The organism is Aurantimonas sp. Leaf443, assembly GCF_001425575.1.
In the GTDB taxonomy this organism is placed as follows: Bacteria; Pseudomonadota; Alphaproteobacteria; order Rhizobiales; family Rhizobiaceae; genus Leaf443.
The window spans coordinates 1-229640 of record NZ_LMRD01000009.1; the positions used below are offsets into that span (position 1 = coordinate 1).

Here is a 229640-nt window from a genome sequence, read left to right on the forward strand (position 1 = left end):
TCGTGCCGATCGCGATGGAAGAGAAGCTGCGCTTCGCCATCCGCGAGGGCGGCCGCACCGTCGGCGCCGGCATCGTGGCCTCCATCGTCGCCTGACGACGGTCGCACCTCTGTGATCTGCAATCGGCGGCGGGCGCTGTGCGCCCGCCGCCGATCGTCGTTTCAGGCTCCTTTCGAGGGACGAGGCCGGTGAAGATCGCTTTCGACGTGAAGCTGCCGGTCGATCGGCTCGCCGGGGTGGAGAAGCAGTTCGCGAATTTTCTCGTGGCGACCCGCAACGATCCGCGCATCGAGACCCATCTGTTCGACCGTGCCCTCGAGGCGCGGCACCAGCTCGTGGTCGATGCGCTGGACAGTCTGGCCGCGCCGCCCTTCGACGCCCGTCGGCTCGGAAAACTGGTGGTGCCCAAGCCGCTGCGCATCGGCCGGCAGGCCCGCTACGCCCGCCGCATGGGCCTCGACGTCATCGTCAACATCAACCGCTTTCCCAGCATCAACATGGCTCGCATCGCGGCCAAGAGCGGAACGCGCTCGGTCTACTGGGAGCGGGGCGCCTCCTGGTTCCCGCAGGAGAAGGCCATCCGGAACGGCTTCGCCTCGGCCTACGACGTCTATCTCGCGAACTCGCATGCCGCCCGCGCCATGCTGCAGACGCTCTGGCACGTGTCCAAGCCGATCGAGATCCTGGCGCCGGCGGTCTGGGAGATCGACGCGCTGCCGCCGATGGCGCCGCGCGTGCTGGACGCATCCCGCCCGCTGCGCCTGGGCTTCGCCGGCCGGCTGCGCGCCTTCAAGGGCGGCGTCCTCGCCGTTCACACGATGTCCGACCTGCGGCGCAAGGGAATCGAGACCGAACTCGTCGTGGCCGGCACCGGAGACGATGTCGGCCCGATGCGCGCACAGGCCGAAGCCCTCGGGATCGCCGACGCCGTGCGTTTCCTCGGCTCGATCACCGACATGGCCGGCTTCTACGAGGGGATCGACATCCTCCTCCACCCGGCGCTGCGCGAGCCCTACGGCAACGTGATCGCCGAGGCGCAGAGCTTCGGCGTGCCGGCGGTCGTCTCGCGCATCGACGGCATGCCGGACGTGATCGAGGAGGGCCGCACCGGTCATTCCGTGCCCGCCAATGCTCCGATCGACGCTTTCGTGACGTTCGGCGCCAACGGTCTCGACGTCTACCCTCAGGTCTTCCATCCCGAGGACCGCGCGCCCGGCGCCTCGGCGCCCGGCCTTGTCGGGCCGCCCCGCTTTCCCTGGCCGGGCGACCTCGCCGATGCCGTGGCGAGCCTCGTGGCGTCGCCGGAGGCGTATCGGGGCTTCAGCGAGCGGGCGATGCGCCACGCGCGGGCAAGTTTCAGCCCGGCGGTGCATATCGACACGTTCATCGCCCACATGAGGAAGGCGGCTGCGGTCTGAAGCTCGTGCCGAACCGCCTCACGGGCGGGCGGGCCCGCGGATGTCCTCGATGAAGCCCTGGCGCACGAACGCTTCGGATCCGGCAAAGCGCTCGCTGCCGGCAAAGCGGAAATCCGTGTCCTCGCCGAACTCGGCATGGTCCACGATCTGCCGGTAGAAGAGCGAGCCGCCGAAATGCGTGCCGTCCGCCGCGATCTCCTGGAACTGCGCGACGGCCCCCTTCGGAAACTTGAAATGCAGGAGGACGGCGCGCACCGGCGCGAAGTTGCGGCCGAGCGGCAGGGGCGCGTGATGCGAGCCGCTGGCGAACCGCGTCCGCGCGTCGACGAAGAGAAGCGGGAATTTCGTCAGCCGCATGCTCGCGCCGAAGCGGCGCAGGCGAGGGCCGCCCCGGATGCCCGTGCACAGCTTGTCGTCGGCGATCGTGTAGCCCGAGCCGTCGTAGAGCGGGCAGACCTGCGTCGGCGCGGTGAACGCCGCCGTCTCTCCACCGCCGCCGCCGATGGGGCCGTCCGGATAGAGATCGATCATCGCCGCGAGCGCGCGCTTGGCGCCGCGGCGCTCCAGATCGGCGACGAAGGCGTGGACCGACCGCTCCTCGCATCCGGGGAAGACGAGATATTCGTCGGAATCGATCGAGAGATACCAGCGGTCGCGGCCGTAGAGGTCGGCGAGTTCGTCCCGCCATTCCAGCCCGCCGTCGCTCTGGCGGAAGGTGAGGGGCGACGTGTAGAGATCGACGTCGTCCTGCGCCGCGAGATAGGCGCCCGTCCCGTCCTGCGACCGGTCGTCGACGAAGGCGAAGCGCTGGATCCCGAGGGCGCGGTAATGCGCGAGAAGCGACGGCAGGTAGCCCATGGCGTTGCGCATCACGCAGAGGAGAACGATCTCGCCGTCTGCCGGCGGTGCGCCCGAACCCGCCACGTGCCGAAGAGACGGCGCCTTGGCCCCGCCGTGACGGCGGGCGAGACGCCAGTCGCGAAGGGCAAGCTTCAGACGGTCTAGGGTCGACAGACGGCCGATCCGGCACCAGTCGGCGGCGGTGCGGACGGGGTAGGGCGTGGCGTTCGGCACGATCTCGGTTTCCATGCCACCGGGGCCTAGCCTTGCGGCGGCCTGTCCGCAAGTCGCCTGCAGAGCGAGAGCGCCGGCTTTCCGCGCGCCGCGACGCGCGGGAGACCGCGTGACGCTTGCCATCGCGGGTGCGCGGATCTCCCTGTATGGATCGCGCGAACTCTCCCGTGCCATCCGGGACAAGCGTGGCGCCCTGCCGACCCTCCCGCCGGGTCGCGCGCCACGCCCGTGTCTTCGACCCATCTTGCGAGTGCGATCATGACCGCCGAACCGACCAGCCCGGCCACCGCCGCTCTGCCCGAAGACCATGCCGGCTGGCGCGCGCTCCTCGCGCGCTATCGCACCATCGTCCTCGTCGCCAACAGCGACGACGTCGATATCGCGGCCCTTTCGGCGGGCCATGGCGCGGACACGCTCTTCGTCTTCTTCAACAAGGTCTACAAGGTGCTGGACGCGCCCTTCGAGAGGCCGGCGCTTCTCCTGGCCCGCAGCAGCGCGGCAGGGGCGAACATCGTCTATCGGCGCGAGGTGGACGCGGTGCTCGGCTATTTCGGTGGCGAGGCCTTCCTCGGGCTGGTGAACCTGCGCGTTGCCTCCGGCGAGAGCTTCAGCCCGCGCGGCGACTTCGGGCCCCGGCCCGTCGGGTATCTCGATCTCGCCGGTTATTTCGACGGGTTCTACGATCCCGCCTTCGTGCCCTCCAGCGGCTTCGCGCTCGCCGTCTGGCTGGTGGAGCAGCTCCCCGATGCGACGATCGTGCTCGCCGGCTTCACCGGCCAGCGCGGCGCGAAATGGAAGATCTTCCGCGACCACGACTGGACCTTCGAGCAGATCGTTCAGCGCCTCCTGGCGAAGGAGGGACGGCTGAGCGAGGCGCGGAAAGGAGCGGGCCAGACGGCCGCGATCGAGCGCATCGCCCGGCGCTTTCCGCAGGTGGAGCCGGTCGCGCTCGTCTCCGTCGCGTCGGACGTGCTGGCGCAGCGTCTCGATCAGAGCGACGGCGCGATGGACGAGCTGATCGTGCTGACACGCCCGCAACGCCGCCTGCGGGGGCTGCTCGCGCGGCTGAAGCCGCGGACGCGCAAGCAGCGCCTTGCCGCCAGGGGCGAGGCGTAAGGTCCACGGCACCCGTGCGGCACCCCGCATTCCCCACTTGCCAAGCGGCGCCTCTGCGATTAATCGGTGTCTCGCGAGTGACGAAGGGGTATAGCTCAGCTGGTAGAGCGGCGGTCTCCAAAACCGCAGGTCGTAGGTTCGAGCCCTACTGCCCCTGCCATCGCACCACGTTCACAAAGCCGCAATATTTCTCCATCGGCCCTTGCGGGGCTTGTGAATCATTCATCGCAGCGCTAAACACGGCCCGACAGACACGTGGCGCGTGGGGCTGGTAGCCAGCCTTTTACGCGCCTTGAGCCGTGAGCGCTGTATGGCCAAGACGAACCCTTTCACGTTTCTCCAGCAGGTGCGCCAGGAAACCGCGAAGGTTTCGTGGCCGACCCGCAAGGAGACGGTGATCTCGACGATCATGGTGTTCGTGATGGTCGCGTTCGCCGCCATCTTCTTCTTCGTGGCCGACCTCGTGCTGCAGTCCGCCGTCGGATTCATCATGAATGGCGGCCTCTGAGGCGGACGTCGCAGGAGACATTGTAATTCCCATGGCAGCACGCTGGTACATCGTCCACGCATATTCGAACTTCGAGAAGAAGGTGGCCGAGTCGATCGAGGAGCAGGCGCGTCAGAAGGGCCTGTCCGAGAAGTTCGAGAAGATCCTGGTGCCGACCGAGAAGGTCGTCGAGGTTCGTCGCGGCCGCAAGGTCGACGCCGAGCGCAAGTTCTTCCCGGGCTACGTGCTCGTCAAGGCCGAGCTGACGGACCAGGTCTTCTCGCTCATCAAGAACACGCCGAAGGTGACCGGGTTCCTCGGGCCGGACAACCGCCCGGTGCCGATCTCCGAGAGCGAGGCGCAGCACATCCTGAACCAGGTTCAGGACGGCGTCGAGCGGCCCAAGCCGATGATGTCTTTCGACATCGGCGAGCAGGTCCGCGTCTCCGACGGTCCGTTCGCCTCGTTCAACGGCATCGTGCAGGAAGTCGACCAGGAGCGTGCGCGCCTCAAGGTCGAGGTGTCGATCTTCGGGCGTGCGACGCCGGTGGATCTCGAATTCGGTCAGGTCGAGAAGGTCTGACCGCAGTCCGGGCCACGGCCCGGGAAGCGCGCGGGAGAGGGACCGGCACAAGCCGGCCGGGAGCCTCGCACCGCGCAACTTGCAAGGATCGCTCCGCGCGGTCCGCCCCGCCGGCTCCGTCCGGCGCAACGATGAAGGCAGGTATCAATGGCTAAGAAAGTCATGGGCCAGCTGAAGCTTCAGGTTTCGGCAGGCTCCGCAACTCCGTCTCCGCCGATCGGCCCCGCGCTCGGTCAGCGCGGCATCAACATCATGGAATTCTGCAAGGCGTTCAACGCCCAGACGCAGGATCAGGAGAAGGGCTCCCCGATCCCGGTGGTCATCACGTACTACCAGGACAAGTCCTTCACCTTCCAGATGAAGACCCCGCCGGTCAGCTTCTTCCTCAAGAAGGCGGCCAACCTGAAGAGCGGCTCCAAGACGCCCGGCAAGGACGTCGCCGGTCAGGTGACGCGCGAGCAGGTTCGCGAGATCGCCGAGAAGAAGATGAAGGACCTCAACGCGAACGACGTGGACGCCGCCATGACCATGGTCGAAGGCTCCGCCCGTTCCATGGGCCTGGAAGTGGTGGGCTGAGACGATGGCAAAATCCGGTAAGCGCATCCGCAACGCCCGCGAGGGCATCGACCGCGAGCACCTCTATGGCCTCGACGAGGCTGTCGAGATGATCAAGTCGCGCGCCAGCGCCAAGTTCGACGAGACGATCGAAGTCGCGATGAATCTCGGCGTCGACCCGCGTCACGCCGACCAAATGGTCCGCGGCGTCGTCAACCTGCCGAACGGCACGGGCCGCACGGTCCGCGTCGCCGTGTTCGCCCGTGGCGACAAGGCCGAGGAAGCCAAGGCCGCCGGCGCCGACATCGTCGGTGCGGAGGACCTCGTCGAGCAGATCCAGGGCGGCAAGATCGATTTCGACCGCTGTATCGCGACGCCCGACATGATGGGTCTCGTCGGCCGCCTCGGCAAGGTTCTCGGCCCGCGCGGCCTGATGCCGAACCCGCGCGTCGGCACCGTGACGCCGGACGTCACCGCGGCCGTCAAGGCTTCGAAGGGCGGCGCCGTCGAGTTCCGCGTCGAGAAGGCCGGCATCGTGCATGCCGGCGTCGGCAAGGCGAGCTTCGACCTCAAGGCGATCACCGAGAATATCCGCGCCTTCGCGGACGCGGTGATCAAGGCCAAGCCGTCGGGCGCCAAGGGCAACTACGTCCAGCGCGTCGCCGTCACCTCGACCATGGGCCCGGGCGTCAAGATCGACCCGTCGAGCCTGAACCAGGCCTCGGCCTGACCCTTAACATCGGCGAGGGGCGTCCCTATATCCGCCCCTCGCCGAACGAAATGCGCTGAAGCGAAGGCTTTGGCGCGTGGGGGCCTCAGGGCCTCCTGACTGCCTGTCCGAGATTGTGGGCGAGGTTCGGTTCCGGCCGGACGTCTTAATCACGAAAGCCCGCATGAGACGGGGTTGCCGGATTTTCCGGGTGCTCGCACCCGAAGCTTCGGTTCGAACCTCCGAATGCCTTTGGCCGCCGTTCGGTTCCGCGAGGAGCCGATGCGGGATCGCCCGAGGGGACAGGATTCCCGAGCGTCGTTCGGGGACTCCCGAGCGGCAAAAGGCAACCCGGCCGAAGGATCGAAAGGTTCTTTGGCCTACTGGAGAGAGGCAGTGGACAGAGCGGAAAAACGCGAATTCGTCACTGACCTTCACGAGACCTTCGCGGGCTCGGGAACGGTCGTCGTGGCCCACTATGCCGGTCTCACGGTCGCGCAGATGAACGATCTTCGTTCGAAGATGCGCGTCGCCGGAGGCACCGTCAAAGTCGCGAAGAACCGTCTGGCCAAGATCGCTCTTCAAGGCACTGACGCAGCAGGCATCTCGACCTTGTTCGAGGGCCAGACCCTGATCGCCTATTCGCGTGATGCGGTTGCTGCAGCAAAGGTCGCCAACGATTTCGCCAAGGGGAACGACAAGCTCGTCATCCTCGGCGGAGCGATGGGAAAGACGACACTGGACGCCGACGGCGTGAAGGCTCTGGCCTCCATGCCTTCGCTGGACGAACTGCGCGGCAAGCTGGTCGGTATGATCCAGACGCCCGCAACCCGCATCGCCGGGGTTGTCCAGGCGCCCGCCGCGCAGCTCGCGCGGGTGTTCTCGGCCTACGCCAAGAAGGACGAAGCGGCCTGAGGACGGTTCCTCGCTGCTCAACTCGAAGTTCGAACCTGAAGGAAGACTACAATGGCTGATCTCGCCAAGATCGTTGAAGACCTGTCGAGCCTGACCGTCCTCGAGGCGGCTGAGCTCTCCAAGATGCTCGAAGAGAAGTGGGGCGTCTCCGCCGCCGCTCCGGTCGCGGTCGCCGCTGCCGGCGGTGGCGCTGCTCCGGCCGCAGAGGTCGAAGAGCAGACCGAGTTCAACGTGATCCTCGCCGATGCCGGCGCTCAGAAGATCAACGTGATCAAGGAAGTCCGCGCCATCACGGGCCTCGGCCTCAAGGAAGCCAAGGACCTCGTCGACAACGCGCCCAAGCCCGTCAAGGAAGGCGTCGACAAGGCCGAGGCCACGAAGATCAAGGACCAGCTCGAGAAGGCTGGCGCCAAGGTCGAAGTCAAGTAATCGAAGGGTCATCCCTACGGTTGCGACCGGAATGACGGGGCGGGACGGCTTTCAGCCGTTCCGCCTTCCGTGCTCCGGCCAAGAACATGGGGCGGCCCCGGCCGCCTCGTGACGGGCCCGCCGCCGGCGGGTCGAGGCATGCGGCTCCGGATCGGGCCGTGCGCGCCTTCGGAAGGCCCGGCTTCGGGCCCTGCGGAGACGCGGGCGGAGGATTTCGCGGGCCGAGGACGACGAGGCCTTGCGCGGGACCAGCGCGAGACCGGCCCTTCCGGCGGGTAGGGACAATGGTTCGAGCCCTTCGGTCAAGGGCGCTGTTACGAGAAGGAGCGGCGATGTCTCTTACGACAACGTTCAGCGGTCGCAGACGGGTTCGCAAGTTCTTCGGGTCGATCCCCGAAGTGGCGCAGATGCCGAACCTGATCGAGGTCCAGAAAGCCTCCTACGATCAGTTCCTCATGGTCGACGAGCCCGAGGGCGGACGTGCGGACGAAGGCCTCCAGTCGGTCTTCCGGTCCGTTTTCCCGATCTCGGACTTCTCCGGCCACGCCATGCTGGAATTCGTCAAGTACGAGTTCGAGCAGCCCAAGTTCGACGTCGACGAGTGCCGTCAGCGCGACCTGACCTATGCCGCGCCCCTGAAGGTGACGCTGCGCCTCATCGTGTTCGATATCGACGAGGATACCGGCTCCAAGTCCATCAAGGACATCAAGGAGCAGGACGTCTACATGGGCGACATGCCGCTGATGACCATGAACGGCACGTTCATCGTCAACGGCACCGAGCGCGTCATCGTCTCGCAGATGCACCGTTCGCCGGGCGTCTTCTTCGACCATGACAAGGGCAAGTCGCACTCCTCGGGCAAGCTGCTCTTCGCCGCCCGCGTCATTCCCTATCGCGGGTCCTGGCTCGACATCGAGTTCGACGCCAAGGACATCGTGCACGCCCGTATCGACCGCCGCCGCAAGATCCCCGTGACGAGCCTCCTCATGGCGCTCGGCATGGACGGCGAGGAGATCCTGTCGACCTTCTACAACATCGTCCAGGTGAAGAAGGACAAGCAGGGCTGGCGCGTGCCCTTCACGGTCGAGCGCGTGCGCGGCCAGAGCGCGATGACGGACCTCGTCGACGCCGACAGCGGCGAAGTGCTCGTCGAGGCCGGCAAGAAGGTGACGGCCCGTCAGGCCCGTCAGATGCAGGAGAAGGGCGTCAAGTGGCTGCGGGCCTCGGAAGAGGACCTCTACACGAACTATCTCGCCGAGGACGTGGTCAACCACGCCACGGGCGAAGTGTATCTCGAGGCCGGTGACGAGCTCGACGAGAAGACCCTCAAGGTCCTCGTCGACGCGGGCTATGACGAGATCTCCATCCTCGACATCGACCACGTCAATGTCGGCGGCTACATCCGCAACTCGCTGGCCGTGGACAAGAACGAGGGCCGCCAGGACGCGCTCTTCGACATCTACCGCGTGATGCGCCCGGGCGAGCCCCCGACGATGGAGACGGCGGAGGCGATGTTCCGCTCGCTGTTCTTCGACGCCGAGCGTTACGACCTGTCGGCCGTCGGCCGCGTGAAGATGAACATGCGCCTCGACGTCAAGGCGGAAGACACCGTGCGCGTCCTGCGCAAGGAGGACATCATCGCGGTCGTCCGGACGCTGGTGGACCTTCGCGACGGCAAGGGCGAGATCGACGACATCGACAATCTCGGCAACCGCCGCGTGCGTTCAGTCGGCGAGCTCATGGAGAACCAGTACCGCGTCGGCCTGCTGCGCATGGAGCGCGCCATCAAGGAGCGCATGTCCTCGGTCGAGATCGACACGGTCATGCCGCAGGACCTGATCAACGCCAAGCCGGCGGCCGCCGCCGTGCGCGAGTTCTTCGGCTCCTCGCAGCTCTCGCAGTTCATGGACCAGACGAACCCGCTCTCGGAGATCACCCACAAGCGCCGCCTCTCGGCGCTCGGACCGGGCGGTCTGACGCGCGAGCGCGCCGGCTTCGAGGTGCGCGACGTGCACCCGACGCATTACGGCCGCATCTGCCCGATCGAGACGCCGGAAGGCCCGAATATCGGCCTCATCAATTCGCTCGCGACCTTCGCGCGCGTCAACAAATACGGCTTCATCGAGAGCCCCTACCGCCGCGTCGTCGACGGCAAGGTGACGCTCGACGTCGTCTATCTCTCCGCCATGGAGGAGTCCAAGCACCACGTCGCGCAGGCCAACGCGGTCCTGAACGACGACGGCACGTTCCAGAACGAGTTCGTGGTCTGCCGCCACCAGGGCGACGTCTTCATGACGCCGCGCGAGAACGTCGACCTCATGGACGTCTCGCCGAAGCAGCTCGTCTCGGTCGCCGCCGCGCTCATCCCGTTCCTCGAGAACGACGACGCGAACCGCGCGCTCATGGGCTCGAACATGCAGCGTCAGGCCGTGCCGCTGGTGCGCGCCGAGGCGCCCTTCGTCGGCACCGGCATGGAGCCGATCGTCGCCCGCGATTCCGGCGCGGCCATCGGCGCGCGCCGCGGCGGCATCGTCGATCAGGTGGATGCGACGCGTATCGTCATCCGCGCCACGTCCGATCTCGAGGCCGGCAAGTCCGGCGTCGACATCTACCGCCTGATGAAGTTCCAGCGCTCGAACCAGAACACCTGCATCAACCAGCGTCCGCTGGTGACGGTGGGCGACCGGGTCGAGAAGGGCGACATCATCGCCGACGGTCCCTCGACCGATCTCGGCGACCTGGCGCTCGGCCGCAACGTGCTCGTCGCGTTCATGCCGTGGAACGGCTACAACTACGAGGACTCCATCCTCCTGTCCGAGCGCATCGTCGCCGACGACGTCTTCACCTCGATCCATATCGAGGAGTTCGAGGTCATGGCGCGAGACACCAAGCTCGGACCCGAGGAGATCACGCGCGACATTCCGAACGTTTCGGAAGAGGCGCTGAAGAATCTCGACGAGGCGGGCATCGTCTATATCGGTGCGGAAGTGCAGCCGGGCGACATCCTGGTCGGCAAGATCACGCCGAAGGGCGAGAGCCCGATGACGCCGGAGGAGAAGCTCCTGCGCGCCATCTTCGGCGAGAAGGCCTCGGACGTGCGCGACACGTCGAGCCGCATGCCCCCCGGCGCCTATGGCACGGTCGTCGAGGTGCGCGTGTTCAACCGGCACGGCGTCGAGAAGGACGAGCGCGCCATGGCGATCGAGCGCGAGGAGATCGAGCGTCTCGCCAAGGACCGCGACGACGAGCAGGCCATCCTCGACCGCAACGTCTACGGCCGTCTGGTCGAGATGCTCGACGGCAAGTCGGCGGTCGCCGGCCCCAAGGGCTTCAAGAAGGGCTCCGCCCTGTCGCCCGAGGCCATGGCCGAGTATTCCCGCTCGCAGTGGTGGATGTTCGCCGTCGAGGACGAGAAGCTTCAGGGCGAGCTTGAGGATCTGCGCAACGTCTATGACGAGGCCAAGAAGACGCTCGAGCGGCGCTTCATGGACAAGGTCGAGAAGGTGCAGCGGGGCGACGAGCTTCCCCCGGGCGTCATGAAGCAGGTGAAGGTCTTCGTCGCCGTCAAGCGCAAGATCCAGCCCGGCGACAAGATGGCCGGCCGTCACGGCAACAAGGGCGTGGTCTCGCGGATCGTGCCGGTGGAAGACATGCCGTTCAACGAGGACGGCACGCATGTCGACATCGTGCTGAACCCGCTGGGCGTGCCCTCGCGCATGAATGTCGGGCAGATTCTCGAGACGCATCTGGGCTGGGCCTGCGCGGGCATGGGCCGGAAGATCGGTGACATGCTCGAGGCCTATCAGCGCAGCCACGACGTGGCGCCGCTGCGGGCCGAGATCGCGCAGATGCTGGGCGACAGCGATCGCAACGAAAAGGTCGCCACCTACGACGACGCTTCGGTGCTGACGCTCGCCAAGCAGATGAAGCGCGGCGTCTCGATCGCCACGCCCGTCTTCGACGGCGCGGTGGAGGCGGACATCGTCGCCATGCTGGAGAAGGCCGGGCTGAACGGCTCGGGCCAGGTCACGCTCTACGACGGGCGAACTGGCGAGTCCTTCGACCGGCAGGTGACGGTGGGCTACATCTACATGCTGAAGCTGCATCACCTCGTGGACGACAAGATCCACGCCCGGTCGATCGGCCCGTACTCGCTCGTCACCCAGCAGCCGCTGGGCGGCAAGGCGCAGTTTGGCGGCCAGCGCTTCGGCGAGATGGAAGTCTGGGCGCTCGAAGCCTACGGCGCGGCCTACACGCTGCAGGAGATGCTGACGGTGAAGTCGGACGACGTCGCGGGCCGCACCAAGGTCTACGAGTCGATCGTGCGCGGCGACGACGCGTTCGAGTCCGGCATCCCGGAGAGCTTCAACGTGCTCGTGAAGGAGATGCGCTCGCTCGGCCTCGACGTCGATCTGGCCAACTCGCTGACCGAGCTGCCGGCGCCCGACCAGATGCCCGACGCGGCGGAATAGACAGAGCCGAAACGGTTCGCAGCCTTCGCGCTGCCCCGGACCGGCGCCCGAAAACGGGTGCCGGTCCTTCGCGCTTCGAGGAATTCAGCGGTCGGCTCTGCCACCGCGGTGAGGGGCCCGGTGCCCCAAGAGGAGAAAGCCCATGAACCAAGAGGTCATGAACATCTTCAACCCGCAGGTCGCGCCGCAGACCTTCGACTCGATCCGCATCTCGCTGGCGAGCCCCGAGAAGATCCTCTCCTGGTCGTTCGGCGAGATCAAGAAGCCGGAAACCATCAACTACCGCACGTTCAAGCCCGAGCGTGACGGCCTCTTCTGCGCCCGCATCTTCGGTCCGATCAAGGACTACGAGTGCCTGTGCGGCAAGTACAAGCGCATGAAGTACAAGGGCATCATCTGCGAGAAGTGCGGCGTCGAGGTCACCCTCTCGCGCGTGCGTCGCGAGCGCATGGGCCATATCGAGCTCGCCGCGCCCGTCGCCCACATCTGGTTCCTGAAGTCGCTGCCGAGCCGCATCGGCACGCTTCTGGACATGACGCTGAAGGACATCGAGCGCGTCCTCTACTTCGAGAACTACATCGTCACCGAGCCCGGCCTCACCTCGCTGAAGCAGCACCAGCTGCTCTCCGAGGAGGAGTACATGATCGCGGTCGACGAGTTCGGCGAGGACAGCTTCACCGCGCTCATCGGCGCCGAGGCGATCCAGGAGCTTCTGGGCTCCATGGACCTCGAGAAGATCGCCGGCGACCTGCGGTCCGAACTCGCGACGACGACGTCCGAGCTGAAGACCAAGAAGCTGATGAAGCGGCTCAAGATCGTCGAGAACTTCCTGGAGTCGGGCAACCGGCCCGAATGGATGATCATGACGGTCGTCCCGGTCATCCCGCCGGACCTGCGCCCGCTCGTGCCGCTCGACGGCGGCCGCTTCGCGACGTCGGACCTCAACGACCTCTACCGCCGCGTCATCAACCGCAACAACCGTCTCAAGCGCCTCATCGAGCTTCGCGCTCCCGGCATCATCATCCGCAACGAGAAGCGCATGCTTCAGGAGGCGGTGGACGCGCTGTTCGACAACGGCCGCCGCGGCCGCGTCATCACGGGTGCCAACAAGCGCCCGCTGAAGTCGCTCTCGGACATGCTGAAGGGCAAGCAGGGCCGGTTCCGCCAGAACCTTCTCGGCAAGCGCGTCGACTATTCGGGCCGGTCCGTCATCGTGACGGGTCCGGAGCTGAAGCTGCACCAGTGCGGCCTGCCGAAGAAGATGGCGCTCGAGCTCTTCAAGCCCTTCATCTACGCGCGCCTCGACGCCAAGGGCTTCTCCTCCACGGTGAAGCAGGCCAAGAAGCTCGTCGAGAAGGAGCGTCCGGAGGTCTGGGACATCCTGGACGAGGTCATCCGCGAGCATCCCGTGCTCCTCAACCGCGCCCCGACGCTCCATCGTCTCGGCATCCAGGCCTTCGAGCCGGTGCTGATCGAGGGCAAGGCGATCCAGCTCCATCCGCTGGTCTGCACGGCCTTCAACGCGGACTTCGACGGCGACCAGATGGCGGTGCACGTGCCGCTTTCCATCGAGGCGCAGCTGGAAGCGCGCGTCCTCATGATGTCGACCAACAACATCCTGCATCCCGCGAACGGCCAGCCGATCATCGTGCCGTCGCAGGACATGGTGCTCGGCCTCTACTACCTCTCGATCCTGAACGAGAAGGAGCCCGGCGAGGGCATGGTCTTCTCCGACATCGGCGAGCTGGAGCAGGCGCTGTTCACCAAGGCGGTGACGCTGCACACCAAGATCCGCGGCCGGTTCAAGACGATCGACAAGGACGGCAAGCCCGTCTCGAAGATCTACGAGACGACGCCCGGGCGCATGCTCATCGGCCAGCTTCTGCCGAAGAACCACATGATTCCCTTCGACATCTGCAACGAGCTGATGACGAAGAAGAACATCTCGCGGATGATCGACACCGTCTACCGCCACTGCGGCCAGAAGGACACGGTGATCTTCTGCGACCGGATCATGCAGCTCGGCTTCAAGCACGCCTGCACCGCCGGCATTTCCTTCGGCAAGGACGACATGGTCATCCCCGAGACCAAGGCTCGCATGATCGGCGAGACCCAGGCGCTCGCGAAGGAATACGAGCAGCAGTACAATGACGGCCTGATCACCCAGGGCGAGAAGTACAACAAGGTGGTCGACGCCTGGGCCAAGTGCACGGACAAGATCGCCGAGGAGATGATGGCCCGAATCAAGGCCGTCGAGTTCAACAAGGAGACCGGCCGCCAGAAGCCGATGAACTCCATCTACATGATGTCGCATTCGGGCGCGCGCGGTTCGCCCACCCAGATGCGCCAGCTGGCGGCGATGCGCGGCCTGATGACCAAGCCCTCGGGCGAGATCATCGAGACGCCGATCATCTCGAACTTCAAGGAAGGCCTGACCGTTCTCGAGTACTTCAACTCGACGCACGGCGCCCGCAAGGGCCTCGCGGATACCGCCCTGAAGACGGCCAATTCGGGCTACCTGACGCGTCGCCTCGTCGACGTGGCGCAGGACTGCATCATCACGCAGACCGACTGCCAGACGCAGAACGGCCTGACGATGCAGCCGATCGTCGATGCCGGCCAGGTCGTCGCCTCCATCGGGCAGCGCATCCTGGGCCGTACGGCGCTGGAGGACATCGTCCACCCGCTGTCGGGCGAGGTCATCGTCAAGGGTGGCGTCACCATCGAGGAGCCGGATGTCGAGAAGATCGAGAAGGCCTCGATCCAGTCGGTGAAGATCCGCTCGGCGCTGACCTGCGAAGTGCGGACCGGCATCTGCGCGATCTGCTACGGGCGCGATCTGGCCCGCGGCACGCCCGTCAACATGGGCGAGGCCGTCGGCGTCATCGCGGCGCAGTCGATCGGCGAGCCGGGCACGCAGCTCACCATGCGCACCTTCCACATGGGCGGCACCGCGCAGGTGGTGGACAGCTCGTTCCTGGAAGCCTCCTACGAGGGCACGGTGAAGGTGCGCAACCGCAACGTGGTGCGCAATTCGGAAGGCAAGCTCGTCGCGATGGGCCGCAACATGGCCATCGTCATCCTCGACCAGGCCGGCAAGGAGCGCGCCTCGCATCGCGTCACCTACGGCAGCCGCATCTTCGTCGACGACGGGGACACGGTGCGTCGCGGCCAGCGTATCGCCGAGTGGGATCCCTACACCCGTCCGGTCCTCACCGAGCTCGACGGCACGGTGGGCTACGAGGATCTGGTGGACGGCATCTCCGTCTCCGAGCAGACCGACGAGTCGACCGGCATCACCAAGCGTGCCGTCATCGACTGGCGGGCGAGCCCGCGCGGCCAGGACCTCAAGCCGGCTCTCGTCATCAAGGGCAAGAACGGCGAGATCCAGAAGCTGGCGCGCGGTTCGGACGCCCGCTACTTCCAGTCCGTGGACGCCATCCTCTCGGTGGAGCCCGGCGCCGACGTGAAGGCCGGCGACGTGCTCTCGCGTATTCCGATGGAAAGCGCCAAGACGAAGGACATCACGGGCGGTCTGCCGCGCGTGGCCGAGCTGTTCGAGGCCCGCAAGCCGAAGGACAACGCGGTCATCGCCGAGATCGACGGCACCGTGCGGTTCGGACGCGACTACAAGAACAAGCGCCGCATCATCATCGAGCCGCACGAGGACGGCGTCGAGCCGGTCGAGTATCTCATCCCGAAGGGCAAGCCGTTCCATCTCCAGGAAGGCGACATCATCGAGAAGGGCGACTACATCCTCGACGGCAACCCGGCGCCGCACGACATCCTGGCCATCCGGGGCGTCGAGGCGCTGGCGAGCTACCTCGTGAACGAGATCCAGGAGGTCTATCGCCTCCAGGGCGTTCTCATCAACGACAAGCACATCGAGGTCATCGTGCGGCAGATGCTGCAGAAGGTCGAGATCGTGGAGTCGGGCGACTCGGGCTACATTCCGGGCGACCATGTCGACCGGATCGAGCTCGCGGAGCTGAACGAGAAGCTCGAGGAAGAGGGCAAGAAGCCGGCCTCCGGCAACCCCGTCCTCCTCGGCATCACCAAGGCCTCGCTGCAGACGCCGTCCTTCATCTCGGCGGCCTCCTTCCAGGAGACCACCCGCGTCCTCACGGAAGCGGCCGTCGCCGGCAAGATGGACACTCTGCAGGGCCTGAAGGAGAACGTCATCGTCGGCCGTCTCATTCCGGCCGGCACCGGCGGAATGATGACGCAGGTGCGCCGCATCGCGACCTCGCGCGACGAGCTCATCATCGAGGACCGCCGCAAGACGACGGGCCGCGCCGAGAGCGATCGTCTCCTGACGGCGATCTCGGACGAGGCGGCCGAGTAGTTTCGGACCGACATGACGGCATAGGCGAAGGGCGACCGAGAGGTCGCCCTTTTCTTTGGCCCCTGGCTTGGATCGGATCGCCGGCTGCGGCGACCGAGGCGAGCCCGTGCACGGCAGGGCCGATACGAAAGAACCCCCGGCTCGTGTCCGAGCCGGGGGTTCCGGGGTGTTCGACCATCCAACTCCGCCGGGGGCGGAGAGACCGTCAGGCGATCAGCGCTCGATCTCGATCAGGATCTCGTTGCGGCGCATGAAGCCCGGGGTCCAGGGCGGGTTGTAGAAGGCGTATTCCGGATCGCCCTTCTGCTTCAGATTGTTGTCGGCGAGATAGTTGTAGAGCGTCATCAGCTGCTTGCTGGCGAGCGAGGCCGAGAAGTTGCCGGGGAAGCGGATGGCGGCGACGCGGCGGGCGGGAACGTCCTTCAGCGACACGTCGGCGGAGCCGGGCTCGGGCAGGCTGGCGCGGGTGAACTTCTTCGGCATGACGAAGCGAACCGCCCAGCCCTTGGTGCGGCCGTCGCCGTTGGCGAGCTGCTGCAGGACCGGCGTCGTCATCTTGATCTTCTTGCCGGCGCGGTTCTTGGCGAAGATGTAGTTGGCGAGCGTTTCGAAGCCGAGGCGACGCGCCTTCTCGTGGTAGCCGCTCTTCACCGTCTCGGCCACGACCATCGCGTCGTAGTCGCGGATCTCGATCGAGCCGTCGTCACGCACGGCCTCGTAGTCCGGCTCCTCGGAATGATCCTGAACCTTCTTCGTGACGTAGTAGGCGACGCCGATCGCGGCCACCGCGCCGCCGACGACGAGAAGGCCGGTCAGTTCCGGCCGGTCGCGCAGCTTGTCCACCGCACCGCGGGTCTGGTAGCCGCGGCGAAAGCTCGTCGAGCGCGGCAGGCGCAGGCTCGGCAGGTAGTCGCCGGCCTGGGAGAGATAGCCGCGAGCGTCGTCGAGCCGCTCGCCGGCGTCGTCGCGCAGGGTCGCGATCTGACGGCGGGCCTCGCTGGAGGAGGGCACCGACCAGCCGGTCAGGAAATCGGGCATGTAGCGCGAGAGGCCGTGGCTCTCGGTGTGGAAGGGCAGGTTGCGCGAGACGGCGCGGCGCAGGCGTTCGGCGCGCGAAGGACGCGGGTCGAACCGCTCGACGAGCCGCTCCTCGAGGTCGCCGATCCGCTCGCCGATATCGCCCAAGGCGTCGCCGAGGCGCTCGTAGACGGTTCGCTTGTCGCCAAACATTGAAAACTCCTGGATTCGAACAATCGACGCACCGTCACCGGGACGGACGCCGCAACGAGAATGCGAAGCGCGAAAACCGGCGCTTCACGATCGCTGCCATAACGCCGCATGCCGGGGTTGGTTGCCTGTTCCGCTTCGCGCTGCGGACGATCCGGCCCGGCGGCTCAGGGTGTCGGGGACGTGGATCGGACGAAGGAGCGGGCCGGACGTGCCGCTTCCGCCGGGACGTTCAAGCAACCGAAACGATCGGCGTGCATTATGCGGACATCGGGTTTCGACCTGATACTCCAGCCAAAACCTTGGGCGGCCTCGAGCCGCCCTTTTTTTGTCCGCGGTCCGGGTCAGCCGAACGCGTCGAGAACGGTGCCGAGGCCGCGGTCGAGACGCACCGGCTCGATGGGCTCGACGCCGCGACGGGTGGCGGCGACGAAGCGCAGGCGGCGGCCGTCCTCTTCGATGACGACGGCGCTGAGGATGCCGGAGAAGAAGGCCCCCGTATCCATCGAGAGGCGGTTCTCCGTGGCCGTCGGACGGCGCGCCTTCTGCGGCGTGTGTCCGTGGATCACCACATGCGACAGACGCCCGACATGCTTCATGAAGGGCGCGCGGATCCAGATGCAGTCGTGCGGGTCCTGCGCCTGCAGCGGACGGGATGGATCGACGCCGGCATGGACGAAGGCGAAGCGCTCGGTGAGGACGATCGGCGCCGCCTCCGCCAAGAGCTGGAGATGGGCCGGGTGGAGGGTCAGGATCGCCTGGCGGGCCGCCTCCAGATCGAACGATCCCCGGCCATAGGAGGCGAGGGTCTCGCGTCCGCCCTGGTCGAGCCAGGTTTCAGCCTCCTCGAAACCGGGTTCGCTCAGGAAGCGCCGGAACCACTCGTCGTGATTGCCGAGGAGAAGGCGGGAGGCCGGGCGTGCCTCCCGTGTCTCGATCACGAGATCGATGACGCCGGCACTGTCGGGCCCGCGATCCACGAGGTCGCCGAGAAAATAGACGGCCGCGGCCGCGCCGGCTTCGTCTTCCAGACGGGGCAGGGCACCGAGAAGGCGGCGCAGAAGGTCCGACTGCCCGTGCACGTCGCCGATGGCGACGACGAGCGGTGGCGTCTCGACGATCACACCGGCTCGCTGGCGCCGCCCGTCCGGCGCCAGGCGCCGAAGCCCCCGGCGATATGGGAGACGTCCGAAACGCCGTTCGCGACGGCGAGATCGGCGGCCTTGGCCGAACGCCCGCCGGCCGCGCAGTAGAAGAGGAGGGGCGTGCCGTCCGTCAGCCGCGGCTCGTGTTGCGGGTCGGCGGGGTCTAGGGCCACGGCGAGTTGGCCGAGCGGGATGTTGACGGCGCCCGGAATCTTGCCGCTCGCGGCAAGCTCGTTCGGCTCGCGCACGTCGACCACGACATGGCCGCCGTCGGCGATGGCCCTTGCGGCCTCCTCGGTGTCGAGCGTCGCGAAGCCGGGCGTCTTGTCCATCGGTCGGGGGCCTTGTCGAGAACGGGAGGCTAGAAGGACCAGGTGCGGGCCTTCGAGATCAGGAAGTCGCGGAACACCTTCAGCTTGGCGGCCGAGCGCATCTGCTCGGGATAGCAGAGATAGGTGTCGAAGGTCGGCAGGTCGAGATCGGGCAGGAGCTGCACGAGCTTCGCCCGCTTGTCGATCATGTAGTCCGGCAGGAGCGCGAGCCCGATACCGCTCTCGATCGCCGAGCGGATCGCCATGAGATTGTTGATCTGCAGGATCGGGCTGCGGCTCTGCCCCTCGGGCAGGCCGATCGTCTCCAGGGTGTTGAGGTTGCGCAGGTAGTTGGGCGCGGGCTCGCCGAAGGTGATGAGCCGGTGGTGGCCGAGATCGTCGACGGTCTCGGGCGTGCCGAAGCGCTGGATATAGGCGGGCGCCGCATAGACGTGGAGATGCACGGTGAAAAGGCGACGCTGGATGAGATCGGGCTGCTGCGGCTGGCGCAGGCGGATCGCCGCGTCCGCCTTGCGCATCGTCAGGTCGATCTCCTCGTTGTCGAAGACGAGCTGCAGTTCGAGTTCGGGATAGAGTTCGAGGAACTCCTTGGCGCGATCCGTCAGCCAGCCGGAGCCGAGGCCGACCGTCGTGGTGACGCGCAGCTTGCCGGTCGGCTTCTCCCGCGTCTCGGTGAGCTGCATGCGCACGTTCTCGAGGCGCTTCAACACCTCGTTCGCAGTCTGGAAGAGAAGTTCGCCCTGCTCGGAGAGCATCAGGCCGCGCGCATGCCGGTGGAAGAGCGGCACGCCGATCTCCTGCTCCAGCGCGGCGACCTGCCGGCTGATCGCCGACTGGCTGAGATTGAGCGCGTCCGCGGCATGGGTGAAGGACCCCGCCTCCGCAGCCGCGTGGAAGATCCGGAGCTTATCCCAGTCGAGAGCCATAGGTCGTCATCCCCGAACGGCCAACAGCAGAAGGCGTCACGCCTTCGGCTACTCCGCTGCCTGCCGTTCCTGGTCCGCCTCGCGGGCGGCCAGCCATTTCTCCGCCTCCAGCGCCGCCATGCAGCCCATGCCGGCCGCGGTCACGGCCTGCCGGTACACGTCGTCGGCGACGTCGCCGGCCGCGAAGACGCCGGGAACGGAGGTGCGCGTCGAGCCGGGCTCCACCCAGAGATAGCCCGAGCCCTTCTGCTTCAGCTTGCCCTGGAAGAGCTCCACCGCCGGCGCATGGCCGATGGCCACGAAGACGCCATGGGTCTCGATCTCGCGCGTCTCGCCGGTGAGGCGATCGCGCAGCCGCACGCCGGTGACGGACTTCATCGGAGTCGAGACCCCGAGGATCTCGTCGACCTCGGCGTTCCAGATCACCTCGACATTGTCCTTGGCGAAGAGACGCTCGCGCAGGATGCGCTCGGCGCGGAACTCGTCGCGGCGGTGCACGACCGTCACGGACTTGGCGATATGCGAGAGGTAGAGGGCTTCCTCCACCGCCGTGTTGCCGCCGCCGACGACCACGACGTCCTTGCCGCGATAGAAGAAACCGTCGCAGGTGGCGCAGGCCGAGACGCCGAAGCCCTGGAAATGGTCCTCGCTCGGCAGGCCGAGCCACTTGGCCTGCGCGCCGGTCGCCACGATGAGCGTGTCGCAGGTATAGACTGTGCCGCTGTCACCCGTCAGGCGGAAGGGGCGCCGGTCGAGCTCGGCGGAGACGATCAGGTCGCCCACCAGCTCCGTGCCGACATTGACGGCCTGCGCGCGCATCTGCTCCATCATCCACGGGCCCTGGACGGGCTCGGCATAGCCGGGATAGTTCTCGACGTCGGTGGTGATGGTCAGCTGCCCGCCTTCCTGCAATCCGGAGATCAGGACAGGCTTGAGCATGGCGCGGGCTGCATAGATCGCCGCGGTGTAGCCGGCAGGTCCCGAACCGAGGATCAGGACTTGGGTATGGCGCTCGGTCATGGCGGGCCTCATGGAAACGACATACGCCAGATGGCGTCCGGCTTCTCGTCGTTCAATAGACGAGGGGTTGCCCGGCTGCAACGGCGAGCCGTGCAAAGAGCGCATGGCATGAGGGAGATCCCGGTGGAACGGCAGCGCGCGGGCGAGCGGCGGAGCATCCCCGTCGCCTATATCAATCTCGATCGCGCCGGCGAGCGCCGCGCCTTCATGGAAGCCCAGGGGCGCCGCCTCGGGCTGGATCTCGAACGCCTGCCGGCCGTTTCCGCCGCCGACGTCTCCGACGCGCAATACGAGACGCTCTCGACGCGCTGGGAGCGGCGGCTGACGCGCATCGAGCTGGCGCTGCTCCTGTCGCACCGCGCGCTTTGGATCCGCGCCCGCGACGAGCCCTCGGGCCTCGTCATCCTGGAGGACGACGCCGTGCTTTCGAACCGGTTGCCGGCGTTCCTGGAGGCCGGGGCGCCGCCCTACGACCTCGTCAATCTGGAATATTTCGGCCGCGCGAAGTTCTTCCGCGGCGCGTCGGCGAACCATGACGGCTTTCGCCTGTCGCCGGTCGTCCGCGACAAGTCGGGTTCGGCGGCCTATTTCGTCTCGCCGGACGGCGCGCGCAAGCTGCTGCGGGCCGTCGAGGCCCACGCGGCCCCGTCCGACGCATTCCTTTTCCGGTCGGGCCGCGTTCGCATGGCGCAGGCCGAGCCGGCGCTCGCCGTCCAGGCGCATGTCCTCGCCGGTCTCGGCGTCGAACCGGGCATCGCGACGGTCACGCAGATCCACGAGCCGCGCCCGCGCATGGCGGGGGAGCGCCTGAAGCCGGCTTACTTCGGGCGCCGGCTCGCGACGCAACTCGGGCTCCTGCCGCTGCACCTGCGCCGCGCGCTCGACGTGACGTTCCGCAAGCCGGCGATCGACGTGGCCGATTTCGACGGCGCCGTCGCCGATCAGGTCGCGCCGCCCGCGTCGTCCATCGCGAAGAGCCGGGCATAGACGGCGGCGAGTTCGTCGGCCTCGCGCCGGAGCGGGAACCGCTCGCGCACATGCGCCAGCGCCGCGGCGCCGGCCGTGCGGCGCAGGGCGTCGTCGGCGAGATAGGGCTCGATGGCGGCGGTGAGCGCCTTGGCGTCCCCGGCCGCGACGACGGCGCCGGTCACGCCTTCGCGAATGAGCTCCCGGAAGGCGCCGGCATCGCTGGCCACGACGGGCACGCCGCTCGCCATGGCCTCCAGCGGCGTCAGGCCGAAACCTTCGTTGCGCGGCGGCGCCACATAGAGGTCGAAGCGGCGGAACCAGGCGGCGATGTCGTCCACCTCGCCGACGAAGACGATGCGGTCGGACAGGCCCGCGTCGGCGATCCTGGCCTTCAGCGCCGCTTCGAAGGCGGCGTGCTCGGCCGTGGTGCGTCCGGTGACGACGGCCGTCCAGCCGACATGGCGCGGCAGGAGCGCGATCATCGCCTCGACGAAGAGGTCGGTGCCCTTCTGGTGCCGGATGCGGCCGGAACAGCCGACGATCCGGCGCCCGGCAAGAGCCTCGACCACCGGGCCCGCCGGCGGCGGACCGTCCGGCGTGAAGGCCGTGAGGTCGATGCCGTGCATCACGACCGTCGCGGGCCGTTCGAGGAAGGCGGCGCTGCGCCCGCTCGTGGCGACGACCGCGTCCATCCGTCCGATGAGGAAGCGTGTCCAGGCCGTGTGGCGACGCTGGGCGGCGGAGGTGAAGAGGAGGCGCAGCGGCATGCGCAGGAGATCGCGCAGGACGAGGCCGAGCAGCATTTCGGTGTTGCGCCGCGCGTGCCAGATGCGGCGGGCGCGCCCGGCTGGCCGGCGCCAGAGCCCGGCAAGCGCGCGGTAGGGCAGGCGCGGCACCGAAGGGGGAAGGACGTCCGGGCCGAAGGAGGCGATGGCGTGCCGGTGCGCCTGCAGCGGCAGGAGCTGGACGATGGTGGAGGTGACGCCCGAAAGGCGCCGCTTGAGGTTCGGCGCCACGATCTCCACGTCCCGCGCCCGCATCCGCCCAGCCCGCATGCCCTGTCCGTTCGCCCGCAGGCGCCCTCTCGCAAGCAAAAGGCCGGGCGTTCCGCGCCCGGCCTCGAAGATCGTCCCGGAATGCGAAGGAAGCGGTGCCGCGGAGGCCCGCGCCGCCTCCGGAGCGCTCAGACCCAGCGCACTTCCAGGACTTCGTAGGAGCGCGAGCCGCCGGGCGCGGAAACCTCGACCGTGTCGCCCTCGGTCTTGCCGATGAGCGCGCGGGCGATGGGGGAGGTGATGGAGACGCGGCCGGACTTCACGTCGGCCTCCTGCTCGCCCACGATCTGGTAGACCTTCTCCTCGTCGGTATCCTCGTCGACGAGCTTCACCGTGGCGCCGAACTTGATGCGCTCGCCCGAGAGCTTGGAGACGTCGATGACCTCGGCCCGGGCCGTGAGGTCCTCGAGCTCGGAGATGCGGCCCTCGTTGAGGCTCTGCGACTCCTTGGCGGCGTGATATTCGGCGTTTTCCGAAAGGTCACCATGGGCGCGGGCTTCCGAGATCGCCGCGATGATGCGCGGGCGTTCCTCCTGCTGGCGACGACGCAGCTCCTCGCGGAGCGTGTCGAATCCGCGGACCGTCATCGGGACCTTTTCCATGGTCTCACCTTTCGCTGTCCGGCCCATCGGCCGAAACAATTTCCTTCAGCCCGATCCGGCGGATGGCCGATCGGGAATCATCACACGTCGAACGGAGGACGCCGGCCGTCCCGAACGGGGGCCGGTGATGACATCGGCAATCCGTCGTCTCGCACCGGGGCCCCGATGCGAGGTCCCGGCGAAACGGTGCCGTCTTCGATCACGCGGTCCGGTCTGAGAGGGGAGCCATCTCGACCGAACGGATCAGGTCAGGCGCGATCAAAATATGACTGTAGCGCCCGAACTTCAAGATTGCCCTGCCGCAGGGCTTCGATAGCCGCCGCCGCAGCGTTCATGCCCGCGAGCGTCGTGTAGTAGGGCACCTTCTGCATCAGGGTCGCGCGACGCAGCGACTTGGAATCCGACACGGCCTTCTGCCCGTCCGTCGTGTTGAACACGATATGGACCCGGCTGTTGCGAATCGCGTCCTCGATATGCGGACGCCCTTCCAGGACCTTGTTGATCTTCTCGGCCGCGACGCCGTTCTGGGCGAGGAATCGTGCGGTGCCGCCGGTCGCCAGGACCTTGAAGCCGAGGCCGGCGAGCTTGGCGACGGCCGGCAGCATGCCGTCCTTGTCCTCGTCGCGCACCGAGACGAAGACGGTGCCGGCGCGCGGCAGGTCGACGCCGGCGCCGAGCTGCGCCTTGGCGAAGGCGAGGGCGAAATGGTGGTCGAGGCCCATCACCTCGCCGGTCGACTTCATCTCGGGCCCGAGCAGCGTGTCGACGCCGGGGAAGCGGGCGAAGGGGAAGACCGCCTCCTTGACCGCGACATGGCCGAGATTGCGGGCGTCGGTCTTGCCGCCATAGGCGTCGAAGGCGGCGTCCAGCGTCTCGCCAGCCATGATGCGCGCGGCGATCTTGGCGATCGGGCGCCCGATCGACTTGGCGACGAAGGGAACGGTGCGCGAGGCGCGCGGATTCACCTCGAGCACGTAGATCGTGCCGTCCTTGATCGCGTATTGCACGTTCATCAGCCCGCCGACATGCAGCGCGCGTCCGAGCGCCGAGGTCTGGCGCTCCAGTTCGTCGACGATCTCGGGCGAGAGCGAGTGGACGGGCAGGGAGCAGGCCGAGTCGCCCGAATGGATGCCCGCCTCCTCGATATGCTCCATGATGCCGGAGACGTAGGTGTTCGTGCCGTCGCAGAGGCAGTCGACATCCACCTCGATCGCTTCCGAGAGGTAGGTGTCGAAGAGGAGCGGGTTCTTGCCGAGCAGGGTGTTGATCTGCCCGGTCTTGTCGTTCGGATATTTCTGCTTGATGTCCTCGGGGACGAGGCCCGGCACGGTGTCGAGCAGATAGCTCTGCAGCATGGCCTCGTCGCCGATGATCTGCATGGCACGGCCGCCGAGCACGTAGGAGGGGCGCACGACGAGCGGGAAGCCCAGTTCCCCTGCGATGGTGCGCGACTGCTCCACCGAATAGGCGATGCCGTTGCGCGGCTGGGTGAGGCCGAGCTTCATCAGGAGCTTCTGGAAGCGGTCGCGATCCTCGGCGAGGTCGATCATGTCCGGCGAGGTGCCGAGGATCGGGATGCCCGCCCGTTCCAGCGCCTCGGCGAGCTTCAGCGGAGTCTGGCCGCCGAACTGCACGATGACGCCGTGCAGCGTGCCCGCCTTCTGCTCGGCGCGCAGGATCTCCAGGACGTCCTCGGCCGTCAACGGCTCGAAATAGAGGCGGTCGGACGTGTCGTAGTCGGTGGAGATGGTCTCGGGATTGCAGTTGACCATGATCGACTCATAGCCGGCATCCTTCAGCGCGAAGGCGGCGTGGCAGCAGCAATAGTCGAACTCGATGCCCTGGCCGATCCGGTTCGGACCGCCGCCGAGGATGACGACCTTCCTGGCGGCGGAGACCTCGGCTTCGGAGCGCTCCGCGCCGGCGAAGGCCTTCTCGTAGGTCGAGTACATATAGGGCGTCGGCGAGGCGAACTCGGCCGCGCAGGTGTCGATCCGCTTGTAGACGGGGTGCACGTCGAGCCGCTCGCGAAGGCGCGAGACGTCGGCCGCGTCCTTGCCGACCAGCGAGCCGAGGCGCGCGTCGGAGAAGCCCATGGATTTGAGCATGCGCAGGTTCTCGGCATCCGCGGGCAGCCCGTGCTCGCGCACGCGCCCTTCCATCGCGATGATGCCGGCGATCTGTTCGAGGAACCACGGGTCGATGCGGCACATCTGGTGGACCTCTTCCAGCGAGGTGCCCATGCGGATGGCCTGCGCGACCATGCGCAGCCGGTCCGGCGTCGGCGTGCCGAGCGCGGCGCGGATGGCGTTGCGGTTCTCGCCGGTGCCCACGCCCGCCGCCTCGACGAGGCCGGGAATCTCGATCTCGTCGAGGCCGGTCAGGCCCGTCTCCAGACCGCGCAGTGCCTTCTGCAGCGATTCCTGGAAGGTGCGCCCGATCGCCATGACCTCGCCGACCGACTTCATCGCGGTCGTCAGGATGGGCGAGGCGCCGGGGAACTTCTCGAAGGCGAAGCGCGGGATCTTGGTGACGACGTAGTCGATCGAGGGCTCGAACGAGGCCGGGGTCGCGCCGCCCGTGATGTCGTTCTCAAGCTCGTCCAGCGTGTAGCCGACGGCGAGCTTGGCCGCGATCTTGGCGATGGGGAAGCCCGTCGCCTTGGAGGCGAGCGCCGAGGAGCGCGAGACGCGCGGATTCATCTCGATGACGACGAGGCGGCCGTTCGCCGGGTTGACGGCGAACTGCACGTTCGAGCCGCCGGTCTCGACGCCGATCTCGCGCAGCACCGCGATCGAGGCGTTGCGCATCATCTGGTATTCCTTGTCGGTCAGCGTCAGCGCCGGCGCGACGGTGATCGAATCGCCCGTATGGACGCCCATCGGGTCGATGTTCTCGATGGAGCAGACGATGATGCAATTGTCCGCCTTGTCGCGGACGACCTCCATCTCGTACTCCTTCCAGCCGAGCACGCTCTCCTCGATGAGCACTTCGGTCGTCGGCGAGGCGTCGAGCCCGCCTTCGACGATCTCGAAGAATTCGGAGCGGTTGTAGGCGATGCCGCCGCCCGTGCCGCCCATGGTGAAGGACGGGCGGATGATGGCGGGAAGGCCCACCTCCTCGAGCGCCTCGGCGGCGGCGGCGAGCGCGCGGGCCATGTAGCGCTGCTTGCGGTCGAGCCCGCCATTCTGCCAGTCGGCTTCGAGCCTGGCGAGCGCCGCTTCGCGCTCGGCGGCGTCCGTCACCTGCGCGTTGACGGTCGCCTTCTTCTCCTCGAAGGCGAGACGGTCGGCCTTCTTGGCCTCCGTGGCGTTGGCCAGGAGCGACTTCGGCGTCTCGAGCCCGATGCGCGTCATCGCCTCGCGGAAGAGCGCCCGGTCCTCCGCCATGTCGATGGCGGCGGCGTCCGCCCCGATCATCTCGACGCCGAACTTGTCGAGCACCCCCATGCGCTTCAGCGAGAGCGCGGTGTTCAGCGCCGTCTGTCCGCCCATCGTCGGCAGGATCGCGTCCGGGCGCTCCTTCTCGATGATCTTGGCGACGACTTCGGGGGTGATCGGTTCGATATAGGTGGCGTCGGCGAGATCGGGATCGGTCATGATCGTCGCCGGATTGGAATTGACGAGGACGATCCGGTAGCCCTCGGCCTTCAGCGCCTTGCAGGCCTGCGTTCCCGAATAGTCGAACTCGCATGCCTGGCCGATGATGATGGGACCGGCCCCGACGATGAGGATGGTCTTGATGTCTTGGCGCTTGGGCATCGGGCTCTGTCCGGTCGGCTCGCTCGCGCGCGGACGCCCCGCCGGGAGGGCAGGGTCGCACGGTCGAGGGATATAAGGTCAAGCGCGGCTTATAGGCAAAGCGGGCGCGCGGCGAAAGGCCCGATCACGCCCGAGCGTGTCAGGGCGCGGCGATCTCGGCCGCGCTGGAGGGCAGGCGGCGCCCGTCGTAGCGCTCGTAGCCGAGCGAGACGGCGAGGCAGGCGAGCTCGACCGTCCTCGGGATCTCGACCGATTTCCCGTCCCGGTCGCCCTTCTCGTAATACTGGATGACGCGCTTCTTCAGCCCGAGCTTGTCGGCCGCATCCTTCTGCTTGAGCCCGAGGCTCTTGCGCCAGGCCTTGAAGGCATCGGCATCCATCGCGCGTCTCTCCGTTCGAGTTCCGGTGTCAGGTGGGGGCGAAGCCCGCAGAACGGCCTTGCCGGACAGGCTGGGCCGCCTGCCGGCTCGTTAGCGGCATGAATCGCGAACCGCAAAGAGAAAATGCACGATGTGCGCGTTTTGCCATCTTGTAATGGCGCACGAAGTGCGCATCTTATCTGCAGTGGACGATCACCGACAGTGAGGACGAGGGTCGTAAGGCCGCACGGACACACGGGAAAACAACGCCAGCGAAGGAGCGCAGCCATGCTTGCAGACATCATCATCGGACGGTCGGCCTTCGGCGGGGACCGAGAGCGCGACGACCTTCACCGCCATGCCACCTTCAGCTGCGGGGTGCGCAGCTGGGTGAAGCGCATGGTCGCTCGCCTGTCCGCCTGACGCCGTTTCGCGCGATCTTCACATACGAACGCCGCCGGAGCTGATGCTCCGGCGGCGTTGCTGCATGCCGAATTGGACGTCCGCGCTCAGGCGGCGGCTTTCGCCTTGTGCTCGTCGATCAGCCGGAAGAAGCGGTCGAAGAGATAATGCGAGTCCTGCGGGCCCGGCGAGGCCTCGGGATGGTGCTGCACGGAGAAGACGGGCTTGTCGGAGAGGCGCAGGCCGCAGTTGGAGCCGTCGAAGAGCGAGCGATGGGTCTCCTCCACGCCCTGCGGCAGCGAGCCGGCGGCGACGGCGAAGCCGTGATTCATCGAGACGATCTCCACCTTGCCGGTGGTGAAGTCCTTGACCGGGTGATTGGCGCCGTGATGGCCCTGATGCATCTTCTCGGTCGTGGCGCCGAGCGCCAGCGCCAGAAGCTGGTGCCCGAGGCAGATGCCGAAGATCGGCACGTCCTTCTCCACCAGTTCGCGGATCACCGGCACCGCATACGCGCCCGTCGCCGCCGGATCGCCGGGACCGTTGGAGAGGAACACGCCGTCCGGCTTGTGCGCCATGATTTCCTCGGCCGTCGCCGTGGCGGGCATCAGCACGACCTTGGCGCCCTGGCCGGCCATGAGGCGCAGGATATTGCGCTTGGTGCCGTAGTCGATGGCCACCACGGTGTAGCGCGGCTCGGCGTCGGTGCTGTAGCCGACGTTCCAGGCCCAGGGGCCCTCCTGCCAGGTCGCGGTCTGCTGCGTGCCGACGTCCTTGGCGAGATCGAGGCCGACGAGGCCGCTCCACGAAGCCGCGCGCGCCTTCAGCGCCTCGACGTCGAAGACCCCGTCCGGCGCATGGGCGATCACGGCGTTCACGGCGCCCTTCTCGCGGATGAGGGCGGTGAGGGCGCGCGTGTCGATGCCCGAAAGCGCGACGACGCCGCGTGCCGTCAGCCAGGCGTCGAGATCGCCGGCGGAGCGGTAGTTGGAGGGTCCGGAGACCTCGGCGCGGAAGATGGCGCCGACCGCGCCCCGGCCGTTCATCGGCACGAGGTCCTCGTGGTCCTCGTCATTGGTGCCGACATTGCCGATATGGGGGAAGGTGAAGGTGACGATCTGCCCGGCATAGGAGGGGTCGGTCAGGATCTCCTGGTAGCCGGTGAGCGCCGTGTTGAAGCAGACCTCGCCTTCCACCGCGCCCGGCGCGCCGAGGCCGGTTCCCTCAATCACGGTGCCGTCGGCGAGGACGAGAAGGGCGGTCGGCTTGGTCTTGGTCCAGCCTTCGGTCATGGCGTGCCTCGCGCAAAGGGTTCGTGGCGGCGCGCGACCGGGCGGCATGGGGCCATGCCGGGGGTCACGCGCGATGCGGACTGTCGAAATCCGATTGCATATCGCCGTCCTGTCGCCCATGTGCAAGGCCCTCGCGAGCGGCCGAGCCCTGCGGGGACCGTGGAAGGACCGGATATGACCATGCGCCAGACCATCACCGACGCCATGAAGCAGGCCATGCGCGACCAGGACAAGCGCCGCACCGGCACCCTGCGCCTCGTCCAGGCCGCCGTGAAGGACCGCGACATCGCCAACCGCACCGCCGGCAAGCCGGAGGCGAGCGACGACGAGATCCTGGCGCTCCTGTCCAAGATGATCAAGCAGCGCGAGGAATCGGCGGGGATCTACGAGACGAACGGCCGGCCCGAACTCGCGAGCCAAGAGCGCGAGGAGATCGCGATCCTGAAGGCCTACCTGCCCGCGCAGATGGACGAGGCCGGGATCGACGACGCCGTCGGCGCGGCGATCGCCGAGACGGGCGCTACGGGCCCCGCCGACATGGGCCGCGTCATGGCCGTCCTGAAGGCGAAGCATGCGGGCGGGATGGACTTCTCCAAGGCGAGCGCCTCGGTGAAGCGCCTGCTCGCGGCCGCCAAGGCCTGAAACCTCCCCGCCGGGCGGCCGGTCTGCTAGTCTGGCGGATCGCCACCGCCGGACCCGTCGCGACGAGCCCAAGGACCCCATGCGCTTTCCGCCGAGCTTCCTGGAAGAGATCCGCGCCCGGATCCCGATCTCCGAGATCGTCGGCCGGCGCGTGGTCTTCGACCGGCGCAAGTCCCAGCCGGCCAAGGGCGATCACTGGGCCTGCTGCCCGTTCCACGGCGAGAAGTCGCCGAGCTTCCACTGCGAGGACCAGAAGGGCCGCTACCATTGCTTCGGCTGCGGCGTCTCGGGCGATCACTTCCGCTTCCTGACAGAGCTCGACGGCCTCTCCTTTCCCGAGGCAGTGGAGCGCCTCGCGGCCGAGGCGGGACTGGCGATGCCCGACCGCGACCCGGAGGCGGAGCGGCGCGAGGCGGCGCGGGCGACCATCCTCGATGCCATGAAGATCGCCGCCGCCTTCTTCCAGGCGAGCCTCCAGGAGGCCGACGGCGCCAAGGCGCGGGCCTATCTGCGCGACCGCGGCATGAACCTGCAGACGCAGGCGAGCTTCGGCCTCGGCTACGCGCCCGATTCGCGCAACCGCCTGAAGGAGCACCTGGCCGCCAAGGGCGTCGCGCGCTCCGAGATCGAGGGGGCCGGCCTCGTCGTGCACGAGAACACCGCCGTCTCCTACGACCGCTTCCGCGACCGGCTGATGTTCCCGATCCTCGACATTTCCAGCCGGCCCATCGCCTTCGGCGGCCGGGCGCTCTCTGCGAATGTCTCGGCCAAGTATCTGAACTCGCCGGAGACCGAGGTCTTCCACAAGGGCGACGTGCTCTTCAACCTCGCACGGGCCCGCAAGGCGCTGAAGAGCGCGGGGACCGTGATCGTCGTCGAAGGCTACATGGACGCGATCATGCTGGCGCAGGCCGGCTTCGAGAACGCCGTCGCCCCGCTCGGCACCGCCCTGACCGAGCGCCAGCTCGACCTCCTCTGGCGCTCCGCGCAGGAGCCGATCCTGTGTTTCGACGGCGACGCGGCCGGACAGAAGGCGGCCTGGCGCGCGGCGGAACTGGCATTGCCCGGCTTGAAGCCCGGCCGCTCGCTGCGCTTTGCCATGCTGCCCGAGGGCAAGGATCCCGACGACCTCGTGCGCGACGGCGGGGCGGAGGCCTTTCGCGGGGTGCTCGACGCCGCGCGTCCGCTCGCCGATCTCGTCTGGATGCGCGAGACGGCGGGGGGCGTGTTCGACACGCCGGAGCGGCGGGCCGATCTGGAGCAGCGGCTGAAGGCGGCCGTCAAGCGCATCGGCGACGAGAGCGTGCGCCGCCACTACCTGCGCGATGCCGACGAGCGCCTCGCCGCCTTCTTCGGACCGGCGCGCCAGGGCGCCGGACGGGGCGCGCCGCGCGAGCGCCAGGGCGGAGCGCGCGAGGCGCGCGGGCAGGGCGGCGAGGGGCGGCGCACGGCGGCGGCCGGCACGCGCCGCTCGCCCATCTCCGACCGGCTGTCGCGCTCCAGCCTCACCCGCCCGGCCGGCGGCGGACAGGCCTCCTCGCTGCGCGAGATCGCCATCGTTCTGGGCTTCGTCAATCATCCGCTCCTCATCGAGGAGGCGTTCGACTATTTCGCCGCGCTCGATCTCGCCGAGGGCGATCTCGACCGGCTGCGCTCCGTCGTGCTCGACATCCATGCGGAGAAGGCGACGAACGATCGGAGCGAACTCCTCGCCGAGATCGAACGGCGCGGCGCGGGCGATCTCTTTCGTCTGTTCGAGGCGAGGGCGCGCATGGTGCGGCTCTGGCCTGTCCTTGCGGAAGCGGCGCCGGAGGACGCACGGGAAGCGGTGCGGCAGGCGCTCCACTTGCATCACCGGTCCCGATCCCTACATACGGAACTTCGTATCGCCGAAGAAGCGCTGATGCGCGATCAGAGCGACGAGGCCTACGCCCATATGCTGGAGGTGAAGCGGGAGATCGAGAGCGTCGAGGGGACGGAAGCCCTCATCGAAGGCTTCGGCACGCTTTCGGGGCGAGCCGTGAAGACCTTCTGATCGAAGAGCCGAAGGCACGCCGAACGCGCTGCCGCCGGCGGTCGACAGGCGCTCGAACCGCAGAATCCGAACCGTCTTGCGGGGTTGACAGGGCTTGACGCTTCGGTGACACGACGTGCAACGGCGTCGTGGCCTTGAAATTTATGGGAAACATCCATTTTTAGGCCGCGGTCGAGCGGGCGTTACGACGTCAAGCGGCAGGCCGCGTATGGTTAACCGGGCGTTTACCGGTCGCGTGGCAGGAACGAACTCCGGTTCGCCTTCGTGCCGAGCGGCCAGAATCTCTCGAGATGACCCCGTGGCAGGCCGGATCGGCGACGCGCGAACTGGAGAATGACACGCATGGCGACAAAGGCCAACGAGAGCGAAGCCCCGGTCGAGGAGCGCAACGACTCTGCCCCCGACGGCCCCTTGCTCGACCTTTCGGATGACGCCGTCAAGAAGATGATCAAGGCCGCCAAGAAGCGCGGCTTCGTGACGATGGACCAGCTCAACTCGATGCTCTCGGCGGACGACGTCACGTCCGAGCAGATCGAGGACACGATGGCCATGCTGAACGACATGGGCATCAACGTCGTCGAGGACGACGAGGAAGGCGGCGAGGAAGAGCAGCCCGCCGAGGAAAGCGAGAGCACCGAGGTCGCCGAGGCCGGCTCGACCCAGGTCGCCGCCGCGCCCAAGCGCGAGGCCGGCGAGCGCACCGACGATCCCGTGCGCATGTATCTGCGCGAGATGGGCTCGGTCGAGCTTCTCTCCCGCGAGGGCGAGATCGCCATCGCCAAGCGCATCGAGGCCGGGCGCGAGACGATGATCGCCGGGCTCTGCGAGAGCCCGCTGACCTTCCAGGCCATCATCATCTGGCGCGACGAGCTCAACGACGGCAACATCATGCTGCGCGAGATCGTCGATCTCGAGGCGACCTATGCCGGACCCGAGGCCAAGGCCCCGATGGGCAACGGCGACGGAACGCCCGCGCCCGCCACCGAGCCGCCCTCCGCCCGCCTTCCCGGCGAGGAGGAGGAGGACGACGAGGACGATCTGGAGAACTCCCTGTCGCTCGCCGCGATGGAGGCCGAGATCCGTCCGCAGGTCATGGCGACCTTCGACGTCATCGCCGACAGCTACAAGCGCCTGCGCAAGCTGCAGGACCAGCAGGTCGAGAACCGGCTCGCCGCTCAGGGCACGCTATCGCCGAGCCAGGAGCGGTCCTACAAGAAGCTGAAGGACGACCTCATCACCGCGGTGAAGAGCCTTTCGCTGAACCAGAACCGCATCGACGCGCTCGTCGCCCAGCTCTACGACATCAACAAGCGCCTCGTGACGAACGAGGGGCGCCTCCTGCGTCTGGCCGAGAGCCATGGCGTGCGCCGCGACGAGTTCCTGCGCGAGTACCAGGGGTCGGAACTCGACCCGAACTGGACGCGGCACGTCGCCAACCTTTCCGGCAAGGGCTGGCTGAAATTCGTCCAGAACGAGAAGGAGGGCGTTCGCGCCCTTCGGCAGGAGATCCAGAATCTGGCCACCGAGACGGGGCTCGAGATCATCGAGTTCCGCCGCATCGTCAACATGGTCAAGAAGGGCGAGTCCGAGGCCCGGCAGGCCAAGAAGGAGATGGTCGAGGCGAATCTTCGTCTCGTGATCTCGATCGCCAAGAAATACACGAACCGCGGTCTGCAGTTCCTGGACCTCATCCAGGAGGGCAATATCGGCCTGATGAAGGCGGTGGACAAGTTCGAGTACCGCCGCGGCTACAAGTTCTCGACCTACGCCACGTGGTGGATCCGGCAGGCGATCACCCGTTCGATCGCCGACCAGGCCCGCACGATCCGCATTCCCGTGCATATGATCGAGACGATCAACAAGATCGTGCGCACGAGCCGCCAGATGCTGCACGAGATCGGCCGCGAGCCGACGCCGGAGGAACTGGCCGAGAAACTGGCCATGCCGCTGGAGAAGGTGCGCAAGGTCCTGAAGATCGCCAAGGAGCCGATCTCCCTCGAGACGCCGGTGGGCGACGAGGAGGATTCGCATCTCGGCGACTTCATCGAGGACAAGAACGCCATCCTGCCGATCGACGCCGCGATCCAGGCCAATCTGCGCGAGACGACCACACGCGTGCTCGCCTCGCTGACGCCGCGCGAGGAGCGCGTGCTGCGCATGCGCTTCGGCATCGGCATGAACACCGACCACACGCTGGAAGAGGTCGGCCAGCAGTTCTCGGTGACGCGCGAGCGCATTCGCCAGATCGAGGCCAAGGCCCTGCGCAAGCTCAAGCATCCGAGCCGCTCGCGCAAGCTGCGGTCCTTTCTCGACAGCTGAACCGGGGCGGCCCGACCGCCGCATTCGCACAGACACGAAAGCCGCTCCGGCAACCCCGGGGCGGCTTTCGTCGTTCTAGGGGCTCGGAGTTCGTCGAACGCCCGGTCCCGCCACGCCAGATCCCAGCACGCCACGATGTCCAGACCGCCGCATGAACGGCAGGTGAACATGCCCTTCCGGCGGCGTTCAGCCGGCGCGCTCTAATCTCGGTCCCAAGATCAATCGAACCACCCCGGAGGACATCATGGTCACGACCTTCATCCGCAACGCCTGCCTTGCCGTCGCGATCGCCGCTACGGGCCTCGTCGGAACCGTCCTGCCGGCCGCCGCGCAGGACGTGCGCTTCGGGATCACCATCGGCGACGGGCGGCCCGACTATCACCGCGGCTACGACCGTCACGACCGCCGCTCGCACTACCGCCCGGCGCCCGTCTGCGGCCCGCAGCAGGCCGAGAACAAGGCGGACCGCATGGGTCTTCGCCGCACCCGCGTCGTCGATGTCAGCCGCCGCAGCATCGTGGTCCAGGGCCGCTCGCGCGGCGACCGCGCCACGGTGCGCTTCGCCCGCGCGCCCGGCTGCCCGGTGATCAGCTTCCGCAACTGAGGCGGCCTTACCGGAAACGACGAAAGGCGGGTGGTGCTCGAGGCACCGCCCGCCTTTTTCCATGCTCCGCGATGATTTCCCGCCGCTACGGCGCGATGTCGAACTCCATCCGCACGGTTGCGCGAACGGTCGATTCGCCGGTCTCCACCGGCACCGCGGGCGCGGGTGCCGCGTCCATGCGCTTCATCGACTGCAGCATCGGCATCGGCGGCATCTCGTCCGTCCCGACCTCGATATGGCGCACCGCGCCGAGCGTCACGCCGGCCGCCTCGGCGAGCACCGCCGCCGTCGCCCGCGCATCCGCCACCGCGTCGCGCCGCGCCGCCTCGCGCAAGGCCGCCGGATCGTCGAAGGCGAAGGTCAGCGATCCGCCCTGGTTCACCCCGAGCGTCACCGCCTTGTCGAGGATCTCGCCGAGCTTTGCGAGATCGCGAACGCGCACCGAAAGCGTGTTGCGCACCTCGTAGCCGACGATCGCCGGCGGGTTCTGGGGCGGCGTGTCGTCGTTGTCGTAGCGATATTGCGGCGAGACGGCGAAGTCCGAGGTCTGCAGGTCGCGCGCCTCGATGCCGAACTCCTTCATCGCCGTGGACACGCGCGCCATGGTCTCGTTCGTGCGGTCGAGCGCGGCGCGGGCCGTCTCTTCCACGGACAGGACCGTGAAGCTCGCAAGCGCGAGGTCCGGCGTGCCGCTGGCCTCGCCGGTGCCGGTGACGTCGATGCGCGGCCGGTCGGGCGCCGCATCCTGCGCGAGGGCGGCGGGCGCGTCGGCGAGGGCGGTGGCTCCCAGAAGAGCGGCGGCCAGGATGACAGGTCTCACGAGAGGCGATCTCCGATTCGGGAAGGGTAGCGTTCTCTGTATCGCTCCATTGCGGCACGATCTCGAAGGGCTCGGCGCCGCCCTGCCGCGCGGGTCGCGATGGGGGCGCCGACCGCATCGACGAAGGCCGGCTTGGCCGCATCCTCGGCCGGGGATAGGCTTGACCTTCGGGCGGCAATCGCCGAACGCGAAGACCGACCCCGCTCATGCAACGACAAGGGTCTCAGCCGCGGACGGACATCGTCCGAAGGCCGGGCAGATCACCGGGAGAGACGATGCCATTCGACGAGGCGAAGAAGGCGGCCGATCGCCAGGCCGCGCTGGACTATCACGAGTTCCCCAAGCCCGGGAAACTCGAGATCCGCGCCACCAAGCCCATGGCGACGGGGCGCGACCTCAGCCGCGCCTATTCGCCGGGCGTCGCCGAAGCCTGCCTCGAGATCGAGAAGAATCCCGCCGACGCGCGCCGCTACACGGCCAAGGGCAATCTCGTGGCCGTCATCTCCAACGGCACGGCCGTCCTTGGCCTCGGCAATATCGGGGCGCAGGCCTCCAAGCCGGTAATGGAGGGCAAGGCCGTCCTCTTCAAGAAATTCGCCGGCATCGACTGTTTCGACATCGAGGTGAACGAGCCCGATCCCGAACGGCTGGCCGATCTCGTCTGCCGGCTGGAGCCGACCTTCGGCGCGATCAACCTGGAGGACATCAAGGCGCCCGACTGCTTCCTCGTGGAGAAGATCTGCCGCGAGCGCATGAACATTCCCGTCTTCCACGACGACCAGCACGGCACGGCCATCGTCGCGGCCGCCGCGGCGACGAACGCCGTGCGCGTGGCCGGCAAGCGCTTCGAGGATCTGAAGGTCGTGGCGCTCGGGGCCGGCGCCGCCGGCATCGCCTGCCTGAAGATGTTCCTGGTGATGGGCGTGAAGCGCGAGAACATCACCATGCTGGATTCCAAGGGCGTGGTGCACGACCGGCGCAACGACCTGACGCCTGAGAAGAGCGAATTCGCCATCCGCACCGACAAGCGGACGACGCTGGAGGCGATGGAAGGCGCCGATCTGTTCCTCGGCGTCTCCGGGCCCGGCCTGCTGACGCAGGAAATGGTCTCGAAGATGGCGCCGGCTCCCATCATCTTCGCGCTCGCCAACCCGACGCCGGAGATCATGCCCGAACTCGTGCGCGAGGTCTCGCCCGACGCGCTCATCGCCACCGGGCGCTCGGACTATCCCAATCAGGTCAACAACGTCCTGTGCTTCCCCTTCATCTTCCGCGGCGCCCTTGATGTCGGCGCGACGGAGATCAACGACGCGATGAAGGTCGCCTGCGTCGAGGCGCTCGCCGATCTCGCGCGCGCCACCACCTCCGCCGAGGTCGGGCTCGCCTACCAGGGCGAACGGCTCACCTTCGGGCCGGACTACCTCATCCCCAAGCCCTTCGATCCCCGTCTCCTGTCGACGATCGCTCCGGCGGTCGCCAAGGCCGCGATGGAGAGCGGCGTCGCCACGCGCCCCGTCGATCTCGTCGCCTACAAGGAAAAGCTGCAGGGGCAGGTCTACAAGTCCGCGCTCGTCATGCGCCCGGCCTTCGAGGCCGCCCGGCGCGGCGGCCGGCGCGTCGTCTTCGCCGAGGGCGAGGAGCCGCGCGTCCTGCGCGCCGCGCAGGCGATGAGCGAGGAGGGGATGGGCACGCCCATCCTCATCGGGCGGCCGGAGGTGATCGAGGCGCGTATCGAGCGTGACGGCCTCAACCTCGTGCCCGGCCGTCATGTCGAGCTCGTCAACCCCGAGAACGACAGCCGTTTCCGCGACTACTGGACTCACTATCACCAGCTGATGAAGCGCAACGGCGTGACGCCCGATCTCGCCAAGACGATCATCCGCACCAACACCACCGCCATCGCGGCGGTCATGGTGCATCGCGGCGAGGCCGACGCCATGATCTGCGGGACGATCGGCGAGTATTTCCGCCATCTCAATGACATCCGGCAGATCCTTTCGAGCGCGACGCTGCATCCCGTCGGCGCCCTGTCGCTCATCCTCATGGATCGTGGGCCGCTCTTCGTGTGCGACACCCATGTCCATATCGAGCCGACGGCCGCGCAGATCGCCGAGACCATGGTCGCGGCCGCCCGCCACGTGCGGCGCTTCGGCATCGAGCCCAAGGTGGCCCTGTGCTCGTCCTCGCAGTTCGGCAATTTCGACAGCCGGTCCGGGCGCCTCGCCCGCGAGGCGCTGGCGATCCTCGACGCGCGTGCGCCGGACTTCGCCTACGAGGGCGAGATGCACACGGATGCCGCCCTCGACCCCGAACTGCGCGAGCGCCTCTTCCCGGACGGGCGTCTGGAGGGGGCCGCCAATGTCCTCGTCTACACCAACGCGGATGCGGCGGGCGCGGCGCGCAACATCCTGCGCTCGGTCGCCGACGGCCTGGAAGTCGGCCCGATCCTGATGGGCATGGGCAATTGCGCCCACATCGTCACCGCGGGCGTCTCCGTCCGCGGCCTCCTCAACATCGCCGCTCTCGCCGGCACGCCCGTCTCGAGCTACGGCTGACGCGAGGCGGCCCGGGGCACGGCGTCCCCGGGCCCCCAGCTATAAGGGCGCGAGCGGTGGAGGCCGTGGCGCCCGCGCCAGATGAGATCGGGGCTGTGGAGGGGGATCGACTGGTGGGCCCGGCAGGACTCGAACCTGCAACCAAGCGGTTATGAGCCGCCGGCTCTAACCATTGAGCTACAGGCCCCACCCGCTTCGCCTAGCGCAAACCGGCGGGGGGCTCAAGCGGCGGGTTGCGGCGCGGCGGGATTTGCGGGACCTCGGCAAGGGAATCGCAGGGCGAGTGCTCAATGTCTGGCTGAATCGTTTGCTGCGCCGCAAACAACCGGCAGGCCCCTGGGGAACCATTCGAAGGCTGGAAGCTTGTCTAGCGTCGATCCCCACTGCCGGAGCGCCCACTTGACGATCCACATCACGCCGAACACCGCGTCGCTCTACCTGAACAAGCCGGGACTGCGCAGATCCCGCATCCAGGAGGGACGTCCTTATCCGCGTGGCGCGACCTGGGACGGGCTCGGCGTGAACTTCGCCGTCTTCTCCGCCAACGCGACGAAGGTCGAGCTCTGCATCTTCGACCAGAAGGGCGAGGTCGAGCTGGAGCGGATCGAACTGCCGGAATACACGAACGAGATCTTCCACGGCTACCTGCCTGCAGCCCGCCCCGGCATGGTCTACGGCTACCGCGTTCACGGGCCCTACGAGCCGGATGCCGGTCACCGCTTCAACCCGAACAAGCTGCTCGTCGATCCCTATGCCCGCCAATATGTGGGCGAGCTCAAATGGGACCACGCGCTGTTCGGCTACACGATCGGTCACGAGGACGAGGACCTCTCCTTCGACGAGCGGGACAGCGCGAGCTTCGTGCCCAAGTGCCAGGTCGTCGATCAGGCCTTCACCTGGGGCGACGAGCGCAAGCCGAACATCCCGTGGGAGCGCACCATCTTCTACGAGACCCACGTCAAGGGTTTCACCCAGCGCCATCCTTCGGTCGGTGAGGCGGAGCGCGGCAAGTTCGCCGGGCTGATGAACCCGGACGTCCTCGCCTACATCAAGAGCCTCGGCGTCACCTCGGTGGAGCTTCTGCCGATCCACGCCTTTGTGGACGACAGCTATCTCGTCGAGAAGGGCCTGCGGAACTATTGGGGCTACAACACGATCGGCTTCTTCGCGCCCGATCCGCGCTATCTCGCCAGCCCCTTCGTGAATGAATTCAAGGAGATGGTCTCCGCCTTCCACCATGCCGGCCTCGAGGTCATCCTTGACGTCGTCTACAACCACACGGCCGAAGGCAACGAGAAGGGGCCGACGATCTCCTTCAAGGGCATCGACAACGCGACCTACTACCGTCTGCTGCCGGACAACAAGCGCTACTACATCAACGACACTGGCACCGGAAACACCGTCAACACCAGCCACCCGCGCGTGATGCAGCTGGTGACGGACAGCCTGCGCTACTGGGCGAGCGACATGCGGGTCGACGGCTTCCGCTTCGACCTCGCCACGATCCTCGCCCGAGAGCCCACCGGCTTCTCGGAGGAGTCGTCCTTCCTTCACGCCTGCCAGCAGGACCCGATCCTGAGCCAGACCAAGCTCATCGCCGAGCCCTGGGACTGCGGTCCCGGCGGCTATCAGGTCGGTCGCTTCCCGCCGGGCTGGGCCGAATGGAACGACGGCTACCGCGATACCGTGCGCAGCTTCTGGCGCGGCGACGAGGGCAAGATCCCGGCCGTCGCGTCCAAGTTCTCGGCGTCGGCCGACCTCTTCGACAATCGCGGCCGCAAGCCCTGGGCGTCGGTGAACTTCATCACCGCCCATGACGGTTTCACGCTGCACGACCTCGTCTGCTACAACGAGAAGCACAACGAGGCGAACGGCGAGGACAATCGCGACGGTCACTCGCACAATCTCTCGAACAATTACGGCGTCGAGGGTCTGACGGACGATCCGGAGATCAACGAGGTCCGTTTCCGTCAGCTGCGCAACCTGTTCGCGACGCTGCTCTTCTCGCGCGGCACGCCGATGATCCTGGCCGGCGACGAATTCGCCCGCACGCAGGGCGGCAACAACAACGCCTATGCGCAGGACAACGAGATCGGCTGGATCGACTGGAACGTGACGGAAGAGGGCCAGGACCTCGCCGAGTTCGTCCAGAAGCTCATCATGCTGCGGCAGTCCCTGCCGATGCTCCGGCGCGGCAAGTTCCTGCACGGGACGTTCGACGAGGAACTGGGCGTCAAGGACGTGGCGTGGATCACGCCGTCGGGCACCGAGTTCGACTCCGACCATTGGTCGGATCAGGGCGCGCGCTGCTTCGGCGTGCTGCTCGATGGCCGCGCGCAGTCGACGGGCATCCGGCGCCCGGGAACGGACGCCACGATGCTCATCGTCATGAACGCCCATTACGACGTGGTGAACTTCAAGCTGCCGGAGGCGCGGGGCGGCAAGCGCTGGCGCTGCGTGATCGACACGAACCTGCCGAACCGCGAGGAACTCGTGCCCTTCGAGTTCGGCTCGGACTACATGGTGACGGGCCGGGCCTTCCTCGTCTTCCTGCTGGAGCCGTCCGAGGACGACGGGACGCAGGGCGAGGCGATGCGCGCCTTCGCCCATGTCTCCGAAGCCTTCGCGCGCGCGGCCGTCGACCGCGTCCATTTCGTCGAGCCGGGCGAAGTCGAGACCGGGACGCCCGACGGGATCTGACACCGTCCGGGCTTCGGCCCGATCGCAAACGAAAAGGCCTCCGCGTCATCACGCGGGGGCCTTTTGCTGTTGCGCTTGGCAGGATCGGTCGGCGACGAGGGCGGAGCCTGCTCAGCCGCGCATGGGTTCCCCGCGAAGGAGCGCGAGCGCCATGCGGTCGGCACGCAGGCGATGCGCGCGATGCAACGCCTCCGCGGTCGCCGCGTCCTGCGCCAGGATCGCCGCGACGATGGCGCGGTGCTCGCAATCGGAGGTCCTGGGGCTCGGGCGAAGCGGCACGATGGCCATGCGCGCCCGATATTGCTGGTCCCAGTAGAGGCGCAACGTCGCCTGCAGGCGACGATTTCCGCAGGCCGCGACGATGGCGGCATGGAAGCGGTCGTCGAGGGTCGACCAGCGCTCGATGGCGCCTTCTTGCGTGGCCGCCTCCATCGCGGCCATCAGCTCTTCGAGGTCCCGCCGCTCGGCCTCCGAGAGGCCCCGTTCGGCCGCGAGGCGCGCGGCCGCGACCTCGAGCGCGGAGAAGACCTCGTAGATTTCCTGCAGGTCGTCCGGAGACTGATGGCGGATGGTGACGCCGTGGCGCGGGCGGATCGCGACGAGTTCCTCCTCCTCGAGCCGGATCAGCGCCTCGCGGATCGGCGTGCGGCTCATCGAGAGGAGGGCGGCGACCTCGGATTCGAGAAGCGTCGTGCCCGGCGGCAATTCGCCCTCGAGGATGCGGAACTTCAGCTTGCGATAGGCCCGCTCGCGGGCGGAGACCTTGCCGAGCCCGGCAAGGCTCGGCCGGGGCCTCGAACCCGGCTCGGCGGGCGCCGGCCGGGCCGCGTATGCGGGGTCCGGCGCGAGTTCGTCCAGGGATACCGGGTCCTCGCTCACGCCGGGCGCCCCCGTCTAGTGGTTGTCGCGCGGCACGCGCATTCCGGTGCCGTCGATGCCGCCTTGCGCGATCCGCTGGTAGCGCACGGCCGACTCGAGCACCGCCCCCGTGGAGAGCTGGCCGACGAGATCGCGCTGGATCTCCTGCCAGGGCGTCTGGTGCTGCGGATAGTGATAGCCGCCGTCGGCCGCGAGAGCGGCGCGACGGGATTCGAGCTCGGCCTCCTCGAGCAGGATGTCCGCCGTGCCGCGGCCGATGTCGATGCGCACGCGGTCGCCGGTGCGCAGCAGCGCCAGACCGCCGCCGGCGGCCGCTTCCGGGGAGGCGTTCAGGATCGAGGGCGAGCCGGACGTGCCGGACTGGCGCCCGTCGCCGATGCAGGCGAGCGAGGAGATGCCGCGCTTGATGAGATAGTCGGGCGCCCGCATGTTCACGACCTCGGCCGCGCCGGGATAGCCGATGGGGCCGGCGCCGCGCATGAAGAGGACGCAGCTCTCGTCGATGTCGAGGGCCGGATCGTCGATCCGCGCATGGTAGTCCTCGGGCCCGTCGAAGACGATCGCCCGGCCCTCGAAGGCCTGCGGATCCTCGGGGTTGGCGAGGTAGCGCGCCCGGAACTCCTCGGAGATGACCGAGAGTTTCATGATGGCCGAATCGAAGAGATTGCCCTTCAGGACGCGGAAGCCCGCATGGGTCTTCAGCGGCTGGTCGAAGGGCCGGATGACGTTCTTGTCCTCGATGATCGCGCCGCGGCAATTGTCGCCGAGCGAGCGGCCGTTGACCGTCAGCGCATCCTCGGCGATGAGGCCGGCGCCCATCAGCTGGTTCACCACGGCCGGAACGCCGCCGGCATGGTAGTAGTCCTCGCCGAGATATTCGCCGGCGGGCTGGAGGTTCACGAGAAGCGGGATCTCCTCGCCATAGGTCTGCCAGTCCTGGATCGTCAGCTCGACGCCGACATGGCGGGCGAGGGCGTTGAGGTGGATCGGCGCGTTGGTCGAGCCGCCGATGGCGGTGTTGACGCGAATGGCGTTCAGGAAGGCGTCGCGCGTGAGGATGTCGGAGGGCTTCAGGTCCTCGGCGACCATCTCGACGATCCGCTTGCCCGTGAGATAGGAGACCTCCTGCCGGTCGCGATAGGGCGCGGGGATCGCCGCCGAGCCCGGCAGCTGCATGCCCAGCGCTTCGGCGAGCGAGTTCATCGTCGTCGCCGTGCCCATCGTGTTGCAGTAGCCCGTGGAAGGCGCGGACGAGGCGACGAGCTTCACGAAGCCCTGATAGTCGATCTCGCCGGCCGCCATCATCTCGCGGGCCTTCCAGACGATCGTGCCCGACCCCGTGCGCTCGCCCCGGAACCAGCCGTTGAGCATGGGGCCGACGGAGAGGGCGATGGCCGGAATGTTGACGGTCGCCGCCGCCATGAGGCAGGCGGGCGTGGTCTTGTCGCAGCCGATCGTCAGGACGACGCCGTCGAGCGGATAGCCGTAGAGAATCTCGACGAGGCCGAGATAGGCGAGATTGCGGTCGAGGCCCGCCGTCGGGCGCTTGCCGGTTTCCTGGATCGGATGGACGGGGAACTCGATGGCGATGCCGCCGGCCTCGCGGATGCCCTCGCGCACGCGCTTGGCCAGTTCCAGATGATGCCGGTTGCAGGGGGAGAGGTCGGAGCCGGTCTGCGCGATGCCGATGATCGGCTTGCCCGACTGGAGCTCCTCCTGGCTGAGGCCGAAGTTCAGATACCGTTCGAGATAGAGGGCGGTCATGTCGGGATTGTGCGGATTGTCGAACCAGGCGCGCGACCGCAGCTGACGATCCGTCTTCACGATGCTCATTGTGTATTCCCCGACCTGTCGATGCGGGTGCCGACGCGGCGCCCCTTGCGATCAATGTATACGTTGTCGGCGCACGTGGCAATTTCATGTCGGGGGGCAGGATGTCGCCGACGGAGGGTCCGACAAGAAAAAGGCCCGGCGCCTTTCGGCGGCCGGGCCTTCGTCGAAGCGATGAGGCTTCGAGATCAGGTGTTCATGCTCTTCAGCGTGTTGATGTAGTTCTTGGGGAAGAGCATCGGGTTGGGGGCCTTGAAGCCCATGTGCTTGGCGATGTCGCCCACGAAGGCGCTGCAATTGTAGAGGACGGCGTGCCAGACCGGCGAGCTGCCCTGCAGGCCGCGGATATAGGCGACGACGTCGCGATACTGGGCCTCGGTGAGATCGACGCGCCAGCGCGCCGTGATGTAGGCGTCCTCCGAGTCGCCGTCGCTGGCGCCCGTCTCGGACGGAACCGGGATGACGTGGCCGAGCGTGTAGGGGATCGAGCTCGTGGAGGCCGGATGCAGGCCGGCGACTTCGGTCATGCCCGGCACGAGGACGCCGTTGGCGTCGACCGGCACGAGACCGCGGGCGTCGCGGCGGCCGAACACGACGAATGTGTGCCCGTAGCTCTCGGCGGAGCGGGCGCGGAATTCGATGAAGTAGGGCTTCTGCAGCTGCTCGGCGGCCGTGACGGCGCCGGGTGCATAGGCGACGGTGGTGGCCGTGGCGTTCAGCGCGGGCGCGAAAGCCGAGGCGGTGGAGATCGGAGCGCCGACCATCGCGGTCGATTCGGACGAAGCCGTGCTGCAGCCGGAAATGCCGAGGCAGAGAAGGCCGACGGCGAGGAGCTTCATGAGAGGGGAAGACATGGCTTCATCCTTGAAAGATCATGACCAATACCTTCCGGCGGAACAACGCAAAGCCGGCCTGCCGGGCGGAGGATACAACCCATGCAAACCGAACGTATGAACCGGGGGGAGGAGTTCGGGGGGCACCGATGAACTCGTGCACCCCCCGAAGAGTTCCGGGGATTAGCCCTTGGTGACGTAGGTCTGTTCCTGGACCATCGGCTCGGCAACCGGAGCCTTGCCCTTGCCCTTGCCGACGCCCTTGCCCATGCAACCAGCGAAGGAAGCCAGAGCGACGCACGCGACCGTTGCGATGACGATTTTCTTCATGACGATATACCTATCAGTGCCTGACGGTTGATGCCGCAGTTTAAGATCCCGACGCTATTGCGGCCGGTGCGTCGGCAACCTGTTGCTTTTGGGCGATAGCGGCAAGTGCGCAAAAGCCACACCGTCCGCCCAAGATATGATCCCGTTACCCTCAAGCTAAACAAGAGCTTGCGCGGAAACTGCGAAGGCCATTCAACCCACTGGTTTGCCTGACTTTCGAAGCGTTCCGCTGCCTTCTCGTGAGCCGATCACACCTTGACCGTGAAATCGCTCAACCTTCGTTAATTCTTGCAACCTTCCGCGAGGATGGAAGAGCCTTTCGCCGTTTCGATGCCGAATGCCCACAGGCCGTTGCCGCAATGCAACAATCCGGGCCGACTCGGGTCTGCGTTCGGCGGGAGTGAGTCGCCCCTTATTGCGGTGCGAGAGCGGGGTCGCCGGCGGCGTAGTTCGGTCCGCGGGCCACGGCGCGGCCCTCGCGGATCGCTTCCACGTTCTGTGCGATGACGATCGCGCGCTCGCCCTGGGTGAAGGTCACGCTGTTCGCCCCCGTCCAGGCCGAGATGTCCTGCTGCAGCTGCTCACGCGTGGCGCTGCATTTGTCGTAGGCGCCGACCGCAAGGATATCCTCCGCATCCGGCTGGATGGAGAGTTTCACGCTCTCGTCGTAGTTGCAGAACGCGTCGTTGCGCAGCGAGCGATCGACGTCTTCCGGAACCTGCCCGTGGGTCGGGGCTGCCGCTCGGGCGATGGTCGCCTTCCGGGAGGCGTAGGACTGGAGATAGGTCTTGCGCATCGCGAGGCGGCACTGGACGTAGACGAGATCGCCTGGCTTCATGAGGAGGCTCTTGCAATGCGCGTCGTCGTCGTAGCCGTCGTCGACGGACATCAGGGCCTGCGGCCCGTCCGAGGGGACGCATCCGGCCAGGGCCAAGCATAGGGCTGTGATGGCGGCGATGCGCATCCTGTTGCCTCTTCCACGCAGGCGCTCGAAACGCCGCTCGATTCGGCGCCGACCATCGGCGCCCGGAACGATGCCGGTCGACCCGGCGATGAGATGTCTGTGGCGTCGCTCGGAAGACCTGCCTCCCGCACGTGCGGCCGCGCTTCCAACGGCCACAAAAGGGGCGATCCTGTGGCAGCGCCACCGATCGCACCCGATTTCCCAATCGGCATAGGATGATACAGGGCAGGGGGCAACGGGGCGCACGCCCGGCGGCAAGGCTCGGACAAGCCGGGAACGGAGCCTGTCCCGGGGGACGGCGCCTCTTCCGTGAGGCGGCCCGAACGGCCTGCGGCCGGCGCGCTCCCCGATGCCCGCCCTTACTCGGGCGCGCGCAGGTTCCGGCCGACGGCTTCGCGCAGTTCGGGCGTCGCGGACTTGGCGGCGCAGGTGCGTGTGGCGCTGACGACCTTCTGCTGTTCGAGATCGTCGCGCCCGAGGGGGCAGACGCGGGCGGCGATCTCGGGCGAGACCGACACCGTCATCGGCAGGGCCGAGGTCTTCACGCCGAGTTCGGACGCGAGGCCCGTCTTCACCGACCAGTCGCCGATGGAGACGCGAACGAGGTTTCCCGGATTGCCGGGATCGACCACCTCGGACGGCACGGTCGTCGGTGCGGTCTGCGTCTGGGCGAAGGCCGGGCCGGCTGCGAGAAGGCCGAGAAGGGCGGCCGAGACGCGGATGGAGGTTCTCATGCGTCGCAGTCTCCAAGGAAGGCTGATGGCGCGCGCGCCCCGCCGGCGGATTGTCCGCGATATGCTCTAGCGGCTTGCGGCCCCGATGTCGCGCCTGCGAAGAGATCGAGGGCCGACCGAGGCCTCACTTAACGAGCCGCGACGCGATTTCAACGCTGCCCGGCCGGCGTCCCGATGCGTCGTCCGGGCGATGGTGCGCCGCGATGATCTCCCGAAACTACAATCGAGACTTTCGATGCTTCGATTAATCTTAACCGCGCGTGCATTTTTGCACGCCTGCCATGTCGTTGTGCGCTGCAGCATAAGCCGTTAGCGTCCGTCCTCGAAAGCCGTGAAGCCAAGAGGAAGTCCCCCATGAAGTCGTTCATCGCCGCAGCAGCGCTCACCCTTCTCTCCACCGCAGCCCTCGCCGACGAACTGAAGCCCATGGCCGGCACGGTCGTCGATCTGGGCGCCGTCTCCGGCGCCGCCTACTACACGGTGGAGGCCGACGGCTTCCATCTCGTCACCACGCTGAAGTCCGGCGAAGAGGGCGGGGCGATCCGCTTCTCCACCGTCCTCAACGACGGCCAGACCGCGATCGTCTCGGTTCCCGGCGAGTCCGGCACCGCGGCCAAGGACCTGCACATCACCCGCCGCGGCGACAAGGTCGAGGTGATGCGCACGCCCGATCTGCGCGCCGAAGTCGTCGCGAACTGAGCCAGTCCGTCGACGCGCCGCGGCAGACGCGGCCGAGCACGACGATGCAAGGCCGCCGGACACCCGTCCGGCGGCCTTTTTCGTGCGCGGCAGGCGTGGTGCGCGACGAGGCCGGCGCCTCTTCCGTCCGTTCCCGCGCGATGGCATTGTCCTCTCATGCCGATCACACCCGCCTCACCGCAGGACGCCCTCGTCATCGTCGACGTCCAGAACGATTTCTGCCCCGGTGGCGCGCTCGCCGTCGCCGAAGGCGATGCGGTCGTGCCCCTCGTCAACGCCCTGTCGCCTCGCTTCGGCATCGTCGTCGCGACGCAGGACTGGCACACGCCGGGGCATGTCTCCTTCGCCTCCAGCCATGGTCGCGCGCCCTTCGAGACGATCGACCTTTCCTACGGGGCGCAGGTTCTCTGGCCCGACCATTGCATCATGGGCCAGCCGGGTGCGGACCTTCATGCCGGGCTCGACCTCGCGCCCGTCCAGCTCGTCCTGCGCAAGGGCTTCCATCCCGAGATCGACAGCTATTCGGCCTTCCGGGAAGCCGACCGCGAGACGGACACGGGCCTTGCCGGCTACCTGCGCGAGCGCGGCGCCGCGCATGTCTATTTGGCAGGCCTTGCCACCGACTTCTGCGTCGCCTGGACGGCGCTGGATGCGCGCGCGGCCGGGTTCGAGGTGACGGTCGTCGAGAGCGCCAGCCGCGCGATCGACCTGAACGGTTCCCTCGACGCGGCCCGCCGCGCGATGCGCGAGGCCGGCATCGCGCTCGTTTCGGACTGAGCCGGATGCCGCGCCAAGCCGCGAACGCGCCCTGTCACGGTCTCGCGACGTCGGCACCGGCAGTCGGCCGCGACCCTGACCCGTCGCGCCGCGATGCCTATATGCAGTCCATCATGCGAGGGCTGACGGGACGCGCAGCGGCGCCGTCGCCCCGCGAGAGAGGCGAAGGAACGACACGATGGACCATGCCACTTTTCCCGTCACCCGCAGCGACGCCGAATGGCGCGAGCGCCTGACGCCCGAGCAGTATCACGTCATGCGCGGCCACGGCACGGAGCGGCCGGGCAGCTGTGCGCTCCTCGCCGAGAAGCGCCCCGGCACTTTCACCTGCGCCGGCTGCGACCAGGCGCTCTTCGAGACGCACAAGAAGTTCGAGAGCGGCACCGGATGGCCGAGCTTCGACACGCCCGTCGAGGGAGCGGTGGAGGAGACGATCGACCGCAGCCACGGCATGGTCCGCACCGAGGTGCATTGCAGCCGGTGCGGCAGCCATCTCGGGCATGTCTTCCCGGACGGTCCGCCGCCGACCGGCCTGCGCTACTGCATCAACGGCGTGGCGATGTATTTCGAGCCCGCCTCGGCGTGATCGTCGGTGCCAGCCGTCGCATCATGGCGCCGGCTGGCCGATCATGTGTCCGGTACCGACCCGCCGATGGACTGCCCCTTCGGGTCACGTCACGCGGTGCCGGAAGACGCTCAATCGCCAAACGGGCTGCCGCCGCGCGAAGCCGGCCAAGACGGGTCGTTTCAAACGCGCGGCGGTCTGACGCCCGATCCTCAGCTGCGCGTCGCGTCGGGCTGCTCGGCCGGCCGCGGCTGCGCGGTGCGGGCGACGAAGGCGGCGAAGGCGTCGACGAAGTGGTTCAGGATCGTCCGGGCACCGGGCTCGACGACATCGGCCCCCTCGAAGGCCTCCGGCTTGAACTGGAAATAGACTTCCGGCTGGCCCATCACGATCAGCCCGACGACCGTGAGGATGTTGCGCAGCTCGTTCTGCGCCACCGCCGCGCCGAGGGAGCCGGGGCTGGTTCCGACGACGGCCGCCGGCTTGCCCGCCCAGGAGCTCCTGCCATAGGGCCGTGAGGCCCAGTCGATGGCGTTCTTCAGGACGGCCGGATAGGAGCGATTGTATTCCGGGGTCACGAAGAGCACCGCGTCGGCCGCCTCGATCGCGGCCTTCATGCGCGTGACGCCCGCCGGCGTCTCGGCCCAGAGATCGTCGTTGTACATCGGCACGTCGGAGAGATCGACGATGTCGAAGCGCAGGCGGTCGCCCGCCAGCGCGGCGATGCTTTCGGCGAAGCGGCGGTTGAGCGACTCGCGGCGAAGCGAGCCGACGAAGACGGCGACGGTGGGCATGGTCGGCTCCTGAAGAAGGGTTGCCGGCGCGCCTCAGCGGCGAGCGGCGAGGAAGGCGGAGAGGAAGGCGGGCGCGGCCTCGGCGACGGCGGCCAGCGAGTAGCCTCCCTCCTGAACGATGACGGTCGGCAGGTTCAGGGCGCCGATAATGGTTCCGAGGCGCGGATAGGCGGCGCTCGTCACGTCGAGCTTCGACAGAGGATCGTCGCGATGCGCATCCCATCCCGCCGAGACGACGAGAGCCTCCGCCCCGAAGCCGGCGATCGCCGCGGCGAGCGTCTCGACAGCGGCGACATAGGCCGCGTCGTCCGAGCCGAAGGCGAGCGGCAGGTTCAGGTTGGCGTTCAGGCCCGCGCCCGCGCCCGTCTCGTCGCCATAGCCGAGGTAATGGGGATAGTAGGCCGTCGGATCCGTGTGAACCGAGCCGACGAAGACGTCGCCGCGTTCGTAGAAGATCGTCTGCGTGCCGTCGCCGTGATGGGTGTCGAAGTCGAGGATCGCCACCTTTGCGAACCGCTCGCGCAGGCGCTCGGCGGCGAGCGCCGCGTTGTTGAGGAAGCAGAAGCCCGAGGCTCGGTCGGCATAGGCATGGTGGCCGGGCGGGCGGCAGAGCGCGAAGGCCGCATCTTCGCCCCCGGCGACGGCCGAAGCCGCCGAGACGGCGCTGCCGGCCGAGGCCAGCGCGGCCTGATAGGTGAGGGCGGTCATCGCGCAGGAGAGGTCGCCGACATACCAGCCGGCCTGCCCGAGAATCCCTTGCGTGCGCGGCTTCGGACGGGCGCCCAGCGCGCCGGTCCCGGCGAAATAGGGGTGCACGTTCGGCAGGACTTCCGGTCCCGCATTGGGCAGCGCCTGGAACCTTTCATGGGCGGTCTCGAGGAAGGCGATGTAATGATCGGCGTGAACGCGTTCGAGCAGCGCGCGCGCGGGCGCCTCCGGCTCGCTGCGATCGAGGCCGAGGGACCGGAGGGAGGCGATCAGCGTCTCGCCGCGCTCGGGATTCTCCAGCGGCCGCACGAGGCGGCCGTGCACGCCGTATTGCGTGGGGCGGTGGTCCAGCTGGCGGTCGGAGACGTAGAAGCGCATCGCACATTGGCTCGCTGCGGCGCCGGCCTGAAGGACCGACGACGGGATTCGGACAAGGCGACGCACACCGGCCTCGCCCGGGCGGAGGATGGCGTCAGGCCGGCGCCTTCACGGGGTCCGCGAGCACGGCTTCGATCGCCCGCTCGAGGCCCGTCCCGTCATAGGGCTTGTTGAGGATGCTCGCGCGCCGTCCGAAGGCCTCGATGCCCGAAACCGTACGGTCGCCCGTCGCGAAGACCACGCCGATGGCGGCGTGCAGCCGGCGGGCTTCCTTCGCCAGCTGCGGCCCGGACTGGCCGGGCAGGTTCACGTCCGTCACCAGGACGTCGATCTCCATCGTCTGGAGCGCGGCCATGGCCTCCTCGGCGCTGCCCGCTTCCACCACGACATGGCCGAGATCCTGGATGAGCTCGGCCGTGTTCATGCGGATGAGCCCGTCATCCTCCACCAGAAGCACGCAGACGGGCTTGTCCGCCGCGGGGGCGGCCTCGTCCGCCGGGACGAGCGAGGGCGCGGATGCGGCCTGACGAACGGCCTCGCCGGGCACTTCGACCGAACCGAGCGCGTCGGCCGAGCCCTGTGCGGCCGCCGCGTTGCGCTGCTGCTGGTTGGCGAGAACGTGCCGGATCTTCCGCGCCAGCGCCTCGCGGCTGTAGGGCTTGGAGAGAAGGTTCACGCCGGCATCGAGCCGCCCGCCATGGACGATCGAGTTCTCGGTATAGCCGGAGGTGAAGAGCACGGCGATGCCGGGAATGCGCTCGCGCGCCATCCGGGCGAGTTCGGGGCTGCGCAGCGGGCCGGGCATGACGACGTCGGTGAAGAGAAGGTCGATCGGCACGCCGCTCTCCACGACGCTCAGCGCCGCCTGGGCCTGCGGCGCCTTGAGCACGCGGTAGCCGAGCTCGGTGAGGAGATCGACGACGGTCGCGCGCACGTCCTCGTCGTCCTCCACCACGAGGATCGTCTCGGTGCCGCCGGCGATCGGGCCCGTGACGGGGGCGATCTCGATATCCTCGGCCTGGGTGGCGCGCGGCAGGTAGAGGCGCACGGTCGTCCCGTGCCCGATCTCGGAATAGATCTTCACGTGGCCGCCGGACTGCTTCACGAAACCGTAGACCATCGAGAGGCCGAGGCCGGAGCCCTTGCCCTCCGCCTTGGTGGAGAAGAAGGGCTCGAACACCTTCTCGATGATCTCCGGGCTCATGCCGCTGCCGGTGTCGCTGACCGCCAGCATCACGTACTGGCCGGCGCGGACCTCCTCGTGGCTCCGGGCGTAGTCGTCGTCGAGGCTGGCATTGCCGAGCTCGATCGTCAGGCGTCCCAGACCGTCCATCGCGTCGCGGGCGTTGATGGCGAGGTTCAGGAGCGCGTTCTCGACCTGCGTCGGGTCGATGAACGTGTTCCACAGGCCCGCGGTCGCCACGATCTCGACCTCGATGCCGCCGCCGAGCGCCCGGCTCAGCATGTCGTCCATGCCGCGCACGAAGCGCGTGAGGTTCACGACCTTGGGCTCCAGCGCCTGGCGACGGCCGAAGGCGAGGAGATGGCTGGCGAGCTTGGCGCCGCGCGAGACGCCGGCGAGCGCGTTGGCGACGCGCGTCTCGGCGCGAAGGTTTCCCGCCACGTCGCGCGACAGGAGCTGCAGATTGCCGGAGATCACCTGAAGCAGGTTGTTGAAGTCGTGCGCGACGCCGCCGGTGAGCTTGCCGATCGTCTCCATCTTCTGGGACTGGGCGAGCGCCTTCTCCGCCTCGCGCCGCTCGGCGATCGCCTCGGCGATGCGCGTCTCCAGCGTGTCGTTCATCTGCCGCAGCTGGTCCTCGGCGCGGCGCCGATGGGCGATCTGGCGCTCCAGAAGCGCGGCATGTTCGAGGATCTTGGCCTCGGCGGCGCGCTGCTCGGTGATGTCGGTGTGAACGCCGACCCATTGCGCGGCGGTGCCGCGCCCGTCGAGGATCGGGAGCGCGCGGATCGCGAAGCTGCCCCAGCTGCCGTCGCGCCGGCGCACCCGGTGCTCGTGCACGAAGGGGGTCGTGGTTTCCACCGCCTTGAGCCAGGCGACCTGCGTGGCCGTCACGTCGTCCGGGTGAACGGCCTTCGCCCAGCCGAAGCCGGAATATTCGGCCTCGCTCTGGCCCGTCAGCGCGCTCCAGCCCGGCTGTTCGCCGATCATCCGGCCGTCGGCGGAATTGGTCCACAACACGCCGTGGACGGCCTCCATGGCGGCGCGGAAGCGCTCGTTGCTCTCGTGGAGCCGATGCCGGTCGAGAACGCGGTTGGTGTTCTCCGACACCGTGCAGAGCACGCCGCCGACGCGCTCGTCGGTCTCGTAGATCGGCGTGTAGTAGAGGTCGAAATAGACGTCCTCCGGCCGGCCATTGCGATTGAGGACGAGATGACGGTCGAGATAGGACTGCACCTCGCCCCGGAAACCCGCGGCGAGTATGGCGCGGTTGAAGTCCCAGATCTCCGGCCAGACCTCGTCGACGCAGGCGCCGAAGGCGCGCGGATGATTGGCCCCGGCGACGACCGAATAGGCGTCGTTGTAGATCATCCGGTGGTCCGGACCCCACATCAGCACCTTCGCCACGGGCGAATCGACGATCATGTCGGCAATGGCGCGAAGGGCCGGCGACCAGCTTTCGATCGGCCCGAGGCTGGTGCGGGACCAGTCGGTCGAGAGAAGCAGGCGGCGGCACTGGCCGCCGCGCGTCGTGCGTTCGAGAGTCTGTGCGGACAAGGAGCGCGACCTCCGGAGCAATCAAACCGCGCTTATCGGCCAGAATGTCGCCTACGGCAATCGTGTTTTCCCGCTTGGACCGTCCGGCGCGCAAGAGTGATGTCGATGGACCCTCGACGCTGTCAGGGCAGGAGCGAGACGCGCCCGCCCGCGTGGCGTTCGAGGCGGCCGGCGAGATCGAGTTCGAGAAGGACGAGCTGCACGGCGCCGGGCGTCGATCCCGTATGGTGGATGAGATCGTCGACATCGACTGGCGTCGGCCCCAGCGCCTCGAGGATGCGCTCGCGCTCGCCCTCGGCGGGTTCGTCGAAAGGTCCTACCATCTCGCGTTCCTCCAGGCCGGCATCGAAGGGGGCGGCGCGGTCGTCGAGCGGGCGCAGGGCCTCGATCACGTCGCCGGGCTCCGTGGCGATGATCGCGCCGTCCTTGAGCAGGCGGTTCGTGCCGCCGGAGCGCGGATCGAGCGGCGAGCCGGGCACGGCGAAGACGAGGCGCCCCATCTCGCCGGCGAGCCTCGCCGAGATGAGCGAGCCCGACCGCAGCGCCGCCTCCACCACGAGAAGCCCGAGCGAAAGGCCGGCGACGACCCGGTTGCGGCGGGGAAAGTCCACCGCGCGCGGCTCCCAGCCGAAGGGCATCTCGGAAACGAGGCAACCGCCGCCGTCGGCGATCCTGCGCATCAGCGGCCGGTTCTCCTTGGGATAGGGCTTGTCGAGCCCGCCCGCGAAGACGCCGATCGTGCCGCCGGAAAGGCTCGCCTCGTGGGCTGCGGCATCGATGCCGCGCGCAAGGCCAGAGACCGTGACATAGCCGGCGGCCGAAAGGTCGAGCGCGAACTGGCGCGTCAGCTTGATGCCGGCGAGCGAGGCGTTGCGCGCGCCCACGATGCCGATACAGGGACGGTTCAGGACGGAAAGGTCGCCCATCACAGCGAGGACCGGCGGGGCCTGATCCTCGCGGCGCAGGAGACGGGGATAGTCGCTCTCGCCGAGGCACAGGAAACGCGCCCCCAGCCGTTCGGCCTGCCGCAGCTCCCGTTCGGCGGCCTCGGCCGGGGCGACGCGGATCTTGCGCCCGCCGCGCGCGGCGAGATCGGGCAGCGCATCCAGGGCGGCCTGCGCGCCGCCGAACCGGTTGACGAGGGCGCGGAACGTCGCCGGGCCGACATTCTCGCTGCGGATGAGGCGGAGCCAGGCGAGAAGCGTCTCCGGCGGCAGGCGAAGGGGACGTCGCGCCGGGCCCGCTTCGCTCACCCCTTGGCTCCGATCCGCCCTTCCGTGCCGGCGAGGAGCCGCGAGATGTTCGCCCGGTGCTTGATCCAGACGAGCACGGAGAGAAGGGCCATCAGTGCCGCGGGAACGGTCAGCCCGAGCGCGGCATAGGCGATCGGCACGACGAGCGTGGCGGCTAGGGCCGCGAGCGAGGAGTAGCGGAAGAACCAGGCGAGCGAGAGCCAGACGGCGGCGAAGATCAGGACGCCGACCGGCGCGATGCCCAGGAGGATGCCGAGATAGGTGGCGACGCCCTTGCCGCCCTTGAAGCCGAGCCAGACCGGGAAGAGATGGCCGAGAAAGGCGCCGAGCCCCGCGATTGCCGCCGCCTCCACGCCCCATCGCCAGGCGATGAGGACCGGGATCGTGCCCTTCAGCACGTCGCCGAGAAGCGTCAGCGCCGCCATGGTCTTGTTGCCGGTGCGCAGCGCGTTGGTGGCGCCGATATTGCCCGAGCCGATCTTGCGGATGTCGCCGAGGCCGAAAAGCCGCGCGAAGATCAGCCCCGAGGGGATCGATCCGCAGAGATAGCCGCCGGCCAATGCCAGAGCGAAGACGAGCCCCAACCCCTCAACCACGTCTCACGCTCCCCCGGCCGTGCCGTCGCCGCCCGATCTGTCCTCGAAGACTGTGCGGCCCGCGACCACCGTGCGCAAGACACGGCCCTGGAAGCGGGCATTCTCGAAGGCCGTGTTCTTCGAGCGGGACCGGATGCGGTCCTTGGTGAAGAGGAACGGCGCGTCGAGATCGACCAGCGCGAAATCGGCGACGCTGCCCGGCCGAAGCGTGCCGCGGTCGAGCCCGAGCAGCTTCGCCGGCGCCGACGTCATCGCCTCGACGAGGCGCATGAGCGGCGCCGCGCCGCTATGGTGGAGGCGCAGCGCCGCCGGCAGCAGCGTCTCCAGCCCGATCGCGCCGGTGCGCGCCTCCGCGAAGGGGCGGCGCTTGCCGTCGGCATCCTGCGGATCGTGCGAGGAGACGATGATGTCGAGCGTGCCGTCGGCCAGCGCCTCGATCGTCGCCTGCCGGTCCTCCTCGCGGCGCAGCGGCGGCGAGAGACGGAAGAAGGTGCGGTACTCGCCGATGTCGTTCTCGTTCAGCGAGAGATGGGCGATGGAGACGCCCGCCGTCGCGCGGACGCCGCGTTCCTTGGCGCGGCGCATGACGGCGGCCGACTCGCCGAGCGAGATCATCGCCGCGTGATATCGGCAGCCGGTGAGGGCGGCGAGGCGCAGGTCGCGCTCGAGCGGGATGATCTCGGCCTCGGCCGGCGCGCCCGGCAGGCCGAGCCAGGAGGCGAGCAGCCCTTCGTTCATGACGCCGGCGCCGGTCAGGCCTTCGTCCTGCGTCTCGTGCATGAGCAGAGCGTCGAAATCGCGCCCGTAGGTCATGATGCGGCGGAAGAGGGCGGCGTCGGAGAGCGTGTGGCGCCCCTCGGTGAAGGCCTTGACGCCGGCGTCGGTCAGGAGACCGATCTCGGTCATCTCCCGGCCCTTCAGGCCGCGCGTCATGGCCGCGGCGGGGAAGACGTTGATGCAGGCCGTCTCGCGCGCGGTGCGCATCACGAACTCGGCGATGGCCACGTCGTCCACCACGGGATCGGTGTCGGGCATGGTGAGGATGGAGGTGACGCCGCCGGCCGCGGCCGCGGCGGAGGCCGAGGCGATCGTCTCCAGATGCTCGCGACCGGGCTCGCCGATGAAGACGCGCGCGTCGACGAGGCCGGGCAGGAGGCAGAGCCCGCGTCCGTCGACGATCTCGGCTCCCTCGGGCCTGCCCTGGTTGAGGGCGTCGGGGCCTGCGGCGACGATCCGCCCGTCGGCGACGACCAGCGAGCCGACCGCGTCGAGCCCGCGCGACGGGTCGAGGATGCGGGCGCCTTCGACGACGAGACCGGGCATGGTGGCGCTCACGAGGCGGCCTCCGCGTTGGCGATCAGCGTCTCGATCACCGCCATGCGGACGGCCACGCCCATCTCGACCTGTTCCTCGATGACGCTCTGGGGTCCGTCGGCGATCTCGGACGCGATCTCGACGCCCCGGTTCATCGGGCCGGGATGCATGACCAGGGCGTCCGGCCTGGCGAGCGCGAGCTTCTGTGCGTCGAGGCCGAAATAGCGGAAATACTCGCGCACGGACGGCACGAAGGAGCCCTCCATGCGCTCGCGCTGCAGGCGCAGCATCATCACGACGTCGGCGCCGGCCAGCCCGTCCGCCATGCGCCGATGGACGGTGACGCCCATCTCCTCGATGCCGCGCGGCAGGAGCGTCGAGGGCGCCACGACGCGCACATTCGCGCCGAGCGCGTTGAGGAGGAGAATGTTCGAGCGCGCGACGCGGCTGTGCAGGACGTCGCCGCAGATGGCGACGTTCAGCCCGGCGATGCGGCCCTTGCGGCGGCGGATCGTCAGCGCGTCGAGCAGCGCCTGAGTCGGATGCTCGTGCGCCCCGTCGCCGGCATTGACGACGCAGCAGCCGACCTTCTGCGCGAGCAGCGCGACGGCACCGGCGGCGTGATGGCGCACGACGAGAATGTCCGGCCGCATGGCGTTCAGCGTCATCGCCGTGTCGATGAGCGTTTCGCCCTTCTTCACCGAGGAATTGGCGACCGCCATGTTCATGACGTCGGCGCCGAGCCGCTTGCCGGCGAGCTCGAAGGAGGCCTGGGTGCGCGTCGAGGCCTCGAAGAAGAGGTTGATCTGGGTGCGCCCCTTCAGCACCGCCTTCTTCTTGTCGATGCGCCGGCCGACCTCCACCGCCGCTTCCGCGAGCGTCAGGAGATGGTCGATCTCGAACGGCTGCAGCCGCGCGATCCCCAGGAGATGGCGATGGGTGAAGGCAAGCCGGGTAGAAGCGTCGGTCATCGAAGGAGCGCTATAGGCAATCGCGCCGATAGCGGCAAGGATCGCGCGGACGCGACGGCGCGATCGCGGGGGGCGAGAAGGAGACGGTCATGGCCGAGACGAAGCTTTCGACGCACGAGGTCGTGAACCAGTCCTCCGACAGGTCCGGGTTCAACGCCTTCGCCGCCGATCCGCTGCTGCGGCGCCTCGTGTCCGACCTCTCGCCCGAGACCATCGATTCGCTCGAACGCCACGGCCGGTTCTGCGGCTCGCCGGAGGCGATGGATCTGGCGCGTCTGGCCAATGTCCACGCGCCGAGCCTGCGCCGATTCGACGAGAAGGGACGGCGGATCGACCTCGTCGACTATCACCCGGCCTATCACGCCCTGATGCGCCGCTCGATCGCCGACGGGCTGCACGCGTCCGCCTGGAGCGGGCCGGCGGCCGAGGGCGGGCACCGCCATCTCGCCCGCGCCGCGCGCCTCTACATGACGGCCGGCGTCGAGAGCGGCCATCTCTGCCCGCTGACCATGACGAGCGCCTCCGTCGCCGCGCTCGCCGTCGCGCCGGACCTCCTCTCGGCCTGGATGCCGCGCCTGACGGCGCGCCAGTACGACCCGGGCGTCAAGCCGGCCTCGGTCAAGACCGGGGTCACCATCGGCATGGGGATGACCGAGAAGCAGGGCGGCACCGACCTTCGCGCCAACACGACGCGCGCCGCGCGCTCGGCGGACGGGACCTACCGCCTCGACGGGCACAAGTGGTTCCTCTCCGCGCCGATGTCGGACGCCTTCCTCCTTCTGGCGCAGACGGGCGAGGGGCCGAGCTGCTTCCTCGTGCCGCGGGTGCTCGAGGACGGGCGGCTCAACGGGCTCCATCTCCAGCGGCTGAAGGACAAGCTCGGGAACCGTTCCAACGCCTCGGCCGAATTGGAACTCGTCGAGGCCTCCGGCACGCTCGTCGGCGAGCCCGGTCGGGGCATCCGAACGCTCATCGAGATGGTCTCGCTGGCCCGGCTCGACTGCGCGCTCGCCTCCAGCGGCCTGATGTTCGCCGCGCTCGGCGAGGCCGTTCACCATTGCCGCGAGCGCAAGGCCTTCGGCCGTTTCCTGATCGACCAGCCCGCGATGCTGCGCGTCCTCGGCGACATGGCGCTGGATGTCGCGGCCGCGACCGCGCTCTCGATGCGGCTCGCCGATAGTCTGGACCGGACGGGCGAGGGCGGCGCCAACGCCTCCGAGGCTTCCGCCTTCGTGCGCGTGATGACGCCGGTGACGAAATACTGGGTCTGCAAGATGGCCCCGGCTCTCGTCGCCGAGGCGATGGAATGCCTTGGGGGCAACGGCTACGTGGAGGACGGCCGGCTCGCGCGCGCCTATCGGGAGGCGCCCGTCAACGCGATCTGGGAGGGGCCGGGCAATGTCATGGCGCTCGATCTCCTGCGGGTCGTCGAGCGCCACCCGGAAGCGGTGGATGCCATGATCGAAGGGATCGCGCGCGATCTCGGCCGCCGGGCGGGCCGCACGCCCGACGTGCTGCGCGCGGCCGTCGCGGTCGCCAAGGCCGACGAGGGATCGGCGCGCCTCCTCGCCGAACAGTTCGCGCTGGCCGCCGCCGCCGCGTCGCTCGCCCGTCTCGGCCACGAGAGCCTGTGCGACGCCTTCCTCGAGACGCGCCTCGGCGGCGTCTGGCGCCACAGCTACGGCATGCTCGATCTTCGCACGGACGCGCGATCGCTCGTCGACGAGCTCCACCCGCCCCTGCGCTGACGGGAGGCCCGGCCATTAAGGTTAACGGGAGGTATCGATTGCGGCGGTGAACCGCGAGGGGAATGGTGGCGTTTACGAACCGCTAACCATTTCGCCTCGGGAGCGCCTCATGCGGCAGACTGCAACGACGTGTGCTCTCGGGGCGTGGATGGGGTTTTCCGGCACTTCCGGCGCCATCCTCTTCGCCGCGAGCTTCGATCCCGTCGCCTTCGACCATTTCGCGACGCTGGCGGGCTCGCTCGGCATGGAGGGCGGGTTTCCCGTCCTGTCCGCGTCCGAAGCGCTCTGTTTCTCGGCGCTTCTCTTCGGCGTGGCGGCGTCGCTTTTCATGGCGATCTCGTCCTTCCAGATCGGCACCCGCGCCGCGGACCGTTCGGCCGAGTCGCTGGCCTGTGCCGCGCTCGTGGCGCTCGGCGTCTTCGCCGGCTTCGCCTGGCTCGCGGAGGCGCCGGTCGCCTCGCTCTTCGGGTCCGGCACGGGGTTCGTGACCGCGATCCTCGCGAGTTTCGCCGCGATCGGCTTCGACCGTCTGACGGCGGTCTACGACGAGAACGACGACGAGGCCTTCGAGGCGGCGCTGCGCTCCGTGCGGGCGAGCTACGCCGAGGAAGACGAGCGCCGCGGGAGCGCCGAGCGATGATCCGCGGCCTCCTTCTGCTCTGGGCCCTCCCGGTCGGCTTGTTCTGGGGCTGGTACTTCCTGTCGCTGAACGACGTGAGCTTCGGCACGCAATTCTTCTCGCGCGCCATGCACGACCAGGTCTTCGAGATCTACGGCGCGATCCTCGGCATCGACCCCGCCGCGATTCCCCTGCTGGCTGCCCGCGCGATCGCCGTCGATTCGCTGTTCGTCCTCGCCCTCGTCGCCTTCCGCCGCCGCCGCGCCATCCGGGCCTGGTGGGTCGCCCGCCGCGAGCGGGCGCAGCGCGCGGACTTCGCCGGCCCGGCGGCCGTTTCGGCCGTCGACTGAGACGCCGTCAGCCCGGCCTTTCGTCGGGCTCCGCCTCGTCGTCGCCGAAGAGGCTCAGCCGATCGATCGCCCCCTGCAGGATGAAGGCCGCCGCCGCCGAATCGATGCGCTCGGCGCGCTTGCGGCGCGAGACGTCCGCCTCGAGCAGGCCGCGCTCGGCCGCCACCGTCGAAAGACGCTCGTCCCACAGAAGGATCGGCCAGTCGCGCAGGCGCAGGAGGTTGCGCGCGAAGGCCCGTGTCGACTGGGCGCGCACGCCCTCCGTGCCGTCCATATTGCGGGGCAGGCCGAGAACGAGCCCGGCGACCTTGTCGCGCTCCAGAATCGCCTCCATCGCCACCACGTCCAGCGTGAACTTCGTGCGCGCCACCACCGCGCGCGGCGTGGCGAAGCGGTGGCCGAGGTCGCAGACGGCGATGCCGATCGTCTTCGTGCCGAGGTCGAGCCCCGCGATCGTGCGCCCCGGCGGCACGGCTTTGGCGAACGCGTCGATTTCCAAGAGCGGCATCGCATCTCCTTGACCCCTCGGGCGGACCGCTCAAGTAGCACGCGACGGCGGGCCGCGTGAGAGCGCGGCCGCCACGCGCGAACCGCACGGAAGAGATCCTGTCGATGAAGATCACCTATTTCGGCCATTCGGCCTTCCGCATCGAGACCGGCGCCTCGGTCATCCTCGTGGACCCGTTCCTCTCGGGCAATCCGCATTTCAAGGCGGCCGATATCGAGGCGGCGGCGCACGGGGTCACGCATATCGTGCTCAGCCACGGCCATTCCGACCATGTCGGCGACACGGTCCAGCTCGCCAAGGCGCATGGCTGCAAGGTCGTCGGCACCTACGAGCTGGTCAGCTGGCTGTCCAAGAAGGGCGTCGAGACCATCGAGCCCGGCAATACCGGCGGCACGATCGTCTTCGACGACTTCTCCGTGACGCTGACGCAGGCCTTCCATTCGTCCGGCGAGATGGAGGCGGACGGCACGGTCACCTATCTCGGCATGCCGAACGGCCTCGTCTTCCATTTCGGCGACGGTCCCACCGTCTACCACATGGGCGATACCGACATTTTCGGCGACATGGCGCTGATCGAGGAGCTGCACGCGCCCAAGATCGCCATGGTGCCGATCGGCGACCGGCTGACGATGGGCGCGGCCGTCGCGGCACTCGCCTGCCGGCGCTACTTCAACTTCGACACTATCATCCCGATCCACTGGGGCACGATGCCCATTCTCGATCCGAACCCGCAGAAGTTCATCGAGAGCATGGAGGGCGACGCCCACAAGGTGAAGGTGCCCGAGGTCGGCGTTCCCTTCGAGGTCTGAGCCTCGCCGATGCCGGGGCGCTCGCTCTACGCGCCCCGGCATCGGCGCCCGCGCGGCGTTGCCTGTGGCCGGAGCCCTCGCTATAGCTCGGCCTCCTTCCAAGATCCGGCACGGGGACCGCAATGTCCGTCGACGCAGAGACAGTCCGCAGGGTGGCCAAGCTCGCCCGCATCGCGCTGAAGCCCGAGGAGGTGGAAGCCATGCAAGGGGAGCTGAACACCATTCTGGGCTTCGTCGAGCAGCTCGGTCAGGTGGATGTCTCCGGCGTGGAGCCGATGACGTCGGTCATCCCGATGGAGATGCGCAAGCGCCAGGACGTCGTCACCGACGGCGGCAAGGCCGACGACATCGTCGCCAACGCGCCGGCGAGCGACGACCATTATTTCATGGTGCCGAAGGTCGTCGAATAGCGGACGTCACGTCCCGCCCGTCCTCAGAACCGACAGATCGACGAATTGAGCCCGATGACCGAACTGACCGCCCTGACGATCGCAGAGGCCCGCGATGCCCTGAAGGCGAAGACCTTCACGGCCGCGGAGCTGACCGACGCCTATCTTTCCGCCATCGATGCGGCCAACGACGCGCTGAACGCCTATGTGAAGGTGACGCCCGACAAGGCGCGCGCCATGGCGGCGGCCTCCGACGAGAAGCTCGCCCGGGGCGAGGGCGGCGCGCTCGAGGGCATTCCGCTCGGCATCAAGGACCTCTTCGCGACCGAGGGCGTGCACACACAGGCCTGCAGCCACATTCTCGACGGGTTCGAGCCGCGCTACGAATCGACGGTGACGGCCAATCTCTTCGCCGACGGCGCGGTGATGCTCGGCAAGCTGAACATGGACGAGTTCGCCATGGGCTCGTCCAACGAATCCTCCTATTACGGCCCGGTCAGGAACCCGTGGCGGGCCGAAGGATCCGACGCCGATCTCGTGCCCGGCGGCTCCTCCGGCGGATCGGCGGCGGCGGTCGCGGCGCATCTGTGCGCGGGCGCGACGGCGACCGACACGGGCGGCTCCATCCGCCAGCCGGCGGCCTTCACCGGCACCGTCGGCATCAAGCCCACCTACGGGCGCTGCTCGCGCTGGGGCATCGTCGCCTTCGCCTCCTCGCTCGATCAGGCCGGCCCGATCGCCCGCGACGTGCGGGACGCGGCCATCCTCCTGAAGTCGATGGCCTCGCTCGACCCGAAGGACACGACATCGGTCGACCGTCCGGTGCCCGACTACGAGGCCTCGGTCGGCGCCTCGGTGAAGGGCCTTCGCATCGGCGTGCCGAAGGAATACCGCGTCGAGGGCATGCCGGCCGAGATCGAGGCGCTCTGGAGCCAGGGCATCGCCTATCTCAGGGACGCCGGCGCCGAGATCGTCGACGTCTCGCTGCCGCATACGAAATACGCGCTGCCCGCCTATTACATCGTGGCCCCGGCCGAAGCCTCGTCGAATCTGGCGCGCTACGACGGCGTGCGCTACGGCCTGCGCGTGCCCGGCCGCGACATCGCGGAAATGTACGAGAACACCCGCGCCGAGGGCTTCGGCCGCGAGGTGAAGCGCCGCATCATGATCGGCACCTACGTGCTCTCCGCCGGCTACTACGACGCCTACTACCTGCAGGCGCAGAAGGTGCGCACGCTCATCAAGCGCGACTTCGAGACCGTCTTCGCCGACGGCGTCGACGCGCTGCTGGCGCCCGCCACGCCCACCGCCGCCTTCGGCATCGCCGACCGGGAGATGAACGCCGACCCGGTGAAGATGTATCTCAACGACGTGTTCACCGTGACGGTGAACATGGCCGGTCTTCCCGGTCTCGCGGTGCCCGCCGGCCTTTCCGATAAGGGGCTGCCGCTCGGGCTTCAGCTCATCGGCCGCCCGTTCGAGGAGGAGACGCTCTTCGCGCTCGGCGCCGCCATCGAGTCCGCCGCCGGCCGCTTCACGCCGCGCAAGTGGTGGTGAGCGTGGCGCAGGGCGCAGGGCGGACGCCTCGATGACGACGCGCGCCGCACCCGCCGCCTGCGCCGACATGACGGCGCTGCGCGCCTCGATCGACGATCTGGACCGCGAACTCCTCGATCTCTTCGCCGAACGGATGGCCTTCATCCATCGCGCGGCAGAGCTGAAGCGCGGCGCGGGCATCCCGGCCGAGGTGCCCGAGCGGGTGGCGGAAGTGATCGACAATGCCCGCCGGCTCGCCGCCGAGCGTGGCCTCGATCCAGACCTCTACGCGCGCTTCTGGGCCGAGATCGTGGCGGCGGCGATCGCCGAGGAGGAACGGCGGCTTCGTCCGCCTCAGGCGGCCCGGTGAGCGACCGCGAGCTCATCGTCCGGGCGCTCGACCGTCTGGCGGCCGGCGACTGGGAGGGCGCCCACGATCTGGCGCAACGCTTGTCATCCGCCGAGGCCGCCTGGCTCCATGCGCATCTCCACCGCGTCGAGGGCGATCCTGCCAACGCGGCCTACTGGTATCGCCGCGCCGGGCGCCCGATCGAGAGCGGTGATCTCGAGGCCGAGCGTCGCGCGCTGCTCGAAGCGCTCAGGTGACCTCTCGGCCGGTCGTCGCCGCCGAGACGGCGGCCGGCCGCCGAGCCTTGATCCGACCCTTCGCTTCCACTAGCCCTTTTTCATCATCCAGCCTCATACGCGGATTGCCCCTATGACCCTCGTCGATACCCGCACGCCCGATCCGAAGAAGTTCATCTCCGGCGCCACCGGCGACTGGGAGATCGTCGTCGGCATGGAAGTGCACGCGCAGGTCCTGTCGGAGGCCAAGCTCTTCTCCGGCGCCTCGGCGGCCTATGGCGGCGCGCCGAACGACCATGTGAGCCTCGTCGACGCGGCCATGCCGGGCATGCTGCCGGTCATCAACGAGGAATGCGTGCGCCAGGCGATCCGCACCGGCCTCGGTCTCAAGGCGGCGATCAACCACCGCTCGGTCTTCGACCGGAAGAACTACTTCTACCCGGACCTGCCGCAGGGCTACCAGATCTCGCAGTTCAAGGACCCGATCGTCGGCGAGGGCACCGTGCAGGTGTCGGTCGGCCCGGACTCCAAGGGCGCCTACGACGAGATCGAGATCGGCATCGAGCGCCTGCATCTCGAGCAGGATGCCGGCAAGTCGATGCACGACCAGCATCCGTCCATGTCCTTCGTCGATCTCAACCGGTCGGGCGTGGCGCTGATGGAGATCGTCTCCAAGCCCGACATCCGCTCGGCCGACGAGGCGAAGGCCTATCTCACCAAGCTGCGCACCATCCTGCGCTATCTCGGCACCTGCGACGGCAATATGGACGAGGGCTCCATGCGCGCCGACGTCAACGTCTCGGTGCGCCGCCCCGGCGGGCCCTTCGGCACGCGCTGCGAGATCAAGAACGTGAACTCCGTGCGCTTCGTCGGACAGGCGATCGAGGCGGAGGCGCGGCGCCAGATCGCCCTCATCGAGGACGGCGGCACCGTGGAGCAGCAGACGCGTCTCTTCGACCCGGTGAAGGGCGAGACGCGCTCGATGCGCACCAAGGAAGACGCGCACGACTACCGCTATTTCCCCGATCCCGATCTTCTGCCGCTCGTCTTCGACCAGGCCTATGTCGACGCGCTGCTCGCCGCCCTGCCGGAACTGCCCGACGACAAGCGCGCGCGCCTGATCGCCAGCGCCGGCCTCTCGTCCTACGACGCCTCGGTCCTCGTCTCGGAAAAGGCCATCGCCGACTATTTCGAGGCGCTCGCCAAGGGCCGCGACGCCAAGCAGGCGGCGAACTGGGTCATCAACGATCTCCTGGGCGCGCTGAACAAGGCCGGCAAGGGCATCGAGGAGACGCCGGTCTCGGCCGACACGCTCGGCGCCATTCTCGACCTCATCCGCGACGGCACGATCTCCGGCAAGATCGCCAAGGACGTGTTCGAGATCGTCTTCAACGAGGGCGGCGATCCGGCCGCCATCGTGGAGGAGCGCGGCCTGAAGCAGGTGACCGATACCGGCGCCATCGAGAAGGCCGTCGACGAGATCGTCGCCGCCAATCCCGACAAGGCGGCGCAGGCGCGCGAGAAACCCTCGATGGCCGGCTGGTTCGTGGGACAGGTGATGAAGGCGACCGGCGGCAAGGCCAATCCGCAGGCCGTCAACGCGCTGGTGAAGGCCAAGCTCGGCGTCGAATGAGCCGCTTCTTCGTGCGCACCGCCGGCGTGAAGGATCTCGGCGCGGTGAGCGCGCTTCTGCGCGAGACCTGGCACGCCACCTACGACGCGATCTACGGGCCGGAGCGCGTCGCCGAGATCACCGCCTCCTGGCACTCGGTCGAGGCTCTGCGGCCGCGCCTGACGCGGCCGAACTCGGAGTTCCTGGTGGCCGACGACGGAACGCGGCTCGCCGGAATGGCCTATGCCGGCGCTTCCGGCGAGGGGCGCAGCGTCGCCCTGCACCAGCTCTACGTTCGCCCGGACTGCCAGGGGCAGGGCATCGGCGCGGACCTCCTTTCGGAGATCGCCGGCTGCTTTCCGCTCGCCAGGGTTCTGCGGGTCGAAGTGGAAGAGGCGAACACGGCGGCGGTCGCCTTCTACCGGCATGCCGGCTTCGCGCTCGTCGGTCGGACGGACGCCTGCGGCACGCCGGGCTCGGGCCTTCCGGCCGCGATCTACGAGAAGCCACTCGGCTGACGGCAGGGGCCGCGACACGGCGGCGCTCCTGTGGACATTTCACCGGCGCGGCAGCATAAAGCCGCGACGCTCGGCGATGGACGGTTCGATGAAACCCTGGCTCCTTGAGATCTTCACCTGGTGGAACGGTCAGACGATCGGCACGAGGTTCCACACCTGGCGGTTCGGCCAGAAGGTGGGCTCGGACGATTTCGGCAATGTCTACTACCAGAATGCCGACGGCTCGCGCCGCTGGGTCATCTATAACGGGCCGGCCGAGGCCTCGACCATTCCGCCCGGCTGGCACGGCTGGATGCATCACCGCGTCGACACGCCGCCCTCCAAGGAGCTCTACAGGCCCCGCGAGTGGCAGAAGCCGCACGAGCAGAACCACACCGGCACCGGCAAGGCCTACCGGCCGAAGGGTTCGCTCCTCAGCCCCTCCGAGCAGCGTCCGCGGGTGACGGGCGATTACGACGCCTGGGTGCCGTGAGCGCGTGACCTCGCGCATGACGAAGGCCCCTTGCGGCCGCCGGCCCGCGATCGCCGTCCTCGCAGCTTTCCTTGCTGTCGGACTGTCCGGCGTGGCGCTGTCGCAGGAGGGCACGTTCGAGCAGTTCGAACTGGAGGGGCAGGCGGTGCCGCCGTCGGACGAGCCCGCGGTTCAGCCGCCGCCGTCCGGCCCCAAGCCGCGCGTGAAGGACCCCGTGGCGGTCTTTTCCGGTCTCGACAAGATCACCGGCCGCATCACCGCCTTCGACGTCTATGTCGACGAGACCGTGCAGTTCGGCGCCCTGCAGGTGACGCCGCGCGCCTGCTATTCGAGCGCCGAGGGCGAGGCGACACGCACGGACGCCTTCGTGGAGGTGGACGAGATCACGCTGGACCGCCAGATCAGGCGCATCTTCACCGGCTGGATGTTCGCCGATTCGCCCGGCCTCAACGCCGTGGAGCACCCGGTCTACGACGTCTGGCTGAAGAGCTGCAAAAGCGATTCGGCGGTGCCCGCGCCTGCGGGATAGAAGGTCGCGTCCTCGACGAGGGCTGCGGCCAGCCGCTCGCGATAGGCCGCGCGCGGGATTTCCAGAGCGCCGAACGTTTCCAGGTGCTCGGTGAGGAACTGGGTGTCGAGCAGCGTGAACCCGCCTCGGCACAGGCGCTCCCACAGGAAGGCGAGCGCCACCTTCGAGGCATCCGTCTCGCGCGAGAACATGCTCTCCCCGAAGAAGGCACCGCCGAGCGCGATGCCGTAGAGCCCGCCGACGAGACGGCCCTCCCGCCACGTCTCCACGCTATGCGCATAGCCCTCGCGGAACAGCGCCAGCGTCAGGTCGCGGATGTCGGCGTTGATCCAGGTCTCGGTGCGGCCGGGCGCCTTCTCGGCGCAGCCGTCGATGACGGCGGCGAAGGCGCTGTCGACGCGAATCTCGAACCGGCCCTGGCGGATGCGCTTGCGCAGGGACCGCGGGAGATGGAACGCCTCGAGCGGCAGGATGCCGCGCTCGGTCGGGTCGATCCAGAAGACGTCGTCGTCGTCGGCCCGTTCGGCCATCGGGAAGATGCCGGACGCATAGGCCTTCAGGAGGAGATCGGGCGTCAGCACCGTGCGCTGCGTGGGCCGCCGGGCCATCGTGTCGCGTCTCCGTGCGTTCCGGTCAGGCGACGAAGGGAAGGGCCCGTCGCCGCCCGGAGGCGGCGACGGGCGGGATCGCATGTCCGGCGGCGCCGGCCGCCGTCACGGCTTCTCGCCGGCCAGATACTGTTCCAGCCAGTGGATGTCGTAGGCGCCGGCGGCGATGTCGGAATTGTCGACGAGGTCGCGGAAGAGCGGCAGCGTCGTCTTCACGCCGTCGACGACGATCTCGTCCAGCGCGCGGCGCAGGCGCATCATGCATTCGGCGCGGTTGCGGCCGTGCACGATGAGCTTGCCGATGAGGCTGTCGTAGAAGGGCGGGATCGAATAGCCCTGATAGACGCCCGAATCGACGCGCACGCCGAGGCCGCCCGGCGTATGGTAATGCGTGATGCGGCCTGGCGAGGGCGCGAAGGAGCGCGGGTCCTCGGCATTGATGCGGCACTCGATCGCGTGGCCCTGGAAGGTGACCTCGGACTGCGTGACCGACAGGCCGAGCCCGGCGGCGACGCGGATCTGCTCGTGCACGAGATCGAGCCCGGTGATCGCCTCGGTCACCGGATGCTCCACCTGCAGGCGGGTGTTCATCTCGATGAAGTAGAACTCGCCGTTCTCGTACAGGAACTCGATCGTGCCCGCGCCGCGATAGGAGAGCTTGGCCATCGCTTCGGCGCAGATGCGGCCGATCTCGGCGCGCTGCTCGGGCGTCAGCGCCGGCGAGTTCGCCTCTTCCCAGACCTTCTGGTGGCGCCGCTGCAGCGAGCAGTCGCGCTCGCCGAGATGGATCGCCTGGCCCGCGCCGTCGCCGAAGACTTGGACCTCGATGTGGCGCGGCTTTTCCAGATATTTCTCGATATAGACCGCGTCGTCGCCGAAGGCGGCGCCCGCTTCCGTGCGCGCGGTGGACAGCGCGGTCGAGAGGTCGGCGCGCGAGCGCGCCACCTTCATCCCGCGCCCGCCGCCGCCGGCGGAAGCCTTCACCAGGACGGGATAGCCGATCTCTTCGGCGATGCGCATCGCCTCGTCGTCGTCCGTCACCGCGCCGGGCGAGCCGGGCACGACGGGAATGCCGAGCTTCTGCGCGGTGCGCTTGGCCTCGATCTTGTCGCCCATGATGCGGATATGATCCGCCGTCGGCCCGATGAAGGTGACGTTGTGGGCGTCGAGAATGTCGGCGAAGCGCGCGTTCTCGGAAAGGAACCCGTAGCCCGGATGCACGGCGTCGGCGCCGGTGATCTCGCAGGCCGCCAGGATCGAGGGGATGTTCAGGTAGCTGTCGCGGGAGGGAGGCGGGCCGATGCACACGCTCTCGTCGGCGAGGCGCACATGCATGGCCGCGTTGTCGGCGGTGGAGTGCACGGCCACCGTCGAGATGCCGAGCTCCTTGCAGGCGCGCAGCACGCGCAGGGCGATTTCGCCGCGATTGGCGATCAGGACCTTCTTGAACATGGCGCGGCCCCTACGAGATGACGACGAGGGGTTCGCCGTATTCCACGGGTTGCGCGTTCTCGACGAGGATCTTGGTGATCTTGCCCGAGCGGGGCGCCGGGATCTGGTTCATCGTCTTCATCGCCTCGACGATGAGGAGCGTCTCGCCCTCGGACACGTCCTGGCCGACCTCGATGAAGTTCTTCGCCCCGGGGGCGGCGGCCATGTAGACCGTGCCGACCATGGGCGAGGGCACCGTGCCGGGCTCGGGGCCCGTGGGCGCGGCGGCGATCGGGGCGAGCGGCGAGGGCGCGGCGGCCGGCGCCTGCTGCATCGCCCCCTGCGGGACCTGATAGGCCATCTGCGGATAGGCGGCCATCATCTCCTTCTGGCGCGACACGCGCACGCGCAGCGAACCGCGCTCGACCTCGATCTCCGTGAGATCGGTGTCGTTGAGGATGGTGGCGAGTTCCCGCACGAGGGCGGGGTCGACGCTGTGATCGTCTTGTTCGGACATTCTCTTCCTTCCGGTCCCGCCGGTACGGTCATGGAGCGAGGGACGTTTCGCCTTCGAAGGCCGCTCCGCCTGTCGCGGCGGATCGGTCCAATCGTCGACGGGGGTCCGTCTGGCCCTGCATGAGCGGATCGACGCAAATTCCTTTGCGATGCAGGCGTTTCCTATAGTGCGAACCCGCGCGGGGGGAAAGCTCCCTGCGCGTTCGCACAGACGCCCGGCCTAGCAGGCGGTCTTGCCGCATTCGCGCAGGCTGGCGACGCGTGCGGCGAGCTGTTCCTTGCCGACGGCGCCTGAGATGACCTCGTCGCCGATGACGTAGGTCGGCGTGCCGGTGAGTTGCAGCACGGAGGCCATGGCGTTGCTTTCGGCGAGCGCGTCCATCACCGCGGAAGACTGCATCGCCTTGCGGATCTCGGCCTCGGATACGCCGAGTTCCTCCGCGACGCCGAGCGCCTTGGCCTCGTTGGAAACGCCCGGCGCACCGAGCAGCGCGCGGTGATAGGCCGGGTATTTCGCCGGGGCGATCTGGCGGAAGGCAAGGCTCACATGGCTGGCCTCGGCCGAGTTCGGACCGAGGACCGGAATCTCCTTCAGGACGAATCGTAGCTTCGGATCGGCCTTCACCATCGCGTCCATGTCGGCCATCGCGTGCCGGCAGTAGCCGCAATTGTAGTCGAAGAACTCCACCACCGTGACGTCGCCGTCCGGGTTTCCGATCACCGTGCCTTCCGGGCTCGCATGGAGCGACGAGGCGATGGAGGCGACGGCCTTCGACTGCGCCGCGGCCTGCTGGGCCGACTGCTTGGCCTCGAGCGCGGTCATCGCCTCGACCAGCACTTCCGGATTGGCGACGAGATAGTCGCGCACGATCGCGCGGATGTCACGTGCCTGCGTCTCGTCGAAGGAGGTCTGCTGGGCGTTCGTGCCGGCCGTGCCGCCGAGAAGGGCGGCGGCGAGAAGGAGGGGACGCAGGACCAAGGGCCGGGACTTTCGCGGGAGGAAGGTGGGGAGGAAGGGCCTCAGCCCTTCGACTTGAGGATGTCGGCGGCGCGCTGCCAGGCGGGCGTGCCCGGCTTCAGCTTGCCCTGCGCGCGCGCGGCGAAGATCTTGGCATCGCGCAAGGCGCCCGACTGCCAGTAGCCTTCGGCGGTCGCAAGCTCGGCGCGGCCGACATCGCCCGTGCGCTCATAGGCCATGGCGAGGAAACGGTAGGCCTGTCCGTTGGCGGGGTCTGCGCGCAGGCCGGCCTCGAGCGACTCGATCGCGCCGGCCAGATCCTTTTTCGTGCCGCCCACGACAAGCGCCTGTCCGACCTCCGCCTTGAGGATGCCGGAACCGGTCTTGTCGAGCTTCTGCGCCTTCAGATAGGCCGCCGCCGCCTGTTCGCCGCGGCCCGCCTCCATCAGGATCTCGCCGCGGATCTCGTGGAACCACGGATTGGTCGGACGTTGCGCGATCAGCGCATCGATCTTCCTCAGCGCCGCTTCCGAAGAGCCTTCGAGATGCGTCGCGATCGCGTCGCCATAGAGCGCCGGCAGGCTGCGGGGGCTGCGCGCGAAGGTGCGGCGCACGGCGCTCGCGCCCTCGCCATAGGCGACGATCTTGGCCCGCGCGAAATCGTGGCGCTCGATCGCGTCGGCGGAATCCGTCACGCCGTAATAGGGGCTCTCGGCCGCCGCGGTCTGCAGCGAGGCGATGCGCTCGCGCGGGACGGGATGGGAGGAGAGATAGCTGCGGCCGCCGCCGCGCGAGAAGACGCTGTTGCGCTCGAGCGTCTCGAAGGTGCGGATGAGGCCGCGCCCGGAGAGCTTGGCCTTCTCCAGATAGGTGAGGGCGGCGCGGTCGGCGGTCGATTCCTCGCCGCGCTGGTAGCTCATCAGTCCGCGCTGGGCGACGGCGCCGCCGCCCATCATCATGCCCGACCCGGCGCCCGCCGCGCCGCGCGAGCCGGAGGCCGCGCCCGCGACCGCCACGCCCGCGCCCAGCACGCCCGTGATGAGCGCCAGCGTCTTGGCCTGCTCCATCTGCTCGCGCAGCCGCTGCTGATGGCCGCCCGCCAGATGGCCGATCTCGTGCGCGAGAATGCCGGTCACCTCGTTCGGCGTCGTCGTGTTCAGGATCGTGCCGGTGTTCATGAAGATGCGCCGCCCGGAGACGAAGGCGTTGAAGTCCGGCGAGTTGACGAGGACGATCTCGATGCCCGAGCGCGACAGGCCGGCGGCCTTGAGGATCGGGGCCGCGTAGGAGGCGACGAGCGCCTCGATCTCCGCATCGCGCACGATGGGCACGCCCGTCCGCTTGCGGGGCGCGGCCTGCGACGGCACGGCCATGGCCAGGGTCATGAGGGCGGCGACGAGGCGGAACCCGAGTGCCCGGCGCTTGCGTGACTTCATGAGGCTCCTCCCGTCCCGACGACCCTTCAGCGCGGTCCCATGGGCGCCCGCACGGCCGCGGCGCGGCGACGGGCCCTTGCGGCCCTGCCGCCCGAAGGGTTTACAAGGCGCCGGCGCGAAAACAAGCCGCGCGGGCGACGGCCTTGCCCGACCGTCCTCAATCCTCATTGCAATCGGGCGAAATCGAGGCCGGACAAGGATATCGCTGGCATGACCGAGTTGCTTCTCGAACCGTCGCTGCGCTCGCGCATCGACCCGTTCCGCGCCATGGACGTGCTCGCCGAGGCCAACCGCATGGTCGCGCGGGGCCTGCCGGTCCTGTCGCTCGCGGTGGGCCAGCCCGCGGCGCCCGTGCCCGAGATCGCCCGGCAGGCGGCGCGCAGGATGCTCGACCACGGCCGCGTCGCCTATACGGACGCGCTCGGGCGGATGTCGCTGCGCACGCGCATCGCCCGCCACTATGCCGACCATTACGGGCAGGAGATCGACCCGGCGCGCGTGATGGTGACGACCGGCTCCTCCGCCGGCTTCAACCTCGCCTTCCTCGCGGCCTTCGATCCCGGCGACAGGATCGCCATCGCCTCGCCCGGCTATCCCGCCTATCGCAACATCCTGCGCGCGCTCGGGCTCGTGCCCGTCGAGATTCCGGTGGACGCCGCGACCGCCTATATCTTCACGGCCGACCACCTGCGCGCCGCAAACGAGGCGGGGCGCGTCGCCGGCGTCCTCGTCGCCAGCCCCGCCAACCCGACCGGCACGCTGACGCCGCCGGACGAGTTGCGGCGCCTCGTCGCCTATGCCGACGCCAACGCCATCCGCTTCATCTCCGACGAGATCTATCACGGCCTCGTCTACGAGGGGCACGAGACGACGGCGCTCGCCTTCTCGGACCAGCCGATCGTGGTGAACTCGTTCTCCAAATATTACTGCATGACGGGATGGCGCATCGGCTGGCTGGTGATGCCGCCGAACCTCGTGCGCGCCGCCGAGCGCATCGGGCAGAGCCTCTACATCTCGGCCCCCGAACTCAGCCAGGTGGCGGCCGAAGCCGTCTTCGACGCGCGCGAGGAACTGGAACTTGTGCGGGCCGGCTACCGGGCGAACCGCGATCTCCTGGCGGAGCGCCTGCCGGCGCTGCGCTTCTCGCAGATCGCCCCGATCGACGGGGCCTTCTACGCCTATGCCGCCATTCCCGACGGTTTCGAGAGCTCGACGGTTTTCGCCCGGACGGTGCTGGAGCGATGCCATGTCGCGATCACGCCGGGCACGGATTTCGACCTGCAGCGCGGCGAGCGCTTCGTGCGGCTGTCCTATGCCTGCGACCACGAGACGCTGCGAGAGGCGCTCGATCGCATGGCGGCCTTCCTCGACGCCGGCTGACATCAGCCCCGCACAGGTCGAACGAAGAAGGGCGGACCGCAAGGCCCGCCCTTCTTCATTTCAATCGGCCCGAACCGGTCGCCGGCTCAGAGGAAGCCGCGGCGCGACCACCAGCCGGAGCGACGCGGCTTCTCGGCCGTCGCGTCCTCGCTGGAAGCCCCTGCGCCGCTGGAAGTGACGACCGGCTCCGTCAGAGCGGGCCGGGACTCGTCCTCGCGGTCGTCGTCGTTCGCCGCGGCGCTCTCAGGGTTATCCGCCGCTTCGGGCTCGGCCGGGATCTCGGCCGCGACGGGCGCGGGCGTCTCGTGGGCCTCTGGCGTCGGAGCCGCCTCGTACGCCCTCGTCGCCTCCGCCGGCTCGGCCTCGGTTTCCGGCGTCACGTCGACGGGAACCGCCTCCGGCAGGATGGCGTCGAGCGCTTCGGCGTCCATCGGGGTCTGCACCGCGTCGGACAGGGCATCGGAGGCGGCGACGTCCGAGCCTTCGCCCGCCTCGCCATTCTCCTCGCGGCCACGGCGACCGCCGCGACGCCCGCGCCGGCGGCGCTTGCCGCGGCCGCGACCGTCGTCCTCGCCGCCATCCGTCTCGCCGGGCTCGACACCTTCGGCCTCGACCTCGGCGTCGCTCTCGCCGTCGCTCTCGCCGGTTTCGTCGTCGCCCTCGTCGGCATCGTCGCTCTCGGACGCGTCGAGACCCGCCTCGTCGCCGACCTGGCCTTCATCGCCGCGACGACCGCGCCGACGCCGGCGCTTGCGACGCTTGCCGCCATCGGCGCGCGCCTCGACCTGCGTCTCCTCGGCCGTCTCGTCCTCCGCCTCGATCTCCTCGGCCTCGACGTCCATCACGGTCTCGTCGGCGAGATCCTCCGGCGTCGGCTCCGGGAAGGCGGTCTGTTCGAGAGCCAGAGCCTCCGGCGAGCGCTCGTGCTTGATCGCTTCCGGGCCCTGCTCGATTCGGATGCTCTGGTGGCCGGCGCTGTCGTCGGCCTCGATCACGATGCGCAGGTCGTGATGACGCTCGAGCTCGCCGATCGTCTTGCGCTTCTCGTTGAGGACGTAGAGCGCCGTCGCGGTCGGCACCTTCACGATCACGTCGTGCGTCGAATGCTTCTGCAGATGCTCCTCGATGGTGCGCAGGACATGCAGCGCGAGCGAGGAGGACGAGCGGATCATGCCGGCGCCCTCGCAGACCGGGCAGGTCTGCATGGTGGATTCGAGGACGCTGGCGCGGATGCGCTGGCGGCTCATCTCCATCAGGCCGAAATGCGAGATCCGGCCGACCTGGATGCGGGCGCGGTCGTCCTTCAGGCAGTCCTTCAGGCGCTTCTCGACGGCGCGGTTGTTCCGCTTCTCCTCCATGTCGATGTAGTCGATCACGATGAGGCCGGCGAGGTCGCGCAGGCGCAGCTGGCGCGCCACTTCCTCGGATGCTTCGAGATTCGTCTGGAGCGCCGTGTCCTCGATCGAATGCTCGCGGGTGGAGCGGCCCGAGTTCACGTCGATCGAGACGAGCGCCTCGGTCTGGTTGATGATGATGTAGCCGCCGGACTTCAGCGTCACGTGCGGATGCAGCATCTTGTCGAGCTGGGATTCGATGCCCTGGCGCGCGAAGATCGGCGTCGGGTCGCGATAGGGCTGCACGACCTTCGCCTGGCTCGGCATCAGCATGCGCATGAAGTCCTTGGCTTCACGGTAGCCGCTTTCGCCCGAGACGAGGATCTGGTCGATGTCCTTGTTGTAGAGGTCGCGGATCGAGCGCTTGATGAGGCTGCCCTCCTCGTAGACGAGGGCGGGCGCCGTCGAGGTGAGGGTGGTGCTGCGCACCGTCTCCCACAGGCGCATCAGGTATTCGTAGTCGCGCTTGACCTCGGCCTTGGTGCGGTTGGCGCCGGCCGTGCGCAGGATGATGCCCATGCCGCGCGGCACTTCGAGTTCGCGCACCACGTCCTTCAGACGCTTGCGGTCCGCCACGTTGGTGATCTTGCGCGAGATGCCGCCGCCGCGCGCCGTGTTCGGCATCAGCACGGAATAGCGGCCGGCGAGCGACAGATAGGTGGTGAGCGCCGCGCCCTTGTTGCCGCGCTCTTCCTTCACGACCTGGACGAGCAGGATCTGGCGGCGCTTGATGACCTCCTGGATCTTGTACTGGCGGCGCTGGCGCTGCTGGCGGACCGGCACCTCCTCCATCGCGTCCTCGGAGCCGAGATCGTCGATCTCCTCGGGCTCCTCGCCGGACTCGTCGTCCGACGAATCCTCGGAGGAGGACCGGCTGCGCTCGCGGCCGCGGCCGCGGCGACCGCCCGAGCGTCCACGGCCGCGACGGGTCTGCCCCTCTTCGCCGCCCTCGGAGGCGCTCGCCTCGCCGTCCTCGCCGTCGGTCTCGCCCGTCTCTTCGTCGTCGCGATCGTCCTCGTCGGAGGCCTGCGCGTCGACATGGGCCTCCTCGTCGCCCGAGGGCTCATCCGTCTCGTCGCCGGCCGTCTCGGAGACGCTGTCGCCATCCTCGCGGCGGGCCGGACGGGCGGGGCGCTGCTTGGCCTTGGCGCGGCTCTGGCGCTCCTCCTGCTCCTCGTCCTCCTGGGCCCGGGCGAGTTCCTCCTCGATCAGCGCCTGACGGTCGGCCTTCGGAATCTGGTAGTAGTCGGGATGGATTTCGCTGAAGGCGAGGAAACCGTGCCGGTTGCCGCCGTATTCGACGAAGGCGGCCTGCAGCGAAGGCTCGACCCGCGTGATCTTCGCGAGATAGATGTTGCCCTTGAGCTGCTTCTTGTGCTGCGATTCGAAATCGAATTCTTCGATCCTGTTGCCGCGAACGACAACTACGCGCGTCTCTTCCTGATGAGACGCATCGATGAGCATCTTGTTTGCCATTGATGAACTCCGGGGCGGGTGGCCGCCGCCGAAGACCGGCTGTCGAGACAGACAGGGATACGGCAGCGGGCGGACCCGCATGGATCGCGACCGAAAGGCGCTCGTCCTCGCGACAGCGACGCCTGTCCAGACCTTGCGGTCGCTGGAGTGTCGGCATCGGTCTCGCGTGAAATTGGGAGCACTATCGCGACCTAGAACAATCGGGATGGTCGCTGAGGCAACCGATGGAACGTTGAGTGGGGCGGCGTCTTCGGAAAAGCTCGCACCCACCGCGGAGCCGGAGACGAGGCTCGCCGCCGGCCACAGATAATTTCACAAGGCCGCTCGACGCGGTCCGCATGTCGCCTGGATCCCTCGGGGCCGGTGGAAAGCCGTCTCGCGTGGCGCGGCGGCGACCGGTATCCGGATCGGATGCGACTCGGAAGGAGCGTCGTCCTGAGCCTCAATTCTGCTTTTATGATGGGGAAGGCCAACAAACAAGCAGAAAGCCCCGGTGGTCGTCTTGACGGCGGCCGCGGGGAAGCCCCGCGCAAGGCGCGGGCGCTAGCGGGGAGGGCCGTCACCCCTCTTTGTCTCCCGCCGGAGAAGAGATGCGCAGCACCGTCCTGGCCCTCGGCCTCTCTGTCCTGGCCGTCCTCGCGCCGATCGGCGCCGGTGCCGCGGAGCCCGCCGAGGACCGCTCGGCGATCATCACGGCCATCGACCAGGCCGCGCGGCCGAACGCCTTCGACGTCACCTTCACGCTGCGCGGCGACAGCCGGGCGAGCGTCCTGCGTCTCAGGAACCCGGACCGGGTGGCGATCGACTTCCCGTCCGCGCTGCCCGCCGCCGCGCTTTCGGCGATCTCGGCCAACCCGCTCGTCTCGGAGGTTCGTCACGGTCTCGTGGCCGCGGACCGCTACCGCTTCATCTTCAAGCTCGCAAAGCCGGCTGACGCGGCCCTGACACGCGATACGGTCGAAGGGGGCGAGAAGATCACGCTGGCCTTCACGCCGGCCGCCCGGCCGACGGGCGGCGTATCCGCGGCGGCGGCGCCGAGAGAGACGATGGTGCCGACCTCGGCACCGGCGCCCCGCGAGCCGAAGGGGCGGGCGGTGGTCGTGATCGACCCCGGCCATGGCGGCATCGACAATGGCGCGGTCTCGAAATCGGGCACGCAGGAGAAGGCGATCAACCTCGCCTTCTCCCGGGAACTCGCCGCAGCCCTCGAGAAGACCGGCACGGTCGAGGTGGTCCTGACGCGCCGGGACGACACGTTCATTCCGCTCGACGAGCGCTCGCAGATCGGCCGGCGCCGCAAGGCCGATCTCTTCGTGTCGATCCATGCCGATTCGATCCGGCACGGCGATCTGCGCGGCGCCACCGTCTACACGCTCTCGGACCGGGCGTCCGACGATCTCGCGAGCCAGATCGCCGACAGCGAGAACGCCGCCGACCGCTTCGCGGGCCCGGAGGGGATGGAGGAGAAGCCCGAGGTCTTCGACATCCTCGTGGATCTCACGCGCCGCGAGACGGTGAGTTTCTCGGAGCATTTCGCGACCTCGCTCGTGGAAGGGTTCGGCGCCCACGACGTGCGCCTCATCAAGAACCCGAAGCGCTCAGCGGGCTTCAAGGTCCTGAGGGCGCCGGACATGCCGTCCGTGCTAGTGGAGCTCGGCTACCTGTCCAATCCCGACGACGAGAAGCTCCTGACCGACCCGGTCTGGCGAAAGCGCACGGCGGAGGCGATCGCGCAGGCGACGACGCAGTTCCTCGCGCGCCACCAGAAGACGGTCGCCGAGACCGGCCGCTGAACGATCCTTCCTCTCGCCGGCGGCGTCCGAAGGCATGGATTGCACGCGCGACTGTGGTAATCACACAACGGAGACGGACAAGGCGCGCGCGAAGGGCCCTCGCTTCATCGCCTCGCCGCAATTGCGGTTGAGGGAGCGACAGGGCGCACGCGCGTGACAAGGCCCGGGCACCGCTGGCCCGGTAGATGTGATACCCGCTCGGCGGCCGAGGTCGCCCGTGGCAGACCCGGCACCCGCAGGAACGCGGACGGAGTTTCGATGATCAGATTGCTCGGCTACTTCTTCGGGATCGGAGCGGTTCTGTTCCTGCTCGTGGCGGGCGGCATCGCCTGGTATGTCGAGGGCATGGCCAAGGACCTGCCGGACTACCAGGTCCTGGCCGACTACGAGCCGCCGGTGACGACCCGCGTCCACGCCGCGGACGGCGCTCTCATGGCCGAATACGCCAAGGAGCGGCGCCTCTTCCTGCCCATCCAGGCCGTGCCCGCCCTCGTCAAGAACGCCTTCCTCTCGGCCGAGGACAAGAATTTCTACACCCATCCCGGCGTCGACGTCGAAGGCATCGGCCGCGCCGTCCTCATGCAGATCAAGGGCGGCCCGCTGCAGGGCGGCTCGACCATCACCCAGCAGGTCGCCAAGAACTTCCTCCTCACCAACGAGCGTACCTACGATCGCAAGATCAAGGAGGCGATCCTCTCGCTGCGCATCGAGCAGGCCTATTCCAAGGACCGGATCCTCGAGCTCTATCTCAACGAGATCTATCTCGGCCTCGGCTCCTACGGGATCGCGGCGGCCTCTCTGTCCTATTTCGACAAGGCGGTGAACGAGCTGACGATCGACGAGGCGGCCTATCTGGCGGCGCTCCCGAAGGCGCCGGAGAACTACAACCCGTTCCGCTCCAAGGACGCGGCCGTCGCCCGGCGCAACTGGGTGATCGACCAGATGGTCTCCAACCGCTTCGTCTCGGCCGAGGACGGAGCGGCCGCCAAGGAGCGTCCGCTCGCCATCAACCCGCGCGCCTCCGGCCTCTACCTCGCCGCCTCGCAATATTTCACCGAGGACGTGCGCCGCGAGATCATCCAGCGCTACGGCGTCAAGGCCCTCTACGAGGGAGGCCTGTCGGTGCGCACCACGCTCGACCCCAAGCTCCAGTCCGAGGCGCTGGCCGCGCTGCGGCGCGGCCTCGTCGATTTCGACCAGGCGCGCGGCTATCGCGGTCCCGTCAAGACGATCGACATCGGCAGCGACTGGGGCAAGCCGCTCGGCGAGGTGCCGGCGCTCGCCGACGTGCCGGAATGGCGCCTCGCCGTCGTGCTCGGTGTCGAGACGGGCGGCGCGAGCATCGGCCTGCAGCCCGCGCGCACCGTTTCGGGCGCGCTCGGCAGCGACCGCGAGGTCGGCCGCATCGATCTGTCCGACATGAAATGGGCGCTGCGCCTCAACACGGCGACGCGCAAGGGCGGCGTGCGCGGGGCGGACGACGTCCTGTCGCGCGGCGACGTGGTCTATGTCGAGAAGAAGGGCGAGGGCGATTCCTACCGCCTGCGCCAGCCCCCCAAGGTGCAGGGCGCGCTCGTCTCGATGGAGCCGCGCACCGGCCGCGTGCTCGCCATGGTCGGCGGCTTCTCCTTCTCGGAATCGGAGTTCAACCGCGCGAGCCAGGCCTATCGCCAGCCCGGCTCCTCGTTCAAACCCTTCGTCTACGCCGCCGCCCTCGACAACGGCTACACGCCCGCCTCGGTCGTGCTGGACGCGCCGATATCGCTGCCGGACGGCAATGGCGGTTTCTGGACGCCGTCGAACTACGGCGGCGGCTCCGCCGGCCCCTCGACGCTGCGCCTCGGCATCGAGAAGAGCCGCAACCTCATGACGGTGCGCCTCGCCAAGGACATGGGGATGGAACTCGTGGCCGAATATGCCGAACGCTTCGGCATCTACGACAAGCTCGGCCGCTATCTGCCGATGGCGCTGGGCGCCGGCGAGACGACCGTGCTGCGCATGGTCTCGGCCTATTCGGTCATCGCCAACGGCGGTCGCTCGCTCGAGCCGTCGATGATCGACCGCGTGCAGGACCGGTACGGGCGCACGATCTACCGCCACGACGAGCGCCGCTGCGCCACCTGCAACGAGCCGAGCTTCGAGAACCAGCCCGAGCCCGAACTCGTCGACGAGCGCGACCAGGTTCTCGATCCGATGACGGCCTACCAGATCACCTCCATGATGGAGGGCGTCGTCCAGCGCGGCACGGCGACGATCCTGAAGGAGCTCGGCGTGCCCGTCGCCGGCAAGACCGGCACGACCAACGACGAGAAGGACGCCTGGTTCGTCGGCTTCACGCCCGATCTCGTGACGGGCGTCTACATGGGCTACGACAATCCCCAGCCCATGGGCCACGGCTCGACGGGCGGCGGCCTCGCGGCGCCGATCTTCCTCGACTTCATGCGCGACGCGCTGAAGGGCAAGCCGCCGGTGGACTTCAACGTGCCCGAGGGCATGGAGCTCATCGCGGTCAACCGCAAGACCGGCATGCGCGCCGGCGAGGGCGGCTCGGACTCCATCATGGAGGCCTTCAAGCCCGGCACCGGCCCCTCCGACAGCTACGACGTGATCGGCATGGACGCCGTGGCCGCCTCCGACACGCGCCGCGAAGTCTCGCCGGAGGCCTCGCAGGCGATCGTGCAGGGTGCGGGCGGGCTGTTCTAGCCAAGCGGCGCCACGGCCCCTATACAGCCTTCGCAAGGGGCGGGCGTTCAGTCCGCCCCTTTCGCTTGACCGGAGGCCCGAGCCTCCGCCCTGCAACACCGAACGACGGGAGATCGAGGCTTGCGTGCCGAAATCGAGACCATGGTCGACGAAATCCAGCAGGCCATAAGCCTGCTGAGGAGGCATCTTTGACTGGGATCAGTCCCTCAGACGCCTGAACATCCTCAATAGCCAGGCCGAGGATCCCTCGATCTGGAACGACCCGGCCGAAGCCCAGAAGCTGATGCGCGAGCGCCAGCAGCTGGACGAGGCGATCGGCGCCATCAACTCGCTGCAGCAGCGGCTCGACGACAATATCGAGCTGATCGGCATGGGCGAGGAGGAAGGCGACAAGGAGATCGTGCGGGACGCCGAGGACGGCATCCGGGCGGTGCGTTCGGAGGTCGCCAAGCGGCAGATCGAGACCCTCCTCTCCGGCGAGGCCGACGGCAACGACACCTATGTCGAGGTCCATTCCGGGGCCGGCGGCACGGAGAGCCAGGACTGGGCGGCGATGCTCCTGCGCATGTACATGCGCTGGGCCGAGCGCTCGAAGATGAAGGTGGAACTGCTCGAGCAGCATGCCGGCGAAGAGGCGGGCATCAAGTCGGCGACGCTGATGGTCAAGGGCCACAACGCCTACGGCTTCATGAAGACCGAATCGGGCGTGCACCGTCTCGTGCGCATCTCGCCCTATGACAGCCAGGCGCGGCGGCACACGTCCTTCGCGTCGGTCTGGGTCTATCCGGTGGTGGACGATTCGATCACGATCGACATCAACGAGTCGGACTGCCGCATCGACACCTACCGCTCGTCCGGCGCCGGCGGCCAGCACGTGAACACGACCGACTCGGCGGTGCGCATCACGCACATTCCGACGAATATCGTGGTGCAGTGCCAGAGCGAGCGCTCGCAGCACAAGAACCGGGCGACCGCCTGGAACATGCTGCGCGCCCGGCTCTACGAGGCCGAGCTGGAACGGCGCGAGGCCGAGGCGAACGCCCAGGCCGCGTCGAAGACGGATATCGGCTGGGGTCACCAGATCCGGTCCTACGTCCTCCAGCCGTACCAGCTGGTGAAGGACCTGCGCACCGGCGTCGAGCGCACCACGCCCCAGGAGGTGCTGGACGGCGACATCGACGAGTTCATGGAAGCGGCGCTCGCCCATCGCGTCCATGGCGGCGACGAGGCCATCGCCGACGTCGACTGAGGTCGCGCCGGGTTCGGAGTCTGGAGAGGGCGGTCCTTCGGGGCCGCCCTTTTCGTTTGCGCGGGGAAGCCGTCAGCCGATCTCGGCGATGCGCTCGCCGATGCGGAAGAAGCGCTGCGGGTCGATGGCCTGGCCGTCGCGGCGGATCTCGTAGTGGAGATGCGGCCCTGTGCTGCGGCCGGTGGAGCCGGAGGCGCCCAGCGCCGAGCCGCGGTCGACGCTCTGCCCGACCGCGACGTCGATCCGCGCCAGATGGGCGTAGCGCGTGGTGATGCCGTTGCCGTGATCGATCTCGACCAGGTTGCCGTAGCCGCCGCTCGGACCTGCCGAGACGACCCGGCCGGCGGCGGTGGAGAGAACCGGCGCGCCCGGCGAGACGGCGTAGTCGATGCCGGCATGGAGCGCCGAACGGTTCAGGAACGGATCCGGCCGCACGCCGAAGGTGGAGGAGACGAGGCTCGCGGCCATGGGCTGGCGCAGCGGCAGCGTGTCGGCGACGTCCCGGGCCTGCTGAAACGCGTCGAGCGCCGTCTCGAGTTCGGCGCAGCTCTCGTCGAAATCGGTCGCCGCAGGCGCCGGCTCGAAGGGCCCGCCGATGCCGCGCGCCGGAGCCTCCAGCCGCTGCGGGGTGGCGAGGCCCTCCGCGCGCAGCACGGTCGCGATCCTCACCGCCTTGCGTCGCGCTTCCTCGGCGAGAACGCGAACCTGACCGAGTTGCCCCTCGGCGGCCCGCACCGTCCGGTCGATCTCCCCGAACATGCTGTCGGACGCTTCCCGCAGCGTTGCGGCCGCGGCGAAGCCGGTCGAGGCCGGTTGCGGAGCGAGTGCGGAGACGCGGTCGAGCGCGGCGGAGGAGGCGACCGGGGCGAAGCCGAGAAGGCTTGGCGCGGCGGCCGTCCGGTCGGCGGGACCGTCGCCGCGTCCGGCATCGCCCGGTCGGGCGGTCGGCAGCGGGGCGGGGGGAGGCAGGAGGCCGGTCGCGGCGGCGCGTTCGAGAAGCGGGCCGAGCCGGTCGTAGCGCTCGGCCAGCTGTTCCTGCTGGTCGAGGAGCACATCCACCTTCGTCTGCACCGTCTTCTGGGCGATCACCTGCCGGCTCTTCAGCATGTCGAGCTGGGCGCGCAGGAGGGTGATGCGCTGCTCGTAGGCGCTCGCCGTCTCGCGCTGGCCGGCCGCGATCGTGGCGTTGATGTCGTCGCCCATGACGTAGAGGACCGGCAGCGCCAGAAGGGCCGCCGCCGCGCTGCAGGCGAGGACGCCCGCCGCCAGGAGCGTGCGGTGGCCGATCGTCACGTGGCGCACCGAATCGCCGCGGGCGAGGATCAGCGTGTGCGGAACCCTGCGCGCGCCGAAGCTCGTCGTCTTTTCGTGGAGAGGCATGGCTTCGTCCGACCTGAATCAGGGCGCCCGGAGGGAGCGGCAGGTCGATTAGAAAGCGTTAGGGTTAACGCCTTCCTAAGGCGCGGCCCCGTGCGGGGACGCTCGCACGACGGTCAGCTCGAAAGCGGCGAGAGGGCGCGGTAGAAGGTCGGCGTGAGGCCGGCTTCGGCGCGCGCCCGGTCGTTGAAGGGCGCCTTCACCTCGCCGCGGAAGCAGGCGCGCACGAGCGTGCCGAACCGCTCGGCGGGGTTCACCCGCTCGCGGGCGCAGAGGAAGCGGAACCACTTGGCCCCGATCGCGACATGCTTCTTCTCGTCCTCGTAGATGATGGAGAGGATGGCCGCCGTCTCGTCGTCTCCCACCGCGTTCAGCTTCTCGAGGAGCGAGGGCGTGACGTCGAGCCCGCGTGCCTCGAGGATGAGGGGCACGATGGCGAGGCGAGAGGCGAGATCGTGCGCCGTCACCTCCACGGCCTGCCACAGCCCGTCATGGGCCGGAAGCGCGCCGTAATGCGAGCCGAGCACGCGAAGGCGCTCCGAGAGGAGGCCGAAATGCTTCGCCTCTTCCATCGCCACCGTCATCCAGCCGTCGAAGAAGGAGCGCGGCACGCGCTCGACGGCGAAGCGCGCGACGATATCGAGCGCGAGGTCGATGGCGTTCAGTTCGATATGGGCCAGCGCATGGATCAGGGCGATCCGCCCCTCCGGCGTATGCACGGAGCGCCGCTTCACCGTGCGCGGCGGCACGAGGTCGGGCTTGGCCGGGCGCCCCGGCCGCGCGGGCAGCGGCGGGTCGAGCGGGGCATGGAGGCCGAGGCGCCGCTCGAACCAGAGGGTGCCCGCCTCCTGCGTCCGCCGGGCCTTCTGCGCGAGATCGGCCTCGCCCAGCGCCTCGATCGCGGCCTGCCGCAGCGTCTGCGGGCGCGCCTCGCTCATGCCGCGACCGTGCGGGCGGCGGCGAGCACCGCCTCGGCATGGCCGGGCACCTTCACCTTCGGCCAGACGGCGGCGATGGTTCCGGTCGCGTCGACGAGCAGCGTGGAACGCTCGACGCCCATGTAGCTGCGCCCGTACATGCTCTTCTCCACCCAGGCGCCCGCGGCTTCCAGCAGGCTCTTTTCCTCGTCGGCGAGAAGCCTGACCTTCAACCCGTGCTTGTCGCGGAACTTGGCGTGCTTCTTCGCCGAATCCGGCGAGACGCCGATGACCGGCACGTCGATCGCGGCGAATTCGCTCTCGAGCGCGGTGAAGTCGATCGCCTCCTTCGTGCAGCCGGTGGTATCGTCCTTCGGGTAGAAATACAGAACGAAGGGGCGGCCCTTGAGATCGGCAAGCGATACCGTGGCGCCGCCTTCGTCCGGCAGGGCGAAGTCGGGGCAGGGGGAACCGACGGTCAGGGTCGTCATCGTGCCATCCTTTCGGCGGATTGAACTGGGAGAGCGCCGGTCGGTCGAAGCGGCGGCGTGCGCGGTGGCACGGCCTGTGGCGCCTCGGCGCAGATTTCGGCCGGTCCTGGTTCTTTTCAAGAGCCGCGCCAGCTTGGTCTGCCAGCATGGGCCGGGTTCGAGGCGGGGAGTGACAGGGATGCGGCAGGCCTTTGCGGCGCGTGCGTTTTCGCGCCCCGCCCATGGCGAGGGCACGGCTCTTTGACGCGCCTTCTGGCCGGGTTCGCCAGCCTTCTCGTCGCCATCGTCCTCTGCCTCGCCGCCGCGGTCGGCTACCTGACGGCGACGCCCGCCGGGCAGGCCTTCCTGCGCGGCCATGTCGAGCGCCTGGCGTCCGCCGCGCTCGGGCCGGACATTGAAGTCGAACTCGGTGCCCAGCGTCTCGACTTCGCGGCGCGCGGCGCGGTCGGCATCGCCTTCGACGACGTCGTCCTGCGCCATCGGACCGACAGGACCCGTCTGGCCACCTTGTCGCAAGGGTCGGTCGGCGTCAGCATCGGCGCGCTCCTGCGCGGGCGTGTCGATCTCGACGCGATCCGCATCGACGGCCTGCGCGTCGATCCCTCGCTCGCCGACCGGTTCGGCTCCGGCACGCCCGATCCCGACCGGATCATCGCCGGCATCGACAGGGGCATCGCCGCCCTGCGCCGGCTCGGTCTCTCCAGCATCGAGATCGAGGATGCCGGGCTGATCGACCGGCCGCAGGGCCCGCGCCTCGTCTCGCTCGACCTGACCGAAGAGGGCGCGGACACGTTCGCCCTCGCCGCGACGGTCCGCGTGGCCGACCGGCTGATCGCGGCCGACGCCTCGGCCACGCTTGCCGCCGATGCCGACCGGCTCCAGGCCCTTTCCATCGCGGTGCCCGACATCGCGCTCGTCTCGCCGGGCGATGGAGCGGCCTCCGGCGCGACGCTGGGCCTTGCGCTCTCGACGAGCGTATCGGCCGGAACGCGCACCTTCCTCCTGGCCGCCGACGCCGCCGTGCCCCTGCACGAGCCGGTCGAGGCCCTCGGGTCGCCCGCGCCCGGCGACGCGGCCCGTCACGTGACGCTGCCCGAGCGGACCCGGATCGAACTCGCCTATGTCGAAGGCTCGGGATCGCTCTCGCTTCGGCCGCTGCGCCTCGACTTCGGGAGGGCGGCCGCCACGCTCGAAGGCCGCATCGCATTGCGGGCGGACGAGCGCGGCGCGCGCGGCATCGAGCTTTCGACGCGCGAACTCGTCTCCACGGTCGGTGCGGACCCGCAGACCGCCGAGGCGGCGCGCCTGTCCGTCTCGGGCGCTCTCGAGGCGGACGGCACGCTCGACCTCCCGAAGCTTCGGCTCGAGGCGGGGGGCGGCACCATCGACGGTTCGGCCCGCTGGACCGGCGGAACGGGGCCGGACAGCCGGATCGGCGTGTCGCTTGCCGGCGAGAATGTCTCGGCCGCGGCCGTGCGGGCCTTCTGGCCCGTGCTGATCGCCCCCGAGACACGCGACTGGGTGCTGAAGCATGTCGATCCCGCGGGCGCCGTGGCGGATGCGCGCTTCGAGTTCGGCGTCAGCTGGCCGCGGCTCGTCGAGATGACCGTGCCCGGCCACGGGCCGTCTCCCGAGGAACTGCGTCTCGACGCGCGCATCGTCGCCGCCGGCTTCGGTGTTCTGGAAACTATGCCCCGGTTGCGAAACGTGTCGCTGCGCGTCGCGGTGGCCGGCGGCGATACGCGCATCGACTTCGACGAGGGGCGCATCGACGGCGCGGAGGGCGTGACGGTGAAGCCGTCCTCCATCGCGTTCCATCGCCGCGATGTCGGGCGCGTCGGCGCCGAAGTCGCGCTCGCTTTGTCCGGCGACCTCGGCGAGATGCTGGCCGTCGCCGACAACCCGCCGATCCGCGCGCTCGATCGCATCGGCTGGAAGCGCGAGGATGTCTCGGGCCGGGCCGATGTCGCGATTGCCGTCGATCTGGGTCTCGGGCGCGGCGTGGCGCAGTCGGACATCCTGGAAAACTGGTCGGTGCTCGCCGACGTGAAGGGCGCCGACCTCAGGCGCAGCATCGAGGGGCGCCGGCTGGCGAATCTGACGGGGACCGTCAGCGTCTCGCCCGGCACGGCCATCGGCACGCTCGACGGCACGCTGGACGGCATTCCCGCCCGGATCGAGTTCACCCGCCCGTTCGCGCCCGACCCGGTCGGCACGCCCAGCCTCGCGATCGAGGCGAAGCTCTCCGACGCGGTTCTCGCCGACCGGCTGCCGGGCCTGAAAACTCTCCTCGACGGTCCGGTGGCCGCCAAGCTGGTGCAGGCGGGCGAGGCATTCGATGCCGAGATCGACCTGCGCGACGCGCGGCTGACCCTGCCGGGCGTCGAATGGACCAAGGGCAAGGGTGTGCCCGCGAAGCTGACCTTCAAGGCGGCCTTCTCCGAGGGCGGCCTCACCCGCGTCAGCGACGCGAAGCTCTCGGGCGAGGGATTTGCGGCCGTCGGCGCGGCCGAGATCGATCGCGAGGGGCTCAAGACCCTGCAGCTCGACCGGGCCGTCTTCAATGCGGGCGACGACTTCCGCCTGCAGTTGCAGCGTACGAAGAACGGGCTTTCGGCGGTCCTCAAGGGCGACCAGTTCGACGCGCGGCCGATCCTCGCGAGCCTTCGCGCCTCGGCCGGCCGCAAGGGCGGTGGCGGCGGGGGCGGCGCGCGCGATCTCGACGTCACCGTCGATCTCGGCCGCCTCGTCGGCTTCGGCAAGGAGACCCTGCGCGGCGTCTCGCTCGCCTTCGCACAGCGCGGCGGACGCCTCGCGAGCGCCCGGTTCGACGGCGAGAGCCCAAGTTCCGCGCCGCTCAGCCTCGCGCTCGACGGCGAGAAGGGCGTGCGCCGCCTGTCGCTCGCGACCTCGGATGCCGGCGTGCTCCTGCGCTTTGCCGGCGTCTATCCCCGCATGGCCGGGGGTCAGGCGCGGGTCGAGCTGCAAGGCTCCGACAAGGCCGGCTATACCGGCGCCCTGCGCATCGACGGATTCACGCTCGTCGACGAGCCGCGGCTCGCCAGCCTCGTCGGCACCACGTCGTCTTCGGACGACGCGTCGCTCGCCCGCGCCATCGGCCGCGACATCGAGGTGGCGAACGCCTATTTCGACACCGCCTCCCTGAGCCTTTCCTATCGCGACGAGCGCCTCGTGGTGGAGGACGGCATCGTGCGCGGCCCGGTCTTCGGCTCGAGCTTCGCCGGGCTCCTGCATGACGGCGCGGGCGGCATCGACATCGGCGGCTCCTTCATGCCGGCCTACGGCATCAACCGCATCTTCGGCGCGCTCCCCTTCGTGGGCGGCATCCTCGGCAACGGCAACGAGGGCGGGCTGATCGGCATCACCTACCGCCTCAGCGGCGCCTTCGCCGACCCCACGCTCGCCATCAATCCCATCTCGGCGATCGCGCCGGGCATCTTCCGGCGCATCTTCCAGATGTAAGATCGCCGTGCGTCTGGCCTGACCCGTCTTCATGACGCGATCCGAAGGGTCGGTTCATGAGCGGGCCGGCACAGGCCGTCAGGCGGTCGCGAGCGCCTCGCGCAGCCGACGGGCATGCTCGGCGAGGAGCTCCGGATCGGCCATCGCGCCCGAATGCGCCCGCGGCGCCACGCCCTCGCGCATCGGCATGACATGGACGTGGAGGTGGAACACGGTCTGGCCGGCCGCCGTCTCGTTGAACTGGGCGATCCGCACGCCGTCGGCGCCGAAGGCGGCCTTGGCGGCGCGGGCGACGCGCGCGACGAGCGGCAGGAGCTGCGACAGCGTCTCCGGCGAGGCGTCGAGGAGGTTGCGGGAGGGCGCCTTGGGGATGACGAGGCAATGGCCGTCGACCTGCGGCATCACGTCCATGATGACGAGGGCGACATCGTCCTCGTGCACCGTCTGGCTCGGGATCTCGCCGCGCAGGATCTTCGCGAAGATATTGCCGTCGTCGTAGCTCGTCACGTCACCGTCTCCCGCCATCGCGCCGGTCGCGCCGGCCACGGGAGAAGGCCTAGCCGATCAGGGCGACTTCTTGAACGGGGTATGTTCGGAGAGGACGGCCTGCACCTCGGCCACGTTCTCGCGCTCGCGCACCAGATAGTCCTCCACCGCGTCTCGCAGGCCGGGATGGGCGATGAAATGCGCCGAATGCGTCGTCACCGGCTCGTAGCCGCGCGCGAGCTTGTGCTCGCCCTGCGCGCCCGCCTCGACGACGGCGAGACCCGTCTCGATCGCGTGCTCGATGGCCTGATGGTAGCAGACCTCGAAATGCAGATAGGGATGGTCCTCGATGCAGCCCCAGTTGCGCCCGTAGAGCCGGTCGGCGCCGATGAAGTTCAGGGCTCCGGCGATGTAGCGCCCCTGCCGGCGCGCCATCACGAGGAGGATGCGGTCGGCCATGCGCTCCCCGATCAGGCTGAAGAAGCGCCGGTTGAGATAGGGCCGCCCCCATTTGCGGCTGCCCGTGTCCATGTAGAACTCGAAGAAGGCGTCCCAGACCGCCTCCGTCAGATCCGCGCCGGTCAGCCGCTCGATGGAGATGTCGTCCGCCAGCGCCTCGCGCCGTTCCTTGCGCAGCGCCTTGCGCTTGCGCGAGGCGAGGCTTTCGAGAAAGTCCTCGTAGGAGCCGTAGCCGCGATTGACGAAATGGAACTGCTGGTCGGTGCGTGCCAGCCAGTCGCCGGCCGCCTCGAAGGCGAGGCGGTCCGCCTCGTCGAGGAAGGTCGCGTGCGCCGAGGAGATCGAGGTCTGGCCGACATAGGCCTCGAGCCCCTGCACGAGGGCGGCCCGGCGCGTTTCGGACCCGGCGCCGGCGCCGACGAGGAGGCGCGGCCCGGTCGCGGGCGTGAAGGGCACCGAGACCTGGAGCTTGGGATAGTAGCGCCCGCCCGCCCGCTGGAAGGCATCGGCCCAGCCATGGTCGAAGACATATTCGCCCTGGCTGTTGTTCTTCAGATAGGCCGGCACGAGGCCGATCGGCCGTCCGTCCGGCGCTTCCAGGACCAGATGCTGCGGCAGCCAGCCGGCGCGCTGGCCGACGCAGCCCGATTCCTCCAGCGCGGAGAGGAAGGCGTAGGAGACGAACGGGTTGCCCGGTCCGGCGCCGTTCGCCCCGCAGCGCGCGAGACCGTCCCAGGCTCCGGCGCCGATCGAGGTGATGGAATCGGCGACGCGCACGACGAAGCCGGCGTCCGCGTCCTGTCCGTCGTCATGCTGCGGTTGCGTCATGGACGGAGACTTATGCCTTTCGTCGCGCGCCGCAAGCGTCACGCCTGCGGCGTGAAGCCCTCGAAGGTCATCTGGTGGGCCTGCGCCGTGGTGAGCTCGACGCCCTCGCGATCGCGCACCGTCCAAGTGACGACGGCCCCGCCTGAGGCGATCACCGTATCGACGAAGGGATTGGGCAGGTCCTCCACGCGATAGGAGACGAAGCTGCAACCGCGGGCGTAGACGCGGGCGTGGCGATCGAGCATCTCGGGGCTGCGCCCTTCGGCCGTCAGCCCGACCGGACGCCCTGTCCCGGCCTCGATCATCTGGTCGATCAGCCACTCGTCGAAGGACATGAGGGCGATCCGGCCGCCATAGCGCTGGAGTTCGGGCGCGAGTGCGGCGAAATAGCCCACATCCTCCTGCGGACTGCGGCCCTTCAGCTCCATCACGATCGGCACGCGCCCGTCCACGGACGAGAGGAACGAGGCGAGCGTCGGCACCGGCCAGGCCGATCCCGTCAGGCGCAGTTCCGCGACCCTTGCATCCGAGGTCCCCCGAAACTCGCCCGCCACGCCGCAGAGGCGCTGCAGCGTGTCGTCGTGAAAGATGTAGGGCGTGCCGTCGCGCGAGAGCTGGACGTCGCATTCGATGGCGAAATGCCCGTCGGCGGCCGCGAGCGCGGCGGGAATGGAGTTCTCCGGCCGGTCGCGCGCGGCGTCATGCAGGCCGCGATGGGCGATGGGCCGCTCCACGAGCCATTCCAGCGGTCCGCGATAGGCGTCCATCAGTCGATCTCGAACAGGGCTTCGATCTCGACGGCGGCGTCGAGCGGCAGGGACGGCACGCCGACGGCCGAGCGGGAATGGCGCCCCTTGTCGCCGAGGATCTCGACGAGGAAGTCGGACGCGCCGTTGGCCACCTTGTGCTGCTCGGTGAAGCCGGGATGGCTGGCGACGAAGACGGTGAGCTTCAGGAGGCGCGCGATGCGCGAGAGGTCTCCGTCGAGCGCCGCCCTGGCCTGGGCGAGGATGTTGATCGCGCAGGCGCGCGCCGCGCCCTGGGCGTCCTCCAGCGAGACCGTCGCGCCGACCTTGCCGGCGGCCGTGAGCTTGCCGCCCGACAGCGGCAGCTGGCCGGAGGTCTGCAGCATGCGGCCGAAGGTGACGAAGGACACGTAGTTGGCGGCCGGTGCCGCAGCGTCGGGCAGGGTGACGCCCGCGGCGGCGAGCCGGGCTTCGATGCTGTCGGCCATGCTGTTGTCTTCCTTCTCGCGTGGGAATATCACCGAAGCACTGCGATGCGGCATCGCCGGCGCAGTGCGGTTCGGCGCGCGGCAGATCGGTACTCCATCGGCCGCGCCAACAAAAGGGACAACCGCCGATGCGACGGACCTTCGCCACGACGCTCTCACTCGCGGCCCTGGGCGTCTCGGCCCTGCCGTCCGAGGCCGCGGCGCTGGCCTCGCACCGCGCGTCCTACGAACTGCGCCTGAAGGGCCAGTCCGACGAGCTGACGGGTGCGGACGGGCGCATCGCGCTGGAAGTCTCGCGTCCCGATTGCAAGGCCTACAAGCTCGACTACCGGTTCGTGGCCCGTTTCCAGCAGGAGCAGGAACTGACGGTCACCGACCAGCGCACGACCTCCGTCGAGAGCCTGGACGGCAAGACCTTCTCGTTCGAGACCAAGACCTTCATCGACAGCGCCGCGGACAACGAGGTTCGCGGCACGGCGACCACCGCGGGGTCGCAGACGGTGGTCGCGCTGGCCGAGCCGGAGACGCGACAGATCACGATTCCCGCGGCGCTCTTTCCCATGCAGCACACCGGGCAGCTGATCGAGAAGGCCAAGGCCGGCCAGCGCATCGTCGAGACGGCGATCTTCGACGGCGACGAGGACGCCGACAAGCGCCTGACCAGCACCGCCGTCATCTCCGCCCGGTCGGCGCCCGCCGCCGCGCCCGGCGCGGTCCCGGCGGTGGTCGAGAAGCTGAAGGGCCTCGGCGCCTGGCGCGTCAGCGAATCCTTCTACAATTCCGACAGCGATCCCGACGGGATGCCGATCTTCGAGACGGCCTATACGCTCTACGAGAACGGCGTCTCGGACGACCTCCTTCTGGTCTTCGACGGCTACACGTTCGAAGGCGACCTCGCCACGCTCGACATGCTGGACAGCCCGGCCTGTCCCTGAGCGAAAGGCAGCCCGGGCAGGGGCATCGGACGCTGGGGCAGGGCGCCGCGACGAGCGCGATCCTTGCCAAGGGCGGCCGGATGGCGTATGGGCGCCCCATTCCACACACGGATGTCGGGTCTGCGCCCTCGGAATCGTTTCCGAAGTCCTGGACCCACCGGTGGCGACGTCTGTCGCTTCGATCCGTGGAGGCCAACCGGTAAAGGAAGACACCGACCATGGCATTGCCAGACTACTCCATGCGCCAGCTGCTCGAGGCGGGCGTCCATTTCGGCCACCAGACCCATCGCTGGAACCCGAAGATGGCACCCTTCATCTTCGGCGCGCGCAACAACATCCACATTCTCGACCTCGCCCAGACCGTGCCGATGCTGCATCGCGCGCTCCAGGCCGTGTCGGACACCGTCGCCAAGGGCGGCCGCGTGCTCTTCGTCGGCACCAAGCGCCAGGCGTCCGAGATCATCGCCGATGCGGCCAACCGCTCGGCCCAGTACTACGTCAACGCCCGCTGGCTCGGCGGCATGCTGACGAACTGGAAGACGATCTCGAACTCCATCCAGCGCCTGCGCAAGCTCGACGAGATGCTGGCCGGCGAAGCCCAGGGCTTCACCAAGAAGGAGCGCCTGACGCTCCAGCGCGAGCGCGACAAGCTCGACCGCGCGCTCGGCGGCATCAAGGACATGGGCGGCGTGCCGGACATGATCTTCATCATCGACACCAACAAGGAGTCGATCGCGATCCAGGAGGCCAAGCGCCTCAACATCCCGGTCGTCGCTGTCGTCGATTCGAACTGTGATCCGACGCCGATCGACTACGCGATCCCCGGCAACGACGACGCCGCGCGCGCCATCACGCTCTACTGCGACCTGATCGCCCGCGCCGCGGTCGACGGCATCGCCCGCCAGCAGGGCTCCATGGGCGTCGACATCGGCGCGATGGAAGAGGCGCCGGTCGAGCCCGCCCTCGAGGAGGCCGCCCCGGCCGCCGAGGAAGCGCAGACCAACGCCGCCGCCTGAGGCGACGCGACACTCCCGGGACGGATCGGCACGCGCTGCCGAACCGTCCCGTTTCCATTTGAAGACCCCGACATGCGGTTCCCGCAGTCGTCCTGTCACAGCTTCGGCGCACCCTCCGCTCCCGCGGGCGGGTGCGCCCGATCGTTTCCAGTGAGGCCCCTATGACGACCATTTCCGCTTCGATGGTGAAGGAACTGCGCGAGAAGAGCGGCGCAGGCATGATGGACTGCAAGACCGCGCTCGCCGAGACCAACGGCGACATGGAGGCGGCGATCGACTGGCTGCGCAAGAAGGGCATCGCCAAGGCCGACAAGAAGTCGGGCCGCACCGCGGCAGAGGGTCTCGTCGCCGTCGCCTCGTCCGGCACGAAGGCGGTCGTCGTCGAAGTGAACTCCGAGACCGACTTCGTCGCGCGCAACGACGCGTTCCAGGCGCTCGTCGCCAATGTCGCCAAGGTGGCCCTGACCACTGACGGGACCGTCGACGCGGTCGCCGCCGCCACCTATCCCGGCGGAGAGAAGGCCGTCTCGGACACGATCAAGGACGCCGTCGCCACGATCGGCGAGAACATGAACCTGCGCCGCTCGACCACGCTGTCGGTCGGCGACGGCATCGTCGCGACCTATATCCACAACCAGGTGGCGGACGGTCTCGGCAAGCTCGGTGTTCTCGTCGCCATCGAGTCGACCGGCGACAAGGCGGCCCTGACCGCCTTCGGTCGTCAGGTCGCCATGCATGTCGCCGCGACGAACCCGCTGGCGCTGACCGACGCCGAGATCGATCCCGCGACCGTCGAGCGCGAGAAGGCCATCTTCTCCGACCAGGCGCGCCAGTCCGGCAAGCCGGAGGCGATCGTGGAGAAGATGGTCGAGGGCCGCATGCGCAAGTTCTACGAGGAGGTCGTCCTCCTGAAGCAGAACTTCGTCATCAACCCGGACCTGACCGTCGAGAAGGCGCTGGCCGCCGGCGAGAAGGACTTCGGGGCGCCCGCCAAGATCGTCGCCTTCGTCCGCTTCGCCCTGGGCGAGGGCATCGAGCGCGAGACGAGCGACTTCGCGGCGGAAGTCGCGGCGGCGGCCGGCAAGAAGTAAGCCGCGCGCCGACGACGATCCGAACCAGGAAGGGGCGTCCGCGTGACAAGCGGGCGCCCTTGATGTATCGGGCAAACCCGGTCGATCATGTCCCGATCCGGGACAGGCTCTCCAGGATGCAACCGCCGACGGCGCCTCGCGCCCGCGGCCTCCCTCGCGGGACCGGGCGCCCTTGCCGGCGACCCTTCGCCGCGCGGTTCGAAGAAGGTGACCGATGGACCCGAACGTCCGGTATCGACGCGTCCTCCTCAAGGTTTCCGGCGAGGCCCTGATGGGGTCGCAAGGCTTCGGCATCGACGTCGCCGTCGCCGACCGCATCGCCGCCGACATTCACGGGGCGCGCCAGCTCGGCGTCGAGATCTCGGTCGTGGTGGGCGGCGGCAACATCTTCCGCGGCGTGGCCGTCGCCTCGAAGGGCGGCGACCGGGTGACCGGCGATCACATGGGCATGCTCGGAACCGTCATCAACGCGCTCGCCCTGCGCACCTCGCTCATCAAGCGCGGCGTCGACACGATCGTGCTGTCGGCCATCGCGATGCCGGAGATCTGCGAGAGCTTCTCCCAGCGCTCGGCGCTCGCCCATCAGGCGGCGGGCCGCGTCGTGATCTTCGCCGGCGGCACCGGCAATCCCTTCTTCACCACCGATTCCGCCGGCGCCCTCAGGGCCGCGGAGATGGGGGCCTCCGCCCTCTTCAAGGGAACGCAGGTCGACGGGATCTATTCGGAGGACCCCAAGCGCAATCCGAATGCCGAGCGCTACGACCGCCTGACGCATGACGAGGTGCTGGCGCGCGGCCTTGCGGTGATGGACGTCGCCGCTGTCGCGCTGGCGCGCGAGAACCATATCCCGATCGTGGTGTTCTCGATCCACGAGGCGGGCGAATTCCAGAAGATCCTCGCCGGCGGCGGGCGGGCGACGATCGTCTCCGATTGACGTTTGTACGCGTGGCGTAGAGAGGAAAGAACATGGCCAGTTTTGATCTGAACGAACTCAAGCGCCGCATGGACGGCGCCACGTCCAGCCTGAAGAGCGATCTCGCCGGTCTGCGCACCGGCCGCGCCTCTCCGAACCTGCTCGATCCCATCATGGTCGACGCCTACGGCTCGTCCATGCCGCTGAACCAGGTCGCGAACGTCTCGGTGCCCGAGCCGCGCATGGTTCTCGTCTCGGTCTGGGACAAGCAGATGGTCGGCAAGGTAGAGCGCGCGATCCGCGAGAGCAGCCTCGGTCTCAATCCGATCACCGACGGCACGAACCTCCGCATCCCGCTGCCCGAGCTGAACGAGCAGCGCCGCAAGGAGCTCGTCAAGGTTGCCCATCAATATGGCGAGAGCGCCAAGGTTGCCGTGCGCCACGTGCGCCGCGACGGGATGGAGAACCTGAAGAAGCTCGAGAAGGACGGCGATCTGGGCCAGGACGAGAGCCGCCAGCAGTCCGAGAAGGTCCAGAAGATGACCGACGAGACGGTCACCGAGATCGACCGCCTTCTGGCTGCTAAGGAAGGCGAAATCATGCAGGTGTAGCCTCGTCGCCGAGGCCGGCCTCCTTTCGGGGAGGCCGGAGACGATGCTTCAACGAGGAAGGTGACACCAAGGTGCGGCATCCCCAACACGTCGCCATCATCATGGACGGCAATGGCCGCTGGGCCCGTTCCCGCGGACTGCCGCGCAGCATGGGCCACCGTCGCGGCGTCGAAGCCGTGCGCGAGGCCGTGCGCGCGGCGGGCGAGTTCGGCATCCAGTACCTGACGCTGTTCGCCTTCTCCTCCGAGAACTGGCGTCGGCCGAAGGACGAGGTCGACGAGCTCCTGGGGCTGCTCAAGCACTTCATCCGCCGCGACCTCGCCGACCTCCACAAGGAGGGCGTCCGGGTGCGCGTCATCGGCGCCCGTGACAACCTGACGCCGGACATCCGCGGCCTTCTCGAAGAGGCGGAGAACCTGACGCGCGACAATCAGCGCCAGACGCTGGTCATCGCCTTCAACTACGGCGCGCGCGACGAAGTGGCCCGCGCGGTGCGGCGCATCGCCGAGAAGTTCGCGGCCGGCGAAGTGCCCCTCGAGGCCCTGACGGCCGAGTATCTCGACGACCATCTCGACACGGCCGGCATTCCCGATCCCGACCTCATCATCCGCACCAGCGGCGAGCTTCGCCTGTCGAACTTCCTCCTGTGGCAGGCCGCCTATTCCGAATTCGCCTTCCTGCCCTGCCTGTGGCCCGACTTCGACCGCAAGGCATTCCGGGAAGCCCTGGCCGATTATGCCGGTCGCGACCGCCGCTATGGCGGTCTGTCGCGCGAGATCGCGTCATGAGGCGATGGGCCTAGGTCTTCGACGTTTCTTCACCACCGGGAGCTGGACCGATCTCCGCTCGCGGCTGATTTCGGCGCTCGTGCTCGGATGCCTCGTTCTGGCGCTGACCTTCACGGGCGGCTGGGCCTTCCGTGCGTTGTGCTTCGCCACGGGCATCATCGTCTTCGACGAATGGAGCCGGATGACGCGGGCCCGCCGCGCGGGGCAGATCCACACCTTCGCCCGGCGCAGCCTCTATCTCTCGCTGCTCTTCTTCTTCTTCGGCTTCGAACTCGCGGCCATCGCCACCGTCCTGGCGGGGGCCGCCTTCATCGCCGTCGTCGACCGCGGCGAACGCAAGGCGGACTGGGTGCTCGGCGGCCTTCTCTACGCCGCGCTCGCGGCCCTGCCGGCGGGCATGCTGCGCGGCCATGATTCGTCCGGCCTGATCGCGCTCGGCCTCATCATCACCGTCGTCTGGACGACGGACATCTTCGCCTATTTCGCCGGCCGCACCTTCGGCGGCCCGAAGCTGATGCCCGCCGTCTCTCCGAAGAAGACCATCTCCGGCGCGCTCGGGGGACTGGCCGCCGGTGTCCTGGCCGCCGCGCTCTACAGCGCGGCGACGACCGGGCGCGTTCCGGTCCTCACCGTCGTCCTCGCCGCCGTCCTCTCCATCGTCGGTCAGGCGGGCGATCTCTACGAATCCTGGATCAAGCGCCGCTTCGGCGTGAAGGATTCGGGCCGCATCATTCCGGGCCATGGCGGCCTGATGGACCGGATCGACGCCCTGATCGTGGCGACGGCCGTCGCATGGCTGGTCGGCGGTCTCGTGGCAGGCTTCCGTACGCCCGCGCTCGGCATCATCGCGGGACCGGTCCTCTCCTGACCCGCGATGAAGACGCGACTTCGTATCGCCTTGCTCCGCGGCGATCATCGAACGCAGATGGACCGTCGGATGCCGCCGCAGGCGCGGCGTCCCATGCTCGAAAGGTGACGGCATGAGCTTTCCCACCGGCCTCTCCGAGATCTGGAGCGGCGGCCTCGTCTATATCGTGCCGTTCCTCTTCGTCCTGACGATCATCGTGTTCTTCCACGAGCTCGGCCACTACCTCGTAGGGCGCTGGTGCGGCATCAAGGCGCTCGCCTTCTCCGTCGGGTTCGGACCCGAGATCGTCGGCTTCAACGACCGGCGCGGCACGCGATGGAAGCTGTGCGCCGTACCGCTCGGCGGCTACGTGAAGTTTCTCGGCGACGAGAACGCCGCCTCGATGCCCGACCATGGCGCGCTCGAGCGGATGGGCGCCGAGGAGCGGGAAGGGGCGTTCCAGACCAAGAGCGTCGGGCGGCGCGCGGCCACCGTCGCCGCCGGGCCGATCGCCAATTTCATCCTCGCCATCGTGATCTTCTCGGCGGTCGCCTATGTCAACGGGCGCGTCGTCGGCGATCCCGTGATCGCGGAAGTACGGGCGGGTTCGCCCGCCGCGGAAGCCGGATTTCTGCCCGGCGACCGGATCCTCTCCGCCGACGGCGAGGCGATCGAGTATTTCTCCGATCTCCAGCGCTACGTCTCGGTGCGCGCCGACACGCCCATCGCCATGATCGTGCGGCGGGCGAACCGCGACGTGACCCTCACCGTCACGCCGCGGCTCGAGAGCCAGACCGATCCCTTCGGCAACAAGTTCGAGCAGGCGGTGGTCGGGATCGTCGCCAACGACCAGGGCTCCGCCTTCCGCACGGAGGAACTCTCCCTCGTGCAGGCGGTCAATTACGGCGTCGGTCAGACATGGTTCGTGACCGAGCGTACCGTTTCTTTCATCGGCGAGGTCGTGACGGGGCGTCAGAGCGCCGACCAGATCGGGGGGCCTATCCGGATCGCGCAGGTTTCCTCACAGGTTTCTAGCTTCGGTCTTGGCGCTCTCCTGAACCTTGCGGGTCTGCTCTCGGTCTCGATCGGTCTGTTGAATCTCCTGCCGATTCCCATGCTCGACGGCGGACACCTGCTCTTCTACGCCTGCGAAGCCTTGCGCGGCAGGCCTTTGAGCGAGCGCACGCAGGAGATCGGGTTCCGAATTGGGCTCGCTCTGGTGATGATGCTTATGGTATTCGCGTTCTGGAATGACCTGTCCGGACTCGTCTGAGAGCCGGATCGGGTCGGGGGATTGTGGGGATTTGCAAACTGTTAACCGTGCTTCGGCGTGCGTGGCCGCCGTGCAACGGGGTTTCCGATTCATCAACTGAATCGGGCCAGTTTGCTTGAACGCGGGGTCGGAGCCGATACAAAGGCTTCGGCACGGGCGTCGGGAAGATGCTCCGGGCGAATGGGAAGAGGTGGTTAAGTCCATGACGGCTGGTACGAAAATCCTGCGGCGCATGTCGGCGCTCGCGCTCTCGTCGACCGTCGCGACGACGGCGATGGTGGGCGTGCAGTTCGCAGTGCCCGAGCTGGCGCAGGCCGCGGTCGTCCGCTCCATCCAGGTCAGCGGCAATCAGCGCGTCGAAGCCTCCACGATCCGCGGCTTCATGCAGATCTCGCCCGGACAGAACGTGACCGAGGCCGATCAGGACGAGGCGGTCCGGCGCCTCTTCGCGACCGGTCTCTTCTCGGACGTGCGCATCAGCCAGTCCGGCGGCACGCTCACCGTGCAGGTCGACGAGAACCAGATCGTCAACCAGGTGCTCTTCCAGGGCAATTCCAAGATCAAGGACGAGCAGCTTCAGGCCGGCGTCCAGACGGCGCCGCGCGGCGCCTTCTCGAAGGCCACGGTCGATGCCGACGTGCAGTCGATCCGCGACGCCTATACGAGCATCGGCCGAAGCGACGCCGTCGTCTCCAGCCGCACGGTCCCGGTCGGCGAGAACCGCGTCAACGTCGTGTTCGACATCCAGGAAGGCGACCGCACCGGCATCGAGACGATCAGCTTCGTCGGCAACAACGCCTTCAGCGACAGCCGCCTGAAGCAGGTGATCGCGCTGCGCGAAAGCGGCCTTCTCAGCTTCATCAAGCGCAACGACGTCTACGACGAGTCCCGTCTGCGGGCCGACGAGGAGACGCTGCGCCGCTTCTACTTCAACCGCGGCTATGCCGACTTCCGCATCGTCTCCTCGGTCGCCGAGCTCGACGAGGCGCAGAACGCCTATTTCATCACCGTGACGGTGGACGAGGGCGAGCGCTACGCGTTCGGCAACGTCTCGATCGACTCGACCGTCGAGGGCGTCGATACCGCCACCCTGCAGGGCGAGATCGAGACGCAGTCCGGCGACGTCTACAGCGCCAAGAAGGTCGAGGACACGCTCGTCAATCTGACGAACGCGCTCGCCAATGACGGCTTCGCCTTCGCGCAGGTGACCCCGCGCGGCGACCGCGACTTCACCAACCGCACCATCTCGGTCAATTACGTCATCGACCAGGGCCCGCGCGCCTATGTCGAGCGCATCGAGATCCGCGGCAACACCAAGACGCGTGACTACGTCATCCGTCGCGAGTTCGACGTGTCGGAAGGCGACGCCTTCAACCAGGTCCTCGTGCAGCGCGCCAAGCAGCGTCTCGAGGATCTCGGCTTCTTCACCAAGGTCTCGATCTCGACCGCGCCGGGCGCCGAGCCCGACCGCGTCATCGTCATCGTGGACGTGGAGGAGAAGGCGACGGGCGAGCTCTCGCTCGGCGGCGGCTACACGACCGGCGGCGAAAGCTCCGGTCCGGTGGCCGAGGTCGGCGTCACCGAGCGCAACTTCCTCGGTCGCGGCCAGTTCATCAAGGTGTCCGCCGGTTTCGGCCAGGACACGCAGAGCTACAACCTCTCCTTCACCGAGCCCTATTTCCTCGGGCGTCGCCTCGCCGCCGGCTTCGACATCTACCACACCGAGAACACCTCGGGCTCCTACGACATCCAGCGGACCGGCGGCGACGTGCGTCTCGCCGCGCCGATCACCGAGCATCTGACGGCGCAGGTCGCCTACAACTACAAGCAGGAGAAGTTCGGAGAGGACAGCGGCTTCGGCATCCGCGACATCAACGGTCTGTCGCCGAGCGACGACGGCTACATCAGCACGCTGAGCACCTGCGGCAATCCGAACCCGGTCGGCAACCAGTTCAATCCGGACGGATCCGGCGCGACGGCGCCGCTCTACACGGACTCGCCGATCATCAACCAGGCGATCTGCGACAGCCCCTACATCACCTCGTCGGTCTCCTACACGCTGACCTACAACACGCTCGACAACAACAACGATCCGCGTTCGGGTTTCCTCGTCCAGGCGGGCCAGGAATTCGCGGGCGTCGGCGGCGACGCCAACTTCATCAAGACCACCGGCAAGGCCAGCTACTTCAAGCTCCTCAACGAGGAGTATGACGTGATCGGTCAGCTGTCGGGCGGCGCGGGCAACGTGTCCGAACTCGGCGGCGACGGACTGCGCGTGTTCGACAACTTCTTCAAGGGCCAGGATATCGTCCGCGGCTTCGAGTACAAGGGCATCGGTCCGCGCCAGTACGGCGTCGCGATCGGCGGCACGAACTACGCCAATGCCTCCGCCGAGGCGACGTTCCCGCTGCCGGTCGTCTCTCGCGATCTGGGCTTCCGCGGCGCGATCTTCGCGGATGCGGGCTCGCTCTGGGGCACGGACTTCGCGGGCGAGCCCGGCGTTGAGGGCGACGACGCGGCGCTGCGCGCCTCCGCGGGCGTCGGCGTGATCTGGGCCTCGCCCTTCGGGCCGCTGCGCGTGAACTACGCGCATCCCTTCATGAAGGAAGACTACGACGAGACGCAGGAGTTCTCGTTCGGCTTCTCCTCGCGCTTCTGACGGCTCGCGCCGGGATCATCCGCGATTCCGGCGCTCGGCGGCCCAGCGCAGCATCCGGGCGGCCCACAGGCGCCGCCCGGCTCTGCGTCTTCAAGACCTGGAGGGAAGCGGGCGCATGTCGCCCGTCCAAATGCCGCCCATGCAAGACCATCCGTTCTTCCCGCCCGGGCCCGGGCTGACGCTGCAGGCCGTCGCTGACCTCGTCGGCGGCCGTCCGGTCGGAGCCTTCGAGCCCGATGACCGTGTCACCGGCCTCTCGCCGCTCCAGTCGGCCCGCGTGTCGGACGTCGCCTTCTTCGACAATCCCCGCTATGCCGGCGACCTCGCTTCCAGCGCGGCGGGCGTGGTGCTGATCTCCGAACGCCAGCTGAAGTTCCTCGCCGAGACCCGCGCCGCGTTGGTCGTGAAGGACGTGCAGGCCGCCTTCGTCAAGGTCGGCCAGGCGCTGTTTCCGGATGCGCTGATGCCGCGGGCCGTGACGCGCGAGGGTCTCTCGGACCGCGCGGAGATCGATCCGACGGCGCGTCTGGAGGACGGCGTCACGGTCGAGGCTTTCGCGGTCGTGGGACCCGGCGCCGAGATCGGGCGCGGGACGATCGTCGGTCCCGGCGCCAGTATCGGCCTCGGCTGCCGCATCGGACGAGACTGCCGCATCGGCGCGCAGGCGACCGTCGCCCATTCCTATCTCGGCAACCGCGTCATCCTCCATCCCGGCGTACGCCTCGGACAGGACGGTTTCGGCTACGCGCCTGGTCCGTCGGGACTCATGAAGGCCGTGCAGATCGGGCGGGTCATCGTGCAGGACGACGTCGAGATTGGCGCCAACACCACGGTCGACCGCGGCGCGATCCGCGACACGGTCATCGGCGAGGGCACGAAGATCGACAATCAGGTTCAGATCGCGCACAACGTCGCGATCGGGCGCCACTGCGTCATCGTCAGCCAGGTCGGAATCTCCGGCAGCGTGACGATCGGCGACGGCGTGATGATCGGCGGGCAGACCGGGCTGAACGGCCATGTCACGGTCGGGGCGGGGGCGCAGATCGCGGCCGTCTCGAGCGTGGCGGGCGACGTCCCGCCCGGCGCGCGCTGGGGCGGAACACCCGCCCGGCCGATCAAGGAATGGTTCCGCGAAGTCACGTGGCTGGCGGAAATGGCGCGGCGAAAACGGCCTGCGGGGAGCTGACATGACGGTCGAGACGGCGGTGCTGCAGAGCGCCGATATCATGAAGATCCTGGAGACGCTGCCGCATCGGTACCCGTTCCTGATGGTGGACCGCATCGTCGAGATCGACGGCGACCGGAGCGCCATCGGCATCAAGAACGTCACCGCCAACGAGCCGCATTTCCTCGGCCATTTCCCGAATGCCCCCGTCATGCCCGGCGTCCTCATCATCGAGGGCATGGCGCAGACCGCGGGCGCGATCTGCTGCATGAGCATGGGTGGCGGCGTGCCGCAGCTCGTCTATTTCATGACGATCGACAATGCCAAGTTCCGCAAGCCGGTGCTTCCCGGCGACCGGCTCGAATATCACGTCACCAAGGTGAAGCAGCGCGGCAATATCTGGCGCTTCGACTGCGTGGCGAAGGTGGACGAAGCGAAGGTCGCCGAAGCCACGGTGAGCGCCATGCTCGTTCCGCGCGAGCCGTCCTGATCCGATGAGCGATCGCTTGATACATCCCAGTGCGATCATCGAAGCCGGGGCGGAGATCGGGGAGGGCTGCGAGATCGGCCCCTTCTGCCATATCGGCCCGCAGGTGCGCCTCGGCGCCGGCAGTCGGCTGCGCTCCCACGTCGTCCTCGCGGGCAACACGACGATCGGCGAGAATGCGCAGATCTACCCGTTCGCCTCGCTCGGGCATGCGCCCCAGCATCTGAAATACAAGGGCGAGGATACGCGCCTCGTCATCGGCCGCAACTGCCTCGTGCGCGAGCACGTGACGATGAATCCGGGCACCGTCCAGGGCCGCTCGGAAACGACGATCGGCGACGACTGCAACTTCTTCACCGGCGCCCATGTCGCCCACGACTGCCTGATCGAGAACAACGTGACGCTGATCAACAACGTCATGCTGGCCGGCCATTGCACGGTGGGCGCCTATGCGACGATCGCCGGCGGGTCCGGCATCCACCAGTTCACCCGCGTCGGCCATCACGCCTATGTCGGCGGTCTCGCGGCGGTGGAAGGCGACATCATTCCCTTCGGCATGGTCCTCGGCAACCGTGCCTATCTCTCCGGCCTCAACGTCATCGGCATGAAGCGCGCCGGCTTCGGGCGCGAGGCGGTGCGCAACGTGCGCAAGGCCTATCGGATGCTGTTCTCCGACGACCTGACGTTCAAGGAGAACATGGACGAGGTGCAGGCCGAGTTCGGCGAGGACCCGCTGGTGCAGGACATGCTGGGCTTCATCCGCGCCGGCGGCGACCGCGCGATATGCTTCCCCCGGCACACGCGCCCGGCGTGAGAGCGTGACGCCCGAGCGTCCCGGCGAGCCGCTCGGTATCCTGGCGGGCGGCGGAAGTCTCCCGCGCATCGTGGCCGATGCCGCGCAGGAGGCGGGCTTTGCGCCCATCGTCGTGCGGATCGCCGATGCGATCGACGAGGTCTGGGACCGGCACGAGACCTATCCCTACGCCTGGGGTCGTGCGGGCGACGCGCTGACCTTCCTGAAAGCCCGTTCGGTGCGCCGTCTCGTCTTCTGCGGTACGGTGACGAAACGCCCGGATTTTCGCGCGCTGCGGCCGAGCCTTCGCACGCTCCTGCATCTGCCGAGCGCTCTGCGGATCGTGCGCGGCGGCGACGACAGCCTGTTGCGTCGCCTGGCGAGCTTCCTCGGCGCCCACGGGTTCGAGCTCGTTCCCGTGCAGGCCGTGGCACCGCGCCTTCTGGCGCCGGGCGGGCGAATCGCCGGACCGCCGCCCGCCGCGAGCGACGCGGTCGCGCTCGCCCTGGCGAACGAGGCCGCCCGCCGGCTCGGAAGCCTCGACATCGGGCAGGCCGTGGTCGCCTCCGCCGATCGCGTGATCGCGCTGGAAGGGATCGAGGGCACGCGGGACATGCTGAAACGGGTCGCCGCCCTTCGCGTGGCGGGCCGGATCGGCCGCCACGAACGGGCCGTCCTTGTCAAAGCCTGTAAGCCGGCTCAAGATCTCCGCTTCGACCTGCCGAGCATCGGAGCCTCGACGATCGGGGAGGCCGCCTCCGCCGGGCTCGTCGGCATCGGCGTGACGGCGGAACGCGCGCTGCTGATCGACCTCGAGGATCTTCGAGCCCGCGCCGAGTCGGCCGGGCTCTTCGTGCTCGGCCTCGGCGACGATGCCGACCCGAAACCGGAAAGCGCAGAGGCCCCGCGATGACCACCGTCGCCTTCGTCGTCGGCGAGCCCTCGGGCGACCGGATCGGTGCCGACCTCATCCGTGCGCTCCGGGCCCGGATCGGACCGTCGCTGACCGTTGCGGGCCTCGGCGGCGAGGCGATGCAGGGCGAGGGGGTCGAGACGCTCTTCGACATCGAGGAGCTCTCGATCATCGGCATCGGCGCGATCGTCGCGCGACTGCCGCAGCTCGTGCGCCGCGTCTCCCAGACGGCGGACGCGATACTCGCGATGAAGCCGGACGTTCTCGTCATCATCGACAGCCCGACCTTCTCGCATTGGGTCGCCAGGAAGGTCCGCGCCCGCGCGCCCACGATCCCGATCGTGAACTACATCCCGCCGACGGTCTGGGCGTGGCGGGAGGAGCGGGCGGCGAAGATGCGGCCCTATATCGACCACGCCATCTGCGCTCTGCCCTTCGAGCCGGAGATCATGCAGCGGCTCGGCGGACCGCCCGCCACCTATGTCGGCCATCCGCTGATGGCCGTGCCGGCGCTGCGGGCGATCATGGCGAAGCGCGAAGCGGGCGAGACGGGGCCCGCCCGCCCGCCGCATCTCCTTCTTCTGCCGGGCTCGCGCCGCGGCGAGATCGACCGCCTGATCGACGATTTCGGCGCCACGCTGCAGAAGCTCCATGGCAGGATCGAGGGACTGTCGGCGACTCTGCCGACGCTCGCCCGCCATGAGCCGGATCTCGAGCGGCGCATGCGGGCCTGGGCGTTCAAGCCGCGGATCGTGACGGGCGAGGACGAGAAATGGGCGGCCTTCGCATCGGCGGACGCCGCGCTCGCCGCCTCCGGCACCGTTTCGCTGGAACTGGCGTTGGCCGGCGTGCCCATGGCGCTCGCCTACCGCCTCGATCCGATCGCCTATCGCTTCCGCCACATGATCTCGGCCTGGACGGCGGCGCTGCCGAACTTCATCGCCGGTCATCCGCTGGTGCAGGAGCATTTCCACGAGATCGTGCGGCCCGACCATCTCGCACGGCGCCTGGAGCGGCTGTTGACGCAGACGCCCGAGCGGGCCGCGCAGGTCGCCGGTTTTTCCGACATACGCCGGCGAATGGCGGTCGAGCGCGATCCCGGCGATGCGGCGGCCGAAATCGTCCTGAGCCTTCTGCGGTAATCTTCGGCCGGGCGAAACGAAAACGGGCGCCGAAGCGCCCGTCCAGATCGTCGAGAGAGGAAGGCGAAAGCCGCCTCGTTCGGTTCAGCGCTTGTCCACCGCGACATAGTCGCGCGAGGGAGCGCCCGTATAGAGCTGGCGCGGACGGCCGATGCGCTGATGAGGATCCTCGATCATCTCCTTCCACTGTGCGATCCAGCCGACGGTGCGGGCGATGGCGAAGAGGACGGTGAACATCGTGGTCGGGAAGCCGAGCGCCTTCAGCGTGATGCCCGAGTAGAAGTCCACGTTGGGATAGAGCTTCTTGTCAATGAAATACTGGTCGTGCAACGCGATATGCTCGAGCTCCATCGCCACTTCAAGCAGCGGATCGTCCTTGATGCCGAGTTCGTCGAGCACCTCGTGACAGGTCTGCTGCATGATCTTGGCGCGCGGGTCGTAGTTCTTGTAGACCCGGTGACCGAAGCCCATGAGGCGGAACGGATCGTTCTTGTCCTTGGCGCGGGCGATGAACTCGGGAATCCGGTCCTTCGTACCGATCTCCGTCAGCATGTTCAGTGCCGCCTCGTTGGCGCCGCCATGCGCCGGTCCCCAGAGGCAGGCGATGCCGGCCGCGATGCAGGCGAAGGGGTTCGCGCCCGAGGACCCGGCGAGGCGCACGGTCGAGGTCGAGGCGTTCTGCTCGTGATCGGCATGGAGGATGAAGATCCGGTCCATCGCCTTGGCCAGGACAGGATTGATCTTGTACGGCTCGCAGGGCACCGCGAAGCACATATGCAGGAAGTTCTCGGCGTAGGTCAGCTCGTTGCGCGGATACACGAAGGGCTGGCCGACATGGTACTTGTAGGCCATGGCCGCGATGGTCGGCATCTTCGCGATCATGCGCAGGCTCGCCACCATGCGCTGGTGCGGGTCCGCGATGTCCGTCGAGTCGTGGTAGAAGGCCGAGAGCGCGCCGACCACGCCGACCATGACGGCCATCGGATGCGCGTCGCGGCGGAAGCCGGTGAAGAAGCGGCTCATCTGCTCGTGGACCATCGTGTGCCGCGTCACGCGGTAGACGAAGTCCTCGTATTCGCGCGCCGTCGGCAGTTCGCCGTAGAGCAGGAGGTAGCAGGTCTCGAGATAGTCGCCCTTCTCAGCCAGCTGGTCGATCGGGTAGCCGCGATGGAGCAGCACGCCCTCGTCGCCGTCGATATAGGTGATCTTCGATTCGCAGGATGCCGTCGACGAGAAACCGGGGTCGTAGGTGAAGAGACCGGTGTCCTTGTACAGGGCGGAGATGTCGACCACCTCGGGGCCGATCGTACCAGTGCGTCGCGCCAAGGCGGCGGTTTTGTCGTTGAACGTCAGTTTCGCCGACTCATCGGACATGCAGGGCCCCTTCTTCAAAAGCTGCGGTAGGCCGTACCATTTCGCAGCGCACAAGGTTTGCTCGATCTGCCTACTCCAAAGCCCGAAGCGGAACAAGTTTCGGCCGCAAAGGCATTCCGCGATGCGAAAATGCCGCTGCGACCTGACGGTCAGGCCGCCTGATCGCCGAGCCGCGCCAGCGCTTCCTCGCGTCCCAGAACCTCCAGAACGTCGAAGACGCCGGGCGATGTGGCCCGGCCGGTGAGGGCGGCGCGAAGCGGCTGCGCCGCCTTGCCGAGCTTGAGACCCTTCTCTTCCGCGAAGGCGCGGACGACGGACTCGAGCGTCGGCGCGTCCCAGCTTCCGGCGGCCGAAAGTCGCGGCAGGAGTTCGGCGACGACCGTCCGGCCATCCGCGTCGAGGAGCGCGGCGGCCTTCTCGTCGAGCACGAGCGGGCGGGGCGCGAAGAGATAGGCCGCGCTTTCGCAGAGCTCGACCAAGGTGCGCGCGCGCTCTTTCAGACCGGGCATCGCCGCGAGGAGCCGTTCGCGCACCGTGGCGTCGTCGGCGCCCTTCAGGATCTGGCCGTTCGGCAGATGGTCGCGCTCGACCATCAGGCGCTCGACGAGATCGGCGCTCTGCGCACCCCGGATCCAGTGGCCGCTGACGGCTTCGAGCTTGGCGAAGTCGAACCGTGCGGCGCCCTTGTTCACGTCCTCGATCTCGAACCAGGAGACCATGTCGGCGGTGGACATGATCTCGTCGTCGCCATGGCTCCAGCCGAGTCGGGCGAGATAGTTGCGCAGCGCCTCCGGCATGTAGCCCATCGCGCGATAGGCCTCGACCCCGAGCGCGCCGTGGCGCTTGGAGAGCTTGGCGCCGTCCGCCCCGTGGATGAGCGGGATATGGGCCATCACCGGCACGTCCCAGCCCATCGCGTCGTAGATCAGCGTCTGGCGTCCGGCATTGGTCAGGTGATCGTCGCCGCGGATGATGTGGGTGACGCCCATGTCGTGATCGTCGACGACCACGGCATGCATGTAGGTGGGCGTTCCGTCCGAGCGCAGGAGGATGAAATCGTCGAGATCCTTGTTCGGGAAGCGCACGTCGCCCTGCACGCGGTCTCGCACCAGCGTCTCGCCGTCCTGCGGAGCCTTGATGCGGATCACTGGCCTGACGCCCTCCGGCGCCTCCGAGGGATCGCGGTCGCGCCAGCGGCCGTCGTAGCGGGGCGGGCGCTTCTCGGCCTTGGCCGTCTCGCGCATCTCCTCCAGTTCGGCCTGCGAGGCGTAGCAGTAGTAGGCGCGTCCGCGCGCGACGAGCTCCTCGGCGACCTCGCGATGGCGCGCGACGCGCGAGAACTGCGAGACCGGCGGCTCGTCCGCCGAGAGACCGAGCCAGTCCAGCCCTTCGATGATGGCGGTGACCGCCGCCTCGGTGGAGCGCTCGCGATCGGTGTCCTCGATGCGCAGCAGCATCTTGCCGCCGGTGTGGCGGGCATAGAGCCAGTTGAAGAGGGCGGTGCGGGCGCCGCCGATATGGAGATAGCCGGTGGGCGAGGGCGCAAAGCGCGTGACGACGCTCTTCGTCATTATGGGCGTCCTTTTGAGAGGCGCGAAAGGCCGCTCCAGGCGGCGTCGCTTTCCGAGCGCGGGTGTGTAGCATAGGCGGGCAGAGACACAAGGTGACGGACCGGCCGCGGCGATGACCACGGGAGCCGCGAAGACTGCGACGACCGCGCGCCGCTGGCCGGCCTGGCGCCTGCCCGGCCGCGCCTGGCTCGTGCGCCCGGGCGAGGACGCAAGGGCCTGGTTCCACCGGCAGTTCGAACGGGAGGCGAGCGCCCGCAGCGCCTTCCACCTCGTGCCCCTCGGTCTGGCGGCCGGGGCCGCGCTCGTCTACGGCGCGGGCTGGCGCCCCGGCCTTGCCGCCGTCTCTCTCGCCGCGCTTCTGTTTCTCTGTCTTTCGGCGCTCTGCCGCCCGCGCCCCGCCTTCGCCAACGGCCTCCTCGCCGCCGGCTTCTGTCTGGCCGGCGGCGCGCTCGCCACGCAGGAACTCGCGCGCGCCGCGACCACGATCTTTTCCGGCGAGGCCACCGTCCGCATCGAGGGCCGGGTCCTGTGGCGCGACCGCGACGAGGGAAACCGATTCCGGTATCTCATCGCCATCGAGCGAACCGAGCGCCCGGTCCTCTCGCGTCCGCCGGAAACCGCCCGCGTCGTCGTTTCGAGCCGGCACGCGCCGCTCGATCCCGGCGCGACCTATGCCGGCCTCGTGCGCCTTCGCGCGCCGGCCGGTCCCGCCTATCCCGGCGCGCACGATTTCGCCTTCGCGCCCTTCTTCGGCGGCCCGGGCGCCTACGGGTTCAGCCTCGGCGCGCCGGAGCCGCGAGAGGCGAGGCCGCCGGCAGGCCTGTCGGACCGGATCTGGTTCGCCCTCGCGACAATACGCATCGCCATGACCCAACGCATCGCCGAGACGATCGGCGGGCCATCCGGGGCGATCGCCGCGGCACTCGTCACCGGCGAGCGCGCCGGCATCCCCGAGGAGGTGGAGGAATGGCTGCGCGGCACGGGGCTCGCCCATGTCCTCTCGATCTCGGGGCTCCATATGGCGCTCGTCGCCGGGTTCGCGATGACGCTGACGCGCGCGCTGCTCGGTCTGTCCACCGCTCTCGCGCTGCGCTGGCCGCTGAAGAAGATCGCGGCGCTCGTGGCGCTCGGCATCGCGACCTTCTACCTCCTGATCTCAGGCGGGAACGTCGCGACGACGCGCTCCTACGTGATGCTGGCGGTGATGCTGACCGCCGTCCTGTTCGATCGCCCGGCCGTCACGCTGCGCAACCTGTCCATCGGGGCGATCGTCGTTCTTCTCTACCAGCCGCATTCGGTGATGACGGCGAGCTTCCAGATGAGCTTCGCCGCCACGGCCGCACTCGTCGGTCTCTATACCGCGCTGGCCCGCAGCCTCGCCGAACGGCGCCGCAGGCGCGGCGAGGAGAAGGCCGGCCGCCTTCGGCACGGCTGGCGCGTCGTCGCGGGGGCGGCCTTCGCCTCCCTCCTGGCGGCCGCGGCCACCGGGCCCTACGGCGCGTACCATTTCCAGACGCTGAACCCTTACGGGTTCGTCGCCAACGTCCTGACCATGCCGCTCTTCGGCCTGTGGATCATGCCGCTCGCGCTGCTCTCGGCGGTGGCCATGCCCTTCGGCCTCGATGGGCCGCTGCTCGTCCTCATGGGCTGGGGTCTCGACGGCGTGCTCCTCGTGGCCGAAGGGCTCTATCCCTGGCTCCCTTCGACGCCGGTGGGGCTGACGAGCGCGGCGGGCCTCCTTCTCCTGACGGCCGCCATTCTCGCGGCCTCGCTTCTCGTCAGCGGGCTGCGCTGGATTGCCCTGCCCCTGGCGCTTGCAGGGCTCGCCGTGGCACCCCAGGGCGGCGTGCGCCCGTCGCTCCTCATCTTCGAGGACGGCAAGGAGATCGCCGTCCTCCAGGCGGACGGCGCGCTCGCCTATCTCAAGCCCCGCCCGAGCCGCTTCGTGGCCGATCAATGGCAGCGCGCCTATGGCGGAGGCATGATGGCGCGGGGTGGACCGCTGCGGACGATCGAGCGCGACGACTGCGCGGGCGGCATCTGCCGCTTCGCGACGCAGGACGGGCTGCGCATCGCCTGGACGGACGAGTTCGAGGGCTGGAGTCGCGCCTGCGACGGCTCGGACGTCGCAATCGTCGCCCGCGCCCTGCGTCCGGCGCGCTGCCCGTCGGGCGCGCTTCTCGTCACGCTTCGAACCCTCAGGCGCACGGGATCGCTCGCGATCTCGCGCGATGCCGAAACGGGCCGCGTCACGACCGAGAGCTCGATCGGCGTCGAGCCGAACGAGTGGAACCGGCACCGCCTCGCGCGCTGGCCGGAATTCTGGCGCAAACCGGTGGACGACGCTTCAGCGGCGAAGGACGCGCCGCGCGCGACATCGCCGGGGGAAGCAAGCGCCGCCGCACCGGACGAAACGCGACCGTAGAGGGCGGATGGAACCGACGGGAAGCGCGAAAACCGCAATACGATCGGACTTTGGACTGTCGATCCAACCGACACTCGAGATCATGCCCGCCAACTCTCCGCCGACGGTCGCGAGCAGACACCGTCAGGCCCGATGCGGTATTCGGAAGAAAGCCGACCACCCGCCGCGCCGCCCTAGGCCGACGCGCTCCTTACAGCGACGAAGGCAGCCGACGGCCGTCCGCTCAGTACCGGCGGATCAGCCCGACGAGCTTGCCCTGGACCTTCACCCGATCCGCGCCGAAGATCCGCGTCTCGTAGGCCGGGTTGGCCGCCTCCAGCGCGATCGTGTCGCCGCGGCGTCGGAAGCGCTTGAGCGTCGCTTCCTCCTCGTCCACCAGGGCCACAACGATCTCGCCGGGAATGGCCGTCTCGGTCTTGCGGATCACCACGGTGTCGCCGTCGAGAATGCCGGCCTCGACCATCGAATCGCCCTTCACCTCCAGCGCGAAGTGCTCGCCGGTTCCGATCATCTCCGGCGGCACGGCGATGGAATGGGTGTTGTTCTGGATCGCGGCGATGGGCACGCCGGCGGCGATGCGGCCCATGACGGGAATGCTGAAGCCACCGGCGGGCGCGACGGCCGGCGTGCGGCCGAGCCTGGAGCCGCTCTCGGCCGTCTCCCGCGCCATGCCGCGACTGCCCTCGATGACGCTCGGCGTGAACCCGACCCGCTCCTTCGGGGCCGCGCGGGGCCCTGCCGCCGATTCGGGCAGTTTCAGGATTTCAAGCGCGCGGGCGCGGTTGGGAAGCCGGCGAATGAAGCCGCGTTCCTCGAGCGCCGTGATGAGGCGGTGAATGCCGGATTTGCTCTTGAGATCGAGCGCGTCCTTCATCTCGTCGAAGGACGGCGGCACCCCCGTCTCGGTGAGCCGGGCGCTGATATAGGTCAGAAGGTCGTGCTGCTTGCGCGTCAGCATCGAGGCGCCTCCGATTCGAAAAACAAAACCTGAACATGAGTATCTGTTCCGTTTGTGTTCCGCAAGCGAGGCGTCGTCTCAGTCGAGGACGACGTAGCGGCAGGGGCTTCCGGCGGGCGCCGGCGGCGCATGGGGCTCGCGCAGGAGAAGCGCATCCGCCCGGGCATAGATCGAGAGCAGCGAGGAATCCTGCCGGTCGAGCGGCGTCACGCGCGGCGCGCGGCCCGCCTCGCGCGACAGGCGGGCGCGGATGAAGTCGGCGCGCATGTCGTTGGCCGGCATATCGGCGCCGAGGACGCCCTCCAGCGCGAAGGGCCGTTCCGGCAGGCCGGCGAGCCGGCGCACGAGGGGCCCGAGGAAGAGCGTCGCGGCGACCATGCTGGAGGCCGGATTGCCCGGCAGGCCGACGAGCCGCATGGCGCCGAGACTGCCGGCCATCAGCGGCTTGCCCGGCCGCATCGCCACTTTCCAGAAGTCGAGCGCGACGCATTTCTCGGCGAAGACCGCCGCGACGAGATCCCGGTCGCCGACGGAGGCGCCGCCGATCGTGACGAGGATGTCGACCTCCTCGGCCAGCGCGCGATCGACCCGCGCGCCGATCTCGTCGCGCTCGTCGCGCGCGATGCCGTAATCGAGCGCCCGACCGCCATGGGCCTCCACGAGGGCGGCGACGCCGAACGTGTTGGAGGCGACGATCTGCGAGGGCCCGAGCGGTTCGCCGGGCAGGACGAGCTCGTCTCCCGTCGCCAGGATCGCGACGCGCGGTCGCGCGAGGATGGAGAGGGACGGATGCCCGCCGCTGGCGGCCAGCGCGATGGGGCCGGGGCCCATCACCGTCCCGCTTTCCACGAGACGATCGCCCTCCCGGAAATCGACGCCCGCCGGTCGGATGTGGCGCCCGGCGGAGACAGGCTCCAGCGCGCGCACGAGATCCCCGTCGAGGCGCTCGGCATTTTCCTGGATGAGGATCGCGTCCGCGCCGTCCGGCACCGGGGCGCCGGTGAAGATGCGCACGGTCTCGCCGGGCGCGAGCGCGCCCGCGAAGGCCGCGCCCGCCACCGATTCGCCGATCAGCCGGAGCGGCGCGGCGTCGGGGCCGAGATCGGCGCTGCGCACGGCGTAACCGTCCATCGCCGAGGCGTCGAAGGCCGGCTGCGTGCGCCGCGCGTGGAGATCGCCCCGAAGCACGCGGCCGAAGGCCTCGCGCAGCGGCGCCGTCTCGACGCGCGGCAGCGGCGCGGCGCCCGAGACGAGGCGCCGATACGCCTCCTCGACCGGCATCAGGCTCATCGGACCGACCAGTCGCCCGAGCGCCCGCCGGATTTTTCCAGGAGGCGGATGCCGGTGATCGTCATGGAACGGTCGACCGCCTTGGCCATGTCGTAGATCGTCAGGCACGCGACGGAGACGGCGGTGAGCGCCTCCATCTCCACGCCCGTGCGGCCCGAAACGCGGGCCGTCGCCGTCACGCGCAGGCCGGGCAGGGCGGGCTCGGCCTCGATCTCGACGCCGATCTTGTCGAGGAGAAGCGGATGGCAGAGCGGAATCAGCTCGTGCGTGCGCTTGGCGGCCATGATGCCGGCGATGCGCGCGACGGCGACGACGTCGCCCTTCTTCGCGCTGCCGGACGAGATCAGGGACAGCGTTTCCGCGGCCATCATCACCAGCCCTTCGGCCGTGGCGATGCGCCGGGTCTCGTCCTTGTCGCCGACGTCGACCATCGAGGCCGCGCCGGTCGCGTCGAGATGGGTGAGGCGGGTTTCGCGGGAGTCGCTCATGCCGGCAGATCCGGTCGCGGGGCTCCGAGGAGGACGCGCGTGGCGGACTCCACATCCTCCTGCCGCATCAGGCTCTCGCCGACGAGGAAGGTGGAAATGCCGCGGTCGGCAAGGCGAAGGCAGTCGGCATGGGTGAAGATGCCGCTTTCGCCGACGAGGATGCGGTCCTGCGGCACGAGAGCGGCGAGGCGCTCGGCGGTCGAAAGGCTCGTCTCGAAGGTGCGCAGGTTGCGGTTGTTGATGCCGATCAGCGGCGTCTTCAACCGCAGGGCACGCTCGGTCTCCGCCTCGTCGTGCACCTCGACGAGAACGTCCATCCCGTAGCGCAAGGCCGCATCCTCGAGTTCGGCCGCGAGCGCGTCGTCGACGCTCGCCATGATGATCAGGATGGCGTCGCCGCCCCAGGCCCGCGCCTCCGCCACCTGGTAGGGATCGAAGAGGAAGTCCTTGCGCAGGGCCGGCAGCGATGTCGCGGCCCTGGCGGCGATCAGGAAGCCCGGTTCGCCCTGGAAGGAGGGCGTGTCGGTGAGGACGGAGAGGCAGGTCGCCCCGCCGCGCTCATAGGCGGCGGCAAGCGCCGGCGGATCGAAGTCCTCGCGGATGAGGCCCTTGGACGGGCTCGCCTTCTTCACCTCGGCGATCAGCGCGAACCCTCCGGCTTCGATCCGGCGGCGGATGGCGGCGGCGAAGCCGCGCGGCGGCTCGCCCGCGGCGATCGCGCCTTCCAGCGCGGAGAGCGGAACGCCGGCCTTGGCCGCGGCGATCTCCTCGCGCTTGTAGGTCTCGATGCTCTTCAGAATGTCGCTCACGCGCGCTCCTTCACGATCCGCCCCGAAAGGGCCTGGAGGCGGGCGAGCACATCGGCGGCCGCGCCGCCGTCGATCGAGGCCGCCGCGCGTTCGACGCCCTCGGCCAGCGTCGGCACGAGCCCGGCCATCGCCAGCGTTCCGGCGGCATTCAAGAGGACGATGTCGCGATAGGCGTTGCGCGCGCCGGCCAGAACCTCGCGCAGCGCGACAGCGTTCTCGGCCGCCTCGCCACCCTTCAGCGCCTCGAGCGGCCAGCGCCTGAGGCCGACATCCTCCGGCGCCACGCTCAAGCGCGCGATGGTGCCCTGCGCCAGCGAGACGATCTCGGTCGGTCCCGTCACCGTCATCTCGTCGAGACCCTCGCCATGGACGACGAAGGCGCGCTCGGTGCCGAGCGCGCGAAGCGTCTCGGCCAGCGGCTCCAGCCATTGCGGCGCGAACACGCCGAGAAGGATGCGCTGCACGCCCGCCGGGTTGGCCATGGGCCCGAGAAGGTTGAAGATGGTGCGCGTGCCCAGCTCCACCCGGCTCGGCCCCACGAAGCGCATGGCGGCGTGGTGGGAGGGGGCGAACATGAAGCCGATGCCGGCCTCGCCGATGCAGCGCGAGATTTCGGAAGGCGTCAGTTCCACCTCGATGCCGAGCGCCGTCAGGACGTCGGCGGCGCCGGAGCGGGACGAGAGGGCGCGGTTGCCGTGCTTGGCGACCGGCACGCCGCAGCCGGCGACGACGAAGGCGGTACAGGTGGAGATGTTGTAGGTGCCGGCATGGTCGCCGCCGGTGCCCACGATGTCCACCGCTTCGGCCGGTGCCGACACGCGCAGCATCGAGGCGCGCATCACCGAGACGGCGCCCGCCATCTCGTCGACGCTCTCGCCGCGCACCCGCAGCGCCATGAGGAAGCCGCCGATCTGCGCCGGCGTCGCCTCGCCGGTCATCATCACGCGGAAGGCGTCCTCGGTCTCGGCGCGGTCGAGCGCGGCGCCGGTGGCGACCTTGGCGAGAAAGGGCTTGAGGCTCGGGCTCACCGGACGTTCGCCTTGGCCTGTTCGAGCGCGGCGCTGTCGACGGAGACGGAGGCGTCGGCCCGCAGCGTCGCGACATAGCCGTCGAGAAGATCGTCGCGCAGCGCGTCGGCGAGGCCCCGCGCCTGATCGGCGGGCACGCTCGCCATCGGATCGGCCGGCGCGATGACGTCGACGACCTTCATGAGGAGCCGCTCGCCCGGCTGCGGGCCGGCCGCCGTCGAGACCGTGCCGACGCCGCCCGCAAAGGCCGTCGCGGCCGCCGCCTGGCCGAGGTCGCCGGAGGCGCTCTGCCGCGTCACGGCATTGGCGGTCTCCTTCGTGGCGCCGATCGAGGCCGCGAGCGCCTCGAGCGTCTGGCCGGACCTGGCCGCCGTCTCCAACTCGCCCATGCGGGCGGTCAGGAGGCGCTCGCCTTCCTCGCGCTTCCAGTCCTCGACGACCCGCGGGCGGATCTCGTCCAGCGTGCGCTCGCGCGCCGTGTCGATCTTCGTCACGTCGTAGAAGACATAGGCGTTCGAGCCGATGTTGACGGCCGGGTTGTCGAAGCCCGGCTCGGCCTGGAAGGCGCCTTCGATCACCTCCTGCGCGCCGGGCAGATCCGCCACGGGCTGGCCTTCCGGCGTCTGTCCCTTCTGATCGACCGCCGAGACGGACTTGACGACGAGACCGTTGGCGTTCGCGGCGTCGGCGAGCGTCGCGCCGCCGGCACGGGCGTCCTCGAAGGCGGTGAAGACGCTCGCCGCCGCGTCGCTGGCGGCTGCCAGCGCGAGTTCGTTGCGCAGCTCGTCGCGCACCTCCGACAGCGGGCGCACCGCCTCCGGCTGGATCTCGGCGATCCGCAGGATGACCGGGCCGAACGCGCCGTCCACGACGCCCGACACGCCGTTCGGCGGCAGGGTGAAGGCGGCGTCCGCGATCTTCGCGTCGGGGATCTGGCTGCGCGCGACGAGGCCGAGATCGGTGTCGGCGAGCGAGCGGCCCGCCTCGCGGGCGACGTCCTCGAAGCTCGTGCCCGCCTTCAGCTTCGCATCGGCCGCCGTCGCCGCGGCGGCGTCGGCGAACACGATCTGCTGCACGCGGCGGCGCTCCGGCGTGGTGAAGCGTGCGGCACTGCGCTGGTAGTCGGCGGCAATCTCCTCCTCGCCGATCGACTTCGGATCGCTCAGCGTTTCCGGAGAGAGGACGACATAGTCGATGCTGCGATATTCGGGCGCGGCGTAGCGGCTGGCCTTGCCCTCGAAATAGGCCTTCAGAACATCCTCGGACGGGTCGGCGACCGGGGGCAGGGCACTGGCCGACACGCGCACGAAGTCCACCGTGCGGCGCTCGCCGGCATAGAGGCCGAGCGCCGTCCGGAAGGCCTGCGGCAGGGCCGCGCTCTGCCCGATCGTATCGACGATCTGCGTGCGCTTGGCGGCCTGCTCGCGGTTGCGGATGAAGGTCGTCTCGTTGAGGCGCGCATTGGCCAGCGTCTGGCTGAACAGCGTTCGCGAGAAAGTGCCGCTGGCGTCGTGGAAGGTCGGATCGTCGGCGATGAGGCGCGCGAGCCGCTCCTGCGACAGGCCGAGACCGAGATCGCGCGCCTCCTCGTCGAGAAGCGCGCCGGAGACGAGCTGGCTCAGGATCGCCTGGTCGTAGCCGAACATCTCCATCTCTTCGGCCGTCGGGCGCCGCTGCAGCTGCTGGCCGAGCCGCGACTGGGCCTGGAGATAGGCCAGAGCATAGTCCTGCGGCGTCACCTTGGTAGAGCCGACGGTGATGACGTCGCCGGTGCCGCGAGAGGTCAGCGCGTCGCCGATGCCCCAGACGACGAAGCTGATGCCGAGAAGTCCCAGGAGGCCCTTCGCCACCCAGCCCGACGTCGCGCCGCGGAGCTTGTTGAGCATGTCCGTCTCCCGATCCGCCGTCCGGCGGTGCCGCCGTCTGGCAGGCCGGGAAGGCATGAAAGTGTCGCCGCCGCTGGGGGCTGCGGCGAATGCGTGCTTCTTCTAGGAGACAGGGGCGTTCGCGCGCAAGCTGGGCAAGCGATTGATTTCGCCGCGCGGCGCCGCTAGGTCCGTGGCGGACCGATGGACCGTTGGAGACCTTTGCGACGATGCGCCCCAAGCCCCTGATCGCCGGCAACTGGAAGATGAACGGGACGCGGGCCTCGCTCGCCGAACTCAAGGCCGTGGCCGAGGCCGCAGGCGGTCTCGGGGCCAGGCTCGACCTTCTGCTGTGCCCGCCGGCGACGCTCCTGGCGGCCGCGGTCGAGGCTGCGGACGGCCGCATCGCGGTCGGCGCGCAGGACTGCCATGGCGCGGAGAGCGGCGCGCATACGGGCGACGTCAGCGCCGCGATGATCGCCGATTGCGGCGCCGGATACGTCATCGTCGGCCATTCCGAACGCCGCGCCGACCATGGCGAGAGCGACGCGCTGGTGCGGGCCAAGGCGCAGGCCGCGCGTGCCGCCGGCCTCGTGTCGATCGTCTGCGTCGGCGAGACCGAGGCCGAGCGCGTCGACGGCACGACGCTCGACGTCCTCGGCGCGCAGATCGACGGGTCGCTTTCCGACGATGTCACGGGGGCCGACACCGTCGTCGCCTACGAGCCGGTCTGGGCGATCGGCACGGGCAAGACGCCGACCGCGGCCGACGTGAAGGAGGTGCACGACTTCCTGCGCGGGCGCCTCGCCGAGCGGTTCGGCATGGACGCCGCCGCCTCGTTCCGTCTCCTTTATGGCGGTTCGGTGAAGCCCGCCAACGCGGCCGAGCTTCTGGGCGTCGACAATGTCGACGGCGCGCTTGTCGGAGGCGCGAGCCTCAAGGCGGCCGATTTTCTGGGCATCGCCCGCGCCTGTCCGGCGCGCGGCTGACGCCTTCGCGGGCCCGGCCGCCCGGCCGCTCGCCCGCCATCGACGCGAAAGCGGTTGGAAAGCGGGCCGAGCTTCTATAGAAGGCGCGCAAATCCCCTTGCCGTTTCCGCGTTGTATCGTCCATGCTGCAAACCATTCTCATCGTCATCCACCTGATGATCGTCCTGGCGCTCGTCGTGGTCGTGCTGCTGCAGCGCTCCGAAGGCGGCGCGCTCGGCATGGGCGGCGGAGGCGGCGGCCTGATGACGGCGCGCGGCGCGGCGAACGTCCTGACGCGCACGACCGGCTTCCTGGCGGCGGGCTTCTTCATCACCTCGCTGGCGCTCGGCCTCCTCGCCCGCTACGGCGGCCAGCCCGGCGACATCTTCGATCGCCTGCCCGCCTCGCAGACGGAAGGCTCGACGACCGGCACGGGCGCCGGCGGCAGCCTGCTCGACCAGCTGGGCGGCCTGCCCGGCGAGAGCGGCGGCGTTCCGGCCGGCGAGGGCGTTCCGGCCGGCGGCGGTTCCACCGACGCCGCGCCCGTGACGGCGCCGGCCGCGCCCGCGACGACGGGCGTGCCGACCGGCGCGAGCGAGCCGACGGTGCCGGCCGTCACCACCACGCCGCCCGCCGAGATTCCGGCGAACCCGGCGCCGCAGTCGCCGGCCGCAAGCGACGCGCCGACCGTGCCGCCCGTCGAGGCGCCGCCGGTCACCGCCGACCCGGCCGCGACGGACGCCGCGCCCGCAGACACGACGGCGCCCGCCGCCGGCACGCCGACCGGCGCCGGCCAGCCGTAAGCGCCGCCCGAGGCATCAGCGCGAGACCAGCGGGGCGCTCAACGGCGCCCCGCTTCCTTTTGCGGCCAGGAAATGTCACTGGCCGAATCGAGACCCCCGAGCTATCGAGGACCCCCATGGCGCGTTACATCTTCATCACCGGCGGCGTGGTCTCATCCCTCGGAAAAGGCATCGCGTCCTCCGCCCTGGGCGCTCTCCTGCAGGCCCGCGGCTACCGCGTGCGGCTTCGCAAGCTCGATCCCTATCTGAACGTCGATCCCGGCACGATGAGCCCGACGCAGCACGGCGAGGTCTTCGTGACCGACGACGGCGCGGAGACGGATCTCGATCTCGGCCATTACGAGCGCTTCACCGGCCGTTCCGCGAACCGGATGGACAATGTCACGACGGGGCGGATCTACCAGGAGATCATCGCCAAGGAGCGCCGCGGCGACTATCTCGGCGCCACCGTGCAGGTGATCCCGCACGTGACCGACGCGATCAAGGCCTTCGTCCTCGACGGCAACGAGGAATACGACTTCGTCCTCTGCGAGATCGGCGGCACGGTCGGCGACATCGAGGCCATGCCGTTCATGGAGGCCATCCGCCAGCTCGGCAACGACCTGCCGCGGGGCGGCGCCGTCTACATCCACCTGACGCTGATGCCCTACATCCCCTCGGCGGGCGAGCTGAAGACCAAGCCGACGCAGCACTCGGTCCGCGAGCTGCGCGCCATCGGCATCCAGCCCGACATCCTCCTCGTGCGCGCCGATCGCGAGATCCCCGTCGAGGAACGGCGCAAGCTCAGCCTGTTCTGCAACGTGCGCCAGTCCGCCGTCATCCAGGCGCTCGATGTCGCCACGATCTACGACGTGCCGATCGCCTATCACAAGGAAGGGCTCGACACCGAGGTCCTGGCGGCCTTCGGCATCGATCCCGCGCCCAAGCCCAAGCTCCAGCGCTGGCAGCAGGTGGTCGATTCGATCCGCAATCCCGAAGGCGAGGTCACGATCGCGATCGTGGGCAAGTATACGGGCCTGAAGGACGCCTACAAATCGCTGATCGAGGCGCTGCAGCACGGCGGCATCGCCAACCGCGTGCGCGTGAAGCTCGACTGGATCGCGTCCGAGATCTTCGAGGAGGAGGATCCGGCGCCCTATCTCGAGCGCGTCGACGGCATTCTCGTGCCCGGCGGTTTCGGCGAACGCGGCTCGGAGGGCAAGATCCACGCCGCGCGCTTCGCGCGCGAGCGCAAGGTGCCGTATTTCGGCATCTGCTTCGGCATGCAGATGGCCGTCATCGAGGCGGCCCGCTCTCTGGCCGGCATCGAGGCGGCGAGTTCGTCCGAGTTCGGTCCGACGCAGGAGCCGGTCGTCGGCCTGATGACGGAATGGCTGAAGGGCAACGAGCTGGAGACGCGCGCCGCCGCCGGCGATCTCGGCGGCACGATGCGGCTCGGCGCCTACAAGGCGACGCTCAAGCCCCAGTCGAAGATCGCCGCGATCTACGGCAGTTCCGAGATCGAGGAGCGCCATCGCCACCGCTACGAGGTGAACCGCGCCTATCGCGAGGCCCTGGAGAGCGCCGGCATGGACTTCGCCGGCATGTCGCCGGACGGTCTCCTGCCGGAGACGGTGGAACTCGCCGACCATCCCTGGTTCATCGGCGTGCAGTATCACCCGGAGCTGAAGAGCCGGCCCTTCGAGCCGCATCCGCTCTTCGCAAGCTTCATCGCCGCCGCGATGGAGCGTTCGCGCCTCGTCTGATGGGGCCGGGCTTGCGAAATCGCACGCCCCGTTCCAAACCGGGCCCATGACGACCCCGCCGCGCGCGCTCGACCATCTGGTGCTTCCCTTCGCGGATCTCCGCTCCGCGCGGGAGGTCCTGTCGTCTCTCGGCTTCCTCGTCGCGCCGGACGCGCAGCATCCGTTCGGCACCGGCAATGCCTGCGTGTTCCTCGAGAGCGGCCCCTATCTGGAGCCTCTGGCCATCGCGGATGCCGACGCCTATCGCGCGGCGCTCGGGATCAATCCCTTCGTCGAACGCGACGAGGCCGTCCGGCGTGCCAGGGCGCTTCCCGCCCTCTCGGCGCTGGCGCTCGCCAGCGACGACGCCGAGTCCGACCTGCGGCGCATGACGGATGCGCATCGCGCCGATCCGAGACTGGTCGCGTTCTCGCGCAGCTTCGAGGCTGCCGGCGGCGCCCGGAAGGACCTGTCCTTCCGCCTCGCCTTCGCGCAGGGCGTGACCGACCCTGCGCTCTTCTTCTGCCAGCCGCTGCACGAGGATGCCCCGGACCGTTCCGCGCTGATCCGCCACGCGAACGGCGCACGGCGGCTCGAGCGCATCGTCGTCGCGCAGAGGCAGGGTTCGGACCTCTTCGGCGCCTTGGCCGCCGTGCTCGGCACGGACGCGCCTCCGGCCGGCGCGACGCTGGAGACCGCGCCGCCCGCGCAGTTCGTCGCCGAGTTCGGCACGTTTGCCGCCTGCGCCCTGATCTTTGCCGTCCACGACCCATCGCAGCCGGACGGATCGCCGGCCGAGGCCTTCGACGGCGCCCGGGGTCGCCTGCGCGTGGCCGCGCTTTCCTCCTCCCTTCTCATCGCCTTTCAGGACATGCCGACGTGACCTCTCCCAACGCCACCGTCCGCGCCCGCGGCGTCGCCTTCTCCAATGCCGCGCCCTTCGCGCTGATCGCCGGCCCCTGCCAGATGGAGAGCCGAGACCACGCGATGATGATCGCCGAGCGGATGAAGCGGCTGACGGCGGATCTGGGCATCGGCTACGTCTTCAAGGCGAGCTTCGACAAGGCCAACCGCACGAGCCTTTCGGGCAAGCGCGGCATCGGCCTAGCCGAGGCGCTGCCCGTCTTCGAGGAGGTGGCCCGGACCTTCGACCTTCCCGTCCTGACCGACGTCCATACCGAGGAGCAGTGCCGCGAGGTCGGCGCCGTCTGCGACATCCTGCAGATCCCGGCCTTCCTCTGCCGGCAGACCGATCTCCTGATCGCCGCGGCCCGGACGGGCCGGGTGGTGAACGTGAAGAAGGGCCAGTTCCTGGCGCCCTGGGACATGCGCAACGTGCTCGCCAAGGTCACCGAGAGCGGCAATGCCGACGTGCTCCTCACCGAGCGCGGCGCCTCCTTCGGCTACAACACGCTCGTCTCCGACTTCCGCGCGCTTCCGATCATGGCCGAGACCGGCGCCCCCGTCGTCTTCGACGCGACCCATTCCGTGCAGCAGCCGGGCGGGCAGGGCGGCTCCTCCGGCGGCGAGCGCCGCTTCGTCGAGACGCTGGCGCGCGCGGCCGTCTCGGTCGGCGTCGCCGGCCTCTTCATCGAGACGCACGAAGATCCCGACAACGCGCCCTCCGACGGGCCGAACATGGTGCCGCTCGACGCCATGGGAGACCTCCTGAAACGGCTCAAGGCCCTCGACGACGTCGCCAAGTCGTTCTGAGGCGCTTTCCGCCTGCCGCGCCGGTTCACGCCGGGCGGCCAATCCTCTATGGACGCAGCGACAGCTCTAAAACCTGGAAGGGCACCATGACAGCGATCATCGACATCATCGGCCGCGAGATTCTCGACAGCCGCGGCAACCCGACCGTCGAGGTCGACGTCGTCCTCGAAGACGGCTCGATGGGCCGCGCCGCCGTTCCCTCGGGCGCCTCGACCGGCGCCCATGAGGCGGTGGAACTGCGCGACGGCGATGCCCGCTATCTCGGCAAGGGCGTGCGCAAGGCGGTCGAGGCGGTGAACACCGAGATCGTCGAGGAACTCGCGGGCCTCGAGGCCGAGGACCAGCTGCGCATCGACCGCACGCTCCGCGATCTGGACGGCACGCCCAACAAGAGCCGGCTCGGCGCCAACGCCATTCTCGGCGTCTCGCTCGCCGTCGCCAAGGCCGCGGCCGACGCCAGCGGCCTGCCGCTCTACCGCTATGTCGGCGGCGCCTCGGCGCATCTGCTGCCCGTTCCGATGATGAACATCATCAACGGCGGCGCCCATGCCGACAATCCGATCGACTTCCAGGAATTCATGATCATGCCGGTGGGCGCCGAGCGCTTCTCCGACGCGCTGCGCATGGGGGCCGAGGTCTTCCACAGCCTCAAGAAGATGCTGAAGGATGCCGGCCACAACACCAATGTCGGCGACGAGGGCGGCTTCGCGCCCAATCTCGGCTCGGCCCGCGAAGGGCTCGACTTCGTGATGAAGGCGATCGAGAAGGCCGGCTACAAGCCGGGCGAGGATATGTATCTCGCGCTCGACTGCGCCTCGACCGAGTTCTTCAAGGGCGGCATCTACGATCTGGAAGGCGAGGGCCGCAAGCTCTCGGGCAACGACATGGCCGCCTATCTCGGCGAACTGGCCGGCGCCTATCCGATCATCTCGATCGAGGACGGCATGGCCGAGGACGACTGGGCCGGCTGGAAGGCGCTCACGGACGGCATCGGCGCCACCTGCCAGCTCGTCGGCGACGACCTCTTCGTCACCAACTCGGTGCGCCTGCGCGAGGGTATCGAGAAGAAGGTCGCGAACTCGATCCTCGTCAAGGTCAACCAGATCGGCTCCCTCTCCGAGACGCTCGACGCCGTCAGCGTGGCGCATCGCGCCGGCTACACGGCGGTGATGTCGCACCGCTCCGGCGAGACCGAGGATTCGACGATCGCCGATCTCGCCGTCGCCACCAATTGCGGACAGATCAAGACCGGCTCGCTCGCCCGTTCGGACCGGCTCGCCAAGTACAACCAGCTCCTGCGCATCGAGGAAGAGCTCGGCGACCAGGCCGCCTATGCCGGCCGCTCCATCCTGCGCGGTCGCGCCTGACCGAACCAACGTGGCGAGATGAACGGGGCCGGGCGGATCGCACGATCCGCCCGGCCTTTTGCCGTTCTACAGCCGCCAGCCGAGCGCGGACGTGACGCCGCCGACACGGTTTACGCGCCCTTAACGTGCGTTGGTCAGGATGGTGCGACAGGAGTCGCCATGCGCACCATCCAGAAACGTCGATCCCGATTCGGATTTCTCATCGTTCCCGCCATTACCGGCGTGTTCCTGACCTATTTCGCGGTCCAGGTTCAGGGCGGGCGCTACGGAACGCTGGCCAAGGACGATCTCGCGCGCACCCTGGCCGAGCGCTCGGCCGAGCAGGAACGCCTCACGACCCAGCGCCAGAAGCTCGAGCAACGCGTGCAGCTTCTCCACGACGGTTCGCTGGAGCGCGACATGATCGACGAACGCACGCGCCGCGCGCTCAACCTGGGCGCGCCGGACGAGGTGGTGATTCTCCGCTAGCGAGACATCCGCGCGCGTGCCACGATACGGGCACGCAGGGTCGCCGGACAAAACAGGCCGGGACCCAGGCCGACAGGGTCGAAAGCGCGTAAACCGAAATTCGGTTCAATAGATAAAATCGATTGAGTAAACCGAAATCGCGTTAAACTGTCGGGGGCGGCTTGAATGCGGTTTTGGCCCGTTTATACTCGCCTCCAAAAATAGGGCCGTGCACCAGCGGTTCAATCCCGGGAGGCAGCAGATGGCCGCGAAGCCACAGAAGTCGTCCGACGCGAAGGCGTCGGGCTCAACTTCGGACATCGTCCGCACCCTCGAGCATTTCGATCCTCCGGCGCCCGCCTCCTTCTCCAAGGACGAGGACGTGCGCGCCTACAAGGACATGCTCCTGATCCGCCGCTTCGAGGAGAAGGCCGGCCAGCTCTACGGCATGGGCTTCATCGGCGGTTTCTGCCACCTCTATATCGGCCAGGAAGCCGTCGTCGTCGGCATGCAGATGGCGCTGAAGGACGGCGACCAGGTCGTCACCGGCTACCGCGACCACGGCCACATGCTCGCCACCGGGATGGAGGCGCGCGGCGTGATGGCCGAGCTCACCGGGCGCCGCAGCGGCTATTCGCGCGGCAAGGGTGGCTCCATGCATATGTTCTCCAAGGAGAAGAAGTTCTACGGCGGCCACGGCATCGTCGGGGCGCAGGTCTCGATCGGCACCGGCCTCGCCTTCGCCAACCGGTACAACGGCACGGACAACGTCGCCGTGACCTATTTCGGTGACGGCGCGGCGAACCAGGGCCAGGTCTACGAGAGCTTCAACATGGCCTCGCTGTGGAAGCTGCCGGTCATCTACATCATCGAGAACAACCGCTACGCCATGGGCACGTCCGTCAACCGCGCCTCCGCCGAGACGAACTTCGCCCATCGCGGCATTTCCTTCAAGATTCCGGGCATCCAGGTGGACGGCATGGACGTGCGCGCGGTGAAGGCTGCCGGCGATCTCGCCGTCGAGCATTGCCGCAAGGGCGACGGGCCGATCATCCTGGAGATGATGACCTACCGCTACCGCGGCCATTCCATGTCCGATCCGGCCAAGTACCGCTCGCGCGACGAAGTGCAGAAGATGCGCTCGGAGTCCGATCCGATCGAGCAGGTGAAGCGCCGTCTCCTGGAAGACCATCAGATGTCCGAGGACGATCTGAAGGAATTCGACAAGGCCGTGCGCGAGATCGTCGCCGACTCCGCCGACTTCGCCCAGAACGATCCCGAGCCCGATGCGTCCGAACTCTGGACCGACATCTATGCGGACGATGTCCCGCAGGCGGCAGAGTAAGGAACGAGCACGAGATGGCGACCGAGATTCTGATGCCCGCCCTGTCTCCCACGATGGAGGAGGGCACGCTTTCGAAATGGGTGAAGCAGGAGGGCGACGCCGTCGCCCCCGGCGACGTGATCGCGGAGATCGAGACCGATAAGGCCACGATGGAAGTCGAGGCGATCGACGAGGGCAAGATCGGCAAGATCCTCGTGGCCGCCGGGACCGAGGGCGTGAAGGTCAACACGCCGATCGCGATCCTGATCGCCGACGGCGAGAGCGCCGACGACGCTGTGTCCGCGCCCAGGCAGGACGCGAAGCCCCAGGCGAACGGCGGCGAGCCGGCCTCCGAGGCCGGGCCCACGCCGGTGCCGGCACAGGCGAAGGCGCCGCAGGGCATGAGCCATCCCGACGTCGAGGATGCTGACGGCGAGACGCCGGACGTGCCCGAAGGCACCGAGATGGTCACGCAGACCGTGCGCGAGGCGCTGCGCGACGCGATGGCGGAAGAGCTGCGCCGCGACGAAGCCGTCTTCGTGATGGGCGAGGAGGTCGCCGAGTACCAGGGCGCCTACAAGATCACGCAAGGTCTGCTCGACGAGTTCGGTCCCCGCCGCGTCGTCGACACGCCGATCACCGAGCACGGTTTTGCCGGTCTCGGCGTCGGGGCCGCCTTCGCCGGCCTGAAGCCGATCGTCGAGTTCATGACGTTCAACTTCGCCATGCAGGCGATCGACCAGATCATCAACTCGGCCGCCAAGACGCTCTACATGGCCGGCGGCCAGATGGGCTGCCCGATCGTGTTCCGCGGCCCCAACGGCGCGGCCGCGCGTGTCGGCGCCCAGCACAGCCAGGACTATGCCGCCTGGTACGGCCACATTCCCGGCCTCAAGGTCGTGCAGCCCTTCACGGCCGCCGACGCCAAGGGCCTCCTGAAATCGGCGATCCGCGATCCGAACCCGGTCGTCTTCCTCGAGAACGAGATTCTCTACGGTCATTCGTTCGAGGTGCCCAAGCTCGACGACTGGACGGTGCCGATCGGCAAGGCGCGCGTCCATCGCAAGGGCAAGGACGTCACCATCGTCTCCTTCTCCATCGGCATGACCTACGCCATCAAGGCGGCGGAGGAACTGGCGAAGGACGGGATCGAGGCCGAGATCATCGATCTGCGCACCATCCGCCCGCTCGACATCGAGACGGTGGTGAAGTCGGTCAAGAAGACCAACCGCTGCGTGACGGTCGAGGAAGGCTGGCCGCAGAGCTCGATCGGCTCGCATATCGCGTCCGAGCTCATGGTCCGCGCCTTCGATCATCTCGACGCGCCGGTGCTCAAGGTCTGCGGCAAGGACGTGCCGATGCCTTACGCCGCCAATCTCGAGAAGCTGGCGCTGCCCTCCGTCAAGGAGGTCATCGATGCGGTCAAAGCCGTCTGCTACCGGAGCTGAGATCGTGACCGGCGACGCCGACATCGCGGAAGGGGGCGGGGAGATGCTCGTCCTCGTCCAGCATGTCGAGGCCTCGCCGGCCGATGTCTGGGACTGCTTCACCCACCCGGACTGTTTCAAGGCCTGGTGGCGCGAGGATGCCGAGTTCGACGCGGCGCCCGACGGGCGCTTCCGGGCCCCGTGGGCCGGGCGCGCCGGGCGGGACGGTCTCGCGGAGGCGCAGGTCGTCGCCTACCATCCGCCCCACGGGCTGGTGATGGTCTGGGCGAACGAAGACTGGAGTTTCGACACGGTCGTGTCGATCTCGATCGAGCCGGACCGGACCGGCTCCTTGGTCACGCTGGAACACCAGGGCTGGCAGGCCGCGCCGGAACCGGACCGCGCGACCCTCCTTCTCGACCATCGTGAGGGCTGGACGGCGCATCTCGCCCAACTCGCCCATCATGCAAAAGAACACGACGCCCGGCGAAAGGGCCATTAGGAGACGCTCCCGGATGCCGATCAACGTCACGATGCCCGCCCTTTCCCCGACCATGGAGGAGGGAAACCTCGCCAAGTGGCTCGTCAAGGAAGGCGACAAGGTTTCCGCCGGCGACATCATCGCCGAGATCGAAACCGACAAGGCGACGATGGAAGTCGAGGCCGTGGACGAGGGCACGGTCGCCAAGATCGTCGTGCCCGCCGGCACCGAGGGCGTGAAGGTCAACGCGGTGATCGCGGTTCTGGCCGCCGAGGGCGAGGATGCGTCCTCGGCCTCGGCCCCGAAGGCCGACGCATCGGCCGCACCCGCCGCCGACAAGGGCGCGGTCAAGGCGGACCCGAAGGCCGACAATGCCGTGGTGGGCACGGCCGACGAGGCGCGTGATCCCGAGATGCGCGGCGACCAGCGCGCGACCGGCGGTGCTTCGGCCTCGTCCTCCAGGCCCGAGGGCGGCCGCGTCTTCGCATCGCCGCTGGCGCGCCGCGTCGCGAAGGAGGCGGGCGTCGATCTGTCGGACGTGACGGGCTCCGGCCCGAACGGACGCATCGTGCGCGCGGATGTCGAGAAGGCAGCCGCCGGCGGCGCGACCCGCAAGGCGGCGCCCGCTGAGGCGCCCAAGGCCGAGGCTCCCAAGGCGGCTCCCGAGGCCAAGGCCGAGGCGGCCGCGCCGGTCGCCAAGGCCGCGAGCGACGCGTCCATCCTCAAGCTCTTCGAGGACGGCTCCTTCGAGCAGGTGCCCCATGACGGCATGCGCAAGACGATCGCCAAGCGCCTCGTCGAGTCCAAGCAGACCGTGCCGCATTTCTACCTCTCGCTCGACTGTGAGCTCGACGCGCTTCTCGCCCTGCGCAAGGACCTGAACGCCGCCGCTCCGATGGTGAAGACCGCGAAGGGCGACGCGCCGGCCTACAAGCTGTCGGTCAACGACATGGTCATCAAGGCGATGGCCCTGGCGCTGAAGGCCGTGCCGGAGGCGAATGTCTCCTGGACCGAAGCGGCTATGCTCAAGCACAAGCATGCCGATGTCGGCGTCGCGGTGTCGATCGACGGCGGGCTCATCACGCCGATCATCCGCCGCGCGGAGGAGAAGACGCTGTCGACCATCTCCAACGAGATGAAGGATCTCGCCAAGCGCGCCCGCTCGCGCAAGCTCAAGCCGCAGGAATATCAGGGCGGGACGACGGCCGTCTCCAATCTCGGCATGTTCGGAATCAAGGACTTCTCGGCCGTCATCAACCCGCCGCATGCCACGATCCTGGCGGTCGGCGCGGGCGAGGAGCGCGCCGTGGTGAAGAACGGCGCGGTGACCGTCGCGACGGTGATGACCGTGACGCTCTCGACCGACCATCGCGCGGTGGACGGAGCGCTCGGCGCGGAGCTCATCTCCGCCTTCAAGCGCTTCATCGAGAGCCCCATGTCGATGCTGGTCTGAGCGCCCCGATGAAGACGGTCTTGTGCTACGGCGACTCGCTGACCTGGGGTTACGATGCCGAAACCGGCCTGCGGCACGCCTTCGAGGACCGCTGGCCGAACGTTCTGGCAAAAGGCCTGGGCGCGTCGGTCTGCGTCGTGGCGGACGGACTGAACGGGCGCACCACGGTCTATGACGATCACTCGGTGCCGGCCGAACGCAACGGGGCCAAGACGCTGCCCACGGCGCTGACCACCCATCAGCCGCTCGATCTCGTCGTCTTCCTTCTGGGAACCAACGACCTGAAACGGGCGACGGGGGGCGGACGGTGCTTCGAGGCGCGGCTCGGCATGGAGCGGCTGGTCGAGATCGTGCTGCAATTCCCCTATCAGCGCGGTTACGCCGTGCCGAAGATCCTGATCGTCTGCCCGCCGCATTTCAGGGAGACGGACGATCGCGACGCCCGGCTGCTGCTCGTGGATCACGGTCTGGAAGAGTCGCAGAAGTTCGCCGCCGCCTATGCGATGGTGGCCGAAGAATACGAGTGCCACCACTTCGACGCGGCCGAGATCTGCGAGACGACGCCGCTCGACGGTTTCCATCTCGACGCCACGAACACGCGCCGCCTCGGCGAGGCGCTCGTTCCCGTGGTGAAGGACGTCCTCGCCGACTGAGAGCCGCGTTGCGCGCCCGGCGTCGTTGCGCTCGGCGTTCACCCCTTGGAATCACGAAGGGCCGACCATGGCTGACACCTACGACATCCTGATCATCGGCGGTGGACCCGGCGGCTACGTCGCAGCCATCCGCGCCGCGCAGCTGGGCTTCAAGACGGCCGTCGTGGAGCGCGAGCATCTGGGCGGCATCTGCCTGAACTGGGGCTGCATCCCGACCAAGGCGCTGCTGCGCTCGGCCGAGATCTTCCACTATGCCGAGCACGCCAAGAACTACGGCTTGAAGATCGAGAAGCCGAGCTTCGACATGGCCGAGGTCGTCAAGCGCTCGCGCGGCGTCTCCGCGCAGCTCAACGGCGGCGTCGGATTCCTCATGAAGAAGAACAAGATCGACGTCATCTGGGGCGAGGCGAAGATCGCCAAGGCCGGGAAGGGCGCGCCGGTCGAGGTCTCGGTCGGCAAGATGCAGAAGCCGGTGGTCGAGCCGCAGAACCCGGTCCCCAAGGGCGTCCTGGGCGAGGGCACCTACAAGGCCAAGCACGTGATCGTCGCCACCGGCGCGCGCCCGCGCGTCCTGCCGGGCATCGAGCCGGACGGCGATCGCATCTGGACCTATTTCGAGGCGATGAAGCCGCAATCCATGCCCAAGTCCCTCATCGTGATGGGTTCGGGCGCGATCGGCATCGAATTCGCCTCCTTCTACCGCACGATGGGCGCGGAGGTGACCGTCGTCGAGCTCCTGCCGCAGATCATGCCTGTCGAGGACGCCGAGATCGCGGCCGTCGCCCGCAAGCAGTTCGAGAAACAGGGTCTGAAGATCCTGACGGACGCCAAGGTGTCGAAGGTGACGAAGTCGGGTTCCGGCGTCGAGGTCACCGTGGAGACCAAGGACGGCAAGTCGCAGGTCCTGAGCGCGGAGCGGCTGATCTCGGCCGTCGGCGTCCAGGGCAATACGGAGGGGCTGAACCTCGAGGGCGTCGGCGTGGCGATCGAGCGCGGCATCGTCAAGATCGACGAGTACGGGCGGACGAATGTCGAGGGCATCTACGCCATCGGCGACGTGGCCGGCCCGCCGATGCTCGCCCACAAGGCCGAGCACGAAGGCACGATCTGCGTGGAGGCCATCAAGGGCCTGCATCCCCATCCCATGGCCAAGACCCAGATTCCCGGCTGCACCTACTGCCAGCCGCAGGTGGCGAGCGTCGGCCTGACCGAGGCCAAGGCCAAGGAAGCCGGCCGCGAGGTCAAGGTCGGGCGCTTCAAGTTCCAGGGCAACGGCAAGGCGATCGCCCTCGGCGAGCCCGAAGGTCTCGTCAAGACGATCTTCGACGCCAAGACGGGCGAACTCCTGGGCGCCCATATGGTGGGTGCGGAGGTCACCGAGCTGATCCAGGGCTTCGTCATCGCCATGGGCCTGGAGACGACGGAGGAGGAGCTGATGCACACGGTGTTCCCGCATCCGACCCTTTCGGAAATGATGCACGAGAGCGTTCTCGATGCCTATGGCCGCGTCATCCATATGTAGGATCGGGCCCGTCCGGCCTGATCGCGGAGGATGACCCGAAGGGCCGCTGCACGCCGGTGCAGCGGCCCTTTCGCTTGTTCCCTCCCGGCGCCGAAAAAGAATCACGCTGTTCTTCAGATAAACGTCCCGCGACATCTTGCCCGCCGGGAGCTTTGACCAATTTCCCGAAACAGCATTGGTGCTTCAAGGAGAGTGGACATGGAAACCAACGGCGTGGGCTGGCTCGCGGCCATCATCATCGGTGGTATCGCCGGCTGGCTGGCAGAACAGTTCATGAAGTCCGACATGGGACTTCTGATGAACATCATTCTCGGCATCGTCGGCGCCGTCGTGCTGAACGCGATTCTCGCCGCGCTCGCGCCGGGCCTGATCGGCGCCGGCTGGATCGCCTACCTCATCACCGGCTTCATCGGTGCATGCCTGCTGATCGCAATTTTCCGCGCTTTCCGCGGCCGTCGCGTCTAAGCGACGATTGCGCTGGACTGGCCTGCAGCCTAATTAGGCTGCATGGTCACCGTGCTCGACAACCGCCAGACGGCCGGGGTTTCGCCCCGGCCTCGGCATCCCGAAAAAGCCAACCGACCGGATACGGCCGTGCTGCCGAAACCGGATTGGATCCGCGTCAAGGCGCCCGTCTCGCGGGGCTATGCCGAGACGAAGGAGATCGCTCGGTCGAACAACCTCGTCACCGTGTGCGAGGAGGCGGGCTGCCCCAATATCGGCGGCTGCTGGGAAAAGAAACACGCGACCTTCATGATCATGGGCGGCATCTGCACGAGGGCCTGCGCCTTCTGCAACGTGGCGACCGGCATGCCGAACCCGCTCGACGAGAGCGAGCCTGCGAGCGTCGGGCGCGCGGTCGCCGCCATGGGTCTCAGCCATGTCGTCATCACCTCGGTGGACCGTGACGATCTCGCCGACGGCGGCGCTCTGCATTTCGTGCGCACCATCGAGGCCATCCGCGCGGCGGCGCCGGGCACGACGGTGGAAATCCTGACGCCCGACTTCCTGCGCAAGCCCGGCGCGCTCGAAGCGGTCGTCGCGGCCCGTCCCGACGTCTTCAACCACAATCTCGAGACGGTCCCGTCGAAATATCTGACGGTGCGGCCCGGCGCGCGCTATTTCCATTCCATCCGCCTCCTGCAGCGGGTCAAGGAACTCGACCCGACCATCTTCACCAAGTCCGGCATCATGGTCGGCCTCGGCGAAGAGCGGAACGAGGTCCTCCAGCTGATGGACGATCTGCGCAGCGCCGATGTCGACTTCCTGACGATCGGCCAGTATCTGCAGCCGACGCGCAAGCACCATGCGGTGATGCGCTACGTGCCGCCGGAGGAGTTCGCATCCTTCGAGACCGTCGCGCTCGCCAAGGGCTTCCTCGTCGTGTCCGCCAGCCCGCTGACGCGTTCGTCCCATCATGCCGGCGAAGACTTCGAGCGCCTAAAGGCGGCTCGTCTCGCCCGTCACGCCTGAGCGATCCCATGCCGAAATTCGAGACGACGCGCCCCGTCGCGCACACGCCGGAACAGATGTTCGCGCTCGTCGCCGACGTCGAGCGCTATCCGGAGTTCCTGCCGCTCTGCCAGCGGCTTTCGATCCGCTCGGAACGGGAGAAGGAGGGCAAGCGCCTCCTCATCGCCGACATGACGGTGGCCTACAAGCTGGTGCGCGAGACCTTCACCTCGCAGGTCCTTCTGAAGCCCGACGACCGCCAGATCGAAGTGCAATATGTCGACGGACCCTTCCGCTATCTCGACAATCGCTGGACCTTCAACCCGCGCGCCGACGGGGGCTGCGACGTCACCTTCTTCATCGACTACGAGTTCAAGAGCCGCACGCTCGGCATCCTGATGGGCTCGATGTTCGACTACGCCTTCCGCCGCTTCGCCGAAGCCTTCGAGCGGCGGGCCGATGCGATCTATGCCAGGACGGGACAGGTCACGGGCGCCGCCTGACGACAGTCGGTCCGGATGGAATGCGGCATCGTCTGACGGTGTCTTATCGGATGACCTGACGATCGGCGAGGCGGTCGAGGACCAGCTGCAGGGCCGTGCGCACGCTGGCGCCGCGCACGGCCGCTCGTCCGAGATCGCCGTAACGCTTCTCGACATGCAGGGTCGTTCCACGCATCGCGCAGGCGAAATGGACGAGCCCGACCGGCTTTTCCGCCGAACCGCCGCCCGGCCCCGCGATGCCGGTCACCGAGACGGCGATCCCGGCCGCGGATGCCCGCAGAGCGCCTTCCGCCATCGCGCGCGCCACCGCTTCCGAGACCGCGCCGTGGCGTTCGAGCAGAGACTCGTCGACGCCGATCATCTCGCGCTTGGCCGCGTTGGAATAGGTCACGAACCCGCGGTCGAAGACGGCGGAGGAGCCGGCGATACCGGTAATGGCGCCCGCGATGAGGCCGCCGGTGCAGGATTCGGCGGTCGCGAGCATGAGGCCGGCGTCCGAAAGGGCCTCGACGACGCGCCGTGCAAGCTCTTCGGTCTCACTCTCCATAGGAGACGCTCGCCGTGGCGATGGCCGCGATCCCCTCGCGCCGGCCGACGAAGCCGATCGTCTCGTTCGTCGTCGCCTTGACGGACACCCGCTCCAGATCAAGGCCGGTCATCGCCGCGATCGCCGCGCGCATGGCCTCGCGATGCGGGGCGATCTTCGGCGCTTCGCAGATCAGCGAGATGTCGGCATTCATGATCCGCCCGCCGCGCGCCGAGACGATCTCCACCGCCCGTTCCACGAAGATGCGCGAGGGCGCGCCCCGCCACTGCGGATCGCTCGGCGGGAAATGGTCGCCGATATCGCCGGCGCCGCAAGTGGCCAGAAGGGCATCGGTGAGCGCATGCAGGCCGACATCGGCGTCCGAATGCCCGTCGAGCGCCTGATCGTGCGCGATCCGTACGCCGCACAACGTGACGTGGTCGCCCTGCGTGAGGCGGTGGACGTCGTAGCCGTTGCCGGTGCGCACGTCGATGCGCCTGAAGGCGGAGAGTCGTTCGTCGGCCATCGCGATCTCCGTCGCCGTTGTGAGCTTGACGTTTTCGGCCGATCCCGCGACGAGCGCAACTGGAAGTCCCGCCCATTCGGCGACCGAGGCGTCGTCGGTGAAGGCGACATGCGCTTCGTCCGCCGCGCGCCTGTGCGCATCGAGGATCGCGGCGAAAGGAAATCCCTGCGGGGTCTGCGCGGCGTAGAGACCGGCGCGATCGACCGTTTCGCCGCTCTGGCCGCCCGCCGAGACGCGCTTCAGCGTGTCGGACACGGGCAGGGCGGGCAGGGCGGACAGGGTCGGCGACAGGGTTTCGACGACACGCGCGATGAGGTCCGCATCGGCGAAGGGTCGCACGCCGTCGTGGATCAGAACGGCGTCGGGGCGCTCCTCCGCCAGGGCCTCCAGTCCGCGCAGGACGGAGGTCTGCCGCGTCGCCCCGCCTTCGACGACCTCCACGCGGTCGGCAAGTTCGCCGACGGCGGACCTGAACAGGGCCCGGTCGTCGCCGTGGATCACGACGACGATCCGCGACACAAGCGGATGGAGGAGAAAGGTCTCCAGCGTCCGGCGAAGCACGGGTTTGCCGCCGATGCGGCGATATTGCTTTGGGCCCTCCGCCGACTGGCCGGCCCGTTCGCCCCGTCCCGCCGCCACGATGATCGCCGCCGTCTTCGCCTTCGTCATGCCCACTCCCGAACCCCTGCGTTCGCAGGCGCGATGGACCACGATCGGCGGTCATTTCGCAAGAGCAGCATGCTTGTCTTTTGAGCATGCCTCGATAGAGTACGACGACCATGACGCAGGAATCGCCACCTCTTCAAAATGCCTTCGCTTTGGGCGCCCGTGGCTGCCCGACCGAAACCGTTCGTGCGGTTCCCAACCTGTCCGGCCCGCTGACGATCGGGCCGCTCACTTTGGCCAATCGCAGCTTTCTGGCGCCCTTGTCGGGGATCACCGACGTGCCCTTCCGTCGCCTCGCGCGGCGTTTCGGCGCCGGTCTCGTCGTGAGCGAGATGGTGGCGAGCGGCGAGTTCGCGCGCGGCGTCGAGGAAAGCCGCATCCGCGCGATGCGCGACGGGCCGGGGATCCACGCGGTGCAGCTCGCCGGGCGCGATCCGCACTGGATGGGGGAGGCGACGCGACGGCTGGTGGGCGAGGGCGTCGATCTCGTCGACATCAACATGGGCTGCCCGGCCAAGAAGGTGGTCGGCGGCCTGTCCGGTTCGGCGCTGATGCGCGAGCCCGATCTCGCCCTGTCGCTGGTCGAGGCGACCGTCGCCGCCGCCGGTTCCGTGCCGGTGACGCTGAAGACGCGGCTCGGCTGGGACCGCGACTCGCTGAACGCGGCGGATATCGCGCGGCGCGCGCAGGAGGCCGGCGTGGCGATGGTCACGATCCACGGCCGCACCCGCTGCGACTTCTACGAGGGACGGGCGGATTGGCCGGCCATCTCCGCCGTGCGCGCCGCGATCTCCGTTCCCCTCGTCGCCAACGGCGATCTCGCCCATCCCGCCGACGTCGCGCCCATGCTGGCTGCCAGCGGGGCGGATGCGGCGATGAGCGGGCGCGGCTGCCAGGGCCGTCCATGGCTGCCCGGCCTGCTGGCGGGGGCGGTGACGAGGGCCACGCTCGAGGCGATCTCCTATGCCGATCTCGTCGCGGAGCATTACGCCGCGATGCTCGCCCATTACGGGTCGGGGTTCGGACTGCGCCACGCCCGCAAACATCTCGGCTGGTATCTCGACCGCTTCGCGGAGGCGGGCTGCGCCGTCTCGCCCGCCGAGCGCGGCGAGATCCTGCGCGGCGAAGCCCCGGACCGGATCGTCGAAAAGCTGCGGGCGCTCTTCGCTGGCGCCTCGCTCGCCGACATCGAACCGAGCTATCACGCGAGACTGACGAGAAAGGCGGCCTGATCCCTTGCAACGCCCGATCGAGCCTTCCCCCGCCGACCTGCCGCATATGCAGGTGCTCAACGCTCTCCCGCACCCGGTCTTCGTCGTGGATGCGGACGGGGGCTTCGTCTTCGCCAATTCCGACGCCGAGCAGTTCTTCTCCTCGAGCCAGGCCTCGCTCAAGAAGCGGCGCCTGCAGGATTTCGTGCCCGGCGACAGTCCGCTCTTCGCGCTGATCGATCAGGTCCGCGGCCAGGACGGGCGCATCAGCGAATATCGCGTCGACATCTCCTCGCCCCGCCTCGGCGGCGAACGGATGGTGGACCTCTACGTCTCCAATCTCGGCGACCGGCCGGGCTGCGTCGTGGTCATGGTGCAGCTGCGCACCATCGCCGAGAAGATGGATCGCCAGCTCACGCACCGCTCGGCCGCGCGCACCGTCACGGGCCTTGCCGCCATGCTGGCGCACGAGATCCGCAACCCGCTCTCGGGCATCAAGGGCGCCGCGCAGCTTCTCGAGATGCAGGCGAGCGACGAGGACCGGACGCTGACGCGTCTCATCCAGGAGGAGAGCGACCGCATCGTCAAGCTCGTCGACCGCATGGAGGTCTTCTCCGACCAGAGGCCCATCGAGCGCTCGGCGGTCAACATCCATTCCGTGCTCGAACACGTGAAGACGCTCGCGCGCAGCGGCTTCGCGCGCGGCGTCTCGATCTGCGAGCTCTACGATCCCTCGCTGCCGCCGGTTTTCGCCAATCGCGACCAGCTCGTGCAGGTCTTCCTCAATCTCGTGAAAAACGCCGCCGAGGCGGTGGGCGAGCGCGAGGGCGGCGAGATCAAGCTGACGACGGCCTACAAGCCGGGCGTGCGCCTCTCCGTGCCGGGCACGCGGGCGCGCGTGACGCTGCCGCTGGAGTTCACCGTCGAGGACAACGGCGCGGGCGTGCCCGACGACATCCGCGAGCACATCTTCGATCCCTTCGTCACCACCAAGCCGAGCGGATCGGGGCTCGGCCTCGCCCTCGTCGCCAAGATCGTCGGCGACCATGGCGGCGTCATCGAATGCGAATCCTCGCCGGGGCATACCGTCTTCCGCGTCCTCATGCCGGCCTGGACCGAGGCGCAGGAAGGCGAAGAGATGCTGCGGGCGAGACGGGTCTAGGAGATACGGCGATGTCCATGCAGATTCTCGTCGCCGACGACGACGCCGCCATCCGCACGGTGGTCTCGCAGGCTCTCATGCGCGCCGGGTTCGAGGTGCGCGTCACCTCCAACATCGCGACCCTGTGGCGCTGGATCGCGGCGGGCGAGGGCGATCTCGTCATCACCGACGTGCTCATGCCGGACGGCAACGCCTTCGACGCCTTGCCGCGCATCCGCAACACGCGGCCCGATCTGCCCGTCGTCGTCATGAGCGCGCAGAATACGTTCATGACCGCGATCAAGGCGTCCGAGAAGGGCGCCTACGACTACATTCCCAAACCCTTCGATCTGACCGAGCTCGTCTCCATCGCGCGCCGCGCCCTGGCCGAGCCCAAGCGCAACGCCAAGTCCGGTCCGCAGGACGACCTGCAGGACAATATGCCGCTCGTCGGCCGCTCGCCGGCCATGCAGGACATCTACCGGGCGCTCGCGCGCATGATGCAGACGGACCTGACCGTGACGATCACCGGCGAGTCCGGCACGGGCAAGGAGCTCGTGGCGCGCGCCCTGCACGATTACGGGCGCCGCCGCAAGGGCCCGTTCGTCGCCATCAACATGGCCGCGATCCCGCGAGACCTCATCGAGTCCGAACTCTTCGGCCACGAGAAGGGCGCCTTCACCGGGGCGCAGGCGCGGGCGAGCGGGCGGTTCGAGCAGGCCGAGGGCGGCACGCTCTTTCTCGACGAGATCGGCGACATGCCGATGGAGGCGCAGACGCGGCTCCTGCGCGTGCTGCAGCAGGGCGAGTACACGGTCGTCGGCGGCCGCGCCCCCATCGAGACGGACGTGCGCATCGTGGCGGCGACCAACAAGGACCTGCGTCAGCTGATCGGACGCGGGCTCTTCCGCGAGGACCTCTTCTACCGTCTCAACGTGGTGCCGCTGCGCCTGCCGCCGCTGCGCGAGCGCATCGAGGACCTGCCCGACCTCGCGCGCCACTTCTTCGCGCAGGTGCAGAAGGAGGGGCTGCCCTCCAAGACCCTGTCGCAGGGAGCGCTCGACGTCATGCGGCGCTACGCCTGGCCCGGCAACGTGCGCGAGCTGGAGAACCTCGTGCGCCGGCTCTCCGCGCTCTATCCGCAGGACGAGATCTCCGCCGAGATCGTGGAGCACGAACTCTCCAGCGAGACGGACCGCTCGCCGGGCTACGACAGCGACGGCGGCAAGACGATCGATCTCAGCGCCGCCGTCGAGCGCTACCTGTCGGACTATTTCGCCTCCTTCGGCGACGATCTGCCGCCGCCCGGGCTGCACAGCCGCATCCTGCGCGAGGTCGAGTACCCGCTGATCGCGGCCGCCCTGGCCGCGACGCGTGGCAATCAGGTGAAGGCGGCCGATCTCCTCGGCGTCAATCGCAACACGCTGCGCAAGAAGATCCGCGATCTCGACGTGTCCGTCGTGCGGTCGATCCGGTAGCTCGCCTGCATTTTCCTGTGTTCTCGTTGCGATTCTGACACATTCCGTTGCTTTCTAGCAACGGACGTTCTAATCGCACGGATCGATGACCACGCAGCCGAACCCTTCCGACAGCGCGCTGCCGTTCCTTCCGGAGCGCCGCCGCTTCCTGCTTCTGCCGGGCGTCCTCGTGGTCGTCGGGGCTCTCGTGACGGGCGCGATCTCCTTCGTCGTCCTGATGGGACTGACGCCGATCGCGCCGACCGATACGGTCGTCAGCATCGCCTCGGCGGTGAACGGCCTCTTCGTGCTGCTCCTGGCGGTGATGATCGGGCGGGAAGTGTTCCGCATGGCCGGCGCCCGGCGCAAGGGCAAGGCGGCCTCGCGCCTGCACGTGCGCATCGTCGTCCTGTTCTCGATCGTGGCGGCCGTGCCCGCCATCCTCGTCGCCATCGTCGCCTCGATCACGCTCGATCTCGGCCTCGACCGCTGGTTCGAGATCCGCACGCGCACGATCGTCGATTCCTCGATCAGCGTCGCGCGGGCCTATGTCAACGAAAACGCCCGCAACCTGCAGGGCTCCACGCTGTCGATGGCCTACGATCTCGACCAGCAGCGTCGGCTGTTCGATCTCGACCGCACCGGCTTCCAGAACGTCATGACCGAGCAGGCGCGGGGCCGCTCGCTCCTCGGCGCGCAGCTCCTGCGCAGCGACGGCTCGCCCTATCTGCGCGCGGACGTGCCGGTGGAGCGGGCATTGCCCGTGCCGCCCGCGGACGCGATGCGCCAGGCTTCGGAAGGCAATCTCGTCTTCATCCCGCCGGGCGTCACCAATCTCGTCGGCGCCATCATCAAGCTGCGCGAGATCGACGACACGTTTCTCTACACGGTGCGTGCCGTCGATCCGGAGGTCATCGCGGCGCTGCGCCTCATGGAGGAACGCTCGGCGGAATATTCCAGCCTCGAGGCCAACCGTTTCGGCCTGCAGGTCGCCTTCGCGCTCCTCTATTTCGGCATCACGCTGATCGTGCTCCTCTCGGCGATCTGGACCGGCATCGGCGTCGCCGATCGCATCGTGCGCCCCATCCGCCGCCTCATCGGCGCGGCCGACGAGGTCAGCGAGGGCAATCTCTCGGTGTCGGTGCCCGTGCGCGTGTCGGATGGCGACGTCGGTTCCCTGTCGAACACGTTCAACAACATGATCCAGCAGCTGCGCAGCCAGCGCTCCGAACTCGTCAACGCCAAGGATCTCATCGACGAGCGCCGCCGCTTCATGGAGGCGGTGCTCTCCGGCGTCACCGCCGGCGTCGTCGGCGTGGAGCGCGACGGCACGATCTCGATGATGAACCCGTCCGCCGAGCGCATTCTCGGCACCAGCGCCGAAAGCGCCGTGGGGCAGGGCCTCGCCGAGCTCTTCCCCACCATCGCCGAGGTGCACGGGGCGGCCCGCTCGTCGCGCCGGCAGGAGTTCCAGGACAATGTGAAGCTGCGGCTGCGCGACCGCGAGCGCATGCTCGCCGTCCGCATCACCTCCGACGAGAACGTGGAGGACGCCCGCTCCAGCGTCGTGACGATCGACGACATCACCGACCTCGTCGAGGCGCAGCGCTCCTCCGCCTGGGCCGACGTCGCGCGGCGCATCGCGCACGAGATCAAGAACCCGCTGACGCCGATCCAGCTATCGGCCGAGCGCATCCGCCGGCGCTACGGCAAGCGGATCGAGGACGACCGCGAGGTCTTCGACCGCTGCATCGAGACCATCGTGCGCCAGGTCTCCGACATCGGGCGGATGGTCGACGAGTTCTCCACCTTCGCCCGCATGCCCAAGCCCAAGATGGAGGATCGCGATCTGCGCGAGGCCCTGCAGGAGGCCGTCTTCATGCGCGAGATGGGCGATCACGGCATCTCCTTCGAGGCCGCGATTCCGAGAGAGGAGATGGTCGGCAGTTTCGACATCCGGCTTCTGAGCCAGGCCTTCGGCAATCTCGTGAAGAACGCGGTGGAATCGCTCGAGGCGACGCCGGACATCGCGGGCCGCGTGGTCGTGAAGGCCGAGCGCGAGGGCGGACGGTTCGTCGTCTCGATCGTCGACAACGGTCGCGGATTTCCGCGCGAGGATCGAGACCGTCTTCTCGAGCCCTATATGACGACGCGGGAGAAGGGGACGGGGCTCGGTCTCGCCATCGTCCGCAAGATCATCGAGGACCACGGCGGGACGATCGAACTCGACGACGCTCCCGACCAGCCTCAGGGCGCCATGGTGCGGATCACGCTTCCCGCCGGGCCGATGGCGGAGGCGCTCGCGCCGCGCCGCAAAGACGTTTCAGAAAGGGTAGCTTGATCGATGATGTCGGACATCCTGATAGTCGATGACGAGGCCGATATCCGGGAACTCGTCGCGGGTCTCCTCGAGGACGAGGGCCACGAGACGCGGATCGCCGGCAACTCGGACGCCGCTCTGCAGGCGATCGCCGACCGCGTGCCGAGGCTCGTGTTCCTCGACATCTGGCTGCAGGGCAGCCGCATGGACGGGCTCGACCTTCTCGACGCGATCAAGGCGCAGCACCCGGAAGTTCCGGTGGTGATGATCTCCGGCCACGGCAATATCGAGACGGCCGTTTCCGCCATCCGGCGCGGCGCCTACGACTATATCGAGAAGCCCTTCAAGGCCGACCGTCTCATCCTCATCGCCGAACGCGCGCTCGAGACCTCGAAGCTGAAGCGCGAAGTGTCCGAGCTGCGTCGCAAGTCGTCCGACTTCACCGAGCTCCTCGGCAAATCGCACGCGATGAACCAGCTGCGCTCCATGATCGAGCGGGTGGCGCCGACCAACAGCCGCGTCATGATCCTCGGGCCCTCCGGCTCGGGCAAGGAGATGGTCGCGCGCGCCATCCACGCGGGTTCCGCCCGAGCGCAGGGACCTTTCGTGGCGCTGAACGCCGCGGCCATCACGCCCGAACGCATGGAGATCGAACTCTTCGGGACCGAGACCCCGCCCGGTGTCGAGCGCAAGGTCGGAGCCTTCGAGGAGGCCCATCGCGGCGTCCTCTATCTCGACGAGATCGGCGACATGCCGCGCGAGACGCAGAACAAGATCCTGCGCGTCCTCACCGAGCAGACCTTCGAGCGCGTGGGCGGGTCGAAGCGCGTCAAGGTCGACGTGCGCATCATCTCCTCGACGGCGCAGAACCTCGAATCCATGATCGCCGACGGCCTCTTCCGCGAGGACCTCTATCACCGTCTCGCCGTCGTCCCGATCGCCGTGCCGCCGCTCGCCGACCGGCGCCAGGACGTGCCGATGCTGATCGAGGCCTTCATGAAGCAGATCGGCGAGCAGACGGGCATCCGTCCGCGCGAGATCAGCCCGGAGGCGATGGCCGTGCTGCAGTCGAGCGACTGGCCGGGCAATATCCGCCAGCTGCGCAACAATATCGAGCGGCTGATGATCCTCTCGCGCAGCGAGGATGCCGGGAAGACGATCTCGGCGGACATGCTGCCCAACGAAGTCTCCGACATGTTGCCGAGGACGCCGAGCCAGTCGAACGGGCAGATCCTCGCCCTGCCGCTGCGCGACGCGCGCGAGGTCTTCGAGAAGGAATATCTCGTGGCGCAGATCAATCGCTTCGGCGGCAATATTTCGCGCACGGCCGAGTTCGTCGGCATGGAGCGCTCGGCGCTGCACCGCAAGCTGAAGTCCCTGGGCATCTGACGCGGCGAACGGCGAGGGCCGGCGGGCCGCCGACGCGAATCGGCCTGGTCTCTCGGAGCGCGCGTTCTTCTGCCGACGCTCTTGTCGGGTGCCCGAGGTGGTCTTCCGGTCGGCGGCCGTCGTTCCGCGGTCTCGGGAGCCCTTCGCATGAGGAGACGGCGAGCTGCGCGGTCCCGTTTGGAACAGGCGGACGATCTTCCGCTTGCCGCGGCCAGCGAGTTGCATCAAAGCTTGGACCCGAAGCACGAAACCGTGACGAAGCCCGGACGAACCGGGCCGGCGCGAAGACGGCCTGAGCGGAGCCCGAACGGGCGACCGTCCTGCGGTCCAGCGCCATCGGCCAACGATAAGTCAAAAAGCAGGAAAGCCGACCATGCCCGAGCGCCCGCAGAACCTGCAGGATCTTTTTCTCAACACCGTCCGCAAACAGAAGATCTCGCTGACGATCTTTCTCGTCAACGGCGTCAAGCTCACCGGGGTGGTGACGTCCTTCGACAATTTCTGTGTGCTTCTTCGTCGCGACGGGCACTCGCAACTCGTCTACAAGCACGCCATATCCACGATCATGCCGTCGCAGCCCGTGCATATGTACGAGGGCGGCGAGGAAGACAGGAAGGTCTGATTGACGGAACATAAGGATACGCTCCCGCGGGCACCGATCGAGCACGCCGTCGTGGCGACGCGCGCGGGTGTCTTCGTGCCGGTGTTCAAGCAGCGGCCGAGCGGCGAGGATGGCGGGCAGGGCGTGTCGGACATCCACCGACGCGCCGACGAGGCTCGCCTCCAGGAGGCGATCGGCCTTGCCGCCGCCATCGATCTCCAGATCGTGGCCAGCGGCCTCGTCAGCGGCGCGCGCCCCAAGCCCGCGACGCTGATCGGCAGCGGCAAGGTCGAGGAGCTGAAGGCGGTGGTGGCGAGCGAGGAGATCGGCCTCGTCATCTTCGACCATCCGCTGACGCCCGTGCAGCAGCGCAATCTGGAAAAGGAGCTGAACTGCAAGGTGCTGGACCGCACCGGCCTGATCCTGGAGATCTTCGGCCGGCGTGCGCGCACCAAGGAGGGCAGTCTCCAGGTCGAACTCGCCCATCTGAACTACCAGCGTGGCCGGCTCGTGCGCAGCTGGACCCATCTGGAGCGCCAGCGCGGCGGCGCCGGCTTCCTCGGCGGGCCCGGCGAAACGCAGATCGAGTCGGATCGGCGCCAGCTGCAGGACAAGATCAAGCGGCTCGAGAAGGAATTGGAGCAGGTGCGGCGGACCCGCACCCTGCACCGCGCCAAGCGCAAGAAGGCGCCCCATCCCGTGGTCGCCCTTGTCGGCTACACCAATGCCGGCAAGTCGACGCTGTTCAACCGGCTGACGGGCGCGGACGTTCTGGCCAAGGACCTTCTCTTCGCGACCCTCGATCCGACGCTGCGCCGTCTCACCCTGCCGCACGGCACGGAGGCGATGATCTCCGACACGGTGGGCTTCATCTCGGATCTGCCGACCCATCTCGTCGCCGCCTTCCGCGCGACGCTCGAAGAGGTCATCGAGGCGGAAATCGTGCTGCACGTGCGCGACATGGCCGATGCCGACACGCAGGCGCAGGCCGAGGACGTGCGCAAGATCCTGCGCGACCTCGACATCGATCCCGACGACACCGACCACGTCATCGAGATCTGGAACAAGGTCGACCGGCTCGACGAGGCCGACCGCGCCAATCTCGACCTGCAGCGCGCCGGCCTGCCGCGCAACGCCACGGCGCATGTCGTCTCGGCGCTGACGGGCGAGGGCGTCGAAGCCCTTCTCGCGGACATCGAATCGCGCATCGCCGGCGATGTCGGCGCCGTGGAACTGGCGTTGGAGCCGGACTCGCTCTCGCTCGTCCCCTGGGTCTACGAGAACGCCTCGATCGTCTCGCGCGAGGACCGCGAGGATGGCGGCGTCTCGCTGACCGTGGAGATGACGACGCAGGCGCTGGCCGAGTTGCGTCGCCTCAGCGAGGCGAATGCCGGTCTCTCCGTGCGAACCGGCTGACGGTCCGATCCGGCGGACGCGGCACGTCCCGTGCCCGTCCGCCGGGATCAGCGTCGTTCGGCCGACTTCGCCGCCACCCAGGCCGCTTCCATCTCGTCCAGACTGCTCTCTTCGAGACTCTTGCCGCGTGAAGCGCAATCGGCCTCGATCGCGCCGAAGCGACGCCGGAACTTGGTGACGCAGCGCCGCAGCGCCTTTTCGGCATCGACTTCGTGGACGCGAGCCAGATTGACGACGCTGAACAGGAGGTCGCCGAGTTCGTCCTCCATCGCGTCCCGGTCGCCTTGCTCGGCCGCGTCCACGAATTCCTGCGTCTCCTCCCGGATCTTGGCGAGGATCGGCGCCGGCTCGGCCCAGTCGAAGCCGACCCCCGCGGCCTTGGCCTGAACCTTCAGCGCCAGCGTCAGGGCAGGGAAGCTCGCCGGAACCGTCGCGAGCAGTCCGTCCGGCACGCTCGCCGGCGCCTGCCCGCCGGGCACGTCCGACAGGCCCGGAGAGACCCGCCTGAGCTCGGCCCGTTCCGCCTTGTCCTGCGCCTTGATGCGCTCCCACTGGCCTTTCGCGCTGCCTGCGCTGCGCGCCTCGGCATCGCCGAACACGTGCGGGTGGCGGCGGATCATCTTCGTCGTGATGCCTTCCACGACATCGTCGAAGCCGAACAGGCCGCGCTCCTCGGCCAGTCGCGCGTGATAGACGACCTGAAGCAGGAGATCGCCCAGTTCCTCGCGAAGGTTCACCGCGTCGCGCCGTTCGATGGCGTCGGCCACTTCGTAGGCCTCCTCGATCGTGTAGGGGGCGATCGTCTCGAAGGTCTGCTCCACATCCCACGGGCATCCGGTCTCCGGATCGCGCAGGCGCGCCATGATTTCGACAAGGCGTTGAACATTTTGCGATGGGGTCATGCCGAGCAGGTCTCCGGGCGAAGCTGCCTCTGTGTGCGATGCCGAAGACCGTTTGCCAAGTCGCGCGACAGGACGGTGACGACAGCGCAGACGGTGGCGACCGAAAGGGCGAAGGCGGATCGCTTCGCCGATCCCGCGCAGATCGTTGGTTGGTTAGCCGCATGAAGATCGACGCGCGCGAACGCCTGCACTGCCGGCGAGATCGCGGGCCGATGCAATAGACTAGGGGCCGTGTAGATCTAAAGTTATGCTGTTTTCTTGATCTGGAATTTTGCAGTCTATCTGTGAACAGAACGGAAGCGAACCGCGCCGTTCGAGTCGACTGATCAGCGAGAGTTCGAAAGTGTCTGGAGTAGTCAATTCGCACCGATGCGGCAGCTCGACGGCGAAGCGTAAAAGGAATGTCATGGCATCCGAAGCAGAGGGAATGCCGTGCGTGTGGTGCGGACGACGACCGTGACGGCACAGTTCTCCGGGCGTATCGACCGAACTTCGCCAGAGCCATACTATCTTCAACTCGTCCGTCTGCTTGAGGCCGACATCGATTCCGGCCGCTACGAGGTCGGGGACCGCCTGCCCGGCGAGACGGAGATGTGTCGCGAGTTCGCGCTGGCGCGCTCGACGGTGCGCGAAACGCTGCGCTCCCTGCAGATGCGCGGCCGGATCGAGGTCGTCCCGAGGCGGGGCGCTTTCGTGCTCGGGGAACGCACGGTCGGCTGGCACATGGAACCGTTGAAGAGCTTCCTTCAGCTGAAGCCCGGCGTGCGAAGCACGGACATCTCCACGAAGGTGCTGAAGGCCGGCCTCGAGACGCTGCCGCCTCTCGCTGCGTCGCAGCTTCAGCTCGAGGAGGGCACGCTCGGCTTCGCGCTCCGGCGCGTGCGCAGCCTCGACGGGCAGGTCGGACTGGTCACCGACAGTTTCCTTCCGTCCGAATTCGCCAGCCTGCTGATGGCGACGAACGTCATTCACGGCACGGCGTCGCTCCACGATTCGCTGGCTGAGGCCGGCCATGGCGTCGTCGGAACGCAGAGCCACGTGGAGGCCGTGAACGCGCCTTCGGAGATCGCCGAGATGCTGCTCGTGGACGCCGCGACCCCGCTGCTTCGCATCAACGCCGTCTGCTGTCGCCAGGACAAGACGCCGGTCCACGCTTACACCACGTGGCTGCGCACCGACGTCGTGAACGTGACGCTCGTGGCCAGCATCCAAAACCACGAAATCTCCATTCCAAGGCCGGCCTCGACGTGACGGGCAACGGATGCTGCGGGGCATACCGGTCTCGTTGCGCGTCCTGAAACCTCCACGCGGGACACATCGTTTCTCCGGTCGAGACGATGGACGCGCGCGACAGGTCCTGTAAGGGCGGTGATCGTGACCACGAGAGAGGGAACCGCAATGAGCGGACAGGACACGGACCAGACATCGCAGGCGCTGGCTCGCATCGCCGGCGAGACCGGCTTCGGCGTGGAAGCCGTCACGGCGATGGCCTCCGCGATGCAGGCCGGCGGCGGCTCGATGGCGCAGTTCAACCATCCCGAGCTCGGCGGGTTCGGTCAGTGGTCCGCCGGCGGAATGCTGATGATCGGCGATATGTTCAACGACCGCCTGAAGGGTCGGGTGAGCGAACTTGCCGAACGCCTCTCCCATGCGATGAGCCGCGGCCAGCTCGTCCTTCCGGAACAACCGGGTCTCGGACCCCGCGGCGCCGGATCCTGGTGGCCGGCGAATCTCGGCACGCCGTCGTCGAGCGGCGCGCAGAACGGGCGACGCTATGCCGTCTTCACGCAGACGTCGCGTCTCGCCGTGGACGAGAACGGGACCGTCAGCGTCTACGACACGGGAGACCATCGCATCGGCGGCGTCTCGCAGCAGCAGGGCTCGGGGTCCGACCTGCGGTTCACGAGCCAGTCCGGTGTCGTGGATCTGGCGAGCCTGCGCAAGATCGAGACGGCCGAGCCGAACGGGCAGGGGCATGGCGCGGCTTCGCCTCCCCGAGCGCCCGCAGCCCCGACCGAAGGCCGGGACCCGCCATCCGCTCGCCATGGAGAGGCACAGCAGGCGCCGTCGCGCGATGCTGCGCCCGGAGATCCCCTGGATACGATCCGCCGCCTCGCCGAACTGCATCGGGCCGGCCATCTCAGCGACGAAGAGTTTCAGGCGAAGAAGACCGATCTCCTCTCGCGTCTCTAAGGGTTCACAACCGCAGCGTTCCGCCAAAGCCGCGCGATCCGTGCGACTTTGGCGGGACTCATGCTTATTGCTGGGATAAGATTCCCATAGGCCGTCGAGAGTGGGCGGCGGGATTGTGCGATCCTGTTCAACTCTCGCGTCGCCGCCCTTCGATCCGCTGGTCCGTGAGCGTCGGACGCTCCGAAGCAATGTCGGCCATACTCTCGCGTCGCTTCAACGGCCAGCGCTCGCGCTCGGGCCGCGTGACGATCGGCGGCTTGGCAGCGGCCGCGAGCTTTCTGCCGGACCGACGTGGCGACGATATCGAACTCGCGCCCATGGGCCTGACCGAGCAAATCTGGCGCGGACACGACTTCAAAAATCGCGGAGTATCATCGTCGACCATCGGGCGCTCGTTCAACGGTGCGACGATGCCGATCCGCACGCGTCAGTGTCTCGATGCATGGGCGTGTGACTCGAGCGGCCGCGGCATCGTTCCACTTGAGCGGACGCTGCAGGACGGAACACGCTCACCGGCCGGCCGGCGAAACGCGCCCGGACAGCTGGAGCACGCGCGAGGGGCAGTCGCCGGCGATACGCGCGCAGAAGAGCAGCCGACATCCGGCTCAAGCCAGAGACTCGCTGGGGATTTTTGCTGCTGGAAACGGCGCAGGGAACAAGGGTGGCGATCGGCGCCAAAGCGTGTGTTGCATAAGATAGATTATGGAACATATCCCTATCGGCCAAACGGTTCTCGTTTGAGGCCGCCGATCTGCTGGTGGACCGATTCTAGCCGATGCAGGTTTCCCGTTTCACCGGGGTTTCGCCTACGAAGTGGCTTTTCCACCGGGTTCGAGATCCAGACCGTCCGGCAGCGCGGTGCCGCCGGCGCCTTACCGGACCGCCGGTCGCATAACGCGGCCGAACGGAGCGGCCGGCTGGCATTTCGCTGTGTGGCTCTGTGGCGGTGCGCTCAGTCGCCGAGCGGAAATTCGATCGCCAGTCCGTCATAGGCCGGCCGGATATGCGGCGGCAGCTCGGCGCAGAGGCGGTCGTAATCCAGCGGGATATGCATATGCGTGAGCGTGGCGCTTTCCGGCGCGAACCGCGCCAGCCAGTCGAGCGCCTGGGCGACCGAAAGATGGCTCGGGTGTTCCTTATATTGCAGAGCGTCGATCACGACGTGGCGCGCGCCCATGATCCGCGCGACCGCCTCGGCGGGAAAATCGCTGACATCGCTGCAATAGGCGATCGGCCCGATACGAAAGCCGAGCGAATGGATCGAGCCGTGAGCCTGGCGGAACGCGTCGATGGTGAGTTCGCCGCCCGGTCCTTCGACGGCGAACGGCTCGCCGGGCCTTGTTTCCACCCAGCGCGCGATCGGCGGATAATCGCTGCCGACGGGCATGCGGAAACAGTAGGAAAACGCCTCGAAGAGCCTTTCGTAGGTCTCTTCGTCCGCATGGACCGGGATGCGGTTGCGCTGCTTCAGCATGAAGTTTCGCAAGTCGTCGACGCCGTGAATATGGTCGGCATGGGCATGTGTCAGCAGCACCGCGTCGAGACGGCGGACGCCGGCCGAGAGCATCTGCTCGCGAAAATCCGGCCCGCAGTCGATCGCCACGGTCGTGACGCCCAAGGGCCCGATCCGTTCCACGAGGGCCGCGCACCGCCTTCGACGGTTGCGCGGATTGGTCGGGTCGCAGGCCCCCCAGTCCCCGTCGATCCGCGGCACGCCCGGCGAGGAACCGCAGCCCAGGATCGTCAGCCGGAGCCGGTCGCTCACGCGGCCGACGCGGCCCGGCGCGGATCCGGGACCTTGCTGAAGAGACGGAAGAAATTGTCGGAGGTCGCCTCCGCGATCGCCGTCAGGTCGACGCCGCGCACATCCGCCAGAACCTGCGCGGTCTGGCGCACATAAGCCGGCTCATTCCGCTTGCCGCGATGAGGCGGCGGCGCGAGATACGGCGCGTCGGTCTCCACCAGAATCCGGTCGAGCGGCGCCGCGGCCGCGACATCCCGGATGGTCTGGGACGTCTTGAACGTCAGGATCCCGGAAAAGGACAGCGTGCCGCCGAGATCGAGCCCGGTCCGCGCCAGATCCCGCCCGGAGGAGAAGCAGTGGAGAAGAAAGGGAAAGGCGCCCTTCCCGCTTTCTTCCTCCAGGATCCGCCGCATGTCCTCATCGGCGTCGCGCGCATGGATGACGAGCGGCAGCTGCGTCTCGCGCGCGGCGGCGATGTGGTTGCGGAAGACGCGCGCCTGCACGTCGCGCGGCGCCTTGTCGTAGTGGTAGTCGAGACCGGCTTCGCCGATCGCCACGCATTTTTCCGCGCGCGAGAGCGCGACCAGCTCGGCGACGCTCGCTTCCGGTTCTGCCGCGGCATTGTGCGGATGGGTGCCGATCGACGAATAGACCTCGGCGAACTGGTCGGTGATCGCGGTCAGTCTCTCGACCTTCGTCACATAGGTCGAGATCGTCACCATCAGCCCGACTCCGGCCGCCTTCGCCCGCTCGACCAGCGCTGGACGCTCGGTCTCGAAATCCGGAAAATCGAGGTGGCAGTGGCTGTCGACGAGGAAGATTGTCATGGAGATCGATCGGAGAGCGGATGCGGTCGCAAGAAGTCTTGGATGGCCGGTCGACGGCCTTCGACATCGCTGGAGATAGCGCATCCCACCGTGCCGAACCAGTCCGGCACGCTCCCAGCCGAGGAGCCTTCGACGAAGCGGTGATCGATTTCCGCAATCGGTGCCGGATATCGTTGCGGACAGGATGGGATGATCGCCGACGGCGACCGCGATCAGGGAAGACGATCATGCGTGGGTTGCGACTTGCACTGCCATTCTCGTTCGCTCTGGCAGTCTCCGCCGTCATTCACCCGGGTTTTTCGATCGAACTGACGACGGTCGACGCCTCGAAGGCGCCTTGGTCGGCGATCGGGCGGATCAACAACAGCGCCTATGGGCGGTGTTCGGCCATCCTCGTCGGGCCGCGGACGGCGCTGACGGCGGCCCATTGCCTCTACAACGCGCGCAGCGGACGGTTCCTGCGGCCGGCGTCGATCCACGTCCTGTTCGGCTTTGATCGCGGTGCCTACGGGTTCCACGCACGGGTCGATTCCATCCGCATTCCGCCGGACTACGATCCTGCCCAGGGCGCGGCCGCGGCCCCGCACGACTGGGCCGTGCTCGGACTCAGCGAGGCGGTGCCGGCCCCCTTCGCGCCGCTGGCGCTTGCCGGCGACGAGCGCGACGCGGCAATGCCCGTGCAGGCGGCGGGCTTCGCGCAGGAGCGCAGCGAGGTGCTGACGGCCTCGACGCCCTGCCGGGCGCTCGGCGAAACCCGTCAGGGCCTCCTCGTCACCGACTGCCAGCTCTCGCACGGCTTTTCCGGTGGGCCCTTGATCGAGCGCGAGACGGGGAAGCTCGCCGGCATGGGCATCGCGATCACCAAGGCCGGCGATGCCGCGGTCGGCATCGCCATTCCCGCCTCGCGGCTGCGCCGGGCGCTGACCGAGCCGTGAGGCTCAGTCGGCGACGGTCTCCGTCACGAAGCGCGGGAAGATCGGTTCGGGAGCGGGCAGAGGGCGTCCCGGCTCCAGGCGGATGTCCGGCGTCAGTTCCGCGAAGGAGCGCTCGTCCATGCCGACGCCGAGCGTCGTCAGGAGCTTGGCGGCGCTTTCTGGCACGAAGGGCTGCAAGAGAAGGCCGACGCGGCGCAGCACCTCGGCCGTCACGTAGAGCACCGTCGCCATGCGCTCGGGATCGCTCTTGCGCAGCGCCCAGGGCTCCATGCCGGCGAAATAGCGGTTCGCCTCGCTGACGACGGCGATGATGCCGGCGAGCACCGTGTGGATCTCCTGCCGGTCGATCGCCTCGCGCGCCTTCGGCAGGATGGCGACGGCCGCTTCCAGCATCGCCTCGTCCTCGGGCACCAGCGCGCCCGGCCGGGGCACCCTCGCCTCGCAATGCTTGCCGATCATCGAAAGCGAGCGCTGGGCGAGATTGCCGACATCGTTGGCGAGTTCGGAATTGGTGCGGTTGACGATCGCCTCGTGCGAGTAGTTGCCGTCCTGGCCGAAGGGCACCTCGCGCAGCAGGAAATAGCGCAGGCGGTCGAGCCCGTAGGTCTCGATCAGCGACTGCGGGTCGACGACGTTGCCGACCGACTTCGACATCTTCTCCCCGCGGTTGAAGACGAAGCCGTGAGCGAAGACGCGGGCCGGCAGGGGCAGGCCGGCCGACATGAGGAAAGCCGGCCAGTAGACCGTGTGGAACCGCACGATGTCCTTGCCGATGACGTGAAGGTCCGCCGGCCAGAAGGCGGCGCGCTCGGCGCCCTCGTCGGGAAAGCCGGTCGCCGTCAGGTAGTTGGTCAGCGCGTCGACCCAGACATACATCACGTGCCGCTCGTCGCCGGGCACCGGGATGCCCCAGTCGAAGGTGGTGCGCGAGATCGACAGGTCGCGCAGACCGGACCTGACGAAGGACATGACCTCGTTGCGTCGCTCCGCAGGTCCGATGAAGGCGGGATTGCGCTCGAAGAGATCGAGCAGCCGATCCTGGAACGCCGAAAGGCGGAAGAAATAGCTCTCCTCCTCCATCCAGGTCACCGGCGCGCCCTGCGGGCCGTAGCGCACGCCGTCGACGCGAAGCTCGGTCTCCTCCTCCCCGAAGAAGGCCTCGTCCCGCACCGAATACCAGCCGGCATAGGAGCCCTTGTAGATGTCGCCCGCCTCCAGCATCCGCGTCCAGATGGCCTGGCTCGCGCGGCGATGGCGCTCCTCTGTGGTGCGGATGAAGTCGTCGTTCGAGCTGCCGAGCGCTCGCCCCATCGCCTGGAAGGCGGCGGCGTTGCGGTCGGCGAGGTCCTTCGGCGCGATGCCCTGATCGCGCGCCGTCTGCAGCATCTTGATGCCGTGCTCGTCGGTTCCGGTGAGGAAGAGCACGTCGTAGCCGTCGAGCCGCTTGAAGCGGGCCAGCGCGTCGGTCGCGATCAACTCGTAGGCATGCCCGATATGCGGCTGGCCGTTCGGATAGGAGATCGCGGTGGTGATGTAGAAGCGTTCGGCCATGAAGCTCGGTTCTGCGGAGAGGCGACGGGAAGGATCAGGGCCGCACATAGCGCGTCGCGCCGGAGCCCTCAATGCGCAAGCGTCGCGCGCGTGCCCGAGCGTGCCTCGAAGAGACCGGCCACGAGCGTCAGGACGGCCTGACGGCGATCGAGATTGTAGGCCGCGGCCACGCGCAGCCGCTCGCTCTCGCTTGCGTGATACGCGGCAAGCCGCGCCGCGCTTGCCTTCTGGCCGGCGGACAGAAGCCGCTCGCTCTCCCCCGCGATCGCCTGCAGGAGCGATTCGAGCAGCAGGTCGTAACCGGCCTCGCGGCCCTTGGCCGTCAGCGCGTCGGCGAGCGCCTGGATCTGGTTCCAGTCCGGCCGCTCGGGAGCCAGAACGGCCTCCAGCCGCGTCGCGATCTCCAGCCCGCCGTTCTCCAGCATGGCGACGGCGCGGCGCACGCTGCCCTGGCCGAGCTCCGCGGCGCGGGCACGCTCCTGCGCGCTGTGGCCCGGCAGCACGGTCTCGAGCGCCGCCAAGAGATCCGACGGCGGCAGCGGCGCGAAGCGCAGCATGCGGCAGCGCGAGCGGATCGTCGGCAGGAGGCGCCCGGCGCTGTGATTGACGATGAGGAACAGCGCCTTCGTCGGCGGCTCCTCCAGCATCTTCAGGAGCGCGTTGGCCGCGCTGCGGTTCATGTCGTCGACCGGATCGACGATGGCGACGCGATAGGCGCCCTCGCCCGGCGTCGACTGAAAGAACCGGTTGAGACGGCGGACCTCGTCGACCGTGATCTGAGTGCGAAATCCCGGGCCCCGCTCGGCGGCCGGTCGCGTCAGGTGAAGGAGGTTCGGATGACTGCCGAGGGCGACCTGCCGGAACACCGCCTCGCCGTCGCGGCCGCCGTGTGCGAGAACCGTGCGCGCGAAGTCGAAGGCGACCGTCGCCTTGCCGATGCCGCGCGGCCCCTGCAGCAGCCAGGCATGGTGCAGCCGACCGCTGTCCAGCGCCTGCGCCAGCTCGCGCCGCGCGTCCCGATGCCCGACGCTTTCGCGCGTCGCCTGCGGGGGCGGCACGCCGTCCATGTCGTCGTGCGCGGCCTGAAGTTCGAGATCGTCCGCCACGCTCAGGTCCTGGAGCCGGCGCGCGGCGCGGCTCCGAAGGAGCGGCTGATCGCCTCGAAGCGGCGCGCCTCCAGCCGGTCCTCGACGAGGTCGGCGATCTCGCGAGCAATGGTCTCGGCATCGCGCGCCGCATCGACGACGAGGCAGCGGTCCGGCTCCTCCCGCGCGATGGCGAGGAAGGCGCGGCGTCGACGCTCCTGAAGGTCCAGATCGTCCTTCTCGAACCGGTCCGCGCGCGCAGCGCCACGGCGCACCGCCGCCCGTTCCAGCCCGATACGCGCCGGCAGGTCGAGGATGAAGGTCACGTCCGGCACGATCGAACCCAGCGTCACGCGCTCCAGCCGCGCGAGGAACGCGGCATCCACGCCGCCGTCGAGCCCCTGATAGACGCGTGTCGAATCGTGGAACCGGTCGCACAGGACGACGGCGCCCGCGGCGAGCGCGGGGACGATGACGGACTGGATATGGTCGATGCGTGCCGCCGCGAAGAGCACGGCTTCGAGCTTGGCGCCGTAGCGCTCCGCGCCGCCGGACAGGACGAGTTCGCGCACGGCGTCCGCGCCCGGCGTCCCGCCGGGTTCGCGCGTCTCGACCACGGCATGCCCGCCCTCGCGCAGGCGCCGCGCGAGGGCGGCGAGCTGCGTCGACTTGCCTCCGCCCTCGCCCCCTTCGAAGCTGACGAAGAGGCCGCCCTCGCCCGACATCGGCGCCCCGCTCAAAAGGCCCGCACCCAGCCGAAGGCGAGCTCGCGCATGGCGCCGAGCGCCCGCTCGGCGAATCCACCGGTCTCGACATCGGCACCGGCCACGAGATCGCGCCTCACGCTCGTCTGGTCGTCCATCCGGATCTCGAGGTCCCCGATCTTGGCGCCCTTGGCGATGGGCGCCAGCAAGGGCGCATCGTAGCGGATCCGAGCGGAGATCCGGTCCGGCTTGTCGGTGGGCACGAAGGCATCCACGGTCTCGGGCACCGTCAGGACGACGCCGGAGGCGGCGCCGCCGAAGACCGGCGCCGTGCCCACCGGCTGGCCGGCGACGAACAGTTCCTGGAAGCGGAACCCGTCGCGCGCCCAGAGAAGCAGCTTGCGCGCTTCGCTGGCGCGTTCCTTGGCCGTCGGAAGACCGGAGAGGATGACGAAGGTGCGCCGGTCCTGCGGCCCGGCCACGCCGACGATCGAATAGCCGGACGCCTCGGTGAAGCCCGTCTCCATTCCGTCCGCGCCCACGTCCATCGACAGAAGCGGATTGCGGTTGCGCTGGAAGATTTTGTTCCACTCGAACGAGGGCTCGGCATAGATCCGGTAGAGGTCCGGGTACTGCGTCTCGATATGGCGCGCGAGGCGGAAGAGATCGCGTGCGGTGACCACCTGGCCCTCCGCCGGAAGACCCGTCGGATTGACGAACCGCGAGCCGGTCATGCCGAGTTCGGCGGCCCGCTCGTTCATCCGCGCGGCGAAGGCGGCTTCCGAGCCCGCCATGCCCTCCGCCAGGATGATCGCGCCGTCGTTCGCCGACTGGATGATCGTGCCGCGGATGAGCGCGTCGACGGGGACCTGCGAGCGCACGGCCGCGAACATCGTCGACGTTCCCGAGGGCGCCCCGCCCGTGCGCCAGGCGTGATCGCTGACGGGGAAGGTCTGGTCGAGCCGCAGCGTGCCGTCCTTCAGCGCCGCGAAGACGATCTCCATCATCATCATCTTGGCGAGCGAGGCGGGCGGGAAAGGCGCGTCGGGCTCCTTCTGGAGCAGGACGGCCCCGGTCGCCCCATCGACGACGAAGGCCGATTTCGCCGTCGTCTCGATCATCGGCGCGACAGGCGCGTCGCGCGCGAGCGCCGGGGCGGCGGAAATGGCCGCTCCCGAAAGCATGAGGCTCGCGGCGAGCGCGACAAGGAGGGGGCGACGGAAAGGTCCGGGCATGGGGAAGGCAGACCTCGTCCGAAACAGGCGGGAGACTTGGCGCCCAAACTAGTCGCCCTCGGGCGAGCCCGCAACGCTCCGGCATCCGCGGCACACAGGTGATCGGCCATCGCCTGCCGTTTCGCAGCGAACGGACAATGGGCGAGCGGCGCCGGCCCTCTAGAGCCGGCCCTCTAGAGAATGAGGGCCGAGAGGATTTCGGAGACCGTCCCGCCTTCGACGAGGGCGATGGACTGGAAGGCGTGCGCCCTGCCGGAACCGTCGCGATCGACCTCGAGGGTGACGAACCCGCCCCTTTCGCCGAGGCGCACATAGTCCTCGACCAATGCGTCTGAAACGGTGATGGGGAAGAGGTCGCTCAGATCGATCCTGTCGCCGTCCCGCCTGTCGAGATCGAGGATCCGGTCGATCTCGCCGTCGCGCGGCATGTCGGCGAGGACGAAGATCGTCGCCCCCTCGCCGCCCACGAGCTTGTCCGCGCCGCTGCCGCCATCCAGCCTGTCGCGCCCGCCGCCGCCATTCAGGACGTCGTCGCCGGCACCGCCCAGAAGGAGGTCGTCGCCGCTGCCGGCAAATAGGATATCGTCGCCGGCACCGCCCGAGAGGACATCGTCGCCGCCGCGGCCGACCAGCGTGTCGCTTCCGGCCTGTCCCTCGAGCCTGTCGTCCGCCTCGCTTCCGGCCAGGCGATCCGGAAGGCCCGAACCGCCGATATCGGATGCCCTGTCGAGGTCGTCGGACGAAGACAGGACGGTGCTCGCCGTCGGACCGCCGGCGGATGGAACGAGGTTCTTGTCCAGGGCGCGGCCGATCAGGGTCGATCGGCCGATCTCGAACGAGACGTTGAAAGCTCCCAGGGCCGATGGCGCCACGCCTTCCAGGAGGATCGACTGCCCGGCCCCGAGATCGACGATCGTATCGCTGCCCGAGGCGACGAGCCGCGAGCGAAATTCCGCGAGCGACGCAAACCGCAGGTCGTCGAAGGCCAGGACGTCGTCGCGCCCGAAGCCCCGGATCGTGTCGTGACCGTCGCCGGCCCGGTAGACGAACCGGTCGGCGCCCTCGCCGGGCAGGAACAGATCGTCGCCTTTGCCGCCGACGAAGGTTTCCGCCCGTGCCGTTCCCTCCAGGCGGTTGCCCATGGCGTTGCCGGCGAAGGTCTGTCCGTCGACATAGCCGAGGCTGACGAGGTTCTCGAGATGGTCCGACAAGGCGTAGCTGCGGCCGGCATTGACGGTATCGACGCCCCCCGAGGCCTTCTCGACCACTTTCGTCAGCGAATTGTAGACGAAGAAGAGATCGCCGGCGGCCCCGCCGATCAGCATTTTCGGCCCCAGGAAGACGCCGCCGACATCGGTCAGCTTGCTGCCCTCGTCGGTGGCCTTGACGATCCCGTTGCTGTCGAGATCGGCAAGGCGCGTGCCGTCCACCGTCGCGCTCGACCAGACATTCTTGGTCACGGACCAGCGCACCACGAAGTCGTCGGGCTGGAAGTTGGCGACCTTCGTCGTCTTGAAGAGAATCGTCTGGGGGTCGGCGGGATCGGCGCCGTTGGTCAGCCAGACGTCGGTGCCCTGCTGCGTCAGGCGCTGCATCACCTCGCCGACGCCGTCGAAGAAGAAGCCTTCGAGCACGATCCGGTCGTTGCCGTTGAAACCGGTGACGATCTTGTTGCCGTGCCCGCGCTCCACGAAGACCGTGTCGGCGCCGCCGACGAGCTTGACGATGTCCTGTCCGTCGCCCGTCACGATCCGGTCGTTGCCGGCTGTGCCGACGATCTCGGTGCCGCCGTCCCCGTCGATCAGCGTCGCGCCGGCGCCCGCGCCGCGCAGCGTCTCCTCCGGGTTGAGGGCGAAGATGCGGATCGAATCGATCTTGAACTCGTTGCCCTTCGCGAAGGTCCGGTCGTCGAGCCCTTCGACCGGGTCCCAGCCGAAGGTCGAGCCGATCTGGTCGTTGGCGATCACATACATATCGGACGTGACATCGGGCGGCGTGACGGTCTTGTAGATCTCCACGAGACTGGCTGCGTCGCGCCCGAAATAGAAGGTGATCGTCTCCGGCGTCCATTCGACCGACCAGGTCCAGAAGCCGCTGTAGATGTCGGCGCCGAAATCGCGCAGCGCATCGTGCTTGGCGCCCAGCCAGTGCTGCTGGCTGCCGTTCTTCTCGCGCAGCACCGCGTCCTGCGGCGTGCCGTCGGCGTCGGTGGCATAGGGGTTGGTGATATCGACGCTCTGCGTCGGGTTTCCGTTCACGTCGTAGCGGTCGAAGAAGACGGCCGTGTTGAAACCGTTGTCGGAGCCCGTCTTCTCGCCGATTCCCTTGCCGTAGGCTTCGAATATGTCGATCTCGGGCGGCCAGCCGACCGTTGCGGGCGCCATCCAGAAGGCCGGCCAATGGCCCTTGCCCACCGGAATCTGCGCGGTGATCTCGTAATAGCCGTAGCTCTGCCCCCAGGTCTGATCCGTCGCGATCATGCCGGTGTAGTAGTCGACGGTCGAGGCGTACCGGCCCTGGTCGGCGAGCTTCAGAGCATCGATGACGGCCGCCCGGTCGGCATCGGGAATGATGCCGGAGCCGATCTTCAACACGCCGTTCGACACCGACAGGGGATCGAGACCGACACCGGTGCCGTCCGACGTCTTCGTCTGCGACGAGAGAAAGACGCTCTTCGGCGAGTTCGTCACGAGTTGGTCGTAACGCGGCCCCGTCGACCAGATGCCCTTCGTGCCGTCGTAGATGTTCAGACCGGCGTCGAAGGTCTCGTTGAGAACGGACGTATACTTGCTGAGATCGATGCCCACGACGAAGACTCCTGATCGGCAATCCTCGCATGACGAGTATTGCAAGATTTCCGGGACAAACCGTGCGGGAATACCTATCGATCAAACGGTAACGAGAGTTGCGAACATCGGGTCGAACAATATTAAAATGCTATATTGTAGAGTGATAAGAGCCCTGTCGGTTCGTGTTGGAGATGTTTTCTACTGCGGCAATCTTGCGTTATGCTGGAGTACCCAAAGCATCGGAGCCAGCAACAAAAATCTAAAGGCTACAGTTTCATCCCGCCCGACAGACGCAGCGGGTCTCCGTGGGGCGAAGCTGCGCGCATCCGGCAAGACGGCTGGCGGACGCGCGGGGAGAGCGGCACAGCGACACGCCGCCGCGACCGCTTCTTCGACGGCTACGAAAGAGGTGTCGCGGGCGGGAACTCTTTACGTCGACCCCCGGCAGACCGCGCGGCCGCACCGAAGGACCCTTGCCGGATCGGCCCGACGGAACGCCGCAGCCGAACGAGGTTCGCACGGAGATGCCTTATCCGAAGGTGGATGAATCCAGCGGATGGCGGATGGGGTGGGATTCGAACCCACGAGGCGGTTTCCCGCCCGCCGGTTTTCAAGACCGGTGCCTTCAACCGCTCGGCCACCCATCCGGTGCGGCACGCATAAGGTACGGGGCGGGCCCCACGCAAGAGGCGTGGACCGGCGGCGCCGTGGCGGCGGTGGCGGCCGCAAGAGGGCGGCCGGCACCGTCGGTCGTCGGATGGTCAGATCGTCAGTATGGTGGCGCCGGTGGTCTTGCGCGATTCCAGGTCGCGATGGGCGGTCGCGGCCTCGGCGAGCGGGTAGGACTGGCCGATGGGAATCGTCACCGCACCGGAGGCGATCATGTCGAACAGGGCGTTCGAGCTCTCCTCGAATTCGGGCCTTGTGGCGGTGTAGCCGAAGAGGCTCGGGCGCGTGGCGAAGAGCGAGCCCTTCTGGTTGAGGATGGCGAGATCGAAGGGCGGGATCGTGCCGGACGACTGGCCGAAGCTCGCCCAGAGGCCCTGGCGGCGCAGGCAGTCGAGGCTTTTCGGGAACGTGTCGCGGCCGACCGAGTCGTAGACGACGTCGCATTTGCGCCCGTCGGTGATCTCGGAGACGCGGGCGACGAAGTCCTCTCGCGTGTAGTCGATGACATGGTCGTAGCCGTGGCGGAGCGCCAGCGCGCATTTTTCCGGCGATCCGGCAGTGCCGATGACGGTGGCCCCCAGATGTTTCGCCCACTGGCCGGCGATGAGGCCGACGCCGCCGGCGGCGGCGTGGAAGAGGAGGACCGTTCCCGGACCGACCTTATAGGTGCGGCGCAGGAGATATTCGGCGGTCATGCCCTTCAGCATGGAAGCGGCGGCCGTCTCGAAGGAGACCGCGTCCGGCAGCTTCGCCGCGGCATCCGCCGCGATCACGACGTGCTCGGCATAGGCGCCGACGGCGCCGTTGTAGGCGACGCGATCGCCGACCGCGAAGCGCGTGACGCCCTCCCCGATCCCGGCGACGACCCCTGCCCCCTCCTTGCCGAGGACGAGCGGCAGTTCGGCCTTGTAGACGCCCGTGCGGAAATAGACGTCGATGAAGTTGAGGCCGGCCGCCTTCTGCTCGACGAGGATCTGCCCGGGCCCCGGGCGCGGAACGGCGCGGTCCTCGAGGGTCATGACCTCGGGCCCGCCGAGTTCGTGGATGATGATTGCCTTGCTCATGCGAGCGTGCCTCCGGTTGGGCGGCCTAGAGGCCGCGTCGCTTGTCGAGGAGCTGAAGCACCCCGCCGATGCACAGGAGATAGAGGCTCGTCGCCACGATTCCCCAGCGCACGAACCATGGACTGTCGAAATTCTGGAACAGGGAGACGATGCCGAGCAGCGACCAGAGGGCGACGACCGCCAGGTTCAGCGGACGCAGCCGCTCCACCCGGACGGGATGCAGGAACTTGATCGGCAGGAAGGTGGCGCCCGCACAGGCGACGACGATGAAGAACGCGTCCCACCCCCGAAGGCCCGCCGCGAAGAAGGCGAAGATCACCATGTTCCAGCAGACGGGAAATCCGCGGAAGAAGTTGTCCTTCGTCTTCATGCGCGTGTCGGCGTAGTAGACCGCGCTCGAGATCACGATGAGCGCGGCTGCGACGAAGGACCACGGGCGCCCGATCATCCCCGACAGATAGAGCGCCACTGCCGGGATCATGCAGAAGGTCGCGTAGTCGATGATCGAGTCGAGCATGTCGCCCGACCAGTCCGGCAAGACGCGCTTGACCTCGATGCGGCGCGCCATCGGCCCGTCGACGCCGTCGACGAAGAGCGCGAGGCCGAGCCACCAGAACATGGGCACCCAGCGCTCTTCGGCGGCCGCGATCAGCGCCATGAAGGCCATGAAGGCGCCCGTGGCGGTGAAAAGATGCACCGAGAAGGCCTTCCAGCGGGCCGTCCTGTCGTTCGCGTCTGCCATGTCGCTCCGAAACCGCCTTGCGGCCTTGCGCCGCCGGGCCCAAACCATTGCCATTCGTCGTAGCGGGCGTATCTGCGTTTTGAAAGCGCAACGCTCGATGCCGCCGGCCGGTTCGAGCCCGCGCTTCACAGATTTCAGCCGGAAGGAGCCGATCGTGGCGGTGGAGCGCAGGGAAATCGTCGTCGTCGGCGGCGGGCTGGCAGGCTGGGCGGCGGGACTCGGCTTCGCCTGCGAAGGGTTCGACACGCTCCTCCTCGCGCCGGCGGCGAAACCCGACGGGCGGTCCACGGCCCTCATCGGCCGCTCCGTGCCCTTTCTCCAGCGTCTCGGCATGATGGACGCGATCCTCGCTTCGGCCGAACCGCTCTCGACGATGCGCATCGTCGACGACGGCGGGCGCCTGCTGCACGCGCCGACGGTCGAGTTCCATGCCGCCGAGATCGGCCTGCCCGCCTTCGGCTACAACATCCTGAACGCCGACCTTCTCGCCGGCTTCGAGGCCCGCGGCGAGGCGCTGGGCGCCCGCCTCGAACGGCGCGAAGCCAAAGCGACGGGCCTCGAGGCCGATGCCACCGGCGCGGTGGTGACGCTGGAAGATGGCTCGCAGCTCCGGGCGGACCTCGTCGTCGCGGCGGACGGTCGCCGCTCGCCCATGCGGCAGGCGGCGGGCATCGCGGTCGGCGAATGGTCCTATCCGCAGAGCGCGCTGGTCATGAACTTCTCGCACCGGCTGCCGCACGGGTCGGTCTCGACCGAGTTCCACACGCGCAACGGGCCGTTCACGCAGGTGCCCCTGCCCGGCCGCCGGTCCTCGCTGGTCTGGGTGGAAGAGCCGCGCATCGCCGAACTCCTGGAGGAACTGACCCCCGAGGCGCTGTCGCGCCGCGTCGAGGAACGCCTGCATTCGATCCTCGGCAGCGTCGAGGTGGAGATGCCGGTCCAGCGTTTCCCCCTGTCCGGCGCCCGCGCGGCCTCGATGGCGGGCGATCGGCTGGCGCTGGTCGGCGAGGCCGGCCACGCCTTTCCCCCGATCGGAGCGCAGGGGCTCAATCTCGGCCTGCGCGATGTCGACCAGCTCCTGCAGCTGGCCTGCGAGAATCGCGACGATGCCGGTGCGCGGGTCGTGCTCGGGCGCTATGCCGCGGGGCGGCGGGCGGATGTCGCCAGCCGCAGCGCGGGCGTCGACCTCCTCAACCGCTCGCTGCTGACGGGCTTCCTGCCCGTCCAGTTCGCGCGCAGCGCCGGCCTTTCCATGCTGGCCGGCATAGCGCCGCTGCGCCGCTTCGCCATGCGGGAGGGCGTCTCTCCGGGCGCCGGCCTCCTCGGGCTGCCCCGCTCGCTGCGCGAATTGTGGTCCTGAGGCGAGCGCTCACCCCGTCAGGACGAGCAGCCACAGCGTGATGGTGACCACCGAGGCCACGGTGCTGACGAGGATGCAGGCCGAGGCGCGCTCGGTCCACACGCCGTATTGCTGGGCGAGGACGAACACGTTCGTCGCCGTCGGAAGGCTGGCGAGGAGAACCGCCGCCGACACCCAGACCGGATCGTGAGGGCCGGTCAACGAAAGCGCGCCCCAGACGACGAGCGGGTGCAGGACGAGCTTCGCCGGCACGATCCAGGCCATCTCCAGGGGCACGCGCTTCAACGGCCGCAAGGCCAGCGTCACGCCCATGGCGAAGAGCGCGCACGGGGCCGCCGCGCCCGCGAGAAGCTGCAGCGTCCGGTCGAGAAAGGCGGGCGGAGAGAGATGGAAGACGGCCGCGCCAAGGCCGACGAGGGTGGCGAGGATGAACGGGTGGCCGAAGATCTGCCGGACTACGCCGAGCGCGACCGTGCCGGCCGTCCCCTCGCGGCGGGAGATCGCCATCACGGTCGGGGTCAGGATGAAGTGCAGCGCGTTGTCGAAGCAGAAGACGAGGGCGACCGGCACGGCGGCCCCCGGCCCGAGCGCCGCGAGCGCGAGGCCAGGCCCCATATAGCCGATATTGCCGTAGCCGCCGGCGAGACCCTGGATCGTCGCCTGTTCGAGACCGGCGCGGCGCAGAAGCGCGAGGCCGAACAGGAGCGCGACGACGAGAAACGTCGAGGCCGTGGTCGTCGCCACGAAGCCGCCGCTCGCCAGCGTCTCGACCGGCGTCTTCGACAGGAGCTGGAAGAACAGGGCCGGCAGCGCGAGATAGACGATGAAGACGTTCAGCCAGGCGAGCCCCTCCACCGGTCTCTGCACCCGCCGCCCGGCGATGTAGCCGACGGCGATGAGCGTGAAGAACGGCGCGATGAGCGAGACGATTGCGAGCATCGGTTCTCCGGTTCGGATCGGTCGGGGACGAGGCTCCGCTTGCGCCCGCCCGCCGCGCCTGCCTAACTCGTTCGACGAGAGAAAACACGGAACACGATGCAAACTTCGCGATTCTTCATCGGTCAGATCGTCCGACACCGGCTCTTCCCCTTCCGGGGCGTGGTGTTCGACGTCGATCCCGAATTCGACAACACGGAAGAGTGGTATCAGGCGATCCCGGAGGAGATGCGCCCGCGCAAGGACCAGCCCTTCTATCATCTCTTCGCCGAGAACGCGGAGACGCAGTATGTCGCCTACGTCTCAGAGCAGAACCTCGTGCCCGACGAGGAAAACGGGCCGGTGCGCCATCCTCAGATCGACGAGATGTTCGACGGGCTCGTCGACGGGCGCTATCGCCTGAAGCGCGCCCACGCCAACTGAGGGCCGGTCCGCAAACGAAGACGGCGGCCCGCAAGGACCGCCGTCGTCTCTCCTGCCGGTTGCGACCGACTTCGTCTCGATGAGGGTTACTGCGCCGCCTTGGCCGCTTCCTGCGCGTCCTCGAACTTCTTGCGCCGCGCGTCGGCCTGCTTCTGCAGGGCGTCGTTCAGCTCCTGCTGGCGCTGGGCGAGCTCGGGCTGAGCCTTGGCCGGACCGTCGAAGGCCTTGGAGAAGCCGGCGAGCGTGACGGCGACGGGGTTCGCCTGACGCTGGAAGTTGATCGAGGTGACCGTCATCTGGCTGCCCTTCTTGAGGGCGGCGATCGTCGCATCCGTCAGCTGCGCCTCGGCGATGCAGCGGTCGGGGAAGCAGACGGAGTAGTTCAGCGCCTGCGGGGCGCTGGTGTCGATCTTGATCTGCACGCCGGCCGGGATCACGCGGCCCGTCGGCACGACGGCCTGGAGCACCTTCTGGTTCACCTTGCCCTTCACGTCGATCAGGTTGACCGCCGTGATGAGCTGACGCGTGTCGGCGATCAGCGTGTACTGCGTGTTGCAGATGTCGTTCTCGCCCTGCTTGGAGCAGACCTTGAACCATTCGGTCGGCACCGGGGCGCCGCGGGCGGGCTGGCCGGCGGCGGCGGCGGCCGGCGCCGGCGCGGCGGGCTTGGGGGCAGCGTCCTGCGCCTGCGCGACCGTGGCGGACAGGGCGAGCGCGGCAAGCCCTGCGGCGAGCGTCTTTCTGGAAACGTCGAACATGGGGTGCGTCACAGGCCTCTCAGTCCTCTCAGGCGAAACTTGGTTCGGAACGGCTGCTCCTTACCGACTGCTCGAGTCTTTCGCAAATGAGGCTGTTTGAAGGCTTGCGCGACGCCGTCCTCCTCGCGGCGGCGCGATAGGCAAATCAATGTTTTGGCGCTAGAGACGATGCGTCCCGCAACGTTCGTAGGTGCCGCCGTCTCCATGCCGTCCGGAAGCATCGCGCTCCCTCGCCGGGCGCTCCGTCCGAGCCTCGCGCTGGCCGCCCTCCTCGCCTGGCCCGCCTTCGCGGCGGCCGCGCCGAGCCATGCGATCGCCATGCAGGGCGAGCCGAGACTGGCCGCAGGCTTCGACCACCTTCCCTATGCCAACCCGCAGGCGCCGCGCGGCGGAACGATGCGCTACGGCGTGTTCGGCAAGTTCGACAATCTCAACCCCGTCATCGTGCGCGGCGCGCTGACGACGGCGCGGGGCATCTGGTTCGACAAGGAGTTCGGCAATCTCGTCTTCGAGCCGCTGATGCAGCGGGCGGCGGACGAGCCCTTCACCATGTACGGCCTCCTCGCGCAGAGCGTGGAGACGGACGAGGCGCGCAGCTTCGTGGAGTTCCAGCTCAATCCGGCGGCGCGGTTCTCGGACGGGCGGCCCGTTCGCCCGGAAGACGTGCTCTTCACGGTGGAGATGCTGCGCGCGCACGGACGGCCGATGTATTCCAACTGGCTGCGTCCGGCGGTGAAGATCGAGAAGGTCGGCGAGCACGGCGTGCGCTTCACCTTCGACGACACGGCCGACCGCGAGACGCCGCTCCTCATCGCCGGCCTGCCCGTCCTGCCCGAGCACGCCTTCGACCGGGAGACGTTCGAGCAGACGACGCTCGAGCCCGTCATCGGCTCGGGCCCCTACGTCATCGACCGCGTCGAGGCCGGCCAGCGCATCGCCTACCGCCGCAACCCCGACTACTGGGGCCGCGATCTGCCGATCAAGCGGGGGATCGACAATTACGACCGCATCGAGGTCGAGTATTTCCGCGATTCGAACGCGCAGTTCGAGGCCTTCAAGAAGGGCCTGTTCTACGTCTATATCGACGGCGACCCGAACCATTGGCGCACCGCCTACGACTTCCCCGCCGTGCGCGAGGGCGCGGTCGTCAAGGAGACGTTCCAGACCGGCGCGCCGTCGAACTTCCTCGGCTTCATCTTCAACACGCGCCGCCCGGTCTTCGCCGACCGCGACGTGCGCAAGGCGCTGGCGACGCTGTTCGACTTCGAATGGGCCAACCGCAACCTCTATTACGGCGCCTATGCCCGCACGACGAGCTTCTTCCAGGGCTCCGAACTCTCCGCCACCGGCCATCCCGCGAGCCCGCAGGAACGCGCGCTGATCGCGGCGGCTGGCGGCTCGGTCGACCCAGCCGTTCTCGACGGCACCTGGCGCCCGCCCGTCACCGATGCGAGCGGCGGCGACCGGAAGGTCATGCAGGCGGCGATCGAGGCCCTGAAGGCCAAGGGCTTCCGGTTCGAGGGCCGCAATCTCGTGGACGCGTCGGGACGCCCGCTCTCCTTCGAGATCCTCGTGCAGTCGCCCGAGCAGCAGCGCATGGCGCTGGCCTACCAGCGCACGCTCGATCGCGTCGGCATAAGGGCCTCGATCCGGCTCGTCGACGACAGCCAGTATCAGGCGCGCAAGCAGGCCTTCGACTACGACATGCTGGTGACGGCCTACAGCGCCTCGCTGTCGCCCGGCGCCGAACAGTATTTCCGCTTCGGCTCGCGCTCGCGCGACGTGCCGGGCTCGTTCAACTATGCGGGCGTCGCCGACCCGGCGGTGGACGCGGCCATCGCCGCGCTGATCGCCGCCCGCACGCGGGAGGACTTCGTCGCGGCGGTGCGTGCCTACGACCGGCTTCTGGTCTCGGGCGCCTATGTCGTGCCGCTCTTCCACCTGCCGGAGCAGCGCCTCGCGCGCTGGTCCTTCATCAAGCATCCCGAGACGACGCCGCTCTACGGCTACCAGCTGCCGGCCTTCTGGCGGCAGCCGGACTGAGCGAAAGCGGGAGAAGAGGCGGCGCTCAGGCCGCCTTCTTCTGCCCTTCGTCCACGAAGCGGGCGAGCTGCGCGGCGATGGTCGCGGCGCCGTTCAGGCGCTTCTCCGGCGTCGTCCAGTCGCGCATGAGCACGATGGACTGGTCGGCGCGGATCTTGGCCGCCGAGCCCTGTTCGGCGATGTAGCGCACGAGCGCGCCGGGATTGGCGAAGTTCTTCTCGCGGAACTGCACGACGAGGCCCTTCGGCCCGGCATCGAGCTTCTCGACATTGGCCTTGCGGCACAGCGCCTTGATGAAGACGACCTTGAGGAGATGCTCCACCTCGGTCGGCAGCGGCCCGAAACGGTCGATCAGCTCGGCGCCGAAGGCGTCGATCTCGCGCGCGTCGGAGAGATCGGCGAGGCGCCGGTAGAGCGTCATGCGCAGTTGCAGGTCCGGCACGTAGCCTTCGGGGATCATGACGGAGGTGCCGAGCGCGATCTGCGGCGACCATTGCCCGTTCGTCTCCGGCTCCACGCCCTTCATCTCCGCCACCGCCTCTTCCAGCATCTGCTGGTAGAGCTCGAAGCCGACCTCCTTCACGTGGCCCGACTGTTCCTCGCCGAGAATGTTGCCGGCGCCACGCTGGTCGAGATCGTGGCTCGCGAGCTGGAAGCCGGCGCCCAGCGTGTCGAGCGTCTGCAGGACCTTCAGGCGGCGGTCGGCGCCCTTGGAGGGCGTCTTGTTGGCGGGGATCGTCATCAGCGCATAGGCGCGCAGCTTGGAGCGGCCGACGCGGCCGCGCAGCTGGTAGAGCTGGGCGAGGCCGAACATATCCGCCCGGTGCACGATCATCGTGTTGGCGGAAGGGATGTCGAGGCCCGATTCCACGATGGTCGTGGAGAGGAGCACGTCGTACTGGCCCTCGTAGAAGGCGTTCATGATGTCGTCGAGCTCTGTCGGCGGCATCTGGCCATGGGCGGTGGCGACCTTCAGCTCCGGCACCTCGCGCTCCAGGAACTCGCGGATGCCGGCCAGATCGGCGACGCGCGGCACGACGTAGAAGCTCTGCCCGCCGCGATAGCGCTCGCGCAGCAGCGTCTCGCGGATGACCAGCGGGTCGAAGGGCGTGACGAAGGTGCGCACCGCCATGCGGTCGACGGGGGGCGTGGTGATGAGCGAGAGCTCGCGCACGCCGGTCAGCGCCAACTGCAGCGTGCGCGGAATGGGCGTCGCCGAGAGCGTCAGCACGTGGATGTCGGATTTGAGGTCCTTCAGCCGCTCCTTGTGCTTCACGCCGAAATGCTGCTCCTCGTCGATGATGAGAAGGCCCAGCTGCTTGAAGTCGATGGACTTGCCGAGCAGCGCGTGGGTGCCGACGACGATATCGACCGTGCCCTCGGCGAGACCCTTCTTGGTCTGGGCGAGTTCCTTGGCGGTGACGAGGCGCGAGGCCTGCGCGAGGTTCAGCGGCAGGCCGCGGAAGCGTTCGGAAAAAGTCTTGAAATGCTGGCGCGCCAGCAGCGTCGTCGGCACCACCACGGCGACCTGCAGCCCGTTCAGCGCGGCCACGAAGGCGGCGCGCAGCGCCACTTCCGTCTTGCCGAAGCCGACGTCGCCGCAGACGAGGCGGTCCATCGGCCGGCCCTTGGCGAGATCGTCGGTGACGGCGTCGATCGCCGACATCTGGTCCTCGGTCTCCTCGTAGGGGAAGCGCGCGGCGAACTCGTCCCACAGCCCGTCGGGCGGCAGGAGCTTCGGCGCGCCGCGCATCTCGCGCTCGGCGGCGATGCGGATGAGACCGCCGGCCATGTCGAGAAGGCGCTTCTTCAGCTTGGCCTTGCGCGCCTGCCAGGCGCCGCCGCCGAGCTTGTCGAGCATGGCTTCCGAGCCTTCGCCGCCATAGCGCGACAGGAGCTCGATATTCTCCACCGGCAGGAACAGCCGATCGTCGCCGGCATAGTGGATCTCGAGGCAATCGTGCGGGGCGCCGGCCGCCTCGATCGTGCGCAGGCCGACGAAGCGCCCGATGCCGTGATCCACATGGACGACGATGTCGCCCTCGTCGAGCCCGGAGACCTCGGCGATGAAATCGGAGCCGCGCTTCTTGCGGCGCGAGCGGCGCACCAGCCGGTCGCCGAGAATGTCCTGTTCGGCGACGACCGCGATGTCGTCGGTCTCGAAGCCCGCCTCGATGCCGAGAACGGCGGTGAGGACGAGAGTCTTGGGCGCCTCGTTGACCTGCTTCAGCGTCTCCGCCGGCTTGATGTTGCCGAGCCCGTGCTCCTCGACGACCTGCGCCAGTCGCTCGCGCGACCCTTCCGTCCAGGCCGCGAGCACCACGCGCTTGCCGCCGGCGCGAAGGTTCGAGATGTGATCGACCGCCGCCTTGAAGACATTGGCGTCGCTCGACTGGCGCTCGGCCGAGAAGTTGCGTCCGCGCGCGATGGCGAGGTTGTAGACCGCGCGGCCGCCGGCCTCCGCCACGCCATAGGCGGAGAAGCGGATCGGGTCGGTGATCGCGAGCCCCGCCGCCTGCTCCTCCGTGGACAGGTAGAGCTCGTCGGGGTCGACGGGGTTGTAGGGGACGCTGTCGCCGCCCTCGCCCGATCCGCGGCGCCGCGCCTCGTAATGGTCGCGGATCGTCTTGCGCCGCTCCTCGATCGCCTCCGGCACGAGATGGTCGAGAACGAGCGGGAAGCCGGAGATATAGTCGAACAGCGTGTCGAGCCGCTCGTGGAACAGAGGCAGCCAGTGTTCCATGCCCGAGAAGCGCCGGCCCTCGCTGATCGCCGTGTAGAGCCCGTCATTGCGCGCCGGTGCGCCGAAGCGCTTCACGTAATTCGAGCGGAAGCGGCTGATCGTCTCCTCCTTCAGGGAGACTTCCGAGACGGGCGCCAGATCGAAGCTCTTGCGCTGCGCCACCGTGCGCTGGCTTGCCGGGTCGAAGGAGCGGATCGTCTCCAGCGTGTCGCCGAAGAAGTCGAGCCGCACCGGCTCCTCCTCGCCCGGCGCGAAGAGGTCGAGAATGCCGCCGCGCACCGCGTATTCGCCGCGCTCGCGCACCGTCGCCACGCGGTCGAATCCGCCGCGCTGCAGGGTGCGCACGATCTCCTCCATGGCGATCCGGTTGCCGGCGCGCGCGGCGATCGAATCCTCGGCCAGCGCCTGCATCGGCGGCATCTTCTGAAGAAGCGCGTTCGCCGTCGTCAGGATCAGCGCGCGATGGGGCTCGCGCTTCAGGGCCGCGATCGACGCCATGGCCGAGAGGCGCCGCGCCGCCGCCGCGCTCGAAGGACCGACGCGGTCATAGGGCAGGCAGTCCCAGCCGGGCAGCGAGAGGACGGGCAGGTCCGGCGCGACGAAGCGCAGCGCGTCCTCGAGCTCGCCCATGCGGTTGCCGTCGCGCATGACGAAGACGACCGGCGTCTTGCCGCCGCGCACCCTGGCGATGTCGGCGAGGAGAAACGCCTCGTAGCCTTCGAGGACATTGCCGATCTCGAGCCCGGCGCCCTTCTCCAGCGCCTTCTTCAACGGCGCAGGCAGGCTCATGGCCGCGGCTCCTGCGCGCCGCGCAGTTCTTCGGCGCCGCCGTGGAAGGCCTGCACGCGGCGAAAGAGCGCGGTGTCGTAGTTGTCGGGCACGGCCAGCGATCCCGTCATCCACTTGAAGAGATCGGGATCGGGCACGTCCATGAGGCGCTCGAACTCGGAGAGCTCGTCCTCGGTGAGCGTCCCGATCTCGGCATCGGCGAAACGGCCGAGCACGAGATCCATCTCGCGGATGCCGCGATGCCAGGAATGGTAAAGCGCCTTGCGTCGGCGGATGTCGAGATCGGCGGAGGAGCGCTGCGTACCGGTCATGGGACCTTCTTCCGGGCGGGCCGGACAAGAACGGAAGGGGATCGAATTCAGGCTCTATATAGGGAGCCTCCGGCATTGTCAGCCTTGCCAGCCGACCCCGGCGGCGTAGAAGCGTCTGCCGGCCCCGCAAGACCCGACCGCCGGCCGGTTCCGTCCGTTCTCCCAGAGCCTCGATCCCGATGCGCCCGTCCGTCCTCGATCCGATCTTCGCGCCCGTGACCACGCTCGACGGCGTCGGCCCCAAGCTCGCGACGCTCCTTCAGACGCTCCTCGCCGGCCAGACTCATACGGTGCGCGTGCGCGATCTTCTCTTCCACGCGCCGAGCGGCCTGATCGACCGACGCAGGCGCGGCGAGGTCGCGACCGCGCCCGAAGGCGTCATCTCGACTCTGACGCTGCGGATCGACCGCCATCTGGCGCCCGGACGCGCCTCCTCGCAGCCCTACCGCGTCTTCGCGGCAGACGAGACGGGCGAGATCGCCCTGACCTATTTCCGCGCCCAGCCGCAATGGATGGAGAAGCTCCTGCCGGTCGGCGAGACCATGCTCGTCTCCGGCCGCGTCGAATGGTTCAACGGCCGGCCGGCCATGGTCCATCCCGACTTCGTGGCGCCGATCGCCGAGGCCGAGACGCTGGCGCTGGTCGAGCCGGTCTATCCGCTGACGGCCGGCCTCTCGGCCAAGGTTCTGCGCAAGGCGATCGGCCAGGCCCTTGCGAAGGCGCCCGCGCTGCCCGAATGGATCGAGCCGAGCGTGGTGAAGAAGCGCAGCTTCCCGGGGCTGAACGAGGCGCTGGCCGGGCTTCACGATCCGCGCGACGAGGCCGATCTCGCGCCGCTCAGCGCGCCGCGTTCGCGCCTCGCCTATGACGAGCTCCTCGCCGGCCAGCTGGCGCTCGCCCTGTCGCGCCAGCGCATGAAGGCCGCGCGCGGCCGCGCCTTCGCCGCGACCGGTGCCATCTCGAGGACGCTGCGCGCCGCCCTGCCCTTCGCGCTGACGCCGGGCCAGGAGAAGGCGCTCGCCGAGATCGCGGCGGACATGGCGAAGGACGATCGCATGCTGCGCCTCCTCCAGGGGGATGTCGGCGCCGGCAAGACCGTGGTGGCGCTCCTGTCGATGGCGATCGCCGCCGAGAACGGCGCGCAGTCCGTGCTGCTCGCGCCGACCGAGATCCTCGCGCGCCAGCACCATGCGGGCCTGTCGAAATACTGCGAGGCGGCCGGTGTCGCGCTCGTGCTGCTCACCGGCCGCGACACGGGCCGCACGCGCGCGACCAAGCTCGCCATGCTGGCGGACGGGCGCGCGCAGATCGTCGTCGGCACCCATGCCGTGTTCCAGGAGGGCGTCGAGTACGACGATCTCGGCCTCGTCGTCGTCGACGAGCAGCATCGCTTCGGCGTGCAGCAGCGTCTCAGCCTGACGCGCAAGGGGCGCAGCCCCGATCTCCTGGTGATGACGGCGACGCCCATTCCCCGCACGTTGGTGCTCGCCGCCTTCGGCGACATGGACGTCTCGCGGCTGGAGGGCAAACCCGCCGGGCGCAAGCCCATCACCACCGTCGCCCTGCCGCTCGAGCGCCTGTCGGACGTCGTGGCGCGCGCGGAGAAGGCGATGGCGGCAGGCGACCGGCTCTACTGGGTCTGCCCGCTCGTCGAGGAATCGGAGAAGAGCGACCTGATGGCCGCCGAGGAGCGCTTCCGGCAACTGTCGGAGCGCTTCGGGGACCGGGTCGGCCTCGTGCACGGACGGATGAGCGGCGAGGAGAAGGACGCGGCGATGGCCGACTTCAAGGCTGGCCGCACGCAGCTCGTCGTCGCGACCACGGTGATCGAGGTCGGCGTCGACGTGCCGGACGCCTCGATCATCGTCATCGAACATGCCGAGCGCTTCGGCCTGTCGCAGCTGCACCAGCTGCGCGGGCGGGTCGGGCGCGGCTCCAAGCCCTCGTCCTGCGTCCTCCTCTACCGCGCGCCGCTCGGCGAGGTGGCGACGGCGCGCCTCCAGATCATGCGCGAGACCGAGGACGGCTTCCGCATCGCGGAGGAGGATCTGCGCCTGCGCGGCGAAGGCGATCTTCTCGGCACCAAGCAGTCGGGCATACCGGCCTTCCGCCTCGCCAGCCTCGAGCACCACGCGGATCTGATGGAGATCGCCCGCGACGACGCCCGACTGATCCTGGCGACCGACCCGGACATGGTCTCGCCACGCGGCGAGGCGCTGCGCGTGCTCCTCTACCTCTTCGGCAAGGACGAGGCGGTGCGTCTCCTGCGCTCCGGCTGACCGCGCGCCCCGACGCCGCCCCGCCGGCCCGCCGTTACTGAGCCGGCTCTACCGGCTCCCGACGCGGCGCCGGAGCGGTCGCTTCCACCGCGACCGGCATCGCCCTGCGCCGGGCCTCGACGAGGCGCGAGGCCTCGCGCTCCGTCATCGGGCGGCCTTCGTCCTCCGGCGAGACGAGGCCTGCGGAGACGACGAGCTTCAGCGCCGCCTCGATGCTCATGTCGAGGATTCGCACATGCTCGCGCGGCACGTAGAGGAGGAAGCCGGAGGTCGGGTTCGGCGTCGGCGGCAGGAAGACGGCGAGCATCTCCTCGCCCTGGTCGGAGAGAATCGCCTCGATCTCGCCGCGCGCCGTCGTCGCCACGAAGACGATCGACCACAGACCGGCGCGCGGATACTCGATCAGGCCGGCCGTCTTGAAGGAGGAGGAGCGGTCGGCGAGCACGGTCTCGAAGATCTGCTTGAGCGCCGTGTAGATCGTGCGCACCAGCGGCGTGCGCGAGACGAGCCCCTCGCCCCAGCCGATGATCGTCTTGCCGATGAGGCTCGCCGTGAGGAAGCCCACGAGCGTGATGAGAAGCAGCGCGACGACGAGGCCGAAGCCGGGAATGGCGAAGGGCAGATAGGCGTCGGGCGTGTAGCGCAGCGGGATATAGGGTTTCACCCACCCGTCCACCCAGCGCACGAAGGACCATGTCAGCCAGGCGGTGATCGCCAGCGGCGCGCAGACGATGAAGCCGGTGAAGAAGTAGTTGCGAAGGCGCGTCATGGTCCGACCCGGATCATCCGGCGCCAGTAGGGCGCCGGCCCGGCCGCGAAAGCCGCTCCGGTCCTGCGACTGTCCCGCCCCAGCGGGGCGAATTCAAGCCCGCCGGACCGCAACTGCGAGAAGAGGGGAAAAAGTTCGGGACGGCGGCGCACGCATTGCCGCCGCCCGGCACGCCGTCACTCCACGGTGACGGACTTGGCGAGGTTACGGGGCTGGTCGACATCCGTGCCCATCTGCACGGCCGTGTGATAGGCGAGGAGCTGCAGCGGCACGGCGTAGACGATGGGCGTCAGCAGTTCGGGCATCTCGGGCAGGACCAGCACCTCGGCCGTCTTCACCGCCCCGGCCTTCGCGCCTTTCTCGTCCGTGATGAGGATGATGCGCCCGCCGCGCGCCGACACTTCCTGCATGTTCGACACGGTCTTCTCGAACACCCGGTCGTGCGGCGCCACGACGATGACCGGCATGGTCTCGTCGATCAGCGCGATCGGCCCGTGCTTCAGCTCGCCCGCGGCATAGCCCTCCGCGTGGATGTAGCTGATCTCCTTCAGCTTCAGGGCGCCTTCCAGCGCCAGCGGAAAGGAGAGGCCGCGCCCGAGGAACAGGGCGTGGCGATGGGTCGAGAGCTCGCGCGCCAGCGCCTCGATCTGCTCCTCCAGCTTGAAGGCCGCGCTGACGAGGCGCGGCGCCTCGGCGAGCTCGCGCGTCATGCGCAGTTCCTCGTCCGGCGCGATCACGCCGCGCTGCACGCCCGCGCGGATGGAGAGGGCCGCGAGCGCCGTCAGCTGGCAGGTGAAGGCCTTGGTGGAGGCGACGCCGATCTCCGGCCCGGCGAGCGTCGGGAGCACGGCGTCCGCCTCGCGTGCCATGGTCGAGCTCTCGACATTGACGACGACGGCCGTCTTCACGCCCTCGCCCTTGGCGTAGCGAAGCGAAGCCAGCGTGTCGGCCGTCTCGCCGGACTGGGACACGAACAGCGCCAGATCCACGTCGTTCAGCGGCGCCTCGCGGTAGCGGAACTCCGAGGCTACATCGAGATCGCAGGGGATTCGCGCGTTGCGCTCGAAGAAGTAGCGCCCGGTCAGCCCGGCATAGTAGCCCGTGCCGCAGGCCGAGATCGCCATGCGGTTCACCTGCGTGAAATCCAGCGACTGCCCGGCCGGAATGCGCGATCGCCCGGTCGTCATGTCCACGAAGGCCCCGAGCGTGTGCCCGATCACCTCGGGCTGCTCGAAGATCTCCTTCTGCATGAAATGGCGGTAGTTGCCCTTGTCGACATAGAAGGCCTTGCCGACCGAGCGATGCACGCGCCGCTCCACCGGGCGGTCCTCGGCGTCGAAGATCTCCGCGCCCGCATGGGTGAGGACGGTCCAGTCGCCGTCCTCGAGATAGCGGATCTCGTCGCTGAAGGGCGAGAGCGCGATGCCGTCGGAGCCGAGGAACATCTCGCCGGCCCCCTGCCCGACCGCCAGCGGCACGCCCTTGCGCGCGCCGACGAGGAGCGTCTCGTCGCCCTTGAAGAGGAAGGCGAGCGCGAAGGCGCCCTCCAGCCGCTTGAGGCAGGTGCGCACCGCCTCGCGCGGCGCCACGCCCCGGTCGAGTTCGCGCGTGACGAGGACGGCGACGGCCTCCGTGTCGGTCTCGCTGGCGAACGTGTAGCCGTCGGCGACGAGTTCGGCCTTCAGCTCGCGGAAGTTCTCGATGATGCCGTTATGGACCACCGCCAGCCGCTCCGTCGCGTGCGGATGAGCGTTCGGAACGGTCGGCGCGCCATGCGTCGCCCAGCGCGTGTGGCCGATGCCGATCGTGCCGGACAGCGGCTGTTCGGCGAGAAGGCGCTCGAGATTGACGAGCTTGCCGACGGCGCGGCGGCGATCGAGCGCGCCCTCGCGCAACGTGGCGATGCCGGCCGAATCATAGCCCCGATATTCGAGCCGCTTCAGCGCATCGACCATGCGCCCGGCCACCTCGTCGCGGCTGATGATGCCGATGATTCCGCACATGGGATCGTCCTCGAACAGTGCTGTGCGCCGCAGCGCGAGCGGCACGATAGCGACCTGCGCGACGAGCGCCGGTCACGAATGGTGTCGCCGTCTTACGGCGTCTTGCCGGCCTTGGCGGCTTTGGCCGCCTTCGCCGCCCGGTTCCGCTCGGCGATCTCGCGCCCGCGCCCGTCCTTCGTCACCTGGCGGCCGCGCGCGATGGCGAGCGCCTCGTCGGGGACGTCCTGCGTGACGACGCTGCCCGAGCCGACATAGGCCATCGTGCCGACCCGGACCGGAGCGACGAGGGACGAGTTGGAGCCGACGAAGGCGTCCGCACCGATCTGCGTGCGATGCTTCGACGCCCCGTCATAGTTGCAGGTGATCGTGCCGGCCCCGATATTGGCGCGGGCGCCGACGCTGGCGTCGCCGACATAGCTGAGATGGTTGATCTTGGCGCCTTCGGCGACCTCGGCATTCTTCACCTCGCAGAAATTGCCGACCTTGGCGTCCGGCCCGAGATGCGTGCCGGGCCGCAGCCGCGCGAAGGGCCCGACCGTCGCGCCGGCTTCGATCCGGCATCCTTCGAGATGGCAGAAGGCGTGGATCGTGGCACCGCCGGCGACGGTGACGCCGGGTCCGAAGACGACGTTCGGTTCGATCAGCGCGTCCTGCCCAACCTGCGTATCGTGCGAGAAGTGCACCGTCGCGGGATCGAGAAGCGTCACGCCGGCCAACATCGCCTCGCGCCGCCGCCGCTCCTGCCAGATCGTCTCCACCGCGGCCAGCTCGACGCGCGTGTTGACGCCGAGCACCTCTTCGCCGCCGGCCTCGATGACGGTCACCGACATCTCGCGTCCGCGCGCGATGGCGACGAGATCGGTGAGATAATACTCGCCCTTGGCGTTGGCGTTGCCGATCGCCTCCAGCATGGAGAGCGCGTCCTCGCCGCGAAAGGCCATGACGCCGGCATTGCAGAGCGTCACCGACCGTTCGGCGTCCGAAGCGTCCTTCTCCTCGCGGATGGCGAGGAGCTGCCCGTCCGGATCGACGAGGAGGCGTCCGTATCCCGTCGGGTCGTCCGCGCGGAAGCCGACGACGCAGATCTGCGCGCCGGCGACCAGTGCGGCGCGGGCGCGAAGCAGCGTCTCCGGCCGGATGAGAGGCGTGTCGCCGAAGAGGACGAGAATATCGTCGAACCCGTCCGCGATGGCCTCGCGTGCCGCGAGCACCGCATGGCCGGTGCCGAGACGCTCGTGCTGCTGCGCGAAGGCCGGCTCCGCCGTCTCCTCTCGCACGGCTCTCTCGACGAGGCCCCCGTCGCGCCCGAGCACGGCGGCGATGCGCGTCGATCCCGCCGCCACGGCCGCCCGCACGACATGGCGGATCATCGGCAGGCCGGCGACCTCGTGCAGCACCTTGGAGCGCTGGGATTTCATGCGCGTGCCGTCGCCGGCCGCGAGGATGATCGAAAGACAGCTGCGCGCCATCGATGGGTTCCCTGATCGTTTCGCCATCGCCATAGCACGCCTCCGCTTCCCGGGGCACGACCGCATTCCCGGCAATCTGCGGCGGACGTCTCGGTGCGCCCGATGACTCAGCCGATCGTCTGCAGGACGGGGAAGGTCTCGAGCAGCCAGAAGGAGAAGGTCTGCATTCCGCCCGTCAGGAAGACGATGCCGGTGACGACGAGAAGCCCGCCCATCGCCTTCTCCACCGCGCCGAGATGGCGGCGGAACTTGCCGAAGGCGGTGAAGAACACGCCCGAGAACACCGCCGCCAGCACGAAGGGGATGCCGAGCCCCGCCGAATAGAGCGCGAGCATGAGCGCCCCGTCCGCCACCGTGTCGCGCGCGCCGGCAAGGCCGAGGATCGCCCCGAGCACCGGGCCGATGCAGGGCGTCCAGCCGAAGGCGAAGGCGAGCCCCATGAGATAGGCGCCCGTCAGGCTGCTCGGCCGGTCCGGGGCGCGCAGCCGCGCCTCGCGAGACAGGAAGGCGATTCGGAAGACGCCGAGGAAATTCAGGCCCATGGCGACGATGGCGAGCCCGGCGACGACGGAGAGCCAGTCGAGATTCTGCCGCAGCGCCTGTCCGAGCGTGCTCGCGCCCGCCCCGAGCGCCACGAAGACGGTGGAGAAGCCGAGGACGAAGACGAGCGAGGAGACGGCGAGCCGGCGCTGCGTCGCCGATCCCCGCGCCGATCCCTGCCGCAGATCCTCGGCCGACACGCCCGTCATGTAGACGAGATAGGGCGGCACGAGGGGCAGGACGCAGGGCGAAAGGAAGGACAGCGCTCCCGCGAAGACGGCCGTCGGATAGGAGATCTCGTACATTCCCGCGCGCAACTCCCGGCTCGGCGCCCGCCAGCGGCATCGCCCCGCAACGCGCCGTTTCCTATCCTCCCGCACCGCCCCAGGCAAACCGCGCCCCCGCGGCGGATTGCCGGTTGACCCGCCCCGCGCCCCTTTCTATGGTCCGCCCCGTCCCGGGGGGTCTCACGACTCCGCGCCGGACGAGCGCGTAGCTCAGTTGGTAGAGCAACGGACTTTTAATCTGTAGGTCCTGGGTTCGAGTCCCAGCGCGCTCACCATTCAAACTCCATTTTCAGTCGGAATTTCAGACGCCGGGATCGCCGTCTAGCTCTAATTTTTTGGCCGTTTCTCTATTTGGACGAAGTCTAGACCAACATTGTTGACACGCGATCTGTCCCGACATGCATCCGCGAGCGGGAGCGGCGTTGTAGCCGTCGCGAGCCGGACGAATCGATGATGCCCCTGCGAGGGCGTCACCCCCTCCTGGGTGGCGTGGAGCAGGTCCGCAGGACCGGGAGATTGTAGAGAAACCCAACTCGATGGGTTATGATCTCCCCTGGTCACGGTGTTGCGCTCCCTTGGTCTGTCCGTCCGCATCTACAAGGACGATCACCCGCCAGCGCATGTCCATGTCGTCGGCGACGGGATCATGAAGGCAAATCTCGAAGGCCCGGACGGGCGTCCCGTCGTCGTCTGGACGCGCGGCATGACCCGCGCCGAGGAGCGCCGCGCCTACGGGCTCGTTGCCGAGAACCGGACCTTGTTGCTCGATCGATGGAGGGAAATCCATGGCGCATGAGATCACCGACGCGGAACTCGACGCAGCCCGTGAGCGCGGGCGCGCGATCGAGCGATCGTCGCCGCTTGCCACGTCCGCCCGCTACGACGCGGCATCCGGTCGGCTCGTCGTCGAGTTCGAGAATGGCGCGGCGTTCATGGTGCCCGCCCGCTTGCTCCAGGACCTGGAGCAGGCATCGGATGCCGACCTCGCGCAAGTCGAACTCGAGTTCGGCTACGCGCTGCGCTGGGATGCGCTGGACGTCGATTTCACCATCCCCGGCCTCGTCGCGGGTCTCTTCGGCACGGCTTCCTATATGGCCGGGAGAGCCGGCCGCGCGCGGTCCGCGGCCAAGGCTGCGTCGGCCCGAGAGAACGGCAAGAAGGGCGGGCGGCCGCCGAAGGCGCGCGTTGGACCTTCGTAGCGGTCAGGCAGCCGCCCGCTCGTCGGACCTCTCTTCGACCGCGTCCGCGATCGTCACGACCCTCGCCCGCCCCGGTATCGGCGGGAGCGCCCGCTATTCGGCATGCAGCCGCAGAGGCGGACGAAGGTCCGACCACCCCCCGTCAAGAGCATCGTGAATCCTTCCGCCGCTTCCAGCACGATCTCAGACACGAGGTCCGCAAGAATTCGCCCGCCGAGCAGCCGACGTGCCCGACCGAATTGCGCGCACCGATTTCGGAGCGCATGCCCGACCACGCCCCTCGACCGAAGCCAGGTCCAGAACCGGGACTCCGGTACCGGCGTCGTCTCTCTACGATCACGCGGCCGATCGCTTTGGCGAAGCCGGTGGGAACGGCGTCGGCGATCATTTGCCCGCCGGCCGCAAAAACCAAGGCCGCCGAGACGTTCTATCGCCCCGCCGCCGGGCGCCGGCCATGCGGTTTGCGCCGACGGATTTGCGATAGCCGCCTCCCCTGGAAATGTCGCAAATGCCCGTCGACGGGTTGCATCGCGAAGTTCAGAGACGGAGCGTCAAGCTTCCAGCGAAGGAATGTCCGAAGAGCGATGATGGCGGACGGTCGAAGCGAAGCTGCGGTAGGCCGATCCATTCCAAGACTGGAAACTTCTTCTGCGAACTTGCTGGAACGAGCGGGCCCGACCTTCGTTATCTAGCCGACAGACAAACAGGAGACCAGTACGATGAAACGCATTCTTCTCGCCGGCATGATCGGTGCAGCGACGCTCGGCTCGGCCTTCGCGCAGACCACGACCACCACGACGGTCACAACGATCGAGCAGCCGCAGGTCGAGGCGATCCGCACCTATATCACCAAACAGCCGGCGCCGACCGTCGCGCCCGTCACGGGCGTCACCTACACGATCGGCCAGCCGCTGCCCGAGCCGGTTCCGCTCTATCGCCTGCCCGACGATGTCGGCGTCAGCGGTTACCAGTACACGATGATCGACGGCCGCACCGTGCTCGTCGACGGCAACCGCACCGTGGTGCAGGTTCTCGACTGATCGCATTCCGCGAACGGCATGACGGAACGCGCGGGCGAAAGCTCGCGCGTTTCTCGTCGTCGCTATCACCAAGAAATGAGCGGCCTTTCGCCTGGGCCACGCTACGCTCCGGCAACTTTTCCGGACAGGGGCGATCGGCTCATGCGCAGCTTCGTTCTATCGCTGGCGCTCGGCGCCATTCTCTCCTTGTCGGGCCCGGCCCTCGCCGACGACCGGAGCGACATCCAGGCGACGATCTCGGCCCAGCTCGGCGCCTTTCGGGCTGGCGACAAGGCCGCCGCCTACGGGCTGGCCGCGCCCAATATCCAGCGCCTCTTCCCCTCGCCCGACGTCTTCATGCGCATGGTGGAGACGGGCTACGAGCCGGTCTACCGCTCCAGCAGCGCCACGTTCGGCGATCTGCGGCCCGAGGGCAGCGGCTTCCGCCAGGAGGTGAACCTCACGGATGCCGCAGGCGGCAGCTGGATCGCGACCTATACGCTGGAGCGCCAGCCGGACGGCTCGATGAAGATCACCGGCTGCTCCCTGCGCAAGGGCGACGACCTTTCCGCGTAGGACCTGTCCCGCCCGGGGTCAGGACAGGGCCGGAATGTCGCCGCGGGCCCAGCGCTCCTGCGTCTCGGCGGCGAAGTCCGCGAAGCGACCCTCGTCGATCGAGGCGCGGATCCCGGCCATGAGCGACTGATAATAGGCGAGATTCACCCAGGTCAGCAGCATCGAGGCAAGCGCCTCGTTGGCCCGCACGAGATGGTGGAGATAGGCGCGGCTGTAGTCGCGCGCGGCCGGGCAGTCGGACTCCTCGTCCAGCGGCCGGTGATCCTCGGCATGGCGGGCGTTCTTCAGGTTCACCCGTCCGCGTCGCGTGAAGGCGAGGCCGTGGCGGCCCGAGCGCGTCGGCATCACGCAGTCGAACATATCGATCCCGCGCGCCACGGATTTCAGGATGTCGTCCGGCGTGCCGACGCCCATCAGATAGCGCGGCTTTTCCCGCGGCATGGCCGGCAGGGTCTCGTCGAGCACCTTCAGCATCACCGCCTGCGGCTCGCCCACGGCAAGCCCCCCCACCGCGTAGCCCTTGAGGTCCATCGCCGCGAGCCGCTCGGCCGAGCGCAGGCGCAGGTCGATCACGTCGCCGCCCTGCACGATGGCGAACATCGCCTTGCCCGGCTGCTCGCCGAAGGCGCGCGCCGAGCGCTCCGCCCAGCGCAGGGACAGTTCCATCGCCCGCTCCACCTCGGCCCGTTCGGCCGGCAGGCGGATGCACTCGTCGAGCTGCATCTGGATGTCGCTGTCGAGTAGGTCCTGGATCTCGATCGAGCGCTCGGGCGAGACGAAATGCTCCGATCCGTCGATATGCGAGCGGAAGCGCACGCCGGTCTCGTCGAGCTTGCGAAGATTGGCGAGCGACATGACCTGGAAGCCGCCGGAATCGGTGAGGATCGGGTGCGGCCAGCGGGCAAATTCGTGCAGCCCGCCGAGCCGGGCGACGCGCTCGGCGCCGGGCCGCAGCATCAGGTGGTAGACATTGCCGAGAATGATGTCGGATCCGAGCGCCCGCACCTGATCGAGATACATCGCCTTCACGGTGCCCGCCGTGCCGACCGGCATGAAGGCCGGCGTGCGGATCGTGCCCCGGGGCATGGCGATCTCGCCGCGCCGGGCCGTGCCGTCCGTGGCCAGAAGCGTGAAGGAAAACGGCACGCTCATGACGGCGCCCTTTCGAGGAGACAGGCGTCGCCGTAGGAATAGAAGCGGTAGCCCTCTGCAATGGCATGGGCATAGGCCGCGCGCATCGTCTCCAGCCCGCTGAAGGCGCAGACCAGCATGAAGAGGGTCGAGCGCGGCAGGTGGAAGTTCGTCATCAGGGCATCGACGGCCCGGAAACGGTAGCCGGGCGTGATGAAGATGCCGGTCGGCGCCCGGAACGGGGCGATGCGCCCGCTCTCGTCGGCCGCGCTCTCCAGGAGGCGCAGCGACGTCGTGCCGACGGCCACGATGCGCCGGCCCGCCGCCCGCGCGGCGTTCAGCCCTTCGGCCGTCTCGGCGTCGATCGCACCGATCTCCTCGTGCATCACATGCTCGGCCGTGTCCTCGGCCTTCACGGGCAGGAACGTTCCCGCCCCGACATGGAGCGTCACCGTCTCTCGGACGATCCCGCGCGCGTCGAGGGCGGACAGGAGGTCCGGCGTGAAATGGAGACCCGCCGTGGGCGCGGCGACGGCTCCGTCCTCGCGGGCGAAGATCGTCTGGTAGTCGGTGCGGTCCTGCGCGTCGTCGGGCCGCTTGGAGGCGATGTAGGGCGGCAGCGGGATATGGCCGACGCCGGCGATCGCCGCGTCGAGGTCGGGGCCGGACAGGTCGAAGCGCAGCGTCGCCTCGCCGGCCTCGCCCTTCTCGACGATCTTGGCATCGAGCCCGGCCAGCGCGCAAGCTTCGTTCCTGGCGCCGAAACGCACGCGGTCGCCGAGCGCGACGCGCTTGGCCGGACGCAGGAAGGCCTTCCAGCGATCGGGGCCGATGCGCATGTGCAGCGTGGCGGATATCCGCGCCGTGCCGTCGCCGCCCGAGGCGGCCGCCCGGCTGCGCACGCCCTCGAGCTGGGCCGGGATGACGCGCGTGTCGTTGAAGACCATCACGTCGCCGTCGCGCAGCAGCGCGGGAAGATCGCCCACGCGCCGGTCGTCGAGGCCCGCGCCGGGCCTCACATGCAGAAGCCGCGCCGCTTCGCGCGGCACGGCGGGGCGGAGCGCGATCCGCGCCTCGGGGAGATCGAAGTCGAAGAGATCGACCCTCATGGACGGACCGCGCTCCCGCTGTTGCCGTCAGGCGTCGGCAGCGACGCGCATGGTGACGATCGAATCGGGCTCGCGCACCGGCTCGCCGCGCTTCAGCTTGTCGACATTCTCCATGCCTTCCACGACCTCGCCCCAGACCGTGTACTGCTTGTCGAGCCAGGGAGCCCGCTCGAAGCAGATGTAGAACTGCGAATTGGCCGAGTTCGGGTTCGCCGTGCGGGCCATGGAGCAGGTGCCGCGCTTGTGCGGCTCGGCCGAGAACTCGGCCTTCAGGTCGGGCTTCTTGGAGCCGCCGCTGCCGGTGCCCGTCGGGTCGCCGCCCTGCGCCATGAAGCCGTCGATCACGCGGTGGAAGACGACGCCGTCGTAGAACTTCTCGCGCGCGAGTTCCTTGATGCGGGCCACGTGGTTGGGCGCCAGATCGGGCCGCAGCTTGATGACGACGGCGCCTTTCGTCGTCTCGAGCAGCAGCGTGTTTTCGGGATCCTCGTAAGCCATCGTTCTTCCTTCGCATCCGGACAAAAAGAAAAGGTCCGGGCATGGCCCGGACCATCACCTGCCATTGGACGAAAACGGCGCGAAGAACAAGTCCGCGCCGCAGGCCCCGACGGAAGGCTTCAGTTCGCCGCGGAGCCGACCTTCACCGAGAGCATCTTGTCGGGATTCTCGACCGTGCCGTTCTGGGCCGCATCGCCCTTCTTGATCTTGTCGACCACGTCCATGCCCTTGGTTACGTCGCCGACCACCGTATACTGGCCGTCCAGGAAGTCGCCGTCGGCGAGCATGATGAAGAACTGCGAATTGGCCGAGTTCGGGTCCTGCGCGCGCGCCATGCCGACGGTGCCGCGGTCGAACGTCTCCTTGGAGAACTCGGCCTTGAGGTCCGGCTTGTCGGAGCCGCCCATGCCCGTGCCCGTTGGATCGCCGGTCTGGGCCATGAAGCCGTCGATGACGCGGTGGAAGACGACGCCGTCGTAGAAGCCCTCCTTGGCGAGTTCCTTCAGACGCTGGGCGCTTTCCGGCGCGATGTCGGGCCGCAGCTTGATGTCGATCTCGCCGTCCTTGGTGGTGATGACGAGCGTGTTCTCGGCGTCCTGGCTTTGCGCCGACGCGGGCCCGGCGAAGGCGGCGAGGCCGAGAGCGGTGGCGAGACCGAGCGTTGCGAGAAGCTTCATGGGGAACAGACTTTCCTTCGGGACGCCGCCGCGGCGTCAGGCGTGTTTGGCTTTCATCGCGCGAGCGACGACCGGGGGGACGAACGGTTCGACGTCTCCTCCCATGGCCGCGATCTGGCGGACCAATGTGGCGGTTATTGGCCTCGTGGCGGTGCTGGCGGGAAGGAAGACGGTGACGAGCCCTGGCGCCATGACGCCGTTCATGCCGCTCATCTGCATTTCGTAGTCGAGATCGGTGCCGTCGCGCAGGCCGCGCACCAGGGCCGTCGCGCCCGCCTTTTCGGCCGCCTTCACCACCAGCCCCTGGAAGGCCTCGACAAGGATCCGGCGCCCCGCATCGCCCGGCAGATCCGCCGCGACGGTCCGGATCAGCGCGGCGCGCTCCTCGAAGTCGAAGAGCCCCGCCTTGCCCGGATGGATGCCGATGGCGACGACCACCTCGTCGAACAGCGCCAGCGCGCCTTTGAGGACGTCGACATGCCCGTTCGTCATCGGATCGAACGATCCCGGATAATAGCCGCGCCGCATGCTCGCACCTCCCTTTCGCGCCCCAGCGGAACGATGCGAGCATAAGTTCCTGACACGCTGAAGGAAACGTGAACGCCTCGGTCACTCGATTTTCACGCCTGACAAGTCAAACTGGGAACTGAAAGGCAACGTCGCCCATTAAGACGGCGAACAAGGGGATTTCCGATGATGGTCTTCGCGCTTTCTCTCGCCATGGTCGTTGCTCTCGCCAGCGCCACGGCAGTCGCCATTCACGAAGAGGCGAGCAAGGCTCGCGTCAAGGCGACCGTGCGCAAGACGCGGATCATGAACTGATTTTCGCCTCCGGCGGCGTCTGATCGGACGCAGGTTCGCCGTCGCGCGGACGAACGATCCGCCGGTTCGGCCGGCAAGACTTTCTTTACAGGTATACTGACGACACGCAAGCAACGGCGTCGCGGCCCCGGGCCGGTCGCGTTTGTTGCGGGATACGGCCCGTGACCGCGAAGCGAATGGTTCACGGGATCGCTGTCGCCGCCGGGCCCCGCTCAAACATACGAAAGGCCTGTCCGGCATCGATCCGGACAGGCCTTCGTTTTCAGATGTGGGCCGTTCCATGGGCTGCGGCTCGTTGACGCCGTGACGCCATCGAGCCGGTCCCTCATGCCTCCGGCGGTGTGTCGCCCGTGTCGGCGCCGGCATCGCCTTCGGGCAGGATCGGCTCGGCTTCCGCTTCGGGGTTCCCCTGATCGGGGATCCGCTCGACCGACACGACGCGTTCGCCATCCGCCGTCTTGAAGATCGTCACGCCCTTGGTCGCGCGGCCGGCCATGCGGATGCCCTCGACGGGCACGCGGATCATCTGGCCGCGATCGGAGATGAGCAGGAGTTCGTCGCCGGTCTCCACGGGGAAGCCGGCCACCAGCGGCCCGATGTCCTTGAGCCGGTTGACGTCCGTCGCACGGATGCCCTTGCCGCCACGCCCGCTGATGCGGAACTCGTAGGACGAGGAGCGCTTGCCGAAGCCGAACTCGCTGACCGTGAGGATGAACTCCTCCGCCGCGCTGAGATAGGCGTAGCGCTCCTGGTCGATCGCGACGTCCTCGACCGCCTCCTCGTCGACGCCCGGATCGAGGCTCGGCTCGGAGGCCGAGGGCTCGCCATCCACCGCGCGCCGCATCTTGAGATAGGAGGCGCGCTCGGCCGGCGTCGCGTCGACATGGCGCAGGATCGCCATCGAGATGACCGTCGCCCCCTCTCCAAGGCCGATGCCGCGCACGCCGATCGAGTTGCGCCCCGCGAAGACGCGCACGTCCGTCACGGGGAAGCGGATGCACTGGCCGGACGAGGCCATCAGCAGGACGTCGTCGTCTTCCGAGCAGGTGGCGACGGCGAGAATCTCGTCGCCCTCCTCCTCCAGCTTCATGGCGATCTTGCCGTTGCGGTTGACCTGCACGAAGTCCGACAGCTTGTTGCGCCGCACGGTGCCGCGCGTGGTGGCGAACATCACGTTCAGCTCTTCCGCCGCCTGCGGATCGCTCGGCAGCGGCAGAATGGAGGTGATGCGCTCGCCCTTCTCCAGCGGCAACATGTTGATCAGCGCCTTGCCGCGCGACTGCGGATTGGCGAGCGGCAGACGCCAGACCTTCTCCTTGTAGACGATGCCGCGCGAGGAGAAGAACAGGACGGGCGTGTGGGTGTTGGCGACGAAGAGGCGCGTCACCGAATCCTCGTCGTTCTTCAGGCTCATGCCCGAGCGGCCCTTGCCGCCGCGGCGCTGCGCCCGGTAGGTCGCCAGCGGCACGCGCTTGATGTAGCCGCCGTGGCTGACGGTGACGACCATGTCCTCGCGCGGGATCAGGTCCTCGTCGTCCATGTCGGCCGCGCCCTCGGAAAGCTCGGTGCGGCGCGGCGTGGCGAACTCGTCGCGCACGGCGATGAGTTCGGCCTTGATGATCTCGCGCACCTTCGTGCGCGAGGAGAGGATCTCCAGATACTCGCGGATCTCCTCGCCGATCTTGTTCAGCTCGTCCGCGATCTCGTCGCGCCCGAGCGCCGTCAGGCGCTGCAGGCGAAGGTCGAGGATCGCGCGGGCCTGCGTTTCGGAAAGGCGGTAGGTGCCGTCCTCGGCGATGCGGTGGCGCGGATCGTCGATGAGCCGGATCAGCGGCGCGACGTCCTTGGCCTCCCAGGCACGCTCCATCAGCTGCTCGCGCGCCGTCTGCGGATCGGGCGCCTGGCGGATCAGCTTGATGATCTCGTCGATATTGGCGACCGCGATGGCGAGGCCGACGAGGACGTGGGCGCGCTCGCGCGCCTTGCGCAGCAGGAACTTGGTCCGCCGGTTCACCACCTCCTCGCGGAAGGAGATGAAGGCGGTGAGGATGTCGGTCAGCGACATCTGTTCCGGCTTGCCGCCGTTCAACGCCACCATGTTGGCGCCGAAGGAGGTCTGCAGCGGCGTGAAGCGGTAGAGCTGGTTCAGGACGACGTCGGAGGAGACGTCGCGCTTGAGCTCGACGACGACGCGGTAGCCCTCGCGGTCGCTCTCGTCGCGGATGTCGGAAATGCCCTCGATGCGCTTGTCGCGCACGAGCTCGGCCATCTTCTCGATCATCGTCGACTTGTTGACCTGGTAGGGCACCTCGGTGACGACGATGGCCTCGCGGTCGCCGCGCATCGGCTCGACATGTACCTTGCCGCGCATCAGGATCGAGCCGCGGCCGGTGGCATAGGCCGACAGGATGCCGGCCCGGCCGAGGACGATCGCGCCCGTCGGGAAGTCCGGGCCGGGAATGATCTCCATCAGCTCGTCGAGACCGATGGCCGGATTGTCGATCATCGCCACGCAGCCGTCGACGATCTCGCCGAGATTGTGCGGCGGGATGTTCGTGGCCATGCCGACGGCGATGCCGCCCGAGCCGTTGACGAGAAGGTTCGGCACGCGCGCCGGCAGCACAGCCGGCTCCTGCTCGCGCCCGTCGTAATTGTCCTGGAAGTCGACGGTCTCCTTGTCGATATCCTCCAGCAGCGCTTCGGACACCTTGTGCAGGCGCGATTCCGTGTAGCGCATGGCCGCCGGGGGATCGCCGTCGATCGAGCCGAAATTGCCTTGCCCGTGGATGAGCGGGGCGCGCATCGACCAGTCCTGCGCCATGCGCACGAGCGCGTCGTAGATCGAGGCGTCGCCGTGCGGATGGTATTTGCCCATCACCTCGCCGACGACGCCGGCGCATTTGCGGTAGGGCCGGTTATAGGCGAGACCCATGCCGTGCATGGCGTAGAGGATGCGGCGATGCACCGGCTTCAGCCCGTCGCGCACGTCGGGAAGCGCGCGGCTCACGATCACGCTCATCGCGTAGTCGAGATAGGAGCGCTGCATCTCCTCCACGATGGAGATCGTGTCGATGCCGGTCGGCCGCGGCGGCGGCGGGGTATCGTCTGTGTCGTCTGCCAAAACTCTATCCCGACATCGGGTGAACCAAAGCCTAGCCTATAGCCTGCATGGCCTCCGCGCGCAAACGCGGCGACACCCCTCTCGCGACGGTTTCGCAAGGAATTTCAGCGAGTTCGGGGCTTGGCGAAAGAAACGCCGGCGCGGCCGCGGCAAGACCGCCGGACGCGGCGCTCGACCAGGCCTCCGCCGCGCGGGAATCGGGCGGGCACGAAACGGCACCACGCTCCCGAGTCGTCGCGGCGCTTTTCGCCTTGCCGCACCGCCGCAATTCCGCGACCCTCGCAAGACAGTCCAACGGAGCGGCGCGTGACCGACCTTCTCATCAACGGCTTCGTGACGCTCTTCGTCATCCTCGACCCGCTCGGCCTCGTCCCGCTCTTCCTCACCGTCACAACGGGCGCGGGAGAGGCGCAGCGCCGTCGCATCGCGCTTCGGGCCTGCCTCATCGCCTTCGGCATCCTCGCGCTGTTCGGCCTCTTCGGCCTGCGGCTCCTCGACGGCCTCGGCATCTCGCTCGGCGCCTTCCGCGTCGCCGGCGGCCTGTTCCTGTTCTGGATCGGCTTCGAACTGGTCTTCGAGAAGCGGCAGGAGCGCCACGAGCGCAGCACGACGCGGGTGATGGAGGAGGTGGACCTCTCGCATGTCGCCGCCTTTCCGCTGGCCATTCCCCTCATGGCCGGCCCCGGCGCCATCTCGGCCGTGATCCTCCTCTCCGGATCGCTGCCGACCGTCGTCGGCCAGCTCGGCCTTCTCGCGGTCATCGCGCTGGCCCTCGGCCTCACCTTCGCCTGCCTGCGCCTCGCCAACCGCCTCGACCGTTTCCTCGGCGCCACGGGCCGCGTCGTCGTCTCCCGGCTCCTGGGCGTGCTTCTGGCGGCGCTGGCCGTGCAGTTCGTCGCCGACGGCATCGGCGAGCTCTACGCCACGATCTCGCGCGATCGGGCCTTGGGCTGACGATCGGGCCCGCGAACGAAAACGCCGCTTGCGTGTTTCGGTCCGTCGAACCGGAAGGACGCGGGACATGGCACGATCGGCGGACCGTCGAAATCCCCAGCAGGAGGGAAGCCGCAAGGCCGTCTTCGCGGCGATGGGCGCCAATCTCGCCATCGCCGTCACCAAGTTCGGCGCCGCGCTCTACACCGGGTCGTCCTCGATGCTCGCCGAGGGCATCCACTCGCTGATCGACACGGCGAACGAAGGCTTCCTGCTCCTCGGCCTGCACCGCGCGAAAAAGCCCGCCAATGCCAGACATCCGTTCGGCTACGGCGTCGAGATCTATTTCTGGTCCTTCGTCGTCGCGATCCTGATCTTCGCGCTCGGCGCCGGCTTCTCGATCTTCGAGGGCGTCGAGACGCTCCTGAGCGAGGACGGCGGCAGCGTGCAGGCCCCCTACGTCGCGCTGGCGGTGCTGGCGCTGTCGTTCCTCTTCGAGGGCCTGTCCTGGCGCGTCGCCTACCGGGAGTTCAACGCCCGGCGCGCCGGCAACGGTCTCGTGCGAGACCTGCGCGACATGAAGGATCCGTCGGTCTTCGTGGTCCTCTTCGAGGACAGCGCGGCCTGTATCGGCATCGTCATCGCCGCGCTCGGCATCGCGCTCGCCTGGACGACCGGCATCCACGCCTTCGACGCCATCGGCTCGATCCTGATCGGCGTCCTTCTCGCGGCGACCGCCGCCATCCTCGCCGTCGAGACCAAGGGTCTCCTCATCGGCGAGGCGGCCTCCCCCGAGATGGAGGCGCTGGTGCGCGAACGCGTCGCGGAACTGCCGGAGATCGTCGCGGTGAACGAGCTGCGCACGCTGCACATGGGGCCCAACGACGTGCTCCTGACGATGAGCGTCGATTTCGAGGATGGCGTCGTCTCGCAGCGCATCGAGGCGCTGGTGAGCGAGATCGAGACCCGCCTGCGCCGCCGCTTCCCGCTGGTGCGTCGCGTCTACATCGAAGTGCAGTCGCGCTCCGGCCACGCGGCGCTGGCGGATGGCGAGGACGGTTCGATCGCCCCGATCCTCACCGCCTGATCTCGGCCACGCCTGTCTCCAACAGAAAAGGGCGCGCCTTTCGGCACGCCCTTCCTGGAAACCAGACGCTCGCCTTCGCTCAGAACGGGATCTCGTCGTCGAGGTCGGGCCCGCCACCGCCGCCATAGCCACGGTCGCCGCCACCGCTTCCGCCGCCGCGGTCCGGAGCGCCGCGCCCCGCGCCGCCGCCGCGGTCGTAACCGCCGCCGCCGCCGCGAGCACCGCCGCCGCTTCCGCCGCCACGCTCGTACGAACCGCCGCCGCCGCCTTCATAGGACGCGCCGCCGCCCTCGCCGCGGCCGCCGATCATCTGCAACTCGCCGCGGAAGCGCTGCAGCACCACCTCGGTCGTGTAGCGCTTCTGCCCGGACTGGTCGTCCCAGGAGCGCGTCTGCAGCTGGCCCTCGATATAGACGGTGGAGCCCTTCTTCAGATACTGCTCGGCGACCTTTACGAGATTCTCGTTGAAGATCACGACGTTATGCCACTCGGTCTTTTCCTTGCGCTCGCCGGAGGCCTTGTCGCGCCAGCTCTCCGACGTCGCGATGCGCAGGTTCACGACGGCATCGCCGGAGTTCAGGCGGCGCACTTCGGGATCGGCCCCGAGATTGCCGACCAGGATCACCTTGTTGACGCTGCCTGCCATCTGTCCGTCACTCCTACGCTAGGCCGCTGAGCCTAAGGGCCTGCGGCGGCGAAACCAAGCCGCATTCGTCCTCTGTCCACATCCGCGGACAAGACAGCCTCGACCGATCCTTTCAGGACGAGGGCGGTTGACGCGCCGCCGCGACGGAACATAATAGGAACGCACTGGCGGAGGAAGCCTTTTTCGATCGGCGCCTTTGAACTCGCGGCGCCAAGCCCGATATGGGCGAGGGCGCGGCGGCGACCGTAGCCCGGGCCGGGCAGCGACGATCCGTCCGGCGGCCTGGGCTCCGTCGGGCGCGCAAAGGACTTGGCTTTCGAGCCGAATGATGTAGCTCGCAATCGATCCCGAACGGCCGGCGGACAGCCCATGAAGAACGTCATCTCCATCCGCGGCGCGCGCGAGCATAACCTGAAGAACGTCGATCTGGACCTTCCTCGCGATTCGCTGATCGTGATGACGGGCCTGTCGGGCTCGGGCAAGTCCTCGCTCGCCTTCGACACGATCTACGCGGAGGGTCAGCGGCGCTATGTCGAGAGCCTGTCGGCCTATGCGCGCCAGTTCCTGGAGATGATGCAGAAGCCGGATGTCGACCAGATCGACGGGCTCTCGCCGGCCATCTCCATCGAGCAGAAGACCACCTCGAAGAATCCGCGCTCCACGGTCGGCACGGTCACCGAGATCTACGACTACCTGCGCCTTCTCTTCGCGCGCGTCGGCATTCCCTACTCGCCCGCGACCGGCCTGCCGATCGAGAGCCAGACCGTCAGCCAGATGGTGGACCGCGTTCTTGAGCTCGAGGAAGGCACCCGCCTCTACCTGCTGGCGCCCATGGTCCGCGGCCGCAAGGGCGAGTTCCGCAAGGAACTCGCCGATCTGCAGAAACGCGGCTTCCAGCGCGTGCGCATCAACGGCGCGTTCCACGACATCGCCGAGGCGCCGACGCTCGACAAGAAGTACAAGCACGATATCGACGTGGTGGTGGACCGCGTCGTGGTGCGGGCCGACATGAAGGCGCGCCTTGCAGATTCCCTCGAGACCGCGCTGGGTCTGGCCGAGGGGCTCGCCGTCGCCGAATTTGCCGACGGGCTCGACCAGAACGGCAAGCCCAAGCAGCTCGTCTTCTCCGAGAAATTCGCCTGCCCCGTCTCCGGTTTCACCATTCCCGAGATCGAGCCGCGGCTCTTCTCCTTCAACAACCCCTTCGGCGCCTGCCCGCGCTGCGACGGGCTCGGCTCGCAGCAGGCGGTCGACCCCAAGCTCATCGTTCCGAACGAGGCGGTGCGTCTCAAGGCCGGCGCCATCGCGCCCTGGGCGAAGTCCACCTCACCCTTCTATGGCCAGACGCTGGAGGCGCTCGCCCGCGTCCACGGCTTCAAGACGACCGATCGCTGGCAGGATCTGCCGCCGGTCGCGCAGAAGGCGATCCTCTACGGGACCGGCAAGGAGAAGATCGAGTTCCGCTACGATGACGGGCTGCGCTCCTACAAGACGACCAAGACCTTCGAAGGCGTGATCCCGAACCTCGAACGCCGCTGGAAGGAAACCGATTCGGCCTGGATGCGCGAGGAGATCGAGCGCTTCATGTCGGCCACGCCCTGCCCGGCCTGCAGCGGCTTTCGGCTGAAGCCCGAGGCTCTGGCGGTGAAGATCGCAGGCTGCCATATCGGCGAGGTCACGCAGCTCTCGATCCGCCATGCCGTGACCTGGTTCGAGGCGCTGCCGGGCAAGCTCACGGCGAAGCAGAACGAGATCGCCGTTCGCATCCTCAAGGAGATCCGCGAGCGGCTGCGCTTCCTGAACGATGTCGGGCTCGATTATCTCACCCTCTCCCGCTCCTCCGGAACGCTGTCGGGCGGCGAGAGCCAGCGCATCCGCCTCGCCTCGCAGATCGGCTCGGGGCTCACGGGCGTCCTCTACGTTCTCGACGAGCCCTCCATCGGCCTGCACCAGCGCGACAACGAGCGCCTGCTGGTGACGCTCAAGCACCTGCGCGATATCGGCAACACGGTGATCGTGGTCGAGCACGACGAGGACGCGATCCTGTCGGCGGATTATGTCGTCGATATTGGTCCGGCGGCGGGCATCCATGGCGGGCAGGTGATCGCCTCCGGCACGCCGGCGGAGGTGCAGGCCAATCCGAAGTCGCTGACCGGCCAGTATCTCGCCGGAACGCTCGGCGTCGCCGTGCCCGCCAAGCGGCGCAAGCCGCAGAAGGGCAAGGCGATCAAGGTCTCCGGGGCGCGCGGCAACAACCTGAAGAACGTCTCGGCGGACGTGCCGATCGGCCTCTTCACCTGCGTCACCGGCGTTTCCGGCGGCGGCAAGTCGACCTTCCTCATCGAGACCCTGTTCAAGGCGGCGGCGCGGCGCATCTCGAACGCCCGCGACGTGCCGGCCGAGCACGACGGCGTCGAGGGGCTGGAACTGCTCGACAAGGTGATCGACATCGACCAGTCGCCGATCGGGCGCACGCCGCGCTCCAACCCGGCCACCTATACCGGCGCCTTCACGCCGATCCGCGACTGGTTCGCCGGCCTGCCGGAGGCGAAGGCCCGCGGCTACCAGCCCGGCCGCTTCTCCTTCAACGTCAAGGGCGGTCGCTGCGAGGCCTGCCAGGGCGACGGCGTCATCAAGATCGAGATGCACTTCCTGCCCGACGTCTACGTCACCTGCGACGTCTGCCACGGCAAGCGCTACAATCGCGAGACGCTGGAAGTGACCTTCAAGGAGAAGTCGATCGCCGACGTGCTCGACATGACCGTCGAGGAGGCCGTCGACTTCTTCGCCGCCGTGCCCGCCGTGCGCGACAAGCTGGCGACCTTGAAGGAAGTGGGCCTCGGCTACGTCAAGGTCGGCCAGCAGGCGACGACGCTCTCGGGCGGCGAGGCGCAGCGCGTGAAGCTCGCCAAGGAACTGGCGCGCAAGGCGACCGGCCGCACGCTCTACATTCTCGACGAGCCGACGACGGGCCTGCACTTCCACGACGTCGCCAAGCTCCTGGAGGTGCTGCACGACCTCGTCGACCGCGGCAACACGATCGCCGTGATCGAGCACAATCTGGAGGTCATCAAGACGGCCGACTGGATCATCGACATCGGGCCCGAAGGCGGCGACGGCGGCGGCGAAATCGTCGCCACGGGCACGCCGGAGGAAATCGTCAAGGAGAAGCGCTCCTATACCGGGCGCTTCCTGCGCGATCTCCTGGAGCGTCGCCCGCAGGTGAAGCGCGAGGCGGCGGAGTAGCGCGGCGCGCCCGTTGCAGCATCGGACGACAGAGAGAACCCGGGTCAAGCCGAGGGGCCGGCGCCCTGTCGGCCAATCTCGGGGGCGTGCGGCACGGCCCTGGCGTCAGCCCAGTTCGGCGTGAACCTGCGGCATCAGCCCCGGCAGGTCCTCGGCGATGAGGCCGGGGCCGAAGCGTTCCGCCGCCCGCCCATGCATCCACACGGCCGCGCAGGCCGCCTCGAAGGGCGGCGTGCGCTGCGCGAGAGCGGCGGCGACGAGGCCGGACAGGACGTCGCCGGTCCCGGCCGTCGCAAGCCAGGGCGTGCCCGTCGCGTTGATCGCGGCGCGACCGTCGGGCGCCGCGATTACGGTGTCGGCCCCCTTGAGCACGACGACGGCGCCGGCGCGCCGCGCCGCCTCCCGCGCGCGATCCGTCTTCGCCATGCTCCGCGCGACGGAGAGATCGGGGAACAGGCGCTTGAACTCGCCTTCATGCGGCGTCAGCACGAGGGGCGCATCGCCCCGCGCGGCGAAGAGCGCGGTCGGCTCACCCGCGAAGGCGGTGATGCCGTCGGCATCCAGCACCAGCGCGCGCCCGGCCGCCATGACCGCCGCGGCATAGGCCCTTGCCGGTTCGCCGGCGCCGAAGCCCGGCCCCAGAACGAAGGCGTTGAAGCGCTCGTCCGTCAGATGCCCGGCGAGTTCGGCCACGTCGTTGCAGCGCTTCAGCATGATCGCGGTGAGATGCGCCGCATAGGCGAGGACGGCCGATCCCGGCGCGAAGACGCTGACGAGCCCTGCCCCGCCGCGCAGCGCCGCAAGGGCCGAGAGACGCGCGGCGCCCGTGCGGGCGGTCGGCCCGCCGAAGACGACGGCGTGGCCGCGGTCGTATTTGTGTCCGGCCGCCTGCGGCCGGCGCAGCGCCTGCGCGAAGAGGCGCGGCTCGTTCCGGAAGGTCTGCGGCGCGATCTCGTCGAGCACGGCCGCGCCGATCCCGATCTCGGCGATCTGCAATGTCCCGCAATGGTCGCGGCCCGGCTGCAGGAGATGGCCCGGCTTGGCGCGGAAGAAGGTGACCGTCGCGTCCGCCTCCACGGCGACGCCCAGCGCCTGCCCGCTCCCGCCGTGAAGGCCGCTCGGCAGGTCGATGGCAAGCACCGCGACCGCGCTTGCGTTCAACCGCTCGATCGCCGCGCGCGCCGCGCCCTCGGGCGGGCGCGCAAGTCCGGCGCCGAAGAGCCCGTCGACCACGAGCGCGAAACCGTCCGGCCGAAACTCCGGAAGAGACCGAACGCCGCCCGTCCAGGACCCTGCCGCGAGCGCCGCGTCGCTGCCCTCGCGGGGCCTGCCGAGGGTGAAAAGCGCGACCTCGCGGCCTGCCTCCGCGAGACGGCGCGCCGCGACATAGGCGTCGCCGCCATTGTTACCGGGCCCGGCGAGGACGGCGACGGGACCCGCGGCCGCGAGCGCTTCGGCCGCCATGGCCACCGCCGCGCCCGCGTTTTCCATCAGCGCGATGCCGGCGGTGCCGGCCGCGATCGTCAGGGCGTCGGCACGCGCCATCTCGTCCGGGGTCAGGAGCGCGACCGCGTTCGGGTCGAAGGTCTGGCGGCGTTTCATCGATCGATCCTCAAGGGGGCACCGCCGTTGGAGACCGCGCGGGCGGGCTGGCCGGCCAGGGCCGGTCCGTTCGGGCTCCCCGGCCAAATTGAGAGGCCGGGAAGGCGGCTTGCCTGTTGCCCGCCCTTTGCGAAAGTCCTATCCCAGACGAGGCCGCGGGTGCGTTTCGGGAGAGGCGGTGCCCCGGCTCTTCGGAACCGGCGCGGCAGGAGGCCGGACGGCGTGCCGAACGGTGGCATCAACGTCGAGAAGGAATGTCGATGAAGAAGGTGGAGGCGATCATCAAGCCCTTCAAGCTCGATGAGGTGAAGGAAGCTCTCCAGGAAGCCGGCCTGCAGGGCATCACGGTCACCGAAGCCAAGGGTTTCGGCCGGCAGAAGGGCCATACGGAGCTCTATCGCGGCGCCGAATACGTCGTCGACTTCCTGCCCAAGGTGAAGGTCGAGGTCGTGCTGCCCGACGAGGCCGTCGCCGCCGCCGTCGAAGCCATCCGCAAGGCCGCCCAGACGGGCCGCATCGGCGACGGCAAGATTTTCGTGTCCAACATCGAGGACGCCGTGCGCATCCGCACCGGCGAGGCGGGTCTCGACGCGATCTGAGCGTCCCGCATCTCGGTTTTTCAAGAACAATACGTATCGATAGGAAGGATCCGCATGACGAGCGCCAACGACATCCTGAAGCAGATCAAGGACAACGACGTCAAATTCGTCGATCTCCGCTTCACGGACCCCAAGGGCAAGATGCAGCACGTGACGATGGACGTGTCCATCGTCGACGAGGACATGTTCTCCGAAGGCTCGATGTTCGACGGCTCGTCGATCGGCGGCTGGAAGGCGATCAACGAGTCGGACATGGTCCTCATGCCCGATCCCGAGACGGCCTACATGGACCCGTTCTTCGCCCAGTCGACCATGGCGATCGTCTGCGACATCCTCGATCCCGTGTCCGGTGAATCCTACAACCGCGACCCGCGCGGCACGGCCAAGAAGGCCGAGGCCTACCTGAACCAGTCGGGCATCGGCGACACGGTCTATGTCGGCCCCGAGGCCGAGTTCTTCATCTTCGACGACGTGCGCTACAAGGCCGACCCCTACAATACCGGCTTCAAGCTCGATTCGACCGAACTGCCCTCGAACGACGACACCGAATACGAGACGGGAAATCTCGGCCACCGTCCGCGCGTGAAGGGCGGCTACTTCCCCGTCCCGCCGATCGACAGCTGCCAGGACATGCGCTCCGAGATGCTCTCGGTGATGGCCGAGATGGGCGTCGCCGTCGAGAAGCACCACCACGAGGTGGCCGCGGCCCAGCACGAACTCGGCATCAAGTTCGACACGCTCGTGCGCAACGCCGACAAGATGCAGATCTACAAATACGTGATCCATCAGGTCGCCAATGCCTACGGCAAGACCGCGACCTTCATGCCCAAGCCCATCTTCGGCGACAACGGCTCGGGCATGCATGTGCACCAGTCGATCTGGAAGGGCGGCAAGCCGACCTTCGCGGGCAACGAATATGCCGGCCTTTCCGAGAGCTGCCTGTTCTATATCGGCGGCATCATCAAGCACGCCAAGTCGCTGAACGCCTTCACCAACCCGTCGACCAACTCGTTCAAGCGCCTGGTTCCGGGCTACGAGGCGCCGGTCCTGCTGGCCTATTCGGCCCGCAACCGCTCGGCCTCCTGCCGCATCCCGTTCGGCCAGTCGCCGAAGGCCAAGCGCGTCGAGGTCCGCTTCCCCGACCCGACGGCGAATCCCTATCTCGCCTTCGCCGCCATGCTCATGGCCGGCCTCGACGGCATCAAGAACAAGATCCACCCGGGCGAAGCCATGGACAAGGATCTCTACGACCTGCCGCCCGAGGAACTGAAGGAAATCCCGACCGTCTGCCGCTCGCTGCGCGAAGCGATGGAGAGCCTCGACGCCGACCGCGACTACCTGAAGGCCGGCGGCGTGTTCGACGACGACCAGATCGACGCGTTCATCGACCTGAAGATGGCCGAGGTCCTGCGCTTCGAGATGACGCCGCACCCGGTCGAGTTCGATATGTACTACTCGGTCTGACGACCGAACCGGACGGCGGGCACATCGCCGGCTGGTCCTGAAACAGGGAGGCCGGGGCCGCGGACGACGATCCGCGGCCCCGGCCTTTTTCATGCCCGTCTCGCGCCGCGCAGGCCCGGCCGAAAGCGATCTGCGCGCGGGACGCCGCGCATGCAAAAGCCCGCCGCCTCGAAAGGCGACGGGCTTCAGGGGAGGACGATGCGACGCGCCGGGCGCCGCGATGCGTCAGGCGGCGACGGAGACCTTGGCTTCGCCGGTATCGACTGACGCGATGGTCTTCAGGATCTGCGAGGCGATCTGGTAGGGGTCGCCCTGCGAGTTCGGACGGCGATCCTCGAGATAGCCCTTGTAGCCGTTGTTCACGAAGGAATGCGGCACGCGGATCGAGGCGCCGCGGTCGGCCACGCCGTAGCTGAACGTGTGGATCGACTGCGTCTCGTGCTTGCCGGTCAGCCGCAGGTGGTTGTCGGGGCCGTAGACGGCGATGTGGTCGGCACGGTTCTCCTCGAAGGCGGCCATCAGCTTCTCGAAATACTCCTTGCCGCCGGTCTCGCGCATGAAGGTGGTGGAGAAGTTGGCGTGCATGCCCGAGCCGTTCCAGTCGGTGTCGCCGAGCGGCTTGCAGTGGTACTCGATGTCGATGCCGTATTTCTCGGTCAGGCGCTCCAGCAGGTAGCGGGCCATCCAGACTTCGTCGGCCGCCTTCTTGGAGCCCTTGCCGAAGATCTGGAACTCCCACTGGCCCTTGGCCACCTCGGCATTGATGCCCTCGTGGTTGATGCCGGCGGCGAGGCAGAGGTCGAGATGCTCCTCGACGATCTCGCGGGCGATGTCGCCGACCTTCGAATAGCCGACGCCGGTGTAATACGGGCCCTGGGGAGCGGGATAGCCGCTCTCGGGGAAGCCGAGCGGGCGGCCGTTCTGGTAGAAGAAATATTCCTGCTCGAAGCCGAACCAGGCGCCCTCGTCGTCGAGGATGGTGGCGCGCTTGTTGGAGGCGTGCGGTGTGACGCCGTCCGGCATCATGACCTCGCACATGACGAGGACGCCGTTGGTGCGGGCGGGATCGGGATAGACCGAAACGGGCTTCAGGACGCAGTCCGAGCTGCGGCCCTCGGCCTGCTGCGTGGACGAGCCGTCGAAGCCCCAGAGCGGCAGCTGCTCGAGCGTCGGGAAAGCATCGAATTCCTTGATCTGCGTCTTGCCGCGCAGGTTCGGCACCGGCGTGTAGCCGTCGAGCCAGATGTATTCGAGCTTGTACTTGGTCATCTCAAAATCCCTCATGAGCAGACGAAACGAACATTTTCAGCCCGGCGACCCCGACGTTCGCTCGGACCGGGTGAATGATCGTCAGCTGTCAGACCCTATGCAGGACGTGTGCCAGATGGAGCGTCCGCCGCCCCGCCCCGCGAGCGGCGGTGGAACGAACGTCGCCCGGCGCGGTTGGCCTTTCGGCAGTTCGAGCGACGGGTCGGCGTTCGAGAGCGCGTTGCGCTGCAATAAACGGCGTTTTCGGGTGCGTTCGAGCCGCGCGCGGACGCCATCCGTGGCCGCCAAGCGGAACGGTGAGCCTGTCGAAGGAAGAAAATCGCGGTCTTCGCTGGTCAATCGGTGAGCATCCGCACGGCATTTCAGGCGCTTCGCGACTGCCTGTTTTTTGCCCATATTGCGCAAACTTCGCGCAGACCTAATATGATCGGGAAAGCCGGTCCCCACCGGATCCGAGGACGACGATCATGGCCAACCTTCACGGCGAGCAGCAGACCGAAAGCAACGTGTTCCAGTTTCCGCTGCGCAAGCGACTGGCCGCGCGCGGGCCCCGCACGATCGACCTTCTGGAAGAGGTCCGGGCCTATCCGGCCTGCGACGCGGCGTCCGGCGACGGCTGGTATCACCTGGCGGCGATCAAGGACGGCGAGCGCGGCTCGCATTCCTGAGGGAGGGCCGGCCCGCGGCCGCCGCTCGGCGGCGCGTTCGGACGCTCCCCTCAAAGGCCGAAGATCGACAGTCCCAGCCGCTTCGTGAGCTTCTCCAGCGCGATCCGCCCGAGATGGGAATTGCCGGAGTCGTCGAGACCCGGCGACCAGACGGCGATCGAGGCCCGGCCCGGAACGACGGCGAGGATGCCGCCGCCGACCCCGCTCTTGCCGGGCAAGCCGACCCGGTAGGCGAATTCCCCGGACCCATCGTAATGGCCGCAGGTCAGCATCACCGCGTTGATGCGCCGCGCCCGCTCGGGCTGCACCACCTGATAGCCCGTCGCCGGATTGCGGCCGGAATGGGCGAGGAAGCGGCCCGCCATGGCGAGCTGCCGACAGCTCATGGCGATGGCGCAGTGATGGAAATAGACGCCGAGCGTGAAGTTCACGGGGTTCTGGATGACGCCGAAGGACTTCATGTAGTTGGCGAGCGCCATGTTGCGGTAGCCGGTGCGCTGCTCGGACGCGGCGACCGCGGCGTCGATCGTGATCTGGTTGTCGTCGGCGAGGAAGCGCATGAAACGCAGGATTTCGCCGAGCGCCTCGCGCGGCTGGTGGCCGTTCAGGATCGTGTCGGTGACCGCGATGGCCCCGGCATTGATGAACGGGTTGCGCGGGATGCCGTGTTCGTTCTCCAGCTGCACGATCGAGTTGAACCGGCTGCCGGAGGGCTCGCGCCCCACGCGGCTCCAGAGCCTGTCGCCGACCATGCCGAGCGCGAGGGTGAGCGTGAAGACCTTGGAAATGCTCTGGATCGAGAAGGGCGCATCGCAATCGCCCGCCGCCGCGACATGGCCGGACGCGTCGACGACCGCGATGCCGAAGGCGGACGCGTCGGCCCGCGCGAGTTCGGGAATGTAGTCGGCGACGCGGCCCCGGTCCGGACGCGTGCGCATCTCCTCGGCGATCTCCGCCACGACGCGGTCGAGGTCCTTGATCCCTGCGTTCATCGTCCCGCCCCTCGCCCGACGCCGCGCCACCGGCACGCGCGGCCCTGACAGTCGTTCAGTCGCGATAGATCGGGAAGCCGGCGCACATCTCGCGAACCTCGGTCGCGATACGGGCAAGCCCCGCCGTCTCGCCCGGCGCTTCGACCACGGCGGCGATCCAGCCGGCGATGGTCTCGAACTCGGCCTTCCCGAAGCCGCGCGCCGTCCCGGCGTTCGAGGACAGGCGCAGGCCGGAGGGCGCCTCCGGCGGCTTCGGGTCGAAAGGGATCTGGTTCTTGTTCACCGCCAGTCCGGCCGCTTCCAGCGCCTTGGCGACGGTGCCCCCGTCCGTGCCCTTCGGCGTCAGGTCCACCAGCATCAGGCCGCAATCGGTGCCGCCCGAGACGAGCCGAAGCCCGCGCCCCGCGAGCCCTTCGGCGAGGCTGCGCGCATTCTCGACCACCGCCTGGTTATAGGCCCCGAAGCCGGGCTCCAGCGCCTCGCCGAGCGAGGCGGCCTTGCCCGCCACGACATGCATCATCACCGACCCCTGGACGCCCGGGAAGATGCCGTGATTGATGCGGTCCGACAGGCTTTCGTCGTTCCACAGGACCAGCCCTCCACGCGCGCCGCGCAGCGACTTGTAGGTCGTCGTCGTGACGACATGGGCGTGCGGGAACGGGTGGGGGTGCAGGCCCGTGGCGACGAGCCCGGCGAAATGCGCCATGTCGACCATCAGGAGAGCGCCGACCTCGTCGGCGATGCGGCGAAGCGCTTCGAAATCGATGGCGCGGGGATAGGCCGAACCGCCCGCCACGATCATCTTCGGCCGATGCTCCCGGGCGAGCGACGCGATCTCGTCGAGATCGAGCCGCTCCGTCCGGCGGGAGACGCCGTAGCGCACGATCCTGTAGTCGCGGCCCGTCAGCGTCGCCGGATGGCCGTGGCTGATATGGCCGCCAGCCGCCACGTCCATCGAGAGAATGGTGTCGCCGAGCTTCAGGAGCCCCAGGAACACGCCGGCATTGGCGTTCGAGCCCGAATGCGGCTGCACGTTGGCGAACCGGCAGCCGAAGAGCCGGCACGCCCGCTCCACCGCCAGCGCCTCGATCGCGTCGGCATAGTCGGCACCGCCATAGTAGCGGCGGTAGGGCAGGCCTTCCACGGTCTTGTTGGTGAGGACCGAGCCCTGTGCCGCGAGCACGCGCCGCGAGACGAGGTTCTCCGAGGCGATCAGCTCGATCCCGTCGCGCTGGCGCGCCAGTTCGCCCGAGATCGCCGCGGCAAGAGCGGGATCGCCCTCGAGGCCGACGGAGAAATAGCCTTTCTCGACCTCGTACATCCCGCAACCCCGAATCGCATTCCGTTCGCTGCGATCGAGATTACGGGCTCCGCCCGTCCTGTCGAGTGCGACGCGGCACGTTCGTCGCCGAGTCCGGGGGCCTCGCTCCCGAAGGCCGCTGCAAACCGGCAACGCCGGGGTCGAGACAGGTGGTCCGGCACCCCCGCCCGCTTGAAGAACATTTCGTGAAAGTATAGGCGTTGGACATGGTTCTTGCGCTGCGATCCCCCTTCCACGAGCGGTTGGAGAAACGATGAGCGCCGACGATCTCTTCGCGTCGGCCGCGGCCGCTGGTGCCGTGCGCCAGGCCCGGCCGAGACCCGCCGCAAAGGCACCCTCGCCCGCCTCGAACGCGCGCGAGCCGGCGGACTACACGGCAGCGGACATCGAGGTTCTGGAGGGGCTCGAGCCCGTCCGACGCCGTCCCGGCATGTATATCGGCGGCACGGACGAGAAGGCGCTGCACCACCTCTTCGCCGAGGTCATCGACAATTCGATGGACGAGGCGACGGCGGGCCATGCCAATTTCATCGAAGTGGCGCTCGAGGCGGACGGAACGCTCGCGGTCAGCGACAACGGCCGCGGCATCCCGATCGACCGCCATCCCAAATATGCCGACAAGTCGGCGCTCGAAGTCATCATGACCACGCTTCATGCCGGCGGAAAGTTCGATTCGAAGGTCTACGAGACCTCCGGAGGCCTGCACGGCGTCGGCATCTCGGTGGTCAACGCCCTGTCGGAGCATCTGGAGGTCGAGGTCGCGCGCAATCGCCGCCTCTACCGCCAGACCTATGCGCGCGGCGCCGCGACCGGACCGCTGCAGGATGTCGGCGAGGTGCACAACCGGCGCGGCACGCGCGTGCGGTTCCGGCCCGATCCGCAGATCTTCGGCGCCGGTGCGCGCTTCGAGCCCGCGCGGCTCCTCGGCATGGCGCGCTCCAAGGCCTATCTCTTCGGCGGCGTCGAGATCCGCTGGTCCTGCGACCCCTCGCTCCTCGATCCGGCCGGCGACATCCCGCCACGCGCGACGTTCCACTTTCCCGGCGGGCTGAAGGACTATCTCGACGCCACGCTCGGCGCCGAGCAGCGGGTCACCTCGCAGATCTTCGCCGGGCGCACCGAGAAGGTGACCGGGCACGGCGCCGTGGAATGGGCCGTGTCCTGGACGCCCGCCGACGGGTTCGTGCGCTCCTACTGCAACACCATCCCGACGCCGGAGGGCGGCACCCACGAGGCCGGTCTGCGCTCGGTCCTCCTGCGCGGGATCAAGGCCTTCGCGGAAGTGTCCGGCAATCGCCGCGCCTCGATCGTGACGGCCGACGACATCATGGCGACGGCTTCGGCGATGCTCTCGGTCTTCATCCGCGAGCCGGAATTCGTCGGCCAGACCAAGGACCGGCTCGCCACGGTCGAGGCGCAGCGCATCGTCGAGGCCTCGATGCGCGACAGTTTCGACATCTGGCTCGCATCCTCCCCGCAGGATGCGGCGCGGCTGATCGACTGGGTGGTCGACAGGGCCGACGAGCGCCTGCGCCGCCGCCAGGAGAAGGAGGTCGGGCGCAAGAGCGCGACGCGCAAGCTGCGCCTGCCCGGCAAGCTCGCCGACTGCTCGCAGTCGGGCGCGGCGGGGGCCGAGATCTTCATCGTCGAGGGCGATTCGGCGGGCGGTTCGGCCAAGCAGGCGCGCGACCGCGCGCGCCAGGCCATCCTGCCCCTGCGCGGCAAGATCCTGAACGTCGCGAGCGCCGGCCGCGAGAAGCTCGGCGCCAACCAGCAGCTGTCCGATCTCACCCAGGCACTCGGCTGCGGCACGCGCTCGAAATACCGGCAGGACGATCTGCGCTACGAGCGCGTGATCATCATGACCGACGCGGATGTCGACGGCGCCCATATCGCCTCGCTCCTCATCACCTTCTTCTTCCAGGAGATGCCGGAGCTCGTTCGCGGCGGCCATCTCTTCCTCGCCGTTCCCCCGCTCTACAAGCTCAGCCAGGGCGGCAAGACGGTCTATGCGCGCGACGACGCCGACCGCGAGCGCATCATCGCGCGCGACTTCAAGAGCCGCGGCAAGGTCGAGATCTCCCGCTTCAAGGGCCTCGGCGAGATGCTGCCCGCGCAGCTGAAGGACACGACGATGGACCCGCGCAAGCGCACGCTCCTGCGCGTCGTTCTCGACGAGGCACCGGAGGCCGGCACGTCCGGCGCGGTCGATGCGCTGATGGGCAACCGGCCGGACGCGCGCTTCCGCTTCATCCAGGAACGCGCGGCCTTCGCAGAAGACCTCGACATCTGATCGTGACGCGGCCAAACGATTGGCCGAAGGGACAGCCCGAAGGAACCCCGTCTTTGAAACTGCCGATCTCCACCTCCGCCGGCCTGATGCTGGCGCTTGTCCTGGCCGCCCCCGCGCTGGCCGCCGGCCCGGACACCGGGTCGCCGAGCCTTGCCGCGCCGGCACCGGCGACGCCCGCGCCGCCGGCGACGCCCGCCGTACCCGACGCGCCCGCCTCGCCGCAGGCTCCGGCTCCCGATGCCGCGCAGGTCACCGCGCCCCCGGTCGCCGCGGCGCCCGTGCCCGCCGATGTGGATGCCGCCGACGCCCGCAAGACGGCGGAAGGACTGCCGGCCTCCGTCGAGGACGTGCAGATCGTCGCGTCCTGGAGCGAAGGCGAGGATTCGGGCGTCTGGCGGACCGTCATGGTGCGCTCGGCCAGCGACCCCGGAAAGTATCGCTTCTTCCTCCAGCAGCTGCGCGTCCAGGACGGCCGCGCCAGCTTGAAGTCGACCGAAGAAGTGAAGGAAATCAACATGATCGAGGGCGCCGTCGTCGGCTACCGGGCGGACGAGCCCGATCCCGCCGCCCCGTCCAGCCTGACGCTGTTCTTCGAGATCATGCCGGTCGACGGAGAGATTCCCGAGACCTACCAGCTGTTCTACACGCCGGGCGAGCCTTATCGGTTCGGTCCCGCCAGCAACTGAGCGATCGCGGCGCCAGGCAGGACGCTTCGTCATCCTTTCGTCGCCTTACGGAAGGCATGATGAAGTCGAACGCCGCGCCGCGAATCGCGGCCTCTTTCAACAAGAACTTGGCAACCCCATCTGAGCCACGGTCTTGACTCGGCGCCATCATCCGGCCTATCGCCCCTATGCGGGGTCCGGACTGGCTGTGGAGCGACCGCTCCCGTAACTCAAGAGAACAGAGCGCTTGACACTATTTTCCGAACTCGGCCTCAGCGCCAAGGTCACGGCGGCCGTAGAGGCCGCAGGCTACAGCCAACCCACGCCGATTCAGGAACAGGCCATTCCGCATGCGCTGCAGCGCCGAGACGTGCTCGGCATCGCGCAGACGGGCACCGGCAAGACGGCGTCCTTCGTTCTCCCGATGCTGACCCTTCTGGAGAAGGGCCGCGCCCGGGCGCGCATGCCGCGCACGCTGATCATCGAGCCGACGCGCGAACTCGCCGCGCAGGTCGAGGACTCGTTCAAGAAATACGGGCTCGACCAGAAGATCAACGTCGCCCTCCTCATCGGAGGCATGTCCTTCGACGAGCAGGACAAGAAAATCGACCGCGGCGTCGACGTCCTCATCGCGACGCCCGGCCGCCTGCTCGATCATTTCGAGCGTGGCAAGCTCCTGATGACCGGCGTCGAGATCCTCGTCATCGACGAAGCGGACCGCATGCTCGACATGGGTTTCATCCCCGATATCGAGCGCATCTGCAAACTCCTGCCCTTCACCCGCCAGACCCTGTTCTTCTCGGCCACGATGCCGCCGGAGATCACGCGCCTCACCGAACAGTTCCTGCAGAACCCGGTGCGCGTCGAAGTGGCCAAGCCCGCCTCGGCCGCCACGACCGTCGAGCAGCGCCTCGTCGCCACGCGGTCGGAGGATTTCGACAAGCGCTCGACGCTGCGCAAGATCCTGCGCGAGCAGGAGGATCTCACCAACGCGATCATCTTCTGCAATCGCAAGCGCGACGTTTCGCTGCTCTTCCGCTCGCTCGAGAAGCACGGCTTCTCCGTGGGCGCCCTGCATGGCGACATGGACCAGCGTGCCCGCATGGCGATGCTGCACGGGTTCCGCGAGAACAAGATCCAGCTCCTCGTCGCGTCCGACGTCGCCGCGCGCGGTCTCGATATTCCGGCGGTGAGCCACGTCTTCAACTACGACGTGCCGATCCATTCGGAGGACTATGTCCACCGCATCGGCCGCACGGGCCGCGCCGGTCGGTCCGGCAAGGCCTTCACTCTCGTCACCAAGTCCGACCGCAAATATCTCGAGGCGATCGAGAAGTTGATCGGCTCCACCACCGAGTGGCATGACGGGACGCTCGCGGACCTGCCGGTCGGCGAGGAGCCCGAGGAGCGGCCGGGTCGCCGCAGCGCCAGCGGTCGCAAGGTCTCGCCGCGCCGCGGTTCCAACACCCGCAGCACGCGCAACCGCGACGAGGCGGAGGCCGCCGAACTGGCGACGGACGCAAAGGCCGTCGAAGCACAGCCGGCCGAGCCGGCGCCCATGCGCGAGCAGCGCCCTGCCCCGGTGCGTTCGGTCGAACGCCAGCCGGAGCGGGACCGTCAGCCGGAGCGTCAGCCGGAGCGCGAGCGCGCTCCGATCTCGGCGGAACGCTCGAATCCGCCGCGTGGCGGCCGCCCGTCGCATGCGCCGCATCACCGCTCGCGCAACGACGACGGCCCCTCGCCGGTCGGCTTCGGCGACGACATCCCAGCCTTCATGCTGATCGGAACGGGCGCCTGACACGGTTGCAGGCGGCCTGAGCGGGTCTCGAGGCGGTCCATCGATGAAGCCGGTCCGTCATGCGGGCCGGCTTTTGCGTTTGACGCCGTTTGAGCCCTGGAGCGGCCTGCGGCCCGCTTCGAGCCCGCTCGTGCGGCTGCGTCGACTGCGAGCGCCGCATAGCGCGCCATCGCATCGGGATCGTCCAAGGCTCGGTCGGGCAGGCTGTGACAGGGCCTGGCCACCGCCGCGCGTCCTTCACGGGCGTAGGTCCAGGGAAGGCCCCCGGCCGCTTCGAAAGCAGCCGTCCTCGTCGCATCGGACTTCAGATAGAGCGCGTCGCGCAGGACGAGCGCGATGATGCGCCCGTCGCTGTAGATGCCCTTGCGGCCGAACATCCCGCGAATCGACATGGGTCCGATCGAGGAGAAGAGCTCCTCGATCGTCGCGTCGTCCGTGAGGTCAGGCGTGGGCCGCCAGAGCGGCGGGGTCGGCCGGCTTCAGTTCGACCGACTCGCCACAGCCGCAGGCCGAGGTCTGGTTGGGATTGCGGAAGGTGAAGCCCGAGCGCAGGACGGTCTGTTCGTAATCCATCTCGGTGCCGAGCAGGAACATGACCGCTTCCGGCGCGACATAGACGCGCGCGCCGTCCCGCTCGACCGTATCCTCGAAGGGCTTGGCCTCGGTCGCGAGATCCACCGTATATTCCATGCCCGCGCAGCCGCCCTTCTTGATGCCGATGCGAAGGCCGAGCGCGTCGCCGCCTTTGACGGAGACGATATCGCGCACCCGCTGCGCGGCAGCGTCGGTCATGCTCATCACGGCGAAACGGCTCATCGGAGACTTCCTCGAATAGAAATCGGCCACGGTTCGAAGATGGCGTGGCCGATCATGCTTCGCAAGACGGATGCGGAAACGGTTTCGGTCCGTCGGCTCAGTACCAGCCGACGGCGACCTGCGCTTCCTCGCTCATGCGTTCGGGCGTCCAGGGAGGATCGAACACGAGTTCGACCCTCACGATGCCGACGCCGTCGACAGAACTGACGGCATTCTCCACCCAGGTCGGCATCTCTCCGGCGACGGGACAGCCGGGCGCGGTCAGCGTCATCTCGACATCGACATTGCGCTCGTCGTCGATGTCGATCTTGTAGATCAGGCCGAGCTCGTAGATGTCGGCCGGGATCTCCGGATCGTAGACCGTCTTCAGCGCCGCCACGATATCGTCGGTCAGGCGCGTCAGCTCGTGGGCGGGGATCGCGCTGGGCGAGACCGCCTCGCCCGAGGCCATCGCGATGTTGGCTTCGGCCGTGTCGTCGTTCGCCACCGCCGGCGCCGTCTTCACGTCGTCCGTCATGGTGTCTCCCTCACGCAAAGAACCGCCTCGCCTTTTCCAGTGATTCCGCCAGGCGGTCCACCTCGGCGAACGTGTTGTACATACCGAACGATGCCCGGCATGTGGAGGTCGCGCCGAACCGCTTCAAGAGCGGCTGGGCGCAATGGGTGCCGGCACGCACCGCGACGCCCTCGCGATCGATCACCATCGACACGTCATGGGCATGGATCCCCTCCAGGTCGAAGGAGATGATCGCGCCCTTGCCCGGGGCCTCGCCGTAGATGCGCAGCGCGTTGATCGCCCGCAGGCGCTCGGTGGCATAGGCGAGGAGGCGATGCTCGTGCGCGGCGATCGCCGGACGGCCGATGCGGTCCATGTAGTCGAGCGAGGCGGCGAGCCCGATCGCCTGGACGATGGGCGGGGTGCCTGCTTCGAACCGGTGCGGCGGCGCGTTGTAGGTGACGCGCTCCTCGCTCACCTCGACGATCATCTCGCCGCCGCCGTTGAACGGGCGCATGCGCTCCATGATCTCGCGCCGCCCGTAGAGGACGCCGATGCCCGTCGGCCCGTAGACCTTGTGGCCTGTGAAGACATACCAGTCGCAGCCGATGTCCTGAACGTCCACCGGCAGATGCACCGCGCCCTGGCTGCCGTCGACGAGGACGGGAATGCCATGGGCATGGGCGAGCGCCGTCACGGCCTTCACATCGACGACCGTGCCGAGCACGTTGGACATATGCGTCGTCGCGACGAGCCTGGTGCGCGGCGTGATCGCCTTCTCGAAATCCGCCAGCGCGATCGAGCCGTCCTCGGCGACCGGCACGAAGACGAGCTTGGCACCCTTGCGCTCACGCAGGAAATGCCAGGGCACGATGTTGGAATGATGCTCGGCGAGCGTCAGCACGATCTCGTCGCCCTCGCCGATCTCCTGCATCGCATGGCCGTAGGCGACGAGGTTGATCGCTTCCGTCGCCGAGCGCGTGAAGACGATCTCTTCCGGGCTTGCCGCGTTCAGGAACCGCGCGACGGTGCCGCGGGCCGCCTCGAAGGCGTCCGTCGCCTTGTTGGAGAGATAGTGGAGGCCGCGATGGACGTTCGCATACTCCTGCGTATACGAGCGCGTGATCGCGTCCAGCATGGCCTGCGGCTTCTGGGCCGAAGCGCCGTTGTCGAGATAGACGAGCGGTTTGCCGTAGACCTCGGTCGAGAGAATCGGGAAGTCGCGGCGCACCGCCTCGACGTCGTAGTCGCCGGCCGTGCCGGTCAGGGCGTCAGCCATCATAGGACATGAACTCCAGGAGCGATCCGTCGGGATCGCGGAAATAGACGCTCGACCCTTCGCCGCGCGCGCCGTTGCGCTTCACGGGTCCGAGTTCGATCGGCACGCCGCAATCGGCGAGATGGGCGATCGCGCCGGCGATGGGGCCATGCCAGCGGAAGCAGAGGTCGCTGTTGCCGGGCATCACCGGCACACGGGCCACGGGCGTCGCGGCCTTGCCGGGTCCGTGGCAGTTCAGCTGCTGCTCACCGAAGCGGAGGGCGAACCCGATTTCGAGCGGCACGAGTTCGGCCTTCACAACGGTCTGGTAGAACGTGCCCGACCGCGCCCAATCCGAGACGTGGATCACGCAATGGTCGAGCGAAACGGTCATCGCGTCCGCACCAGCCAGGCGTCGATGCGCGCCATCAGCGCCTCCTCTACGGCCTCGTCCTCGATCTCCTCGACGACTTCGGCGACGAAGGCCTTCACCAGAAGCGCATTCGCCTCCGCTTCGGGAATGCCGCGCGACATCAGGTAGAAGACGTGATCGGCATTGATCTCGCCGGCCGTCGCGCCGTGCCCGCACTGCACGTCGTCGGCGAAGATCTCGAGCTCGGGCTTGGCCGAGAAGTCGCCCTCGTCCGAGAGAAGCAGCGAATTGCAGGCCATGCGGGCATCGGTCTTCTGCGCGCCCTTCGACACCTTGATCATGCCCTGGAACACGCCGTGGCCGCCGGTGACGACGTTTCGGAACGTCTCCGTGGCGCTGGTATGGGGCACGCGGTGGTCGAGCGTCGTCGTCACGTCCACATGCTGGCCGGCGGCGAGGAGATTGACGCCGCGCATGGCGATCGCCGCGCCCTCGCCGACCGTGGCGCTGTGGACCTCGTAGCGCACGAGCGCGCCACCGGCATTGAGCACGAAGAGGCGGAAGGTGGCGTCCGCCCCGACCGAGACGTTCAGCTGGCCGAGATGCGTCTCGCCCGCCCCCTTGCCCTGATCGACGACCCAGAGGACATTCGCCCCGTCGCCGATCGTCAGCGTGGAAACGCCGGACGAAAGCGAGCCCGCGGCGCCCTCGCTGAGCCGCTCGACGATCGTCGCGGAGGCGCCGGCGCCGATCGTGACGGTGGCCAGGGCATGCGAGCCGCCGTGGCCGGGCGTCGCGCGCAACTCGATCGGGGCCTCGACCGCGGCCCCGTCCGCGACCGCGACATCCACGGCGCCGGCGCCGAAGGCGGCGTTGACGAGCCGCACCGTGTCGATCGGACGGTCGAGATGGTTGGGCGAATGGCTCCAGTCCGCCGACGCGCTCGGCGCCGACAGCGTCACGCCCTCGATCGGGTTGAAGCTCGAGGATCCGACCTCGACGACATGCGCGCCGGTCACGAAGGGCGCCACCAGGGTCGGCTCACCGGCGCTCTCGCCGGTCGCTGCGGGAACGCGGCCGAGGAGCGAGCGCAGGTCCGTGTAGTGCCAGGCCTCGACGCGCCGCGTCGGCAGGCCGTCGCGCTTCAGGGCCTCCACGGCCTCGGCGCGGCCGGCGGAGAGCGCCGTGCCGGCCTCGGCCCGCTCGATCAGCGCCGTCTCGGCATTGGTGCGGGTTCGCAAGGGGACGACGGACATATCAGGCCGCCTCGCCGATGATCTGCGAATAGCCCTCGTTCTCCAGCGTCAGCGCCAGTTCCTTGCCGCCGGACTTGATGATGCGGCCCTTGTAGAGGACATGCACCGTATCGGGCACGATATGCTCCAGCAGGCGCTGGTAATGGGTGATGACGAGGAAGGACCGGTCGGCCGAGCGCAGCGCGTTGACGCCGTCCGAGACGATCTTCAGGGCGTCGATATCGAGGCCGGAATCGGTTTCGTCCATCACGCAGAGCTTGGGCTCCAGAAGGGCCATCTGCAGGATTTCGGCGCGCTTCTTCTCGCCGCCGGAAAAGCCGACATTGAGCGGGCGCTTGAGCATCTCGGGGGCGATCTTCAGGTCGGCCGCCGCCGCCTTCACCCGGCGCATGAAGTCCGGCGTCGTCAGCTCGCCGTCGCCCCGCGCCTTGCGCTGGGCGTTGAGCGCGGTCTTCAGGAAGGTCATCGTCGCGACGCCCGGAATTTCCAGCGGATACTGGAAGGCCAGGAACACGCCGAGCGCCGCGCGCTCCGCCGCGTCCATCTCCAGGATCGACTCGCCGTTATAGAGGATCTCGCCCTCGGTCACCTCGTAGTCCTCGCGGCCGGCGAGGATATAGGAGAGGGTGGACTTGCCCGAGCCGTTCGGCCCCATGATCGCGGCGACTTCGCCCGCCTTCACGGTCAGGTCGAGGCCGCGCAGGATCTCGGTGTCGGTGTCCGCCACCTTGGCGTGAAGGTTCTTGATTTCCAGCACTTTGAGCTTCCAGACTTTCGAGACGGATGGCGCGGCCGAGCGACCGGCGAAATGGGACATTTGATCTTGGCGCAGGACGGCCGACATGCCGCCCTTCCGCCCGGAGGTCGTCTGTCGAGGGACGGTCTTGCCGCCCCTCGACGCAAACGATGGCGGGCCTAGCCGACCGAGCCTTCGAGGCTGATGCCGATGAGCTTCTGCGCCTCGACGGCGAACTCCATCGGCAGCTGCTGGATGACGTCCTTGACGAAGCCGTTGACGATCAGCGCCACGGCCTCCTCCTGCGGGATGCCGCGCTGCATGCAGTAGAACAGCTGGTCCTCGGAGATCTTGGACGTCGTCGCCTCGTGTTCGAACTGGGCCGTGGCGTTCTTCGATTCGATGTAGGGCACGGTGTGCGCGCCGCAGTCCTCGCCGATCAGGAGCGAGTCGCATTGCGTGAAGTTGCGGGCGTTCGAGGCCTTGCCGTTCGCCGTCACCTGGCCGCGATAGGTGTTGTTGGAATGGCCGGCCGAGATGCCCTTGGAGATGATGCGGCTCGACGTGTTCTTGCCGAGATGGATCATCTTGGTGCCGGAGTCGATCTGCTGACGGCCGTTCGACACCGCGATCGAATAGAACTCGCCGCGCGAATTGTCGCCGCGCAGGATGCAGGACGGGTACTTCCAGGTGATCGCCGAACCGGTCTCGACCTGCGTCCAGGAGATGCGCGAGTTGTCGCCGCGGCAGTCGCCCCGCTTGGTGACGAAGTTGTAGATGCCGCCCTTGCCTTCCTTGTCGCCGGGATACCAGTTCTGGACCGTCGAATACTTGATCTCGGCGTCCTTCAGGGCGACGAGCTCGACGACGGCCGCATGCAGCTGGTTCTCGTCGCGCTGGGGCGCCGTGCAGCCTTCGAGATAGGAAACGTAGGCACCCTCGTCGGCGATGATGAGGGTGCGCTCGAACTGGCCGGTGTTGCGCTCGTTGATGCGGAAATAGGTCGAGAGCTCCATCGGGCAGCGCACGCCCTTCGGCACGTAGACGAAGGACCCGTCGGTGAAGACGGCCGAGTTCAGCGTCGCGTAGAAATTGTCCGACACGGGCACGACGGAGCCGAGATACTGCTTCACGAGGTCCGGATATTCCCGGATAGCCTCGGAGATCGGCATGAAGATCACGCCGGCCTTCTGCAGTTCCTTCTTGAAGGTCGTGGCGACGGAGACGGAGTCGAACACGGCGTCGACCGCGACACGGCGCTCGGGCATCTCGATCAGCTCGCCGCTGTCGTCATATTGCGGCGCGGGCGCGCTCTTCACGACACCGGCCAGGATCTCCTGCTCCTTCAGCGGGATGCCCAGCTTCTCGTAGGTGCGCAGGATCTCGGGATCCACTTCCGCGAGCGAGGCCGGGCCGCTCATCGACTTCGGCGCCGCGTAATAGTGGATGTCCTGGAAATCGATCTCCGGATAGTCGAGGCGCGCCCAGGAGGGGCTTTCCATCGTCTTCCAGCGCTCGAAGGCCTCGAGCCGCCAGTCCAGCATCCACTGCGGCTCGTCCTTCTTGGCCGAGATCAGGCGGATGGTCTCTTCGGTCAGCCCCTTGGGCGCCACATCCATCTCGATGAGCGTCTCGAAGCCGTATTTGTACTGATCGACATCGATCCGACGGACCTGATCGATCGTTTCCTGGACTGCAGGCATGACCTTCTCCATACTCGCCGGGGTCAAGGCCCGGTGGTCGGGATTATCCGGGGAAACTATCGTTTCCCGTCGGACTCATAAATAGTGACCTGCGCCCGAAATGACAGGCGCGCTGCGGCATTGCGCGCCGTGTTCAGGCGGCGCGATCCTTCTTCTCCCGGCCGCCCGCGCGGGCGGCGAGGGCCAGATAGGCCTCGGCAAAGTCGTCGATCTCGGCTTGGCCGGTTTCGTAGCCGAAACTCACGCGGATTGCACCCTCGTGCGCATCGAACGGCGCCCCGCCCTCGGCCATGGCGGCGAGAACCGCGCTGCGCCCGACCTTGCCGGATGTGCAGGCCGAGCCGGAGGAGACGGCGAAGCCGGCGAGATCGAGCGCCATCTGCGCCGTCTCGCCCTTCACGCCCGGGCAGACGAGGCAGGACGTGTTCACCAGCCTCGAAGCTCCGGCGCCCGCCACGCGGATTCGCGGATCGCCTTCGACAAGCCGCGCCTCGAGCCGGTCCCGAAGATCGGCCAGCCGCTCGAAGTCGCCCTCCGTGCGCGTCGCGGCCAAGGCGGCGGCGGCGCCGAAGCTTGCGGCCAGTGCCAGCGCCGGCGTGCCCGCGCGGAGCCCCCGCTCCTGCCCGCCGCCGCGAAGCAGCGGCATGGGCCGCGTCTCGGCCCGCGCGATCACCGCGGCGCCGATGCCCTTGGCCGCGCCGATCTTGTGCCCGGACAGGATCAGGGCCGCCGCCCCGAGCCGGCCGGCATCGATCGGCATCCGGCCGGCCGCCTGAACGATGTCGAGCACCAGCGTCACCGGCGCGCCGGCGATCGCCGCGTGGATCGCATCCAGCGGCTGAACGACGCCGGTCTCGGAATTGGCGAGGCACAGGGCGAGGAGGCTCGGCTCGGGCGCCTGCGCGACGAAGGCGCGCAGGGCGTCGATTTCGATCAGACCGTCAGCGTCGACGGGAAGGCGCGTCACGCGGTCCGGCGGAAAGCTGCCGCCGTCGCGAAGGCAGGAATGATCCGTCGCCAGAACGGCAAGGCGGAAAAACCGCGTCGCCCGGCCGCCGACCAGCCAGTCCGGGCCGAGCAGCATCGCGGCCGATTCGGTGGCGCCGCTCGCGAAGACGACGCTTTCCGGCACCGCGCCGACGAGACCAGCCACGTCGCGGCGGGCGGCATCGAGGCAGGCGCGGGCCCTGCGGCCCTCCTGATGGACGGAGGACGGATTGCCGGTCAGAGAGAGCGCCGCGCACAGAGCCTCGCGTGCGCCGTCGAGCAGCGGCGCGGAGGCGTTGTGGTCCAGATAGGAACGGTTGCGGCCGGTCGGCATGGGCTCCCGCGAAGGTCTCGAATTGCGCGCGGCGCGCAAAAACCTTGAATTTCCGCGTCCGTGCGGACTACAAACGCGCACCACGCGCTCATACTTTTGAATGGTTCTAAACTAGAGCCTATGGCGGAGCCGCCTCGCCGTCAACCGGCGGGCCGGACGCGAGCGCCAGAGGAAGAGATATCCATGCCCGAAGTCATCTTCAACGGTCCCGCCGGTCGCCTCGAAGGCCGATACCAGGCCGCCAAGGGCAAGAACGCGCCGATCGCCATCGTGCTGCATCCTCATCCGCGCTTTGGCGGCACGATGAACAACCAGATCGTGTACCAGCTCTTCTACATGTTCGTGGAGCGCGGCTTCACGACCCTGCGCTTCAATTTTCGCGGCATCGGCCGCAGCCAGGGCGAGTTCGACCACGGCTCGGGCGAACTCTCGGACGCGGCGGCCGCGCTCGACTGGGTCCAGTCGATCCATCCCGATTCCAAGCAGTGCTGGGTGGCCGGCTATTCCTTCGGTTCGTGGATCGGCATGCAGCTCCTGATGCGCCGCCCGGAGATCGAGGGCTTCATCTCGGTCGCCCCGCAGCCCAATTCCTACGACTTCTCCTTCCTCGCCCCCTGCCCCTCCTCGGGCCTCATCATCCATGGCGACAAGGACCGTGTGGCCCCGCCGAAGGACGTGCAGACGCTCGTGGAGAAGCTGAAGACGCAGAAGGGCATCCTCATCACGCAGAAGATCATGGAAGGCGCCAACCACTTCTTCAGCGAACACACGGAAGAGCTGATCGGCGAATGCAGCGACTATCTCGACCGGCGCCTCGCCGGCGAGCTCTCCGACCCTCGCCCCAAGCGCCTGCGCTGAGCGATCCTCTGCCGGTTCAGCCGGCGGCGACTGCCTTCGGCGGTCCGGGACGCGAGGCGACGCCGCCGGTGACCGCCGTCCGGCAGCCGGTGGTGGTCGGGTAGGTCAGGGGCAGCCCGGCCAGCGAGCGCTTGGCGAGGAAGGCCCAGGCCTCGGCCTCCATCGCATCGCCGTCGAACCCCGCCTCCTCCGCCGTCACGACGCGCGCGCCGCGCCGTGCGGCACCGGCCTTCAGGTCCGCCAGGATCGCCGGGTGCCGGCGCCCTCCGCCGCAGGCGATCCAGAGCTTCGGCGCCGACGGAAAATGCTCGGCGGACTTCAGGATCGCCTCGGCGCTGACGAAACACAGGGTCCGCGCCACGTCCTCCACCGATCCCGCCGAGGCGTCCGGCATCGGAAAATCGAACCGGTCGAGCGATTTCGGGGCGGCGCGCGCGAAGAACTCCGACGAGAGATAGCGCCCGGCAAGGTCCTCGATCACGCCGCCTTCGCTGGCGATATGGCCGTTCTGGTCGAAGGGAATGCCGATCTCGGTCTGCACCCAGCGATCGATGAGCGCGTTGCCGGGACCGCTGTCGAAGGCCACGGGATCGAGGCTCTCGCCCAGCCAGGTCACGTTCGAGATGCCGCCGATATTGACGAAGACGACCGGCCGCGCGGCAAGGTCCGGCGCGAGGGCCGAGACGAGCGCCTGATGATAGGCCGGCACCAGCGGGGCGCCCTGCCCGCCGGCCATCATATCGGCCGCGCGCATGTCGTGGACGACGGAGAGGCCGAGCGCATCGGCGAGACGTTGCCCGTCGCCGATCTGCACGGTCAGGGCCCGGTCCGGGCGGTGCAGCACCGTCTGGCCGTGGAAGCCGACGACGTCGATCTCCTCCCTCGCAAGGCCGGTATCGCCCAGGAACGTCTCCACCGCCGACGCGTGCCGGTCCGTCAGCGCGACCTCGAGAGCCTCTAGATCGCCGATCCGCGCTTCGCGCCGCGTCAGCGCCTTGGCCGTCTCGAGGCCGGCGGCAAGGCGCCGCTGGAAGGCCGCGTCGTAGGCGTAGACCCGCGCGGGCCCGCGCTCGAACACGGTCACGCCATCCGTGCGGATGGCCGCGACGTCGATCCCGTCGAGCGAGGTGCCGCTCATCAGGCCGATCGACCAGCGCGTCTCTTCGGCGCCCTCGTGTTTCACTGGCATTCACCGCCCGTTTTGCTATGAGCCGCAGCAAGATCCCCGGCCAGGCCGCAGCGCGGCGGGCGCGGGGAAGAGGCCGGCGCCGGTCCATGCGACCGTCCGGTTCCAATGGGGCCCTGATCCATGACGCAGTACAAGTCCGATTTCCTCCGCATTCTGTCGGAGCGTGGCTTCATCCACCAGATATCCGACGAGAGCGGGCTCGACGACCTGTTCCGCACGCAGACCGTGACGGGCTATATCGGCTACGATCCCACGGCCGCCAGCCTGCATGTCGGCCATCTCACGCAGACCATGATGCTGCACTGGATGCAGGAGACGGGCCATCGCCCCATCGCGCTGATGGGCGGCGGCACGGGCATGATCGGCGATCCCTCCTTCAAGGACGAGGCGCGCAAGCTCCTGACCAACGAGGGCATCCAGGAAAATCTCGCCGGCCTGCGCCGCTCCTTCGCCCGCTACCTGCGCTTCGGCGACGGCCCGAAGGACGCGATCATGGCCGACAATGCCGACTGGCTGCTGGACCTGAACTACGTCGCCTTCCTGCGCGACGTCGGCCGGCATTTCTCGGTCAACCGCATGCTCTCCTTCGACAGCGTGAAGCTGCGGCTCGACCGCGAGCAGTCGCTCTCCTTCCTCGAATTCAACTACATGATCCTGCAGGCCTACGACTTCGTGGAGCTGAACAAGCGCTACGACTGCCGCCTGCAGCTCGGCGGCTCCGATCAGTGGGGCAACATCATCAACGGCATCGATCTCGGCCACCGCATGGGCACGCCGCAGCTCTTCGCCCTGACCTCGCCGCTGTTGACCACCGCCTCCGGCGCCAAGATGGGCAAGAGCGCCAACGGCGCCGTCTGGCTGAACCCGGACATGCTGAGCCCCTACGAATTCTGGCAATATTGGCGCAACACCGAGGATGCCGATGTCGGCCGCTTCCTGAAGCTCTTCACCACGCTGCCGATGGACGAGATCGCGCGCCTCGAAGCCCTCGGCGGCGCCGAGATCAACGAGGCGAAGAAGCAGCTCGCGAGCGCGGTGACGGCCAAGCTCCACGGCGAGGCCGCCGCGCTCGAAGCGGCCGAGACGGCGCGCAAGACCTTCGAGGAGGGTGCGCTGGCCGAGACGCTGCCGACCGTCGAACTGCCCGCCTCCGAGTTTTCCGCCGGTCTCGGTCTCCTCTCGGCGCTCGTGGCGGCCGGCCTTGCCGGTTCGAACGGCGAAGCGCGCCGTCACGTGAAGGGCGGCGCGGTGCGACTCAACGACGAGCAGATCGAGGACGAGCGGCGCATGATCGGCGAGAGCGATCTGTCGAGCGGTGTCGCCAAGCTCTCGGTCGGGCGCAAGAAGCACGTGCTCCTGCGCCCGGTCGGTTAGGACGCTTCAACCGCTCCTTCCATGCAAAAGGCCGGCCGCGTCACCCGCGGCCGGCCTTTTCTGTATCGCGTCAGGCCAGCGCCCGCCTCAGCTGCGGCGCGGCACTTTCGGCACGGCACCGGGACGCTTCTCGGCCTTCGGCGCGTCGGTCGAGACCGCCGTGTCCGGCTCGTCCCCGAGATCGTCGTCCCCGTCCTCGTCCTCTTCGATCTCGGTCCCGTCGGGCGCGACCTTGGCGCGCTTGCGCGCCACCGCCCCATCCTCGGACCCCCGCCGAAGCTTCGGCGGCACATCGTCGGCGATGGCCTCGAGCGACAGCTTGCGCGTGCCGTCCGGCGCCTCGACGACGGTGACCTTGACCGTCCCGCCCTTCTTCAGCTTGCCGAAGAGCACCTCGTCGGCGAGCGGCTTCTTGATATGCTCCTGGATCACGCGGCCCAGCGGACGCGCGCCCATCTGCTCGTCGTAGCCCTTCTCCGCGAGCCAGGAGATCGCCTCCGGCGACAGCTCGAACGTGACGCCGCGCTCCGAAAGCTGCGCCTCGAGCTGCATGACGAACTTCTCGACCACCTGATGGATGACCTCGGTCGGCAGGCCGCCGAAGGTGATGATCGAATCCAGTCGGTTGCGGAACTCGGGCGTGAACAGGCGGTTGATCGCCTCCTCGTCCGCCCCGGTCCGCCGGGACGAGCCGAAGCCGATGGCCGACTTCGCCATTTCCGAGGCGCCGGCATTGGTCGTCATGATCAGGATGACGTTCCGGAAATCGACCTGCTTGCCGTTGTGATCGGTCAGCTTGCCGTGGTCCATCACCTGCAGGAGGATGTTGAAGAGGTCCGGATGGGCCTTCTCGATCTCGTCGAGCAGCAGAACGCAATGCGGATGCTGGTCGATCCCGTCCGTCAGCATGCCGCCCTGGTCGAAGCCGACATAGCCCGGAGGCGCGCCGATCAACCGCGAGACGGTGTGACGCTCCATGTATTCGGACATGTCGAACCGTAGGAGCTCGACGCCGAGCGAGGAGGCGAGCTGCTTGGCGACTTCCGTCTTGCCGACGCCCGTCGGGCCGGAGAAGAGGTAGCAGCCGATCGGCTTGTCCGGCTCGCGAAGACCGGCACGCGCCAGCTTGATCGCCGAGGACAGCGCCTCGATCGCCGCGTCCTGGCCGTAGACGACGCGCTTGAGCTGCTCGGAAAGATGGGCGAGCACTTCCTCGTCGTCGCGCGACACCGATTTCGGCGGGATGCGGGCCATCGTGGCGACGGTCGCCTCGATCTCCTTCACGCCGATCTGCTTCTTGCGCTTGGCCTCGGGCAGCAGCATCTGCGAGGCGCCGGTCTCGTCGATCACGTCGATCGCCTTGTCCGGCAGCTTGCGGTCGTTGATGTAGCGCGCCGAGAGCTCGACGGCCGAACGGATGGCGTCATTCGTGAACTTCACGTGGTGGAAGTCCTCGAAATACGGCTTCAGCCCCTTCAGGATCGAGATCGCGTCCTCGACGGTCGGCTCCTTCACGTCGATCTTCTGGAACCGCCGCACGAGCGCGCGGTCCTTCTCGAAGAACTGGCGGTACTCCTTGTAGGTCGTCGATCCGATGCAGCGGATCGCGCCGGACGAGAGCGCAGGCTTGAGGAGATTCGAGGCGTCCATGGCCCCGCCCGACGTGGCGCCGGCGCCGATCACCGTGTGGATCTCGTCGATGAAGAGGACCGCGCCCGGATATTCCTCGAGTTCCTTGACGACCTGCTTCAGCCGCTCCTCGAAGTCGCCGCGGTAGCGCGTGCCGGCGAGAAGCGTGCCCATGTCGAGCGAGAAGATCGTGGCGTCCGCCAGGACTTCCGGCACGTCGCCCTCGACGATGCGCTTGGCCAGACCTTCGGCGATCGCGGTCTTGCCGACGCCGGGATCGCCGACATAGAGCGGATTGTTCTTGGAGCGGCGGCACAGCACCTGGATGGTGCGGTTGATTTCCTCGGCCCGCCCGATGAGCGGATCGATCCGGCCGTTGCGGGCCTTCTCGTTCAGGTTGACGCAATAGGCCGTCAACGCGTCCTGCGCGGTTTTCCGCTTGCCTTCCTCCTCAGAGCCGATAGTCGACTGCTCCTCTTCCGCGCCGCGGATCGGTCGGCTCTCGGAGCCGCCAGGCCGCTTGGAGATCCCGTGGGAAATGAAGTTCACGGCGTCGTAGCGTGTCATTTCCTGCTCCTGCAGGAAATAGGCCGCATGGCTTTCGCGCTCGGCAAAGATGGCGACGAGCACGTTGGCGCCGGTCACTTCCTCGCGACCGGAGGACTGGACATGGATGACCGCCCGCTGGATCACGCGATGGAAACCGGCAGTGGGCTTGGAATCCTCGTCATGGCCGGTGACGAGGTTGGAGAGTTCGGTATCGATATAGCGGACCAGATTGGTGCGCAGGAGATCGACGTTGACGCTGCAGCCGTTCATGACGGCGAAGGCGTCCTTGTCGTCGAGCAGCGCCAGCAGCAGATGCTCCAGGGTCGCGAACTCCTGGTGACGGTCGTTGGCGAAGGTCAGCGCCTGGTGCAGGGACTTCTCAAGACTTTGCGAGAATGTCGGCAAGCTTCACCTCAATTCTTTTCCATCACGCATTGCAGCGGATGCTGATGTTGACGGGCGAAATCCATGACCTGCGTGACCTTGGTCTCAGCGACCTCGAAGGTATAGACCCCGCACTCGCCGACGCCGTGGTTGTGAACATGCCGCATGATCCGCGTCGCCGCTTCCCGGTCCTTCTGGAAGAACCGTTCCAGAACGTGGATGACGAACTCCATCGGAGTGTAATCGTCGTTCAGGAGCAGCACTCTGTAAAGGCTCGGCCGCTTCGTCTTGGGCTTGGTCCGGGTGATCACGGACGTGCCGCGATCGGGCCCCCCGCCGTCCGGTCGGTCGGCCTGGGACCGGGGAGCGGTCCTCGGTCGCGTATCGGTCATGCAAACACACCTTCGTCGTCGTCGACTATGTAAGTGCGGGTCCGGCGATGTTAAGGGCGGGCGACCCCGCGGCAAAACGGACCGTCTCGTGCCGTCGCCGGTTCGCCCGAAGATCCACGCCGCCGACCCGCGAACCCAAACGCTGCGAAACTACCGCCAAACACCGCGGGCCGGCAACGAAAAAGGGCCCGGCGGCAAGCCGGGCCCTTTCAATGCGAACAGATGCTTGGGGCTCGAGCGGCGCCTCAGGCGGCCTGCTGCTCGACCTCGGCGACGGCGTGCTTCATCGCGTCGTTGCCGGCTTCCATGGCCTTGCCGGCGATCTTCTCGTAGGGCTTGTAGGCCTGACGCGCGATGTCGGCGTAGATCTCGCCCATCTTCGTGGCCTGCGCGACCCAGGCCTGATAGGCCGAACGGGCGTACTCGTTCTGAACCTCGATGACCTTCTCGACGCTGCGCGCCTGGGTCAGCTTCTCGAACATCTGGCTCTGCTGCTCGAAGGAGCGCTTGGCGAACTCGCCGCTCTCGGCGGCGATCTGCTGGAAGCCCTTGGTCACGACCGAGAACGACTTCAGCGCGTTGTCGGCGGCTTCCTTGGTGACCTTGTTGGCGTCTTCGTACATGGGATATCCCTTCCTGCGGATTTTTCGATCGGCAGGATCCCGGCGCCGCGCCCCGCGACGTCCACCCTGCATCGTTCCGGATATATTGCACTGCACAATGACATTCAAGTCTCTTCCGCGGCGCAACAGATCGTGATGATCCTCCGTCTTCGATTCGCCGCGATGGCCGGGGCAAAGGAGGGACCCCGGGAGGCACGCCCGCATGGCGGCGCGCTCGCCGCGCAGGCGTTCCCCGGGTGGTGGCGCGCTCGAACCCGAACGAAATGCGGGGCGGTTCCGGAAGGGTCTGGCAACCATAAACGGATTGGTAAGCGCGTCCCCATAATCTGCCGTGCAAGCAAGGCGTTTCAGGCGGTGGACGGGTCGACGAGCCCTCGTTCCTCTGCCTGTCGCGCCATCGAGACCAGCCCGAGCGAAAGAGAATTGCCCGTGCGTATTGCGCTGCCGAAACTGAGACGCCTTACCGAGTTCGCCGCCGGCGTCACGCTGAGCGTCGCACTCCTCGCCTCTCCGGCCGCCGCCGCCAAGAAGAAGGCCGTCGACGTCAATCCGCTCTATGCCGCCGTCGTCATCGACGCGAACAACGGACGCGTCCTCTATCAGGAGGATGCCGACGCGCTGCGCTACCCCGCCTCGCTCACCAAGATGATGACGCTCTATCTCACCTTCGACGCGCTGAAGAGCCGGCAGATCTCGCTCTCGAGCCGCATGCCGGTCTCGGCCTATGCCGCTTCGCGTCCGCCCTCCAAGCTCGGCCTCAAGGTCGGCTCGACGATCAGCGTCGAGGACGGCATCAAGGCGCTCGTCACCAAATCCGCCAACGACGCGTCCGTCGTGCTGGGCGAGTTCCTCGCCGGGTCCGAGAAGGCCTTCGCCGAGCGGATGACGCAGACGGCGCGGCGCATCGGCATGAGCCGCACGACGTTCCAGAACGCCAACGGCCTGCCGAACGACGCCCAGAAGACCACGGCGCGCGACATGGCCACGCTCGGCATCGCCCTGCGCGAGCACTTCCCCGAATACTACCCGTATTTCTCCACCCGCGTTTACACGTTCAACGGCCAGCGCATCGGCAACCACAACCGCGTCCTGAACCGCGTCGAGGGCGTCGACGGCATCAAGACCGGCTATATCCGCGCCTCCGGCTTCAACCTCGTCTCCTCCGTCGTGCGCGGCGACAAGAAGCTCGTGGCCGTGGTGATGGGCGGTCGCTCGGGCCGCTCGCGCGACGACCACATGGTGGAACTCCTCAACCGCTATCTGCCGCAGGCGAGCGGACGCGAAGGCGGGCCGCTGATCGCGGCGCGCAGCGGCCGCAGCCAGGTCGTGGCGGCGCTGAGCGCGGCGCCCAAGCCCGAGCTCCGGCCCCGCTCGCAGGCCTCCATCGAGGACCGCATCGCGTCGGCCTACGGCAGCGAGCCGATGCCGGCCATGCAGATGCCGGTCCCGGCCGAGCGCCCGGTCGTCGGTCGCGACGCCATCCGCGCCGCGCTCGTGGAAGAGCGGCCGACCGCCCGACTGATGGTTCCGGCCGCACAGATCCTCTCCGAGCCGCAATCCGCCTCCGCCTTCCCGACCCCGCGCGCGGCGATCCCCGCCGGCCGCGACTTCGATCCCGAGACGACGGGCTCCGTGCGGACGGCCTCGGTGGCGGGTCGCTCGGGCTGGGTCGTGCAGATCGCCGCGGCGCCGACCGAGAGTCAGGCGATGGCGATCCTCGCCAAGGCCAAGGCCAAGGCGGGCGGACCGCTGGCCCATGCCGAGCCCTTCACGCAGGCCGTCGGCAGCGGGTCCCAGACCCTGCATCGCGCCCGCTTCGCCGGCTTCGCCGACAAGGCCGAGGCCTGGGACGCCTGCGCCGCCCTGAAGCGCAACGACTTCTCCTGCTACGCCGTCGCGAACTGACGACCGGCCCGCACCGGGCCCCCGACCTTCGCCTCGCAAATTGCCCGTCTCGTACCGAACAGCCGCCGACATGCAAGGTCGGCGCCTCGATGAGACTTGTCTTGAAGGAAGCACAATGTCCGTAGACCAGCAGAGCCTCGGCCTCGGCGATCTCATCGGCGCGGATGGCCTTTCGGGCGCCGCCGCGGTCCATCCGCTGCAACTGGCCGCGCAGCGCCTCGCCGACCAGCAGAACGGCAAGTCCCGGCTTCGGGCCAAGGACCTCGTCGGTCTGCTCCTGTGCCACGGCGCCCGGGCCTGGCGCGCCTCGCAGCCGCAGACGCAGATCCGCATCCGCGTCGTCGCGCCGGGCGGTCCCGCCGCGCTTCGTCTGCGCCTCCGGTAGGGAGGCCGGTTACAGGAGGCCGAGATCGGCGAGTTCGCGCCGCAGCATCGCCGGCAGACCGGCGCCGGCCTCGCCCTCGTCCGGCGGGGCTTCTTCGGGGAGGAGATAGCGCCACCCCTGGAAGGCCCGCCGCGGCTGCCACTGCGTGCGCACGAAGACGGGCTCCAGCACGATATGGCACCGCCCGATGCCCTCGCCATCGGTGAAGGGCTCGAGCGCCAGCACCTTCTGGCGCACCTGCACCTGACCCTTGATGACCCAGTAGAGCGAGCCCTGCCCGACGATCTCGTCCGCCCGCTTGGGCACCATGCGCGTCGTGTGGCGCTGGCCCGCCGCGGGCGCCATCGCGAGGCGCGCGGCCACGTGGGCCTCCAGATCCTCCACGGACTCGACCCCGACGCAGAGCTTGATGAGATGAAGCGGCATGGCGGCGGTATCCGCCAAGGCCCTCATCCCGTCAACCGGACGCAAGGTCCCATCCCGCATGGCGCGGCGGTTGCCATGGGCGGAAAGCCGTGCGAACAGGCGAAGCGCCTTCAAACGCTCCGGCGATGGAACCGATGATCGCTATCGACTCGTCCGAATGGATCGCGCTCGGCTTCTTCCTCGCCGTCTGGCTCGCCTACAATCTCGTCAGCGACCACACGCGCCTGTCGAAGCGCGGCCTGACGCATGCGATGAACATCGAGCGCGAGCGCTGGATGCGCGTCATGCTGGAGCGCGACCTGCGGATGATCGACACCGCGATCCTGACCGGCCTGCAGCAGGGCACGGCCTTCTTCGCCTCCGCCTGCATCTTCGCCATCGGCGGCTGTTTCGCGCTTCTCGGCTCGGCCGACATGATCGCCACCATCGCCGGCGACCTGCCGCTGCAGCCGGGCCTGAACAAGCCGTTGGTGGAGATGAAGCTCCTCGGCCTCGTCGTGATCTTCGCCTATGCCTTCTTCAAGTTCGGCTGGGCCTACCGGCTGTTCAACTACTGCACGATCCTCGTCGGGGCCGTGCCGATGCGCTCCGAGGCGCAGCACGACCGGGCGGGCGCGGAGCGCGCCATGCGCAAGGCGGCGCGGCTCAACCAGGTCGCCGCCTCGCATTTCAACGCGGGGCTGCGCGCCATCTTCTTCGGCCTCGCCTATCTCGGCTGGTTCCTCGGACCCGTCTTCCTCGTCGTGTCGACGGCCTTCGTCGTCCTCATCCTCGCCCACCGGCAATATCTGTCGCCGGCCCGCAAAGTTCTCGTCGAATGACCCTGACCGCCGACCGCTCTCCCGCTGAACTCGAAACGGCGATCCTGTCCGCCGTCGCCGAGCGCGGGCCGGACAAGACCGTCTGCCCCTCGGAGGTCGCCCGGGCGCTCGCCGGCAGCGACGAGACGCGCTGGCGTCTCCTGATGAAGCCCCTGCGCGCGGCCGCCGTGCGGCTGGCGGGGCAAGGCCGGCTGGAGATCCGGCGCAAGGGCAAGCCCGTCGATCCGCAGGACTTTCGCGGCATCTACCGGCTCGCGCCGCCGCGGCCGGCGGATTGAGACGTCAAGGCCCGGGGATCCACGCGTCCGTGCGGCCGGTGGCATAGTAGGTCGCGAGCCCGATAAATTCGCGAAGGGCGAAATGCACCTTCTCGAGATTGCGCGTCGTCGTGGAGGACGGCCGGTAGACGGCGGCGCCCGCCGGCGTCCGGTAATCGACCGGCACCGGCAGGACGTCAAAGCCCGCGACCCGGAAACAGCCGACGGCCCGGGGCATGTGGTAGGCGGAGGTCACGAGCAGCCAGGTCTCGCCCGGCCGGGGCGCCGCTAGCGCCTTCGCCTCCACCGCGTTCTCGTAGGTATTGCGCGCCCGGTCTTCCAGAAGGAGACGCGATGGCTCGAGCCCGAGATCGGCATAGAGCCGGCGCGCAGCCTCCGTCTCCGGCATGTCCTCCTCCAGGAGCGCCGCGACGCCGCCGCTGAACAGGACCCGCGCCTGCGGGTAGCGCCGGGCGAGCGCGAGGCCGGCCGTCAGCCGGTCCGCCGCCTCGTTGAGTTCGGGCACGCCGCGCGTGCGCGCGACACGCGTATCGAACCCGCCGCCAAGGACGACGATCCCCGCCGCCTCCTGCGGCAGCACCGCCGGCGGGACGCGATTCTCGAGGAAGGCCATCATCAGGAGGCCCGCCGGCGACAGGGCCGCCAGCGCCAGGAAGAGGGTCGCGCTCCAGAAGGCGACCCTCGCCGTTCGCCGCCACGCAAGGCGCGACAGCACCGCGGAGAGGACGAGCAGCGCGAGGACGACCGCGAGCGGCTGGAGAAGATACCAGCCGATCTTGGAGAGGACGAAGAACACCGGCCGCCGTCAGATGCGGTCCCAGTTCGGCGCGAAGGCGGGATCGACGAGGCGCTGGCGCTTGGTCGTCAGCGCGGTGATCGCCTTGTGCTCCTCTTCCGTGAGTTCGAAGTCGAAGACGTCGAGATTCTCCTTCAGCCGGGCCGGGTTGGACGTGCGCGGGATCGCGCCCACGATGTCCTGCTCGAGCTCCCAGCGCAGCACGATCTGTGCGGGCGTGCGACCGCGCGTCGCCGCGATGCCGGCGATGACGGGATGGGCGAGCAGCTCGCCGCCCTGGCCGATCGGGGAATAGGCGATCATCGCCATTCCGTGCCGGCGGCAGGCGCCGAGGATGCTCTCCTGGCTGAGGAAGGGATGGTACTCGACCTGATTGCAGGCGAGCGGGGCCGGCGAGAGCGCGGCCGCCTCGTCCAGCATCGGGGCGGTGAAGTTGGCGACGCCGATCGCCCGCGTCAGGCCCTGCTCCAGCGCGGCGTTCAAAGCCTCGATGGTCTCCTCCAGGGGCACGTCGCGATTCGGCCAATGGATCAGGAGAAGGTCCACCGGGCCGAGACCGATCGCATCCACCGCCGCCCTGGCGCTGTCGGCGAAGGCCTCGGCGGAAAGATCGGTCCACCAGACCTTCGTCGTCAGGAAGATTTCGCCGCGATCGATGCCGCTTGCGGCGATCCCCTTTCCGACTTCGGCCTCGTTGCCGTACATGCGGGCCGTGTCGATATGCCGATATCCGTCCTCGATCCCTTGCGCGACGAGGCGAACGCATGTCTCGTCCTTCAGCGTGTAGGTTCCGAGCCCGAGGGCGGGAATGCGGGCGCCATTGGCTTCGATGATCTTCATGAACTGCCTTTCGAGCGGATCGCCGACCGAGTGTCGCGGCGGCCTCGCCGCTTCAGATAGGCGAAACCGCCGCCTTTCCAGCACCCGAGCCCCGTCTTGACCCCATCGTCACCCGAACCCGGCCGCCGCCGCATCGAGATCGTGGACATCGCGCGCGGTGTCGCGCTCCTGGCCATGGCGATCTTCCACTTCGCCTGGGACCTCGAACATTTCGGCTATCTCGAACACGGCACGACCGGGCATGGCGGCTGGGCGATCTTCGCGCGCTCCATCGCCTCGAGCTTCCTCTTTCTCGTCGGCGTCGGGCTCGTGCTCGCCCATGGCGACGGCATCCGCCGGCGGCCCTTCCTCAAGCGCCTGCTGCAGATCCTGGCCGCGGCCGCGGCCGTCACCGTCGCCACCTATGTCGCCACGCCGGAGAGTTTCGTCTATTTCGGCATCCTGCAGCAGATCGCGGTGGCGAGCGTCCTCGGGCTGGCCTTCCTGCGCCTGCCGCCGGCGCTCACCGCCGCCGTGGCGGTCGCCGTGCTCGCCCTGCCCTTCGCCTATCGGAACGCGGCCTTCGACCCGGCCTGGCTGAACTGGATCGGGCTCCATGTCACGGCGCCGATCACCAACGACTTCGTGCCGATCTTTCCGTTCACGGCCGCCGTCCTCCTCGGCATCGCGGCGGCGCGTCTGGCCCGGGCGCGAGGCTGGTTCGAGCGGCTGGCGCTTCTGAACGACCGCCTGCAACCCCTCTCGGCGCTCGGCTGGCTCGGACGGCGCTCGCTTCTCTTCTATCTTATCCACCAGCCGATCCTTTACGGCATCGTCCTCGGCGTCTCGCTCGTGGCGCCGCCGGACCTTCGCCCGGTCTTCCAGGCCGACTGCGCCAGACAATGCCTGATCGACCGCGACCCGGCCTTCTGCACCCGCTATTGCGGCTGCCTGCAGGAAAGGCTCACGGCACAGGCCCTTTTCGACACGGTGATGCGCGGCACAGCGGATCAGGCGCAGATGAGCGCGATCGGGGAGACCGTCCAGCTTTGCTCGGCGCGGTCCGTCGATCCCGCTTCGGGAAATCAGGCCTCAGGGTCGCAGGCCCCGCGATGAGGAGCGCTGGGCGATAACGCGAGAGACGGGCAGGCCCATCATCCCCCTGTCCCCCCGCGGCCGCGCCTATCCCTCGCGCGCCGTCGTGGCGATGCCGAGTTCCGCCATGCGCGTGAGGCAGGCCTCTTCGGCGCTGTCGAGCTCCAGGAGCAGCTCGTCGATGTCGCGCCGTTTCTGCTCGAGCTCGCGGCGCTTCTCGCCGACGCGCCGCACGATGGCCCGCAGCTGGCCCGCCTCGCCCGGCGGGCTGCGATACATGTTCATGATCTCGCGGATGTCGGCGATGGAGAAGCCGAGCCGCTTGCCGCGCAGGATGTTCTTCAGGAGCTGCCGGTCGGAATGGCGGAACAGCCGCGTGCGCCCGCGCCGGATCGGAGAGATCAGCCCCTCGTCCTCGTAGAAGCGGATCGTGCGCGTCGAGATGTCGAACTCCCGCGTCAGCTCCGTGATCGTGTAGTAGTCGCGCATGAGGCAGGGGTCCGTCGGCTTCGGTCCGGATCGGACAACCGTCTCGAAGCCAGATTTACGTAAAAGTCAATTGTAGTCGCAGGATAGAGTCAACCGAGGCCGAACCACCAGGTCGCGAGGCCCAGAAAACTAAGGAAGCCGAAGACATCGGTCATCGTTGTCACGAAGACGCCGGAGGAAATGGCGGGATCGGCGCCGAATCGGTGCAGCACGAGCGGGATCATGATGCCCGAAAGCGCCGCGACGATCATGTTGATGATCATCGCGCAGGCGATGACGCCGCCGAGCTGCGGATTGGACGTGACGAAGCTCGCCACGATGCCGAGAAGGATCGCGAAGGTCAGCCCGTTGACCAGACCGACCAGCACCTCGCGGCGGATGATGCGTCCGGCATTGTAGAGGTCGATGTCGCGCGTCGCGAGCGCGCGCACGGTCACCGTCATGGTCTGCGTGCCCGCATTGCCGCCCATGGAGGCGACGATGGGCATGAGGGCGGCGAGCGCGACCATCTTCTCGATCGTCTCGTCGAAGAAGCTGATGACGGAGGCCGCGAGGAAGGCCGTCATCAGGTTGACGAGCAGCCAGCCGATGCGCGACCGGGTGGCCGTCAGCACCGTATCGGAAATCTCCTCGTCGCCGACGCCGCCGAGGCGCTTGAGATCCTCTTCCGCCTCCTGCTGCACGATGTCGATCACGTCGTCGATCGTCAGGATGCCGACGAGACGCTCGTTCGTATCGACGACCGCGGCCGAGAGAAGATCGTACTGCTCGATGATCTGCGCCGCCTCTTCCTGGTCCATCTCGGCCGGGATCGCGTGGCGCGTCTCGTGCATGATGTCCTCGACCTTGGTCGGGCGCTTGGTGCGCAGGATCTTGTCGAGATCGACGGTGCCGAGGAGCTTGAAGGTGGGATCGACGACGAAGACCTGCGCGAAGCTCTCGGGCAGGTCCTCGTCCTCGCGCATGTAGTCGATCGTCTGGCCGACCGTCCAATAGGGCGGCACGGCGACGAACTCGGTCTGCATGCGGCGGCCGGCCGACTCTTCGGGATATTCCAGCGAGCGACGAAGGCGGATGCGTTCGCGGAACGGCAGTTTCTCGAGGATGACCCGCCGGTCGTCCTCGTC

At 68.3% G+C, this 229640-nt stretch carries 201 protein-coding genes, 4 tRNA genes and 1 pseudogene (1 of these 206 running past the window's edge); 107 read left to right on the plus strand and 99 right to left on the minus strand.

Translation table 11 applies throughout. The features are described 5' to 3' along the window. Positions 1-95: pseudogene (locus ASG48_RS17990) on the plus strand (elongation factor Tu); the annotation flags it as partial. A 93-nt stretch (positions 96-188) separates the two neighbouring features. Continuing rightward, a complete protein-coding gene (locus tag ASG48_RS13555; RefSeq protein WP_055850736.1) occupies positions 189-1418 on the plus strand; it encodes a glycosyltransferase in 1230 nt (409 codons plus the stop codon). Positions 1419-1436: 18 nt separating this feature from the next. Here ASG48_RS13555 and ASG48_RS13560 read toward each other — a convergent pair whose 3' ends face one another. Then, positions 1437-2507, minus strand: coding sequence for a glycosyltransferase family 2 protein (locus ASG48_RS13560; protein WP_055850739.1), 1071 nt, complete (start codon positions 2505-2507; stop codon positions 1437-1439). 243 nt (positions 2508-2750) lie between these two features. Here ASG48_RS13560 and ASG48_RS13565 point away from each other — a divergent pair, with 243 nt between their 5' ends. The 10 genes from ASG48_RS13565 (at position 2751) to rpoC (ending at position 16103) form a co-directional block, all read left to right on the plus strand. Then, a complete protein-coding gene (locus ASG48_RS13565) occupies positions 2751-3608 on the plus strand; it encodes a 3-deoxy-manno-octulosonate cytidylyltransferase (protein WP_244486903.1) in 858 nt (285 codons plus the stop codon). Positions 3609-3692: 84 nt separating this feature from the next. Beyond that, positions 3693-3768: transfer RNA gene (locus ASG48_RS13570), tRNA-Trp, on the plus strand. 150 nt (positions 3769-3918) lie between these two features. Beyond that, on the plus strand, positions 3919-4116 hold the full coding sequence (gene secE / locus ASG48_RS13575; RefSeq protein ID WP_055850742.1) for a preprotein translocase subunit SecE: 198 nt from the start codon (positions 3919-3921) through the stop codon (positions 4114-4116). Between the two features lie 31 nt (positions 4117-4147). Beyond that, complete coding sequence (gene nusG / locus ASG48_RS13580; RefSeq protein WP_055850744.1) at positions 4148-4678, plus strand: transcription termination/antitermination protein NusG; 531 nt, start codon at positions 4148-4150, stop codon at positions 4676-4678. Between the two features lie 147 nt (positions 4679-4825). Next, complete coding sequence (rplK, locus tag ASG48_RS13585; protein ID WP_055850747.1) at positions 4826-5254, plus strand: 50S ribosomal protein L11; 429 nt, start codon at positions 4826-4828, stop codon at positions 5252-5254. 4 nt (positions 5255-5258) lie between these two features. After that, the gene (gene rplA, locus ASG48_RS13590) at positions 5259-5963 is read left to right on the plus strand and encodes a 50S ribosomal protein L1 (RefSeq protein ID WP_055850751.1); all 705 of its coding nucleotides are present in this window, start codon (positions 5259-5261) and stop codon (positions 5961-5963) included. Positions 5964-6338: 375 nt separating this feature from the next. Beyond that, complete coding sequence (gene rplJ / locus ASG48_RS13595) at positions 6339-6857, plus strand: 50S ribosomal protein L10 (protein ID WP_055850754.1); 519 nt, start codon at positions 6339-6341, stop codon at positions 6855-6857. A 51-nt stretch (positions 6858-6908) separates the two neighbouring features. Next, positions 6909-7286, plus strand: coding sequence for a 50S ribosomal protein L7/L12 (gene rplL / locus ASG48_RS13600; protein ID WP_055850757.1), 378 nt, complete (start codon positions 6909-6911; stop codon positions 7284-7286). A gap of 332 nt (positions 7287-7618) precedes the next feature. Continuing rightward, positions 7619-11758: a DNA-directed RNA polymerase subunit beta gene (gene rpoB, locus ASG48_RS13605; protein WP_055850759.1), complete on the plus strand. Its 4140-nt coding sequence runs from the start codon at positions 7619-7621 to the stop codon at positions 11756-11758. A gap of 142 nt (positions 11759-11900) precedes the next feature. After that, a complete protein-coding gene (gene rpoC, locus ASG48_RS13610) occupies positions 11901-16103 on the plus strand; it encodes a DNA-directed RNA polymerase subunit beta' (RefSeq protein ID WP_055850762.1) in 4203 nt (1400 codons plus the stop codon). A 213-nt stretch (positions 16104-16316) separates the two neighbouring features. Here rpoC and ASG48_RS13615 read toward each other — a convergent pair whose 3' ends face one another. The 5 genes from ASG48_RS13615 to trxB form a co-directional block, all read right to left on the minus strand. Continuing rightward, complete coding sequence (locus ASG48_RS13615; RefSeq protein WP_055850765.1) at positions 16317-17333, minus strand: heme-binding protein; 1017 nt, start codon at positions 17331-17333, stop codon at positions 16317-16319. 341 nt (positions 17334-17674) lie between these two features. Beyond that, complete coding sequence (locus tag ASG48_RS13620) at positions 17675-18454, minus strand: metallophosphoesterase (RefSeq protein ID WP_055850767.1); 780 nt, start codon at positions 18452-18454, stop codon at positions 17675-17677. Beyond that, entirely contained in the window at positions 18451-18807 is a 357-nt protein-coding gene (locus ASG48_RS13625) for a rhodanese-like domain-containing protein (protein WP_055850770.1), read from the minus strand. The genes ASG48_RS13620 and ASG48_RS13625 overlap by 4 nt, the downstream gene beginning before the upstream one ends. A 29-nt stretch (positions 18808-18836) precedes the next feature. Beyond that, entirely contained in the window at positions 18837-19733 is an 897-nt protein-coding gene (locus ASG48_RS13630; RefSeq protein ID WP_055850774.1) for a LysR family transcriptional regulator, read from the minus strand. Positions 19734-19781: 48 nt separating this feature from the next. Then, positions 19782-20753 carry a thioredoxin-disulfide reductase gene (gene trxB / locus ASG48_RS13635; RefSeq protein WP_055851338.1) on the minus strand — a complete coding sequence of 324 codons (972 nt, stop codon included), beginning with the start codon at positions 20751-20753 and terminating at the stop codon, positions 19782-19784. 108 nt (positions 20754-20861) lie between these two features. Here trxB and ASG48_RS13640 point away from each other — a divergent pair, with 108 nt between their 5' ends. Continuing rightward, entirely contained in the window at positions 20862-21740 is an 879-nt protein-coding gene (locus tag ASG48_RS13640) for a glycosyltransferase family 25 protein (RefSeq protein WP_055850777.1), read from the plus strand. On the opposite strand, the gene ASG48_RS13645 is transcribed toward ASG48_RS13640, so the two are convergent. The 4 genes from ASG48_RS13645 to ASG48_RS13660 all read right to left on the minus strand — a co-directional run bounded on the left by ASG48_RS13645 (position 21695) and on the right by ASG48_RS13660 (position 27519). Next, positions 21695-22777 (minus strand): glycosyltransferase family 4 protein, encoded by a 1083-nt coding sequence (locus tag ASG48_RS13645; protein WP_244486904.1) that lies wholly within the window; start codon positions 22775-22777, stop codon positions 21695-21697. The genes ASG48_RS13640 and ASG48_RS13645 overlap by 46 nt on opposite strands. A gap of 128 nt (positions 22778-22905) precedes the next feature. Beyond that, positions 22906-23379, minus strand: a complete 474-nt coding sequence (greA, locus tag ASG48_RS13650) for a transcription elongation factor GreA (RefSeq protein ID WP_055850785.1) — start codon at positions 23377-23379, stop codon at positions 22906-22908. Positions 23380-23627: 248 nt separating this feature from the next. Further along, positions 23628-27140, minus strand: a complete 3513-nt coding sequence (carB, locus tag ASG48_RS13655) for a carbamoyl-phosphate synthase large subunit (RefSeq protein ID WP_055850788.1) — start codon at positions 27138-27140, stop codon at positions 23628-23630. Positions 27141-27279: 139 nt separating this feature from the next. Next, positions 27280-27519 (minus strand): helix-turn-helix transcriptional regulator, encoded by a 240-nt coding sequence (locus ASG48_RS13660; RefSeq protein ID WP_055850790.1) that lies wholly within the window; start codon positions 27517-27519, stop codon positions 27280-27282. Between the two features lie 267 nt (positions 27520-27786). Between ASG48_RS13660 and ASG48_RS18950 the strand changes: the two genes are divergently transcribed. Further along, a complete protein-coding gene (locus tag ASG48_RS18950) occupies positions 27787-27921 on the plus strand; it encodes a hypothetical protein (RefSeq protein ID WP_280138017.1) in 135 nt (44 codons plus the stop codon). Between the two features lie 86 nt (positions 27922-28007). Here the strand turns inward: ASG48_RS18950 and carA are convergent, their stop codons facing one another. Next, the gene (carA, locus tag ASG48_RS13665) at positions 28008-29192 is read right to left on the minus strand and encodes a glutamine-hydrolyzing carbamoyl-phosphate synthase small subunit (protein ID WP_055850793.1); all 1185 of its coding nucleotides are present in this window, start codon (positions 29190-29192) and stop codon (positions 28008-28010) included. Between the two features lie 174 nt (positions 29193-29366). Here carA and ASG48_RS13670 point away from each other — a divergent pair, with 174 nt between their 5' ends. From ASG48_RS13670 to ASG48_RS13685, 4 genes are all read left to right on the plus strand, one after another. Beyond that, on the plus strand, positions 29367-29834 hold the full coding sequence (locus tag ASG48_RS13670) for a GatB/YqeY domain-containing protein (RefSeq protein WP_055850796.1): 468 nt from the start codon (positions 29367-29369) through the stop codon (positions 29832-29834). 79 nt (positions 29835-29913) lie between these two features. Then, a complete protein-coding gene (gene dnaG, locus ASG48_RS13675; RefSeq protein ID WP_055850799.1) occupies positions 29914-31869 on the plus strand; it encodes a DNA primase in 1956 nt (651 codons plus the stop codon). Between the two features lie 342 nt (positions 31870-32211). Beyond that, positions 32212-34188 (plus strand): RNA polymerase sigma factor RpoD, encoded by a 1977-nt coding sequence (rpoD, locus tag ASG48_RS13680; protein WP_055850802.1) that lies wholly within the window; start codon positions 32212-32214, stop codon positions 34186-34188. A gap of 244 nt (positions 34189-34432) precedes the next feature. Continuing rightward, positions 34433-34792 (plus strand): hypothetical protein, encoded by a 360-nt coding sequence (locus ASG48_RS13685; protein WP_055850804.1) that lies wholly within the window; start codon positions 34433-34435, stop codon positions 34790-34792. Between the two features lie 85 nt (positions 34793-34877). Here ASG48_RS13685 and ASG48_RS13690 read toward each other — a convergent pair whose 3' ends face one another. Continuing rightward, positions 34878-35612 carry an SIMPL domain-containing protein gene (locus ASG48_RS13690; RefSeq protein ID WP_055850807.1) on the minus strand — a complete coding sequence of 245 codons (735 nt, stop codon included), beginning with the start codon at positions 35610-35612 and terminating at the stop codon, positions 34878-34880. A 275-nt stretch (positions 35613-35887) separates the two neighbouring features. Here ASG48_RS13690 and ASG48_RS13695 point away from each other — a divergent pair, with 275 nt between their 5' ends. Beyond that, positions 35888-38167 carry an NADP-dependent malic enzyme gene (locus ASG48_RS13695; RefSeq protein WP_055850810.1) on the plus strand — a complete coding sequence of 760 codons (2280 nt, stop codon included), beginning with the start codon at positions 35888-35890 and terminating at the stop codon, positions 38165-38167. 111 nt (positions 38168-38278) lie between these two features. On the opposite strand, the gene ASG48_RS13700 is transcribed toward ASG48_RS13695, so the two are convergent. Continuing rightward, positions 38279-38354 (minus strand) — tRNA-Ile (locus ASG48_RS13700). A gap of 212 nt (positions 38355-38566) precedes the next feature. On the opposite strand from ASG48_RS13700, the gene glgX reads away from it, so the two are divergent. Beyond that, positions 38567-40867 carry a glycogen debranching protein GlgX gene (glgX, locus tag ASG48_RS13705; protein ID WP_162243932.1) on the plus strand — a complete coding sequence of 767 codons (2301 nt, stop codon included), beginning with the start codon at positions 38567-38569 and terminating at the stop codon, positions 40865-40867. A gap of 111 nt (positions 40868-40978) precedes the next feature. Here glgX and ASG48_RS13710 read toward each other — a convergent pair whose 3' ends face one another. From ASG48_RS13710 to ASG48_RS13730, 6 genes are all read right to left on the minus strand, one after another. Next, on the minus strand, positions 40979-41746 hold the full coding sequence (locus ASG48_RS13710) for a GntR family transcriptional regulator (RefSeq protein WP_055850812.1): 768 nt from the start codon (positions 41744-41746) through the stop codon (positions 40979-40981). Between the two features lie 15 nt (positions 41747-41761). Next, the gene (locus ASG48_RS13715) at positions 41762-43579 is read right to left on the minus strand and encodes an IlvD/Edd family dehydratase (RefSeq protein ID WP_055850815.1); all 1818 of its coding nucleotides are present in this window, start codon (positions 43577-43579) and stop codon (positions 41762-41764) included. A gap of 185 nt (positions 43580-43764) precedes the next feature. Continuing rightward, complete coding sequence (locus tag ASG48_RS13720) at positions 43765-44430, minus strand: hypothetical protein (RefSeq protein ID WP_055850818.1); 666 nt, start codon at positions 44428-44430, stop codon at positions 43765-43767. A gap of 162 nt (positions 44431-44592) precedes the next feature. Beyond that, positions 44593-44739 carry an ABC transporter gene (locus ASG48_RS18375; protein ID WP_156381609.1) on the minus strand — a complete coding sequence of 49 codons (147 nt, stop codon included), beginning with the start codon at positions 44737-44739 and terminating at the stop codon, positions 44593-44595. Positions 44740-45151: 412 nt separating this feature from the next. Then, the gene (locus ASG48_RS13725; protein ID WP_156381610.1) at positions 45152-45628 is read right to left on the minus strand and encodes a hypothetical protein; all 477 of its coding nucleotides are present in this window, start codon (positions 45626-45628) and stop codon (positions 45152-45154) included. Positions 45629-46062: 434 nt separating this feature from the next. After that, positions 46063-46437 carry a hypothetical protein gene (locus tag ASG48_RS13730; RefSeq protein ID WP_055850823.1) on the minus strand — a complete coding sequence of 125 codons (375 nt, stop codon included), beginning with the start codon at positions 46435-46437 and terminating at the stop codon, positions 46063-46065. A gap of 354 nt (positions 46438-46791) precedes the next feature. On the opposite strand from ASG48_RS13730, the gene ASG48_RS13735 reads away from it, so the two are divergent. The 3 genes from ASG48_RS13735 (at position 46792) to msrB (ending at position 48499) form a co-directional block, all read left to right on the plus strand. Beyond that, a complete protein-coding gene (locus ASG48_RS13735) occupies positions 46792-47136 on the plus strand; it encodes a hypothetical protein (protein ID WP_055850831.1) in 345 nt (114 codons plus the stop codon). Positions 47137-47292: 156 nt separating this feature from the next. After that, positions 47293-47913, plus strand: coding sequence for a bifunctional nicotinamidase/pyrazinamidase (gene pncA, locus ASG48_RS13740; protein ID WP_055850832.1), 621 nt, complete (start codon positions 47293-47295; stop codon positions 47911-47913). 178 nt (positions 47914-48091) lie between these two features. Continuing rightward, positions 48092-48499, plus strand: coding sequence for a peptide-methionine (R)-S-oxide reductase MsrB (gene msrB / locus ASG48_RS13745; RefSeq protein WP_055850836.1), 408 nt, complete (start codon positions 48092-48094; stop codon positions 48497-48499). Between the two features lie 191 nt (positions 48500-48690). Here msrB and ASG48_RS13750 read toward each other — a convergent pair whose 3' ends face one another. From ASG48_RS13750 to ASG48_RS13780, 7 genes are all read right to left on the minus strand, one after another. Further along, complete coding sequence (locus tag ASG48_RS13750; RefSeq protein ID WP_055850839.1) at positions 48691-49272, minus strand: NAD(P)H-dependent oxidoreductase; 582 nt, start codon at positions 49270-49272, stop codon at positions 48691-48693. Between the two features lie 33 nt (positions 49273-49305). Then, positions 49306-50358, minus strand: a complete 1053-nt coding sequence (locus ASG48_RS13755; protein WP_055850842.1) for a histone deacetylase family protein — start codon at positions 50356-50358, stop codon at positions 49306-49308. Positions 50359-50452: 94 nt separating this feature from the next. Further along, complete coding sequence (locus tag ASG48_RS13760) at positions 50453-53047, minus strand: response regulator (RefSeq protein ID WP_244486910.1); 2595 nt, start codon at positions 53045-53047, stop codon at positions 50453-50455. Positions 53048-53220: 173 nt separating this feature from the next. Then, positions 53221-54351, minus strand: a complete 1131-nt coding sequence (gene dprA / locus ASG48_RS13765; RefSeq protein ID WP_055850849.1) for a DNA-processing protein DprA — start codon at positions 54349-54351, stop codon at positions 53221-53223. Then, a complete protein-coding gene (plsY, locus tag ASG48_RS13770; RefSeq protein WP_055850853.1) occupies positions 54348-54947 on the minus strand; it encodes a glycerol-3-phosphate 1-O-acyltransferase PlsY in 600 nt (199 codons plus the stop codon). The genes dprA and plsY overlap by 4 nt, the downstream gene beginning before the upstream one ends. Before the next feature lie 3 nt (positions 54948-54950). Then, a complete protein-coding gene (locus tag ASG48_RS13775; protein ID WP_055851343.1) occupies positions 54951-56270 on the minus strand; it encodes a dihydroorotase in 1320 nt (439 codons plus the stop codon). Between the two features lie 8 nt (positions 56271-56278). Then, entirely contained in the window at positions 56279-57232 is a 954-nt protein-coding gene (locus ASG48_RS13780; RefSeq protein WP_055850855.1) for an aspartate carbamoyltransferase catalytic subunit, read from the minus strand. A gap of 89 nt (positions 57233-57321) precedes the next feature. Here ASG48_RS13780 and ASG48_RS13785 point away from each other — a divergent pair, with 89 nt between their 5' ends. The 3 genes from ASG48_RS13785 (at position 57322) to ASG48_RS13795 (ending at position 59949) form a co-directional block, all read left to right on the plus strand. Beyond that, complete coding sequence (locus tag ASG48_RS13785) at positions 57322-58980, plus strand: acyl-CoA dehydrogenase family protein (protein ID WP_055850861.1); 1659 nt, start codon at positions 57322-57324, stop codon at positions 58978-58980. A 109-nt stretch (positions 58981-59089) separates the two neighbouring features. Further along, on the plus strand, positions 59090-59620 hold the full coding sequence (locus ASG48_RS13790) for a hypothetical protein (protein WP_156381611.1): 531 nt from the start codon (positions 59090-59092) through the stop codon (positions 59618-59620). Further along, positions 59617-59949, plus strand: coding sequence for a DUF6105 family protein (locus ASG48_RS13795; RefSeq protein ID WP_348271144.1), 333 nt, complete (start codon positions 59617-59619; stop codon positions 59947-59949). The genes ASG48_RS13790 and ASG48_RS13795 overlap by 4 nt, the downstream gene beginning before the upstream one ends. 7 nt (positions 59950-59956) lie before the next feature. Here the strand turns inward: ASG48_RS13795 and ruvX are convergent, their stop codons facing one another. Continuing rightward, positions 59957-60457: a Holliday junction resolvase RuvX gene (gene ruvX, locus ASG48_RS13800; protein WP_055850867.1), complete on the minus strand. Its 501-nt coding sequence runs from the start codon at positions 60455-60457 to the stop codon at positions 59957-59959. A 104-nt stretch (positions 60458-60561) separates the two neighbouring features. On the opposite strand from ruvX, the gene ASG48_RS13805 reads away from it, so the two are divergent. From ASG48_RS13805 to ASG48_RS13845, 9 genes are all read left to right on the plus strand, one after another. Then, positions 60562-61266 (plus strand): metal-dependent hydrolase, encoded by a 705-nt coding sequence (locus ASG48_RS13805; RefSeq protein ID WP_055850870.1) that lies wholly within the window; start codon positions 60562-60564, stop codon positions 61264-61266. A gap of 122 nt (positions 61267-61388) precedes the next feature. Beyond that, the gene (gene gatC, locus ASG48_RS13810) at positions 61389-61676 is read left to right on the plus strand and encodes an Asp-tRNA(Asn)/Glu-tRNA(Gln) amidotransferase subunit GatC (RefSeq protein WP_055850873.1); all 288 of its coding nucleotides are present in this window, start codon (positions 61389-61391) and stop codon (positions 61674-61676) included. 54 nt (positions 61677-61730) lie between these two features. Continuing rightward, positions 61731-63212, plus strand: coding sequence for an Asp-tRNA(Asn)/Glu-tRNA(Gln) amidotransferase subunit GatA (gene gatA / locus ASG48_RS13815; RefSeq protein ID WP_055850876.1), 1482 nt, complete (start codon positions 61731-61733; stop codon positions 63210-63212). A 31-nt stretch (positions 63213-63243) separates the two neighbouring features. Continuing rightward, a complete protein-coding gene (locus tag ASG48_RS13820) occupies positions 63244-63561 on the plus strand; it encodes a chorismate mutase family protein (RefSeq protein WP_055850878.1) in 318 nt (105 codons plus the stop codon). Beyond that, on the plus strand, positions 63558-63797 hold the full coding sequence (locus ASG48_RS13825) for a hypothetical protein (RefSeq protein WP_055850882.1): 240 nt from the start codon (positions 63558-63560) through the stop codon (positions 63795-63797). The genes ASG48_RS13820 and ASG48_RS13825 overlap by 4 nt, the downstream gene beginning before the upstream one ends. Before the next feature lie 112 nt (positions 63798-63909). Next, positions 63910-65409 (plus strand): Asp-tRNA(Asn)/Glu-tRNA(Gln) amidotransferase subunit GatB, encoded by a 1500-nt coding sequence (gene gatB, locus ASG48_RS13830; protein ID WP_055850884.1) that lies wholly within the window; start codon positions 63910-63912, stop codon positions 65407-65409. Continuing rightward, the gene (locus tag ASG48_RS13835) at positions 65406-65906 is read left to right on the plus strand and encodes a GNAT family N-acetyltransferase (protein WP_055850887.1); all 501 of its coding nucleotides are present in this window, start codon (positions 65406-65408) and stop codon (positions 65904-65906) included. Before gatB ends, ASG48_RS13835 begins: the two co-directional genes overlap by 4 nt. An 88-nt stretch (positions 65907-65994) precedes the next feature. Then, the gene (locus ASG48_RS13840) at positions 65995-66378 is read left to right on the plus strand and encodes an NADH:ubiquinone oxidoreductase subunit NDUFA12 (RefSeq protein ID WP_055850890.1); all 384 of its coding nucleotides are present in this window, start codon (positions 65995-65997) and stop codon (positions 66376-66378) included. A 16-nt stretch (positions 66379-66394) separates the two neighbouring features. After that, positions 66395-66907, plus strand: a complete 513-nt coding sequence (locus tag ASG48_RS13845) for a DUF2155 domain-containing protein (protein WP_348271145.1) — start codon at positions 66395-66397, stop codon at positions 66905-66907. Here ASG48_RS13845 and aat read toward each other — a convergent pair. From aat to ASG48_RS13870, 5 genes are all read right to left on the minus strand, one after another. Continuing rightward, positions 66847-67515, minus strand: coding sequence for a leucyl/phenylalanyl-tRNA--protein transferase (aat, locus tag ASG48_RS13850; protein WP_055850893.1), 669 nt, complete (start codon positions 67513-67515; stop codon positions 66847-66849). The genes ASG48_RS13845 and aat overlap by 61 nt on opposite strands. Before the next feature lie 105 nt (positions 67516-67620). After that, complete coding sequence (gene accC, locus ASG48_RS13855; RefSeq protein WP_055850896.1) at positions 67621-68967, minus strand: acetyl-CoA carboxylase biotin carboxylase subunit; 1347 nt, start codon at positions 68965-68967, stop codon at positions 67621-67623. 10 nt (positions 68968-68977) lie between these two features. Beyond that, complete coding sequence (gene accB, locus ASG48_RS13860; RefSeq protein WP_055850900.1) at positions 68978-69463, minus strand: acetyl-CoA carboxylase biotin carboxyl carrier protein; 486 nt, start codon at positions 69461-69463, stop codon at positions 68978-68980. 219 nt (positions 69464-69682) lie between these two features. Next, on the minus strand, positions 69683-70441 hold the full coding sequence (locus ASG48_RS13865) for a DsbA family protein (RefSeq protein WP_055850902.1): 759 nt from the start codon (positions 70439-70441) through the stop codon (positions 69683-69685). A 41-nt stretch (positions 70442-70482) separates the two neighbouring features. Continuing rightward, a complete protein-coding gene (locus tag ASG48_RS13870; RefSeq protein WP_055850905.1) occupies positions 70483-71856 on the minus strand; it encodes a M48 family metalloprotease in 1374 nt (457 codons plus the stop codon). 210 nt (positions 71857-72066) lie between these two features. Here ASG48_RS13870 and ASG48_RS13875 point away from each other — a divergent pair, with 210 nt between their 5' ends. Continuing rightward, the gene (locus ASG48_RS13875; protein ID WP_055850908.1) at positions 72067-73236 is read left to right on the plus strand and encodes an aminotransferase class I/II-fold pyridoxal phosphate-dependent enzyme; all 1170 of its coding nucleotides are present in this window, start codon (positions 72067-72069) and stop codon (positions 73234-73236) included. 86 nt (positions 73237-73322) lie between these two features. On the opposite strand, the gene ASG48_RS13880 is transcribed toward ASG48_RS13875, so the two are convergent. Further along, complete coding sequence (locus ASG48_RS13880) at positions 73323-76106, minus strand: ribonuclease E/G (protein ID WP_055850910.1); 2784 nt, start codon at positions 76104-76106, stop codon at positions 73323-73325. Positions 76107-76696: 590 nt separating this feature from the next. On the opposite strand from ASG48_RS13880, the gene ASG48_RS13885 reads away from it, so the two are divergent. The 3 genes from ASG48_RS13885 to prfB all read left to right on the plus strand — a co-directional run bounded on the left by ASG48_RS13885 (position 76697) and on the right by prfB (position 81851). Beyond that, positions 76697-77899 (plus strand): N-acetylmuramoyl-L-alanine amidase, encoded by a 1203-nt coding sequence (locus ASG48_RS13885; RefSeq protein ID WP_244486905.1) that lies wholly within the window; start codon positions 76697-76699, stop codon positions 77897-77899. Between the two features lie 258 nt (positions 77900-78157). Then, a complete protein-coding gene (locus tag ASG48_RS13890) occupies positions 78158-80602 on the plus strand; it encodes a penicillin-binding protein 1A (RefSeq protein ID WP_055850913.1) in 2445 nt (814 codons plus the stop codon). Between the two features lie 120 nt (positions 80603-80722). Then, positions 80723-81851 (plus strand): peptide chain release factor 2 gene (prfB, locus tag ASG48_RS13895; RefSeq protein WP_156381612.1). Its coding sequence is split into 2 segments (ribosomal slippage): positions 80723-80791 and positions 80793-81851, totalling 1128 coding nucleotides; the frame shifts between segments, so codons are not numbered across the junction. A gap of 72 nt (positions 81852-81923) precedes the next feature. Here prfB and ASG48_RS13900 read toward each other — a convergent pair. The 3 genes from ASG48_RS13900 to ASG48_RS13910 all read right to left on the minus strand — a co-directional run bounded on the left by ASG48_RS13900 (position 81924) and on the right by ASG48_RS13910 (position 84636). Then, positions 81924-83231, minus strand: a complete 1308-nt coding sequence (locus ASG48_RS13900; RefSeq protein ID WP_055850918.1) for a M23 family metallopeptidase — start codon at positions 83229-83231, stop codon at positions 81924-81926. A 113-nt stretch (positions 83232-83344) separates the two neighbouring features. Continuing rightward, entirely contained in the window at positions 83345-84166 is an 822-nt protein-coding gene (locus tag ASG48_RS13905; RefSeq protein WP_055850922.1) for a ferritin-like domain-containing protein, read from the minus strand. Next, positions 84163-84636, minus strand: a complete 474-nt coding sequence (locus tag ASG48_RS13910) for a peroxiredoxin (protein WP_055850925.1) — start codon at positions 84634-84636, stop codon at positions 84163-84165. Before ASG48_RS13910 ends, ASG48_RS13905 begins: the two co-directional genes overlap by 4 nt. Positions 84637-84876: 240 nt before the next feature. Here ASG48_RS13910 and ASG48_RS13915 point away from each other — a divergent pair, with 240 nt between their 5' ends. Next, positions 84877-88119: a hypothetical protein gene (locus ASG48_RS13915; protein WP_055850928.1), complete on the plus strand. Its 3243-nt coding sequence runs from the start codon at positions 84877-84879 to the stop codon at positions 88117-88119. Positions 88120-88197: 78 nt separating this feature from the next. Here the strand turns inward: ASG48_RS13915 and ASG48_RS13920 are convergent, their stop codons facing one another. The 4 genes from ASG48_RS13920 to ASG48_RS13935 are packed head-to-tail and all read right to left on the minus strand — an operon-like array spanning position 88198 to position 91126. Continuing rightward, on the minus strand, positions 88198-88626 hold the full coding sequence (locus tag ASG48_RS13920; protein ID WP_055850930.1) for an HIT family protein: 429 nt from the start codon (positions 88624-88626) through the stop codon (positions 88198-88200). Between the two features lie 57 nt (positions 88627-88683). Beyond that, the gene (locus tag ASG48_RS13925; protein ID WP_055850934.1) at positions 88684-89892 is read right to left on the minus strand and encodes a GNAT family N-acetyltransferase; all 1209 of its coding nucleotides are present in this window, start codon (positions 89890-89892) and stop codon (positions 88684-88686) included. Positions 89893-89930: 38 nt separating this feature from the next. Beyond that, positions 89931-90659, minus strand: coding sequence for a glycerophosphodiester phosphodiesterase family protein (locus tag ASG48_RS13930; protein WP_055850937.1), 729 nt, complete (start codon positions 90657-90659; stop codon positions 89931-89933). Continuing rightward, on the minus strand, positions 90659-91126 hold the full coding sequence (locus tag ASG48_RS13935) for a RidA family protein (protein ID WP_055850939.1): 468 nt from the start codon (positions 91124-91126) through the stop codon (positions 90659-90661). Before ASG48_RS13935 ends, ASG48_RS13930 begins: the two co-directional genes overlap by 1 nt. A 128-nt stretch (positions 91127-91254) precedes the next feature. Here ASG48_RS13935 and ASG48_RS13940 point away from each other — a divergent pair, with 128 nt between their 5' ends. The 14 genes from ASG48_RS13940 to lpxB all read left to right on the plus strand — a co-directional run bounded on the left by ASG48_RS13940 (position 91255) and on the right by lpxB (position 105759). Next, positions 91255-92061, plus strand: coding sequence for a DUF1849 family protein (locus ASG48_RS13940; RefSeq protein WP_055850942.1), 807 nt, complete (start codon positions 91255-91257; stop codon positions 92059-92061). 218 nt (positions 92062-92279) lie between these two features. After that, complete coding sequence (rpsB, locus tag ASG48_RS13945; protein WP_055850945.1) at positions 92280-93077, plus strand: 30S ribosomal protein S2; 798 nt, start codon at positions 92280-92282, stop codon at positions 93075-93077. A gap of 161 nt (positions 93078-93238) precedes the next feature. Then, on the plus strand, positions 93239-94168 hold the full coding sequence (gene tsf / locus ASG48_RS13950; protein ID WP_055850948.1) for a translation elongation factor Ts: 930 nt from the start codon (positions 93239-93241) through the stop codon (positions 94166-94168). Between the two features lie 214 nt (positions 94169-94382). Next, entirely contained in the window at positions 94383-95102 is a 720-nt protein-coding gene (gene pyrH / locus ASG48_RS13955; RefSeq protein ID WP_055850950.1) for a UMP kinase, read from the plus strand. A gap of 32 nt (positions 95103-95134) precedes the next feature. After that, positions 95135-95692 carry a ribosome recycling factor gene (gene frr, locus ASG48_RS13960; protein WP_055850952.1) on the plus strand — a complete coding sequence of 186 codons (558 nt, stop codon included), beginning with the start codon at positions 95135-95137 and terminating at the stop codon, positions 95690-95692. Positions 95693-95763: 71 nt separating this feature from the next. Further along, the gene (locus tag ASG48_RS13965; RefSeq protein WP_082529478.1) at positions 95764-96480 is read left to right on the plus strand and encodes an isoprenyl transferase; all 717 of its coding nucleotides are present in this window, start codon (positions 95764-95766) and stop codon (positions 96478-96480) included. Positions 96481-96484: 4 nt separating this feature from the next. Continuing rightward, a complete protein-coding gene (locus ASG48_RS13970) occupies positions 96485-97348 on the plus strand; it encodes a CDP-archaeol synthase (protein WP_055850957.1) in 864 nt (287 codons plus the stop codon). 112 nt (positions 97349-97460) lie between these two features. Continuing rightward, positions 97461-98600: an RIP metalloprotease RseP gene (rseP, locus tag ASG48_RS13975; protein WP_055850958.1), complete on the plus strand. Its 1140-nt coding sequence runs from the start codon at positions 97461-97463 to the stop codon at positions 98598-98600. A gap of 202 nt (positions 98601-98802) precedes the next feature. Continuing rightward, the gene (bamA, locus tag ASG48_RS13980) at positions 98803-101259 is read left to right on the plus strand and encodes an outer membrane protein assembly factor BamA (protein ID WP_055850961.1); all 2457 of its coding nucleotides are present in this window, start codon (positions 98803-98805) and stop codon (positions 101257-101259) included. A gap of 139 nt (positions 101260-101398) precedes the next feature. Beyond that, a complete protein-coding gene (lpxD, locus tag ASG48_RS13985) occupies positions 101399-102445 on the plus strand; it encodes a UDP-3-O-(3-hydroxymyristoyl)glucosamine N-acyltransferase (protein ID WP_055851355.1) in 1047 nt (348 codons plus the stop codon). A 1-nt stretch (position 102446) separates the two neighbouring features. Next, the gene (fabZ, locus tag ASG48_RS13990) at positions 102447-102914 is read left to right on the plus strand and encodes a 3-hydroxyacyl-ACP dehydratase FabZ (protein ID WP_055850964.1); all 468 of its coding nucleotides are present in this window, start codon (positions 102447-102449) and stop codon (positions 102912-102914) included. A gap of 4 nt (positions 102915-102918) precedes the next feature. Beyond that, positions 102919-103725, plus strand: a complete 807-nt coding sequence (gene lpxA / locus ASG48_RS13995) for an acyl-ACP--UDP-N-acetylglucosamine O-acyltransferase (protein ID WP_055850967.1) — start codon at positions 102919-102921, stop codon at positions 103723-103725. 4 nt (positions 103726-103729) lie between these two features. Beyond that, on the plus strand, positions 103730-104617 hold the full coding sequence (gene lpxI / locus ASG48_RS14000) for a UDP-2,3-diacylglucosamine diphosphatase LpxI (RefSeq protein WP_055850970.1): 888 nt from the start codon (positions 103730-103732) through the stop codon (positions 104615-104617). Then, complete coding sequence (gene lpxB / locus ASG48_RS14005) at positions 104614-105759, plus strand: lipid-A-disaccharide synthase (protein WP_055850972.1); 1146 nt, start codon at positions 104614-104616, stop codon at positions 105757-105759. Before lpxI ends, lpxB begins: the two co-directional genes overlap by 4 nt. A gap of 84 nt (positions 105760-105843) precedes the next feature. Here the strand turns inward: lpxB and gltA are convergent, their stop codons facing one another. Together gltA and gltX are read right to left on the minus strand one after the other, a co-directional pair. After that, positions 105844-107133, minus strand: a complete 1290-nt coding sequence (gene gltA, locus ASG48_RS14010) for a citrate synthase (RefSeq protein ID WP_055850975.1) — start codon at positions 107131-107133, stop codon at positions 105844-105846. A gap of 149 nt (positions 107134-107282) precedes the next feature. Then, a complete protein-coding gene (gene gltX, locus ASG48_RS14015; protein WP_055850977.1) occupies positions 107283-108704 on the minus strand; it encodes a glutamate--tRNA ligase in 1422 nt (473 codons plus the stop codon). A gap of 112 nt (positions 108705-108816) precedes the next feature. On the opposite strand from gltX, the gene ASG48_RS14020 reads away from it, so the two are divergent. Further along, complete coding sequence (locus tag ASG48_RS14020) at positions 108817-111129, plus strand: ComEC/Rec2 family competence protein (RefSeq protein WP_055850980.1); 2313 nt, start codon at positions 108817-108819, stop codon at positions 111127-111129. Between the two features lie 223 nt (positions 111130-111352). Here the strand turns inward: ASG48_RS14020 and lexA are convergent, their stop codons facing one another. From lexA to ASG48_RS14050, 6 genes are all read right to left on the minus strand, one after another. Continuing rightward, positions 111353-112087, minus strand: a complete 735-nt coding sequence (gene lexA, locus ASG48_RS14025; protein ID WP_055850982.1) for a transcriptional repressor LexA — start codon at positions 112085-112087, stop codon at positions 111353-111355. A gap of 78 nt (positions 112088-112165) precedes the next feature. Then, positions 112166-113377: a gephyrin-like molybdotransferase Glp gene (gene glp / locus ASG48_RS14030; protein WP_055850985.1), complete on the minus strand. Its 1212-nt coding sequence runs from the start codon at positions 113375-113377 to the stop codon at positions 112166-112168. Continuing rightward, positions 113374-113865 (minus strand): cyclic pyranopterin monophosphate synthase MoaC, encoded by a 492-nt coding sequence (gene moaC / locus ASG48_RS14035; protein ID WP_055850987.1) that lies wholly within the window; start codon positions 113863-113865, stop codon positions 113374-113376. Before moaC ends, glp begins: the two co-directional genes overlap by 4 nt. After that, on the minus strand, positions 113862-114674 hold the full coding sequence (gene trpC, locus ASG48_RS14040; RefSeq protein WP_055850989.1) for an indole-3-glycerol phosphate synthase TrpC: 813 nt from the start codon (positions 114672-114674) through the stop codon (positions 113862-113864). The genes moaC and trpC overlap by 4 nt, the downstream gene beginning before the upstream one ends. After that, complete coding sequence (gene trpD, locus ASG48_RS14045; protein WP_055850992.1) at positions 114671-115702, minus strand: anthranilate phosphoribosyltransferase; 1032 nt, start codon at positions 115700-115702, stop codon at positions 114671-114673. Before trpD ends, trpC begins: the two co-directional genes overlap by 4 nt. After that, positions 115699-117588, minus strand: coding sequence for a peptidylprolyl isomerase (locus tag ASG48_RS14050; RefSeq protein WP_055850995.1), 1890 nt, complete (start codon positions 117586-117588; stop codon positions 115699-115701). The genes trpD and ASG48_RS14050 overlap by 4 nt, the downstream gene beginning before the upstream one ends. Before the next feature lie 209 nt (positions 117589-117797). Here ASG48_RS14050 and tpiA point away from each other — a divergent pair, with 209 nt between their 5' ends. The 16 genes from tpiA to ASG48_RS14130 all read left to right on the plus strand — a co-directional run bounded on the left by tpiA (position 117798) and on the right by ASG48_RS14130 (position 133404). Beyond that, positions 117798-118556, plus strand: a complete 759-nt coding sequence (gene tpiA, locus ASG48_RS14055; RefSeq protein WP_055851357.1) for a triose-phosphate isomerase — start codon at positions 117798-117800, stop codon at positions 118554-118556. A 125-nt stretch (positions 118557-118681) separates the two neighbouring features. Beyond that, a complete protein-coding gene (gene secG, locus ASG48_RS14060) occupies positions 118682-119338 on the plus strand; it encodes a preprotein translocase subunit SecG (RefSeq protein ID WP_055851360.1) in 657 nt (218 codons plus the stop codon). Between the two features lie 116 nt (positions 119339-119454). Continuing rightward, complete coding sequence (locus tag ASG48_RS14065; protein WP_055850998.1) at positions 119455-121083, plus strand: CTP synthase; 1629 nt, start codon at positions 119455-119457, stop codon at positions 121081-121083. A 46-nt stretch (positions 121084-121129) separates the two neighbouring features. Continuing rightward, entirely contained in the window at positions 121130-121945 is an 816-nt protein-coding gene (locus ASG48_RS14070) for a VOC family protein (RefSeq protein WP_055851001.1), read from the plus strand. Next, positions 121942-122775 carry a 3-deoxy-8-phosphooctulonate synthase gene (gene kdsA, locus ASG48_RS14075; RefSeq protein WP_055851004.1) on the plus strand — a complete coding sequence of 278 codons (834 nt, stop codon included), beginning with the start codon at positions 121942-121944 and terminating at the stop codon, positions 122773-122775. Before ASG48_RS14070 ends, kdsA begins: the two co-directional genes overlap by 4 nt. A gap of 86 nt (positions 122776-122861) precedes the next feature. Beyond that, a complete protein-coding gene (gene eno / locus ASG48_RS14080) occupies positions 122862-124142 on the plus strand; it encodes a phosphopyruvate hydratase (RefSeq protein WP_055851008.1) in 1281 nt (426 codons plus the stop codon). Between the two features lie 159 nt (positions 124143-124301). Continuing rightward, complete coding sequence (locus ASG48_RS14085) at positions 124302-124610, plus strand: septum formation initiator family protein (protein ID WP_055851012.1); 309 nt, start codon at positions 124302-124304, stop codon at positions 124608-124610. Between the two features lie 241 nt (positions 124611-124851). Then, entirely contained in the window at positions 124852-125934 is a 1083-nt protein-coding gene (gene pdhA / locus ASG48_RS14090) for a pyruvate dehydrogenase (acetyl-transferring) E1 component subunit alpha (RefSeq protein ID WP_055851014.1), read from the plus strand. Positions 125935-125948: 14 nt separating this feature from the next. Beyond that, complete coding sequence (locus tag ASG48_RS14095; RefSeq protein WP_055851020.1) at positions 125949-127361, plus strand: pyruvate dehydrogenase complex E1 component subunit beta; 1413 nt, start codon at positions 125949-125951, stop codon at positions 127359-127361. Between the two features lie 4 nt (positions 127362-127365). After that, on the plus strand, positions 127366-127842 hold the full coding sequence (locus ASG48_RS14100) for an SRPBCC domain-containing protein (protein WP_055851022.1): 477 nt from the start codon (positions 127366-127368) through the stop codon (positions 127840-127842). 13 nt (positions 127843-127855) lie between these two features. Beyond that, entirely contained in the window at positions 127856-129274 is a 1419-nt protein-coding gene (locus ASG48_RS14105; protein WP_055851025.1) for a pyruvate dehydrogenase complex dihydrolipoamide acetyltransferase, read from the plus strand. Positions 129275-129282: 8 nt separating this feature from the next. After that, the gene (locus ASG48_RS14110; protein WP_055851028.1) at positions 129283-129927 is read left to right on the plus strand and encodes an SGNH/GDSL hydrolase family protein; all 645 of its coding nucleotides are present in this window, start codon (positions 129283-129285) and stop codon (positions 129925-129927) included. Positions 129928-129994: 67 nt separating this feature from the next. Further along, on the plus strand, positions 129995-131449 hold the full coding sequence (gene lpdA, locus ASG48_RS14115; protein WP_055851031.1) for a dihydrolipoyl dehydrogenase: 1455 nt from the start codon (positions 129995-129997) through the stop codon (positions 131447-131449). Between the two features lie 198 nt (positions 131450-131647). Beyond that, complete coding sequence (locus ASG48_RS14120) at positions 131648-131914, plus strand: GlsB/YeaQ/YmgE family stress response membrane protein (RefSeq protein WP_055851033.1); 267 nt, start codon at positions 131648-131650, stop codon at positions 131912-131914. Positions 131915-131956: 42 nt separating this feature from the next. Further along, positions 131957-132922, plus strand: a complete 966-nt coding sequence (lipA, locus tag ASG48_RS14125; protein WP_055851037.1) for a lipoyl synthase — start codon at positions 131957-131959, stop codon at positions 132920-132922. Between the two features lie 8 nt (positions 132923-132930). Then, positions 132931-133404 carry a type II toxin-antitoxin system RatA family toxin gene (locus ASG48_RS14130; RefSeq protein WP_055851038.1) on the plus strand — a complete coding sequence of 158 codons (474 nt, stop codon included), beginning with the start codon at positions 132931-132933 and terminating at the stop codon, positions 133402-133404. Between the two features lie 43 nt (positions 133405-133447). Here the strand turns inward: ASG48_RS14130 and ASG48_RS14135 are convergent, their stop codons facing one another. Together ASG48_RS14135 and ASG48_RS14140 are read right to left on the minus strand one after the other, a co-directional pair. After that, positions 133448-133951 (minus strand): CinA family protein, encoded by a 504-nt coding sequence (locus tag ASG48_RS14135; protein ID WP_055851041.1) that lies wholly within the window; start codon positions 133949-133951, stop codon positions 133448-133450. Continuing rightward, positions 133941-135125: a bifunctional 2-C-methyl-D-erythritol 4-phosphate cytidylyltransferase/2-C-methyl-D-erythritol 2,4-cyclodiphosphate synthase gene (locus tag ASG48_RS14140; RefSeq protein ID WP_055851044.1), complete on the minus strand. Its 1185-nt coding sequence runs from the start codon at positions 135123-135125 to the stop codon at positions 133941-133943. Before ASG48_RS14140 ends, ASG48_RS14135 begins: the two co-directional genes overlap by 11 nt. Positions 135126-135322: 197 nt before the next feature. Between ASG48_RS14140 and dusB the strand changes: the two genes are divergently transcribed. From dusB to hflX, 7 genes are all read left to right on the plus strand, one after another. After that, positions 135323-136354, plus strand: a complete 1032-nt coding sequence (dusB, locus tag ASG48_RS14145) for a tRNA dihydrouridine synthase DusB (RefSeq protein WP_055851362.1) — start codon at positions 135323-135325, stop codon at positions 136352-136354. Between the two features lie 46 nt (positions 136355-136400). Further along, positions 136401-137495: a nitrogen regulation protein NR(II) gene (locus ASG48_RS14150; protein WP_055851047.1), complete on the plus strand. Its 1095-nt coding sequence runs from the start codon at positions 136401-136403 to the stop codon at positions 137493-137495. Between the two features lie 11 nt (positions 137496-137506). Continuing rightward, positions 137507-138952 carry a nitrogen regulation protein NR(I) gene (ntrC, locus tag ASG48_RS14155; RefSeq protein ID WP_055851050.1) on the plus strand — a complete coding sequence of 482 codons (1446 nt, stop codon included), beginning with the start codon at positions 137507-137509 and terminating at the stop codon, positions 138950-138952. 85 nt (positions 138953-139037) lie between these two features. After that, complete coding sequence (locus tag ASG48_RS14160; protein WP_055851053.1) at positions 139038-141272, plus strand: PAS domain-containing sensor histidine kinase; 2235 nt, start codon at positions 139038-139040, stop codon at positions 141270-141272. Between the two features lie 3 nt (positions 141273-141275). Next, positions 141276-142640 (plus strand): sigma-54 dependent transcriptional regulator, encoded by a 1365-nt coding sequence (locus ASG48_RS14165; RefSeq protein ID WP_055851057.1) that lies wholly within the window; start codon positions 141276-141278, stop codon positions 142638-142640. Positions 142641-143013: 373 nt separating this feature from the next. Beyond that, positions 143014-143262, plus strand: coding sequence for an RNA chaperone Hfq (hfq, locus tag ASG48_RS14170; RefSeq protein ID WP_055851059.1), 249 nt, complete (start codon positions 143014-143016; stop codon positions 143260-143262). Beyond that, positions 143263-144657, plus strand: coding sequence for a GTPase HflX (gene hflX, locus ASG48_RS14175; protein WP_156381613.1), 1395 nt, complete (start codon positions 143263-143265; stop codon positions 144655-144657). Positions 144658-144704: 47 nt separating this feature from the next. On the opposite strand, the gene mazG is transcribed toward hflX, so the two are convergent. After that, positions 144705-145559 (minus strand): nucleoside triphosphate pyrophosphohydrolase, encoded by an 855-nt coding sequence (gene mazG / locus ASG48_RS14180; RefSeq protein ID WP_055851061.1) that lies wholly within the window; start codon positions 145557-145559, stop codon positions 144705-144707. 456 nt (positions 145560-146015) lie between these two features. Here mazG and ASG48_RS14185 point away from each other — a divergent pair, with 456 nt between their 5' ends. Both ASG48_RS14185 and ASG48_RS14190 read left to right on the plus strand, forming a co-directional pair. After that, positions 146016-146810, plus strand: coding sequence for a GntR family transcriptional regulator (locus ASG48_RS14185; protein WP_244486906.1), 795 nt, complete (start codon positions 146016-146018; stop codon positions 146808-146810). Between the two features lie 147 nt (positions 146811-146957). After that, positions 146958-147752, plus strand: coding sequence for an SHOCT domain-containing protein (locus ASG48_RS14190; RefSeq protein ID WP_055851064.1), 795 nt, complete (start codon positions 146958-146960; stop codon positions 147750-147752). Positions 147753-148704: 952 nt separating this feature from the next. Here the strand turns inward: ASG48_RS14190 and ASG48_RS14195 are convergent. Together ASG48_RS14195 and ASG48_RS14200 are read right to left on the minus strand one after the other, a co-directional pair. Then, positions 148705-149517: an MBL fold metallo-hydrolase gene (locus ASG48_RS14195; protein ID WP_055851067.1), complete on the minus strand. Its 813-nt coding sequence runs from the start codon at positions 149515-149517 to the stop codon at positions 148705-148707. Further along, positions 149514-150323 (minus strand): TatD family hydrolase, encoded by an 810-nt coding sequence (locus ASG48_RS14200; RefSeq protein WP_055851069.1) that lies wholly within the window; start codon positions 150321-150323, stop codon positions 149514-149516. The genes ASG48_RS14195 and ASG48_RS14200 overlap by 4 nt, the downstream gene beginning before the upstream one ends. Positions 150324-150463: 140 nt before the next feature. Between ASG48_RS14200 and ASG48_RS14205 the strand changes: the two genes are divergently transcribed. Further along, a complete protein-coding gene (locus ASG48_RS14205; protein ID WP_162243933.1) occupies positions 150464-151258 on the plus strand; it encodes a trypsin-like peptidase domain-containing protein in 795 nt (264 codons plus the stop codon). 3 nt (positions 151259-151261) lie between these two features. Here the strand turns inward: ASG48_RS14205 and metG are convergent, their stop codons facing one another. The 8 genes from metG to pcsA form a co-directional block, all read right to left on the minus strand. After that, positions 151262-152809 (minus strand): methionine--tRNA ligase, encoded by a 1548-nt coding sequence (metG, locus tag ASG48_RS14210; RefSeq protein ID WP_055851075.1) that lies wholly within the window; start codon positions 152807-152809, stop codon positions 151262-151264. A gap of 68 nt (positions 152810-152877) precedes the next feature. Beyond that, positions 152878-153915: a DNA polymerase III subunit delta' gene (locus tag ASG48_RS14215; RefSeq protein ID WP_082529482.1), complete on the minus strand. Its 1038-nt coding sequence runs from the start codon at positions 153913-153915 to the stop codon at positions 152878-152880. A 2-nt stretch (positions 153916-153917) separates the two neighbouring features. Further along, positions 153918-154619 (minus strand): dTMP kinase, encoded by a 702-nt coding sequence (tmk, locus tag ASG48_RS14220; protein WP_055851078.1) that lies wholly within the window; start codon positions 154617-154619, stop codon positions 153918-153920. Positions 154620-154630: 11 nt separating this feature from the next. Then, positions 154631-155833 (minus strand): D-alanyl-D-alanine carboxypeptidase family protein, encoded by a 1203-nt coding sequence (locus ASG48_RS14225; RefSeq protein WP_082529483.1) that lies wholly within the window; start codon positions 155831-155833, stop codon positions 154631-154633. 173 nt (positions 155834-156006) lie between these two features. Then, a complete protein-coding gene (locus ASG48_RS14230) occupies positions 156007-158640 on the minus strand; it encodes a family 16 glycosylhydrolase (RefSeq protein WP_055851082.1) in 2634 nt (877 codons plus the stop codon). Between the two features lie 539 nt (positions 158641-159179). Beyond that, a tRNA-Ser gene (locus tag ASG48_RS14235) sits at positions 159180-159269 on the minus strand. Between the two features lie 114 nt (positions 159270-159383). Further along, positions 159384-160355, minus strand: a complete 972-nt coding sequence (locus ASG48_RS14240; RefSeq protein WP_055851084.1) for a quinone oxidoreductase — start codon at positions 160353-160355, stop codon at positions 159384-159386. 25 nt (positions 160356-160380) lie between these two features. Continuing rightward, a complete protein-coding gene (gene pcsA / locus ASG48_RS14245) occupies positions 160381-161097 on the minus strand; it encodes a phosphatidylcholine synthase (RefSeq protein ID WP_055851087.1) in 717 nt (238 codons plus the stop codon). 160 nt (positions 161098-161257) lie between these two features. On the opposite strand from pcsA, the gene ASG48_RS14250 reads away from it, so the two are divergent. Next, positions 161258-162457, plus strand: coding sequence for a UbiH/UbiF family hydroxylase (locus tag ASG48_RS14250; protein ID WP_055851375.1), 1200 nt, complete (start codon positions 161258-161260; stop codon positions 162455-162457). 9 nt (positions 162458-162466) lie between these two features. On the opposite strand, the gene ASG48_RS14255 is transcribed toward ASG48_RS14250, so the two are convergent. Further along, entirely contained in the window at positions 162467-163396 is a 930-nt protein-coding gene (locus tag ASG48_RS14255; RefSeq protein WP_055851090.1) for an AEC family transporter, read from the minus strand. A gap of 96 nt (positions 163397-163492) precedes the next feature. On the opposite strand from ASG48_RS14255, the gene hspQ reads away from it, so the two are divergent. After that, positions 163493-163816 (plus strand): heat shock protein HspQ, encoded by a 324-nt coding sequence (gene hspQ / locus ASG48_RS14260; RefSeq protein WP_055851093.1) that lies wholly within the window; start codon positions 163493-163495, stop codon positions 163814-163816. An 86-nt stretch (positions 163817-163902) separates the two neighbouring features. On the opposite strand, the gene ASG48_RS14265 is transcribed toward hspQ, so the two are convergent. Next, the gene (locus ASG48_RS14265) at positions 163903-164574 is read right to left on the minus strand and encodes an invasion associated locus B family protein (protein WP_055851096.1); all 672 of its coding nucleotides are present in this window, start codon (positions 164572-164574) and stop codon (positions 163903-163905) included. Between the two features lie 204 nt (positions 164575-164778). On the opposite strand from ASG48_RS14265, the gene ASG48_RS14270 reads away from it, so the two are divergent. Then, the gene (locus ASG48_RS14270; protein ID WP_244486907.1) at positions 164779-166617 is read left to right on the plus strand and encodes an extracellular solute-binding protein; all 1839 of its coding nucleotides are present in this window, start codon (positions 164779-164781) and stop codon (positions 166615-166617) included. 25 nt (positions 166618-166642) lie between these two features. Here the strand turns inward: ASG48_RS14270 and mfd are convergent, their stop codons facing one another. After that, complete coding sequence (gene mfd / locus ASG48_RS14275) at positions 166643-170149, minus strand: transcription-repair coupling factor (protein WP_055851099.1); 3507 nt, start codon at positions 170147-170149, stop codon at positions 166643-166645. Continuing rightward, on the minus strand, positions 170146-170460 hold the full coding sequence (locus ASG48_RS14280) for a succinate dehydrogenase assembly factor 2 (protein WP_055851100.1): 315 nt from the start codon (positions 170458-170460) through the stop codon (positions 170146-170148). Before ASG48_RS14280 ends, mfd begins: the two co-directional genes overlap by 4 nt. 179 nt (positions 170461-170639) lie before the next feature. On the opposite strand from ASG48_RS14280, the gene recG reads away from it, so the two are divergent. Next, the gene (gene recG, locus ASG48_RS14285) at positions 170640-172739 is read left to right on the plus strand and encodes an ATP-dependent DNA helicase RecG (RefSeq protein WP_055851102.1); all 2100 of its coding nucleotides are present in this window, start codon (positions 170640-170642) and stop codon (positions 172737-172739) included. Between the two features lie 34 nt (positions 172740-172773). Here the strand turns inward: recG and ASG48_RS14290 are convergent, their stop codons facing one another. From ASG48_RS14290 to ASG48_RS14305, 4 genes are all read right to left on the minus strand, one after another. Next, the gene (locus tag ASG48_RS14290; RefSeq protein WP_055851106.1) at positions 172774-173508 is read right to left on the minus strand and encodes a DUF502 domain-containing protein; all 735 of its coding nucleotides are present in this window, start codon (positions 173506-173508) and stop codon (positions 172774-172776) included. Positions 173509-173684: 176 nt separating this feature from the next. After that, positions 173685-175511 carry a glutamine--fructose-6-phosphate transaminase (isomerizing) gene (gene glmS / locus ASG48_RS14295; protein ID WP_055851108.1) on the minus strand — a complete coding sequence of 609 codons (1827 nt, stop codon included), beginning with the start codon at positions 175509-175511 and terminating at the stop codon, positions 173685-173687. A gap of 92 nt (positions 175512-175603) precedes the next feature. Beyond that, positions 175604-176980: a bifunctional UDP-N-acetylglucosamine diphosphorylase/glucosamine-1-phosphate N-acetyltransferase GlmU gene (glmU, locus tag ASG48_RS14300; protein WP_055851111.1), complete on the minus strand. Its 1377-nt coding sequence runs from the start codon at positions 176978-176980 to the stop codon at positions 175604-175606. Positions 176981-177087: 107 nt separating this feature from the next. Beyond that, positions 177088-177825 (minus strand): cytochrome c biogenesis protein CcdA, encoded by a 738-nt coding sequence (locus ASG48_RS14305; RefSeq protein ID WP_055851114.1) that lies wholly within the window; start codon positions 177823-177825, stop codon positions 177088-177090. A 181-nt stretch (positions 177826-178006) separates the two neighbouring features. Between ASG48_RS14305 and ASG48_RS14310 the strand changes: the two genes are divergently transcribed. From ASG48_RS14310 to ASG48_RS14330, 5 genes are all read left to right on the plus strand, one after another. Next, a tRNA-Lys gene (locus ASG48_RS14310) sits at positions 178007-178082 on the plus strand. A gap of 287 nt (positions 178083-178369) precedes the next feature. After that, positions 178370-178603, plus strand: a complete 234-nt coding sequence (locus tag ASG48_RS14315; RefSeq protein WP_244486908.1) for a DUF4160 domain-containing protein — start codon at positions 178370-178372, stop codon at positions 178601-178603. Then, positions 178593-179006 carry a DUF2442 domain-containing protein gene (locus ASG48_RS14320; RefSeq protein WP_055851120.1) on the plus strand — a complete coding sequence of 138 codons (414 nt, stop codon included), beginning with the start codon at positions 178593-178595 and terminating at the stop codon, positions 179004-179006. Before ASG48_RS14315 ends, ASG48_RS14320 begins: the two co-directional genes overlap by 11 nt. A gap of 719 nt (positions 179007-179725) precedes the next feature. Further along, positions 179726-180046 (plus strand): DUF1236 domain-containing protein, encoded by a 321-nt coding sequence (locus ASG48_RS14325; RefSeq protein WP_055851123.1) that lies wholly within the window; start codon positions 179726-179728, stop codon positions 180044-180046. Positions 180047-180187: 141 nt separating this feature from the next. After that, complete coding sequence (locus tag ASG48_RS14330; RefSeq protein WP_055851126.1) at positions 180188-180601, plus strand: DUF4864 domain-containing protein; 414 nt, start codon at positions 180188-180190, stop codon at positions 180599-180601. An 18-nt stretch (positions 180602-180619) separates the two neighbouring features. On the opposite strand, the gene tgt is transcribed toward ASG48_RS14330, so the two are convergent. From tgt to coaD, 5 genes are all read right to left on the minus strand, one after another. After that, entirely contained in the window at positions 180620-181753 is a 1134-nt protein-coding gene (gene tgt, locus ASG48_RS14335) for a tRNA guanosine(34) transglycosylase Tgt (RefSeq protein WP_055851130.1), read from the minus strand. Next, positions 181750-182841 (minus strand): tRNA preQ1(34) S-adenosylmethionine ribosyltransferase-isomerase QueA, encoded by a 1092-nt coding sequence (gene queA / locus ASG48_RS14340; RefSeq protein WP_055851132.1) that lies wholly within the window; start codon positions 182839-182841, stop codon positions 181750-181752. The genes tgt and queA overlap by 4 nt, the downstream gene beginning before the upstream one ends. Before the next feature lie 27 nt (positions 182842-182868). Then, positions 182869-183339, minus strand: coding sequence for a peptidylprolyl isomerase (locus ASG48_RS14345; protein ID WP_055851134.1), 471 nt, complete (start codon positions 183337-183339; stop codon positions 182869-182871). Positions 183340-183458: 119 nt separating this feature from the next. After that, the gene (locus ASG48_RS14350) at positions 183459-184016 is read right to left on the minus strand and encodes a peptidylprolyl isomerase (RefSeq protein ID WP_055851137.1); all 558 of its coding nucleotides are present in this window, start codon (positions 184014-184016) and stop codon (positions 183459-183461) included. Positions 184017-184052: 36 nt separating this feature from the next. Then, positions 184053-184544, minus strand: a complete 492-nt coding sequence (coaD, locus tag ASG48_RS14355; protein WP_055851140.1) for a pantetheine-phosphate adenylyltransferase — start codon at positions 184542-184544, stop codon at positions 184053-184055. Positions 184545-184709: 165 nt separating this feature from the next. Here coaD and ASG48_RS18955 point away from each other — a divergent pair, with 165 nt between their 5' ends. Then, positions 184710-184838: a hypothetical protein gene (locus tag ASG48_RS18955; RefSeq protein ID WP_280138018.1), complete on the plus strand. Its 129-nt coding sequence runs from the start codon at positions 184710-184712 to the stop codon at positions 184836-184838. 325 nt (positions 184839-185163) lie between these two features. On the opposite strand, the gene gyrA is transcribed toward ASG48_RS18955, so the two are convergent. Beyond that, entirely contained in the window at positions 185164-187959 is a 2796-nt protein-coding gene (gene gyrA / locus ASG48_RS14360; RefSeq protein WP_082529484.1) for a DNA gyrase subunit A, read from the minus strand. Positions 187960-188265: 306 nt separating this feature from the next. Between gyrA and ASG48_RS14365 the strand changes: the two genes are divergently transcribed. Together ASG48_RS14365 and ASG48_RS14370 are read left to right on the plus strand one after the other, a co-directional pair. Beyond that, on the plus strand, positions 188266-188913 hold the full coding sequence (locus tag ASG48_RS14365) for a MarC family protein (RefSeq protein ID WP_055851144.1): 648 nt from the start codon (positions 188266-188268) through the stop codon (positions 188911-188913). Between the two features lie 67 nt (positions 188914-188980). After that, a complete protein-coding gene (locus ASG48_RS14370) occupies positions 188981-189979 on the plus strand; it encodes a cation diffusion facilitator family transporter (RefSeq protein WP_055851147.1) in 999 nt (332 codons plus the stop codon). A gap of 79 nt (positions 189980-190058) precedes the next feature. On the opposite strand, the gene ssb is transcribed toward ASG48_RS14370, so the two are convergent. Next, on the minus strand, positions 190059-190625 hold the full coding sequence (gene ssb, locus ASG48_RS14375; RefSeq protein ID WP_055851149.1) for a single-stranded DNA-binding protein: 567 nt from the start codon (positions 190623-190625) through the stop codon (positions 190059-190061). Positions 190626-190994: 369 nt separating this feature from the next. On the opposite strand from ssb, the gene uvrA reads away from it, so the two are divergent. Beyond that, entirely contained in the window at positions 190995-193871 is a 2877-nt protein-coding gene (uvrA, locus tag ASG48_RS14380) for an excinuclease ABC subunit UvrA (protein WP_055851153.1), read from the plus strand. Positions 193872-193976: 105 nt separating this feature from the next. Here the strand turns inward: uvrA and ASG48_RS14385 are convergent, their stop codons facing one another. Then, a complete protein-coding gene (locus ASG48_RS14385) occupies positions 193977-195473 on the minus strand; it encodes a bifunctional ADP-dependent NAD(P)H-hydrate dehydratase/NAD(P)H-hydrate epimerase (protein WP_055851156.1) in 1497 nt (498 codons plus the stop codon). A 260-nt stretch (positions 195474-195733) separates the two neighbouring features. Between ASG48_RS14385 and ASG48_RS14390 the strand changes: the two genes are divergently transcribed. Further along, positions 195734-196072 (plus strand): P-II family nitrogen regulator, encoded by a 339-nt coding sequence (locus tag ASG48_RS14390; RefSeq protein ID WP_055851386.1) that lies wholly within the window; start codon positions 195734-195736, stop codon positions 196070-196072. 54 nt (positions 196073-196126) lie between these two features. Next, positions 196127-197536 (plus strand): type I glutamate--ammonia ligase, encoded by a 1410-nt coding sequence (glnA, locus tag ASG48_RS14395; RefSeq protein WP_055851158.1) that lies wholly within the window; start codon positions 196127-196129, stop codon positions 197534-197536. 225 nt (positions 197537-197761) lie between these two features. Here the strand turns inward: glnA and ASG48_RS14400 are convergent, their stop codons facing one another. Together ASG48_RS14400 and ASG48_RS18380 are read right to left on the minus strand one after the other, a co-directional pair. Beyond that, positions 197762-198805, minus strand: coding sequence for a glutamine synthetase beta-grasp domain-containing protein (locus ASG48_RS14400; protein ID WP_055851161.1), 1044 nt, complete (start codon positions 198803-198805; stop codon positions 197762-197764). 81 nt (positions 198806-198886) lie between these two features. Next, a complete protein-coding gene (locus ASG48_RS18380; protein ID WP_156381615.1) occupies positions 198887-199201 on the minus strand; it encodes a hypothetical protein in 315 nt (104 codons plus the stop codon). A gap of 71 nt (positions 199202-199272) precedes the next feature. On the opposite strand from ASG48_RS18380, the gene ASG48_RS14405 reads away from it, so the two are divergent. After that, positions 199273-199473: a DUF2735 domain-containing protein gene (locus ASG48_RS14405; protein ID WP_055851165.1), complete on the plus strand. Its 201-nt coding sequence runs from the start codon at positions 199273-199275 to the stop codon at positions 199471-199473. A 50-nt stretch (positions 199474-199523) separates the two neighbouring features. On the opposite strand, the gene ASG48_RS14410 is transcribed toward ASG48_RS14405, so the two are convergent. Together ASG48_RS14410 and glyA are read right to left on the minus strand one after the other, a co-directional pair. Next, the gene (locus ASG48_RS14410; protein ID WP_082529496.1) at positions 199524-200453 is read right to left on the minus strand and encodes a glutaminase; all 930 of its coding nucleotides are present in this window, start codon (positions 200451-200453) and stop codon (positions 199524-199526) included. Between the two features lie 67 nt (positions 200454-200520). Continuing rightward, positions 200521-201786, minus strand: a complete 1266-nt coding sequence (gene glyA, locus ASG48_RS14415) for a serine hydroxymethyltransferase (protein ID WP_055851171.1) — start codon at positions 201784-201786, stop codon at positions 200521-200523. Between the two features lie 253 nt (positions 201787-202039). On the opposite strand from glyA, the gene parE reads away from it, so the two are divergent. The 3 genes from parE to ASG48_RS14430 all read left to right on the plus strand — a co-directional run bounded on the left by parE (position 202040) and on the right by ASG48_RS14430 (position 206542). Next, a complete protein-coding gene (gene parE, locus ASG48_RS14420) occupies positions 202040-204079 on the plus strand; it encodes a DNA topoisomerase IV subunit B (protein WP_055851174.1) in 2040 nt (679 codons plus the stop codon). Between the two features lie 53 nt (positions 204080-204132). After that, complete coding sequence (locus tag ASG48_RS17995; RefSeq protein ID WP_082529485.1) at positions 204133-204765, plus strand: hypothetical protein; 633 nt, start codon at positions 204133-204135, stop codon at positions 204763-204765. 226 nt (positions 204766-204991) lie between these two features. Further along, positions 204992-206542 (plus strand): DEAD/DEAH box helicase, encoded by a 1551-nt coding sequence (locus ASG48_RS14430; RefSeq protein ID WP_055851177.1) that lies wholly within the window; start codon positions 204992-204994, stop codon positions 206540-206542. Here ASG48_RS14430 and ASG48_RS18000 read toward each other — a convergent pair. From ASG48_RS18000 to ASG48_RS14470, 9 genes are all read right to left on the minus strand, one after another. After that, positions 206455-206964 (minus strand): TfoX/Sxy family protein, encoded by a 510-nt coding sequence (locus ASG48_RS18000; RefSeq protein ID WP_280138019.1) that lies wholly within the window; start codon positions 206962-206964, stop codon positions 206455-206457. The genes ASG48_RS14430 and ASG48_RS18000 overlap by 88 nt on opposite strands. Before the next feature lie 19 nt (positions 206965-206983). Beyond that, positions 206984-207358 carry a Fe-S cluster assembly scaffold SufA gene (sufA, locus tag ASG48_RS14435; protein ID WP_055851180.1) on the minus strand — a complete coding sequence of 125 codons (375 nt, stop codon included), beginning with the start codon at positions 207356-207358 and terminating at the stop codon, positions 206984-206986. Positions 207359-207455: 97 nt separating this feature from the next. Further along, entirely contained in the window at positions 207456-207809 is a 354-nt protein-coding gene (locus ASG48_RS14440) for an SUF system Fe-S cluster assembly protein (RefSeq protein ID WP_156381623.1), read from the minus strand. 76 nt (positions 207810-207885) lie between these two features. Beyond that, a complete protein-coding gene (locus ASG48_RS14445; protein ID WP_082529497.1) occupies positions 207886-209133 on the minus strand; it encodes a cysteine desulfurase in 1248 nt (415 codons plus the stop codon). Beyond that, on the minus strand, positions 209126-209506 hold the full coding sequence (locus ASG48_RS14450) for a glyoxalase (RefSeq protein ID WP_055851189.1): 381 nt from the start codon (positions 209504-209506) through the stop codon (positions 209126-209128). The genes ASG48_RS14445 and ASG48_RS14450 overlap by 8 nt, the downstream gene beginning before the upstream one ends. Next, positions 209503-210741 carry a Fe-S cluster assembly protein SufD gene (gene sufD / locus ASG48_RS14455; RefSeq protein ID WP_055851192.1) on the minus strand — a complete coding sequence of 413 codons (1239 nt, stop codon included), beginning with the start codon at positions 210739-210741 and terminating at the stop codon, positions 209503-209505. The genes ASG48_RS14450 and sufD overlap by 4 nt, the downstream gene beginning before the upstream one ends. A 1-nt stretch (position 210742) precedes the next feature. Further along, positions 210743-211498, minus strand: coding sequence for a Fe-S cluster assembly ATPase SufC (sufC, locus tag ASG48_RS14460; protein WP_055851389.1), 756 nt, complete (start codon positions 211496-211498; stop codon positions 210743-210745). 158 nt (positions 211499-211656) lie between these two features. Beyond that, positions 211657-213180, minus strand: coding sequence for a Fe-S cluster assembly protein SufB (gene sufB / locus ASG48_RS14465; protein WP_055851391.1), 1524 nt, complete (start codon positions 213178-213180; stop codon positions 211657-211659). 133 nt (positions 213181-213313) lie between these two features. Continuing rightward, positions 213314-214501, minus strand: a complete 1188-nt coding sequence (locus tag ASG48_RS14470) for a cysteine desulfurase family protein (RefSeq protein WP_055851195.1) — start codon at positions 214499-214501, stop codon at positions 213314-213316. A 183-nt stretch (positions 214502-214684) separates the two neighbouring features. On the opposite strand from ASG48_RS14470, the gene ASG48_RS14475 reads away from it, so the two are divergent. Next, positions 214685-215359, plus strand: a complete 675-nt coding sequence (locus ASG48_RS14475) for an alpha/beta hydrolase (protein WP_055851198.1) — start codon at positions 214685-214687, stop codon at positions 215357-215359. A gap of 16 nt (positions 215360-215375) precedes the next feature. Here the strand turns inward: ASG48_RS14475 and ASG48_RS14480 are convergent, their stop codons facing one another. Next, a complete protein-coding gene (locus ASG48_RS14480) occupies positions 215376-216548 on the minus strand; it encodes an anhydro-N-acetylmuramic acid kinase (RefSeq protein ID WP_055851201.1) in 1173 nt (390 codons plus the stop codon). A gap of 120 nt (positions 216549-216668) precedes the next feature. Here ASG48_RS14480 and tyrS point away from each other — a divergent pair, with 120 nt between their 5' ends. Then, a complete protein-coding gene (gene tyrS, locus ASG48_RS14485; RefSeq protein WP_055851204.1) occupies positions 216669-217922 on the plus strand; it encodes a tyrosine--tRNA ligase in 1254 nt (417 codons plus the stop codon). 87 nt (positions 217923-218009) lie between these two features. Here the strand turns inward: tyrS and clpA are convergent, their stop codons facing one another. From clpA to ASG48_RS14500, 3 genes are all read right to left on the minus strand, one after another. Further along, positions 218010-220505 carry an ATP-dependent Clp protease ATP-binding subunit ClpA gene (gene clpA / locus ASG48_RS14490; protein ID WP_055851207.1) on the minus strand — a complete coding sequence of 832 codons (2496 nt, stop codon included), beginning with the start codon at positions 220503-220505 and terminating at the stop codon, positions 218010-218012. Positions 220506-220513: 8 nt separating this feature from the next. After that, positions 220514-220876, minus strand: a complete 363-nt coding sequence (gene clpS, locus ASG48_RS14495) for an ATP-dependent Clp protease adapter ClpS (RefSeq protein ID WP_055851210.1) — start codon at positions 220874-220876, stop codon at positions 220514-220516. Positions 220877-221121: 245 nt separating this feature from the next. Then, positions 221122-221499, minus strand: coding sequence for a phasin family protein (locus ASG48_RS14500; protein WP_055851213.1), 378 nt, complete (start codon positions 221497-221499; stop codon positions 221122-221124). A 429-nt stretch (positions 221500-221928) separates the two neighbouring features. Between ASG48_RS14500 and ASG48_RS14505 the strand changes: the two genes are divergently transcribed. Together ASG48_RS14505 and ASG48_RS14510 are read left to right on the plus strand one after the other, a co-directional pair. Beyond that, on the plus strand, positions 221929-223404 hold the full coding sequence (locus ASG48_RS14505; protein WP_082529487.1) for a D-alanyl-D-alanine carboxypeptidase family protein: 1476 nt from the start codon (positions 221929-221931) through the stop codon (positions 223402-223404). Positions 223405-223519: 115 nt separating this feature from the next. Next, positions 223520-223789: a hypothetical protein gene (locus tag ASG48_RS14510; RefSeq protein WP_156381616.1), complete on the plus strand. Its 270-nt coding sequence runs from the start codon at positions 223520-223522 to the stop codon at positions 223787-223789. Between the two features lie 9 nt (positions 223790-223798). On the opposite strand, the gene ASG48_RS14515 is transcribed toward ASG48_RS14510, so the two are convergent. Then, a complete protein-coding gene (locus ASG48_RS14515; RefSeq protein ID WP_055851216.1) occupies positions 223799-224215 on the minus strand; it encodes a DUF1489 family protein in 417 nt (138 codons plus the stop codon). Between the two features lie 134 nt (positions 224216-224349). Here ASG48_RS14515 and ASG48_RS14520 point away from each other — a divergent pair, with 134 nt between their 5' ends. Together ASG48_RS14520 and ASG48_RS14525 are read left to right on the plus strand one after the other, a co-directional pair. Next, positions 224350-225036 (plus strand): DUF599 family protein, encoded by a 687-nt coding sequence (locus ASG48_RS14520; protein WP_082529498.1) that lies wholly within the window; start codon positions 224350-224352, stop codon positions 225034-225036. Then, positions 225033-225314: a DUF3253 domain-containing protein gene (locus ASG48_RS14525; RefSeq protein WP_055851224.1), complete on the plus strand. Its 282-nt coding sequence runs from the start codon at positions 225033-225035 to the stop codon at positions 225312-225314. The genes ASG48_RS14520 and ASG48_RS14525 overlap by 4 nt, the downstream gene beginning before the upstream one ends. 4 nt (positions 225315-225318) lie before the next feature. Here the strand turns inward: ASG48_RS14525 and ASG48_RS14530 are convergent, their stop codons facing one another. Next, positions 225319-226110, minus strand: a complete 792-nt coding sequence (locus ASG48_RS14530; protein WP_055851228.1) for a YdcF family protein — start codon at positions 226108-226110, stop codon at positions 225319-225321. A 9-nt stretch (positions 226111-226119) separates the two neighbouring features. Next, positions 226120-226950: an aldo/keto reductase gene (locus ASG48_RS14535; RefSeq protein WP_055851231.1), complete on the minus strand. Its 831-nt coding sequence runs from the start codon at positions 226948-226950 to the stop codon at positions 226120-226122. Positions 226951-227046: 96 nt separating this feature from the next. Between ASG48_RS14535 and ASG48_RS14540 the strand changes: the two genes are divergently transcribed. After that, positions 227047-228045 carry a heparan-alpha-glucosaminide N-acetyltransferase gene (locus tag ASG48_RS14540; protein ID WP_055851235.1) on the plus strand — a complete coding sequence of 333 codons (999 nt, stop codon included), beginning with the start codon at positions 227047-227049 and terminating at the stop codon, positions 228043-228045. Positions 228046-228111: 66 nt separating this feature from the next. Here ASG48_RS14540 and ASG48_RS14545 read toward each other — a convergent pair whose 3' ends face one another. Continuing rightward, the gene (locus ASG48_RS14545; protein ID WP_055851238.1) at positions 228112-228513 is read right to left on the minus strand and encodes a MerR family DNA-binding transcriptional regulator; all 402 of its coding nucleotides are present in this window, start codon (positions 228511-228513) and stop codon (positions 228112-228114) included. An 89-nt stretch (positions 228514-228602) separates the two neighbouring features. After that, positions 228603-229640, minus strand: the 3' portion of a protein-coding gene (gene mgtE, locus ASG48_RS14550; protein WP_055851241.1) for a magnesium transporter. The gene runs 372 nt beyond the window's last position; 1038 of the gene's 1410 nt are visible here — the last part of the coding sequence; the start codon falls outside the window, past its right edge; the stop codon is at positions 228603-228605.

Coding starts and splice junctions, on each gene's coding strand:
- ASG48_RS14350 (WP_055851137.1), bottom strand. CDS start 184,016: ATGAAGCTTCTCGCAACGCTCGGTCTCGCCACCGCTCTCGGCCTCGCC.
- tpiA (WP_055851357.1), top strand. CDS start 117,798: ATGCGCCCCAAGCCCCTGATCGCCGGCAACTGGAAGATGAACGGGACG.
- rplA (WP_055850751.1), top strand. CDS start 5,259: ATGGCAAAATCCGGTAAGCGCATCCGCAACGCCCGCGAGGGCATCGAC.
- ASG48_RS13685 (WP_055850804.1), top strand. CDS start 34,433: ATGGTCACGACCTTCATCCGCAACGCCTGCCTTGCCGTCGCGATCGCC.
- rseP (WP_055850958.1), top strand. CDS start 97,461: ATGAGCTTTCCCACCGGCCTCTCCGAGATCTGGAGCGGCGGCCTCGTC.
- ASG48_RS13785 (WP_055850861.1), top strand. CDS start 57,322: ATGGCCGAGACGAAGCTTTCGACGCACGAGGTCGTGAACCAGTCCTCC.
- ASG48_RS13625 (WP_055850770.1), bottom strand. CDS start 18,807: ATGGACAAGACGCCCGGCTTCGCGACGCTCGACACCGAGGAGGCCGCA.
- ASG48_RS14280 (WP_055851100.1), bottom strand. CDS start 170,460: ATGACCGGTACGCAGCGCTCCTCCGCCGATCTCGACATCCGCCGACGC.
- glmS (WP_055851108.1), bottom strand. CDS start 175,511: ATGTGCGGAATCATCGGCATCATCAGCCGCGACGAGGTGGCCGGGCGC.
- ASG48_RS13730 (WP_055850823.1), bottom strand. CDS start 46,437: ATGAGAACCTCCATCCGCGTCTCGGCCGCCCTTCTCGGCCTTCTCGCA.
- ASG48_RS13845 (WP_348271145.1), top strand. CDS start 66,395: ATGACGAAGGCCCCTTGCGGCCGCCGGCCCGCGATCGCCGTCCTCGCA.
- ASG48_RS13795 (WP_348271144.1), top strand. CDS start 59,617: ATGATCCGCGGCCTCCTTCTGCTCTGGGCCCTCCCGGTCGGCTTGTTC.
- ASG48_RS13925 (WP_055850934.1), bottom strand. CDS start 89,892: ATGACGCAACCGCAGCATGACGACGGACAGGACGCGGACGCCGGCTTC.
- ASG48_RS14050 (WP_055850995.1), bottom strand. CDS start 117,588: ATGCTCAACAAGCTCCGCGGCGCGACGTCGGGCTGGGTGGCGAAGGGC.
- pyrH (WP_055850950.1), top strand. CDS start 94,383: ATGGACCCGAACGTCCGGTATCGACGCGTCCTCCTCAAGGTTTCCGGC.
- rplK (WP_055850747.1), top strand. CDS start 4,826: ATGGCTAAGAAAGTCATGGGCCAGCTGAAGCTTCAGGTTTCGGCAGGC.
- ASG48_RS14290 (WP_055851106.1), bottom strand. CDS start 173,508: ATGACGCGCCTTCGCAACTACTTCTTCACCGGCTTCATCGTCTGCGCG.
- rplL (WP_055850757.1), top strand. CDS start 6,909: ATGGCTGATCTCGCCAAGATCGTTGAAGACCTGTCGAGCCTGACCGTC.
- ASG48_RS13910 (WP_055850925.1), bottom strand. CDS start 84,636: ATGACGACCCTGACCGTCGGTTCCCCCTGCCCCGACTTCGCCCTGCCG.
- ASG48_RS14525 (WP_055851224.1), top strand. CDS start 225,033: ATGACCCTGACCGCCGACCGCTCTCCCGCTGAACTCGAAACGGCGATC.
- tsf (WP_055850948.1), top strand. CDS start 93,239: ATGACGACCATTTCCGCTTCGATGGTGAAGGAACTGCGCGAGAAGAGC.
- ASG48_RS13735 (WP_055850831.1), top strand. CDS start 46,792: ATGAAGTCGTTCATCGCCGCAGCAGCGCTCACCCTTCTCTCCACCGCA.
- ASG48_RS13935 (WP_055850939.1), bottom strand. CDS start 91,126: ATGGCCGACAGCATCGAAGCCCGGCTCGCCGCCGCGGGCGTCACCCTG.
- gltX (WP_055850977.1), bottom strand. CDS start 108,704: ATGACGAAGAGCGTCGTCACGCGCTTTGCGCCCTCGCCCACCGGCTAT.
- ASG48_RS13720 (WP_055850818.1), bottom strand. CDS start 44,430: ATGTCTTCCCCTCTCATGAAGCTCCTCGCCGTCGGCCTTCTCTGCCTC.
- ASG48_RS13755 (WP_055850842.1), bottom strand. CDS start 50,358: ATGCGCTTCTACGTCTCCGACCGCCAGCTGGACCACCGCCCCACGCAA.
- ASG48_RS14470 (WP_055851195.1), bottom strand. CDS start 214,501: ATGCCGACCGGCCGCAACCGTTCCTATCTGGACCACAACGCCTCCGCG.
- gltA (WP_055850975.1), bottom strand. CDS start 107,133: ATGTCCGATGAGTCGGCGAAACTGACGTTCAACGACAAAACCGCCGCC.
- trxB (WP_055851338.1), bottom strand. CDS start 20,753: ATGACCGAGCGCCATACCCAAGTCCTGATCCTCGGTTCGGGACCTGCC.
- ASG48_RS13645 (WP_244486904.1), bottom strand. CDS start 22,777: ATGCGGGCTGGGCGGATGCGGGCGCGGGACGTGGAGATCGTGGCGCCG.
- hspQ (WP_055851093.1), top strand. CDS start 163,493: ATGCAAACTTCGCGATTCTTCATCGGTCAGATCGTCCGACACCGGCTC.
- ASG48_RS14390 (WP_055851386.1), top strand. CDS start 195,734: ATGAAGAAGGTGGAGGCGATCATCAAGCCCTTCAAGCTCGATGAGGTG.
- ASG48_RS13885 (WP_244486905.1), top strand. CDS start 76,697: ATGCGCAGCACCGTCCTGGCCCTCGGCCTCTCTGTCCTGGCCGTCCTC.
- ASG48_RS13715 (WP_055850815.1), bottom strand. CDS start 43,579: ATGAGCATCGTGAAGACGGATCGTCAGCTGCGGTCGCGCGCCTGGTTC.
- ASG48_RS14165 (WP_055851057.1), top strand. CDS start 141,276: ATGATGTCGGACATCCTGATAGTCGATGACGAGGCCGATATCCGGGAA.
- ASG48_RS14110 (WP_055851028.1), top strand. CDS start 129,283: ATGAAGACGGTCTTGTGCTACGGCGACTCGCTGACCTGGGGTTACGAT.
- ASG48_RS14545 (WP_055851238.1), bottom strand. CDS start 228,513: ATGCGCGACTACTACACGATCACGGAGCTGACGCGGGAGTTCGACATC.
- clpS (WP_055851210.1), bottom strand. CDS start 220,876: ATGACCGATACGCGACCGAGGACCGCTCCCCGGTCCCAGGCCGACCGA.
- ASG48_RS14270 (WP_244486907.1), top strand. CDS start 164,779: ATGCCGTCCGGAAGCATCGCGCTCCCTCGCCGGGCGCTCCGTCCGAGC.
- tgt (WP_055851130.1), bottom strand. CDS start 181,753: ATGAGCGTGCCGTTTTCCTTCACGCTTCTGGCCACGGACGGCACGGCC.
- bamA (WP_055850961.1), top strand. CDS start 98,803: ATGACGGCTGGTACGAAAATCCTGCGGCGCATGTCGGCGCTCGCGCTC.
- greA (WP_055850785.1), bottom strand. CDS start 23,379: ATGGAAAAGGTCCCGATGACGGTCCGCGGATTCGACACGCTCCGCGAG.
- lpxD (WP_055851355.1), top strand. CDS start 101,399: ATGCAAGACCATCCGTTCTTCCCGCCCGGGCCCGGGCTGACGCTGCAG.
- frr (WP_055850952.1), top strand. CDS start 95,135: ATGGCCAGTTTTGATCTGAACGAACTCAAGCGCCGCATGGACGGCGCC.
- ASG48_RS14070 (WP_055851001.1), top strand. CDS start 121,130: ATGACGACCCCGCCGCGCGCGCTCGACCATCTGGTGCTTCCCTTCGCG.
- ASG48_RS13840 (WP_055850890.1), top strand. CDS start 65,995: ATGAAACCCTGGCTCCTTGAGATCTTCACCTGGTGGAACGGTCAGACG.
- ASG48_RS13900 (WP_055850918.1), bottom strand. CDS start 83,231: ATGCCTCTCCACGAAAAGACGACGAGCTTCGGCGCGCGCAGGGTTCCG.
- moaC (WP_055850987.1), bottom strand. CDS start 113,865: ATGAGCGACTCCCGCGAAACCCGCCTCACCCATCTCGACGCGACCGGC.
- aat (WP_055850893.1), bottom strand. CDS start 67,515: ATGGCCCGGCGGCCCACGCAGCGCACGGTGCTGACGCCCGATCTCCTC.
- coaD (WP_055851140.1), bottom strand. CDS start 184,544: ATGCGGCGCGGCTATTATCCGGGATCGTTCGATCCGATGACGAACGGG.
- carB (WP_055850788.1), bottom strand. CDS start 27,140: ATGCCCAAGCGCCAAGACATCAAGACCATCCTCATCGTCGGGGCCGGT.
- ASG48_RS14065 (WP_055850998.1), top strand. CDS start 119,455: ATGGCGCGTTACATCTTCATCACCGGCGGCGTGGTCTCATCCCTCGGA.
- rpsB (WP_055850945.1), top strand. CDS start 92,280: ATGGCATTGCCAGACTACTCCATGCGCCAGCTGCTCGAGGCGGGCGTC.
- ASG48_RS14240 (WP_055851084.1), bottom strand. CDS start 160,355: ATGAGCAAGGCAATCATCATCCACGAACTCGGCGGGCCCGAGGTCATG.
- ASG48_RS18375 (WP_156381609.1), bottom strand. CDS start 44,739: ATGAAGAAAATCGTCATCGCAACGGTCGCGTGCGTCGCTCTGGCTTCC.
- accC (WP_055850896.1), bottom strand. CDS start 68,967: ATGTTCAAGAAGGTCCTGATCGCCAATCGCGGCGAAATCGCCCTGCGC.
- tmk (WP_055851078.1), bottom strand. CDS start 154,619: ATGTCGGGCGAGGGCGGCCTCTTCGTCAGCTTCGAAGGGGGCGAGGGC.
- ASG48_RS14190 (WP_055851064.1), top strand. CDS start 146,958: ATGAGCGGACAGGACACGGACCAGACATCGCAGGCGCTGGCTCGCATC.
- ASG48_RS14370 (WP_055851147.1), top strand. CDS start 188,981: ATGGCACGATCGGCGGACCGTCGAAATCCCCAGCAGGAGGGAAGCCGC.
- ASG48_RS14150 (WP_055851047.1), top strand. CDS start 136,401: ATGCAGGTGCTCAACGCTCTCCCGCACCCGGTCTTCGTCGTGGATGCG.
- tyrS (WP_055851204.1), top strand. CDS start 216,669: ATGACGCAGTACAAGTCCGATTTCCTCCGCATTCTGTCGGAGCGTGGC.
- ASG48_RS14255 (WP_055851090.1), bottom strand. CDS start 163,396: ATGCTCGCAATCGTCTCGCTCATCGCGCCGTTCTTCACGCTCATCGCC.
- ASG48_RS14095 (WP_055851020.1), top strand. CDS start 125,949: ATGGCGACCGAGATTCTGATGCCCGCCCTGTCTCCCACGATGGAGGAG.
- ASG48_RS13940 (WP_055850942.1), top strand. CDS start 91,255: ATGCGACGGACCTTCGCCACGACGCTCTCACTCGCGGCCCTGGGCGTC.
- ASG48_RS13970 (WP_055850957.1), top strand. CDS start 96,485: ATGGGCCTAGGTCTTCGACGTTTCTTCACCACCGGGAGCTGGACCGAT.
- gatB (WP_055850884.1), top strand. CDS start 63,910: ATGACCCTCGTCGATACCCGCACGCCCGATCCGAAGAAGTTCATCTCC.
- ASG48_RS13875 (WP_055850908.1), top strand. CDS start 72,067: ATGACCGAGTTGCTTCTCGAACCGTCGCTGCGCTCGCGCATCGACCCG.
- ASG48_RS13820 (WP_055850878.1), top strand. CDS start 63,244: ATGACGACGCGCGCCGCACCCGCCGCCTGCGCCGACATGACGGCGCTG.
- msrB (WP_055850836.1), top strand. CDS start 48,092: ATGGACCATGCCACTTTTCCCGTCACCCGCAGCGACGCCGAATGGCGC.
- ASG48_RS14140 (WP_055851044.1), bottom strand. CDS start 135,125: ATGACGAAGGCGAAGACGGCGGCGATCATCGTGGCGGCGGGACGGGGC.
- ASG48_RS13905 (WP_055850922.1), bottom strand. CDS start 84,166: ATGAGCGAGGCGCGCCCGCAGACGCTGCGGCAGGCCGCGATCGAGGCG.
- accB (WP_055850900.1), bottom strand. CDS start 69,463: ATGTCCGAACAAGACGATCACAGCGTCGACCCCGCCCTCGTGCGGGAA.
- ASG48_RS13695 (WP_055850810.1), top strand. CDS start 35,888: ATGCCATTCGACGAGGCGAAGAAGGCGGCCGATCGCCAGGCCGCGCTG.
- lpxA (WP_055850967.1), top strand. CDS start 102,919: ATGAGCGATCGCTTGATACATCCCAGTGCGATCATCGAAGCCGGGGCG.
- ASG48_RS13780 (WP_055850855.1), bottom strand. CDS start 57,232: ATGACCGACGCTTCTACCCGGCTTGCCTTCACCCATCGCCATCTCCTG.
- dnaG (WP_055850799.1), top strand. CDS start 29,914: ATGCGCTTTCCGCCGAGCTTCCTGGAAGAGATCCGCGCCCGGATCCCG.
- glyA (WP_055851171.1), bottom strand. CDS start 201,786: ATGTACGAGGTCGAGAAAGGCTATTTCTCCGTCGGCCTCGAGGGCGAT.
- sufA (WP_055851180.1), bottom strand. CDS start 207,358: ATGAGCCGTTTCGCCGTGATGAGCATGACCGACGCTGCCGCGCAGCGG.
- pncA (WP_055850832.1), top strand. CDS start 47,293: ATGCCGATCACACCCGCCTCACCGCAGGACGCCCTCGTCATCGTCGAC.
- ASG48_RS13565 (WP_244486903.1), top strand. CDS start 2,751: ATGACCGCCGAACCGACCAGCCCGGCCACCGCCGCTCTGCCCGAAGAC.
- ruvX (WP_055850867.1), bottom strand. CDS start 60,457: ATGCCGCTCTTGGAAATCGACGCGTTCGCCAAAGCCGTGCCGCCGGGG.
- ASG48_RS13870 (WP_055850905.1), bottom strand. CDS start 71,856: ATGAAGTCACGCAAGCGCCGGGCACTCGGGTTCCGCCTCGTCGCCGCC.
- ASG48_RS13615 (WP_055850765.1), bottom strand. CDS start 17,333: ATGTTTGGCGACAAGCGAACCGTCTACGAGCGCCTCGGCGACGCCTTG.
- ASG48_RS14330 (WP_055851126.1), top strand. CDS start 180,188: ATGCGCAGCTTCGTTCTATCGCTGGCGCTCGGCGCCATTCTCTCCTTG.
- secE (WP_055850742.1), top strand. CDS start 3,919: ATGGCCAAGACGAACCCTTTCACGTTTCTCCAGCAGGTGCGCCAGGAA.
- ASG48_RS14135 (WP_055851041.1), bottom strand. CDS start 133,951: ATGGAGAGTGAGACCGAAGAGCTTGCACGGCGCGTCGTCGAGGCCCTT.
- ASG48_RS14020 (WP_055850980.1), top strand. CDS start 108,817: ATGACCACGGGAGCCGCGAAGACTGCGACGACCGCGCGCCGCTGGCCG.
- ASG48_RS18380 (WP_156381615.1), bottom strand. CDS start 199,201: ATGGGCAAAAAACAGGCAGTCGCGAAGCGCCTGAAATGCCGTGCGGAT.
- ASG48_RS14200 (WP_055851069.1), bottom strand. CDS start 150,323: ATGACAATCTTCCTCGTCGACAGCCACTGCCACCTCGATTTTCCGGAT.
- ntrC (WP_055851050.1), top strand. CDS start 137,507: ATGTCCATGCAGATTCTCGTCGCCGACGACGACGCCGCCATCCGCACG.
- ASG48_RS13640 (WP_055850777.1), top strand. CDS start 20,862: ATGAGGGAGATCCCGGTGGAACGGCAGCGCGCGGGCGAGCGGCGGAGC.
- ASG48_RS14510 (WP_156381616.1), top strand. CDS start 223,520: ATGTCCGTAGACCAGCAGAGCCTCGGCCTCGGCGATCTCATCGGCGCG.
- rpoB (WP_055850759.1), top strand. CDS start 7,619: ATGTCTCTTACGACAACGTTCAGCGGTCGCAGACGGGTTCGCAAGTTC.
- ASG48_RS14105 (WP_055851025.1), top strand. CDS start 127,856: ATGCCGATCAACGTCACGATGCCCGCCCTTTCCCCGACCATGGAGGAG.
- ASG48_RS14405 (WP_055851165.1), top strand. CDS start 199,273: ATGGCCAACCTTCACGGCGAGCAGCAGACCGAAAGCAACGTGTTCCAG.
- eno (WP_055851008.1), top strand. CDS start 122,862: ATGACAGCGATCATCGACATCATCGGCCGCGAGATTCTCGACAGCCGC.
- ASG48_RS14535 (WP_055851231.1), bottom strand. CDS start 226,950: ATGAAGATCATCGAAGCCAATGGCGCCCGCATTCCCGCCCTCGGGCTC.
- gatC (WP_055850873.1), top strand. CDS start 61,389: ATGTCCGTCGACGCAGAGACAGTCCGCAGGGTGGCCAAGCTCGCCCGC.
- parE (WP_055851174.1), top strand. CDS start 202,040: ATGAGCGCCGACGATCTCTTCGCGTCGGCCGCGGCCGCTGGTGCCGTG.
- lexA (WP_055850982.1), bottom strand. CDS start 112,087: ATGCTGACGCGCAAGCAGCACGACCTTCTGACCTATATCAGCGCCCGG.
- glnA (WP_055851158.1), top strand. CDS start 196,127: ATGACGAGCGCCAACGACATCCTGAAGCAGATCAAGGACAACGACGTC.
- lpdA (WP_055851031.1), top strand. CDS start 129,995: ATGGCTGACACCTACGACATCCTGATCATCGGCGGTGGACCCGGCGGC.
- gatA (WP_055850876.1), top strand. CDS start 61,731: ATGACCGAACTGACCGCCCTGACGATCGCAGAGGCCCGCGATGCCCTG.
- ASG48_RS13560 (WP_055850739.1), bottom strand. CDS start 2,507: ATGGAAACCGAGATCGTGCCGAACGCCACGCCCTACCCCGTCCGCACC.
- ASG48_RS14305 (WP_055851114.1), bottom strand. CDS start 177,825: ATGTACGAGATCTCCTATCCGACGGCCGTCTTCGCGGGAGCGCTGTCC.
- ASG48_RS14320 (WP_055851120.1), top strand. CDS start 178,593: ATGGCGCATGAGATCACCGACGCGGAACTCGACGCAGCCCGTGAGCGC.
- rpoC (WP_055850762.1), top strand. CDS start 11,901: ATGAACCAAGAGGTCATGAACATCTTCAACCCGCAGGTCGCGCCGCAG.
- lpxB (WP_055850972.1), top strand. CDS start 104,614: ATGACCACCGTCGCCTTCGTCGTCGGCGAGCCCTCGGGCGACCGGATC.
- ssb (WP_055851149.1), bottom strand. CDS start 190,625: ATGGCAGGCAGCGTCAACAAGGTGATCCTGGTCGGCAATCTCGGGGCC.
- fabZ (WP_055850964.1), top strand. CDS start 102,447: ATGACGGTCGAGACGGCGGTGCTGCAGAGCGCCGATATCATGAAGATC.
- ASG48_RS13660 (WP_055850790.1), bottom strand. CDS start 27,519: ATGGATGCCGATGCCTTCAAGGCCTGGCGCAAGAGCCTCGGGCTCAAG.
- lipA (WP_055851037.1), top strand. CDS start 131,957: ATGGTCACCGTGCTCGACAACCGCCAGACGGCCGGGGTTTCGCCCCGG.
- mfd (WP_055851099.1), bottom strand. CDS start 170,149: ATGAGCCTGCCTGCGCCGTTGAAGAAGGCGCTGGAGAAGGGCGCCGGG.
- rpoD (WP_055850802.1), top strand. CDS start 32,212: ATGGCGACAAAGGCCAACGAGAGCGAAGCCCCGGTCGAGGAGCGCAAC.
- ASG48_RS14130 (WP_055851038.1), top strand. CDS start 132,931: ATGCCGAAATTCGAGACGACGCGCCCCGTCGCGCACACGCCGGAACAG.
- ASG48_RS14400 (WP_055851161.1), bottom strand. CDS start 198,805: ATGACCAAGTACAAGCTCGAATACATCTGGCTCGACGGCTACACGCCG.
- ASG48_RS14515 (WP_055851216.1), bottom strand. CDS start 224,215: ATGCCGCTTCATCTCATCAAGCTCTGCGTCGGGGTCGAGTCCGTGGAG.
- ASG48_RS14475 (WP_055851198.1), top strand. CDS start 214,685: ATGCCCGAAGTCATCTTCAACGGTCCCGCCGGTCGCCTCGAAGGCCGA.
- mazG (WP_055851061.1), bottom strand. CDS start 145,559: ATGACCCCATCGCAAAATGTTCAACGCCTTGTCGAAATCATGGCGCGC.
- ASG48_RS13775 (WP_055851343.1), bottom strand. CDS start 56,270: ATGCCCGGTCTCGTCGTCGAAGGCGCCCGCATCCTCGACCCGTCGCGC.
- ASG48_RS14085 (WP_055851012.1), top strand. CDS start 124,302: ATGCGCACCATCCAGAAACGTCGATCCCGATTCGGATTTCTCATCGTT.
- pcsA (WP_055851087.1), bottom strand. CDS start 161,097: ATGGCAGACGCGAACGACAGGACGGCCCGCTGGAAGGCCTTCTCGGTG.
- sufD (WP_055851192.1), bottom strand. CDS start 210,741: ATGTCCGTCGTCCCCTTGCGAACCCGCACCAATGCCGAGACGGCGCTG.
- ASG48_RS14265 (WP_055851096.1), bottom strand. CDS start 164,574: ATGTTCGACGTTTCCAGAAAGACGCTCGCCGCAGGGCTTGCCGCGCTC.
- ASG48_RS14440 (WP_156381623.1), bottom strand. CDS start 207,809: ATGGCCTCGGGCGAGGCGGTCTCGCCCAGCGCGATCCCCGCCCACGAG.
- ASG48_RS13630 (WP_055850774.1), bottom strand. CDS start 19,733: ATGGCTCTCGACTGGGATAAGCTCCGGATCTTCCACGCGGCTGCGGAG.
- ASG48_RS13835 (WP_055850887.1), top strand. CDS start 65,406: ATGAGCCGCTTCTTCGTGCGCACCGCCGGCGTGAAGGATCTCGGCGCG.
- ASG48_RS14450 (WP_055851189.1), bottom strand. CDS start 209,506: ATGACCGTTTCGCTCGACCATTGCGTGATCCACGTCTCGGATTGGGCG.
- ASG48_RS13880 (WP_055850910.1), bottom strand. CDS start 76,106: ATGGCAAACAAGATGCTCATCGATGCGTCTCATCAGGAAGAGACGCGC.
- ASG48_RS18950 (WP_280138017.1), top strand. CDS start 27,787: ATGCTTGCAGACATCATCATCGGACGGTCGGCCTTCGGCGGGGACCGA.
- carA (WP_055850793.1), bottom strand. CDS start 29,192: ATGACCGAAGGCTGGACCAAGACCAAGCCGACCGCCCTTCTCGTCCTC.
- ASG48_RS14445 (WP_082529497.1), bottom strand. CDS start 209,133: ATGGCTGACGCCCTGACCGGCACGGCCGGCGACTACGACGTCGAGGCG.
- queA (WP_055851132.1), bottom strand. CDS start 182,841: ATGAGGGTCGATCTCTTCGACTTCGATCTCCCCGAGGCGCGGATCGCG.
- ASG48_RS13750 (WP_055850839.1), bottom strand. CDS start 49,272: ATGCCCACCGTCGCCGTCTTCGTCGGCTCGCTTCGCCGCGAGTCGCTC.
- ASG48_RS14520 (WP_082529498.1), top strand. CDS start 224,350: ATGATCGCTATCGACTCGTCCGAATGGATCGCGCTCGGCTTCTTCCTC.
- ASG48_RS14120 (WP_055851033.1), top strand. CDS start 131,648: ATGGAAACCAACGGCGTGGGCTGGCTCGCGGCCATCATCATCGGTGGT.
- pdhA (WP_055851014.1), top strand. CDS start 124,852: ATGGCCGCGAAGCCACAGAAGTCGTCCGACGCGAAGGCGTCGGGCTCA.
- glmU (WP_055851111.1), bottom strand. CDS start 176,980: ATGGCGCGCAGCTGTCTTTCGATCATCCTCGCGGCCGGCGACGGCACG.
- hfq (WP_055851059.1), top strand. CDS start 143,014: ATGCCCGAGCGCCCGCAGAACCTGCAGGATCTTTTTCTCAACACCGTC.
- ASG48_RS13725 (WP_156381610.1), bottom strand. CDS start 45,628: ATGTCCGTCGACGACGGCTACGACGACGACGCGCATTGCAAGAGCCTC.
- ASG48_RS14160 (WP_055851053.1), top strand. CDS start 139,038: ATGACCACGCAGCCGAACCCTTCCGACAGCGCGCTGCCGTTCCTTCCG.
- ASG48_RS14480 (WP_055851201.1), bottom strand. CDS start 216,548: ATGCCAGTGAAACACGAGGGCGCCGAAGAGACGCGCTGGTCGATCGGC.
- ASG48_RS14225 (WP_082529483.1), bottom strand. CDS start 155,833: ATGCCCGGACCTTTCCGTCGCCCCCTCCTTGTCGCGCTCGCCGCGAGC.
- ASG48_RS13805 (WP_055850870.1), top strand. CDS start 60,562: ATGAAGATCACCTATTTCGGCCATTCGGCCTTCCGCATCGAGACCGGC.
- metG (WP_055851075.1), bottom strand. CDS start 152,809: ATGGCCGAACGCTTCTACATCACCACCGCGATCTCCTATCCGAACGGC.
- ASG48_RS14385 (WP_055851156.1), bottom strand. CDS start 195,473: ATGAAACGCCGCCAGACCTTCGACCCGAACGCGGTCGCGCTCCTGACC.
- ASG48_RS14345 (WP_055851134.1), bottom strand. CDS start 183,339: ATGGCTTACGAGGATCCCGAAAACACGCTGCTGCTCGAGACGACGAAA.
- sufB (WP_055851391.1), bottom strand. CDS start 213,180: ATGCCTGCAGTCCAGGAAACGATCGATCAGGTCCGTCGGATCGATGTC.
- ASG48_RS13930 (WP_055850937.1), bottom strand. CDS start 90,659: ATGGACGCCTATCGCGGACCGCTGGAATGGCTCGTGGAGCGGCCCATC.
- glp (WP_055850985.1), bottom strand. CDS start 113,377: ATGAGCCTGATGCCGGTCGAGGAGGCGTATCGGCGCCTCGTCTCGGGC.
- ASG48_RS14500 (WP_055851213.1), bottom strand. CDS start 221,499: ATGTACGAAGACGCCAACAAGGTCACCAAGGAAGCCGCCGACAACGCG.
- uvrA (WP_055851153.1), top strand. CDS start 190,995: ATGAAGAACGTCATCTCCATCCGCGGCGCGCGCGAGCATAACCTGAAG.
- ASG48_RS13790 (WP_156381611.1), top strand. CDS start 59,090: ATGCGGCAGACTGCAACGACGTGTGCTCTCGGGGCGTGGATGGGGTTT.
- ASG48_RS18955 (WP_280138018.1), top strand. CDS start 184,710: ATGATGGTCTTCGCGCTTTCTCTCGCCATGGTCGTTGCTCTCGCCAGC.
- ASG48_RS13670 (WP_055850796.1), top strand. CDS start 29,367: ATGACCATGCGCCAGACCATCACCGACGCCATGAAGCAGGCCATGCGC.
- ASG48_RS13890 (WP_055850913.1), top strand. CDS start 78,158: ATGATCAGATTGCTCGGCTACTTCTTCGGGATCGGAGCGGTTCTGTTC.
- nusG (WP_055850744.1), top strand. CDS start 4,148: ATGGCAGCACGCTGGTACATCGTCCACGCATATTCGAACTTCGAGAAG.
- ASG48_RS14325 (WP_055851123.1), top strand. CDS start 179,726: ATGAAACGCATTCTTCTCGCCGGCATGATCGGTGCAGCGACGCTCGGC.
- recG (WP_055851102.1), top strand. CDS start 170,640: ATGCGCCCGTCCGTCCTCGATCCGATCTTCGCGCCCGTGACCACGCTC.